This window comes from Vibrio diazotrophicus (assembly GCF_038452265.1).
GTDB lineage: Bacteria > Pseudomonadota > Gammaproteobacteria > Enterobacterales > Vibrionaceae > Vibrio > Vibrio diazotrophicus.
This window is the reverse complement of record NZ_CP151843.1, coordinates 576,149-806,834: the sequence shown is the minus strand read 5'-3', so window position 1 is coordinate 806,834 and position 230,686 is coordinate 576,149. Positions and strand designations below refer to the sequence as shown.

Genomic DNA, 230,686 nt, shown 5'->3' with positions numbered 1-230,686 from the left:
GTTCATGTTGCACCGACCGCAAACAGTAAGATCAGCAACATAGTCACTGTAGATGGCAAAGCGATAGCTGATAGGGGCTCGGTTCCTAAAGAGTTCTCGTTGGCAATGAACAAGTCAGTCAAAGTTGATGATGAATCTTCTTTTCACTCCCTTTACAGTTTTTACTCCAAGCAAAGCAATGTCGTTACTTATCAGATAGTTGTTGAAAATGATAACACCAACGGCTTTGCTACTGATGTGGAGATAAAAGACCCTATCAGTTCGATTGAAGCTGATATGTTGGAACCCGACAATACACCAATGCCAGTGTTCAGTTCCTGGACCATTAGCGCTGATAAGCAGGTTATGGATAATTCGGGGTTAACCTCTGATGACCAGCAGCAACTGTTGAATGCCACTGATGTCGGAACATTTTCTGACAATACCGACCTTGATACGACAGCACAAATCCCACCTAACGTTCGAGTTATATACACCATTGTGGGACAAATTGATCGCTCATCAAGTAACAAAATCGTATGGGGCGGTTTCACCAATACTGCCACGGTATATTCACCAGACAACGGACAAACGCTTAGTGGTGGTGCAACAGTTCAACCCGAAGCTCCTGATGTGCAAGTTCTGAAATTAACTCCCAACGATATTTTTCAACTGGGGAGTGAAGTTTCTTTCGACATTTTTGTATTTAACAAAGGTTCTGGCTATGCCAATGATGTAGATGTTTCGGATGATATTAATGGATTAGGTGTATTCGAACCTGGCTGGACTATAGAAGCAACTACGGATGGTCACATAAGTAGCGGGAGTTACGCTGACGAAAAGTCCACTTGGCCAGATGGTGGAAATATAGCCTCAAAAGTGGATATCGATCCTAAGTCCGATTCAGGTAAATGGAACGGTATGGGTTACGTTAAATACACGGTCAAAGGTATTGTGAGATCTGATTATGAGAAAGAAGAAATCTCCAATACAGCGAGCATTCACGACCCAGCAACAAACACTAATCATTCTTCAACCGCTGAAATTGGTAAGGATGGCAGTGTCGATCAACTTAATGTTTCTATTATAAAAACCTCGGACAAAATGCAGGTCGCTCCGGGCGGGTATATTACCTATACCATCACCTTGATTAACAACAGTACTAATACCATTGCGAACAATCTGACAGTTGTTGACCTGATGTCAGAGATAAAGTCTGTGCTTGCCAATGACAATAATGATGGTGGTATAAATGATGGCAAAATGGATAACGTTGAAGATTATCCGGATCAGTCCCCATTTGTACACTGGCAGTTCAAATTACCCGGTGACGCTAGCTTTGGTCCTGAAACTACAGAAGATTTTATTTATCCTGCAACTGACTCTACAGATGTCCTATCGTTAGCTCCTCAGTCAACAATAGAATTCCAGATTAAAGCGCTGGTGAAAGACAACTACGTCAGTCAAGTGCTTAAGAATGATGCGTATGTTTATCGCGACTTTGGTGAAGTATCGTCACTGAATCATGTTTCCCACCATGAAAACAGATTGGCATCTAATGGCGCAGGTACACAACGACAACTATTGGTAAACGGTGTACCTAGCAAATATTACTCCCCAGGCGATGAATTGACCTATACGGTGAAAATTCACTCTAATACTGGGTATTTGAATAACCGCCATGTTGCTGAAGATATTCTTGGAGTAGATGTTTTGCTGATGGATGGTACATCGGAAAATCCGTTTAAAAATGCTTTTTCCGTAGATGTTGTGAAAGATGATGGCAATGGTAGTAATGGTACGACTACTGGTGAGTCTGAAGGGGTTGTTGAGGACAACCAAAACATTGATACCTACATAGATGTTGCTGGTGGGGACTACGTTTTATATACCGTCAAAGGAACTGTGCGTGATGATGCTGTAGGCAGTATTACTATCGGTGGCATTACGGTTAAACCTAACGATTATCATCTGAACTTTTACAAAACCACTGATGAAGTGAACTATCACCCAGGAAAAACAGCGAGTTACCATTTACATATTACCAATAACGGGTTGGCTAACGCTTACAACATTCCTGTGGTAGATGAGTTATCAAAGGTACAAGTTAGCTTGGTTGATGGCTCAACTGGACCAGCTTATACCTCTTGGACTATTGCGCCGCAAGTGACACTTGATCCTTCTTTGCCAGACGGTAATGCTCAAGTTGGTGACTATGCAGATAATCAAGATATCAATACGTTAGCTTCAATACCAATGGGAGCGACGATTGACTATGTGGTTACTGCTACGATAAACCCTAATGCCATCGGCGAAATTACCAATGTTCTTTCTGTGAACGGCGATAGAGTCAGCTCTTCTCTTACGCCTGATGCCAATAAATTTAACTATAGCAAAGCGATTAAAGCCTATTACGACACAGATGGTACAACTTCACTAGGTTTAGACGGCTATAAGCCGGATGGCTATATCGAATATGAAATTGCTATTGGCAATGAAAACGAAGTCCATCTCAACGATATTGCCGTGTTTGATAATATCCAAGGGGTCATGACTTCTTGTTACAACATCACGACTGGAACAACTTATAGTTGCCCAGCTTTTGATAGCTGGACAGTTTCATCAGAAGTCGATTCTAGTGGTATCACTGATGCTGGAAGCATTTCAAATAACACCAACATCGATACCACCTTTGATTTAGCAGCTGCTAGCTATGGTTCTTATATTAAATACACGGTTAAAGCTCATATTGTCGAAAATGCAGTCGGTGAATTTAAGAACACCGTATTAGTCAATGGTCGTTATCAGGCTTCTTCTGATCGTTCAACAATGTTGCCGCCAAATTTAATAAAAGCGCACAGAGCTTTTACCGATACGTCTCTAGCTACCGTTAAGACAACTTACAATCATCAGACAGATGATCAACAAGTGGTTTATCACCTGCGAATCGATAATAACGGTAATGGACTTGAGTATGGTAAAGCTCTGATTGAAAAATTCTCAGAGTTGCAAGTTCGCTTAGCGCAAAAATCTGATAGTGCGGGAGACAGTGATAAGGCTCCGGCATACCTACCTAAAGGATGGGTGGTTACGGCAAACACTTCTGGTGAGCCTATGACCTCTATTGGCGGTTTTACCCGAGGAAACAATGTCGATATTGATATCCCTCATGTATCAATAGCTCCGGGTGGTTATATCGAATTTGTCATGGAATCAGAGATTCGCGAAGACGCTATAGGTGCCATAGATATAACGCCAACGTACGGTGGTAGTAATCTTCCACGGGCAAATATTACCCCAGACGCTGCATTATTGAATGTCACTAAAGAGATTGTTTCTCTTGGTGGAAACAACTACACCAGCGGTGATAAATATAAACCGGGCGACAGCATTGAATATCGGTTTGTGGTCGAAAATACAGAGCCTGTTTGGTACGACAACACAGTCATTCAAGACCTGATTTCTAATATTAAAGTTGAAGTGATCGGTGGAAAAATCGAAGCAGCGTTGATTGATACAAATATTAGTCATGTTGTATCAACGGGATTAAACAGTGCTGTTGATACCAAACCGTTAAGTTACGAAGCCAATGGTGATTTGAATATTGCGGCATCGGACGGTTTGGATATCGCACCCAATGAGACTATTACGTTTACCATCACAGGCAAAATTCGTGAAGATGCTGTAGGCGTTGTCGATGCAAACAGTGCGACAGGCGGGGATAACACAGTAACGACCGATGCTATTCCACCCCACGACGCAAGTTTAACGTATGAGAAATTGGTAACGAATACCACCGCAGACGGGAATGCGTGTTCGTTTCCTTCAAACTCTGGTTCTGGCTGTCTATATAACCCTGATGGTCAAGTTGTATACCAAATCCACATAACGAATGATGGTGAAGGTACTGCGAATGATGTCGTGATTCAGGATCTGGTTAATTCAATTACGACCTCAGATAGCGGTGTTGCATTTTCTTCCAGCAGCGTTCGTATCGTGGAACAGCCAGACAGCTCACGTTTCTCTATCTCGGGTCAATATTCGGGAGTCGGAGACTTGGACGCTAAGTTTGATTTGATGGCTGGGGATACAGTGGTATTTGAAATCACCGCTACTGTTTCTGATAGTGCCACCGGCACGATATCTAATGTCGCAACAATTAATGGTAACAATACCAATACTATTGTTCTTGACCCTGGTATTGCCCAAATATTGGCGAAAAAAGAAACGGACATTAACACATATGTTCCCGGTCAAACGATAAATTACACCATCCATGTGCTAAACAAAGGGCAGAAAAACAGTTTTGTGCATATTACGGATATTGTTTCTGATTTCCTTGTAGAAACTGCGGATGGTTCTTCCAAGCCAGCGTTAGAAAATTGGAGCATTAAATCTCAAGTGCTGGCCGACTCTTCTCCAACAGTGACAGATATCTCTGGTTTAACCGCCTTAGAGTCAGGCACTAACATTGATATTGATGATGTGGAAATTGAGTTAGCAGGAGAACACAGTGGTGTTGAAACACACGTAGCCATTACTATTACAGGGAATATTCGCAAGGATGCTGTAGGAGCTTTCCATAATATTGCTACTGTTGCGACGCTAACAGACTCTAACAGCTATCGTGTTGATATCTCGCCTGAAAACGGTGTCCTCGAACTGTCGAAAGTCGCTTCAAAAACGCCCGCTACTTATGTTCCTGGTGAGACTATTGGTTTTGATGTTGAAGTTCAAAACAGTGGTTTGGGCTATCTGACCAACGTCAATATTTCTGATTTGTCTGCGGACATCAAAACGGATTTTGCTGGTCAGGCTCGTGAAGGTCAAGTATTCGAACAGTGGACAATAACAAACGTCAGTGTCACGGGCGTGGAGCCTACCCTCAGCCAGCAAATCTCTGGGAGCGAAGTCACCGGTGCGAATGGTTATTCTGTTAACTACAATATTGCGCCTTCTCACTCGGTCGTGATGCATTTTGAAGGTGTCGTGAATGATAAGGCAATGGGAGATATTACGAATACCGTTGTTGTGTCAGATGAAGAGGGTAACAGCCGTACAGCACAAGCGACTTATACACCTGAAAAGGCGAATCTAACGGTAACGAAAACTGTCGATAAACCGCTATATGAAGCTGGTGATACCTTGACTTACACCATAGTCGTCGCCAACACCACAGGGGCTTGGGCTAAGGATGTCCATATCACGGATATGCTTTCTACCATCGAAACGACGACGATCGACGGCTATACGGTTTCTGCGTTTAACCCTGATTCTATTTCAATAAATGCAACGTCATCGACAGGTGCTACGACTATCCCTGTAGTAAATTCGGGCGATATTGATGGAAGCATAGAAATTGCGCCTAATGACACCTTGACCATCACTGTTCGCGGAACGCTGAATTCAACAATTCATGGTCAAGTGAAAAACACAGTCACAGTTGAATTGGACGGTGGTACTCAGACAGCTGAAGCGGTCAGCAAACCAGTCATTCCAGAAGTGAAACTGACGAAAGTTGCACCGGTGGAGCATTATGTTCCGGGCGAGGTTTCTGACTTTGTCATCACCGTTGTTAATGAAACAAATGGATTTGCAGACAACATTCAGATTGAAGACTTTATCTCTGGTTTAACCGTCGATACCATCGACGGAACAACAGAAGCGGCATTCAGTTACTGGGTACTGGATATTGAGAACAGTAACTCGAACACGGTCATAACCTCTCGAGCCTCATTGAACGAAGATATTAAGTACAACATTGATCTTGCCCCTTTAGACACGGTCACTTTTAAAGTGCATGGCACAGTGAATCAAAAGGCTGTTGGGGTGATCACTAACACGGCGACAATGATATTCGACGGTAAGACTCAAACCGCAACGGCACAGTTAAAACCGTTTGAGCAGGATATCAGCTTTATTAAAACGTTAGCGGATGGCTCTCAGGAAGGGGAGTACAAAACGGATGAAGAGACCGAATTTCATATTACGTTAGTCAATAACGCACAAAGTTTCGCTCAGAGCATCAAGATTACCGACATCATCAGTGACTTGACGGTCGTTAACTTGCTGGGCAATACAGTTCCAGCACTGACGTCGTGGGATATCAATTATGAAATCAAAAATGATAAATACAATACGACGACAGTCGATCCTTTACCGCTAGGGGATGACCTAGACGTCACAGTGAATCTAGCTCCAAGCGCGACAGTCGACTTTATTGTTAAGGGTATCGTCAACCCTATGGCATTAGGGGTAATCACCAATACCGCAACTATGGATGACGGTAGCTCAACGTCAGAGTCTACAGTTACTTTGAAACCGGGTGGCGTGGTTCTTATGGCGACAAAAGTTGCTGATAAAGCCGAATACACTAACGATGATGATCAGATTACCTACACTCTTGCAGTGACTAACCGAGGATCATCTGATGCACTGAATGTTCATCTGGTTGATGAAATATCAAAACTCCAAGGGGCGAACGGAAGTCCGCTGTTTACAGAATGGACAACCACAATTAGTGAATTCGATACAGCCACTTCTACTACCACTGTTCTGGATACTCAAAACTCGGTTGACCTTGATTATACTTACACTCTCAAGGCTTATGAGGGGAATATTATATGGGTGACTATTGTCGGCCAAATCGGTAAAGGGTTGGATGATGACATCACCAATACGTTTAGTGCTACAACGATTGGAGGCGACACCGAGCAAGCGAGTGTCACTGTGCATGTTAAAAAATATTCTGATAACGAAGGTGAGTTGGTTGTCACCAAGAAAGCGCTGCAACAGACCGCTCAGGTTGGGGATGTCGTTGAATACGAAGTCACTATTGTCAATAACAACGAGTCAGAATTCAAAAATGTTCATCTGACTGATCGATATCCTTCTGGTTTCCAATATGTAGAAGGTTCTGCTGAGATCACGAATAGTGGCCCTGACGGAGAATTTGATACTGCTGATGATGTATTCAACACCAATGAGCCAACGCTAGCCAATGTAATGTCGTTCAGTGTGGGTGACATGCTGGCGTATGGTTCGAGTGGTTCTACTGTTCAAGAGAAGATTCGTGTTCGTTACTTGATGCGGGTTACTGTCGGTGCAACCTTTGGTAACTATACCAATACGGCTTATGCGATGACGCCAGCGGAAGGAATGACGAGCGGTGCGCTAGAAATTAAGTCAAACATGAGTAGCGCCACCGTTGAAGTGACACCTGATAAGCTTTTTGATACTGCATCAATAATCGGAAAAGTATTTGAAGATAATAATGGTGATGGCTATCAAGCAAGTGCAACGGCTTATGGTATCGAGGTCTCGATTGATATTGATCCTTCTCTTATTGTTGCTGGCTCTGCGACGCTAAAAGTCGAAGGAGAGAAAAAGAAAGACGTTTCTATTAATGGCAATAACATTGTGATTAATAAGCTGATTGGACAATCTCGAAACCGAACCTTATCAGGTAGCCACAAGGCAACTCTACAGTTTGTTTCTAAGACTGCTGATTCCTTCGCGTTTAGCGTCACGACCAAAGACGGAACCCATATCACCGCGCATGAAGATGATTCATTTAGCGCTCAACATTCAGGCAATAAACTACAGGGTTTAACGGCTGAGAGTCTTCAAATAACTCGTAATGTCTACCAATACGGTAGTCAATATTTGCGGGAAATCGTCATCGAAAACATGGGGATTTATGAAGAAGGTATTCCGGGAGTTAAGCTGCTAACTGTTGAGGGTATTGTGATAGAGACAGACCAATATGGTCGTTATCACGTGCCGGATCAATGGGTACTGAATAAAAAGGGTCAGCAGTTTCTTGTCAAACTGGATACAGATTCACTGCCGACGGGTATGAAAGTTGTCAGTGAGAATCCTAAGGTCAGACGTATCACACCAAATGCTCTGAGTAAGTTTAACTTTAGCGTACAGAGTATCAGTGATGAGTAAGTATCGATCGAATCCTCTCAATAAAATCCGTATGAGTTTATTAAAAAAACACTATTTAACGGCTTGCATTATGACAAGCCTGCCGACAGTTTCTGTCGCTAAGGAAACAGACGAGTTAAAGCAGCTTCGCTCCACTAGAATGTCGGAAAAGGTCAAGGTTCATGAGCAAACGGATAGCTCGCGTATCTACCTAGAACAAGGCGCGATTTGGGCAAGCCGAGATATAACAAAATTTAACCCCGTTTTAGCCGTTAGCGTGACTGACGAGGTTGAAGTTGAAAACGGCAAGTTTGTCAGTCCTATGAGTTTTTCTGTCGACACTAACTATGGCTACTATATCAAGTCATGGCAGTTAGAAGTTTATCGTGGTGGAGACCGACATCTATCACAACCGTTAGCCGTTCAGAAAGGTCAACAGCTGGCAAATAGCACAAGTATAGAATGGGATGGGACTACGGACGTCGAGCATATGTTCAAGCTGGGTCAACAACTCATTTTCCGCCTGAAAGCTTGGGATGAACAGGGGAATATGGATACCACCACATTGGGTGTGGTTGACCTTGTTCGACCTGATAAAGAAGTATCGATAGATAAAAATACGGGTCAGTCAGATAAAGGGCGTCAATTTGGTCGGGCGAACCTGATGCGCCATAACATTCCGACTTCATCAGGGTTGGCTAAATTTATGGGTACGGGGCTCAATGGTGTTGACAAAGTTGTTATCGGTGAGGATGAATTTGACGTTGTCGAAGGCGAGCTTTATGCAGAAATATTCTTACCAACAGACGCTTATAATTTCCCGACAAGCGTAGTATTTGATGACGGAGAAGAGCGTCGTTTTTCCCTTTATGCTCGAATTCCTGACACATACTACGCACAAGCAGGCTTAGCGGATTTTTATATTGGTTCTAACCGTGTAAGTGGTAGCACGGGGGCATTAGATGTAAATGACCAGTATGAAAAAGACATCTACAGCCAGGGCCGATTAGCCTATTTTGGGCAGGGAAAATTTGGCGATAAGCTGAGAGTTACTGCTCATGTGGATACACAAGAGCATGCCATTAAAGACATGTTTAAGCATCCTTTCGCCTCGAATGATAACTCAACGGTATTTGATATCGTCGATGGTGATGACGAGATGATGTATGGTCACTACGGTGATGGTTCCAATATCCGTAAAGTGGTGAATACACAAGGGAAAGTGTATTTAGACGTCGAGTACGACAAATCACAGTATTTGTGGGGTAACTTCAACACTGGAATCACTGGGACGGATAATAGCGATTACAACCGCAGTTTATACGGTTTTAAAGGTGATTATCGTACCCGTTCAACGACCAAATATGGTGAAGACCGATTAAACATTGTTGGTTTTGCTTCTCAAAGTGAATCTTTGTTTGCTCATGACGAATTTCTCGGGACGGGAGGCTCCCTTTACTTTCTGCAACACGGAGAAGTGATCCCCGGTAGTGATAAGGTCATGGTCAAAGTCACCAACAAGGATAGCGGCATTGTTGAGAAAGAGATTGCACTGACAGAAGGCGTTGATTATGAGATTGATGACTACCAAGGTCGCATCATTCTAACCAAACCACTGTCTGACATTGTTTCGAGTCGCTTTGGTGATGTGATAAATGATTCCCCTCGCGGTGGCTATGAAAACTATTTAGCGGTGGACTATGAATACGTTCCTACCGGAAGCAGTGCTAAAGAAGCGATGGTTTTAGGTGGTCGAATAAAGGGGTGGGTTAATGACTATGTTGGGTTGGGCGCTACCTACGCAAGTGAAGAAAAAGATGCACAGGATTATGAGCTTTACTCTGCCGATTTAACCTTAAGAGCGACAGAAGGTACTTATTTGAAGACCGAGTTTGGTCAAACAAAAGGTACTCAGACCGATAGTAACTTTGTTTCGTTTGATGGTGGTTTGACTTTTACACCTATTACCTCGGCAACAGAAGGCGACAGACAAGGCAACAACCTTCAGGTGCTTGGTGTTGCAAGCTTATATGATTTAGCTCCGAGCATTTTCGGTGCTGTGGGAAATGACATCAAAGCTTGGTATAAATCGAAAGATGCTGATTATTCTTATGCCAGTCAAAATGACAATTTAGAACAAGAGTCATATGGAGCAGAAGTTCGATTCCAACTTAGCGACTCTATTCAATTTGCTACTCGCTTTACTTCGATGGAAGAAAAAGAAGTGGATGGCAGATTAGAAACTGACAGTGAACAACTAGAAGCCGAAACACAGTTCCTAATCACTGACAACTTCAAGCTATCTGTTGCTGGTAAACAAATTAAAGAGCTAAACCAAGAAAAGGAGTCTGGCACAGGCACGCTCTTGGGAGCGAAAGCGGAATATCTTTGGGATAGCGAGAACAGTGTTTATATCAAAGGTCAAACTACCGTAGATAATACCGATAACTACGATGAAAACGACAGCGTCACAGTGGGTGGCGAGACTCGTGTTTTTGACGATATTACCCTAGGAGCCTCTTATACTGCGGGTGATAGAGGCGAGGCGACAGAAGGGACAATCAACTATGATGTGAATCGAGACTATTCGACTTATGTCACTTACGTTGATGACAACTATGAAGACCAAAATAACGTTATTTTGGGACAAAGGGCTGCTTTGACTCAAACCGTCGATTTTTATCAGGAAAACCAGTTCGTTAAAGAGAACAATGGCAAAGGTCGTATCGATTCTTTTGGTTTTGATAACGAAGTGAACGATGACGTCGATGTGGGCGTTTCCTATCAACAGGGTGAAATAGACTACGGATATGACCCAGAAAACGCCATAGTGGGCGTTGTACAACGCAAAGCCGTAAGCTTCAATGTCGCTGCTGATTTGGATGATGTGATACTCAAACACAAACTAGAGTACCGAGTTGACGAAGCAGAACAAACGAATGAAAAAGTGATTCAGTGGGTGACGACAAATAGTTACACCCACCATCTGACGGAAGAATACACACTATATGGAAAGTTCAACTATTCACGTTCAGAAGACGATACAAATAACGAGCTACTGGCTCGCTTTATTGAGTCAACAATCAGTTTGGCATATCGCCCAGTATATAACGACAACCTTAACTTGTTGTCGCGCTACACCTACCTCGTTGACTTTGACAGTCTGAGCCGAGATGTTACTTATTCAGATGAAGTCAGTCATATCATAGAAACGGAAGCTCTCTATCAATGGGATGCGAACTGGGAGTTTGGAACCAAGCTTGCCTACAAAGACAAGAATCAGATATTTAGCCGAGCATCTGGCGCAGATGTCGATGTTGATACAGATATCTATCTGGCAGGGCTAAGTGCCTCATATTTAATTATGAAAGGTTGGGACATCACTGGTCAGTATCACTGGAAGATCGATACACAGTTCGATGAAGTAGAAGATGGCGCGCTCGTTTCGTTCAATAAATATGTTAGTGATAACTTTAAAATAGGTGTGGGATACAACTTCTCTCGCTTTGATGACAACTTAACTAATGATGATGACTATGATGCACAAGGTCTCTTCATTAACTTAATCGGCAAGATCTAGAGGAAGGCGTAATGAGTGGTTTGAGCCGTAAAGTTAAATTAACGATAGCTTCAGGTTTCAGTGTTTTGGCATTAGCTGCATGCAGCACCGACACATATGTTAGCCAAGAAAATGTCGATAAATACGATCATCGAGTCAGTAAGTTTCTTATTGCAGAATGTCTATCCCCTGAGAGAGAAATAAAAATTGCAGTTGCCGAACATTTTGATTTTGATAAGTATGAGTTAAAAGAAGAGGATAACGCTGCGTTGGATCAGTTTGTGCGCGATATCAGGAAACTGAAAGGTCGTATATCCATAGCGGCACATACAGATTACCAAGGTTCAGAGACCTACAATGAGCAGTTGTCGCTACGTCGTGCAAACTCGGTTAAAGAGTACCTACTAAAAAATCTGCCTAATAATGAATATCAATGGGAACTGAAACACTTCGGAGAGAAGGTACCGTTATTTAAGGAAAAAACATTAGAGGCTAATGCTGCCAACCGTCGCGCGTATGTGATGTTTGAGCAAATGTTGGAAACGGAAACTCATGCTTCGTGTTTACCACCTAAGCCAGAACGTAAAGTTTTTGTCGCGTTAACCTCTCACTTTGAGTTTGATGATGCAACCTTGAGAGAGGAAGATAAGCAAGAACTGGATACGATTGCGTTAAAGCTAGAAGAGTTGCAAGGGCATATATTGATCGCTGGACATACTGATTATCAAGGTTCTGTTAGCTATAACGAAAAGTTAGCGTTAAAAAGAGCCGAAGCGGTAAAGGCGTACTTGGAAACCAAGGTTGCGAACACGGATTCGTTTATATGGGAAGTGAAATCGTTTGGCGAAAGTGAGCCCCTTGTGCATGAGAAATCATTAGTGGCCAACAAAAAAAACCGCCGTGTTTTTGTTGTGTTTAGAGAAGAAACCGTTCAACAAAGTAAGAAATAAGTTAAAACATAATGCGAAGACTCTAGTTTTATTCATGGGTATTGAAACGCCCATTGACTAGAGAAAATATTAAAAATTGCGAACAATAATGACGTTGATTACAGAAAGTCAGACAACAAGGAAGCAGTATGAATTCACCAAAAGTCGCTATTATCACTGGTGGTGGGCGAGGTATTGGCGCTGAAACAGCAAAACTCTTTGCTCGCCAAGGCTATGCGGTATGTATCAATTACAAATCAAATGCGGATGCAACGGCAAGCGTTGTGGAAGAGATTGTGGCACTTGGTGGTCAATGCATTTCGGTACAGGCTGATGTCTCTCAAGAGGCAGATGTGATGCGATTGTTTGAAACCGTAGATAAGGAGCTGGGTACACTCACTGTTCTTGTTAACAATGCGGGGATTTTGAAAAAGCAGATGCGTTTGGATGAGATGACCGCTGAGAGAATCAACGCTATCCTCTGTAACAATGTCACCAGTTATTTTCTCTGTTGCCGAGAAGCAGTTCAGCGTATGTCTACACGCCATGGTGGGCAGGGTGGTGTGATTGTGAATGTTTCATCAACCGCTTCCCGTTCTGGCGCTCCAAACGAATACATTGATTATGCAGCGTCGAAAGGCGCGATAGATACTCTGACGAAAGGTCTATCACTGGAAGTGGCGGCTGAGGGAATTCGCGTTAATAGTGTACGCCCCGGATTAATCCATACAGATATGCACGCTGACGGCGGTGAACCAGAGCGTATTGAAAGATTGAAATCCAGAATTCCTCTTCAACGTGGTGGTTTACCCGAAGAAGTGGCAGAAGCTATCTACTGGCTAGCTTCAGAAAAGTCATCATTTTCTACTGGCAACTTTTTAGATCTCGCTGGTGGTTTGTAAGCGATAAGGTGAATCCATAGCATGAATAAAAGCTTCGCAAAGTGAACACTGGGCTATTGCCTTATGTATCAAATATCAGTGGCATCATAGAACCAGATAGGAAAACGTTATTTATTTAGCTAAGAGATACTCGTTTAACCATGACTAGTTTTTAAGTTTTATTGAGTTCTGTTTCATATCGGTTCTAGGGTTGTTTTAACTTTCGATCTTCTTTTGTATTTATTTGTTGCACATTATTTATGTATCTTCGAAATATGTATCTAAGTATTTCAATTTAGGCAGTGTCTTGTGCTTTTGGATGGCGGATTTAATAGAATCAAACGTTGAGAATGGGCTGAAATTATAATTTTTAGAAAGCCTTTGGAACCAACATCTTTGATTATGGAGTTACCATGAGTAACCAAGCATTAAATCAAGCGTCATCACCGAAGCCGAGTGGTATGGATCGCTTTCTTAATTTCATTGAACGGGCAGGTAACAAGATCCCTGATCCGGCAATTCTATTCTTCTGGGCACTCGTTATTACTTGGGTTGCATCCGCACTTTTATCCAACGTTTCATTTGACCTTCTAAACCCAAGAACCGGCGAAGCGCTGGTAATTAAAAACCTGCTCACTGGTGAGTCGCTAGCGAATTTCCTTGCGAGTATGGTAACAACGTTCACTGGCTTTGCACCGCTAGGCATCGTGTTGGTTGCGATGTTAGGTGTCGGTGTTGCCGACTCTTCTGGCTTTATCACCACTGGTCTGAAGAAAATGCTGAACTTCACGCCAGCGAAATTGTTAACGCCGATGCTGATTCTGGTAGCGATTGTGTCACACACCGCAGCAGACGCTGGTTACGTATTGGTTATTCCTCTGGGTGGGATCATCTTCCACGCAGCAGGCCGCCATCCTTTAGCCGGCATTGCTGCCGCTTTTGCTGGTGTTTCTGGTGGCTTCTCTGCGAACTTTATTCCTTCTGGTATCGACCCATTGCTAGCGGGTTTTACTCAGACGGCAGCGCAAGTTCTTGATCCAGAGTACGTAGTAAACCCTCTGGCAAACATCATCTTTACTGGCCTTTCTTCTGTTATCGTTATTGCTATTGGTTGGTATGTAACCGAGAAAATCATTGAACCACGTTTGGCAAACACGCCAATTGATGAAGATGCAGAAAAGGCACCGGATCTTGCGTCTTTCACTGAGCTAGAATCAAAAGCTTTCCGTTACGCAGGTTGGGCAATGGTTGCTGGTATCGCGCTTCTTGTTGCAGCGCTAATGCCTGAAGACTCAGCACTCCGCTCTCCAGATGGTCAGATTACAGCGTTCTCTGCGCCAATTATGAAGTCTATCGTTCCGTTGATCTTCATCCTGTTCATCATTCCAGGTTATGTTTACGGTCGCGTTTCTGGCACATTTAAAACCAGCAATGACATCATCAAAGCGATGGCAACGACTATGTCTACTATGGGTGCATACATCGTCATGTCGTTCTTCTGTGCTCAGTTCCTATCGGTTTTCGCACAATCAAACATCGGTACTATGCTAGCGCTATACGGTGCTGAAGGTTTGAAAGCAATGAACCTGCCGGGTGAAGCAACAATTGTGGGTATGATCCTACTGACTGCCTCAGTTAACCTGATCATCGGTTCTGCATCTGCGAAATGGGCACTGATTGGTCCAATCCTTGTTCCAATGCTAATGGCTGTGGGTATTTCACCTGAGCTTTCTCAAGCGGCTTACCGTGTGGGCGATTCAGTATCTAACATCATTTCGCCTCTGATGGTGTTCTTCCCATTGGTGGTGGTTTACTGCCAACGTTATGTGAAATCAACAGGTATCGGTACTCTGGCTTCTCTGATGATGCCTTTCTCAATCGCAATGATGATTGGTTGGACTATCTTCTTGCTTGCTTACTGGGCGGTGGGTATTCCACTAGGAATTCAGGCACCTTACGAATACGTAATGTAATTACGCTGTGTAACCAAAAGCCTGCCAATTATCGCGCAGGCTTTTTTGTATCCGCTTGAAATTATTTATGGCCTACAAACCAGTCAGTTATATTCAAATTATCTTCCATAGCTTTGTTTAACCATGCTCTGTCAAAGGTGAACAAAAGATGTGAACTACACTGTAGAAGGAATAAAACAGTGGTCGCATCGCTTCTCACCACGTGAGTCAATGTTAAGCAGAAGCGAAGTAGGAGATTAATGGTATGGCAAAGTACAAAGTTGGCTACTTCGTCGGTAGCTTGTCTTCCAGTTCTATCAACAGGCTGTTGGCGAAAGCACTGGTACGCTTGGCTCCTCCTGAGCTTGAGCTGATTGAAATTCCAATCAAGGATCTGCCGTTATATAGCGCGGACTATGATGCTGATTTCCCGCCAGTCGCTCGTGAGTTCAAGAAAGCCATATCCGCTATTGATGGTGTGTTGTTTGTCACTCCAGAATATAACCGTTCAATACCCGGCGGACTAAAGAACGCAATAGACTGGGCGAGCAGACCTTGGGGGCAAAACTCGTTCACAGGCATGCCATCTGCGGTAATAGGCACATCTCCAGGTTCAATTGGTACAGCTGTCGCCCAGCAAAGCTTACGTGGCGTACTCTGCTTCTGTAACTCACCACTGATGAATACTGTGGAAGCGTATATTCAATTTAAACCGGGTTTAATCACAGAGGATGGGAAAGTGACAGATGAGGACACGGAGAAGTTCCTAGCTAAGTACATGTCTGAATTGCACGCTTTCATTGTGCGAGTTCTCACTGTGCTACCACGCTCGAAGAGCTAGCTTCTTGATTAGAAGTCAGTTAGTGAAACCACTACAAATTTAATGGCAGCATTGTGTCTCGTTTGCTGCCATTCTCTTTAATATTTTAGGTAACGAATAGGAAAAAATATGGCGATGTGAAGCATGATTTTTTCCACCTTTATCCTCCTAAATTCTAAATAAATTATCAGCTTTTAAACTGCAAAAAATAAAAATATTCACAAATATTTATATCTATTTGAACTAATCGGTGTATAGTGCACGCAGCTCTTAAACGTGAGCTATTTATGAAATGTTTAGTTCAAGTCTCTTCTCAGTTTTCTTTCGATCGATTTCGTTATACTACTCCTGCGGCAACTTATTCTTCATCTTCCATCAAATAGCCTCGATTTTGGATTTTATGATGATTAACGAGGTATTTATTATGTCTAATAAAGCAACTGGTTCAGTAAAATGGTTTAACGAAACAAAAGGTTTTGGTTTCATTTCTCAAGACAATGGCGGTCCAGATCTATTTGTTCACTTTAACTCTATCGTTTCAGAAGGTTTTAAAACCTTAGCTGAAGGACAGAAAGTAACATTTAGCGTTGAGCAGGGTGCTAAAGGCGCTCAAGCTACTAACGTTCTAACAGCTTAAGTTAGCTTTCGAAAAAATAAGCACGATTTGCTTATTTAAATAGAAAAAGCACGAGTAGGATAAAAATATTCCGAGAAGTTTTTATCCTAAATTCACGCAAGTGAACACCTTATTTTTTTGATGCTCTGAATAGTCTGTTTAATCGATATTTTTAGATTTATTTTATTTAGATGTAACTATGAATATTATTTCGTTGTTACTGAAGTTTTTCTTATTTTCATAAAGTATAAATCTCAGAATGAATATCTTTTAAAAATGCTTTTCAGTATAGGAATAGTGAATGAGAAAAAGACGAGATAAAGTTGCAAAGAAAGCTTGGAAAAGTGGCTACGAAGCAAAATTTGAGCAAATGGTAGGTGAATACCATAGTGCAAAAGAAACTCTTGAAACGATGACGGCTGGTTCCGATGAATTCAAAGCGCAGGAAAAACTCTGCGAATCTCTTTTCTCTAGTGCCGAACGCTTCTTTAAGCAGCACCAATAACTCAAGATTGATTTGCCACAGTCTCACTTGATCTTGTGGCTTTCTATCCCTTAGTCCCCCCTTACTTTCCCTCATTTATTTGCACTTCTAGTTAATCCAACTAACGATTGGTCAGGTTTCCAACAGAATTAAGTGCAAAATCATGCGCCAAACCCAAATACTTTTAAATACGTAAATGCAGCCGCCAGTTCAGGACCTTAGCTCAATTCTCGCGCTATACCCTAAATCGAGCAGCTTTTCAGTTACGTGAAAATGGATGTCGGATGTGCCTATCCTACTTTCAGTGAAGGTAATTCGTAGTCATAGGTTATGGATTCGTGGCCCCTTAATGCTGTTTCTAACAGTTAGGAAACTTTTCCTGAATATTTATTGTTGGGATCCCGCTTTTTTACTTTTCTTAAAAAGTAATGTGAACGCTATCACTAGATACTTTTTCCTTGTGGTCAAACCCCGTTGTCTTTACCTCATACCAACCCTATTCTCAGTCTGCTACTTAAAACAAAGGACTGAAAGCCTATGAACAACAAGAACAAGGTATTCTCGCTGGCGGTAACTACTTTGCTTACTGCTGGAATTTCTGCCAAAAGCTTAGCTGCTGATGTGACTGTTTGGGCTTGGGACCCGAACTTCAATGTGGCTGCCATGAATGAAGCGGCCGCTCGCTATAAAAAGATCGACCCTAGTTTTAATCTCAAGGTTATTGATTCAGGTAAGGAAGACATTGAGCAAAAACTGCATACCATGCTGGCCTCAGGTATTACGAGTTCGTTGCCTGATATTGTCTTAATTGAAGACTACAATGCTCAGAAGTATTTGCAGGCTTACCCTGGCTCTTTCTTGCCACTGCAGGAGCACATCGACTACAGCCAGTTTGCACCATATAAAGTTAAAGTGATGACTATTGGTGACAAAGTGTTTGGCATTCCTTTTGATTCTGGTGTTGCTGGCATGTTTTATCGAAGTGACTATCTAGAGAAAGCTGGCTACACCAACAAGGATTTGCTTAATATTACGTGGGACAGGTTCATTGAAATTGGTAAAGACGTCAAAGCGAAAACAGGTATTAGTATGCTGACATACGATATCAATGACGTAGTGTTACCTCACATCATGATGCAGTCAGGTGGTGAATGGTTCTTTACTCCAGAAGGAGAGATGAACATCGCTAATAACCAAGCGCTTAAAGAGACATTAAAAACTATCAAAGCAATCAACGACGCCAAAATTACTCGCCCAACATCAGGTTGGTCTAGTTTTGTTGGCAGCTTTAACGCTGGTCAGGTGGCTACAGTAACGTCTGGCGTTTGGATCATGGGTTCTATTAAAAGCGTTGACGAGCAAAAAGGTAAATGGCGAGTTGCACCAATCCCAAGTCTTAAACTACCTAATGCAAAACATGCTTCCAACCAAGGTGGTTCGAGTTGGTATGTGCTAAGTACCAGCAAAGATAAAGAAGCGACTATCAACTTCCTCAAGAAAACATTCGCAGCTGATGACGACATGTACCAAACCTTACTGGTTGAACGTGGCGCTCTTGGCACATATTTGCCAGCAAGTGTGGGCTATGCCTATACAGTCGAAGATGAGTTCTTCTCTGGGCAACCTGTTTTTTCTGATTTTTCCAAATGGGTAGCTGAGATTCCGCAAGTTTCTTATGGCATGTACACACAAGAAGTAGACAACGCCATCTCTGCTGAAATTCCTGCTCTTCTATCGGGTGATTCAGTTGACGACGTGTTAAAGCGCGTCGAAACCGCACTTAAATACCAACTGATGTAAACCACTTCGGCTTGGGGCTCGCCCCCCAAGCCTCTTCAATCCAATTAAATGGTGTAACCATGCATAAATCCAAGATGCACAGGCTGTATGACATTAACGGCTGGGCTTTTGTCGCAACTGCCGTGGGTTTAATTGCCTTAATGACTCTTTACCCGATTGGAAAGTCGCTCTGGTTATCATTGCATTCCGGTCGTGGGGTAATACTAGAATTTGCTGGTGTCTCTAACGTGATCAGGCTGTTTTATGATCCGATGTTTAAAAAAGCCCTATGGAACACTCTGACATTTCTAGCCATTCAAGTACCGATCATGATCTTCCTTTCTCTGGCGGTCTCATCGTGTCTGAACTCATCCAAATTAAGATACAAACAGTGGTTCCGATTGGCTATTTTCTTGCCTTGTGTAACTTCTTTGGTGGCTTACTCAATACTGTTTAAGAGTATGTTTGAGCTCGATGGCGTTGTGAATTCTGTATTGATGGCGATTCACATCATTTCTGAACCGATTCCTTGGTTAGCCGATCCATTTTGGGCAAAAGTAACGGTTATCATCGCTATCACTTGGCGTTGGACTGGCTACAACATGATTTTCTTTCTATCGGCAATGCAGAATATTGATAAGTCTATATATGAAGCGGCTCGAATTGATGGCGTAAGCCCGATAAAGCAGTTCTTGTTCATCACTGTTCCATTACTGAAACCTGTGATCTTATTTACTACGGTGACATCCACTATAGGTACGCTTCAGTTATTTGATGAAGCAATGAACATCACTAATGGAGGGCCTGCGAATTCAACGATGACTTTGTCACTCTATATCTACAACTTATCATTTTCTTATGTGCCGAACTTCGGTTACGCGGCCACAGTTTCCTATGTGATTGTTGTGCTATCGGCGGTTTTAGCTGTTGTGCAATTTAAAGCTGCGAGGAACAAGTAATCATGAAACGTAGTCAACTTTATACCTTATTCATGCACTTGTTTTTAGGTATTGTCAGTCTCTTCTCGCTATTTCCGTTTTACTGGATGGTGGTATCAAGTACCAACCGTACTAGTGATATAAACATTGGAAAATATACATTTGGTGACCAGCTACTGGTTAATTTCAACAATCTGACTAGCCAAGTGGATTTGACTTTAATTTTCTGGAATACAGCCAAAATAGCCATTATCAGTACAGTAGCGACACTAGCGATATGTTCTATCGCTGGTTATGCGTTTGAAATTTATCAAAGCAAGAATCGTGAACGTGTTTATACCGCTTTATTAACGACAATGATGATCCCGTTCGCTGCCTTGATGATTCCGCTGTTCACAATGTTTGGTAAAGCGGGGTTACTCGATACTCACTTTGCTGTGATAATGCCGACCATTTCTGGCGCGTTCATCATTTTCTACTTTCGCCAATGTACCAAATCTTTCCCTCTGGAGCTTATTGATGCTGCTAGGGTAGAAGGCGTTGCGGAGTGGAAAATTTTTCTTTTTGTCTACGTACCAATAATGCGAGCCAGTTACTCTGCCGCCTTCATTATCGTATTCATGTCCTCTTGGAACTCATTCTTGTGGCCCTTGATAGTCCTGCAATCTAATGAGCTTAAAACAATAAACCTTATTCTCTCTAGCTTTGCTTCTGCATATTCACCCGATTTTGGGCTGATTATGGTTGGCACAGTACTTTCCACATTGCCAAGCCTTTTGATTTTCTTCGCGATGCAAAAGCAATTTATCGCCAGTATGACCGGAGCCGTTAAATAATGCGAAATACCCAATTATTGTCTCAAAACTGGGTGTTTTGCCCAGGCTTTCACATCAACGCTTCACTTGAACATGTGCAGGGTAGCCAGAAAATAGAGTTACCGCACAACGCGGTTGATGTCCCACTGAACTATTTTGACGAAACAAAACTTCATCAAGATTTTACTTATCAGTATTGCTTAAAAGCGACGCAAACCGATTTTAGCAAGCAACTGGTTATGCATTTTGAAGGTGTGATGTGTGATGCACACGTATACGTTAATGGTAAGTTGACCAAGCAGCATAGCGATGGCTATACACCATTTGATGTGCATCTGTCACCTTGGTTACAAGAAGGCGACAATCACATTACTGTCACGTTAAGTGGACGAGAAAACCCAGCGATTCCACCTTTTGGTGGCATGATTGATTTTCTTTGCTTTCCTGGCATTTATCGTGACGTGAACTTAACTCGCTTTGATGAGGTACGCGTGAAGAACGTTAAAGTCGATACCTTTAACGTTCTGTCAAAGCCAACAGTGGAAGCTACGGTTTATCTGGAAAAACTGGCTGATTACAACGCGCCATTGACGATGAAGCTAACACTAGTCTCTGCCGAAGGTAATACAGTCGCTAGTCAGCGGATCACGAATTGCCAGTCAGATGAACAAGCGATAAAAGTGTGTTTCGAGCCACTTACTGAGGCGCAATTGTGGCATCCAGACCACCCGAATTTATATACGCTACAAGTAGAGCTGCTTGGTGAAAATCTGAGTGATTATTATCAGTGCCGTTTTGGGCTTCGTGAAGCGGAGTTCAGGGTAGATGGATTCTATCTCAACAATGAAAGACTTCAGTTGGTCGGGGTAAACCGACATCAAAGTTATCCGTATGCGGGCTACGCGATGGGTAAACGTGCCCAACAACTGGATGCGGAACTGGCTAAGCAAAAACTAGGCTTCAACTTGATTCGCACTTCTCACTATCCTCAGTCTGTACATTTTCTGGATCGATGCGATGAACTGGGATTACTTGTTTTTGAGGAAATTGCAGGGTGGCAACATGTCGGAGACCAAGCTTGGCAGCAGAAATCAATTGATAATGTGCGAGCGATGATTGAACGCGATTGGAATCACCCTAGCATCATTTTGTGGGGTGTACGCATTAATGAATCTGTGGATAGCCACGACTTCTATACTCAGACAAACGCATTGGCTCGTAAACTCGATCCTAGCCGACAAACGGGTGGTGTACGCTGCATTCAGAACAGTGAATATCTTGAAGATGTTTATACCATGAACGACTTCATTTTGAGCGATAGCCATTTGAATCCTAATGGGGATATTGAACTGCGCAGTCCGCAAACTGTCACTGGTTTAGATAAACCCGTTCCGTATTTAGTTACTGAATATGCAGGGCATATGTTCCCAACCAAACGTACTGACTGCGAAGTTTGGCAAAATGAGCATGTGATGCGTCATCTACGAGTGCTGAATGCCAGTTTTTCGAACCCGAATATTAGCGGTGCCATCACTTGGTGTTTATTTGATTACAACACCCACAGGGACTTCGGAAGTGGTGACAAAATCTGCTACCACGGTGTTAATGATGCATTCAGGGTTCCAAAGTTTGCTGCATCTGTTTATGCCAGTCAGATGTCGTCGAAACATCAGGTCATTCTTAATCCCGTGACCTACTGGACTCGTGGTGAACGTCCGGAGGCAAAAGCTCTTCCATTAATTATTTTGACCAACTGTGATCGTGTTGATATTCAGATTGGTGATGGTGTATGTCGCAGCTTTTTCCCTGACAAAGGTCGCTTCCCGAATCTGCCACACCCGCCTGTTGTGGTTGATGTGACTAATCAGAGAGATCTGCCTGTGGGCGACTGGGGTAACTCTTGGCAAGATATTAAGTTCACTGGTTATGTGGATGGTACTGTTTGTATTGAAACCGAACTTGCCGCCTCTCCGGTGCCAACGCTATTAGATATCCGTTTGCAGACAGATAGCTTAAAAGCTCACTGTGGTGATACCTGTCACGTGGTCATTAAAGCTCTCGACCAAAAAGGTCAAATACTGCCTTATTTCAAAGATGTTATTCAGATTAGTAGCAGTGACAATCTCACTGTAATCGGCCCGACATCAATACCTCTAGAGGGCGGCGTTGCTAGCTTCTGGGTGCGAGCGTTTCAACAAGGAACTGGCGAAATCAAACTGAAGAGTTCGTGTTTTGGCGAATTCTCTCGCTCTATTTTGGTTCAACATCAACAGGTCATCAGCCAACAAACTCAAAATGAGGTTCAATATGGCTAATATCACTTTAGAAAACATCGTTAAGCGTTACGGCAGTGTCCAAACCATACACAATGTTAATCTGGATATTGAGTCTGGAGAGTTTGTGGTTTTTGTGGGACCGTCGGGATGCGGTAAATCAACCCTGCTTCGTATGGTTGCTGGATTAGAGCAGATTTCTGATGGTGCAATTGAAATAGACAACCAGAGAGTGAACGAACTTGACCCTGCGGCTCGTGGTATTGCAATGGTGTTTCAGTCTTATGCTTTATACCCACATATGTCGGTTGCTGAAAATATCGGTTTTGGTCTGAAAATGAATGGTCGCCCAAAGTTGGAAGTTGAGCAACTGGTGCAGAGAGCAGCTAAAACTTTGCAGCTAGAACACCTACTCGATCGTAAGCCTAAAGAGCTATCGGGTGGTCAACGTCAGCGAGTCGCAATAGGACGGGCAATCGTTCGGGACCCCAAGGTGTTTTTGTTTGACGAGCCTTTGTCAAATTTGGATGCTGAATTAAGAGTTGAAATGCGTTTGCAGATAGCAAAGCTGCATCAGGAAATGGGAAACACCATGATCTATGTTACCCATGATCAGGTTGAAGCGATGACATTAGCAGATAAAATTGTTGTGCTCAATCAGGGGCGAATCGAGCAGGTGGGTTCTCCAATCGAGCTTTATAATAGGCCACAAAATCTTTTTGTGGCGGGTTTCATTGGCTCTCCTAAGATGAATTTATTACCCGCAACGGTAGTGAGCTGTGAACAAGAACGAGTGAATATTAAACTGAAGGACGGCAATACGGTGAGCTTGTTACGCGGTGATTACACGGTCTCAGAAGGGCAACCAGTGACAATCGGTATTCGTCCAGAACATCTCAATTTGGAAAGAGAAGGGGATGTTCATCTGACGATGCGTAATGAAGTAACAGAGCGACTAGGTAACGCGACATATATGTTTGGCCACTGTGCTGGCGTTGATAGTTTCAAAGTACACTTAGTGGGAGACCAAGTATTAGAAAGCTACTGTGATGTTGGACTGAGCTGCTTCAGTGAACAATGCCATCTGTTTAATGAAGAAGGCCTGCGTATAAACTAACGAAATCGTTTGAAACTTGATAAAAAGAAAAGCGGTCGTTGAACGGCCGCTTTTTCTATCTATTTTGCCTCTAAACATATGTGAAGCTGAAGTTAGAGTGGCTTAGCAAAACTTTTGCGCCATATCATTTCATAGCCGAGCTGAACGGTTTTGTGATATTGGCGTCCAGCAACGAGTTCCATAAATAGATCTACAGCCGCTTCTCCCATCTCTGTCGCATAGAGTCTCATTGTCGTGAGACTTGGATTCATATGCTGTGCGGTAGGGATATCGTTCATACTGATCACTTGGATATCTTTAGGAATTTCGATATCCCTTTCTTGGATGGCACGATAGACACCTATGGCGATAATGTCTGTTGCAGCAAAGACCACATCAGGCCAAGGTTGAGTGGACAGCATTTCTGTCATAGCTAAATAGCCAGATTCAATGCAAAAGTTCGTGCTAACCTTGCAGCGTGCTGAATCGTAGATGCCGTGAGCTTGGGTCATTTCTCGAAAAACATGTAAACGGGTCTCATCATTACCAATAAATGCAGGTCGCTGAACATCGGCTGATATCATATTGCCAACAATTTCTCGTGAGGCAGCTTCTCTATCGAATTGCACCACATCGCATTGTTTATCTAGCGGGTTTGAATCAACAAATATCAGGTTAGGATTTAGTGATTGGATGAGGGTGACATCTTGATCTTTAAAATGACCAACACAAATAACGGCTTGAGCTTGTTGTAAGAAACTGCTGTTCGCAGCCAAGTTATTGGCAAATGTATTACGCAAAGCGATGTTGTGTTGATGGCAGCTATTCTCTATGCCAATTCGAATCGCTGTATAGTAAGGGTCGTTTAGTTCTTCATTGGGACTAAGGCAATGAACGACCACCAAGTTTAGCGCGTCTCCATTTGCCAGCTTGTAGTGGGTGCGAGCTGCGATGGCACTTTGTTGTTGGCGCTGCTTCTTACGCTGGATAGGAGAAAGATAACCCAGCTCAATTGCCACTTTATTGATTAACTGTCGCTTTTCAGCAGTGATGGAAAGTGTATCGTCCTGATTCAGGACTCTCGATACTGTTGATGATGCTACACCAACTTTGTCTGCGATGTCTTTTAATGTTGCCAAAGAAAATTCTCTAAAAATTTTCTTAAAATATTACTAAACTTTTCCTAACAAGAAAGCGATCTTGGTCAACGGTTGAACTAACCAAGTGCAAACATCTCAGGTGTTCCTTTTCTAAATCTAATTTGGAATCTCACAACCCTATGTTTTCTTCCTGATCTAGTTCCTTAATGTATAACAGCTCACTTGTTTGGGATTCTGATTGGCATTAGAAGTCTACGCCATTTCCCAGATTGCACAGATCTCTTGCATAACTGCTTTGGCAATCGGCGAATTCGCTTTGTTTTTAGGCACAATAAAATAGAGCTCAGCCTCGAAGTCTAAATCTGGAATGATGGTGATTTGATTGTTCTGCGCATGTTCCTTTGCGTCTTGAAATTCATAAAAGCTCAGCCCCAATCCATTTCTTACAAGCTCTAAGCGAGTTGCATCATCATCACTGCTGGTAATGGCATTGATATCATCACCCAACTTCAATTTTAGAAAATCATCAAACGGGCAGTAGTAACCCATGGTAATCCAGTGACTCTTTTCTAAGGGCGTATCGGAGTTAAAACCAAATGGGGCAATCGTTGTGATTTTTTGCGATTTAACTTTCACTGAGACAAAATCGCTTGGCACTTCCCCATACACAAAACCTCCGTCCATCTCTTCAGAGCGTATTGCTTCAATCGTTTTCCCTGTAGACATAGGGTGGATTTGCAATGTAATACCGGGTGTACTTTCCAGTAAGTTCTCTATCAGGCGAGGGATTTCAAGCTGAGCTGGTTTTTGATTCAATGCCAAACGAAACGTTCCGACGATTTCATCTTGACTGGATGCCGCAGCGTTAACTAAATCAAACGCGGAATCTAAGGTTTTCTGCGCTTTTTTAAGCAACAGTTCGCCTTTTTCGGTCAGTTTCATCCCTTTACTGGTACGTACAAAAAGTGGCACTTGCAGCTCTTCTTCCAGCGCTTTGATGTGTGCGCTGACGGCTGGTGGCGTTGTATAGAGTTGCTTAGCCGCTAGGGTTAAGTTTCCTGTTTGAGCGACAACAACAAATGAGCGTAGGTGATAAAATTCCATCTAATCCAGCACGTTCCATTCTCAGCAATTGATGCTCCATTATCGGCTATCAGAAGCAAAAGTATATTTGTTTTCTCTTAACGCTCCCTTCAGAAACTACGAATTCTCATCGCTATGCTTGGTCAATACACTGGCTAGGAAACAAACAACATGGCTTTGGTTATACAACGTTAAGGAGAGAAATCATTATGACTATGTCGAGTGTACTTGGCCACCCAGCGGCTGACAGCGAAACAGCGAATGCGTTTTTTAGCAACAAGCTGAGCTTTGAAACGGATTGCTCAGATGTTTACGCCGATATCAAAGAGAACAACAAACAGTTCATTTTGCTCGATGTTCGAAGTGTCGAGGCCTACAACAAAAGCCACGCCATTACTGCAGATAGCATGCCTCACGCCAACATCAATGCGGAGTCTTTTGCTCACTATCCGAAAGACACAACTTTTGTAGTCTACTGCTGGGGGCCAGGGTGTAACGGTGCGACTAAAGCGGCTAAGAAAATTTCAGCCTTGGGTTTTGTTGTTAAAGAGATGATTGGTGGTATTCAGTATTGGGAAGATTTCGAGCGTTACCCTGTGAATCGCCGATTAGGTGAAGCGCAAAGCTAAATGGTGGTTTAATGAGTAAAACTGAAGCTGAGAACAGGTTAACTTGGGGTGAAATAGTGAATCAACGAATCGATATCCGTATGAGTTGCTCAGAAGATGCTTACGATATTTGGCAACTAATGTGCGAGCACGCAGATTATGAAGGTCACACTCTGGTTGTATCTGGCCAGCTTCAGACTTTACAGAATCAAACATACCCCGCAGCAATTTGGGTTGTAGAAATCGATGGCAGTATTGTGGGGTATATGAGTCTGATAAAGCAGTTTTCAACGTGGGATATGAACCACTATCTCTACTTGGACTGCCTTTATCTTAGACCTGAAGTCAGAGGCAAAGGCTTAGGCAAAGCGATGCTGATGAAAGCTTCAGAGTTTGCGCAAGAACGTTCTTTATCAGAAATTCAGTGGCAAACACCCACATCAAATACCAACGCCATTGGCTTTTATCACAGGTTGGGAGCGATTGATAAAGAGAAGCAAAGGTTCTTCTGGAACCACAATGAATTTAATTAGTTATCCCTGATTGCGACTTTCATTTGAAGATGTCATTCTGAGAACCGTACACATAAACAAAGAAAACTCCGCCATCCATTTGAAGAGTCAGAATGTCAATAAAGCCAATTGATGATAATACGTGGGCAGGAATACTCTCGGTGCAATCTGAAGTCTATTTGCAAGTAGAGCCCGAAACGATAGAGGTGTTGCAAAGTAAATGGCGTCGCACACCGCAGTGCTGCTTCGTGTATCAAGATAAAGAGTCAGTGCTGGGTTACCTCTTGGCACACGCTTGGGATAAGCAAGCACCGCCGAAACTGTTTAAACCGCTACCGGAAGAATCTGGTGTTTTAAACTCATATCTGTTTCTGCACGATCTCGCAATATCAGATAAGGCCGCTGGGCAGGGTATAGGAAGCAAGTTGGTTAGCCACTTAATTTCAATAGCAAAAACAATGGGCTTTGATGAAATTCGCTTGGTGGCGGTACAAGATTCATCAACGTTTTGGATCAATATGGGCTTCAGCGTAGTAGACAAGCAGAGCATTTCATCAACCTATGGTGAAGGTGCCAAAATGATGAGATACGCTTTACAGGGGGAATAATGTTTAGCCTGAGAATAGAAAAGGATTTAAAGCTGGTTTTGGTTCAGCCCTCATTCGCAGCTCGCTATTTTGAGATTGTTCAAAGTGAACGTGAGTATTTAAGCCAGTGGTTAGCTTGGCCTCCTCATGCTGATAGTGAAGCGTTCTTTCTCAGTTTCATTCAACGTTCGCTGCACGATTATGCCGATGGAAAGTCACTGGTTTGTGCAATGTTCTATGAAGACGAGCTGGTGGGAAACATCAGTTTCAATACCATCAATTATGATCTTAAAAAGGTCGAAATCGGTTACTGGCTGAGGGAACAATTTAGGGGGAAGGGCATCGTCACCCGTTCAGTATCTAAGCTCATCGAAATGGCGTTTCGTGAACTGAATATGCAGAAGGTAGAGATTTCAGCCGCTGTTGATAACGCACCCAGTCGTAATGTTTGTAAACGTTTGGGGTTCAACTTGGAAGGCATTATTACTTGCGCGGAGATCCTCAATGGTCGCGTTGTTGATCATGCTGTTTATGGTTTGAGCCGCAGTCATTGGCTTGGCAGGTAAGCAGATTTGTATTTATCTAGTCGTCTGAAACAAAAGTCCCCACTGTAATCACTGTGGGGATTTTTCATTCATCTAACCGCTATTAGCTCATCGCGAAGTGCTGAATTGCGTACGCTACCGGTGAACTTAACAGCAGCGTTAATACGGTACGTTGGAACCAAACTACAACGATCTGTCTTACTGAGATTGGAATCTCGGTCGACAAAATACAAGGGATCGACGCTGAGAAGAACAAGATTGAAGAGATAGAAATCTGACCAATCACAAAGCGAGTAATGAAGTCACTTTTCGCTGCAATCAGTGCAGGTAAAAACATCTCTGCAAGGCCCGTCGCTGAAGCTTTTGCAACCAACATAGGATCTGGCATTTGCGCTATCCAAGCGAACGGATAGAACATGATGCCCAACCATTCGAAGACAGGTGTGTATTTAGCAAGTAGCAAGCCGATCAAACCCACAGACATGATTGATGGCAGAATACTCATTGCCATTAACAGACCTTCTTTCAGGTTCTTAAAGATGCTATTTAACACTGGCTCAGATTTGTCTGCGATTTGAAGACCTTCATTCACGGCTTGTTTGATGCGTGGCAGATCACTTGGAACCTCATCAGCAATCGGCTTTGAATCATCTAAACGAGCAAGTGGACGTAGACGTACCGTAATAGCGGTAACGACAAAAGTCAGAACCAATGTGCTCCAGAAGAACAGGTTCCAAATCTCCATCAAGCCTAATGTTTTAGCCACGATGACCATGAAGGTTGCTGAAACGGTTGAAAAGCCTGTAGCGATAATGGCTGCTTCTTTTGCTGAGTACTGACCGGATTTGTATACGCGGTTGGTAATAAGAAGACCAATTGAGTAGCTGCCTACAAAAGAAGCAACAGCATCAATGGCCGATTTACCCGGTGTTTTGAAAATAGGGCGCATCACAGGTTGAAGCAGCACGCCAACCATTTCAAGCAAACCAAAGCCAATTAAAAACGCTAAGAAAATTGCGCCAACAGGAACAATCAGACCTACTGGCACAACAAGCTTGCCAAATAGAAATGGCAGCATGTCTTTTTCAAATAGCAGTGCTGGACCGACTGAAAAAAACGCCATTAGCGCAGTAATTACGCCGACTACTTTAAGCACAGAAAGCACTTTCTGCGTTATGTTTGCGTTCCAACTGCCTGTAACAAAAGGGTAGACGCTACCAGCGATGATCATCAGCAGTGCATAAATCTCAACACCTTTAGGTGATGTTGCACGTAGCCAAGAAACCATGTGGTCGAGTGGAATAGTGGATTTTGCGTTGATTTCGATCGGTACAAAGAAAAAGATGATGCCGATAAGGCTAAACAGAACCAGTTTCAGTGCTGAAGACCAAACAGGTTTCGTGAGCATGGATCCAGTTGCTTCCATAGTTACCTTCCTTAGTGAGTGAAACTTTGCACGTAGGCAGTCGTTCTGCCCCGTGCTCCGTGTTTTTGACTGAACTTTTAATCTTGGCGTTCTATACGCTCTTCTCTTGCCGTTCATCCAAACGGCAAATAATTTTATTGCTTTGAACAGTTAAATCTGTGCTTTTAGAACAGCACTTAAAATCGCGTTGAGTTGCGATTTAATTTTGATGGCTTTCTCCGCATCTAACTCGTATCTCCCTTGAGCGAGTGCGTCATTGTTTAAGTAAGTGTCTTGTGACATTTCAAGCTGAATGGCGTGAATATTTTCGCTCGGTTTACCAAATCCGCGAGTAATGAAACCGCCTTTGAAACGACCGTTGAGCACTTGGCTATAGCGGTCAGATACCGCACCCATCACAGCATCGACAATTGCGTTGCTGCATGATTCGCCTTGGTTGGTTCCCCAGTTGAATTCAGGCAACGTCCCTTCGAACAACATAGGTACTTGCGCGGCGATACTGTGGGCATCAAATAAGATTGCGTAGCCGTGAATAGATTTAAGGCGCGCTAGTTCTTGTCCAATTGTGGAGTGGTATGGATGCCAAATCTGTTCTTTATAGCGTTCGTGGTCACTTTCGCTTGGTGCTTTACCATCAACGAAAACTGGAGTGGAGTCGAAGAGGATCTCTGGGAACAAGCCTGTAGTTTTTGTTGTGTAGAGTGGCTTGTCGTCACTTGGTCGATTTAGGTCAATCACGTAGCGAGAATAGTTGGCTGAAATGACACTCGCGCCCAGTTCTTTTACACACTCATAAAGCTCTGGAATAAACCAGTCAGTATCTGGAAGTTTCTTGGCGGCTTGCGTTAAACCTTGTTCAACTTCTGGAGTCAGACCTAGACCAGAGTGAGGCATACTCACTAATAGTGGGACGCTTCCTTGATGAAATTCGAATGGTGAACGCACACAATTTGGCTGACTCATTTGACAGATACTCCGTTATCTTTATTAAATGTATATACATTTGTTAATCTAGCTGTCATAAAACGTTGTTGCAAGTGAGAGGTTAATTATTTATTGCGTTTATCTCACTTTTTTCTGTATTAAATTCCCTTTTTTTTGTAGGTGAATTGAGTGGGGAAATATAACTTGTATATACATATAAAGCTAAATTACACTTATTTTAAACAGCGTAAGTGATTACTTTTTTGAATTAGGAATTCACCATGACAGGGACTCAAACACGTCATTATTTCTTTGCTGAGCGAGCTTGGCTTACTGATGGTTGGCATAACAATGTCTCTTTCGAAGTCACCGATGGAGTGTTTACTCATGTCGAATCGGATACTTCAGCGGTTGCGGGGGCAACAAAGCTTATTGGCCCAGTATTGCCAACCTTAGCAAACGTGCATTCACATGCTTTCCAACGTGTAATGGCGGGAATGGCAGAAGTGTGTTTGAACCCGAATGATAGCTTTTGGAGTTGGCGCGATCTGATGTACAAAATTGTACAAAAACTTTCGCCAGAACAAGCCAACGTTATCGCGACCCAGCTTTATATCGACATGCTTAAAGCGGGTTATACCCAAGTGGGTGAGTTCCACTACTTACATCATGATGTTGCGGGTAAACACTATGCCAACCGAGCTGAGATGTCTCACCAGTTGATCAATGCCGCGGATCGCTCTGGTATTGGTCTGACTCTGCTGCCTGTCTTGTATTCTCATTCTGGTTTTGGTGCGCAGGCTCCGAACGAAGGACAAGCTCGCTTTATCAATTCGTCACACTCCTATTTGGAGCTGCAAAGTCAATGTGAGCAAGCCTTAGCAGGTTCTAAGCTGCACAACCTTGGTATCTGTTTCCATTCATTACGTGCGGTAACAGAGCAGCAAATCAAAGAAGTATTGAGCTCATCAGACAGCAACAAAGTGGTACACATTCATATTTCTGAACAGCAGAAAGAAGTGAATGACTGTTTGGCATGGAGCGGTCAACGTCCTGTTGAGTGGTTGCATGAACATGTGGGTTTGAATGAGCGTTGGAACTTAATTCACGCAACGCATCTGAATGAATACGAACTCAATGCAATTGCCAGCAGCAAAGCGGTAGTGGGTTTGTGTCCGACGACAGAAGCAAACTTGGGGGATGGTATTTTCCCTGGAGTTGAATTTGAACGTTTGAATGGTCGTTGGGGCATCGGTTCAGATAGCCATGTGAGCCTGTCGATTGTTGAAGAATTACGTATTCTCGAATACGGTCAACGCCTTCGCGATCAACAACGAAATCGTCTATATCGAGGCGAACAAACCAGCATTGGTGATAACCTGTTTAAGCAAGCGTTATTGGGCGGCAATCAGTCATGTGGCGTAGAGTTAGGTTTATCGGTTGGTCAGCGCGCAGACTTTATGGTGCTTGATGATAGCCATCCGTTTATTGGAGCAAGCGAAACCAAAGATGTACTGAATCGTTGGTTGTTCGCATGCAACGAAAATGTGGTGAAAGATGTGTTTGTTGCAGGCAAGCAAGTGATTAGCGAAGGACGACATGAGCTAGATGTGATAAGCCGTCCAGAGTTCTCTAAAGTGATTAAGAAGGTTATTTACGATGTCTAATCACTCAAACTTGTTTAGCGTAGTTCCTCAATCTGACTATATGCGCATGCCTTGGAAAAATGGCTTGGGTGAAACGTTAGAAATAGCGGTGAGCCAAGAAAACGATGAGGTTCTGTATCGTGTAAGCCAAGCTGCTGTGGTTGAAGATGGTGCGTTCTCTGATTTTTCTGGTCTGCAACGTACGCTTGTTTTGCTAAAGGGCAATGGGATGTTTCTGTCCCATAAAAATGCACAAAAAGAGTATCAACATAACCTTGAACAAGTGTTATCTGTTGCGCATTTCGCTGGTGGTGATAGTACCTATGCGACCCTATCAAACGGAGCAATTGAAGATCTCAACATTATGGTGCGAGAAGGCAAAGCAGGTTCGGATGTGCAAGCCATTTTCTCTCCTGCTTCTTTTGATGTTAGCCGTGATTCGCACTCGCTATTCACGGGCTTCTACGCTAACAGTGATTGTGAGTTGTTGGTACAGTCGCAAACGATACAACAAAGTATCGCGATACCAAATCAAGCCACGGTTCTTCTGCATCAGAATAGTCAGATTACGCTGCAAAAAGGTTGTGGCGTTTTTATTGTTATTACTGCTAATACAATTAGCTGACCATAAGGTCAGCCAATTGTTACTTTTACGATTCGTTAGCTTTCAAATGAAAGCTTGTCGCCAAATGCATCCTTCCAGTCTTTATCGAACTGTGCAACTGCTGGTGCAACCGCTGGATGAGCAAACATCGCAGCAGCAACATCGACAGGAAGTGTGATAGCTTCGATACCAAGTTTCATCACTTCCATCGCCTGCTGAGTATTTTTGAAACTCGCAGCAAGTATCTTTGTTGGCAACTGGTTTTGGTCTAAAAGTAGTTGAAGATCGGCAACAACTTCCACGCCATTACCATTCATTGCATCAATACGGTTTACATACGGCGCTAAGTAATCAGCACCGCATAGCGCGGCCAAAAAGCCTTGCTGAGCCGAATAAATAGCAGTGGCAAGAACTTGAATTCCTTCTTTTTTCATTAACTTAATTGCCGTTAAGCCAACTTCCGTTGCTGGAACTTTTACCACCATATCGTAAGGCAGTTCGTTAATCTGGCGCGCTTCTTCCAACATCTCTTGGGCTGTAGAACTGACCACTTGAGCATGGAATCTTGGTGTACCACCTAAAGCTTGTTGCATGCCTTGTAGTGTCTCTTTTAGCCCTTGATTTGATTTGGCCAGAATACTTGGATTGGTGGTAATTCCTTTCAGTGGCAGGCACTGGTTAAAACGTTTTGTCTGTTCGACATCGGCTGTGTCTAGGTACAGTTCAATCATGATATTTCTCTCTTTGTTCGAGATCTCAGTTTCATCGTTGTCATAACTATAAAGAACACTACCTATCCAGCCTTTGATTTTGATCAATGTAACTTTCATTTGAAAGTTTGATTATTTCAAATATAGAAAATTTGAAAAGCTAGATTATCGAATTTAGCGCTATTAGGTGAAAGGCATGTATTTCAACATTCAACGATTTTCAACCCATGATGGTGATGGAATCCGTTCTATCCTTTTCTTGAAGGGATGTTCGCTTGCTTGCCCTTGGTGTCAGAATCCTGAAAGTCGTAGTGAAAAACGTTCGCTGTTGTTTGATCAGAGAATCTGCCTAGAGGATTGTGACATATGCAGTAAAGCGTGCTCGGCAATCAGCAAACAAGATGGTGTTATTTCGATCGATAGAGATTTGCTTACCAATGAAAATCTCGCGGAACTAGACAATATCTGCCCGACACAAGCGCTAACCGTCTGTGGGCAAGAAGCAGATGCTGAACAACTGTTCAAAGAATTGATGAAAGACAAACCCTTCTATGACCAAAGCTCTGGAGGGGTTACGTTTTCTGGTGGCGAACCCTTGATGCAAGCGGATCTGGTTGCCGATATCGCCAAAAAACTGAAGCAAAACAGTGTCTCTACTGCGATTGAATCGTGTATGCACGCACCTTGGAAAAACGTTGAAAAAGTCGCGCCTTTTATTGATTGCTGGCTGGCTGATTTGAAACACACCGAAGAGGTCAAATTCAATCAATGGGCTAAAGGTTCACTTAAGCGCATCAAGGAAAATTTCCGCAAGTTAGATTCTATCGCCAAGCGCATCGTTATCCGTGTACCTGTTGTGCCGGAGTTCAACGATACAGATCAAGAACTCAAACAAATTATCGACTTTGCTGCTTCTCTACAAAGCTGCAAAGAACTTCACTTGTTGTCCTACCACACACTAGGGATCAACAAATACCGTTTATTGGATATGCCGTACTTGTGCTCAGACAAACCGCTGAGCAACCCCCAACTTTTAGAGAGAGCTCAACAATACGCGCGTAAACATACTCAACTCAATGTCACTGTGAGAGGCTAATCATGGATTTAAATTACTTACCTGAGCGAATTAAAGCGCACAAATCGGAACTGATTAATATTGTTACACCGCCGGTTTGTACCGAGCGAGCCCAAGCATATACACGCGCATACGCCAAAAATGAAGATAAACCTGTGATTATTCAACGCGCTCTGGCACTTAAAGAGCACCTTGAAACTCGTACTATCTGGATTAAAAATGACGAGCTCATTGTTGGTAACCAAGCGAGCAAGTTAAGAGCTGCGCCTATATTCCCTGAGTACACCGTTCGTTGGATAGAAGCAGAGATTGACGACTTGGCCGATAGACCCGGAGCTGGTTTCGCGGTTACTGAACAAGATAAAGAAATCATTCATTCACTGACGCCATATTGGCGAGGTAAAACAGTGCAAGATCGCTGTTATGGACTGTTTACGGATGAGCAGCAAGATATCCTCGCAACAACCATCATCAAAGCTGAAGGTAACATGACTTCAGGTGATGCTCACCTTGCGGTGGATAACGAGAAAATTCTCAAAATAGGCATGAATGGACTAATTGCGGAAGTTCGCGAATTAAGATCTCACAATGACATATCGACATTCGAGGGGCTCAGAAAAGAGCAATTCTACAAAGCGACAGAAATCGTGCTTTTAGCAATACAAGAGCATCTGGCTAGCTATGCCACACTGGCGGCGGAAATGGCGCAAGCAGAATCGCGTCCAGAACGTAAAGCCGAGCTGGAAGCTATCGCTGAAAACTGTCGTCACGTGGCTTACTATGCCCCACAGAACTTCTGGCAAGCTTTGCAACTGTCTTATTTTGTTCAACTGATGCTACAAATCGAATCAAACGGACACTCGGTTTCGTTTGGCCGAATGGATCAGTTCCTTAATCGATTCTATGTTGCTGATTTGGAGAGCGGTAAGCTTGAGAAAGGCTTTGCGCTTGAATTGCTACAAAGTTGCTGGCTGAAATTGTTAGAAGTGAACAAGATACGTTCGGGCGCTCACTCTAAAGCGTCAGCGGGTTCACCTCTGTATCAAAACGTCTGCATTGGTGGGCAAAAACTCAATGCGAACGGCGAACCAGAAGATGCTGTTAATCCTCTGTCGTGGGCGATTCTGGAATCGTGTGGTCAGCTTCGTTCAACACAACCTAACTTGAGCGTTCGCTATCACGAGGGGCTAAATCAAGAATTCTTAATGGGCTGTATTGAAGTGATTAAATGCGGTTTTGGAATGCCAGCATTTAATAATGATGAAATTGTCATCCCTGAATTCATTAAGCTGGGGGTAGAGAAAGAAGATGCTTACAACTATGCCTCTATTGGTTGTATAGAGACTGCGGTACCGGGGAAGTGGGGCTACCGTTGTACGGGAATGAGCTTTATCAACTTCGCGCGAATTTTGCTTGCGACATTGAACAAGGGCGAAGATGCGACTTCAGGTAAAACCTTCTTAGCACACGAGAAATCGCTGGCGGAAGGCAGCTTTGCTAACTTCGATGAAGTGATGGCATCATGGGCAGAACAAATCCGCTACTACACTCGTAAATCTATCGAAATTGATACCGTTGTGGACACTGTGCTTGAGCAACAAGCTCACGATATTTTCTGTTCGTCGTTGGTCGATAGCTGTTTAGAGCGAGGCAAAACCGTCAAAGAGGGCGGAGCAAAATACGATTGGGTATCGGGGCTGCAAGTGGGTATTGCTAACCTAGGTAATAGCCTAGCTGCGATTAAGCACATGGTCTTTGATGACGCTCAGATTTCACAACCTGAGCTGGCTAAAGCTCTTGCTGATAATTTCGCAAGTTCTGAACAAGAACAGCTACGTCAGCGTCTTATCAACTTTGCACCTAAGTATGGTAATGACGATGATTCTGTCGACTCACTACTTGCGCAGGCTTATCAGGTCTACATTGATGAACTTGACAACTTTGTGAATACACGTCATGGACGTGGACCGATTGGTGGTGGTTACTACGCAGGTACTTCAAGTATTTCTGCCAATGTCCCGTTTGGTGCCTCTACCATGGCTACACCTGATGGTCGCAAAGCTAAAACACCACTGGCGGAAGGGGCTAGCCCTGCTTCTGGCTCAGATAGACTAGGGCCAACGGCGGTTTATAATTCTGTCGGTAAGATCCAAGCGAATAAGATTCTAGGCGGAGTACTGCTTAATCAGAAGTTAAGCCCTGCGGCTGTTGAATCTGAGAGTGACAAACTGAAGTTATCAATGCTAATTCGTACCTTCTTTAACCATCACAAAGGCTGGCATGTTCAATACAATATTGTTTCTCGTGAGACTTTATTAGCCGCGAAGAAGAACCCAGAACAATACCGCGATCTGGTTGTTCGAGTTGCAGGTTATTCGGCATTTTTTACGGCATTATCACCGGATGCGCAGGACGATATCATTGCTCGCACGGAACATGAGTTGTAATTAAACTTTCACTTTGGTTTCAAATGAAAAGGAGAGGCTCTATAATGGAGCCTCTTTTCATTTTAGAGCAGTGTTATGAACGCTAGACAAAATCAAATAGTACAGTTAGTTAATGAGCGTAAACGAATTCAAGTTACTGAACTTGTCGAGCTTATTGGTGTGTCTGGCGTTACCATCCGCCAAGATTTGAATCTTCTTGAGCAGGAAGGTTATCTCAAACGTGTTCATGGTGCGGCGACCACTCTGCAAAGTGATGATATTGATAACCGCTTGGAGGTTCATTTCAATATCAAACAATCTCTAGCCAACAAAGCCGCAGATTTGGTTGCGCGTAATGAAACTGTGCTGATCGAAGGTGGAAGCGCAAATGCTTTGTTAGCGAGAACCCTAGCAGAGCGTGGCGACGTTACTATCGTCACCCCGTCCGCCTATATCGCACACCTCATTCGTAATACCTCAGCCAATATCATATTGCTTGGTGGGGTATATCAGCATCAAGGTGAAAGTCTCGTTGGCCCGTTAACCAAGCTGTGTATTGAAAATATCCATTTTAGTACCGCATTTTTAGGCGTTGATGGTTTTCATCAAGATACAGGCTTCACCAGTCGGGATATGATGCGCGCAGATATCGCTTCGACAATATTGGCGAAACAGCGCCGAAATATCATACTGACCGACTCGAGCAAGTTCGGACAGATATACCCTTCGACCATTGGACGTTTTGACCAAATATCTATTCTTCTTACCGATGATAACGCTTCGCAAAGTGACCTTAGTTTTTTAAAACAACAAGGTATTGAGGTTATCCTCGGGTAAGTTCGATATGAAGTTTGCACAAAGTGTTGTGCGACATATAGACATGGTGCGTTGTTTTGGTTATACAGATTGAAAAGTTGAATAGTTAAGTCGAGGACAGGATGTTAGAAGCGTTTGGCGTTATCAATATTTGGACATATTTAGTTGGTCTGACAATGATCATTCTTGCTCCGGGTCCAAACTCTATTTATGTATTGAAATCAAGCTCGTCACTGGGTGTGAAAGCTGGCTATCAAGCCGCGTCTGGTGTGTTGATCGGCGATGCTGTTTTAATTCTGCTCTCTTATCTGGGGGTCGCTTCACTCATTCAAACTTCTCCAGTTTTGTTCACTATTATTCGCTATCTTGGTGCGGCTTACCTGCTGTATTTAGGTATTAAGATCATCCATCAACTGATGAGCAAAAAAGGTGAAGAGGGGGCAGAAATAGCGCGCCCTAAGAAGAAAGAAAACGTGTTCGCTAAGTCACTCACTTTGAGTTTGACCAACCCAAAAGCGATTCTTTTTTATGTGTCGTTCTTCATCCAGTTTATTGATTACACCTATGAGCACACTTGGGCGTCTTACCTGATTTTGGCAACCATTTTAGAAGTGTTCAGCATTGTGTATTTAAGTGCTCTGATCTTTTTGGGCACATCACTTACTCAACTGTTTAAGAACAACAAAGCCTTAGCGAACCTAGGTAATGGTCTGTTAGGTATGTTCTTTATGGGATTCGCAGCTCGTTTGGCGAGTTTGAGTTAAAAGCCTTTAATTACTTTTCGTTAAGCCGATAACGGTAACCAACGCCTCTCACTGACTGGATGATATCGGCCTTATCATCCAACTTTCTTCTCAAAGACCGTATGATGGTATCTACGACGTTACTAGAACCTTCATACTCTATTTTCCATACTTGTTTAAGCAACGTTTTACGAGTAATCACTGTGCCTTGTTGACTGAGTAGCAGTTCTAGAGTGCCGAATTCTAAGGGGGTTAAATCGATACGAGTGTGACTTAGAACTAATTGGCGGGCGTTTCTATCGAACCAGTCAGGGAACTCCAAATTCGTTTGCTCCTGATTGACCTCCTGTATTAATCGTTTCGAAACCCAATCGTCTACAGAGCCTTCTCCCATATCCAGCATTGCTGAATAATAGGATTTATCGTTAATCTGGTAGTCTAAATCCAATACTTGGAACCCAAGTTCTGTCGCGATGAGCGAATAGGGCTGTAGATCGTTCACGGTCAGATAAACTCTTCTCAATTCTGGCCTCATTTCCAAATAAGCTCGTTTTATATCAAGCCAGCATGCAGCCTGTGCACCACATAATGATTCTCCTTCGTTCAATGATAACCAGCGCCTGATAAATAAGCATTGGTTTAGGTTGCAGTTGTTTTTGTCATTAGAGAGATGTTGAGCCCAGAGAGAAGTGATTGGGTCTTGGTTGATTAATTCTAGAGATACATCGCCAGGTTTGATCAGGCAGTAAAATCCTACTGTTTGATTGCTACTGTTTTTAATACAGTGAAAGGTGTTTATTTGTTTCTCCCACCATTGCTGGTAGACCCTATACATCTCTGGAGCTTCGTGTTTTTCAATGATGGCAAATATCGCATCTCGGTTATGTTCATCTGCGGGCTCTACACTGTATTCTCTCTGATCAAATGGTGGGAAAAATGCTGAACGGATAACACTGTTTTCAACCAAGTAAATAATATCTGCGGTATAACGCCAGAGTTGGCTCGGCGACGAATGTCTCATTTCTTCATTTAACAACACACAGGCACGATGTCTATATTGGCAGTAGCGGATTGGGTATTGAGATTTCATATTCGCTGAAATGACGTTTTTTAGTATGTCATGTAAGCTCAGCCCATCTTCTCTATGCTCTACGAATTCTATTTCCGAAAGGGCGTTATAAAGACACGCACCTACATTCTCTTCAACGTTTAACATCGCAGTGAGTAATGGCTCGTATATCCTACGGACAATCGCTGTCGCCTCCAAAGCCTGTTTTAACTGATGGTCTTTTATATCCTCAACAAAATACTGTACCAATGTTTGAACCACATCATTAGGTGGGATTTCATTTAACTTACGCTGAGACTGTTCTAGAACCGCTGAACTTGCAAGTTGAAGGGCTAGTGGGTGTCCATGAGCGAATTGATTGATCCCCATAGCGACTATTTGTGTATGACCAAGAGTCTGTAAGTAGCTAACCGCAGCAGAAAAACTGAGACTGTTAAGTTTCATACAGCGGAATTCACTGTTATCTGGTGGATTAATGACCCATTGTCTATCGGGATGAATTCGACCAGAAAAAATGAGTCTTAGCTGCCCGTGCATATGTGGTACAAATTCTCGCCTGAGCCAAGTTTCAATTAAGTTTAATGATTCAAACTGATCGATAACCAAGATCGTTTTCGGAGCAATTGAGCAACAGATTGAAGAGAGATTATCTTCGCAATTGGTTAACTTACTTAACTTTTTGATGAAGGCTTTAGGCGTTGGTTCTAAATGTTGGCAGTTAATTGTCAGACATTGGTTGGAGTGACGTTTAATGAATTGATTTAATAGCGTAGTCTTGCCCACGCCAGGAATCCCGTATAAACCAATTACGTCAGGGCCATGCTCATCAAATACTTGTTCTAGAAAACTCAACTCGGAAGCACGTGTTGTTTCTACAATAGACCTCACCGTGTTCATCCATTTTGGTGACTTTTACTGTTATTGATAATAGTAGAAATAATTATTATCACACCGAATTCTCATGAAAATCTCATCATAAAGAATGATTCTAGAGGCTATGTTTGATGGGACAGATGAAAGAAACGGGAGGCTATATGAGATTCTTTCAATTATGTTTACTAGCTACGATGAGCGTTTTATTTGGTTGTTCGTCAGGGCAAATGGCTAATAATGAGCTGCTAAAAAGAGCTGAGAGTGCAGCCCCAACAGATATTAGTTCAACTGCAACAATATTGGCTGTAGATGGTACCGTATTAAGGGAGGGTACATCTGACTGGGTATGTTATCCGGGAATTCCACTTATGCCAGGCGATTTGCATCCTATGTGTGTAGATTCTGTATGGCAAGATTTCTTAAAGTCTGCGTCGGAAGGAAAGCCTTTTGTAACTAGTTCAATGGGAATTTCTTACATGTTGCAGGGGGATGCAAATGTGAGCAATGCAAACCCTATGGCAACAGATCCCAACAATGGGGATGTGTGGGTTAAAGAAGGACCACATCTTATGATCGCTGTACCCAAATACTTGCTCAAGGACTTGAGTGAAGACCCTTATAACGGAGGACCTTATGTAATGTGGAAAGATACACCTTACGCACACATTATGGTTCCAATTAAGAACAAGTAGAAAGAGGTATGAGTATGTCGTTATTTGAAAGATTAGGTGGCAGTGAGGCCATAACCAAAATATCTAGTGATATAGTGGACTTACATCTTAGTAACCGTTCTATCTCAAATCGTTTCGCTAAGTCAGATGTGAATAAACTCAAGAAAACTGTTTCGGATTTTTTTATTACTGGTAGTGGAGGGCCAAATGTCTATAAAGGTGCCGATATGCTAGCGGCTCATAAAGGGATGAACATTTCTGCCGTTGAATTCATGGCCGTTCTTGATGATGCTCTAGAAGCGCTACAGAAAAATGGTATAGGTCAGCGAGAGCAGGAAGAGGTTTTGTTTATTCTTTATAGTATGCGTTCAGATATTATCTTGGTTTGAGTCGTAAATGAGGGTTATAGATAGGTGGCCACTTTGACCCTCAACCTTCTTCAACCCAATCTATATTTACGGCCAAGCGCGCTTTTTACTGCCCGAGTTCGCTTTAATCAGTTCTATCGCTTTCTTCGATTTGTCTTCAATCGAATCCAAGCTTTTCGCAACGTTAGCCTGAAATTGTTTGGTTAGCGCTACCTGTTCGACATCGGTTTTTGGCGCCGCTGGCGTCTGAAGCTTGTTGATCATTTGTGCCAATTGTTTGTTTTGGCTTTCCAACGTTTTCACTTTCAGATTGAGCTCTCTTAAAGCACTGTTTTGTTGTTCAATTTTGGCTTCGATACTGTTGAAGGCTTTGAGAATCTGCCCAACATTTTGCTCAGTCATCAAGTTCTCCGCGTTTGGTTAATCTGGTTTTTTTTACCACTAGGCAAGTTCTGAAACTTGGCTACTGAGTGATAAACAGCCGCCAAGTATACAGATAAACCATGTCAGTATTAAGTAGGAATGCGCCGATATTTAGATTTCCCAATGCTGATACTCGGCTTCTCTTTGCTCGGATAGAGCACAGCAACAATACCCGCTAAAAATAACGTGCACGAAATCCACTGAACGGTGGAGAGCGTTTCACCAAAGAACAGATATCCGCTCATTAAGGCAAACACACTGGTTAACAGGGTTAGCGGTGCAAGCTTAGACATGGGATAGCTGAGTACCATTTTGTTCCAAACCCAGTATCCGAATAGGGTGGTCGGGTAGGCTTGAAACAGCACCGAGAACCATGCGCTGTCATTCCACTGCTCGTAAGTGGTGATAAGGCCTTCCACTCCATTATTAGCAATGCTCAGCAGAACAAGCGGAATAGGGGCAAACAACATTCCCCAGATGTTAAAGGCGAATGGCGCTTTAGTTCCTGAATGGCGGATAATCACTCCCATCATAGGCCAGCAAATGGCTGCAATAAGAATGAAGACAAAACCCAGCAAGGTGATGTTGCCATTGGTATAGATAATCGACAGAGTTAAACCAATCAGTGCCGCGAGAATCCCAAGCCACATTTGTTTAGTGATCACTTCTTTATAAAGCAAAGCGCCTACCGCGATACTTGTTAACACGTCCAGTTGCAGCAGAACCGAGGCCATTCCTGATGAAAGCCCAAAAGCAATGGAGCAATACGCCATACCCCAAATGCCTGTGCCGAAGACTAAACCGTAGGCCATTAAGTATTTAATTGGGACGTTCGGCTTTTTGACAAAAAAGATGATGGGAAAAGTCGCCAGTATGAATCGAGCAGCCGCAATCAAAAAAGGATCAAGTTGGTTTACACCGAGTTTGATGGCGGAAAAATTCACGCCCCAAATGACCATAACTCCAATAACGAGTAATAAATGTTTTCCCTGCACAATAAACTCCTAGTGTTCACAATATGATCAGAGTATTGCTTGAGTAACAAAACCAGTACAGATACAATTTTTGAAAATTTAATCAGTACAATTTATCGCTATGCAGAAATACAAACAGTTAGCAGAGAAGATCATTGAAGATATTCAGTCCACCAAACTTAAGCATGGTGACCGTATGCTTTCACTACGTTTGTTTGCCAAACAGCATGGTGTGAGTGTTTCGACGGCGGTAAGTTGCTATCAAGACCTAGAACAAAGAGGGTGGCTCGAAGCTCGTCCTCAGTCGGGTTTCTTTATCTGTTCACAAATGCCGGTTGTGGCTACGCCATCTTGGCAGCGATTTGCGACTCAGCTTGCGACTAATGTTAGGCCACGCATAAAACCTCAAGTTAAATCGGGGCCACTAGGCATCGCTTGCATTGCGTTGGATGTCACAGCGCAACGCGCGTTGGATAAGAGTTTTCGCCGCGTCATGACGCAATCGCCCTCCAGATTGACACAGTATCCAAATAAACAGGGTGAACCTGTTCTGCGGGAAGCTTTGTGCTCTCACTTCAGCCAGTTGGGATTTGCATTGCGTCCGGATGAACTGGTGATTACGCATGGATGTATGGATGCAGTAAAAACGGCATTGCAGATCTGCGTTAATGCTGGGGATACGGTTGCAGTCAGCTCTCCGTGCTTTAACGGGTTGCTGGAACTACTTGCCAACTTGGGTTTAAAAGTCATTGAGATTCCATCTGTAGAAGATGGCATCGATCTCGATGCTCTGGAGCGGCTGTTTCAAAACAAGCAAGCGCAAGCAGGGCTGTTTTGCACCACGCACATGAACCCTCAAGGCATTACCATGTCGGCTAAACAGAAAAAGCGCTTAAGTCTGCTCGCAAGCCAGTATCAAGTTCCTGTGATTGAAGATGACGTGTATTTCGAACTGAATCATTCGGATAAATTGCATTTGCCGACGGCTTATTACGATGAAAGTGGCTATGTGATTTGGTGTGGTTCTTTCTCTAAGACTCTTTCACCAAGCTACCGTTTGGGTTGGTGCCGACCTGGTAAGTTCGTTGCAAAATATACTCAACAGTACGAGGGCGTACCCACGCTTATTCAAACTGCGATAGCAGACTTCATTCAAACGGGCGCTTACAGCCGACATCTCAAGCGCACCAGACAGCAGTTGGCGATCAACAAGCAAGATTACACCCGCTTCTTAGCTCAGCATTTGCCGCAAAACAGCCGCATTACTCAGCCTGATGGTGGTCTGGTACTTTGGCTTCAGGTCGCTGGTTTAAGTTCAGATAAACTCAATGCCGAGGCGATTAAATCAAATATGGACATACGGGTTGGCAGCGTATTTACCGAATCGCAACGCTACGATGATTGTGTTCGAATTAATATTGGGTTTGCTCTAAACAACGAAATTGAGCGCTTACTGAGTGAGCTTATTGAGCTGATTAATAGCTGTCTGCCGCAGGATTCTTTGCAAGTCGCGATGTTGGAAGCGGAACAACTTGCAGCAACAAGCAAACAACAATAAACGCTAAGCCATACCAGCCAATAAGAGTGAACCTTTCGCCGACTAAACTGACGGCAAACAAAGTGGCAACTGCTGGTTCTAGCAGAGTGATCAATGTAGCTGTGCTGGCTTCCAATTGTTTTAGTGCATGCCCAAACAGCAGATAGCCTAAAAACATAGGTATGGTTGCCATATAGATCACCACAGCCGTGTGTGTTGCATCGGCAAAAAGGTTGTCACCAGTCACCCACAACGACGGCAGTAATAGTGTGGCAGCCAAACCAAACATACTCGCCATCGCTGACTGAGAACTCACTCCTCGTTCAATCATGCCGCGAGCCGCCCATGAATACGTAGCGTAAGTTAACGCGGCGATAAGTCCCATCGCTATACCGATTAAGTGCAGCAGAGTGGCTTCGGCAGAGTATGAGCTGTCTTGTTTTCCCAGCGTGAGTAACACGATTCCTATTGCACCCACAATAAAAGAAATTACCCAGTATAGTGATATTGATTTTTTGCTGATTAGACGCTCAAGAAGAACCGTAAAGAAAGGGGCGCTGGCAATAGAGATTAATGTCCCAATCGCCACGCCTGAAAAACGCATAGAGGAATAAAAAGCTAAAGGATAGATAGCCACGGCTGCGCCGCCACATAACGGAAGCTTGTAGTTTCTTACGAGTGTGGCGATATCTTTGGTCAGCTTCTTTCGGGCATTAATCAGCAGCAATAATCCACCGCCACCCATGGCTGACGCGCCGATGGCAAGAGGGCTAATATCTGGCGCGAAACTGGCGGCGGTTCCGGTTGTTCCCCAGAACACACTCGCTAATACAACGGCGAATATTCCGCTGATATTGGTATTACTCTTCAACATAGCCACTCCATTAACTGACTTAATACGAGTGAAATGGTATGCGTGTTTTCTTAGTTTGTTTGTGCAGATTGGACGCTTTTTTTGGCAGTAAAGACGGAGTTAACGGGTTAGCTTTGAGGGAGGAAGACCAAAATGTTGCGAAAAACGGCGGCTAAAAGCACTGTGGTCGACATAGCCCACTGATTCCGCGACGATTTGAATAGGGTAGTCAGTATGGATAAGCAAGGCTTGTGCTTTTTCCATTCGTTTGTGAGTAATGTATTGGGTCACCGTTAAAGCCGTTTGCTCTTTGAACAGTTTTTTTAACTGGGTTGGACTTAAAAAAGCAATAGTCGCCAATTGAGCAATCGAAAGCGGCTGGGCAAGATGGGCTTCGATATATTCTTGAACTTTCCTGATCCTATGGTCGAACTGCTTAAGTATTTGTTGTTCACTAAGCAAAAGCGAGAAAGTGGTTAACATCAGTTGTTCAATTTCTGTATTCACTTGATACTTGAGTTGCTCTTCTATGAAGTTCAAGTAGTGCATTAAAGGTGGGCTGATTGAAAAGACGATAGTGTCAGAATCTAAAATGTGCGGTGGCAGATGTTCGAGATCGGCCACAACAAAACGCGCTTCTGTTTCTGCCGCGAAATAATGCATTTCGTTTGCACGAACAACAACACACTCTCCGGGCCTTACTGCCCCTTTGAATGCTTCAACTTCAATGTTAATGACACCACGAACAGGCAAAACCAACTGATGAAAATCGTGGCTATGCCCGTTCTTTTGACGGCTGTATGAGCGAATTGAGAGAGAGTTGGAATTAAGCATTCATCAATTTTCGATATTAACGATCATCTGACCCTAGCAAAAACGTGAAGACACTATATCCCTAAAGCTGCCCCTGCAACAATGAAGAATGCGACACATACAACGATGGGTAACTTAAGCTGCTTAAGCAGATAGAAGCCAACCAATACCAAGGCAATGTCGGTTGCATTAAACACCGCGCTGGTAAATACAGGTTGGTATAATGCTGCGGCTAGTAGACCAACGACGGAAGCATTCACGCCGTTCAGTGCACCCGAAATGGTGGGGTTATCTGCCAGTGCATGCCAGTTCTTCAAAACTGCTAACAGCAGTAAGAAACCGGGTAGGAACACCGCTATAGTCGCTAACAATGCTCCCCAAACAGGAGTGTTTGGCATCAAAGCGTAACCTAAATACGTCGCGAAAGTGAACATCGGCCCCGGTACTGCCTGCGCTGCCGCGTAACCCGTTAGAAACGTATCTTGACTAAGCTGATCGCCTACAAGATTTTGCAGCAATGGCAGAACGACGTGCCCGCCACCAAATACTAAACTACCTGCTTGGAAGAAATCACCGAACAACTGGACGCTTGGATGACTCGACAGCACCGAAGTGCCAATCAAAATGGCAACAAACAACAGTAACGGCACATAGCTGGGTTTAAATGAACTTTGTGCTTTGGCTGTGTCACCTTTGATATAGATTGCGCCGATAACCGCCGCCAAAATTAATACCAATAGCTGCGTGGTAATACTTGGAACAACCAGCAGCATGCTTGCTGTGAGAAGGGCTAAACCTGCCGAGAGTTTGGTTGAGCAGAAGTTCTTGTACATTCCCCAAGTTGCATCGGCAACCACAACCACAGCAAGCAGTTTAAGCCCGTGTACGATGTTGTGGAACAGAGCAGTATCGGTGATCTGACTGCTCACTAAAGCAAGAATCAGCATCAGAATGATCGAAGGGGCAGTGAAGCCGATGAATGCTGCTGTAGCTCCGAGTAAACCACCGCGTTTATAGCCAATCGAAAAGCCGACTTGACTAGAACCTGGGCCGGGTAAAAACTGGCTGAGTGCCACTATCTGAGCATATTCGTTGTCGTCTAACCATTTGAGCTTTTCAACGAAGGTTTGGCGAAAATAACCAATGTGAGCCGCTGGGCCGCCGAAGCTAATCCAACCTAACCAGAAGAAGGTTTTGAAGATAGTGAACATGTAAATAAGCTTCCTTTATCGATGTTGCGCCATGAATATCTAAAGCAAGCTCCAATTTCAACCTATCTCGTTAATAATTCACAATTATTTAATGTAAAAAGCCATTACCGAATGTGTCAGAAATTCATCTTCTGCTTTGCCCGGTAATGGCTTGGAGTGGTTTATTTTAAGATTACTTGGTTAAAGTTTGAAATTACCAACCAGCTTGTCGAGCTCAGTGGAGAGTCTTTGCAAATGGGTGCTGGACTGATTGAGTTGTTCTGAAATATCTGTGGTTTCAGAAGTCAGTTGGTTAATCTCTTCCAGATTTCGATTGATATCGACAACAACGGTCGATTGTTCCTCAGTGGCTGTCGCAACTTGAATATTTTGCGCGTTGATATGCTCAATGTGGCTGCTGATCTGCCCCAGAGAAGTCGTAGCATTATCGGCAAAGCCGACAACTAAGTTACTTTGATTTCGTCCTTTATCCATAGCGTTAACTGCTCGGCGAGATTCAGTCTGCAATCGATCGATGATGTTTTGGATCTCTTCAGTTGATTGCGCTGAGCGACTGGCAAGTGTGCGAACTTCGTCGGCCACAACAGCGAAACCGCGCCCTTGTTCTCCGGCGCGCGCTGCTTCAATCGCCGCATTAAGTGCCAGTAAGTTTGTTTGATCAGAGATGTTGCGAATAGTGTCCAAAGTTAAGCTGATATCGTCGACTTGTTTCGCCAGTGACTGAACAATCTCTGTCGCTTCTTCGAGTTCTCTCGACAGTTCACCAATTTGCTCACGCGCCTGGCCGACCACATTACGCCCATCGCTGGATTGATGCGTTGCTTCGTTAGCGGCTTCGGCAGCCTGTGAGGCGTTGGCAGCAATTTCATCAACGGTCGCACCTAACTGATGAATCGCAGTAGATACTTGAACGGTGCGATCTCTTTGCGAGGTGCAGTTATGACGAGTATGGTCTGCACGTTCAGAGACGTTGCCAGCCATTTCGGCCAAATCACGTGAATTTCTTGCCACTTGAACCATTGAGGTATGTACCTTCTCAATAAATTGGTTGAAGCTGTTCGCGATATGGGTCAGCTCATCTCGGCCCTCGACTTCGATTCGGGTATTCAATGCCATATCCTGTGCCGCGTTATTCATGGTTTCACGCAGATAGGTCACTCGTCTGCGAAGATTCAGCACGATGGATGACGAGATAATGAATGAAATCAGCAGGCCAATAATACTGATAACAATCAGTGTATTGCGGTTCGAGGTATAGGTTTCGTGACTGAGTGAATTTTGTACCTCTGCCTGTTGTAACAAGGTATCCAATATGACATTGGCTTCTTTTCTCATTACACCGTAACTTTTAGCGTATTTGTCACGGTAGATTTGTTGTGCGCTAGACAGGTCACCTTTGTCCAAAGCATCGAGCATTGGGTTGAGTTCGTCTTTCACTACTACCTCAAATGCATCTGCGAGTTTTTGAACACGCTCTTTAAGCACTAAATCGGATTGGGCTTTAACCGCGTCATCCAAAGCTACTCTCATTTCAGGAATGTCTTCTGTTCTTGCTTCTTTAACGCGTGTCGCAATGCCTTTGGCATCACGAAGGGCGGTTTCCTGTAGCAGCATCATATCTATTCCGACACGCATTCTTGGAATTCTAGACGCCGTTTCTGCCATAGCACGCATTGGTGCTGCAGTGTTTAAGTACATCGCTTCGGTTTTCTTATCGATGGAATCCATTGAATTAAGGCTTTGTAAGCCAACAGTAATTAATGCTAGGCAGGGGATGGTTACAGTAATTAGCAAACGAGTTTTTAAGGTGAAATTATTGATGAGCATAACGTTAAATGTCCATGTCTGTTGCTGTTATGGATAAGGACTTTACCAAGTCGCCAATAATTAAAATGGTGGAATTTTAATCGGATGTGAATGTGGACACAGTTTTGCAAGACAACATGTCGAGATTGCGAGGAATTATAGAATTTTCATAAATTTAAATGGGTTTAATTGAAACAGGGTTGACCCCTATGAACTCAACAACTTGTTCATAGGGGGTGTACGAGGGGAAGGTTAGAGCTTGAAGTTACCGACCAGTTTGTCCAATTGAGAGGAGAGCTGTTGCAGGCTGTTGCTGGATTGATTTAGTTGCATAGCAATATCGGTTGTTTCAGTGGTCAGATGGTTAATTTCTTCAACATTGCGGTTAATGTCTTCGACCACGGTAGATTGCTCTTCCGTTGCCGTCGCCACCTGTATGTTCTGTCCGCTAATTTGGTCTATGTGGCTGTTGATTTGCTCTAAGGCGCTGGTGGCGTTGTCTGCATATTCAACCACTCGGTCACTTTGTTCACGACCTTGCTGCATCGCTTCAACCGCACGTTTGGACTCTGATTGAAGTTTATCGATCACCTGCTGAATTTCTTCTGTTGAATTGGCTGAGCGACTAGCCAAGGTTCTGACTTCGTCAGCAACCACAGCAAAGCCTCGACCTTGGTCGCCAGCTCGCGCGGCCTCAATGGCAGCGTTGAGCGCAAGTAGGTTGGTTTGATCGGAAATATTACGAATCGTATCCAAGGTTGAACTGATGTCGTTCACTTGTTTAGCCAGCGATTCAACGACGTTTGTTGCTTTTTGTAGCTCAAGGGACAAAGCACCAATTTGATCTCTTGCTTGCATAACGACTTTCTGACCATCACTCGACTGGTGAGTCGCTTCATTTGCTGCATCTGCTGCCTGAGCAGCATTGGCCGCGATTTCACTCACCGTTGCGCCAAGTTCATGAATCGCCGTTGCCACTTGCACTGTTCGGTCGCGTTGAGATGTGCAATTACTTTGAGTATGACGAGCTCGCTCTGATACATCTCGAGCCATTATTGCCAGTTGGCGGGAGTTTTCGGCTACCTGATTAATCGCACTGTGGACTTTTTCCATAAACAAGTTAAAGCTGTCGCCAATCTCTGTCAGCTCATCTTTGCCATCCAACTTGATTCGCGTGTTTAATGACATGTCTTGTGCGGCAGTCGTAATGGTATCTCTTAATGTTGATACTCTCTTGCGTAAGCTCATAACAATCGCAGAAGAGATGATAAAGGAGATAATAAGACCTGCGCTAATGATGATAATCTGCGTCGTTCTGCCGGAGATATAGCTATCGTGGCTGAGCTTATTTTGTGACTCCGCCTGTGCTAACAAGGTTTCCAATAAGGTGTTGGCATCTTTACGCATCGTGCCGTAGGTCACCGCGTATTTTTCTTTGTATATTTGCTGTGCGGTTGCAGTGTCATCTTTATCAAGAGCTTCAAGAAGTGGGTTTAGCTCAGTACTGACCATTTTTTCAAAATCATTAAGCAAGCGTTGCACTTGCGCTTTTAGCTCTGGGTTTACTTGAGTGCTCACTGCAAGATTAAGCGCATCGCGCATTTCTGGAATATCTTCTTCTCGAGTTTCTTTAACACGAGTTTTTACCCCTTTCGCATCGCGTAGGCTCGTTTCTTGAAGCAGCATCATATCTATACCGACACGCATCCTTGGTATACGGGAAGCGGCTTCGGCTACTGCTCGCATAGGTGCCGCAGTATTAAGGTACATTTCTTGGGTTTTACTGGCCATTACCGACATGGCGTTCAGGCTTGCCAAACCTACAAATATCAATGCCAAGCAGGGGATTGCCACTGTAATAATCAATCTGCTTTTTAGCGTGAGTTTATCAATTAACATTGAGTGAATACCTTCCGTATTTTGATGTTAGACAGCGTTTGAGGCTCATTAAATGCCAGCTAAAAGAATGACTGGCTAAGAGGTGTAACTAATAAAAAAGTTTATGTATTAATGAATAGCTTAGGCTAAAACGGAAGAACTGCTATGCACAGCAACGAAAATTGATTTGGTATTGTGACAGTCAGCCAGAAGGCAAGAAATTTAGCTTTCAAGTCTCGCTATGACGACTCCTGCCAGTTGTCAGCAAGTGAGGTGTTGGGACGCTAAGATGGTTCACTTAGGCGAGATGTTCAACCAATTGCTGCAGCGGCATGGGCCTACCTAAGTAATATCCTTGAGCTTGTTGACAGCCCATTTCTTGCAGGATTTTTAGTTGAGTTTCTGTTTCCACACCTTCAGCGACGAGATTAATACCAAAGCTGTTGGTCATGGCAATGATGGCACTGACAATGGTTTTGGAACGGTCATCGCTATCGACTTCGGAAATATAGCTGCGGTCGATTTTGATTTCATCGACCGTTAAATCTTTAAGCATGGCAAGAGACGTATAACCTGTACCAAAGTCATCGATAGAAATCGCAATACCACATTTCTGGAGTGATGAAATCAATTCAACACTGTTATTTAGGTTGTCCAATGTTGCGGTTTCAGTGATTTCTATGCTAACGAATGGGGCAATGGCTTTCTGAGCTTGGATGTATCGAACCAATTCGTGCATTTCGTCAGAGTCGTTGAACTCAGCAGCCGATACGTTAACGGCAATGGTTTTAATTTTGCTTCCCAACAAGTCTGTTGAACTCAACTCTTTGGCCACTTTGCTGATCACCAACTTTGAGATTTCGCCCGTTAAACCATGTTTTTCTGCGAGTGGGATAAACACATCCGGAGCGATAAACCCTTTAGACGGATGATTCCAACGTACTAATACTTCTACACCATTAACGTTCAACGTTTTCAAATCGTATTTGGGTTGATACACAACGCTGAGAACGTCATTGTCGATGGCATTGCGTAAATCCAACATCATCTGACGGCGTTGTAACGCCTTTTCGGTCAGGGTCTTATCGTGGTACTGGATCGCGTTCTTTTTCTCTTTTGCAACATTAAGCGCTTCTGTTGCAGAAACCATCAGCTCTTTGGCAGTGCTGCCATCTTGAGGATAAAGAGCAATGCTGATGCAGCATGTCGACTCAATTCCGTAATCTTTGGAAAGACGGTTATACAGACGTTGGATATCTTGCATGTGTTCGTCCATATCATATTCGCCTGTGATCTTGGCAAAGCTGGCAAACTGATCCGCATGCAAGCGAGAAGCAAATGATCCGGGTAATAAAGCTTGATTTAGTGCTCGGGCCAAATCTTGCAGAAAAGCATCGGCTTTATCAAAACCAATCGCATCATTAATTCTTTTGAAATCATCAATATCAAGGTAGCCAAGAATGAGCTGCTCATTGGGTTTGAGCTGTCTGATGGTCAGGTTCAACGTACGGACGAACATCGTCATACTGTGCAAGCCCGTCAGGCTATCCATATCGTTGGCTTTTTCTAAGGCATTGTTGCCCTTCAGTACCATAGCAAGCAGTAAACCTGCGGTGATAACAACAAAAGCTAAACCTTTGTATGTCTGAGCGACAGCACGCATTTGAGAATTGGGTAAAAGGGTTTCTACCGCAAGATCGGAGAAAAGGATCCATAAGGTAGCGAACAGAGCATACGTAGCGGCAACCTTTACCGCTGAGGTGACTGTACTGTTCATATTCCCTCTCTCCTGGGGTTGTTTATACTTGTAATAAAGTATGTCTAGCACACCATGGATGCTTACGGTTTGTCTAGTCAAATAGCTCAATAACTAGCTTATTATCTTTGATAACAAGATTTGGCTCAGCTGATTTCAATAATGCCTGCTCAACTTTACTGCTGTCCAGTTTGTATACCGGATACTGTGATAATGCTGTGCCGATCATTGAAACGGCTGGTTTCAGTAACTGCTTAATTTCAGGCGTCAACAGTTGGCCTTCTTCATCAAAACGGTCTAGACGCAGAGATTTCAAGAAAATTTCACCTGTCTCTTTGTCATATTCTGGGACTGCGCTGAACTCTAAATCCAATTCCAGTTTCTTCTCAGGTTGATTCCAGATTTGTACTTTGGCGGTGGTGTTTGCAAGCACAGACACGCGGTCTGCGTCGGCTCGGCCAATATTCACATCGAGATCGTGAATCGAAACAAAGGCATGCATAACATTTTGAACTCCAACAGATTGTTCAAAACTGACGTTATCATGCAGATACTTAGTCATATCCTGCTCTGTCACGCTATAACTTGCACAACCAGCAAATGTCAGAGCGGCTAAAGGTAAAAGAAGTGATTTTAATGCTTTTTTGATCATGGACTTGGGCTCTTTTTATGCACGATAAAGATAGCTATGGGACATCATAGCGAATCATTTTGTACAACAATATGGGCGTTTTCTGATTCTGCATCATACTGTTTTGGTCATCATAAGAGCAAAGTCTTGTTTGCCGATGGTGTCAAGCTGTTACCTTTAATAAATTCAACAGTTATGAATGAGTTGTACAAACTTGATGGTGACCTGAGCCACATCAAAGGAATTGTGATCAAGGTCGCTATAATTCTCTGCTTATATTGGCTGAGAGAGTAGTGTGGTTTGGATTTTATAAAAAAGCAGTTTGAACTACTCGCCCCCGGAGGCGATTTAGATTCGATCAAAGCAGCAATTGCAGCAGGTGCAGACGCAGTTTACTGCGGACTGGATAGATTTAATGCACGTAATCGAGCAACCAATATTACGCTTGATGTCCTTGAAGGTGTCATTGAACTTGCTCATCAACACAGCTGTAAGATCTTTCTCACCCTCAACATTGTTCTGCTTGAAAGTGAAATTCCATCCATTATTCGCTTGTTGACTCAGCTTAACGAGACTGAAGTCGATGGCGTTATCGTTCAGGACCTAGGTCTAGCATTTCTCATCAAACACTACTTCCCTCGCTTGGATATGCATGCCTCGACGCAGATGAACACTCACAATGAAGGGCAAATTAAGCTGCTGAGCAAACTCGGCTCTAGCCGTGTGAATTTATCCCGAGAGCTGAATATCGATGAAATCACCCATTTGGCGCAATATGGTCGAGAGCACAATGTATCTATGGAAGTGTTTGTGCATGGCTCTTATTGCATCGGTTTCTCTGGTCTGTGTTATTTCAGCTCGGCACTAAACGGTGCATCCGGTAACCGTGGGCGTTGCAGTCAGCCTTGCCGTGACCAGTATCAAACCACTCGCGCTGGCAACAACTATCCGCTCAACCTTAAAGACAACTCTGCATTTGAAAATATGGACGCACTGGCTCGTGCAGGCGTCTATTCGCTGAAAGTGGAAGGGCGAATTAAGAAGTCACATTATGTTTACACTGTGGTTGATAATTGGCGCAAACAAATTGACCATTACTGCCAAACGGGCGAGATGCTCAGTGATATGTCTGAGCTTTATACGGTTTTCAATCGTGACTTTACCAATGGCTATCTCAAAGGCGATATCCATCGCGATATGTACATTGATAATCCGAGAAATTTCGCGGCGGCGCATTTTGCTTCTAAAAATGTTACGTCTAAAGGTTTGGCATATAAAGAATTTGCCGTAGCGAACGTTACTTCCGTGACTTCACAGGTAAGTCAGACAGTTAAGCCGGATGTATCCTTACAAGATGCTAAGAATTTTATTTATGATCGCAACACCGATGTTATTCGTAAGGTCGACGCGATTACTCAAGCAATGCCAATTACTGCCAATGCTAAGCGGAGCTTGAAGGGAAGCGGCTTTATCGCGAATATTCCACTACCTAAGTTCGATGCTAACGCAAAGTTAAACAGTACTACGAAGCTTTCGGTACTGATCGACAAGGCCAGTGATTTAGATTTAATTGAACAAGCCAGCGAAACAGAGTTTTTCTATCAAATACCGGATGCGCTAGAACTTCAGTACCAAGAAGTCTTGGATGTGTTTACTCGTTATCCAACCCTTATCCCTTATTTCCCTGCGATATTAATTGGTGAGCATTACCAAGCTGCGTGTCGGCTGCTTGAACATATCAAACCGAAATGGTTAATCACCAATAATCTGGGTGTGGCTGAAATCGCGCAAAGCCTGGGTTTAGCTTGGGTAGCAGGGCCTCAACTTAATATCACTAACTCGCTGTCCTTGCAGTGTGTTAAGCAAGAACTTAAGGGCAGCGGTGCGTTTATTTCCAATGAGCTAAGCGCTAACCAGATGAAGCGATTAGTCAGACCTGAAGGCTTTAGATTGTTTTACAGCCTCTATCATCCGATTCATTTGATGACCAGCAGACAGTGTTTGCTCATTCAAAGCATCGGCTGTAAGAAGCAGAGTATGAATAAAGGCTGTATGAAACGCTGTGAGAAAACCGCATCGATCATCAGCTTAAAAGAACAGTCTCATATCATTCACAAACAGCGCGGCAATCACAATTGCCTATATGGTAACGAGAATTTCCTAAACTTGGATCTATTAGCTGAAGTGCCGAATCTGTTTACTGACATGATGATTGATCTGCGAGATATCCCAACCCATACCAAACTGGCGGTAGGTAAAGCAGAGTTGATTGAGCTGTTTAAGCAAGCACTAGATGGTGTTGAAGCAGCGCAGCAAACGTTGTCATCAAACATTATAGGCACAACAAACAAGCAGTATTTAAAAGGTTTGAACTAACGTCGGTTAGTCGGTTAAGAGAGAAGGGCAAACTTGTAGCGGTTTGCCCATTTCTTTTGGCACTACGATTTTTCCAACACCCGTATCGACATACTCACCGCTGACGTGCGGTTATCGACTTCCAGCTTCTTATAAATCTGCTCAAGATGTTTGTTTACCGTGCGAGGGCTCATATCGAGTATCTGCGCAATTTCCCAGTTTGTTTTACCGAAAGAGAGCCAATAGAGAACCTGAGATTCGCGCTTGGTGATGTTAAACACTTCGCGTAGGTCATCTTCGGTTCCTGCTTGTTTAGGAACGTTGACTCGAATCAGAACATGCGTATTGCTGTCATTTCCTGCAAAGGTTGCTTCGAGAAGCGAGTCAAACTGAGTAATGGACAATGGTGCAGAAGTATCACCACTGTTGAGCCATAGAGCGATGTCGGTTTGGATTTGTGACCAAGTGTGCGCAATGTCCTGCGTGCTGTCCGAGCGGCGGCTAATGTCGCATAACAGCTCCTGAGCATGGGGTGTTGCCCATTCCAAATCACCGTTTTTTGAGACACAGAATATAAATTGTCCCGCATAATCGAGTGCCGCTTGAGCCGATTTTGCCATGCGTGCGTTATGGCTGTGAACGCGAATACGAGCGAGCACTTCAGCCGGAACCACTGGTTTAGTGATGTAATCGACTCCGCCTGCTTCAAACCCTTTGATGACGTGTTTGGAGTCATTTAACCCTGTCATGAAAATGATAGGAATCGCTGGCAAGCGTTCCTTCAGTTTTAAACAGGTATCGAAGCCGTCCAATACGGGCATGACAGCATCAAGTAAGATGACGTCTGGCTGGATTTTTTCCACTATCGATAGCGCCTGATGACCGTCCAGTGCGACTAGTACGGTAAGGCCTGCTTCATTGAGTGTTGCATTTAACATTCCCAATGATTCAGGAGAGTCATCGACCACTAATACGATGATGTTTTTCGCTGAGAAACCGTTCATGAATCTATTAATCCATTAATATGTTCGACGATGCTTGCGAAGCGGCAATGGTGCGCCTCTTCTCGCATGGTGCTGATAAATTTTGTGCCTTGGTGACCGTTGCTTTCTAAATGATCGAGCAAGTCACTGAATGCGGACATAAACCCGATCTCGGCATAGCTTTTCAGTTTATAAAGCTCGGAATGATTCGGGTAGAAGTCAGCTATTTCTTGATGACTCTCTTTTTCATCGGCTTGATAGACCCAATCAATACCCAACAACTGGCTTAATTTTCCAAGCAGGAGCGACAGCGAAACCGGCTTGGTCAGGTAGCCATTGTGATAACTGTATAGCTGATTGTTAGTTTCTAACTCCTGAATATTGGCTGAGAGCATGAGTATAGGCTGATAGTAGTGCTTTTGACGCAATTTAATCGCCAGTTGCCAGCCGTTCACTTGCGGCATGAAGATATCCAGCATGAAAAGGTCGATTGCTTTGCTTTCCGCCAGTTCCAATGCCGCTTGCGCGGAGTTGGCTTGAAGGACGTTAAATCCAAGAGGACTCAGAATATTGCTGATAAGCGTACGCTGATCATCAATGTCATCTACCACCAGAATAGTTTTCTTCGGTCCTTTATAGCCAGTGACATCAAGGTTAGTTAACTCAGGCTCATTCAGATAGTCATTCACCTCGGAAAGCATCATTTTCAGAGTAAAGGTACTGCCTTTGCCTTTTTCACTGACACACTCAATCTCACCACCCATCAAGTCGGCTAACGCATTAGAGATGGTTAATCCCAACCCTGTGCCGCTGATGTGTTTGGTATGGTCAGATTGAATACGCTCAAAAGGGCGGAATATCAGCTGCTGCTCATCTTTTGAAATACCAATACCCGTGTCCTCAACACTGAAGCGTGCGACTTGGTTTCGATACGTCACCGAGAAATGTACATGCCCAGATTCCGTGTATTTCACCGCATTATTGAGCATATTGATAAGGATCTGCCTTAGTCTTTGCTTATCAGCACTGATAAACACAGGTAAATGTCCAGCACAACTGTAGTGGAAGGTAAGCTGCTTTTGCTCTGCCTGCATGCGGAACATTTCAACCAGTTGTTGCAATAAAGAATGCAGGTTAAATGAGTCCCGATGCAGCTCTAATCGCCCCGCTTCAATTTTTGAAATCTCTAACAGACTTTCCAGTAAATCACCCAGATGCTTGCCGTTTCGTTCCAGTGTTTCGGCATATTGGCGTTTTTTCGGGGTTAACTCTTTATCCTTGCTGAGCAGTTGGGCGTAACCGAGCAGCACGTTAAGCGGTGTTCTCAGTTCATGGCTTAGCCCCGCCAGATAACGACTTTTCGCGTCGTTGGCGTTTTCTGCTTTTTTCTTTGCCCGCTCAAGTTCTAGAGAGGTTTTTTCGTGCGCGGTAATTTCATCAGAAAGCAAATTGGTGTGTGCCTGAAGCTCTTTCATAGCGAGGCTGCTGCTGCTTCTAGCCAATACAAATAGCCAACTGATAATGCCGATTGGGATGAGCAACAGGGCAAACGCTTTAAACAGACTGATAGAGAGCGCATTCATCTTGGTCGGATCTAGGCTTGGTACCTGACTGTATGCCAGTGCCAGAATCGCGCCAATCGTAAGGCTCATTAATACCATCACCATAAAAAATTGGCTGATAGAAGAGGAGAGTTTGTTGATCCATGCGAGCGGTAAATAAGGCTTTAATGCGTGTTTAACCTGTGCGTGAAAGGTGGCTTGCGGGCGGCACTTATCATGACAACGAACATCGAGAGAGCAGCAAAGTGAGCAGATGTGACCTTGATAGGCAGGGCACATCGCCATATCTTCTTCCTCGAATGTGTGCTGGCAAACCACACACTCATGTTCTTGATGTCCATGGTGAACAATGATTTCATCGTGGACTAAGTAGTAGCGACTGCGCGTCGCGAGTGCAATTAATGGCGCAGTGACAAAAGGCAATATGAACGCAAGATATGAGGCGAACGCTTTGATCACATCATTAAACACGCCAAAGTGGGCCGCGAACCCAAACAGGGACGCAATGATCATTGAACCTAAGCCCACAGGGTTTATGTCGTAAAGCTTTGAGCGTTTAAATTCGATGTGTTTGGGGCTAAGACCGAGCGGTTTGTTGATGGCTAAGTCAGCCACTATGCTACCAATCCAAGAGAGCACCAGAACCGAGTAGATTTGCAAAGTTTGCTCAATGAGTTGATAGACGCCAAGTTCCATTAGCAGCAGTGCAATCAATACGTTGAAAATCATCCATACCACGCGACCGGGGTGGTGATGGGTTAAACGTGAAAAGAAGTTAGACCAAGCCAGAGAGCCTGCGTAAGCATTGGCAACGTTAATTTTCAGCTGGGAAATGATGACAAACAAACCGGCGCAAATAAGGGCAAGTTTGGTGTTATCCGTCATATAACCGAACACATTTACATACATATGAGCCGGGTCGCCCGCCAGATCTGGCGCAATACCGTGGCTGACAGCAAGCCACGCTAAGAAACTTCCCAGTGCGATTTTCAAGGCGCCAAACAGCATCCAACCGGGTCCACCGATGAGCATCGCTGCCCACCAACGCAATTTAGTTGATGGAGTTTGTGCGGGAAGAAAGCGCAGAAAATCGACCTGTTCACCAATTTGCGCCACAACCGAAAGCAGTACTGCCGAGGCTGCACCAAACAATATCCAGTCAAACTCTGGACTGTGTCCAACTAAGCCACCGTAAGAGAGCCATTGGTCAATTTGACTGTCTGGATGAGAGAAAACGAAGAACAGAGGTATGAGCTGCATCGCAAGCCAAAGCGGCTGCGACCACATCTGAAATCGTCCGATATTGGAAATACCCAAAGCAACCAGAGGAATCACAATCACGGCGCTGATGATGTATCCCCAAAACAGCGGAATACCAAACAGCAGTTCTATCGCCATCGACATAATGGCGGCTTCGAGGGCAAAAAAGATAAAGGTGAACGAAGCGTAGATGAGCGACACTATGGTCGAGCCAATATAGCCAAACCCAGCACCGCGACTAAGTAGGTCGGCATCAACACCATATTTGGCGGCGTAATAGCAGATAGGTATGCCACTTAAAATGACTACCAGAGAAACACCGACTATCGCCCAAAGCGAGTTGATAACGCCGTAGTTGAGAGTGATAGTGCCACCGATGGCTTCAAGAACCAGAAACGAAACGATGCCCAAAGCGGTATTGGCTATCCAGCCTGCGGACCACTTCCTTGCACGTTTGGCGGTAAAACGCAGCGCGAAATCTTCCAGTAATTCATTGCCAACCAGTGTGTTATAACGCCTGCGCGTTATCGGAACCTTCTGCATCTCATTGTCTCTTCATCCTTAAAGCGGTGACTTACACTCCTTGCAAGTCTGGAAATTTCAACCATTTCATTTTATAGGTCGCTCGCGCGAGTATAGCTCGATTTGTTCAAATCTAATATGCGTAGTTTGACGTAGACAAAGTGCGCAATACGCGCATACCGCTAACTCTCTATCTCACCGATACTTTTCCGGAGCTTGCTTCTGATGTCTGTAACTGATGTCTGTCATTGGGGGTGTAAGTTTGAACCATTTATTAATCAAGGGAAGATGAAAAATGAAACGGAAATTCCTCTCCACGGCAGTACTGGCGGCGTCACTACTCAGTGCACATGCACTAGCAGCAGACACGATTAAAGTCGGTGTGTTGCACTCATTGTCAGGCACTATGGCAATCAGTGAAACCACACTGAAAGATACAATGTTGATGCTGATTGAAGAGCAAAACAAAAAGGGTGGTTTGCTTGGTAAAAAGCTAGAGCCTGTGGTTGTTGACCCAGCGTCTAACTGGCCTCTATTTGCAGAAAAAGCGCGCGAATTGATTTCAAAAGACAAAGTATCAGCAGTATTCGGTTGCTGGACTTCAGTATCTCGCAAATCTGTATTGCCAGTATTTGAAGAGTTGAACAGCATTCTGTTCTACCCAGTTCAGTATGAAGGTGAAGAGTCTTCGAAAAACGTGTTCTACACAGGCGCAGCGCCAAACCAACAGGCAATTCCAGCGGTTGATTACCTGATGGATCAAGGTGTGAAACGTTGGGTTCTTGCAGGTACAGACTATGTTTACCCTCGTACTACCAACAAAATCCTTGAAGCCTATTTGAAAGATAAAGGCGTGGCGGAATCAGACATCATGATCAACTACACGCCTTTCGGCCACTCTGATTGGCAGTCTATTGTTTCTGATATTAAGAAATTCGGTTCAGCGGGCAAGAAAACAGCGGTTGTTTCTACCGTCAATGGCGATGCAAACGTACCTTTCTATAAGGAGTTGGGTAACCAAGGCGTAACGGCTGACCAAATTCCAGTGGTTGCATTCTCTGTGGGTGAAGAAGAACTATCCGGCATGGACACAGCTCCACTTGTCGGTCACTTAGCAGCGTGGAACTACTTCGAAAGCGTGGATTCGCAAGCGAACGAAGAGTTTATCGAAGCGTGGCACAAATTCACTAAAGACGACAAACGCACCACGAACGACCCAATGGAAGCGACTTACATCGGTTTCAACATGTGGGTGAAAGCGGTTGAAGCGGCAGGCACTACAGATCCAGCAGCCGTGCAAAACGCGCTCATTGGTACGTCTGTTCCTAACCTTTCTGGCGGGTACTCAACCATGATGCCTAACCACCACATCACTAAACCTGTTCTGATTGGTGAAATCCAAGATGACGGTCAGTTCCAAACAGTATGGGAAACGGCTGGTTTGGTTGCGGGTGATGCTTGGTCTGATTTCTTACCGGGTTCTAAAGACCTGATTTCAGATTGGCGCGCGCCACTTAGCTGCGGTAACTACAACGTTAAAACAGGTAAATGTTCTGGTCAGAACTTCTAATTCGTAACACAGACCTTCCTGCTGTTTTACGAAATTAGCCAGACGCAACGAAATAAGTGGGTGCGAAAGCCCCACTTATCCTCTGCTTGATAAAGCAAGAAATGGATTTTAGAGGCTGGGCGAATAGCCGAGTCAGAAAGGGTTACTCATGGTCTTAATTAAGCGAATGTATTCCATAGTAAGCGATACCAGACGAATAGCTCTGGTGTGGTTGCTTGGGGTGACAGCCTTATGTGTGACTTCTTTGGCGCAAGCCGAGACGAGCGCTTCATTCGATGAAGGCTTACAAGCGATTTCGACACTCAAATTCAATCAAATCGAATCGGGTGTGGATAGCATCTTACAAAGTGGTGACGAGCGAGCGGTTGACGTTCTGAGTCTGCTATTGAATGGCGATTTATATGTTGAGAAATCAAGCTCAACATTGGTGGTCATTAAAGCCAAAGAGGGCAGTGACGTCACTATTCAGCCACTTCTTTCGACCAATGATGGCGATACATCGACGGCAAATTCTCAATCGACAGTAAGTTCCCGAGCGATTAAAAAAATCGGTATCAACAACAGTTTGCGTGGCAAATTAAAATCGGCAATCGCCGCGTTAAGCATCTCTCATCCTAACTCGGACCAGCGTGTTGACGCGATTAACCAGTTGATGGGTTCGATGGATGAAGAGAGTTATCAATTCCTTAAAGATCACTTAGTGAAAGAGTCAGATGCCAAAGTGAAAGACTTAGGAACCACGGCGCTGGCTATCTATGATTTGAAAAACAGCAGTGATGACAATGTCCTTGCTCAAGCGATTGATACTCTCAAACCCAGCTACCAACCAACGGCTCGTAATGCGCTTAATCAGTTTATTAGTGAGAACCCTGAGAGTGCACTCATTGGTGTTGCGCGTATCGCGTTAAGCAATATTGAGCAGCGCGAGAAAGTGGCGGACATGACGCAAACCCTGTTTTTCGGCTTAAGTCTTGGTTCTGTATTGGTGTTGGCAGCGATTGGTCTTGCGATTACCTTTGGTGTTATGGGCGTCATCAACATGGCACACGGCGAACTCATCATGTTGGGCGCGTACACCACTTATGTGGTTCAAACCCTAATGCCAGAACACATCGGTTTATCTGTATTTATCTCCATCCCTTTAGCGTTTGTTGTGTCAGCAGTTGCTGGTGTACTGATTGAACGTTGCGTGATTCGCTTTTTGTATGGTCGACCATTAGAAACACTGTTAGCAACATTCGGTATCAGCCTGATTCTGCAACAAGCGGTTCGCACAGTGTTCTCTCCGCTAAACCGATCGGTTTCAACACCGGATTTTATGCAAGGTGTGATTGAGATAAACCCTCTGCTTAGCCTGACGTTAAACCGTTTATACATCATTGTTTTCTGTCTGATTGTGTTTGCACTTTTGTACTTGATTTTGAACTACACCCGCTTGGGTATTGAGGTTCGCGCTGTGTCGCAAAACCGCAGTATGGCACGTGCGATGGGAGTTCGCTCTGAATGGGTGGATGCTATGACTTTCGGTTTAGGCTCGGGCATTGCGGGTATTGCGGGCGTTGCGTTAAGTCAGCTAACCAACGTAGGACCGAACTTAGGTCAGGCTTACATTATCGACTCTTTCATGGTGGTGGTATTCGGCGGTGTGGGCAACTTGTGGGGAACGCTGGTCGCGGGTATGTCACTAGGCGTGGCAAATAAAGTTCTTGAACCTTGGGCTGGCGCCGTTCTGGCGAAAATCCTAGTGCTTGTGTTCATCATTCTATTTATTCAGAAAAAGCCCCGAGGATTATTCCCTCAGAAAGGGCGTTCTGCGGAGGGATAATCATGGTGTATCAACCGAAGTTATTTGATCGCTCTACCATGACATTTCTATTGGTTTTGGCAGTGGCTCTGTGTGTGATTCCAGTGTTGAACATGCTAGTGGGTTCAGGCAGTGCACTGCATATTTCAACCTATACCGTCACGCTAATGGGGAAGTACCTTACCTATGCATTACTCGCTGTTGCTGTGGATTTGGTGTGGGGTTATTTGGGAATTCTGAGCTTAGGTCATGCGGCATTCTTTGCTTTGGGTGGCTATGCAATGGGTATGTATCTGATGCGTCAGATCGGTGATCGTGGCATTTACGGCAACCCTGAACTGCCGGATTTCATGGTGTTTTTAAACTGGAAAGAGCTGCCTTGGTTCTGGCACGGTTTCGACCAGTTCTGGTTTGCAGCTTTAATGATCGTTCTCGCACCTGGTGTACTTGCGTTTGTTTTTGGTTGGTTGGCGTTTCGCTCTCGCGTAACAGGTGTGTATTTATCAATCATCACTCAAGCGCTGACTTATGCATTGATGTTGGCATTTTTCCGTAACGAAATGGGTTTTGGTGGCAACAACGGTCTAACCGATTTCAAAGATCTTCTGGGCTTTGATTTACAGGCTAACTCAACACGAATCGCGTTGTTCATTTTATCGGGTGTCGCACTTGGTCTTGGTTATCTGGCGTGTCGTTTTATTGTGGTGAGCCGTTTAGGGCGCGTAGCAATGGCGGTGCGCGATGCGGAATCTCGTACCCGATTCACGGGTTACAAAGTGGAATACATCAAGTTAGCGATTTTCTGTTTTTCGGCTGTGTTAGCTGGTATTGCCGGTGCTTTGTATGTACCGCAAGTAGGCATCATCAATCCTTCTGAATTTTCTCCTTTGAACTCGATTGAGCTGGTGGTTTGGGTTGCATTGGGTGGTCGCGCAACTTTGTACGGCGCGGTGGTGGGTGCATTAGCGGTGAACTATGCCAAAACCTATTTAACCGCTGCGCTACCAGAGGTATGGCTGTTTAGCCTCGGCGCTATGTTTGTGTTAGTGACGCTGTTCCTGCCAAAAGGTGTGGTTGGGCTTATCAAAACCAAGGAGGCAAACGCATGAGCTTGAGAGATTTTGCAAGGTCAATGACTGACCGTGAACATGTTTATGATTTCCTTGTGCCGAAAGTAAATCCAATGCTGACCGTTGGTCATGGCTGCTTGCTTTACCTTGAAGGATTGACAGTGAGTTTTGATGGCTTCAAAGCGATAAACGATCTCAATTTGTACATCAATCAAGGGGAGCTGCGCTGCATTATCGGTCCTAATGGCGCGGGCAAAACCACCATGATGGACATTATTACTGGCAAAACTCGCCCAGACAGTGGCAGTGCTTGGTTTGGGCAGAATATTGATCTGCTTGAACTGAGTGAACCGGAAATTGCTCAAGCGGGAATCGGTCGTAAATTCCAAAAACCAACGGTATTTGAAAACCAAAACGTGTTTAACAACCTTGAACTGGCAATGGCTGGAGCGAAAACCGTTCGTTCGACCTTGTTTGCCAAACTGAGTTCGTCAGACATTGATTACATCGATTATGTGCTGAAACAAATTGGTTTAGAGCCTCAACGCTTTCTACTCGCTGGCGCGCTATCTCACGGACAAAAACAGTGGCTAGAGATTGGTATGCTGCTGATGCAAAACCCGAAACTGTTGCTGGTGGATGAGCCTGTGGCGGGAATGACACATCAGGAAATGGACAGAACCGGCGAGCTGCTCACCAGCCTCGCTGGCGAACGCACCATTGTGTTGGTTGAACACGACATGGATTTTGTTCGCTCGATTGCCAAAAACGTTACGGTTCTTCATCAAGGCTCTGTACTTGCCGAAGGCACCATGGATCAGGTGCAAAGCAACCCCAAAGTGGTTGAAGTCTATTTGGGAGAAGAAGCATGTTAACGGTGAAAGGATTAAACCAGTTTTATGGACAAAGCCATACCCTGTGGGACTTAGACCTTAATGTTGAAGAGGGTAAATGCACCTGCCTGATGGGACGCAATGGCGTGGGTAAAACCACGTTACTGCAATGTGTGATGGGGTTGCTCGCGACACAAAGTGGTCAAATTGAATATTTTGGGCAAGACATTGCTGGATTATCAGCGGAAAAACGTGCGCCTTTGGGGATCGGTTATGTCCCTCAAGGTCGCCAAATATTCCCTCTGCTCACGGTGGAGGAAAACCTGCGTATAGGTTTACCCGTGCGCGGCGATAAGAGCAAAAATGTACCGGATTTTATCTATGAGCTTTTCCCTGTGCTCAAAGAGATGCTGCATCGTCGTGGCGGCGACCTTTCAGGTGGTCAGCAGCAGCAACTTGCGATCGGTCGCGCACTGGTCATTAACCCAAAACTACTGATTCTGGATGAGCCAACAGAAGGTATACAACCTAACGTAGTGACTGAGATTGGCGACATCATCCGCCGTCTAAATCAGGAAATTGGTCTGACGGTATTGCTGGTCGAACAGAAGTTACCATTTGCAAGAAAAGTGGCTGACCGATTCTGCATTCTTGATCGTGGACGCCAAGTGGCGGCAGGTGAGATGACAGAACTCAATGATGCTCTGGTCAAAGAATATCTAACGGTGTAGCGCTATGAATCTTATGTCTAAGTTCGATCTCATCAGTCAAACCGAGCGCCACTGGCCAGCGTTTCTCTCGCTGGGTTTTGATTTTGATGGCGAGAAAACTCGAATGCACCAAATGGCGTTTCAAGGCCCATTGCGTGTACAGCGTCCATTCTACCCAGAGCAGGAGGTTTGCCACGTTTATTTGCTGCATCCGCCGGGTGGGTTGGTTTCTGGCGATGACTTAAGCATTCAGGTGGAATGTGCACAAGGCAGCCACGCGCTGATCACCACACCTTCTGCGGGAAAAATCTATCGAGCTGACAGCCAAGGCGGCGCACAGCGTCAGCAGGTTCATATTGATGTGCATAGTGCCCGTTGTGAATGGATGCCTATGGAAACCATCGTGTTTGACGGTGCGCACGGCAAACTTTCTACACGAGTGAACTTGTATGGCGAGGCGAAATTCGTCGGCATTGACGTGTTCTGTTTAGGTCGACCGAAAAGTCATCTGCCATTTGTTAGCGGCAGCGTTGAACAGCGTTTGGCGGTCTATTTGGAAGATAAGCCGATTCTGCTTGAGCGCCAATTTCTGTCTGCGGACGATCCGCTTCTCACCGCCATGAGTGGTTTCAACCATCATCTGGTGTCTGGAACTTTGGTGGTGTTTGGTATTGAAGATGCAGATTCTGCGGTTAGTGCATTAAGACATTCCTTAGATTCAAAGCAAACGACACTGAGCGTTACCCATCGCCTAGGGGTAATAGTGGTTCGCTATTTGGGCGATTGCAGTGAACAGGCACAACAACAATTACGTGGATGTTGGCAACTTCTGCGACCGCTATTGATGGGCATAAAGCCTTGCCCACCAAGGATTTGGAACACCTGATTTAAACCATTTTTCAGAGGGACGATATGGAATTATCACCAAGAGACAAGGATAAACTGCTGCTGTTTACTGCGGCGTTATTGGCTGAGCGCCGATTGGCTAAAGGTATCAAGCTCAACTATCCAGAAGCCAGTGCTTATATCTCCGCAACCATTATGGAAGGTGCGCGAGAAGGTAAAACTGTGGCTCAGTTAATGAGTGAAGGACGCACTTTATTAAGCAAAAGCGAAGTTATGGACGGCATTGCAGAGCTTCTAGAAGAAGTGCAGGTTGAAGCCACCTTTCCTGACGGGACTAAACTGGTCACCGTTCATAACCCGATTCAGTAGGAGGCGTTATGAAGCCTGGAGAATACCAACTGCAATCTGCACCCATTGAACTGAATGCGGGGCGTAAAACCTTGAGTATTTCAGTGGTGAATCACGGTGACCGACCTGTGCAGGTAGGCAGCCATTATCATTTTTTTGAAACCAACCCAGCACTCGATTTTGAGCGTGAGAAAACCAAAGGAATGCGTTTGAACATTGCTGCGGGAACGGCTGTTCGTTTTGAACCGGGACAAACTCGCAACGTAGAACTGGTTGAGTTAGATGGCGCGAGAGAAGTGTATGGCTTCCGCGCAGAAGTGATGGGTAAGGTCTGATTTCAAGGAATAGGAAATAAAAATGGCAGAGATATCTAGGGCTGCGTATGCCGATATGTACGGGCCGACAACCGGCGACAAAGTTCGTTTAGCGGACACTGAGCTGTGGATTCAGGTTGAAAAGGATTTTACGACTTATGGCGACGAAGTGAAATTTGGTGGCGGTAAGGTGATTCGCGATGGCATGGGACAAGGTCAGAAATGCCGCGACGAAGTGGTGGACTGCGTGATCACTAATGCTCTGATCCTCGATCACTGGGGCATTGTTAAAGCCGATATCGGTATTAAAGATGGCAAGATCCACTCAATCGGCAAAGCGGGTAATTCAGATATTCAGCCGAACGTGACGATTCATATCGGTGCCAGCACAGAAGTGATTGCTGGCGAAGGTCATATTGTGACGGCAGGCGCGATTGACGCGCACATTCACTTTATCTGTCCGCAGCAAATCGAAGAAGCGCTGATGTCAGGCACAACGACTATGTTGGGCGGCGGCACAGGCCCAGCAACGGGGACTAACGCCACTACCTGTACACCGGGCGCTTGGAACCTCGCTCAGATGCTGCGCAGTACAGACTTAATGCCGATGAACTTTGGTTTCCTTGGTAAAGGAAACGCCAGTTTACCGCAAGCGTTAGAAGAACAACTTGAAGCGGGTGCGTGTGGCTTAAAACTGCATGAAGACTGGGGAACGACACCGGCTTCGATTGATAACTGCTTGGCAGTGGCTGAAAAGTACGATATTCAGGTCGCGATTCATACCGATACGTTAAATGAATCGGGCTTTGTTGAAGATACCCTTGCGGCATTCAAAGGTCGTACGATTCACACCTACCATACGGAAGGTGCGGGTGGTGGTCATGCTCCGGATATTATCGTCGCTTGTGGTCAGCCGAATGTGCTTCCTTCTTCCACTAACCCGACTCGTCCATACACAGTAAACACAGTGGATGAACACCTCGACATGTTGATGGTGTGCCATCACCTTGATCCCAACATTCCTGAAGATGTAGCGTTTGCTGATTCTCGTATCCGTAAAGAGACCATTGCAGCAGAAGACATTCTGCATGACTTAGGCGCTTTTTCGATGATTGCTTCTGACTCGCAGGCAATGGGTCGAGTGGGCGAAGTGATTTGTCGTACTTGGCAAACCGCTCACAAGATGAAAGTGCAGCGCGGCTTATTGCCAGAAGATGAAGAGCGTCAGGCGGATAACTTCCGCGCCAAGCGTTACATCGCCAAATACACCATTAACCCAGCTATTGCGCATGGCATCTCTCATGCTGTCGGTTCATTGGAAGTAGGTAAGTTGGCGGATATCGTACTTTGGAAACCGGCTTTCTTTGGCGTTAAGCCAGCGTTGATTATTAAAGGCGGTTTTATTGCTGCTGCACCAATGGGAGATGCGAACGCATCCATTCCAACACCTCAACCTGTGCATTATCGCTATATGTTCGGCGGATTTGGCACTGCGGGCGCTGCAACGTCAGTCACTTTCACCAGCAAAGCGGCAATCGAGAACGGCTTGCAGCAAACACTAGGACTGAAACGTGAGTTAGCTGCGTGTTTAAACAGTCGTAACGTAACCAAGAACGACATGATTCATAACGACTACATGCCGGTGATCAGTGTCGATCCGCAAACCTATGAAGTGAAAGCGGATGGACAGTTGTTAACTTGCGACCCAGCAACGGAACTGCCTCTGGCACAGCGTTATTCGTTGTTCTGAGAAACCGAACTAAGGAGAGTTGTATGTTGAAAGTTGTAGGACGTTCCGACCATTTCCATGGAGCAGTGTTGGATAAGGTGATTTTGCCATTTGCACTGCGTCAGAAAGGTCGATTCAGAACATTGAGTCAATCTGGTTTGGATGTAGGTGTGTTTTTACCTCGTGGAGATGTGCTTAAACATGGTGACTATCTGCACACCGAGTGCGGACAAGTATTGGTTGTGGTTGCGGAAAAAGAAGCCGTAGTGACAGCGAAAACCGATGATTGGGAAACCTTTGCTAAGGCGTGTTACCACATGGGTAACCGTCATGTGCCTATGGCGATAGGTCAGTGTTGGCTGCGATTCCAACCCGACCATGTACTGCAAGAAATGGTGGAAATGATGGGGCTGGTGTGTGAAGCCCAATTGGCAGAATTCACGCCAGAAAATGGCGCTTATCATGGCAGTGGTAAAAGTCATCATCACGGGCATGAGCATGACCATTCACATGATCATCAGTCGCACGATCACGACCACGGTCATTCTCATGGACATAGCGATTCACATGGGCACAGCCATTCTCATGGTCATTCCCATAATCATTTGCACACTGAATCGCACAACAAAAGCCATGGGGAGCACCATCACTAATGCAGATTTCAGCGTTGTTATCTCTGCTGCATTTAAGTAGCCCGAGTCTGCCAATAGGTGCTTTTGCCTATAGCCAAGGCTTGGAAGGTGCGGTGGAACTGCAATGGGTGAAGGATGAAGCGAGCTTAAAGGCATGGCTGTCTCCGCTGCTGAGAAGCGGGCAGGCAAATTTGGAACTACCGCTGTTAAAGCGCTTTTATCAGGCATGGCAACTCAACGATGTAAACCAAATCGAATATTGGCAGCAGGTGTTACTGGCTAACCGTGAAACCGCAGAGCTGGTGATGGAGGAGCAGAAACTAGGGCAAACTCTTCATCGCTTATTGGCCAGTTTAAACGTTGAGCTAGACAGTAAAGCGCGCAGCATGAGTTACCTACCACTATATGCCAAAGCTTGTGTGCACTTTAACGTGCCACTTGAAGTCGCGGCGACGGGTTGGCTCTGGTCTTGGCTAGAAAATCAGGTCACGGTGGCGTGCAAAACCGTTCCGCTAGGACAGACCTCTGCGCAGAAAGTATTAATCGAAATGATGCCTGTGATTGAACAGGCGATCGAAACAGGTTTATCCGTCAGTGACGACAACATCGGGCTGACATTACCCAATTTTGCCATGGTGAGTGCATGGCATGAGACTCAATATTCAAGATTATTTAGGAGTTAAATATGAGCACACAATGTTTACGAGTAGGCGTCGGTGGCCCGGTCGGCTCCGGTAAAACCGCGTTGTTACGTCAGTTATGTTCGGCAATGCGTGAACACTACAATCTTGCGGTGGTAACGAATGATATTTACACCAAGGAAGATGCTGAGTTTCTGATGCGTCATGAAGCGCTGGATATTGACCGCATTATGGGGGTTGAAACCGGCGGTTGTCCCCATACTGCAATTCGCGAAGATGCTTCTATGAATCTCGCAGCTATCGATGAGTTGCAACATCGTCATCCGGGTTTGGAATTGGTGCTGGTAGAAAGTGGCGGTGACAACTTGAGCGCGACCTTCAGTCCAGAACTCTCTGATTTGACGCTGTATGTGATTGACGTTTGTGCGGGAGACAAAATCCCACGTAAAGGTGGGCCGGGTATCACTAAGTCAGATCTTCTGATCATCAACAAAACTGATCTCGCGCCGATGGTTAACGCATCACTTGAAGTGATGGACAGAGATGCGAAGAAAATGCGCGGTGATAAACCGTTTGTGTTTACCAACTTAATTCGTGGTGACGGTTTGAAAACGGTCATCGATTTTATCGTTCAGCAAGGCATGTTGGCAGAGCGTGAAGTGAATGTCGTCGTCACTGAATAGTTCTAATACAGAGCAGATTTAACACCGAACAGATCTAATAGAGCCGCATTAACAGGCTGTTGTAAGAAAAGGAATTTTTAAATGAAACTATCTCTTAGCAAAATCATCTCTGCTGCCGCGTTATTAGCCGCAAGTTCACCAAGCTTTGCCCACACTGGGCACGCAATGCACGCGAGTTTCTCTGAAGGATTTTTGCACCCGTTAACGGGCATTGATCATCTTGCTGCACTGGTCTTGATTGGCTTTTTTGCGGCAAGTTATAGCTACAAAAAATCGGCGCAAATTATTGCTTGTTTTGCTGCCGCGTTAATGGCCGGATTCTTTGTTGGCGTTGAATGGTCGAATGCATCAATGGTGGAATCGCTGGTTGCTGGCTCTTTGATTGCGTTGCCTGTGGCTTTGTATGCATACCGCAAAACCGGGGCAATTAAGTGGCTTTCTATGATCAGTATTGCAGCGTTCAGTGCTTGTCATGGCTTAGTACAAGGCGCAGAAGCGATTGGCGCAGTGAGTGAGTTTGGCCTCGGTTCACTAGTCGCAAGCGTAATGGTGATGGTTGGCGTTAATGTAATGGTTAAAGCTATTCGCAATGCTGTTGCTCATTTCACTACTGTTAAACAATAACAACATCCGTTGGCTATAAATACGGGTCAGAAGTGAAAGCAAAGGGAGCGAAATGCTCCCTTTGTTTATGTTGAATGTTTATATCCAGTCATGTCATTGGTGAAATAATTTATTTAAATATGAAATAATTTTTCAAAAAGCATTGTAATGAGCTAGCTAAGCTGAGATAACTAAACGCGTCTGTGCATTAGATGTAAGGTCTATCTTTGTGAACCCATTCGTCTTTACTTTCGGCATTATTTTTAGCGGTTTTGTGCTGGGATTATTTCTCCAACGTTATCTCAAACAGCGTTCATCTTTTGTTAGTTTGGTTTTAACCAAAGTAGCGCTGATGGCATTGATTCCGTTTAGTGTCTTTGTCTCTTTATGGCAGCTAAGTGATATTCGCACTGAGTTATTGTATCTGCCTTTTATAGGCGCAGGTGTGATCGCCGCGGGTACCTTGGTCGGGATTGTTGTAGCAAAGAAGAACCGCTTAACGCCTGTGCAAACAGGGGCGCTTGTACCTGTGACGGCGCTCTACAACATTGGCGCGCTGGGTAACCTTGTTCTGTTCATCACATTTGGTGAAAACGGCGTGGCTATGATGGCTCTGTTTAAACTGTTTGAAGAATTGACCTATTTTGGTCTGGTTTTCCCATACGCAAAATCCAAATCTCAAGATGAAGCGCTCAAGTCCACACAAAACAAACAAGTGTGGAAAGACCCGATTTTCCTCATCGCTATTTGCGCGATCTCTGCTGGTTTACTGCTCAATGTAGCGGGGATTGAACGTCCTGAATTTCTGCTTTCAGTGAGTCACTGGACAATCCCTGTGGGTACTTTTTTGCTGATAGCTTCTGTGGGGCTAACCTTTAATCTGAAAGGTGGAAAGCGCTGGCAAAAAGTGGCATTGACGGCGACCATTGCCCGCTCTGTATGTGCGGTGCTGGTGGTTTTAGTCATGCTTTCACTGTTTAACCTTTGGCAGGTTGAAGGACAACTGGTCGCGAAGGTGTGTTTGGTGCTGGCAGTGATGCCCACAGCATTTATGGGCACGCTACCAGCAGTGCTTTATGGTTTGGACAAAGAGGTGGCGAATACCAGTTGGATTACCAGCTACTTCGTGTCCATGGTGCTCACGCCAATCATGCTCGTTTTCCTCAGCACGCTTTAGTTTTCAGCATTTCCCAAAGAATTTTAAAGTTTTCCAAAGTACATAAAGTTTTCCAGAGCACGCTATTACGCGTGCTCTGCGTTTTCTAATGTCAAATCACTGCCACAAAGTTTGGGGTTAATGTCATTTAAAATGAGCAGCACACAAGAGACCACTACGGCAGCAAGCAATGTGGCACTCACCAGACCAAAGGCAATGCTGGCAATTAGCGGTATTAAAAATTGCGCCTGAGTACTGGTTTCGGTCAGCAAAGGTAATAAGCCAGCAAAGGTAGTGAGTGAGGTGATCACTATGGCTCTGAATCGGTCATGAATGGCTAGCTTACATGCTTGGCGTAGCTCCTGACCTTCTGCCACTTTGTCTTTCACAAAAGTGACCAGCAGAATATTGTCGTTAACCACAATACCCGCAAGGGTGGCAAAGCCCACCAGACTCGGAATCGTCAAATCTATTCCCAATCCTAAGTGTCCCCAAACAACGCCAATCCAAGCCATTGGAATGGCAAGCAAAACCGCAAACGGTTGAACGAAGCTTTTGAACAAAAATACCAGTATCAGATACACGCCAATAATGCCAAGTGCAAAATAGGTGAGCAGTGACGAGCCAGTGTCTGCACTCTCTTTATCCTGCCCTTGAGAAGTGAAATGCACTTCGGGGTATTTCTGCGCCATTTTAGGCACAAACTCTTTGTAAAACTGCTGCATGATTTCACGAGCATTCGCCACTTGAGTATTGATGTTTCCCTGTACTGTTGCGGTTGGAGTACCGTTAACTAAGTTAAGCCGCGAAAAGGCTTTAGACTGGGTTAAATCAGCGACTGCCATTAATGGGATAAGTTTGCCGTTGTTGGCGGTGATAACAAGATCATTCAGGTCGTCAAGCGTTGCTTGATGCAGGAAGTTACTTTGGCGGATGCGAATATCGACGATCTCTCCGTCTTGGAACACTGTTAGTTCATTGTTGCCTTTCACCGCGTTGCGTAGTGTTTGTGCGACTTGAGATGCGGTAACGCCCAATACGCCAGCTTGGTCTTTGAGTGTGACTTGAATATCGTCACGTCCGTATCGCAAATCGGAAGAAAGATTGAATACACCGTCGAATTGTTTGAGCCATTTCATCAAAGCTAAGTTCACCGCATAGAGTTCTTGTGGGTCGTTTCCCTGAACTCGGATATCAATACCGATACCTGCAACGCCACGTTCCTTGTCTGTAAATTTCAGAGCAATAACATCAGCAGTAGGGCCAGCTTTGCTTTTCCAACTTTGGATGAGGTCTTTGATGCTTTCTTGACGAAATTGAGCGGGTAGCAAGTCTGCACTAACCGTTGCCATATGTGGACCAGAATCAAAGGCATCGATGTTGGTGTTATACATAACCGTAATACTGTTGATTAACGGCTCACCGAACTTCTCTTGATACTCCTTATCCATCTCTTTTAAGGCGTTTTCAACTTTGCTCACCACACTTTCTGTTTGTGATAACAAGCTGCCTTGATTAAGCAATATTCTTGCTTGAAGTGTGTCGCTCTCTAGGGTTGGCATAGCTTTGAATTTGAACAAACCCGCAGGGAAAGTGGCAGTGGTCGCGGCGACGACAAACAGCAAAATACCAATACTCAAATAGGGGGCACGCATTGCGATGACGGAAAGGGGAACAAAGCCTTTGTCGCGAACGAACTCAAACCCAGCGGTGATTCTTCTACGAATGCGGTTGCCATTGGCGACGTCAGGATGATGAGCTAAATGTGAAGGCAGAATGAACATGGCTTCGACTAAGCTCACGATCAGAGTCATCATTAGTACGATCGGGATATAGCGAAGAATGTCACCGAGCTTTCCGGTTAGGAACATCAACGGGCCAACGACCATGATGGTGGTTGCAAAAGAGGCGATTACACCCGGTAATACTTGCTTTGTTCCTTCTATTGCGGCTTGAACTGGAGCCATGCCAGCTTCACGTTTCGCTGCGATGTTCTCAGCAATAATCAATGAATCATCCATCAGAATACCGATGGCGACAATCAGCCCGACCATGGTCATCATGTTGATGGTGTAACCGAGTATCAGCATGATAAACAGTGTGCCGAGAAAAGAGACGGGAAGACCGACGGTTACCCAGAAACTAAAGCGGATATTGAAGAATGCCCATAACGCTAAGAACGCAAGGAGCAAACCTTGAACCCCGTTGCTGCCTAGAATACGCAAACGCTCTTTGATATTGACACTTACATCCTGAGTAATAGTGAGCTCAACCCCTTGAGGAGCCATTGCTTGTTCTTTGTCGATGAGGCGCTGAACAGCTTCGCGCACTTTGAGGGTGTCCTGATTCTGGTTCTTTGAGATTTGCAGTAACGCCGCTCTTTGTCCGTCAAACAGAATCTTATCTTCTTCAAGGGCAAACTTTTGCTCTATGGTTGCGATGTCTTTTAAACGCAGTTGAGTGGCGCTGTTGATCATCAAGTTCCCGATGTCATCCACCTGTTTAGCTAGTTGGTCAAAGCGAATACTGGATTCTGATAAGTCGTTTTTCATTGTTCCCGCAGGAATACTAATGTTCTCTTGCTGAATTCGATTTGAAAGATCAGAAATGCTCAGACCAAATTGCCTTAAGGTTTCGCTTGGTACGGAGACTTCTATCTCTTGCTCAGAGAAACCACTGATGGTGACTTGGGCGATCTCTGGGCTGGCTTTAAGACTTTGTTTTACTTTGTTTGCATACCAGTAGAGGTCTTGATCAGACATAGGGCCGGTAATTGCGATACTGACAACGGAAGCAATGCGGTCGAGTTTTGTCACTGTTGGTTGTTCGGAGCGTTCTGGGAAGTCGCTAATCGCATTCACTTTTTGCTGTACTTCACTGGTTAGAACATCGATATTTTCGCCGCGGTTGATTTCCACATTGCCAATTGCCACGTTTTCTCGTGCATCACAAGTGAACTCATGAACGCCATCTAGCTTATCCATCGCATCTTGAAGAGGAATGCAGATCTCATCCGCCACTTCTTTAGGCGAAGCACCCGGATAGCTGACTTTCACTTCAATATTAGTGGTCGGCGCTAAAGGAAAGGTGTCCTTTTGCATTTTAGGCAGGGCGTAAATCCCAAGCAGCAAGATAGCAATCATCAAAACGTTGGCCGCCGTTTTGTGCTGAGCAAAGTAGGCGATCATCATTCATCTCCTTTTGCTTGTTGGCTTAACCACTGCATCATGGCTTTATCGGGTTGCGGTTTAAGCTTCATACCCTCTACCGCTGGTTGTAATTGGCTGACGACCACCATGTCACCTTCGCTGACGCCTGATTTCAGAACTGCAATTTGACCCTGAGTAAAATCGATTTCAACAGGTTGAATGGCGAGCTGGTTGTCTTTAACTACATAGACATTACCGCTATGAATCGCATTAATAGGCACAATAAGCTGGTTTTCCAGTTGTTGCGCTTTTAGCGTGACTTTAACAAAGGTATCGCGAATCAAAGGTGGCCTTTTTCCCGGCTGCGCTTGGCGATAAGGCTCGGGAATGCGGACAATCAGGGTTTGGCTCTGTGTCTGAGCATCAATAAAGCCGCCACTTCGGTCTACAACACCTTGCCAGTGAATCAGCCTGTCTCCTGTGGTTAAAGTGACCGTGGCTTCTAAATCGCTGTGCAGAGAGTTATCGAAGCTTTGCAACTGACTCGTTCGGCGCAGTGGCCGCATTTTGCCAATCGAATACTGGGCAAGTACTTCTACCGAGCCCATGCTATCGGATTGGAGCAGCGCTTGTCCTTTATTGACGTACTCTTCGACATCAATATTGGTTTCGGTGATGCGAATGTCATAAGGTGCTTTGACTTCAGTATGGCTAAGGTCACGTCGAGCAATTTCCAGCTCAGCATTTAATACTTGTTGTTCCGCAACCGTAATCGCTTGTTCATTCTTCAGGTTTTGCAGCAACTGTTGTTTGTTAAGTAGATCTCGTTTGGCTTTGTCTTTTTCAGTCTGAGAAAGATGTCCAGTCTTGGCTAAGCGTTCGCTGCGTTCGTACTCTTCTTTTTGCAGTTTGTAGTCTTGCTCGGCAATCGAATAACTTACGCCTATGGTTTGATATTTGAGTTTGGAGACATCTAACTCTGCATTGAGCTTAGTGATGGCAAGTTGATAGGCGGAGTCGTCGAGTTTAAGAAGAGATTCACCTTTAGTCACAAATGCGCCGTTCTTAAAATGGTCAGAGACCCAAATAACTCTGCCTTCGACTTCAGCTTGAGCTTGCCACTCTTGTGCTGGGCGGGTATAGCCATAACCGATAACACTAGGTTGAATGGCGAGAGGTTTTATCTTTATGACTCGGACGACTTTTGTGCCTCCAGCTTGTTCTGTTTTCGGCGGTTCGGCTTTCATGCTGGGGGCGACAAAGAGAACAATACCGCCCAAGACGAGTGGGGGAACAATAAGTAATCGTTGAATCCAACTGTAGCTAGCCATAGTCACTATCCCTGATTTTGTTTTTATATAAGTAAAAGCTAATGCAAAAGTTACCTAATGAACGGGTACCAGATCTCAATTTATCGCATATTGTTAATTTAGCTTTAACTAAAATAAAAAATCCGGTGCTGGGCACCGGATTTGGGTAAAGTTAAGTAAAAAATCGTCAGAGATAACTTGCGTTTACGACTCTTTATCTTTCGTCAGGGACAGAATGCCAATGGAAACGGCCGCGACTCCGACAAATCCACCTAGGATAATGACTGGCATAGCACTGTAACCTAGAACATGCCAGATAATGGATTCAAGTGTACTCATTTCTGTGCTCCTTGTTATTGCCAGCCTTCTACGCCGTGCATATCTGGCAGGTTATGTGCGATACCTTTGTGGCAGTCTACACATGTTTTTTCACCAGACGCTAGGGCAGTAGAGTGTTGTTGAACACTACGTTCACTTTGCTCTGAGAAATCCATAAATTCAAATTGGTGACAGTTACGACATTCGAGAGAGTCGTTCTTCTTCATCCTTGCCCATTCACGCTCTGCTAAGTGCGCGCGGCGCTCTTTGAATTTTTCTGGAGTATCGATAGTTTTCGTTACGAAATGTGCAAACAGCTCTTTTGATGCTTGAACTTTACGAATGATTTTATCTGTCCATTCGTGTGGTACGTGACAGTCTGAACAGATTGCTCGAACCCCTGAACGGTTAGAGTAGTGAATTGTCTCTTGGATTTCGGCAACGATAGGAGCATGACAACCAGAACAAAACTCTTCCGTATTGGTCATTTCCATACCTGTGTTAAATGCGCCCCAAAATAGCAAGCCACCAGAAAAACCCAAGAATAAGATAACACCAGCAGCCGCTTTACTTGGCCTAGTTAACTTACTCCAAAACGCTTTAAGTAGTTTCATAAATCGCCTCTTATTGTTTGGTTTGCTTAGCGAAGTGATTCAACACGCTTAAAGTCATTTTCAACCAAAGGTTGAGCGTCCGCTTGAGGAACGTGACATTGCAAACAGAAATAACGACGAGGTGATACATCAGCAAGTACTGCATCTTCACGGTTTAGGAAGTGCGTTACACTAATTTTCGTTGCGCCCATATCTTTGGCGTTTTTCCAGCTGTGGCAAGATAAACACTTGTTCGCATCTTTATTGACTTCGTAGTTACGAATTGAGTGTGGAATTAGTGGCGGCTGATAAACGTAATCCGCTTCTAAAGATTGTTCACGAGGAATTTTCTTCATTTCATCAGCGTTTCGCGTTTCTTCAAGAAGGCTAGAACCTCGCAAAGATTCCAAACCACCTGTTCCACCTGGAAGATCCAACTCAGCTTGCGCAAAGGCTACGCCGGACAAAACAGCACCTACAGATAACAGTGCAACCAGTAATTTTTTCATATTACATTCTCCGCCTAATGGCTAAATTCTTTAATGTGGCTGCCCGAAGATTTTGCCGAAGGGCAGCCTTTATACGCTTGCTTTACTTAAGCCACTTTTGTGATTTTAACCGGACATTTCTTGAAGTCCGTTTGTTTTGAAAGTGGGTCGGTAGCATCTAGGATCAACTTGTTGATCAGAATGCGAGCATCAAAGAATGGTACGAATACCAAGCCTTTTGGCGGCTTGTTACGACCACGAGTCTCTACACGCGCTCTAACTTCGCCGCGTTTGTTAGCAATGACCACTTCATCACCACGGCGTAGACCTCGTGCGACAGCATCTTCGTGATGCATGAAACACACAGCATCCGGGAAGGCCTTGTAAAGTTCAGGTACACGGCGAGTCATAGTACCGGTGTGCCAGTGTTCAAGAACACGGCCTGTACATAGCCATAAATCGTATTCTGCATCTGGCATTTCAGGTGGCGCTTCGTATGGAGCAGAGATGATCCATGCTTTGCCGTCTGGTTTACCGTAGAAATCCCAGCCTGTGCCTTTCTTCGCATATGGATCTGAGCCTTCTTTGTAGCGCCATAGTGTTTCTTTGCCATCAACTACTGGCCAGCGTAGACCACGAGTTTGGTGGTACATATCGTAAGGTGCTAAATCGTGGCCGTGGCCGCGACCGAAAATTGCGTACTCTTCGAAAATGCCTTTTTGCACGTAGAAACCGAAGTGGTGCGCGTCATCGTTTAGTTCTCGAGCTTCGCTCACTGGGTACTTGTCGATCTGACCGTTTTTGTACAGCACATCAAACATGGTTTTGCCACGGTATTCAGGCATTTTTGCTAGTAATTCTTCTGGCCACACTTCTTCCATCTTGAAGCGTTTAGAGAATTCCATTAGCTGCCATAAGTCAGATTTTGATTCACCGATAGTACCGACTTGTTGGTACCAAGCTTGCGTACGACGCTCTGCGTTACCGTAAGCGCCTTCTTTTTCAACCCACATTGCCGTTGGCAGAATCAGGTCTGCTGCTTGTGCTGTTACTGTTGGGTATGGGTCTGAAACTACAATGAAGTTTTCTGGGTTACGGTAACCTGGCAGACGTTCTTCATTGATGTTAGGACCGGCTTGCATGTTGTTGTTACATTGAACCCAGTAACAGTTCAGTACGCCATCGTTCAGCATACGGTCTTGAAGAACCGCGTGGAAACCTGGTTTTGGTGGGATAGTACCTTCTGGTAGTTTCCACACTTTTTCTGCGATTTCACGGTGTTTAGGGTTTGCAACCACCATGTCTGCTGGCAGACGGTGAGCAAAGGTACCTACTTCACGAGCAGTACCACAAGCCGAAGGCTGGCCTGTTAGCGAGAATGGGCTGTTACCCGGAGTCGCAATTTTACCCGTCAGCAAGTGTAGGTTATACACAAGGCTTTGCATCCATACGCCACGTGTATGCTGGTTCATACCCATGGTCCAAAGTGACATTACTTTGGTATTTGGATCCGCATATTGTTTCGCTAGTGTAATCAGTTTCTCTTCGCTCACACCCGACATTTCAGCCGCTTTCTCTGCGGTGTAAGGTGCAACTGATTTTTTGTACTCTTCAAAAGAGATGTTGCTCATTGAGCCATTGTTAGCATTTTTTGCTTTTTTCTGTAGCGGGTGCTCATCACGCAGACCATAACCGATATCAGTCACAGCTTGTTTGAAGTGGGTGTGCTTGTTCACGAAGTCCCAGTTTACTGCATCATTCTGAATGATGTAGTTCGCGATGAAGTTGGCAATTGCTAGGTCAGATTGTGGATGGAAAATGTAACCGTGGTCAGCAAGCTCAAATGAACGGTGATAGTATGTAGACAGCACGTTTACTTTTACATGCTGTTCGCTCAAGCGACGGTCAGTTAGACGGCTCCAAAGAATAGGGTGCATTTCGGCCATGTTCGAACCCCAAAGTACAAAAGAGTCCGCATTTTCTAAGTCGTCATAACAACCCATAGGTTCATCAATACCGAAAGTACGCATGAAACCCACTACCGCAGATGCCATACAGTGACGAGCGTTCGGGTCGATGTTGTTTGAACGGAAACCAGCCTTCATTAATTTAGCTGCCGCATAACCTTCCATTACTGTCCATTGGCCAGAACCAAACATACCGATGCTTGTTGGGCCTTTCTTAGCAAGAGATGCTTTCCACTTCTCAGCCATAATGTCGAAGGCTTGGTCCCAAGAAATAGGTGTGAAATCGCCATCTTTAGCGTATTCACCATTGCGCATACGAAGCAGAGGTTGAGTAAGACGGTCTTTACCGTACATGATTTTAGATAGGAAGTAGCCTTTGATACAGTTTAGGCCTTTGTTTACTGGCGCTTCAGGGTCACCCTGAGTTGCCACAATACGACCATTTTGTGTACCCACTAAAACCGAGCAGCCAGTACCACAGAAACGACAAGGCGCTTTGTCCCAGGTAATTTTGGTTTGATCTGTGCTAGCAATCAGGTTCGCAGCAGAAGCTGGTAATGTTACTCCAGCGATAGCTGCAGCTGATGCTGCTGCGTTTGCTTTCACAAACGCTCGTCTTGTCATTTTCATACTTCATCCTCTGTTTGGGATTGTTGAATTCCAGTGTCTTCGTCCAACTGCTCTAAATCTGTTTCGATTTGGTGATAAACCAAAACAGTGCTTAGCACGTTAGGTAAATTGTTGATGGCATCAATTGTGTCGGTAATAAAACCTTGATTCTCGGTTTCGAGAACAACCACAATTTTACCTTCAGGGCTGTCACCGTAGACTTCTGCATTCTCGAATTCTTCGATTTGAGCCTTTATTGATTCAAGATGCTGTGGAAGCACATGAATCACCAAACTTGAAATGTGCACTTCATTCAGTGACATACATTACTCTCATTTTTATATTGTGTTGCTTACATGGATAGCTGCTGTTGGGCATACAGAAACACATGCTCCGCAACCACTGCAGTCATCAACATTGATAACTGGTTGTGCAACTTTGTTGAGTTGCAACTTAAACTGAATCGCCATGGTGTCACATGTTTCACCACAGCTACGACATTCAACGTTTTGATACGCCAAACAATTCTGTTTGATATCCGCTTTAATCTGCCAAGGTGAATTGGACTGTGGAAGGAAAATAGGCTCCGGGCAAACCTTGGCACATTGATAACAAAATGTGCATTCGCCTCGGCTGAAATCTACGGTTGGAAAACCACCGTCACCATTAATGATGATATTGGTTTCACAAGCAGAAACGCATTTGCCGCAACGTGTACAATCGTCGGTAAAAGAAGCCGCTGATTTAACCCAAGGCATTATTATTGCTGAGTCTTCAACAGTTTTACGCGAGAACAATCGACGTCTGGCTAAATCGACCACTACAATCACCTTATATTTTGTAAGCGATAGGTAAATTGTAGCTCAAAGTTGTTAAGCCACAATTTTCACTTATCCATATGAAAATTGTAGTTTTCAGGCTATTTTCTTAAATACCCATTAGGGGGTAATTGGGGGTAAGCGTTGTTTTAGATCAATTATTTCCAGCGAGAGTGATCACATATTGATAGTGTTTGACTGTGATTCAAAATTTAAGAAAGACGATAGACGTCAAAATGAAGGAAATGCACCAGTTTGGTTAGAAGAGTAGAAAGGTCGCTGATTGGCACAATTGCCAAGGCAATGTTTAGCATTGTGATGATGTCGTTTGCAACAATTAGCTTCGCGATTATAACACTAGCATCATCATTGAATGACGCAGAAGCGGTCAATGTTTCAGGTTCGATGCGTATGCAAAGCTATCGTTTAGCGCACGATATTCAGAGTTCCTCCATCGATTATGTCAGTCATATTGAAAGTTTCGAACAGTCACTGTTTTCTCCGTCTATGCAGGCGTTAAAACATTGGACAGTGCCTGAAGATATTCAGTCCGATTACAACGACATCATCATCCGCTGGCAAGAACTGAAAACAATCTTGAAAAGTGACCAACGTGCTGAATATTTGAACCTTGTGGCGGGGTTCGTCAGCCAAATTGATGTGTTTGTGTTTAAACTGCAGCAGTTTTCTGAAAGTAAATTAATCAAACTGGCATGGGTTGGGGGCTTAGGCCTTGGCGGTGTATTTTTGGTTTCTGCGTTGGTTGTTATTTATACTCGAAGAGAAGTTGTAGGCCCGCTGCGTAATTTAGTTGTGGCGAGTGAACAGGTACAGAACCGATCTTTTGATGTGCAGTTGAAAACAACCAGCCGTAATGAAATGGCGATATTGACCCGCACATTTAATGACATGGCGAATGAGTTAGGCAAGCTGTATCACGGGCTTGAAAATGCGGTGAATGAGAAGACCCATAAGCTCCAACATGCAAACCAGTCATTGCAGGTACTTTATGAGTCGTCTCAACAGTTAACGGCTTCTCGAATTAGCCAAGAGAATTTTCAGACGTTACTTAAACAAATCGTTAGTGTTGAAGGGATTGATGCTGTTCGCCTCGAAATAGATGAAGAGGCGGGCAAAGGCATTGTTTTAAATGAAGGTTATTGTGACAGCAATTGCAATAACAACTGCCACGAGCAACCATTGATGGTGGATGGACAGACGTTAGGAAGACTGTACTGGCGGGCGGGGTTACCATGCCCGGATAAAGCTCTGATTGATAGTTTTGTACAGATGCTTTCACGCGCTGTTTATTTTAACAAAGCTCAGAAACAGGCAGAGCAGTTGCTCCTGATGGAAGAGCGTGCGACCATCGCGCGTGAACTACATGACTCTCTTGCTCAGTCGCTTTCTTATTTAAAAATTCAGGTCTCGTTACTTAAGCGTGTCATGAACAAGCTAGACCAAACGCCGCAAAGTGAGAAGACAACAGACATTATTAAAGATATCGATGAGGGTTTATCCGGAGCCTATACTCAGTTGCGTGAGCTGCTGACCACATTCCGGTTAACCATTAAAGAAGGTAATTTCGGGCGAGCGTTATTGGAAATGATCAATCAGTTGAAAGAGCACACCAGTGCGTCAATTGAGTTAACCAATAATCTATCCTCGCTGGAGTTGAATGCGCATCAGCAGGTGCATTTAATGCAGTTGATCCGAGAAGCGGTGATTAACGCCATTAAGCACGCAGCCGCTACGAAAATAGTCGTGGAGTGTAACCAAGTTGACGGCGATGTTGTTGTCGTGGTCGAAGATAATGGTGTCGGGTTTGAAGAACACGATGCAAAACTTAACCACTATGGTTTAAGCATAATGCAAGAGCGAGCAGCCCGCCTGAACGGAGAGCTGACAGTGAATTCTTCTCTGAACTCCGGTTGCAGAATAACTTTGAAATTTAAACAGTCTAAGGACATTAACGTTGACGAAGATTAGAGTAATGTTGGTGGATGACCACCCGCTAATGCGTAGAGGCATTAATCAGTTATTGAGCTTAGAAGACGATTTTGATGTGATCGCTGAAGCAAGTAACGGTACTGAAGCCGTCGCGTTGGCTCATGAAGATGAACCGGACTTGATCCTGCTCGACCTGAACATGAAGGGCATGTCTGGGCTTGATACACTTCAGGCACTGCGCACCGACGGATGTAGCTCAACTATCGTTATACTGACCGTATCGGACAGTGCCGCAGACATTGAAGCACTAGTGAAAGCTGGAGCAGATGGTTATCTGCTAAAAGATACTGAGCCTGACGAACTGATTGAACTGCTAAGACAAGCTTCTTCTGGTGAGAAAGCTTACAGCAGCGTCGTCGCGAAATATCTTCGTGAGCGTGAGAGCCACTCTGACGTATTTGACTCTTTGACTGATCGTGAATCTCAAATTCTGGCGGAAGTGGCAAAAGGGTATCGTAATAAGCAAATAGCCGATCACCTGTTTATTTCTGAAGCGACAGTAAAAGTGCACATGAAGAGTTTGCTGAAGAAATTACGAGTGCCTTCGCGCACTGCAGCAACAGTGCTTTATCTGGAACGCTACGGCGATCTGAGATAAAAATCGAGGCTTATCAGATGCAAAAAAGAGGCTAATTGCCTCTTTTTTTCTCTTTTTTGTTTAGCAACAGATTGCAATTTTGGCAGTCGTTATTGTTTCGAATAGCGAGTTTTAAACTCAAATACCTTTTCAGAACACACATCGATGCAACGTCCGCAGCTAATACAATCCTGATCCATCACTCTGATGTCGCCATCTTTTAACGGCTCTCTAAGAACTTGCGGTTCTGGGCAGACGTTGAAACAATCCATACACTTAGTGCAGGCGTTTCTGTCAGTGGCGGTGACACGCATAATGCTCTGTTTGCCGATAATGCCATAGGTCGCTCCTAACGGGCATAAGTGACCACACCAGCCATGTTCGACCAGCAACAGATCGAGTAAGAAGACAAGTACAATCAGCATCCAGCCAGCTCCCATACCAAATATCAGGCCGCGGTGCAGGGCAGAAACAGGGTCAATCCACACCCATAACGCACTTCCGGAAATGGCGCTGCCAATCAGCAGTACCGGAATCAACCAATAGCGCAGACTCTTTGGCCATGAATAGCTCGCTTTTAGGTTCAGTTTTCTGCGTAGCCACGCGGCTAAGTCAGTCACGATATTCAGCGGGCAAACCCAAGCACAAAACGCTCTTGTTGCGATCACGGCGTACAGTGCGACAACAATCAGGGCACCTAAAATTGCCGTGAACTCAGGAAGATGCCCTGCGGTGATGGTTTGTAACAGCAAGAGTGGATCTGTAAAAGGAACAACATCAAACAGAGTGCTAGACGAAAGGTTTCCTCTAAACACTCCCCACGTTGGGCCTGCCATAAACAGCGCAATAATGGAAAACTGAGAAATTCGGCGAAGGATCAAAAAGCGATGCGCTTTCCACCAACCCAAGTTTTGTATTGCCGCTTTACCGGCGTCTTTAGCCAAATGTTTAGCCATTATCCACCTCCTAAAGCTGGTTGCCGTTAAATGGTTTAATTGGAACGCCACCGTGTTCTTCGGTGTCGATACGCACTTCAGAATGCTCTTCCCATCCTAGGCGATAGTGCTTACCGAGTTGGCCTTGAGCCAGTTCAGTTGGGACCACTTTTATTGCCGCCACATCTAACACACAGGCTTCTTCGCACTTACCGCAACCTGTGCAGTAGTCGGCATGAACGGTGGGAATAAATTTGGCGTGAAAACCTGTTCTTTCATTTCGGATGGTTTCAAGGGTGATGGCTTTATCGATAGCAGGGCAGATGCGGTAACAAACATCGCAACGTAGGCCTTGAAAATTAAGGCAGTTCTTTTGGTCGATCAGTACTGCAGTTCCCATCCTTGCATCATCTATATCGGTCAGTGCAGGATCAAGTGCACCGCTGGGGCAGGCTTTCACGCAAGGAATGTCTTCGCACATCTCGCAAGGTATTTGTCTGGCAGTAAAGTACGGCGTACCCGCAGCAACAGGTGAAAGAAGCGAAGCTAACTTCAACGTATCGTATGGGCATGCTTGAACGCATAAGCCGCAACGCACGCAGGCTTTCTCGAAATCGTTACCTGGTAATGCACCTGGTGGGCGAATCGGGACACCAGAAGTTTCTCTTGCCTGACTTTGCAAAGATTGCAATCCGAGGAGCGATGCGGCTGCACCGACACCGACTGCAGTTCTAGAAGCATCTCTTAAGAAGCGACGGCGGCTTTCGGAAATTTTTGGACGAGAAGTTTTCATACGCCAACCCTGTATAAAACGCACTACTAAAATTATAACCACATTATCTGTGTGCATAAGAATAGTCGCTACCTCCAAAGTAGTGTACGAACACTCCGTTGATTCAGGTCAAGTGAAAGCTAATATAAATGAAAAAATGTGCAGAGATTGAAAACAAAAAGACCAGCGAATCGCTGGTCTTTTCATGGTTAAGTTCGGCTGATGTTACGCCATCATAGGAACAAGAACCGTAGTACCAATAATTACGGTAATCAAACCTGTCATCACTGGTAGGAAGGTGCGTTTAACTACTTCAAACGGGCTTAAGTGCGCCATACCTGAAGTTGCAACGATAACACCTGATACAGGCGAAATAGTACGGCCTAGGTTTGATGCTTGTAGCATTGGAATAATTAGGAACGCTGGGTTTAGACCCAATTTTCCAGCCAATGACGGTGCAAGTTCCACGAATGCGTAGAAAGGTGCGTTACCTGAACCTGTTGCGATTGCTGCGGCAACCGTCAAGATGGTCAGAATAAGCATTAGTGCAACGCCACCTGCGCCCGCAGTTTCTGCAAGGTGAAGTAGGTTGTCGATAGCGCCGATAGACATCAAGCCTTGTGCAAATACGCCTGCTGCCACTAATAGCATTACCACGCCTTTAAACGCATCAGCCATACCGTCGTAGCAAACTTCTAGATCTTCTAAAGCTTCTCTGCCGTTGAACTTGCGAGATACGTAATGAACCAAAGCACCGACAAAAATAGAAGCGACAACGATGGTGTAGATATCCAGAGATAAACCTTCGATGGTTTTACCGTTAAACAGGAACACCCCAATGATTGGAAGGAATGGCAGAATTGAGTAATAACCTGGTGCATTAACTTCAATTTCAGACACATCAACTCGTTCCATTGGCGTGTTGTCTTTCTTATCCAGATATTTGTTCCAGAAGTAAGCGGTAATCGCCATAACGATAATCGCACAGATAGACACAGGAAGAACGGTTTGTACCGCGAACACATCTAGGCTCAAGCCTGACTTTTCTGCCGCAATAACAACGTCACCAGACGTTGGAGAAAGAATGATTGCCGCTGGTGAAGCACATACCGCTGCTGCTGCTGGGCGTGAGATACCCATCGCTGTCATCATAGGGAACAAGGTAGCCATCAATAGCACGCCTAGACCTGTTGCAGAGCTTACAGCCAGTGACATTAAACAAGCTACGATATATGCAGAAACAAGCAGAATGTAAGGTGATTTAATAAAAGAAAGTGGTTTAGAAAACTGTTTTACCACAACATTATTTGCACCGATATGAGTCATGTAAGAAGCAAAACCACACAACAGCATGATTTGCATACCCAAGCCACCGCCTCGGTTTTGCAGCATGAATTTCACGTATTCTAATGAGTCTGTAAGCAAGTTGCCCGTTGAAGCAACGTTTTTAGGTAATACAGTATGACCGATAATACCGGTGAGAATGAGTAGCACAAGACCACCAGTCAGTAGTACGCCAGCTGCTTTGTAGCCTTTTACGATCAGGTATCCAACAGCAATCGTAACAACTAACCCGATGAGAAGTTCAAGCATAGTAGTCTCCAATCTATGAGAATGATGCGAGTAAAGTTAAAAGTAAATGTTGCAAAGTGTTACGGCAATTTACTCGAAACTTCTCTGTGGCACGAGTTCAACTTGCACTTTGAATGATCTAAAGCAATAAAAATTAAACTATCATTTACAGGGTATTGTTCTTTTTGTGAATAATAACTCCGAATAATATTAAGAAATAAATTTATTAGATAATATTATCGTTTGTATGAGAATTTCTAATGTTAAGGAGTTAAAAAAGAAAAGTGGCACAAATGCGCCACTTTTTTAAAAGAGAGGGAGAATTAAGCGTATTGTGAAACTATTCGGTTCCAGCGGTTTCTTTTTTCAACAAAATCGAGTTTAACTTGCTCGTAGCGAACCTTGAGCATAGAACGCTCATACTTCTTAAATGCTAGGCTTTTCTTACTTTCAAGCAGTTGTCTTTTAATATCGTAGTAATTGTGCAGTTCGCTGATGAAAGCATCAAATTCATGTTGAAAGCTATTCATTAATACGACGTGGTTTGGCAGTGACAGGATTCTGCTTTGCACATAAACAAGCGCCATTTGTGCGCGTGCCTTCTCAATTTTCAGTGCTGGGGCTTTTCTTAGTTTCTTGGTCAAGCCTACCCATGAGCAAGCTTTGATGAGCCATTTGGTTGGATCGTACTGCCACCAATAAATACCGTTTCGGTAATCATTTTCAAAGATGTGGTGATAGTTATGATAGCCTTCACCAAAGGTGAAGAAAGCCAAAACGCCGTTGTCTCTTGCGGTGTTCTTATTGGTGTATGGCTGTGAACCCCAAATATGCGCCAGAGAATTAATAAAGAAAGTGGTGTGGTGGTTAAGTACCAGACGAACAGCGCCAACCATCAGCAGCATACCGATAATATCGTTATAGATAATGCCAAGTAGTAGAGGCACACCAAGGTTCATAAGCACAGCAAGAGGCACGTAATAACGATGTTGCCACATCACAATCTTATCTTTTTGTAGATCACGGCAGTTACTGTAGTCGTCATACACCGCTTGGTTGTAGTGACGCAGCATCCAACCGATGTGTGAATACCAAAAGCCTTTCTTTGCTGAGTAGGGATCTTTGTCATTCTGGTCGACAAACTTATGGTGTACTCGGTGATCGGAAGACCAATGCAGTGCGCTATTTTGCAACGCAAATGCACCTCCGAGAGCACACAACAAACGAACTAGCCAATGGGCTTCAAAAGTCTTGTGTGACCATAGGCGGTGATAGCCCATGGTAATTGACAGGTTGCAGAAAGCAAAACAGACGATCAGCCAAACCCAGTGCTCAGCACCGAAGCCAAAATGCCAACCAAACCACGGTGTAACAACCGCAGCTAAAATAAAACTGAGTGAGAATATTGCGACATTTAGCCATATAACTGGCGGCTTAGTTGTCATGATAAAGTCCTTTGGGCTTACAAGTGTGCGCTAGATTATCAGCGAACACGTGTAAGTCAAATAACTTTAGCAAAATTGTGACCAGTATGTTTTGCTTTTTCATCCTAAATGAATAGTATGAATGGGTACTAGAAATCCTTACAGGAAGTTATAAGGACTAATAAATGGAAATTAGGATAGCGGAATATAGTGATTATGAAAAAATCGCTGCTCTTCATGTTCGTAGTTGGAAAACACATTACCAAGGTTTATTGAAGCAAGATTATCTCGATAATGAAGCACTGCCGGACAGACTTGTGATTTGGCAAACTCGCCTTACCAACCCACCTTTTAATCAGCATATTTTGTTGTTGGAAGAAAAAGACCAGTTAGTTGGTTTTATTTGTGCGTTTGGAAATCACGATTTTGAACGTGGCAGTATTATTGAATCACTGCATATTGACCCTGAATATCAGGGACGTGGACTCGGCAAGAAGCTGATTCGCGAAATGGCAAAGTGGATTGATCACTACTTCCCAGATAATGGCGTTTATCTGGAAGTATTGGAACAAAACAGACAGGCTATCGACTTTTACGATCACATCGGTGGTGAACATCAATTACAAAAGTTATGGAAAGCACCTTGTGGAACTGAAGTACCAGAATTCGTTTACGCTTGGAAAACACCAAAACTGATGCTGGCGTCCATCGAATAAATAGAAGTATTTGGATAGTCTAGTTATAACAAAAAGCCCAGCACTTGCTGGGCTTTACTGTTCTTATAGCGAATTTTACGGATTATTAGCGTTTCGTGGTGAATTCAGATACGGCTTTATCCATCTCTTTGGCTTGTTGAGAGACCATATCCACTTCAGACATCACTTGCTGGGCTGAATGCATATTGTCTTCTGAGATAGAGTTAAGCTCAGTGATCGACTCACTGACTTGGTTCATCACAATGCCTTGTTCTTCTATCGCAGAAGCGATGCGTTCAGAGTTTGCTTGAATGTTACTCATATCTGAAATAATCAGGCTCAGGCTTTCATCAAGTTTATGGGAATCCATCAAGGTTTCTTGGCTCTGAGAATTACACTGTTCAATGTCCTTCACGACTAGACCCATTTGGGACTGAATGGCTGCAACGACCTTAGTGATTTCTTCGGTCGACTCGTGAGTTCTTGTTGCCAGAGAACGAACTTCGTCGGCTACCACTGCAAAACCTCGGCCTTGTTCGCCCGCCCGTGCTGCTTCAATGGCCGCGTTAAGTGCAAGAAGGTTCGTCTGTTCAGCGATTCCCTGAATGATGTTCACGGCGCCGCCAATTTTCTCAACATGATTGTTCAAAGACGTAATTGAGTGCTGGCTAGATTCCAACGTTTTAGAGAGTTGTTCAATATTGTTCACGGTCGAATCGACCACCAAGCGACCGTTCTCTGCGTTGTGTGAGGCTTGTTGAACCCCTTCAACTGCCACGCTGGTACTTTCTGAGATCTCGCCGATAGCGGAAACCATTTCCTGTACGGATGTTGCCATCATAGCGGTGTGTTCAGCTTGTGCATTAAAGTGTCGCAGTACTTCTTCCAACTCATTGTGCATGGCTGCAGTGCTGGTAGATAACTGGTTCGATTTCGCCTGAGAGCCTGAAATCAACGTCTCGAATTTATCGAGCAGTTTATTGAAGTAGTGGCTGACCGATGCAAGTTCGTCTTTGCCCGTGATGTCTGAGCGCAAACCGATATTGTTAGTATCAGAAATATTGTGAATAACAGTCAACATACGGTTAACGCGAATGTTGATTGTGCGGCTAATCTGGAAGATAAGTCCAAAGATAACGATAATCACGAATACAGTAATACTGTTTTCAATCATCGCGATTTCAGAACGGCGGTTATCCACTTCTTTACTCAATGTTTCAGAAAACGTTTTAAATTGCTCTTCAACATTGTGTGAAAGGTTGCGTGTATTGCCCAACAAACCTTCATTGTATTTCAGGCCGATTTTTTGCTCTTGTAGCGTAACTGTTTTTGCTGCCGCAATAAGCTCGGACATTGATGCGATTTCTCCCTGCGGATTAATCGTTCCTGAGCGAACATTGTTATCAAATAGAGTTAGCTCTAGTTGACCTTCTTTGTTAGCGTTACTAAAAGCTTGGTTGAAGAGTGCGTAGTACTTTTGAAGTAAACCAGATTCTTTGTCTAAACCTAGTTGAACATAAGCGGCGACTAGATCTTCAAATCCTTTTTTGTAAGAAAGAAGATCATTTCGCAGAGCAGTCGATGACTCTAGTTGATTGGAAGACAGAATGAGCGATAGTTCAGATTCTAAACTTAAAAAATGTTCACTGTTCTTTTTGAATGTATCTAGGTAATTTGTACTGCTGCGAAGTAAAAAATCTTTTTCGTTACGGCGCAAATTAAGTAATCGAATTTCAAGCTTGTCGACTAAAGTGATGGCGTGAGTTAATTCACGAGTCGTATTAGCGAAGTAATTAGAACTAATTAGAAGGGTAATGATGCCCAAGACAGCAATAACACCCAATGAATACAGCTTTTGTTTAATATTCATATGTTTACCTGGTTAATAAAGTTTATAGATATTTTTGTTATTATCGTCGTGAGTGCAGGGGAAAACGGACCCCTATAAGTTAGTGTCGGCTAATATATGCATGACAATTATTAAAGTTTTATGACAGGAGCCTTGGTCGGATGACTATAGACGTAGAAAAGTACAAAGGTTTGATTTTTGATATGGACGGAACCCTTATCGATACGATGCCTGCACACGTCGAAGCTTGGCGTGTTACCGCTGAGAAATTTGGCTTTCCATTTGATGCAAAATGGCTGCAAAGCATGGGCGGAATGCCGAGTATAAAAATTGCTGTTGAGGTGAGTAAAGCGTATGGCATTGAACTCGACCCAAAAGCTGTCTCTGATTACAAGATGGAGGCGTTTAGTCAAATTGATGAAAGCGGCGATTTGATTACAGACACTGCGAGCCTGCTTGAAGCGAACTTAGGTAAGAAGAAGTTGGCGGTCGGTACTGGGAGCCAACGAGTAAGTGCCATTAAACTACTGACCCGAGTAAATATGCTTGATAAGTTGGATGCGTTAGTCACGGCGACAGATGTTGAAAATCATAAGCCTCACCCACAAACGTTTTTAACGGCGTGTGAATTATTGGGATTAGAACCTCAAGAGTGCGTGGTGTTTGAAGATACCGATCTCGGCAAACAAGCTGCGCATGCAGGTGGTATGGATTGCATTATGGTGACAGAACACGGATTGCAGTTCTTTCCATATAAGGCATAACTTCATTTCCATAAAAAGAGCCGCCTTGAGGCGGCTCTTTTGTCACTGTCCGGTTTTTAAGCCGTTACAAAGCGCTGGCTTTTAACAAAGTGCCGGTGATCAGTTAATCGCAATTAATTCTACGTCAAAGATCAGGGTTGCTGACGGCGGAATAGGGCCAGTGCCACTTTTGCCATAACCAAGGTTTGCAGGAATGAAAAGACGCATTTTTTGCCCTTCAACCATCAACTGAACACCTTCTTGCCAGCCTTTAATCACTTGGTTTAAGCCAAATGTAATTGGTTCATTGCGTTGGTAAGAACTGTCGAAGACAGTGCCGTCTAGCAGTTTACCTTCGTAGTGAACCGTTACTTTGCTGTTTGCTTTTGGATGAACCGTACCTGTTCCTTCTTCAAGAACAAGATACTGCAAACCACTTTCAGTGGTGTGAACATCTGGCTTAGCGGCATTCTCGGTTAAGAATGCCTGACCAAGTGCAAGTTGCTCTTCACCGGCTTTATGGTTTGTCCAAGTGCGGTATACGAAAAATGCTGCAAGTACAAAAATAACAATAGGAAAAACGATTTTATACATGGTTATTGATCTTATGGTTGAGTGAGTAAGTAGCTGATAGTTTTTGCAATACCTTCCACATCTTTGTGGCCGCTGGTTAGGACTTGGTATTTTCCTTTCACCACAAAAGTTGGAACGGCATTGATTTGACCTTCACGTGACGCTTTGTCTGCGATTTTCATCATGCCCATCACTGACTGTTGCTGCTCTTGAGTTAAGTGATAAGGGGTCGTTAGGTTTCGGTCAGTAAACGCTTTTTCAATCGCAGCTTGGCGATCGGTCAGTGTTGCACCTTCACCCATCTGAACAGCAGCGAATAATTCATCCATCATTGCAGTATCTGGGATGCCATCTAACTGCATTACTGCTGTGTAGTAAATCATAGCGCCGATCTTTGCACCTTCATTGAAGGTTACGTGCAGCTTGCCAAAATGTTCGTTCGTCAACTGTTCAAGTTGAGGAATGATAGTTTCCATTTTTCGGCAATGACCGCAAGTGAGTGAGAACACTTCTGTCACAGGTGCTAAGCGATAGGTAGAAAGATTCGCTGGCAATAGTTGGTATTGTTCTCCTTCGATTGGTGTTGAATTGTCGCTACACCCAGAGAGTAAAAATACCAAGGAAAACAGACTTATAAAGCCAGTGAGCAATTTTTTCATATTAGATTCGCCTTTAAAAAACACTAGCTTAGATTCTAACGGCTTAATGATGTGACGCAAACCACGGATAAACAAATTGTTATCAATTTTCTATAAAGTTTTATAAATGGTGCCGATAAATGTATGTAGTTAGATTGAAGGGTGATGTATTCGATGAAATTTTTAGTTTTCCCACTGATGTTGATATTAGCTGGTTGTGGTTCTCTACAAACTGACCGTATGTTCAGCAACAATTTATTAGATGCGGCACCGAAAGGCGAAATGGATGTCCGTAATCCTGAGTGGGTAGCGCCATCACGCAGCGCAACTTCAGGTGTTCGTGGTCCATTGGGCCAAGTTCGCACCAGCAGTTACGAAGCTTTGCAACAATTTCTGCTACACAACGGCGTGGACTATGAAGTGCTGCCTGGCAACCATGTTATGGTTCGCCTAAAAGACTCTGTCCAATTTGAAACAGGTTCTTCTAAAGTTTCACAAGAGTCATACCATTGGTTATCAATGATGAGTGACTTTCTTTCCAGACAACAAGGTATCGATGTCGTGATCGATGGACACACGGATAGTACTGGTAAACCAACATTTAATGATTCGTTATCTGTGAAACGTGCAGACACAGTGAAAACAACGCTGATCAAGAACAGAGTAGCTAAAGATGCTATCTATACACGTGGCTATGGTGAATACATCCCTGCGTGTACAAACCGCACAACAGAAGGGCGAGCGTGTAACCGCAGAGTAGAACTGTTATTCATCGTTTCAAATAATTAATTGTTCAATTATTCATATAGTCAATAACTCCTTCATCTACTCTAAATCCCAGCTTCGGCTGGGATTTTTGTTTAATATCCTCATCGTTTTAAAGGAAATTGATTGCACTCTCAGTTATCGAATAAAATGCGATAATAATTTTGAAACATTATTAACGTTTGTGTACATTCCCTCACAAAATATAACGTATAAGATATCGAGAAGTATGTCAGTTCATCAAGTTGCCTCAGATCTGGAGGTTCCAGTCGGAAAGACAGATCAACTAGTTTCTACCACAGATCTTAAAGGCGTTATTACCTACTGTAACGAAACCTTCTGTCGCATAGCCGGATTTACTGAAAGTGAGTTGTTAGGGCAGAACCACAATATCGTTCGTCACCCTGACATGCCTAAAGCGGCATTCGCCGATATGTGGAGTCACTTAAAAAAAGGTCATCCATGGCGCGGAATCGTTAAGAACCGTACTAAAACCAACGGTCATTACTGGGTTGATGCCTACGTCACCCCTATCTACGAAAATGGGAAGCTAGCCGGTTATCAGTCAGTCCGTGTTCAACCAAAACGTGAACGCGTTGAAACCGCAAGTAAAGCCTATAAAGCGTTGTGTAAAGCAGAGAAAAGCGGTAAGAGTTTCTCATTAACTTTGCCTGGTTCTGTTCGTTATGCCATTTTAGCGGGCTCATTATCTGCACCATCATTAGCTTATTTGGCGTCTGCAAACAGCGCTGTTCAGTTAATTTCTGGTCTATTGCCTGTTGCTGCGTTAGCGTTGCTATTTAGAAATGAACTGATTGAAACACCTCGCCAGATTAACAAGCTGAAGAATAAATACGACAGTATCAGCCGTCTTATTTATTCAGGCAACAGTGAGTTTTCCTATGCGGATTATCATCTGCGTATGTATTCAGCACGTATTCGTACCGTGTTGGGGCGCATGGTGGATTCGGCGAAGCCGCTTTATGCGACTTCTGAACAACTTAACCAAACTTGTGTTGAAGTTAACCAAGCGTTGGAACAGCAAAACATTGATATTCAGAGCGTAATGAGTGCAACCGATTCGGTAGAATCCGCCGCTGATGCGGTTTCCAGCAGCACCAATGAGGCTTATGCTTTGTTAGATCAAGCGCAGAATCAATGTTTGAAAACGAAGCAAACCATTCAACAGACGCACTCTGATCTGATGGCTTTAGCAGAGCAAGCTGAACGAGCAACAGGCACAACACATCAATTGAATGAGCAAGCCAATGCGGTCAGTCAGTTGATGGAAGAAATCGATGGTATTGCAGCTCAAACGAACTTACTGGCACTTAACGCTGCTATTGAAGCTGCAAGAGCAGGGGAACAGGGCAGAGGTTTTTCGGTTGTTGCTGATGAAGTTCGTGCTTTGTCTGGAAGAACGCAAAAGGCGACTCACCAGATTCAAAACAGTTTATCTGCGATGCTAGACACCATTAAGTCTTGGCAGCATGAGATTCAAGAAAGCCAAATACAAACTCAGGCGTGTGGTTTAGTTGCTGAGGAAACGGGTAATCGACTCTATGAAGTTGAACGAATGCTTTCAGACATGCAAACGTTAGTGGGCGATATGGCGAAATCTGCTGAAGCGCAGCGCGGTTTGACTCAAGAGGTGAACCACCATATTCACTCTATCGCATCAGCTGCTACTCAAAACGTTGCTGCTACGAGTATTGTCAGTGAGCATAGCCGAGAGATGAAACAACAAGTGGATAATTTCATTACTCTCGCGGCACGTTTCGAAGAGAAGTAACAAACGTTCAGAAATAAAAACGGAGACTTAGAGTCTCCGTTTTTATTTCCGTTAATTATTTTTTATGTCCGTTAATTAAGAAGCTTAGAAGTTTACATCTAAACCAAGCCAATAACGGCGTCCATCTTCAACGTAGCCATATTCTTCATAACTAATATCAGCGTCTAACAAGTTGTAGATTGCACCTTTTAATCTTGTGTTGTCAGTGAGCTGATAGGTAATACCAGCATCAACAAAGGTGTAAGAAGGCGCTGTGTCTGTATCTCTGAAGCTTGAAGGATCAGACTCTTTGCCTCGGTAAGTCACTTTTGCCCAGCTGTTTAGCTGCTCGGTTGTTTGCCAGTCTAACTGAGTTGAGAATAAGTGCTTAGGTAGCTGAGTAAGAGGCGAACCTGCCATATCACCAGTAAGCTGTTTTGAGTAGGTATATGTATAGCTAGCTGCCCATATCCAGTTTTCACCGATTGGCGTATCTAACGAAGCTTCAACACCACGAGTTATGGCTTCATCAACGTTGGTATATAGACGAGGCGGACGGCCCAGTAAGCTTGTATCACCAGTACACACTGATGCTGAACATTCAATGCTGGTGATCTTATCTTTGAAATCATTGTTGAATAGACCAAGTGATGCCTGCAAACCAGAATCAGCATTGTAAATAAGGTTCAGTTCTTGGCTGACCATTGTTTCAGGACTTAGGTCAGAGTTACCGTATAAGTTGCCACTGCGGCTAACTTGAACCCAATTGTCACTTGCTTGACGTAACTGAGGCGCTTTAAAACCAGTTGAGACACCACCTTTTAATGTCCACTCAGAAGCAATGTTCCATACACCATACAAACGAGGGCTAAGGTGAGAGCCGTAGTTTTCGTTAACATCAACACGGGCGCCAGCTGTGATGGTAAAGTTGTCCAAAGCTCGCCATTCATCTTCAACAAATATTGCGCCTTGGCTGTTGCTTAGCTCGGTAATAGTGCCGCCAGTATTACTGGTTTCATCGTTAAGTTTTGAGTGTTCACCTTGGATACCGACACTGACAGTGTTGATCTCAAAAGGCATCACTAAGGTTGATTTTGCAACCGTATTTTCCAGCGACATTTGGCGAGATTTGTTGTTATTGCGCTCGTACTGAATGTAGCTGTCTGACTGACCCAGTGCATTCCAGCGTCCTAAATGGCTGAGTGCGAATGACGTGCGATCATATTGGTTCAGCTCATCGTCTTCGCCATCCGCAACCGTTAATCCTTCAGTTCCGCTGCGTTGTTGCTTGGTTGTTTCTACAGTGAATGACACTTCTTGTTGTTCACTGATCTGGTAATTGAGCTTGGAGCCTATCGAACGCAATGTTTTATTTTGATAGCCGTTTTCGATGTTGTCTTCGTCGCGTTGTATATTCTGACCATAAACTTGTAATGAGAGTGAGTCGGTCAGAGGTCCTGTAACGAAGAAATTGGTGTTTTGCTCATCACCTGAGTCTCGGTTCTCTTGCAGGAGCGTACTGAGTTGAACATTACCGCTCCACTCAAGATTGGACTTCTTCGTAATGATGTTGATGACACCACCCATTGCATCGGAGCCGTAAAGAGTAGACATAGGCCCGCGAATAATTTCGATACGTTCAATCGCTTCTAATGGTGGTAGCCAAGCCGCTTCAATACCTGGACCGTCACTGTTTGGACGAGTCTCACGAGAAGACAAGCGTCGTCCGTCAACCAGCATTAACGTGTATTGCGAGCCTAAGCCGCGAATGCTGATGTCCTTGCTGTCTCCTCCGCCTGTTACCACTACGCCTGGCACATTGGAAAGTGCATCAGTCACGTCTCGATAGTATTTCGACGACAACTCTTCCTGAGTGATGAGTGTGACACTGGCTGGGGCATCGGTTTGAACCTGTTCGTAGCCTGCGGCAGTCACGACCATGGTCTCTGTAGTATTGATACCAGCATCGGCTGCAAAGGCGAATGGGGCAGTAATAATGGCAGTTCCGCCAACAAAAAGCGCCTGACGTTTAAGTGTAGACATGTTCATCCTTATTTTGTGATAATAGTTATCATTAGTAAGTGGTAATTATTCACATTTGTATTGGTGGGGGATAGAGAGATTTATGGAACGCTTTGTCTCGAATATGGAACTTTTACGAGGTATATAAATGCATGATCTGACATCAATGAGAGCGTTTGAGGCCTTGCAAGAGCATAAAAGTTTAACGGCTGCCGCTAAGGCACTGAATCAGCCGAAATCAACAGTCAGCAGACGTCTGGCACAATTGGAGGCTGATATTGGGCAAGCACTCACGGTGCGTGAGGGAAATCGCTTAACGCTGACCAAGGCAGGGCAAGTCTTTGCTCGTTACAGTAAGCAGATGTTAGAGATAGCAGATGAAAGTTATGACGCCATCCAAGGTTTAAATAATAAGGTGTCAGGTGAGTTGACCATTGTTTGTCATCCCGCCCTGATGCGTGGTTGGCTTAACAACATATTGAATATGTTTCTTGGTGATAACCCCAAAGTACGTGTTCGACTAAAAAGCGAATTTGCTTCCAACAGTACTAAGCCAGACTTGGTCATTTGGCTGGGTGAGTATCCCGATCTGGAATGGCGTAAACAGACTCTAGGTCAATGGCGATATGGTGTTTATGCCTCTCCAGATTACTTAAGAAAAGTTGAAGAAATTCAACATCCTCAAGATCTTAATGGACACCCTTGGATCGATTTCGGTTCTGTGCGTAAAACGGGCGTAACGATATCCACATCTGATCAACGAACCTATTATTTGGAGCCGATGAAGAGTCGATTCGAAAGCGACAATTTGGTGCTGCAGATTGACTCTATTGCGAATGGCCATGGAATAGGGCTATTACCTGACCCTATCGCTGCTGGCTATTCAAAACATCACCCAAATCGGATTGTCGAATGCTTGTCTGAATGGAAAACGGGAACTACGGATATTCATTATTATGTTCAAAAAGGGTTGGTTCCAAGACGCTTACTGGCGCTATTGGATTTGATTGAAACTAATGTGCCATCGGAATGGATAGCTCAATAGCAGCATTGCTTTGAACATAAAATAATCCCCGCTACGTGGCGCATTGTAGCGGGGATTTGACTATCTTCTGAACCTGATTATGTTTGCTTTCTCAACCACGTTTGCCACAGTGAAACTGAATACCTTCAACTGTCGGTATTTTGCAGTCAAGTCATCAAGTTTGCCTTTAATAGAGTGAGCTAAACTCTTCAATTCTCGGCTTACCACGTAACAATAAGAAGTTAAGAAATCTCGATGTTGAGGTAGTAATTACCTTAGATTCATCAACGGAATACTTCTCAAGTAGTGCGGAGGCTAAATTCAAACGTGCTATTTCATGGCAAAAATGTGCGTCAGAGCCTGTTGTAAAATAAACACCAATTTCTGCACCTAATTTGACGATTTCACTACAACGCACATCACTTCCTTTACGGCTTTTTCCGGTTAAAGAAGTATTGTTTACTTCAATGGCTACGTTATGTTGTTTGGCGCATTCTAGTACAGGAACAAGTTCAAAAGGGTAGTTGGGGTTGCCAAGATGACCAAGGGCATCGACTTTACCACTCTTGATGACGTTGATCAGAGTTTGAGTATGTTGCTGAACTGAAGCGGGTTTATAGACAGGTTCGTGTAAGCTCGCGATAACCCAATCTAAATGTTGGTAAGAAGACGGTGGTAAATCGAGTTCACCATCGATATTCAGTGTATTAGCTTCAACACCACGTAAAATTCCGACTTGGTGAAGAAAGCGGGGTAAAATTCTTTGATTGTTAAAATGCCAGTAGTGGGGGGCTCCTGGCATTTCAGGAGCATGATCCGTGGTACAAAGAAGTTTTAACCCCTTGTTTTTTGACTCAAAGGCATTTTCGATAATCGTGCTGTAGGCATGGCCACTAGCGATAGTGTGTGTGTGGCTATCAACAACGATGTTCATAGAGCCTCCTCATGGAGTTATTTGATTTCAAACGAACCATCTTGGTTCATGTACAAAGTCAGGTCGGCAGGCACTGAACAAGAGAGCACTTTATTGACATTAATAGAGTCTGAGCTCTTATAGAAGGCTTGTGCGTCTGCTAATCGACTACCGCCACGAACTTTCCGGTCGACAAGTCTTTGCTGCAGAAATGCAGGATCGGTATCGACAAAAATTGTAAAATCGGCAAGCTCATGCAAACCGTTCCAAACAGGTTCATTTAGAAGCAGCCAGTTTCCTTCTACAATAACAACGTTGTTTTTGACGTGAATAGCTTCGTCAACGGGATCGTGTAGATTGCGGTCATAGTATGGCCAAAAAGGGTCCTTTATTTTGAGTTGCTTCAATTTGCCGATCAGTTCCGTTAAGTTGAAGGTTTCGTATGAGCCTTTGATTTCCCTTAGTGAGACTAACTCTCCGTTGCGTTCGATAGCGTTACTATCAAGAATATCATTTGGGTAGTGGAACCCATCAAATGGCAGGACTTGAATAGGTTCCAGTTGCGAGCTTTGATAAGATAGATACTCCCACAATGCAGCAAGTGTTGATTTACCACTACCGGGAGGAGCGCACAAGAACACTACGATACGTTCTTGTTTTTGTTGAAATAAGCGTGTGAATTTCTCTACTAATGGTCTGTGAACCAATGAGACATCACTGTCAGGAAATACAGCATGAGTGTCAAAACCACTCACATTCAATGTAACTTTCATGGCTAATGCCTTACTCTAAAATCTCTTTCTCAATTCGTTCAATCAGCATTTCACAAGACAATTTGAGTACGGTTTTAATCAAAGACTCATAGCGCATTTGTGAAAAAGACTCGAATGAAGAAAACTTAAGCTGATTGATAGAATCCAGATAGAAACTGTCTTCACCTTTCGATAAGGTCGACTGATTGGTAATAAAGTCGTATACCATATCGTCATCAAAACGCAGCTTGGTTGGTTGCTTGAGTACGTAGTCGAGCATCTGATCGTATAGATCAATGTCTGCATAAGTTTCGACAGAGAGCTTTCCCATCGCAAAAACGAGTTTAGACACAACATTGGTTGTTACCAGCGGACCATCCTTTTCGATGAGCGGTGCAACGGCATTTTGCATGACAAACTCGTCTTGAACGAAAACTTTAGGCAGTAACTCTTTCAGCTTTAAGTTGATAATTTCGTTTGATAGCCGAAGAAAGCAGGTGGCACTTTCACACTGCTCTATCGTATCAAGCAACTCTTCTTCTCGTGACAAATGTTGATTAACCTTTTTAGAATGTGGCAGCTCAAGGCTACCACACACTTGGTTGTGTCTAAACTGTAAGACTGACATCGTAATACTCAAGTAACTCTTTTTCCGCGTGTTCGTTCCAAACGTAGTTATTGGCAGCCAATATCGCGTCAAGATTAACGAAGAATGGGTCAACGTCAGAAAGTGAACAGAAGTCAGTAATCGCCGTTAGTGGCATATTAATGTGTGGATAAATCAACTTTTTGCCGCCCGGAATATCCAATTGGTTGAGAATGGTATGTGGTGCTGACTCCAACCCACCAACATGAGTAATCATGAATGAAGGGTTAATCTTATTCTGTTCAGAAAGCTCAATGGATTCGAGCATATCGCCTGTTGAACCACCTGAAGTTCCTACAATATGGGTTGACTCATAGTGGACGTTGTAAAAATTAAATGGCACTTTGAATTGTTTGTCTGTTGGACCAGCAAAAAAGTTTAAGCATCCGTCATTCCCAAGTAGTTCATCCGCTTGTTCTAGTACTTGTGGTACTGCAGCATAAACCATCACATCATCATAACCATTACCCTGATTAAGTTGTTTAAGGAACTCAACGGGTTTCTCTAGTTTGGCAGTGTTGATGTAATGAAGCTCTATCCCATTTTGTTTGGCCGCATCGATAGGAATCAGGCTTTTTGCTCTTGCTAATCGTTGTTCATCAATGTCTGTTACCACAATAAGACTAGGCTTTACTGGACCATTAATTGCGTAATCAATGGCTCCAATTCCCATTGGTCCCGCACAGGCAAGTAGCGCAAGCGAGCCACCGGGTTTGATACCCATCTGGTGCTTATAAACATAAGGTGTAGTGTGGTAGCTAGCGTGGAATGCACCAATGATACAGGACATCGGCTCTGCTAATGATGCATTCGCAAAGTAACTACCCTTATAGGGAAGCACACAGCCTAGGTCGATAGCAATCTTGGGGATGATAGAGTAGGTAGCATTACCCCCAAAGGTTTCGTAACTGTACCCAGCAGAGTAACCCGTTGGTAGCCCCATTGCTGGTTGCAATACGAATGGTTGTCCTGGTTGATACTTATCTCGTAGATTAGCGCCTACTCTGATAATCACTCCCGCATATTCATGGCCTGTCATAACAGGGGTTTCATTAATGTTCTCGGGAACTCGCTTGTGGTTGCTGCCAAGCAGTGCGGCTTTATATGTAGATAGACAGATGCTATTGGAAATATTTTTAACCAATAACTCATCGTCGGTTATTTCTGGAAGATCAAACGTTCTTAAGCGAACATTTTTCTCGCCACAAATAACAGCTGCAGTCGTTTGAACCATGATATTCTCCAGGATATAGGGGCCTTATCGGCCCCGATAATGATTTAAATTAAGCTTGCTGACTAATGGTGTCGATGAGTTCATCGAGTGCCGGGTCATGAAGGAAGTTTTTAATAGTGACAACAGGTAGTCCTGTGGCACTTACCGCTCTGTTTTCAAGGCTCTCATGCGTGACCACTACATCTGCGTGAGGTGGTACTTTCTCTATCGAGAAGTTTTTAACTTCCACGTTATATCCAGCATCACTGAGTTTCTTCCTAAAGGTCGAAGCACCCATCGCGCTAGATCCCATACCTGCATCACAGGCAAATGCGACGAACTTGATTTTTTTAGGTTCAGCAGTTGATTTGGTGATGACACCTTCTGCTTTCATTTCTTTCATATCAGTGACTGATTGCTCAAACTCTTTTTCGGATGCTTCCTTTTTACTCACTTTTAAGATGGCACTTGCGACAAAGAATGAGACGATTGTTGCTGTTGTAACCCCTGCAATCGTAGCGATAAAACTACCTTTCGGCGTTAAGGCTAAGTAAGAGAAGATAGAACCCGGACTCGGACCTGCGACTAAACCACCGCCTAAAAGGTTGAAGGTTGCTATACCTGTAGCCGCTCCTGCAATCATCGCCAAAATCATTATTGGTTTCATCAGTACGTACGGGAAGTACAGCTCGTGAATACCACCAAAGAAATGAATGATAATTGCACTAGGTGCCGAGCGCTTACTTAGACCTTGGCCGAATTTGGCATAAGCCAAAAGCATGCCTAAGCCTGGACCTGGGTTTGATGCAACCATAAAGAAGATTGACTTACCTGTTTCAGCCGCAGCTTGTAGACCTAGTGGGTAGTAAATACCTTGGTCAATAGCGTTGTTTAAAAACAGCACTTTCGCAGGTTCATTGATAATGGCTAAGAGAGGGAGAAAGCCTGTCGCGACAAGCGCTTCAATTCCAGACTTAACAAAAAGGTTTGCTGCCGTTACCGCTGGACCAACGATGGCGTAAGCGAACAAACACATGATCATGCCAAAGATACCAAGCGAGAAGTTATTGACCACCATCTCGAACCCTGAAGGGATCTTATGTTCAAGTTTTTTGTCGATTTGAACAATCACCCAGCCACTCAGAGGGCCCATGATCATCGCACCAACAAACATAGGTATTTCTGCACCTGCGATAACACCCATAGTACCAATCGCACCTGCTACAGCACCTCGTTTATCACCAACGATTTGGCCACCGGTGTAACCAATCAATAGTGGGAGTAGGTAGGTAATCATTGGGCCTACCAGTTCGCCAAAGTAGGCATTGGGTGTCCAGCCTGTTGGGATAAATAATGCAGTAATAAAGCCCCACGCAATAAAGGCGCCGATATTTGGCAAAACCATGGCGGTCAGATGCCCCCCGAAGGCTTGCACTTTAGCTCTCACATTTGTTGTCACGTTATGTTCCTTCTGTTTAATAAGTTTTTATAATATTTAGTACATCTTGTTTAGAAGATGCGGCTGAAAGTTTCACAATATTGGACTCGTCGACGAGCATTTCGCTAAGCGCTTGAATCACCGCAATATGTGTGTCTGAATCCTTGGCGGCGAGTGTTAATAGAACATTTGCCGGCCCCATTTCAGAGCCGAAATCAACGGGGTGAGTAAATACATGTATACCTAAACCAGTTTTCAGTACGCCGGCTTCTGGGCGAGCATGAGGCATCGCGATTCCTGGACAAAGCACATAATATGGACCATTATCCATAGTCGATTGAATGATCGCTTTTGAGTAATCAGCAGTTACATAACCTTTATTTTCAAGATATTGAGTGGTGACTTTTACGGCCTCCTCCCATTGACAATCTTGATGGTCGATAACGTCGATCAGGTCATGGTCAATTAGGTCATACAGCATGTTTGCTTCCCGTGTGATGCGTTGTTGATAGACTCATTATCAACAGGGAAGTACAGTTTGGAAATAGTAAGCGATTTGTGAACTATGTAGCATTAATATCAGTGTCAAATAGATTTTTACCACTTTCTGTCACAAGTATTTAACGAAATGTTTTTACAAAATTTGTTTTTATTACAAGTCAATAGCCTATTTGTGAGGTGTGTTTTGTTTTAATATTTTTAATTTATTTGCTTTGATGTGAAGTTTGGCCTGTTTTGGGTATTGACCGGCATGGAAGTGTGATTTTTGTTCGGTCTTATTTTTTTATTGTTAGGTGAACAGGTTAGGTTTAACTGTGATGTATATCATATTGTATCTTTGTTAAGATAAATTAGTAACTCAATTTCTTTGTGTATTACAGGCATAAAAAATCCCCGCATCGTAGCAGGGATTTTTACTATTTAGTGAACCTGATTAAGCCAATAATTCGTTAGCTTTCTCAAGTACGTTTTCAACCGTAAAGCCGAACATCTTAAATAGCTCACCCGCTGGTGCAGATTCACCGAATGTGGTCATACCGATGATTTTGCCGTTTAGGCCAACGTACTTGTACCAGTAATCCGCGATACCTGCTTCGATAGCGATACGTGCAGTTACGTCTGATGGAAGTACAGCTTCACGGTAAGCCGCGTCTTGCTTGTCGAATGCATCTGTTGATGGCATTGAAACTACGCGTACTTGTTTGCCTTCAGCGGTTAGTTGCTCAGCTGCTTTAACAGCCAATTCAACTTCAGAGCCTGTTGCAATCAGGATTAGCTCAGGTTTGCCTGCACAATCTTTCAGGATATAACCACCCTTAGCGATGTCAGCCACTTGCTCTGCTGAACGTGCTTGCTGTGCTAGGTTTTGACGAGAGAAGATAAGCGCAGTAGGCGCATCTTTACGCTCGATAGCCAGTTTCCAAGCGACTGCTGATTCGACTTGGTCACATGGACGCCATGTGCTCATGTTTGGCGTCAGACGCAGAGAAGCGGTTTGCTCAACAGGTTGGTGAGTTGGACCATCTTCGCCAAGACCGATAGAGTCGTGCGTGTACACTTGGATGTTTTGCACTTTCATCAGTGCCGCCATGCGCAGTGCGTTACGTGCGTATTCCATGAACATCAGGAAGGTTGCGCCGTAAGGAACGAAACCACCGTGTAGCGCGATACCGTTCATGATAGCCGTCATACCGAATTCACGAACACCGTAATGGATGTAGTTGCCTGAAGCATCTTCTGGTGTGATTGACTTAGAGCCAGACCACATGGTGAGGTTAGAAGGTGCAAGGTCAGCCGAGCCGCCCATGAATTCAGGTAGCATTTTACCAAACGCTTCTAGTGCGTTTTGCGATGCTTTACGTGATGCAATGTTGGCTGGGTTAGCTTGAAGCTCAGCAATCACAGCGTTTGCTTTCTCTTCCCACTCAGCTGGAAGTTCGCCGTTCACACGACGTTTGAATTCTGCTGCTAGCTCTGGGTACGCTGCTGCGTATGCTGAGAATTTTTGTTCCCATGCCGCTTCTTTTGCTGCGCCCGCTTCTTTTGCATCCCAGTTCGCGTAGATATCTGCTGGGATTTCAAATGGTGCGTATTCCCAACCTAGGAATTCACGTGCCGCTTGAATTTCATCAGCGCCTAGTGGAGCACCGTGACAGTCGTGAGAGCCGGCTTTGTTTGGCGAACCAAAACCGATGATGGTTTTAGTACAAATTAGAGTAGGACGACCTGTTTCTGCTTTCGCTGCTTCAATCGCGGCGTTGATTGCGTCAGCATCGTGACCATCAACCGCAGGGATAACGTGCCAGCCGTACGCTTCAAAACGTTTTGGCGTATCGTCAGCGAACCAACCTTCTACGTGGCCATCGATAGAAATACCGTTGTCATCCCAGAATGCAATCAGTTTGCCCAGACCTAAAGTACCTGCAAGAGAACATGCCTCGTGCGAGATACCTTCCATCATACAACCGTCGCCCATGAACGCGTACGTGTAGTGGTCAACAATCTCATGGCCTTCTTTGTTGAACTGAGCAGCAAGCGCTTTCTCAGCCAGCGCCATACCTACAGCGTTAGTGATACCTTGACCTAGAGGGCCTGTGGTCGTTTCAACACCTGGTGCATAGCCGTATTCAGGGTGACCCGGAGTTTTAGAGTGAAGCTGACGGAAGTTTTTAAGGTCGTCGATTGAAAGCTCGTAACCAGTCAGGTGAAGCAGTGAGTAAATCAGCATCGAGCCATGACCGTTAGAAAGGATGAAACGGTCGCGGTCAGCCCAGTTTGGGTTTTGTGGGTTGTGGTTTAGGTGCGAACGCCAAAGTACTTCAGCGATATCCGCCATACCCATTGGGGCACCTGGGTGGCCAGAGTTAGCTTTTTGAACACCGTCCATGCTTAGGGCACGGATTGCGTTAGCCAATTGTTTGCGATTCATAGTCGTCACTCAGTTAAGTTTGAATAATATTGAGAGCAGAATTTTAAACTCTGCTCAATTTGAAACAAGTATAAAAAGCGAAGCGAGTTTTCACTCGCTTCTTAAATTTGAATTAAAGCTTAGCTTCGATCATCGCTTCAAGTTTGCCTTGGTCGATAGCGAAGTTGCGGATACCTTCTGCAAGTTTCTCTACTGCCATTGGATCTTGGTTGTGGTCCCATAGGAATTCAGCGTGAGTCATCGCTGCTGGACGTGCTTTGTTGCCTTTAGAGTCAACAAGTTTCGCTACAACTTCACCTTCCGCTGCTTCTAGTTCAGCAAGAAGTGAAGGAGCAATTGTTAGACGGTCACAGCCAGCTAGCTCTAGGATCTCACCGATGTTACGGAAGCTTGCGCCCATAACAACAGTTTTGTAGCCGTGCTCTTTGTAGTAGTTGTAAATGGTAGAAACAGAAAGAACACCTGGATCTTCTTGAGCTGCGAAGTCGCGACCTTCTTTTGCTTTGTACCAGTCCATGATACGGCCAACGAATGGAGAAATTAGGTATACGCCAGCTTCCGCACACGCACGAGCTTGAGCAAATGAGAATAGAAGAGTCAGGTTACAGTTGATGCCTTCTTTCTCTAGAACTTCTGCAGCACGGATACCTTCCCAAGTAGAAGCCAGTTTAATAAGGATACGATCGTTAGAGATGCCAGCATCGTTGTACATTTTGATAAGTTGACGAGCTTTAGCAATGCTGCCTTCAGTGTCGTAAGAAAGACGAGCATCTACTTCTGTAGAGATACGACCTGGGATCGTTTTTAGGATTTCTTTACCGATGTTAACTGCAAGCATGTCACAAGTATCTTGAACTTGTTGAGCCTTGTCATTGCTTTGCGTTTTCGCGTATTCGATAGCTTGATCGATAAGTGGCGCGTACTCTGCAATTTGAGCAGCTTTAAGAATTAGAGAAGGGTTTGTTGTTGCGTCTTCTGGTTGGTATTTTTTGATTGCTTCAATTTCACCGGTGTCTGCTACAACGGTAGTCAGTTTACGAAGTTGCTCTAATTTATTGCTCATTTCGATCGTCCTATTTCTCGTTTCTCGTTGGGCTTTGCCTGCCGTTTAATATGCCAGTCACAGAGCAAGACAATGTCATGTAACAAGACAAAAGTGTCACTTAGTACGACAAAAATAGTGGCTTGGCATTGCAAACAGGTTAGAAAACATTGTAGCTACTTTAACGCTACATATAAGTTCAACAACACTGTTCAATTCACATAAACATAATGTTTTTCACAGCTCGAACATTTGCAATGAACATATGTTCAATCTGTGAGTAAATGATGTGTCCATATTTATCTGATCTGCGGTGAATGTCAATTGTGATTTCTCATTTCTAGTGACCTAAATCAACATTAATTTACTTGTGTTCAAAGGGTGAATAAGACGAAACGATTGCGTAGGCCTTGTTATACGTTCTTAGTATGCTCAATCTCTCAAAAAATGAGTGAGAATATGTAATCTTGCTGAGCAAATGTTGCACGCTTGCATGGGTGTAACATATGCTAGGTCAATGAGCGGATGCTCAGTTTTAAATATAATGAGCACAATTTCACAGATAAGAGTCGATGATGAACAATCCAACCCCAGAAATTTCTCTAGAAAATACAGACTTATTGACTGAAGTTTCAGTTGCTTACTACCAAGATGGAGCAACTCAGGAAGAGATTTCTAAGAAGTTCGCACTCTCTCGCGCCAAAGTCGGTCGTTTGCTCAAACAAGCACGAGATGAAGGTATTGTTGAAATCACGGTGAAATACCACCCAGTATTCAGTGCCAAGATAGAGCAACGTTTAATTGAACGCTTTGGCGTTAAGCGAGCGCTTATCGCCTTGGACCAACCTAACGAAGAACAGCAGCGTCAGCAGGTAGCTGGATTAGTCTCCCACTATCTAACCAATACGTTAAAAAACGGCATGGTGGTCAGTGTAGGGCAAGGTCGAAATGTTTCCGCGGTTGCTCATCATGTGGGCGTTATTACTCCTCGTGATTGTAAGTTTGTCTGTGGTATTGGCGGTATTCACCCTCGTGGCGGTATGTTTAATGCCGACCATATCTGTCGTCAGCTCGCAAAAAAATACGGTGGCTCATCGGAAACCTTGTACGCACCAGCATACGCAGAGAACCGAGATCAAAAACTAGCGTTTATGCAGAACGCGACCGTTAAGCAAACACTCGATTTGGCACGAAAAGCCGATATGGCTTTGATTGGTATTGGTGACATGAGTGAAAACAGTTACATGGTCGATCTTGGTTGGTTCACAGCAGAAGAAGTCGTTCAATCACGCCTGCAACAAGGCGTGGTAGGGGATTTTGCTGGTCACGACTTTTTCAATGTTCAGGGCGAAATTGCCAATACGGTAATGAATGACCGAGTGATTGGTTTGAGTATCGATGAATTCCGTTTGGTTTCAGAAGTCGTAGCCATTGCAGCGGAAAACAGTAAGCCACTTGCACTATTAGGGGCTTTGCGTACTGGCGCGATTGATGTAATAGCGACCAGTGTCAGTAATGCTCTGACCGTTTTGAACTTGGACGAGCAGATGAGCAGTATCTCTCGCTCACAGAGATAAAATGAGTTTTAGATCAGTTCGCAAGGAGGCTATGGCCTCCTTTTTTCATATCAGAACAAATCTTGTTGATTGAAATATAACCCTTCATCACTGCTTTTTGAGAGTGAGGTCAATATCACGACTGTTTTTTAAACAAGAGCATATTTGCATATCAAACTCTCATTTCGCCGTAAGCCGTATTGCTATTTCTCATTATCCATTTCATAACAATATGGAAACATTAAACATATACAACCCTAGAATCACATTTTGAAGGAGCATTTATGTATCAAAAACTAAGGACTGGTTTATTAGCTGTAGCAATGGCATTTTCTCTGCCTGCAATGGCAGAAAACTACACTATTGGTACGGGTAGTCAAAGTGGTACTTATTATCCATTGGGCGGTATGCTGGCTAAGATTTGGAGCGAAAACTTATCAGACTTTAATATGCGCGCAGAAGTAACCGCGGCATCGGTTGAAAACACCATTAAGGTATCGACAGACAAACAGTTAGTGGGTATTGCACAAGGTAACGTTGTACTTCAAGCCGCGAGCGGTGTTAAACCTTTCCCTAAAAAACTGGATGTATCTGTTCTCTTTGCTCTATATCCAAACGTGGTGCAGTTCATCGTTCCGGCTAAATCTGATATCAACTCGATTGCGGACTTAAAAGGCAAACGTATTTCACTGGGTGCGCCGGGTTCAGGTACTCGCGTGAGTGCGGTTAACATCTTAAATACTTTGGGTATCACTGAAGATGACATCAAAGCTCAATCACTGAACTACACCGCGACAACCAGTGCGCTGGCGAATAATCAAATTGATGCGGGTGTGGTTGTAGGCAGTGTGGGAGTGGGGGCGATTACCGAACTCGCTCTGACTCGTGATATCCGCATCTTAAGTTTTAGCGAAGAGGAACTGGCGAAAATCACTCAAGATTATCCTTCATACATTCAAATTGATGTCCCTGCGGATTCTTACAACAAAGTGCCTGCCTTTAAAGCGCCAGCGGTATGGAACGTATTGGTTGTTAACAAAAATATGAGTGAAGACATGGCGTACAACATGACAAAAGTGGCGTTTGAAAATATCAACAAAATTCGCCAAGTGATTGATGTAACTAAATTCACCACGATTGAGAATATGACTAAGCTGCAAGGTATCGCTCTTCACCCAGGTGCAGAGAAATATCGCAAAGAACAAATGAAATAAAACGTTGTAATGTTTGGTGGGAAGTCTTGACTGTGAACAGTTGGACTTCCTTCAAACCAAATGGACGATAAGTAATGTTACATGGAGTAAGTGATGAGTGAATTTCATCCTCGTAACCAAAAAATTACCAATGTCATTGTTACGATAGCCGCGATTGCGGCTATCGCTCTTTCTGTTTTTCAGATTTGGCAGGGCATTCTGGCCAATCTGTCAGCCCCTGTTTTTCGGCCGATACACGTCAGTTGGGTATTGGCACTTGTGTTCTTGGTTTACCCTCTGTTTAGTGACCGAAAGCCGTTTGCTATTTACTTGTTGGGACGAATTTTAGATTTATTGTGTGTGGCGCTCACGTGCTGGGCATCAACTCAGATTGCATTATTTGATTATGACGACATCAGCTTTTTGCTGGACGGTTTGCAGTCGCTTGATCAGGCTGCAGGAATTGTTCTCATTCTGCTGTTACTTGAAGCAACACGTAGAACAGTCGGTTTGGTGATGGTGTTCATCGCGGTGCTGTTTCTGGTGTATGCCATATTTGGTGATGTGCTTCCAGACAATATTGCGAGCAAAGGTTTTAGTGTTGAAGAGATCATCCGTTTCCACATTTATTCCACAAATGGTGTCTACGGTGCGCCGTTAGCGATTGCCGCTGGTGTGGTATTTATGTTTGTTCTGTTTGGGGCTTTTTTACAAGTAACGGGTGCGGGTCAGTTCTTTATCGATATGGCGTTTTCTGTTGCAGGTAAATATCGTGGTGGCCCGGCGAAGGCAAGTGTTATCGCATCAGCTGCCCTTGGCTCAATATCTGGGTCAGCGATTGCCAACACAGTAACAACGGGCGCTTTGACTATCCCTATGATGAAAAAACTGGGTTATAAGTCTGAACAAGCAGCGGGGATTGAAGCCGCCGCATCAACAGGCGGGCAGATTATGCCTCCAGTAATGGGTGCTGGTGCGTTCGTTATGGCGCAGTTTACTGGTATTCCTTACAGCGAGATCTTAATTGTTTCGATTGCCCCAGCCATTTTGTATTTCGCTTGTACGTTGCTTTATGTGCATCTGATGGCGTGTAAGTTAGATCTTCAGGGAATGACTCAAACCGAAAAAATTGCGACAGTGTTGCGCAGTGGTTGGCATTATCTGGTACCACTTATTCTTATCACCGTACTATTGATGATGAGCTATTCGCCAGTATTGGTGGGTGTGATTGGTTGTGCCTCAATTCTTTTAGCTGCGATGACGCGCAAACACAGTCGTATTACTGTGAAGCTTTTCTTGGAAGGATTAAAAGAAGGTGCGCTTCTGGCTCTGCCTATTTCGGTTGCATGTGCTACGGCTGGTATTGTAGTCGGTGTGGTTGGTCAAACGGGGATTGGTTTGCAATTTACCCAATTTCTGATCGCGATGTCTGGCGGCTATTTATGGTCTGCGTTAGCTCTTATCGCGCTTGCTGCCGTCATTTTGGGTATGGGGCTTCCAGTTACCGCCGCTTATATCGTGTTGTCGATCATGGCGGTTCCGGCATTAATGGACTTCGGTGTGACCCTTCTGGCTGCGCACATGATAGTGTTCTGGTTATCACAAACCTCTAACGTAACACCACCAATTGCACTTGCAGCATTTGCAGGCGCAGGGATAGCCAATGCATCACCGATGCGCTCAGCCGTTCAGGCATTTAAACTGGCACAGGGTTTCTTCCTAATTCCGGCAATGATGGCATTTTCAGGATTGATTTGGGTGGAAGGAGAGCATCTGCACTTCGCGATAGCTATCATCGCTACCATCAGTCTGTTTATCGCCTTCGCTGGCGGTATAGAAGGGCGTTTGTTTGTTCCTTTGCTGATGTGGCAACGTGCGGTCCTATTATGTATGGCGCTCGGAGTTTTGTTCTTATCTGATCTCAATCGTTTAATAGCTCTTGCCGTTATTGTCGTGATTTGTCTGATGAACTATCGACAACAGAGCAGAGCGCTTTCGCAAGCTTAGAGCACTTCTTTGTCAAATAATAAGGCCGTCAAATTGGCGGCCTTATATTCAGTTAATCGTACTTTTTGTTTCTGGCACTTTTCAAACCAAGCTTATTGTTGCAGCTTCGCTTTTGCTTCTTCTACTTTAGAAAAATCCAAACCTAGTTCTTCAACGGCTTCTTTGATTAGAGCTGGGTTTTGCATTACCTGACCCATCAGCAGTTGTAATTGCTCCTGAGGTAAACCGAGTTGGCCGACAATCGCCATTGCAGCAAGTGGATTCTGCGTTAACGCTTGGAATAGTTCTTGGATTTTGTCGTTGCTTACATTGTTCTCTTTCAACAGTGCAATAATTGGGTTCATTTTTTTACCTTTTAAAACTAACCTGAACAGGTTTCTAAAATTAAAATCGGGCGCAGTCTATAACAATTTCTGCGAATGTTTAATCTTTGCTTTAAACGTTATCAGTGTCGTTTGCTGTTTCTATTGGCAGGTCCGGAGAAGATCCCCATTCGGTCCACGAGCCATCATAAACAGAAAGGTTTTCGTAACCACACACCAGCGCGGCTAACAGAACGATACAAGCGGTAACGCCTGAACCACAACTGAACACGTATTCATCAGCATCTTTGGTGAGGGTTGATTTCAAAATCGCAGACAAATCGTTGGCTGTCTTGAGTTTATGCCCATCCATTAGTTCAGCAAAAGGTAGATTGCAGGAGTTGGGAATATGTCCACTGCGTAGACCAACTCTTGGTTCGGCTACTTGGGAAAGAAAGCGAGCACGAGAGCGAGCATCGACAGTTAAGCTTGCTTCGTCGTCAATTTTTGCTTTTACGTATTCAGCATCAACGAAATAATTTGATTGCAACGTGCCGTTAAAATCGCCTTTCGGAGTGTCCGTGAGATACTCCTGAGTGACATTGTAACCTTGTGCTTTCCATTCGGTTAAGCCGCCATTAAGGATGTAAACCTGCGAATGACCGAAGGCTTTGAACATCCACCACGCTCTAGGGGAGGCAAAAGTGCCACTGTTGTCATAAACAACGATGATGGAATCATTATTGATTCCTAGCTCTTGAGCAAGATGGTTGAAACGTTCTTCACTTGGCATCATATGCGGAAGTGATGATTCAATGTCGCAAAACTCTTTGTCGTAATCGAATCGACGGGCATTAGGGATTTTATTTACCCAGTCTTTCTCTGATTCAGAGGGGATCTGAAACTCTAGGCTACTGTCTAGGATAACTAGGCGAGGATCTTCCAAACGCTCGACAAGCCATTCGGGTGAAACAAGTGGTGACATTCAACAAATCCTTAGTTGGGTTCACGTAAAACTTAGTCCATTAAGGTACTCAATTAAGGGCAAGAAATAAAACGGTAATAGATATCTTGCTGCTCGGTTAATACTTTCCGCACAGTGATCACTTCACCAACTTGACAGTTCGTGGTGGGTGGCACGTTGATGAGCTGCTTTCCGGTATCTTTTGACTCAACGAGGAAATAGCGTCTCTGACCGTCCAGTGACTGTGTAAGTGTATTATCGATAAGATGAACTTGGAGTTCGATTTGAGTACGCTCTGGCCGCAATGCAAGCATGGCGACCAGTAATAAGGTGAGCAGCAACAGCAGCATGGTCAGTTTTTTAGCTGAAGACATACACAGTCGCTTTTAACTGCTACAAGTAGGGCAGTGAGGTTGCTTCATCAGTTTCATTTCGCGCCAAGACATGGTCATAGCATCAAGCATCAGAATTTTGCCTTGGATTGGCTTACCCAAACCTGCAATGACCTTAATCGCTTCCATTGCCTGAACCGCGCCGATAATGCCAACCACAGGCGCCATGACACCCGCTTCAACACAAGAAAGCGCATTACTTCCAAACAGAGCACTTAAGCATTGATAGCAAGGCTCTTGCTGATCTTGATAAGTAAACACGCTCACTTGGCCTTCCATGCGAATGGCAGCGCCGGAAACTAACGGTGTTTTGGTCTGGTAACAAAGGCGATTAAGCTGGTTACGCGTATCTACGTTGTCGCTGGCATCCAACACCAAATCATGGTCCTGAACTAGACTTAACAGGGCTTCATCAGTAAGTCTTTTCGCTACGGTAACAATTTCAAGCTCTGGGTTAAGTTCTTTTAACGCTTGCGCTGCGGATTCCACTTTGAGCTTTCCGATATCCGCATCATGGTGAAGAACCTGACGCTGCAAGTTCGACAACTCCACTTTATCGTCATCAATCAGCGTCAGTTTGCCTATACCAGCAGTTGCAAGATATTGGCTAGAGGCACATCCCAAGCCACCAGCACCGAGGATCAGAATCGAAGACTGCTTCAGCGCTTCCTGTCCTTCAAAATCAAATGCTTTAAGGATGATCTGGCGGTTGTAACGCAGCATTTCTGCGTCGCTTAGGATTTCCATACTCGAGCCTAATATAACGTTGAGTTAAACAGTTGAATGTTGACGGTTTCACCCACTTCAACGCTGCCACGTTCACGCTCAAGTACCACAAAACAGTTGGCTAAGCTCATAGAGCGGAAGGCACCTGAACTCTGATTCCCCGTCGTTTCTACAACAAACTGACCATTTTCGATGGTGTAAATGCCGCGTTGGAAATCCGTTCTGCCCGGTCCTTTTTTGAATGCAGTACGAGTAATCGCCGGAATCGATTCGGGTGCTTTCCATTGCGAATGACCACCTAGCTTAGCCAGCATAGGTTGAACTAGCACATACATCGTTAATACTGCAGAAACAGGGTTGCCTGGCAGACCACAGAACCAAGCATCACCTAGAGCGCCAAAAGCAAAGGGTTTACCTGGTTTGATCGCCAGTTTCCAAAAACCGATTTGCCCCACTTCATCAAGAATGTCTTTAGTGAAATCTGCTTCACCAACGCTGACGCCACCTGAAGTTACCACCACATCGGCAAGGCTTTGTGCTTTTTCAAATGTCTCTTTAAGCGTTTTAGGGCAGTCAGGAATAATGCCTAAATCAATGGCTTCACAACCGAAGTTAATGATCAGCGGTTTGATACCATAACGGTTGCTGTCATAGATTTCGCCAGCTTTAAGCTCAGTGCCTAATGGTTTTAGCTCGTCACCAGTAGAGAAAAAGGCGACTTTTGGTTTTCTGAAGACAGTGACGTGGCTAACACCTAAGGTCGCGATCATCGGAATATCGCGAGCGGTCAGACGAGCACCTTTGTTGAGAACGATGTCGCCTTGGCGAATGTCGTCGCCAACAGGGCGGATATTGTTGTTTGGTTTAACCTGAGTTTGGCAAAAAGTAACACCGTCTTCGGTGACCGTCGCTTGTTCTTGCATGATCACCGCATCACAACCTTGAGGAATTTGCGCGCCGGTCATGATACGTACACAGGTCATTGGCGGCCATTCGCTTTCAAAAGGCTGCCCAGCAAACGATTTACCCGCTACAGGCAGAGGTTGGTTGTGCGCTAATTCGCTGATTCTAACCGCGTACCCATCCATCGCAGAGTTATCGAATGGTGGTACGTTGATAGGTGAAAGAATGTCTTCTGCAAGTACATAGCCGATGGCGTCTGCGAGTGGAAGTTGAAGTGTCGATTGAATTGGTTTAATGCCAGCCAGCATTTTTTCTAAAGCTTCTTCAAGAGGCATTAAGCCCGGAGCGTCACAACAGCCCATTCGTTATTCCTGTAGTCTTTTTTGTTGGGAGATACTCTAACATAGTAGAGCTATTTGCATATGCCCTTTTTACTGACAGGGACATACCTTGCTTTCGCAGATAGGAGCAGTATTTCCACCTATAAAATAGGGGTGTAATTATGTAAGAATCCGAGTATCCTTGTCAGCCATCCGAAAGGGGTAAAGTAAGAGGAATGTGAATGTCATCAGGTCTTAGCGAATCAGCAAAGTTAGTAAAAGATGCGCTAGAGCGCCGTGGTTTGGAAACGCCAATGCAGCCAAATACGGTGAGTCGTGAAGAGAAGAAAGAAAAGATTGAGAGTCACATGCGTGAAATCCTCAATTTACTTGGTCTTGATCTGACCGATGATAGCCTAGAAGAAACGCCGCATCGTATTGCAAAAATGTATGTGGATGAGATTTTTTCAGGGCTTGACTATAGCAACTTCCCTAAAATCACTGTGATTGAAAACAAGATGAATGTGAGTGAAATGGTGAAGGTGAAAGACATCACAGTAACCAGCACTTGTGAACATCACTTAGTGACGATTGATGGTAAAGCGGCTGTCGCTTATATTCCTCGTGGCAAAATTATTGGTCTGTCTAAGATCAACCGCATTGTCCGCTTTTTTGCTCAGCGTCCTCAGGTTCAAGAGCGTATGACACAGCAAATTCTGGTTGCTCTGCAAGCTCTACTAGAGTCAGAGGATGTGGCAGTTACTATCGATGCTACGCATTACTGCGTGAAATCTCGTGGTGTGATGGACGCAACCAGCGTAACCACAACCACAGCGCTCGGCGGTATCTTCAAATCCAACCCTGCAACTCGCGCTGAATTTCTTCACGGTTTACGTTAACGCGAACAATAAAAAGCCCAGTCAGAGCTAGACTGGGCAAATTATATAGCCGGATGCTATCTAGTCAGACAAACTATTTCTCAAACAGAGAAAGCCATTCCGCATAACCTTCTTGTTGCATCTTTTCGACTGGTACAAAACGCATCGCGGCTGAGTTCATACAGTATCTTAAACCCGTCGGCGCTGGGCCATCATCAAACACATGGCCTAGATGAGAGTCTGCAAAGCGGCTGCGAACCTCGGTTCTGGTATAAAACAGTTTGTTGTCATCGTGAGTCACAATGTATGCCGAACTGATTGGCTTGGTGAAACTTGGCCAGCCTGTCCCTGATTTGTATTTATCGGTGGAAGAAAACAGAGGTTCTCCAGAAACGATATCCACATAGATACCTGCTTGCTTGTTATCCCAGTATTCATTTTGGAAAGCACGTTCGGTGCCTTCCTCTTGAGTAACGTAATACTGTAGATCGGTCAGTTTTGATTTGATCTCTTCATTAGACGGGCGAGTGTATGCTTTGACACTGTTGAGAGCTTTTGTTTTGTCGATAATTTCTCGTAACGTTACCGGCTTTTCTACTCTGTCCTTACCGAAAATCTCGTCTAGGTACTGGTCACGTCCCGAAGCGTAACGATAGTACTTATAACGTAGCGAGTTATTTTTGTAATAGTCTTGATGGTATTCTTCCGCACGCCAAAACTTGGTGTATTTAATCAGCTCAGTTTTTAATGGTTTTTTGAAAATGCCTGTTTGTTCGATTTCTTTCATGAAGTTCGCAGCAATCTGCTTTTGCTCATCATTGTGATAGAAAATCGCAGGGCGGTATTGGTTCCCTCGGTCGACAAAAGATCCTTGGTCATCGGTTGGATCGATATGTCGAAAAAACTGGTCCAGTACCTGTTCGTAAGTCACTTTTTTGGGATCGTAAGTCACCTTAACCACTTCAATGTGTCCGGTTTTACCTGAGGAAACTTGTTTGTAATTTGGGTTGTCAACATTTCCGCCAGCGTAACCAGAGACCACGTCAACGACTCCCGGAAGTTTTTCCAAATCCGATTCTGTACACCAGAAGCAACCACCCGCCAAGGTAGCAACTTCCGTTTGACCAGATTTCATTGGATCTGCGTGAGTCGATGTCATTTCGCTGGTGGCATGACTGAACGAAAAAATTGATAAAGGTATTGCTGCGAAGAGTAGTAATAGTGCTGTTGAGCGTTTCATGACTTTTCTTACCCATTTTTATTATCGATATAAGAAAAGAACGGCACACGAAGTGAAAAATTTCAAACTGTTTACGAAAGAAATAAATCTATCGATAAAGAAAAGGCAGCTTGGGTTGCAACGCCGCCTTGTCGAATTTGATTGGGTGGGTTAACTCAAACCAATAATATGCCCGTGTTCGTCGATGTCTAATGACATAAAGGCGGGCCTGTCTGGTAGGCCGGGCATGGTCATGACGTTGTCGCACAGCGCATAAACAAAGCCAGCGCCAGCGCAGAGTTTGAGCTCGCGAATCATCACTTCAAATCCACTTGGTGCACCTTTAATTGATGAATTTGTGGTAATAGAGAGCGGCGTCTTCGCGAAACAGACTGACAGGTTTTCGAAGCCTTGTTCGTTCAACTGCTTTAATTGCATTTGAGCTTTGTAACTCAGCATAAATGAACCTGCACCGTAGCCTTTGGTGACAACACTGGTGATCTTGGTCATCAGCGTATCTTCAGCTTGGTACAAAGGCTCAAACAAAGAGGTTTTCTCGCACTGTTTAATGACTTTTTCTGCAAGTTCTTTCGTGCCTTCACCACCTTTAACAAAACCCTCTGAAATCGACACTTCAACATCGTTTGGCAAAGCCTCGATAAGTTCAATAAGCTGCTGTAGTTCTTCGTTAGTATCTTGGGGGAAACGGTTAATCGCGACAACAGCAGGAATACCGTATTTATTAACGTTGTTGATGTGCCACTTTAAGTTCTCAAAGCCTGCGACTAAAGCAACTCGATCTGGTGCGAACAATGAGTCGGGGATAGCTTGACCCGGACGTAAATCGAATTGACCTGAGTTTGCTTTCAGACCGCGCAAGGTTGCCACAATAACAGCACAATCGGGTGTTTTACCCGATGCTTTTGCTTTGATGTTACAGGCTTTTTCAAAACCCATGTCAGAACCAAAACCGCCTTCTGTGACTGTGTATTCGGCTAAACGTGTCGCGATGTCATCGGCAATGATCGATGAATTGCCGTGTGCAATATTTGCGAAAGGTCCTGCATGGATAAGGGTAGGCACGCCTTCTAAAGTCTGCATTAACGTTGGTTTGATCGCTTCTTTCATGCTGACCGTCATCGCGCCAGCGACTTGCAAATCCTCTGTGGTCACTGGGTTACCATCAAAACTGTAGCCAATCACAATTTTGCCGATACGTTGACGCAGGTCTTTAAGGTCGGAAGCCAAGGCAAGAATTGCCATAAGTTCAGACGCTGCGGAAATATCGAAACCATCAGTACGTTCATAACCATTGATGGTTTTACCCATTTCGTTTTGGCCAACCGTTACCATGCGCAGCGCGCGATCGTTATGGTCAACAACACGTTTCCATACCACTTGGTGTGGATCGATTCGTAGCGCTTTAAGCTGTGTTCGACGTTCGAAATCTTCATAGCCGTTACGCTGCTCATGGTAGATACGAGCGTCGATAGCGGCAGAGGCTAGGTTATGGGCGGCGGTCACCGCATGAATATCACCAGTTAAGTGCAGGTTTAATTCTTCCATTGGAGCAACCTGCGAATAACCACCACCTGCAGCACCACCTTTAACGCCAAAGATAGGCCCCATAGAAGGTTGGCGTATACAAGCAAAAACCGACTGATTCAATTTTGCTAATCCCTGCGCTAAACCTATGGTTGTAACAGTTTTACCTTCACCGAGCGGTGTCGGTGTGATGGCCGTTACCAATACAAACTTGCCTACGGGTTTTTCATGCAATCGTTCTAAACATTTTAATGAGACTTTTGCTTTGTAATGGCCGTGACTTTCGTACTCTTCAGCACGTAATCCTGCTTTTTCAGCAACGGCATCAATGTGGCTCAATGGGGTGGAACGGCAAATGTCGATGTCTGATAGCATAAAATCCTCAGAATGTGTTTATGTTTAGTTGAGCAAACGTTTGCGTTGGCATGTTATCTAGAAATAAATCGATGTAAAGTGTTTTTGCGAGAGGATTGTTCGATTGCGGTGATTTTCAAAATTATGCTGATTTGTGTCAAGTCTCGGATAATATTTACTCACTGGAAATGATTAACAACCTTTATAAAGCAGCAAGGTGACCGAGATGATCACCTTGCTGTTGTCATTCTATAACGTCGAGCCATTTATGCCAGCGGTATTGACTATGCCAGCTCTATTAGCTTCTCAACCAGACGTTCGATACCTGATGCGGCTTCTGAAATACTGCCTGCCAACATATAAGCTGGCGTAGAAAGAACGTTGTGTTCATGGTCATAGACGAAGTCATCTACTGGGCAGTTGATGTGATCCCCCCCCATGTGATTGAAAGCGATGGCGGTATCTTTGTCATTCCCAATTGTGCCTTGCACGCCGTGCTCATAAATCATTGGAATAATGGTGGGGGCGATACACAGATACGCGGCTGGTTTACCAGATTGAGCGAATGCTCGACAAGCAGACGCAACATGAGCATTAATGGTGCACTCTGTGCCTTTAACTGCAAAATCAGTTAAGTTTTTTGCCGCGCCAAATCCACCGGGAAGGAGTAACGCATCGTAGTCGTCGGCTTTGAGTTTTTCTACATCGTCTATCTTGCCTCGAACAAGCCGAGCGGCCTCTACCAGAACATTGCGCTTTTCTGTCATCACTTCACCAGTCAGGTGATTGATAACATGCAGTTGTTCGATATTAGGCGCAAAGCAGTGCCAGCTTGCCCCTTGCTTCTCAATGGCATGGAGCGCTAAGACAGCTTCATGAATTTCTGAGCCATCGAAGACACCACAGCCACTTAAAATCACGGCTACTTTTTTCATCGACTTATTCCTTTTGTTAAGCAGGACTTTATTTAAGCTTACGACCTTTTTTCGCTTTGACTTGGTTTTCGGTAGATAATTTTAGCTGAGGATTGGTTGTTAGATCGTCGCACAGATCACAGCTCGAATTTTGCTCACTTTCACTTTGGGATTCTGTGTCACTATCTGGGTAATGTTTTACAACAAACGGAACAAGCATTACAGATGAAGGTAGGAAGTGTTTCATTGCTAATCCAATTGATCTCTAAACAGTGGTTAACAGGTTTTATATGTCGTTAATCGCTGATGTTTATTGTGCTAAATCAGTGAACAGGCCTTTTCTCGCGTTCACCTTTTATTGTTGTGACTCAGAATATACCTTCGTCCCAAACCGGTTTGTCTCTGCCCAATTTGTCCGCAACGAACTCCATAAATGCCCTTACTTTATGTGGAAGATGCTTACGTTCAGGAAACACGGCATAAATAGCGTGTTCGGGCAAAGAATAGGGCGTCATTATGGGCAGCAATTTTCCAGACAAGATGTCTTTGCTCACCAGAAAGGTAGGCAACTGACCCACACCTAAACCTTCGATGAGCGCGCGGCGGATCGCCTCACTGTTGTTCACAATAAAGTTCCCTTTGGGAATCACTTTAAACTCGTTGTGCGCTTGCTCGAATGTCCATTCACTGCCGCCTCTGAAATAGGAGTAAACAAGGCAGTTATGATCGATCAAATCAGAGGGCTTTTTCGGTGAGCCATTACGCTTTATGTATTCAGGTGATGCGCACAAGACGCTTTTGCAATTGACTAGACGCTTTGCCACCAGATTTGAGATAGGTAGGTTGCCAATACGAATGGCGAGGTCGAACTCTCCTTCGATTAAGTCGACCATTTGATCTTCTAGTTGTAGGTCGATAGTGACTTTTGGAAACTGCTCAAGAAATTCGGCAATGATAGGGGCGATGTAAAGCACGCCAAAAGACATTGGGGCGGTTATCTTAAGTTTACCTTTAGGCTCACCTTGCAGCTCGGTAACGGCGTCCATCCCTTGTTGTGCCAAAGCTAGTGCTTGAGAAACATGGTCATAGTAACGCTTGCCTGCTTCAGTCAGGCTCAGCTTTCTTGTTGTACGATTGAGCAGTCGTATACCAAGCTCATCTTCCAACTGGGTAACCCGTTTACTGACAGCCGATTTCGTTACGCCCAGCTTTTCGGCAGCAAGCGAAAAGCTCCCGCATTCGACGACAGCAACGAAAATAGGGATGGTAGAGAAAGTATTGTCCATGATTATTGTTGCCTCTAAATTAACAACAAGTTTCCGTTGATAGAGATTATCATTTTATGGAAAACAATCTACACTAGGCACACCGTTTTTGAGGAGACAGATATGAAGTACGACTGGATATTATTTGATGCTGACGAAACCTTGTTCCATTTCGATGCTTTAAAAGGCATGCAGTTAATGTTTGAACGCAAAGGCGTGAATTTTACACAACAAGATTTTCATCATTATCAGCAGGTTAATAAGCCACTTTGGGTCGATTATCAAAACGGAACCATTACCGCCGAAGAACTTAAGCATATCCGCTTTAAAGCTTGGGCAGAGAAACTCGAGACCACCACAGCGGAATTGAACAGCGCATTCTTAGAAGCGATGGCCGATATCTGCACTTTACTACCGGGTGCAAAAGAGCTGATGGATGCACTAAATGGCAAAGCGAAGCTTGGCATTATTACTAACGGTTTTACTGAACTTCAGGCTATTCGTTTGGAAAGAACTGGTATGACTCAATACTTTGATCATGTTGTGATATCAGAAGAAGTGGGCGTCGCTAAGCCTGATGCAGGTATTTTCCAGCATGCAATGGAGAAAATGGGTAACCCGAGCAAAGAGCGAGTACTGATGGTGGGGGATAATCCTCATTCAGATATCCTTGGTGGCTTAAACTTTGGTATCGAAACCTGTTGGTTGAACGTGCATCAACATGAAAGACCCGAAGGGATTAATGCGCATTATGAAGTGCAATCCTTGCATGAGTTGCGTAGTATTCTGTTAGCGTAATTCTCATCCACAAAAATGGGTGTGCTCACAAGATGTAGGTGAAAGGAATACTGTGCAATACGTGAAAATTAAAGATGCCATCGTTGAACAAATCGACGCTGGCATGTTATCTCCAAGACAGAAGCTACCTTCTGAGCGCAAATTGGCAGAGTCATTTGATACTACTCGCGTAACACTGCGTGAGGCGTTATCGCTACTTGAAGCTGAAGGGCGTGTATTCCGTGAAGACCGACGTGGCTGGTTTATCTCCCCAGATCCACTACGTTATGACCCTACACAAACGCTTAATTTCAATAAGATGGCTGAGGCGCAAAACCGTGTGCCTAAAACTGAGCTGATTGCAGCGAAAGCGATGATCGCCAACAAACAAGCATCAGCACTGCTTGGATTAAAACCCTTCTCGGATATCTATCGAGTGGACAGAGTGCGATACCTTGATGCTCGTCCTGTGGTATTTGTGACTCACTATATTCGCCCTGAGTTGTTCCCTGATCTTTTGTCTCACGACATGTCACAGTCATTAACCGAACTCTATAAAGAACACTACTCGACGCAATACCAGTCGGTACGTTACCGCATTTCGACAAGCTCACTGCTGGGAGAAACTGCACAAGCACTGCGAGCAACCGATGGTACACCAACCATGGTTGTTGAGAGGGTTAATTATGATGCCAATGGTGACGCAATATGTTGCGACATCGAGTATTGGCGTCATGACGCTATCAGTATCGAATCAGTCGCTCAACTCTCCAGATAAACAATCCTAAGAAAGAAAATAGCCTGCATTAGCAGGCTATTTTTATCTGTCTGTTCGCCGTTCGAAAACTAGTGTTGTTCTTCCGCGTCTTGTCGTTTAATCACTTTGTGACCATCTTCGCTCACGCCATTTTTCCAGTAACTGCTGATATAGATGAAATCTCTGTCTATCTCTTTGTCATTGCGGAAGTATTGGCGCAGGGCTTTCATCGAATCAAACTCACACGCGCACCAAACGGCACATTGTCCTTCTAGCCAAACCTGAGCTTTGACCAGATCAACCAATTTATCGCCGTACTCAGCAATGGCCCAAATTACTTTGACGCCTTGTGGTGCTTCAAGTGTTTGCACATCTTCATGTTCGTTAACCTCAATAACTGCATAACCGCACGCATTTTTATCTAGGTTTGCCAGTGTTACCGCCAGTGCTGGTAGTGAAGTCATGTCAGCAGCTAGAAATACCCAATCTGCATTTGGATTCGTGGATTGTCCTTGGCCCGGTCCTGCAATCGAAATGGTGTCGCCTATTTTTGCATTCATTGCCCAACGGGCGGCAAATCCAGACGATGGGTCATGAGTGATATGGCGGACAAAATCGACCACAATGCTGTTTTTCTGTTCATCAAACTCGCGGATTGTATAAGTGCGCATGATTGGTCTTGCGTCTTCATCTAAATCTGAGAGTTGAGTTGAACCTTCTGGTGAGAACAGAAGTTTGATGTAGTCGCCTTCGTTTTGTTTTCCAAAGTGAGCAATAGCATCACCTTGTAATGTAATTCTTTGAATGCTGGGTGAAATTTTTTCAGCGTCAATAACCGTTAACGGGTAAGCGCTTCTTTTATTTTGATTTTTCTGCATAGTAACTTCTTTCGTACTTATAAAAATATATTCGTTTTTTTATTGATTGCGACGCTACTTTAGCTATAAAAATACAGCTTATCAATGATAATAATTGTCATTTACGAAATTTTACATCCAGATATCGGGGGTGATTCTAGAAATAAAAAGCACACATTTTGTGCGTAATTTGAGCATTGTTGCCCCAAATAAGTTCAATAACACTGAATTCGATCGAGATAAGTCTTCTGCTTTACTCGGTTCTGATACTCAAGTGGAGTCGCGCTAACCAGCTTTTTAAATTCACGGAGAAAGTGGGATTGATCGCTAAAACCTAAGTTAAAAGCGAGGTCAGAAAAAGCGACTTTATCGAGATGGTTTATATCGTAAATGGCAGATTGGCAGCGAATTGCACGACAAAATGCTTTGGGTGTGAGCCCGAGATCTGCGCGAAACTGGCGTTGTAGAGTCCGGCTGCAATAACCCGTAAATGTTTCTAGATCCTGAACCTGAATATTTCCCTTCTCATGACAAATTTTGGCGGCGACTTGATGGGTTAAATTGGTGGGCTTTCTACCTTGTTTTCCACGCATAAATTGTTTGGCGATTTGTACCTGCTCTTGAAAAGAACTGGCACTAACAATTTGTTCAACCAGATCCTGAGAATTCAAGACTACATCGACAATATTGCACTGTTTGTTGGTCAATTCTGGAGCTGAAATTTCTATAAAGTCGGGGATAAAACCTGGTACAAAACGCATACCAAAATAGCGATGGTCTTGGTTAAAAGCGACTTCGGTCGCTTCCAAAGTTGTACCGCAAACCAAACCCATAGGGCTGTCGGAATCACAATCAAAAAGCAGGTCAACACAACCGTCTGGAATGGCTGTCGTTGGGGCTTGAGATTTACCCACTTCAAAGCTGTAGAAATGAGAAATAACGGGATTCTCCGTCGTTAAGTTCGTGGCATATTTTTCGGCGCTGAGAACAAACCAAGGTTGTTTGGAGTGTATGTTCGCCACCTGATAGGAGTGAGATGAACTTAACATGATTTCTTGCCTTTCCGTCTGCTTTAAATATTAAAAAATCGTAACGATTTTGTTTCCCTAGTGTTTTCGTGATTAGCAGCAAGTGTGCCAAAAATCAGAATTTAAAAATGGCGGAAAAGATTTTTATCTGTGTCGCAAAAATACAATACGCACAAAAAATCGCTCACTAGTATCGAGTTATCCACTCAAGGAAGAGTCACAAAAATCACGCTAAGGTTTGAACTTTTGTGTTGATGGGAAGGCTACGAGAGAGGACTAACAATTAACCCTATGGATACAGGTGAATGTATGTCAGCAAACACGAAAATTGATTTTATCTATCTCTCTGAAAAGGACATGATCGAAGCAGGCGTAACCAACATGCCTCAATGTGTGGACACGATGGAAGAGATGTTCGCACTGCTATATCGCGGAGATTACCGTATGGCGGGAGCAAACAACGACTCTCATGGTGCAATGATCACTTTCCCGGAAGAGCCTGAATTTGCAACCATGCCAAAACACTCTCCAGACCGCCGTTTGATGGCGATGCCAGCGTACTTAGGCGGTAGTTTCCAAACCTGTGGCGTGAAATGGTATGGCTCTAATATCGCCAACCGAGAAAAAGGTCTACCACGTTCGATTTTGATGTTCACGCTTAACGACGCTGACACCGGCGCTCCGTTGGCTCATATGTCCGCTAACCTGCTTTCCGCATACCGCACTGGCGCTGTTCCGGGGGTAGGTGCTCGTTACCTTGCACGTAAAGATTCAAAAGTGATTGGTTTATTAGGTCCGGGTGTAATGGGTAAGACATCGGTAGCGGCTTTCATGGCTGCATGCCCGCTAATCGATACGCTCAAAGTTAAAGGGCGCGGTAAGAAGAGTCTTGATGATTTTACTACCTGGGTTCACGTTAACTACCCACAAATTACCTCAGTAAAAGTTGTTGATACCATTGAAGATGTTGTCCGTGATGCTGACATCGTTACTTACTGCAACTCCGGTGAGACTGGTGATGTGTCTAGCTATCCAGAAGTAAAACGCAAGTGGGTAAAACCGGGAGCATTCCTCTCAATGCCTGCGTACTGCCGCTTAGATTCCGATCTTGAAAAAGAAGATGTTCGCAAAGTAGCGGATAACCCTGGCCTTTATGACGCATGGTTTGAAGAAGTGCCAAAACCGGCGCACCAATACATTCCAATCATTGGCGTTCGTTTTATGGACATGATTGAAGAAGGCTTAATGAAAAAAGAGCAGTTCGAAGATTTAGGCAAAATCGTCGCTGGGGATGCGGTTGGTCGTCAAAACGATGAGGAGATCATCATTTTGTCGGTAGGCGGTTTACCTGTTGAAGACGTAGCTTGGGGAACGGTTGTTTATCGCAACGCAATTGAACAAGGTATTGGCGTGAAACTGAATCTTTGGGACGAACCTGAGCTGCGTTAATTGAAACGTTTCGCTAGTTACAACCATCAACAAAAACCTATTAGTACTTCACTTTCATTTAGGAAATCAGCATGGCGCAGAACGTCAAAGTTAAAACCGGTTCAAAGTTCGAAGAAATGGGCAGTTATTCACGAGCCGTTGCCGTCGACAATTGGATTTATGTATCGAACACAGCAGGGCGTAATCCCGAAACACAATTGATTAGTGAAAGTGTGCTTGAGCAGACTGAGCAAGTATTTAGCAATATCGAAAGAGCTCTAAAAGCGCTAGATAGTTCGCTCAATGATGTTGTGATGTCACGTGTGTTTATTCAAAACCCAGAAGATGTATCGATTGTTATGGAACTGATTGGCACTAAATTCAGAGGAATAAACCCAGCGACGACAGTTACGTGTCCACCTTTGGGCTCAACCATTTACAAAGTTGAGTTAGAGATAACCGCGTACCGAGGTGCTTCAGGTTTGGAAACACAACAAATCGTCATAGCGTAATGGAGTGTGGATGGGGCGATGCCTCATCCTTTTTAGGATAAAGGATTATGACTAAAACCCTTGAACGAATTCAGACTACAGATGTGATTCCAGAGTCGACTAGTGTAGTGATCATTGGTGGTGGAATTGTTGGTGTTAGTGCAGCACTGACCTTGGCAGAAAGAAATATACCTGTAGTGTTGCTTGAAAAAGGACATATAGCCGGAGAGCAGTCGTCAAGAAACCTTGGTTGGATTCGCAAGACAAACCGACATTTTGATGATGTACCTTTGGCACAAGCGGCAGATAAACTTTGGGCTCAGATGTCACAACGAGTCGGACGTGATGTTGGTTATAAACAAGCAGGCATCATGTTCTTATCCGATTCAGAAGAACAATTGGTGATGCATGAAAGCTGGTTGGAGTCGGTTAAGTCTCTGGAACTGGATTCTCGTATGTTGACGCCTACTGATGTCGACAATATGGTGCAGGGCGGAAAAGGTAAATGGTTGGGGGGGATCTATACTCCTTCAGATGGTCGTGCTGAACCAGCGATTGCAACTAGTGCTATGGCTCAAGCAGCCGTTAACAAGGGCGCTCTTTTAGTTCAGAACTGTGCGGTACGAGGACTAACACGTTCTGCGGGGAAAGTGACAGGCGTTGTCACTGAACAAGGCGAGATTCGATGTCAACAAGTATTGTTAGCTGGTGGCGCATGGTCACGTCGCTTTTTGGACAACGAAGGCATTTCTCTTCCGACATTGCCGCTTATCTGCTCAGTGATGCGCACTAAGCCAATGGAAGGTCCAACTGAGATTGCTGTTGGTGCGTCAAACTTCTCTTTCCGCAAACATCAAGACGGCGGATTCATCATAACTCAACGTGGTGCTTTGGATGCTCCTTTATGTCTCGACCATCTATTAATAGGACACCGATACCTCAGCCAACTTAAGAACCAAAGAAGTTATTTGCGTGTTTCACTCGGCAATTATTTCTTAAAAGATTTAGTAATTTCAAGACGTTGGGACAGTGGTTCAAGCTCACCTTTTGAGAAAGTGAGAACTATTGACCCATTACATAATAGTGGATTAAATCAGGAGGCCTTAACCAATTTACGTAAAGCCTGGCCAGCGTTTGATAGCGCACAGATTGAAGAAGCTTGGGCTGGACAAATCGATGTAACACCAGATTCAAACCCTGTTATTGATCGGATAAAGGATATTCCGGGATTAACCATAGCGACGGGTTTTTCAGGGCATGGCTTTGGTACAGGACCTGCGGCAGGGCAGTTAGCTGCAGATTTAGTTAGCGGTATGAACCCAATCATAGATCCGTCACCTTATCGGTTTGACAGACTATAGATTGAACATTTGGTTTAGGTCATAAGACTCTATTTACAAAAGGAATTTGGATATGAGCGACACTATATACTCACGCAAAATTGCTACCGCTGGAGGATCAGCGGATAAAACAAAAATCAATAAAATGGGATTACCAACCATGATGGCGATCTGCATCGGCCTTGTCATTGTGCAAGGCGCGATGATCTCCGCAACGCAGGGTATCGGTATCGGTGGAATGGCGTTTGTTGCAGCGATGGTTTGTGCATACATATTGGCGCAATTTAACGCGATGAGTTTTGCGGAACTGTCTCTGATGTTTCCTCAAGAAGGCACGTTAGCCACATACACGCAGAAAGCGATAGGTCACTTTCCGGCAATAGTGTCTGTTTTTTCGGGTTATGTGGTGGTCGCGATTTTGGCATTACCTGTCGAAATGTTCTTGGTAGATGCAATGTTGTCAGAATTACTGCCGGGTTTATTCCCCGCAAAGTTAGTGCCGATTGCGATTTTGGTTATTTTAAGTGTCACCAACCTGATTGGTGCTGACGTGTTTGCGAAAGTTCAAAATATGTTAGCGTTTGTATTGGTCAGTGCACTTATTCTGATTGGAATCTTTGCTATTACTGGTGCTAGTGAACCACATCCAGTTCTAAATGGAGACAGTGTTGACTGGAGTTTCGGCGGTGTGCTGGATGGCAGTTTTGTCGGCTTAATCGCATTAGCGATGTGGCTGATGGTTGGTGTTGAGTTTATTTGTCCAATGATCAATGAAGTGCAGAATCCGACAAAGAATATACCGCGTGCCATGCACTGGTCATTGACGATGATATTTGCCATTTTTCTAGCATTTGCTTACGGTGCCACGCTGTATCTGGATACTGAAACATTGGTTACGTCACCGATTCCTTACCTGAATTATGCAAATGGTGTGTTTGGTCAAAGCGGTTTGTTAGTCGCTACTGTGATGGCACTGACGGCGACATGCAGTACGATTAATACGATTCTGGCTTCTATTCCTAGAATGTTGCACGGCATGGCGATGCAAGGACAAGCGTTCCCTCAGCTAAAAGCAAAGAACCGCTACGATGTTCCGTGGGCTGGTGTGGTTATGATTGCATCATGCACAGCGATAGCGTTCATGTTGGTTAATATTGATTCACTGATTGTGTTGGTTATTGCTGCAACCACAAGCTGGTTACTGGCTTACATGGTGGCACATATTGACGTGATTGTATTACGTAAGAAACTGCCTAATCAAAATCGTCCTTATAAATCGCCTTTCTTCCCCATTCCACAGATTCTCGGCATCGTTGCTATGGGGTATGTCGCGCTTCATAACTCACCATCTGAAGAGATGACACAAATGGTATACAGCGTTGCGGGCGGTATCTTGCTGCTTATCAGCTTCATTGGTGCGCTTTGGGTTAAATTCTATATGAAGCGTGGTCTGTTTACACCTGATATGAACTAACCAAGATATTCGTTCTTTTATATCTAAAGCCAACAGTGGCCAGCGCTGTTGGCTTTTGTCACTTCATCATAGGTATAAATTTATAAACGTATTGTTGATTATTTCTCATTGAATACGTCATTGCTCTAATTCGCGATGGTAATCATACTGAATCCAGTATTTAGAAGGTTAGATAAATTGATTCGATTCAGATAAGGGGTTGCCATGTTAGTTGACGGTAAATGGACAAAAGATTGGAAAGCAATGCAGAAAGCTGACGAGAAAGGACGTTTTGTTCGACAAGTCTCCAGTTTTCGTAACTGGATAACACCGGATGGCAGCGCTGGCCCAACTGGTACTAGTGGTTTCAAAGCTGAAGCGGGGCGTTATCGTCTATACGTTGCTTATATTTGTCCTTGGGCTTCACGGACATTGATGGCTCGTAAGCTTAAAGGTTTAGATGAGTACATCGAAGTTACAGTGGTGAACCCTGTGATGACTAACCAAGGCTGGAGCTTTTCGCAATACGCAGGTTCTGACACTGATCCACTGTTTAATTCGAACTACCTCCATGAAATATACACCCGAGCGGATTCACGTTTTACTGGTCGTGCGACCGTTCCTGTATTGTGGGACATGAAACAGAATGTGATGGTAAATAACGAGAGCGCAGATATATTGCGTATGTTAGATACCGCATTCGAACACTTAGTGCCGTCAGATGTTCGTTTGTACCCAGAGCAATACACAAGTGAAATTGATGAGCTGAATCTTCGTATCTATGACCTGCTAAACAATGGTGTTTATAAAGCGGGCTTTACGCAGTCTCAGGAGTCTTATCTAGAAGCGGTAACCGGCGTTTTCTCAATGCTCGACGAGCTTGAACAACGTCTGGAAGGTCAAGATTATCTGGTGGGCAATCAGTTAACAGAAACCGATGTTCGCACGTTTGTCACCCTGATTCGTTTTGATGCCGCTTATCATGGGTTGTTTAAGACTAACTTCAAACGTATTGCAGATTACAAAAATCTATCTGCTTATATGGAGCAAATCTTACGCTTGCCCGGTGTTATTGATACGGTAAATATGGACCATATCATCACTGGCTATTACTCAATCAAAGATCTTAATCCTTCCGGTGTGCGGCCAATCGGACCAAAACACATTGATGATTTGCTTCGCTCTTTAGGGCACTAAAACAAAAGGCAGCTTTAGCTGCCTTTGTTGTTTTCTACCCTAAACCACCTTCTATGAAGGTGGTGATTGTCCTTTTGGGCTTTGCCCGAAAGGCGTTAAGGTTAAGGGATAGAGTATACAAATAACGCTTAAAGGTTATGATTCGGCAAAAATACGGAGTGTAATGGATGCTCTTTGTCGTAGAAGTTGAATACTAAAGCGCACACTGACGCTAGTTTATAACTTGATGTGTTATAGCCCCCTTATAGGGGGCCATTCAAAGCCACCTGCTATGCAGGTGGATTTTTACTCACGACTGAGTGAATAGCTGCGTACTTATTGCTTATCTTTTTCTTGGCGGTTTTCGTAGTATTCCCACTGTTCGACCTTCTCATCATCTGAGAGCACACAATATGTTACACGTTTATCGTTCTCAGTTACCATTGCGAGTTTTCCGCCTTGCTGTACACAGTAGAGTGAGGCAGGGCTCGTGGTTGCTTCATACTCCTTCACAGCGTATTCATCTGGTTCGTTTGAGCAGCCAACAAGTAGTGCACTACCTATTAAAGCTGAAATCACAAAACTGTGTTTTTTCATCGGGTATCTCCATGGGCTTATTGAGTTTATTTTAAATTGGTTCTGCTTGGTGTTTCAGCGGTTTGGCCTTCCGTCATGTACTCTTCTTCACATTCACAAATGTGTACTTAACGCGACCATTTAGAAACGAGCTGTAACTTCAAGTGATTACGCCATATGGAAATTGTAGAATATTTTTTTAAAAACCATTGTCTTAAGTTTGTTAAAAAAAACATGCTGTCTAAAATTAAGGCATAGTGCTTTCTTGAGTTGAGCATCAATAGCGGTGAAAGCATGAGGGGAAGAATGACGAGTATAAAAAATTTAGGGGATTAACCAATGGCGGATAACAAATATCGGCTTGTCACCCGAAGTGACTTTGACGGATTGGTTTGCGCAGTGTTTCTCAAAAAACTTAACTTAATTAACGACATCAAGTTTGTGCATCCCAAAGATATGCAAGACGGCAAGATAGCGATAACAGAAAACGATATCACCACCAACTTACCTTATGTTGAAAACGCCTTTCTGATATTTGACCACCACCTTTCTGAAACCATTCGCAATACAGAACCCAGACTTAATCACATTATCGATCCAAATGCGCCTTCTGCGGCGCGAGTGGTATGGGACTACTACGGTGGGCTGGATGTCTTTCCTGAAGCATGGTTGGAAATGATGGAAGCGGTGGACAAAGGTGATTCCGCTCAGTTCACACGTGATGAAGTACTGGATTCTACGGGTTGGAACCTGCTTAACTTTTTGATGGATGCGAGAACTGGATTGGGGCGGTTTCGCGATTTCAGAATTTCAAACTATAACCTGATGATGGATCTGATTGATTACTGTGGTAACCACACCATTGAGCAAATTCTCGATCTGCCTGATGTGAGAGAACGGATCGAGTTGTATCGAGAGCACGAAAACAAGTTTAAAGAGCAAGTTATGAAGTGCGGCACCGTGTATAGAAATCTGGTGGTGTTAGATCTAACCGAAGAAGAAGTGATTTACGCTGGCAACCGTTTTATCATTTATGCCCTTTACCCGCAGTGTAATATTTCAATTCATAAAATGTGGGGTTTCCAAAAGCAAAACATCGTGTTTGCCACAGGTAAATCCATCTTTGATCGCAGCTCAAAAACCAACGTAGGCGAGCTAATGCTTGAATATGGAGGCGGTGGTCACCACGCAGCGGGGACTTGTCAGATCGATGTGGATCTCGCACCGAAAGTTGAGCAAGAGTTGATTAAGCGAATCACCGCAGATGGTTGAAATCAAGGCTTGTTCCAAGTGACTTATGCCCCGTTTAACGGGGCTTTTTTATGTTAGAATTCGCGCCGAGAAATTTAAGGGAACCACCATGAGACATTTACAAACTGCCGTTCATCCTGATGTCGAACGCTTAAGCCAGTACACAGTGCTACAACGCAAAGCAACAAGAGCGATTGTGATTGATGGCGAAGATATCTTAATGTTGTATACCGAGCGATATCATGACTACACACTTCCGGGTGGCGGGTTAGATGACGGTGAAGATGTGCTTGCGGGTTTGGTACGCGAGCTGGAAGAAGAAACCGGAGCAAAGAATATCCATTCCATCAAGCCTTATGGTATCTACGAGGAGTTTCGCCCTTGGTACAAAAATGATTTTGATGTGATGCATATGATCTCGTATTGCTACACCTGCAAGATTGATCGCGAACTGGGCAACACCAAATTTGAAGACTACGAAATACGCAATGGCATGGAACCTCGTTGGATTAATATTCACCAAGCGATAGCTCACAACGAAAAAACCATTCTAGAAAGCCCGAAAAAGGGGATGAGTATTGAGCGCGAAACCTATTTGCTGCGTTTGATTGCTCAAGAAATGCTCTGATATCTCTAAAGCGTGAGACATGAACATAAGAAACCGCTGAAATGTAGATTTGTTGCAACTTGCTAACGCTTTGGCGGTTTCGTTCTGTGGAAACTTCTCTATACTTATCCAAGTGACTGAATTATTAATAATATCCTGCATTATCCGGATATGAGCTATGTAATATGGCGTCGGGTAACTCAGTGTCATTTTGATAAATAGAAGGATTCGCGGAATGGGAAATGCCAAACCACTTGTTTTAGGGATTGTGCTTACTGCAATTAGCCACTTTGCTTTGGCGGACGTTATCGAAACCACTCGATTGGTTGGATTTGGTGAAGCAAAGTATCCGCAAGACTTTACTCATTTTGATTACGTCAATCCTGATGCTCCCAAGTACGGAAAAATCACTTACGGACAGGTCGGTACTTACGATAATTTTAACCGTTATGCTTCACGCGGTGTGCCTGCGATATACACAGGTGAACTTTATGACACCTTGATGTATTCACCAACCGATGAAATTGACTCTTATTACCCCCTTATCACTGAAAAAGTTCGCTATTCCGATGATTACACCTGGCTTGAGTTAGACATTAATCCTAAAGCTCGCTTTCAGGATGGAGAGCCCATTACCGCAGCCGATGTGGAATTCACCTTCAACAAGTTCATGACTGAAGGCGTACCTCAGTACCGCGTCTATTACAAAGAGATCAAATCCGTTAAGGCGATAGCACCACTGACCGTGCGTATTGAAATGTCGGAACCCAATAGAGAAAAGTTGTTTAGCTTTGCTCAAGGAACCCGAGTGTTACCCGAACATTTCTGGAAAGACAAAAACTTCGCAGAGCCTTTAAATGAGCCACCAGTAGGTAGCGGCCCATACAAAATCTCGGACTACAAAATGGGTCAGAGCGTGACGTATCAGTTGGATGACAACTACTGGGCCAAGGATCTCCCCGTCAATGTTGGGCGCAACAACTTCAAGCAAGTTCAATATGACTATTACCGAGATGATACGGTGATGCTTGAGGCCTTTAAGGCAGGTGAGTTTGATTTACGTCAGGAGAGCCAAGCTAAATTTTGGGCGACATCTTACACTGGCGTTAACTTCGACAATGGCTTTATCAAGAAAGAAGAAATTGAGCACAATGCGCCCGCCAGTACACAAGGTTTTGTGTTCAACACGCAAAGACCGGTATTCCAAGACGTGCGAGTTCGTGAAGCTCTGAACTATGCGATGGATTTTGAGTGGATGAACAAGAACATGTTCTATAGCCAATACTCTCGCACTCGCAGTTATTTCCAAAACACTGACTATGAAGCGAAAGGCTTACCCAGCGAAGAAGAGTTAGCTATTCTCAACCCAGTTAAACAAGCGATTCCACCCAGAGTATTTACTGAAGAGTATCAACCGCCAGTGACGGACGGCAGTGGACGTATCCGTACCCAAATGAGAACCGCTTTTGCGTTGTTAAAAAGCGCAGGTTGGGAGCTGAAAGATAAAGTGATGGTGAACGCTAAAACTGGCGAACCAATGACCTTTGAACTGCTTATCTACAACCCGACCACTGAGCGTATCGCGATACCGTTGCAAAAAAATCTCAAACTGATGGGGATTGAGATGAAAATTCGCACTGTTGATAACACGCAATATATTAAGCGACTACGTGACCGCGATTTCGATATGGTCTCCTCATCTTACTTTGCTAATCCATTCCCAAGTTCTAACCTGATGATTGTATGGAACTCAAACTACATAGATTCAACCTACAACACTGCTGGTGTAATGGATCCTGTCATTGATGATCTTACGTTTCAGATTTCCAAAAATCAGGAACAACCGAAAAAGCTGTTAAGTTTAGGCCGAGCGCTTGACCGAATTCTACAGTGGAACTTCTATATCATTCCTCAGTGGCATTCGAGTCTTTATCGTGTAGCGATGTGGGATAAGTTTGAGCGACCAAGTGTGATGCCGAAATACGATTTGGGCTTAGATACTTGGTGGATCTCGAAAGAGAAAGCCGAAAAACTGCCTGAAAAACGTCGATAAGAGGTTATATGGCTGCCTATATTTTTCGTCGTCTGTTGTTGGTTATTCCTACGTTGTGGGCAATCATCACTATCAACTTTTTTATCATCCAAATTGCACCGGGTGGTCCTGTAGAGCAAGCTATCGCTCAGTTAGAAGGACAAACATCCGGTGTCATGGAGCGCTTCTCTGGTGGCGGTCAGGAAGTCGATTTGTCGAGTGCAGACAACAGCAATGGCAGTGGATACAAAGGCTCTCGTGGTTTGGATCCAGAGGTGGTAGAAGCGATAAAGCGTCAGTTTGGGTTTGATAAGCCTTTACATGTGCGTTATTTCGATATGTTGAAAAACTACGTCACGTTTAACTTCGGTGAAAGTCTGTTCCGTGGCGGTAACGTGATTGATTTGATTGTCGACCGTCTGCCTGTCTCTATATCTCTGGGATTATGGAGCACCTTAATCATCTACCTAATTTCCATCCCGCTGGGAATAATGAAGGCGATACATCATGGGTCCCGCTTTGATATTTGGTCGAGCGCGCTAGTGATTGTCGGCTACGCCATTCCCGGATTTTTGTTCGCTATCATTCTGATCATCTTGTTCGCCAGTGGTAACTACTTTAGTTGGTTTCCTTTGCGCGGTTTGGTTTCGGATAACTTCGACAGCCTTACTTGGTACCAACAGGTTATCGACTATTTCTGGCATCTCGCGTTGCCAACGTGCGCTATGGTGATTGGTGGATTCGCAACATTGAGCATGTTGACCAAGAACTCGTTTCTGGATGAGATAAACAAACAGTATGTCGTAACCGCTCGTGCAAAAGGGCTGGATGAGGGCAGTATTCTGTATAAGCATGTGTTCCGTAACGCCATGCTGATCATCATTGCTGGTTTCCCAAGCGCTTTTATCAGTATTTTCTTTACGGGCTCTATGTTGATTGAAGTGATGTTTTCTCTGGAAGGAATTGGCTTATTGGGGTTTGAATCTACCATTCAAAGGGATTATCCGGTGGTATTTAGTTCACTGTATATCATGACTTTGCTTGGGCTAGTGCTCGGTATTATTTCGGATTTAACTTATACATGGGTTGATCCGCGCATTGATTTTGAGGCGCGCTGATTGTGATAGTAAAAAATGGGGCGCTACGAAAAAACGCAACAGCAAATCCGCTAACCATAGCGCGTTGGCAGAGATTTAAAGCCAATCGCCGTGGCTTCTGGTCACTGTGGCTGTTTTCACTTTTGTTTATTGTCAGCCTATTTGCGGAAGTGATTGCAAACGACAAGCCGCTGTTTATTTCTTACGATAATCAGTGGTTCTTCCCTGTGTCTAATGCTTATGCTGAGACACGTTTCGGCGGCGAGTTTGAAACTGAAGCGGACTATACCGACCCTTATGTTATCGAATTGATTGAAGAGAAAGGTTATATCATTTGGCCTGTCATCCGCTTTAGTTACGACACGATTAACTTCAATATTCAAGGTTCGGTGCCATCTGCTCCTGATGCTGTGAACTGGTTAGGCACGGATGACAAAGGACGAGACGTACTTGCTCGGATCATTTATGGCTTTCGCATTTCCGTTTTGTTTGGATTTGTATTAACAGTCGTGTCCTCGTTTGTTGGGGTGATTGTTGGTGCGACTCAAGGATATTACGGCGGCTGGCTAGATTTGCTAGGGCAGCGCTTTATTGAAGTGTGGTCTGGTTTGCCAACGCTGTTTTTACTCATCATTTTATCCAGCTTTGTGGAACCTAATTTTTGGTGGTTACTGGGGATCATGGTGCTGTTTAGCTGGATGAGTTTGGTTGGTGTTGTTCGTGCGGAGTTTTTGCGTTGCAGAAATTTTGATTATGTTCGCGCGGCGCAAGCGATGGGAGTGAGTGATTCGCGCATTATGCTGCGTCATATGTTGCCAAACGCTATGGTGGCTTCACTGACTATGATGCCGTTTATTCTTTCTGGCTCAGTAACGACATTAACTTCTTTAGATTTCTTAGGTTTTGGTCTTCCAGCGGGTTCGCCGTCATTGGGTGAATTGCTTGCGCAGGGCAAAGCGAACTTACAAGCTCCGTGGCTCGGAATTTCTGCGTTTGTCGTGCTTTCTATGATGCTAACTCTACTTGTTTTTATTGGCGAAGCTGTGCGTGACGCCTTTGATCCAAATATGCAAAGGAGAGGATAGATGAGCGAACATTCGTTAAAAATCGAAAGCCTGCTTAAAATCGAAAACCTCTCTGTGGGTTTTGGTCGTGGTGACGCTATTGAGAAAGTCACAGAGCAAGTTTCTTTCTCCATCAATAAAGGCGAAACACTGGCGCTGGTGGGAGAGAGTGGCTCTGGGAAATCGGTCACTGCCAATGCAATATTAAAGTTGTTACCGAAGGGGTCTGCTCACTATCTTGAGGGTAATATCCAGTTTTCAGGGTTAGATACGCTTAGCTGTTCTGAACGACAACTGAGAGGCATTCGTGGTGGGCGCATTGGTATGATATTCCAAGAGCCTATGGTCTCGTTGAATCCTCTGCATAAGATTGGCAAGCAGTTGGTGGAAACACTGGCCATTCATCGTGGCGTGAGGCAGAAAAAAGCCGAAGAGCAGGCAATTGGCTGGTTAGCGAAAGTCGGTATTCGTCATCCCGAACAAAAGATCAATGCTTATCCTCACGAACTTTCTGGTGGCGAGCGGCAAAGAGTAATGATAGCGATGGCGTTGATTAACGAACCCGAGTTATTAATTGCCGATGAGCCAACCACTGCACTTGATGTCTCTGTACAGGCGCAAATACTCGACTTGCTGAAAGAGTTACAACAAGAGCTAGGAATGGCAATGCTGTTCATTACTCATGACTTAAGTATTGTCAGACGGATTGCTGATCGTGTTGCGGTTATGCAGCACGGCAAGCTGGTGGAAATAGAAGCGTGTAAAACGCTTTTCTCCGCACCAAAACATCCATATACCAAGTTGCTAATCGAATCCGATCCGCGCGGTGTACCCGTTAACGTCGGCATAAACAGTCCAAGTTTGCTGACCACAGAGCAGTTAAAAGTATGGTTCCCGATAAGAGGGGGGCTACTAAGAAAAACCATTGCGCATATTAAAGCGGTCACTGATATGAAATTTGACCTGAAAAAAGGACATTCGATTGGTTTAGTGGGTGAAAGTGGCTCGGGGAAATCAACCACAGGGATGGCGATATTAAAACTGGTGGAATCCGAGGGTTCTATTCGCTACCAAGGAAACGAGCTGCAAGGGCTAGACAGAAAAAGCATGTTGCCTTACCGCAGTCGAATGCAGGTAGTTTTCCAAGATCCCTTTTCGGCGTTAAACCCTCGAATGTCTGTAGCTCAAGTGATTGGCGAAGGTTTGCGAGTGCATTTTGAACATGACGAGCAAACCATTGATCAGCTTATTTGTGAAGTAATGAAAGAGGTCGATCTCGACCCTGAAACTCGCTATCGCTATCCGAACGAGTTCTCTGGCGGGCAAAGGCAACGCATTGCTATCGCGAGGGCGCTAATATTAAAGCCGGAGTTTATATTGCTTGATGAGCCGACTTCTTCGCTTGATCGTACGGTTCAGGCGCAGGTGTTGGATTTGCTCAAATCTCTGCAAGAGAAGTATGGCTTAACTTATTTGTTTATCAGTCACGACCTCAACGTAGTGAAGTCTCTGTGCCATTACACAATTGTGATGAAGCAAGGAAAAATTGTTGAGCAAGGGGAAACACAAACTTTGTTTAACAAGCCCTCGCATCCCTATACTCAAGAGCTGGTGAACCTGTCTACGTTTTGATTCTTGGTCAGGCTTTGATCAACATAAGTAAAGTGGTCAAAGCCATTTCTAAATCTTCATTGCGCTTGGCTTTTCCGAGCACTCGCATGCCTTGCATCTGTGTTAGGACAAGCTGAGCCAAGCCTCGTGGATCATGAGATGCGCGCAGCTTACTCTGGCGTTGAGCGTTGCTAATCGCTCTCGAAATTATCTCTATCAAGTGGTCAAAAAGAAAATGGCCTTTCTGTAATACGGTGTCATCGGTTCCTGCATGTTCCACAAGGGCGTTTTGCATAAAACAGCCACGGTTGTTCAGCCTTTGTATTTCAGAAAATTGTTTAAGAAATTGTTCCAGTTCTTCGAGTGAAGCGTCCTGGTTTTCCAATGACGACAGCGTAGGAATAGAAACGCTTGATAGGTATTTCTCCAATGCTTCGTAATACAAATTTTGCTTATCACCGAAAGAGTTATAAAGGCTAAAACGGTTGATTTGTAATGAATCAATCAGGTCAGAGATCGCAGTATTGGCATAGCCTTTCTGCCAGAATAGCTCCATCGCTTGAACAAGCTTTTCGTCTCTATCAAAGTTACTTTTTCTCGCCATATCGCTGGTCTCATCTGCAATAATTAATTCTTGACTGATCGTTTAGAAAACGAATAAAGTCTAACCTAAACGATCGGTTAGTTAAAGCCAAAATACAAGGAACAACAATGAAACTATACGAATTTTCCCCAACTCCAAGTTGTCGCCGAGTTTCCATTTTCCTCAAAGAGCTAGGTGTTGATATTGAACGAGTTCAAGTCAATGTACGTGAAGGTGAGAACCTAGCGGATGATTTCAAGCAAAAAAGCGTAAACGGCAAAGTTCCAATGCTGGAGCTAGATTGCGGTGTCACTATTTGTGAGAGTGTTGCCATTTGCCGCTACTTCCATGAAGCGACTCCCAATAGGAAAAACCTTTTTGGTGAAACACACTTAGAAACCGCTCAAGTTGAAATGTGGAACCGTGTGGTGGAGTTCCAAGGTCTATATGCTGGTTTCCAAGCATTCCGAAATATCTCAGGTATTTATAAAGATCGCGAAACGTGTGTGGAAGAGTGGGGTATTGAAAGTAAACGTCGTGTTGAAAGCTTCCTTCCTCAATTTGAACAACAGCTAACAGATAAGCCATTTATTGTTACTGAAGCACTCACTATTGCAGATATTACCGGTTATATATTTGTAGGATTTGCGGAAAAAGCCCTACAAATTGACGTTTTAAATCAGTATCCAAATATTGCTCGTTGGTTTAATGAATTATCTCAACGTCCAGCTTTTCAATAAGTTTCATAAGTAATTAATATTAGCCTCCTAATTATTTTCTTTTAACCGAATGAAACTGAGTAATATGTGTTCGGAATAATGAAAGGGAGGCTAAGTCCTAGATAACGCTCTCTTTCGACCTTACTGTAATTATTCATAAGAATATTCATACCCCCTACCTATAAACCACATCCCAATCTGTTGGATTACATCTGATAATATTGTCGGATAGTGCTTACAAAAAACCAAAATATCTTTATTAAACATAAAGTTATAATATAACTGAATTTGTTTGCTATTTGACTTTCATCCCATTTTTCTTATTCTTACATCCTATTTTTGATGTGCATGAGTAAATTGTGAACCGTTTATTTCTATTATTTATTTCTGCTATGTGTGTGGTTTTTAGTACCTACACTTTGTCAGCGACAAGTGACAAATCGAATACAATGCCAAATAAAATTAAAGTGGCATTGCTTTCACGTACGCTTGATAATCTTGCATATCATGACCCTACTTATGATATTGAGACAGATTTTGTTGATAGCTTGGCTAAAAATCTTAATCTCGATATCGAATATATTGTCTATCCAACCGTTTCTTCATTGCATCAAGCTATTGATAAAAAAGAAGCAGACTTAGCGGTAGGACTTTCTGATACGAGTGATTCCAATTATATCTATAGTCAAACTTTATATCAGAGTTCGATTGCTATTTGGTACCGAAATAAAAGCCTAATGCATGTTTCTCCTAGTTCAATGAAATGGGTATGTGTTAAAGGTTCTATTTATTGCAAAAAGCTTGATTTACGCGGTCTACCAAATATTTATGAAGCTGAGAGTTTTGCTGATGCCATCAATCTGGTTAATTCTGGTCAGGCGGATGCGGTACTTGATAGCTATGTGTCGCTGTTAGCTTGTGTGAATTCGTCTACCCAAACCATTGGTCGTATAGAAATACCGGATTGGTTTGATACTGAGAATATCCGTATTGCGGCGCATAAGAACAGCCAGTTGTTGTTGCAAAATATCAACTTAGTGTTGAACCAAGAAGCAAAATTTTCGGGTATCCATTCGGACAATATCTACCATCAAATAGATGTTGCTCGCAATGCAGTATCGAATAAAGGGGCGTTGTTTCCTAAATCATTGAACTAATCATCCGAGCAGCGATCAGATCATCAGAGCCTGCAAACGAGTGACGATGATGAGCAAAGCCAAGTACAAAATCAGCAACTGGAAGCAATACAATCAAGCATTGATTAATAGAGGTTCAGTCACCTTTTGGGTTGATGAAGCCGCTATCCAGAGTTGGCACTGCAAAGAGCATCATGGGAAACGAGGAAGAGGCTTTACCTTTACCGATAGTGCCATTGAAACGGCGCTAATGATTAAAGGCATTTTCAAGCTCCCTTTGCGCGCCCTTCAAGGCTTTCTCGACTCGATATTTGTCCTGATGGACGTGCCGCTGAAATCGCCGTCATACAGCTGCATCAGCAAACGGGCAAAGACCGTTGAGGTTCAATATCGGTTACCCAGTCGTGGACCTATTGCGCATGTCGTTATTGATGCAACAGGCTTAAAGGTGTTCGGTGAGGGAGAGTGGAAAATGCACAAGCATGGCAAGGAAAAGCGCCGTAGTTGGCGAAAGCTACACCTTGCGATCGATGCCAGTACGCATGAGGCCATTTCAGCTGTCGTTAGCTTAGACTCTGTCGGTGACAATGAAGCATTGCCGACGTTGCTCAATCCATTACGCCGCAAAATCGCTCAGGTCAGTGCTGACGGCGCTTACGATACGAAAGCCTGTCATCAGGTGTTGAGGAGAAAAGGTATAAAACCGACCATTCCACCGCGCAGCAATGCTGGCTATTGGGAGGACGGCCATCCTCGAAATGAAGCCGTAAGCGCCTTGAAATCAGGTCAGTTGGAAGAGTGGAAACGAGAAACGGATTATCACCAACGTTCCTTGTCAGAAACTGGGATGTATCGGTATAAAAAGTTACTCAGTCCACAACTGGCCTTGCGTAATTACGATGCGCAAGTCGGCGAAGCACTGGCAAACGTGAAAGCGATGAACAAAGTCATAAGACTAGGTATGCCTGTCAGTTACCGAGTTGAGTAATACGGTTAATGCTCATTAGATCAGTGCGTTAGTTAACTGATTTGATCAACAAAGCCATCTGTGAACAACAAGAAATTGACCTTGTGTTCTGTGATTTGTCTATGCCCGGAGAAGATGGTTTAACGTTTTTAAATGCGCTTAAAAAGCAAAACTTCCAAGGTAAATTATGTTTACTGAGCGGCCATGACAAAAGCATCATCGCATTGGCTGAAATGATGTGTCGTCAACTTGGGTTTGGCATGGTTTCATCACAGATGAAACCAATATCGAATACAGATTTAGCCTCCGTACTTCATTCAGCCATTGAAGCGGTACCAAGCCCAAAGGTGAGTGACAAAGTCATTGAGTTCTTACGTTCAGATCTGGATTCAGCTTTTGACTCACATAGACTGGTTAATTTCTATCAACCACAGTGTCGTTTTGCTAATGACACTCAAAGCGGAAATGAAGTTCTGATTCGTTGGGACCATCCTCAGTATGGTTATATCAGTCCAATGGCTTTTTTGCCGATCATCGATAAAGAGCAATGGCATGTACGTTTGTTTTTCTACGTATTGGAACAAGCATTGGAAGACCACCGCAGTGAAAAGCTGTCAGGATCTATTTCAGTGAATGCGGCCTTGGCCAATTTCGGGGACTCAAACTTTGCTTTTCAGGTACTGGAGTGCTGTGAACGTTATGACTTTTCGCCTCAAAACCTGATTATCGAAATGACGGAAATGGAAGTGTACAAACACAATCCAACCATGTTTGAAAATTTTGCTCGCTTACGTCTTAACGATGTTGAGCTGGCTATTGACGATTTCGGTGCGGGATACTCTTCGCTAATAAAACTAGCGGATTTGCCTTTCACCGAAATGAAAATCGACAGGGCGCTTATTACGTCCTGCCATCGCGATAAAAGGAAAAACGCGATTCTTTCTCTGGTTGTTTCAATGGCGAAGCAGCTAGATATGCGTCTTGTCGCTGAGGGAGTCGAAGACAATGAAACTTGGGCGCATTTACAGAGTATGGGGATAGATCTCTGTCAAGGTTACTTCACTGGCAGACCCCAACCAATTGAATATAAATTAATGGCTTAACGAGGCTAACTGTAATGATTCAAACAAATACTTCTTTAACTTGTCTTGTTGTCGACGATCACCCACTAGTATGTGCTGCAATTAAACAACTTTTGGATAAAGGTGGACGATTCGAAACTATCATCGTTGAACAAGATCCAATTAAGGCACAAAAACTGATTCAAAAAGAGCATATTGACTTTCTTATCTTAGACGTCAACTTAGTGAAGTCGGACGGTTTTGAGTTGCTTCGCCGTATCAAATCTCATGGTTTTACAGGAAAATCTTTGTTTATATCAGCAAACGATAGCCGACTCTATTCAGAAACAGCGTACAAGCTGGGGGCAGATGGTTATGTATGTAAATCCGAAGATTTAAATATTCTTAACGATGCTGTGGAATGTATTCTAAACGGCTATAGTTTTTACAAACTGATGAAAGATAGTGGTTCGAATGACGTACAGTTGTCTAAACAAGAACTTGTGGTATTTACTTATCTTGTAGATGGCAAATGTAACAAAGAGATAGCGAGCATTCTTTCTCTTAGTCCTAAAACAATCAGTACGTATAAATCTCGTATACTGGAGAAGTACAACGTTAAATCGATTGTTGAGTTAATGAGCATTAACAAAAACATTATCTAAATTCACCTCACAGAATATGGCGATGAAAACAAACAAAAACATCAAAGAAATTGTGCTGACCAGTTTTATGCTCAGTTTGATCCTTTACGTGATCTCTATGGTTTTTTATGTGGATTCGCATATTAATGAACGTGAATTGGAATTTGAAAAATTTTCCAAAACAATGGCGCAGTACAACCAAGTACTCTTTTTCACCAGCAAAATTCTTGAAAGTGAAGTGAGTAAGTACGACGCCATTGAAAAGGAAAATCAAACGTTACTAGACAATCAAGATAGCCGTCTTCAGCACCTAAATGACAAAGATGAACTATCGAACATTGATATTGTGATTGAAAGTGAGTTTCATCAGTTGGTTGATGAAATGCCGACTATCCTACCTGAAGAGGATGTGATGTATTACCGTTCTTACATCAGTTCTCTAACGTCAGTTGATAAGAAGGATGCAGACATTGAAATTGAACAATGCTTAGCTCAACGTAATTGCGCGTTGGAAGCATCGGATAGACGATTGTTAGACCGGATACTAATATCAGACCCTTATCGCAATGAAGAGGGGAAAGTGTTTATCACCGTATCTAGCCCTATTTATATCATTGGTGATGTGAATATTGATATATACATGTCGCGTTTTGACGGTGCTTCGGATGTCCATGTCGATAAGAAAGTCATCAACGGTGTAACCTTCTATGAATTTATTTATGGAAACGATGCCACTGATGGAAAATTTGCCTACACCATCGATTTTGTAGCCGACAACTCAACGGTATATGTATACAAGGTTCCAGTGTTATCCATTGTCTATAGTACCTTTGTCTTTTTCTTCATTATTTGGTTAGTCAGTGGGTTTATTTTATTCCGTTTTAAAGAACTGCATCTAAACAAAATTGAACTCAGTGAGGCGCAGAGTAATATTGTGCAAGATCAGATGACGGGTCTCCTGAACCGAAATGTTCTTGAGAATGAAGACTTCAAAAATGCCATCAAGGAAAAGAGTGCTAGCATTCTTGCTATTGATGGTAATAAGCTCAAAGCAATTAATGATACCTACGGACACCATGTTGGCGATGAAGCGATCAAGCAAATTGCTAATGCGATGAAAGAAGTATTCCGCGATACGGACTACTTAATTCGTTCTGGTGGCGATGAGTTTCTTGCAGTACTCCCCGGTTGTAAACAAGACAATGCAACAAGACTGGCAGAGCGTCTAAAAGAGTGTGTAGGCGAAACGACCTTCTCTCCTTATGCACTAAGCGTTGGTGTCTCCGTAGGCGTTGTTGAAATGATGGAGAATGAACCTGTAGAGTCTGCTATTCGTCGTGCTGACGAAAATTTGTATAAAGATAAACAAGCGTAATCCTGTTCTTTGTTGGATTCGCTAATCCTCTTTAACAGTGATAGATTGGTGGCTAAAAGAAAATTGAATTAGCAAAACAAGCATTTAGTCGCTGTTTTGCAAATATGTGGTAGAGAATCGGATTCGTTATGCCAAATAATTTAGATTACAACTTACTGCAAACATTTGTTTTATTGTACAAACACAGAAACTTAAAGTTGGTTGGCCGCTCTCTTGGGGTAACGGAAAGTGCGGTGAGTAAGCATTTATCCAAACTGCGTGAGCAGCTCGACGATCCTCTCTTTGTTCGAGACAGTCAAGGTCTTGAACCTACTGCTTTTACTGAAGAAGTGGTTCCAAGTATCATCGACGGAATTAACACCATTCAGTCGGCACTTGCAAAAAACGCCATAGATTGTGCCAATTATGACGGTGAAATTACTATTGCTATCATTCCAGTGATGCACATCCAGTTTGGCGCACAGTTGTTGATGGAGTTGAAAGCAACATTCCCTTTAGCATCCATATCCTTACTGACTTATGACAACCATACCACTCAAGACATAGCCAATGGCAATGTTGATTTGGGTGTTAATTACTTTAACCCTACATTAAACAAATCGATGTATCAGGGACGCATAAAAACGTTAAGACATGGTGTTATTCTGCCTTCTCGAATGGTTGATTTGAGCGATGAAGAAGTATTAGACTTACCTTTTGTCGGAATGGCGGCGCGTGGTCGACATGACATCAAAATTCTTCTGCAAGAGATTACAGCATTGGCCGGGCATGACCTTAACGTGTATGCCTATGTTGATAACTTAATTTGTATGCTGGACGCAATTGATGAAATTGGCGGTTTTTCGATGAGTCAGTTGTTTGATGTAACGGATGATAGATTCTGTTTCCGTGTTCTTCCGGAGGTATACCAAAAGATAGATAATTATTCGCTGGTGGCTGTGATGAAGGCGAGTAACAGAAGCAATCCCTTGCACATGTTGCTTTCAGATATTGTTAAAAAGAAAATTGAACAATTTTCTGTCCCTTAAGCAGATTCTTTCAACTGTACGAGCTCTATGATTGAATCGACATTACATTTGTTCAAAATGCGGCTTTTGTAGGTACTTACCGTCTTTGTACTGATTGATAGCAATTCAGAAATACGTTTGTTGGTGAAACCTTTTACAAGGTAGTTATATACAATCGTTTCACGCTTTGATAACGCAGAAAACTCGTTGTCACTGTTGTGTTTGAAGACGTTGTAGCCACGTAGAACACTAGAAATAGCATCTTGGATAATCTCTGTACTTTCCGTTTTTAGAACGTAGCCGTTAGCACCCATTTTTTTAGCCGCATTGGAATACATGCTGTGTTCATTGCTTGAGGCAAACAATATTTTACCTGCAAATTGTTTTGCTCTCATGCGGCGTAGGAAATCTAGTCCATCAAACCCCACCAACTGAATATCCAGAATAATTAAGCTAATATCATGTTGTCTTAATGCTGACGCTGCAGTAAAAGCATCGCTGGCTAACAGTACTTTATCGAAGCCATTGTTTGTAAGAAGCATCTGTTGCATTGCTTGTTGTACCATTGGGAAACTGTCGATAATCAGTGCAGTTTTTGTATTCGTTGTCATGTTGTGTACCCTCGGTTAATTCGTTAAGTTCTAACTCTTGGAACTACTATAGGGTTTTTCTTACAGAAGGTGTGGAAAAGGGAAGTTTCCAAGTAGGAAAGTGAGAGTTTTGTAGGTGGAATTATTCTCCGGTGTAATATTGAACAATCTTCGCTATCTCTCCTGAGTTTTGAAGCTCAATAAGTGCAGCATCAAACTCTCTGACAAATTTCTCTTTATATGGATATCTCTCTTCATGGACATTGGTATAAGCCATATATCCCGATTCGGTATTAATATGCATGGCAAGGCTAAAGGTCAGAGGTTTTTCCAATACTTCTTCTTCAAGTAAGCGTTTTGTCTCCCAAAGAATAGAAATATAGTCATTTACATAGCAATCAATTCGGCGGCTTCTAAGTTTAATAATATTGAGCTGATTTCCTTTTGCTTCTGAGATAGAGAGTTTGCCATTGTCTGATGCTTGCCAGAATTCAGGACCACCAATATTGAATCCTGAGTTTATGCCAATCGTTAGACCATAAAAGTCTTCAGGCCAGATTTTTCGGCTGCTTTGCTTAATAACGTCATTGTTGCAAAAAATCACCACATCTTCATCGAGCATGGGGTGAGAATAGGGGGAAATGAAGCTACGACTTTCTGGGTGAAAATAAGGAGGCATTAAAGCGAAGCTACGCCCTGATTCAATAAGCTTCAGTCCTCGTTTCCAGGGCACAGGGCGAATAGAGATATCGAAATCTACCAGTTTCTCATCTATGGCGTGAACGATATCAGGGTAAATACCAACGGCTTCACCATCTTCAGCATAGGTATAAGGTGGATAGGACTCATCGGTCAGTATTTCAACAGAGATTGTTTCCCCATAACACCAAGGCATGTATGTCAATCCGCTTAACATGGCTACCCAAACTTTGCGCATCAATCTTCGTCCTTTTTTATACGCTTACTTTTAGTTTAGTTTTATAAATGAGTTTCGGTTTATAAACAAAGCGTAAAACGCTAAACTGCAGAAAAATTTTATGGGTATGTGAAATGAACGAATTTGAGTCCGATTTCCATGATGAAGAAGAAATCGAGATAGAGGCTATTGGCGTAGAAGTCGATAATCAACCCATTGAACTTTATAAGGTTCTAAAAATTGCTGACGTGGTCAGTGGCGGTGGTGAAGCAAAGTACGCGATTACGGAAGGTTATGTCGCTGTTAATGGTGAAGTTGAACTTCGCAAGCGCAGAAAATTGTACGATGGTGATCTAATCGAATTCAACCAAGAGTTTTACTTGGTGATTTGTGATGCCCCTGTAACAGAAGATGTGGTTGAAGAAGTAAAAGCAAAACCGACAAAGCCACAAGCTGATAAAGCAAAGAATAAGAAGCAGGAAAAGAAAAAAGCTGTACCAGCTAAGGCCAATAACAAGGCTGCCAGCAAGGCGAATAAGAAGTCTGATTCAAATGCGAAATCAAAGCCAAGGCCAGTAGAAGTTGAGCCTGAGAAAGAAGAAAAAATAGGCGGTAGGGGAGCTATCAAGTTTTTCTAAAGCTAAGTTTGACAATGGGGAGCATAGGCTCCCCATTTTTTAACTCCAGTCGTCATCATCGAGGAAAGCTCTGCCTTCCAAGGCGTAAGGGTCTTCATCGAAAGGATGTTCGGCTTTTCCTCGCAATTTTTCTAACTGCGCTTCAAGCATATTGACCGTTTCGTAGTCTCCTTCTGAGCAAGCGATATAAATTTGTTGCTCAAGTGCATCAATGCTTTCACGAATGTTCATTTAGCACCTCCTAATTGACGGTGAATGACACGAGATCGTTTCTCACCACAATTGTAGACCACATATGATTATTTCGTAGAGTGTTGGAGGTCTTCAAGTATTCAGGTTATGAATTCTTCATGCTGGACAGATAAAACGCGCAGTCTCAAAAATGAAAATATAAAATAAATTCATTGAGTTATGTAAGGTTTTTGTCAATATTCCCCTCGGACATTTCCTAATAAGCAATTGATTGATTACACTTAATTTTTATCCAACTCAGTGGTGATCTTGATGAAAAGTAAAGCAATTAAAATAGCAGTGGTAACAGCATTAGGCGTGAGTTCTTTAACTGGCTGTATGGGTCAAATGGCAACCACAGGTTTGGTTGGCAAATTCAACTTAGAAATCGTGGATAACCGTTACGGTCGTGAAGGTATGTTCTTACTACTTTCGCCTGTTTATGCTATCGCTTCTTTTGCTGATTTGTTTATTTTCAACGCAGTAGAATTCTGGACAGGTACTAACCCACTTTCTGGTAAGTCTCCAGCTGTTGTTGATACACCAGCAGATGCTATTTTGAAAGTGAATGACAAGCTAGATTCGTCAATGACAGAAGTTCCACTTTCATACAATGGCGACGTTAAGTCAGCAACAATGCAACAGATTGATGAAAACACCATGCAAATGGATATTTCTTATCTAGATGGTTCTCACAAACTTTTACGTGGTGAGAAAGGGGAAGACAGCGTAGCGTTTTACTTGAACGATGAATATATTACAACCGTTTCTAATGAAGAACTGGTTAACTATGTTCAGACTTCAAAAATCTAAACTTACAAGTATCTAATTTAAGCCTCCTAATGGGAGGCTTTTTTACGCTTAAAGCACTTTAAAAAAATGCATGTAGATGCAAATCTAACCGCTTTAACTTCAATTGCTTACTTAATATGCAAATGAACGAGTTTTTATAAAAAAACGGTTTCATTTTTTCTACTCTGTGGCATAGTAGCAGCGTCCTTTCGATGCGCGCGTATCGTATAATGGTAATACCTTAGCCTTCCAAGCTAAAGCTGCGAGTTCGATTCTCGCTACGCGCTCCAAATCTCTACTATCAGATTAACCATCCCAACAAATTCATAGAACTGCGCTTTATTGCGTGCTTTGCCGTTTTAATTTTCCCATCTCTCACATTCATTAAAACAGCCATTCTTTAAAACAAATTAGCTCTGTTCATTGATTGGCATTGACGACTGTTTTACGTCTTTTCGAGGTTTAACAAAACTGCCAATGACAAATGCACACAGTCCCGTGATCATCGTAGGGACTATGGGGTGAATGCCCGCTATATCAGGCTTGGCCAAAATTAAACTAATGTAAACCCCAAGCCCAATGACCATCGAAGATAACGCGCCGAATGCAGATGCTTTCGACCAATATAGTCCGAATACCAAAGGCCATAAGAAAACGGCTTGTAAACCACCAAGAGCAACCAGATTTAGCCAGATAATCATGTCAGGCGGATTCGTTGCTGCGACAAAGACTAAGCTGGCGAAGATGCCTGTAGTCCACAAGGAAATTCGACTTAGCTTGTGGTCAGCATTATTTTCTTTAACGATTTGAGGATTGATGTAGTTGATATAGAGATCCTTAAGCAGCGTTGAAGAAGCCTGTATCAACTGTGAATCAATGGTCGACATAATGGCTGCCATAGGACCAGCAAGGAAAACACCAGCAAGCATCGGTGGAAGAACGGTCATCATAAGCGTTGGCATAATTTGGTCAGGACTGGCGACCTCCGGCACTAATGCTCGTCCCAAAGCACCGGTCAGATGGGTTCCAAACATCAATAGTGCAATCATGATTGTGCTAATCACCATACCTTTGTGTAATGAAGCACTGTCTTTGTAAGACATGCATCGCACGGCGGCTTGAGGCAGCCCGATAACACCAAAACAGACGAGAATCCAAAAGCTCAAAATAAATGGTTGGCTAAGGAAATGATTTGGCCCATATGGAGAGACCAGTGCAGGATCGATAGTGTGAAGCTGTGTGATCAGACTTTCGAGACTTCCTCCGGCGTGAATGACGCCAGCCAGAAGAATGACAGTACCAATAACCATCATTACCCCTTGAATGGTGTCAGTCATAACCACGGCTCGGAAACCACCGATAGTGGTGTATATTCCGACTGTACATGCAAATATCAGCAGCCCATTCTGATAGCTAATCCCTAAAACGGTTTGTAGAAGTCTGGCACCGCCAACAAATTGCACCACCATAGTCCCGAAGAAGGCCAGAAGCAGTGCTAGTGAAGAGAAAATCACTACTTTTCGGCTCTTATATCGTGCATAAAGCATGTCATTTATTGTGAGTGCGTTGTGGCGTCTTGCTTCTATTGCGAATTTCTTTCCGAGTACGCCTAAAGTAAGCCAAGTGGCGGGCAATTGAATCATTGCCAGCAAAACCCAACCAAGCCCCATTTTATACGCAGCTCCAGGCCCCCCAATAAAGCTGCTAGCACTGGCATAGGTTGCAGCAAGGGTCATGGCGAGAACAAATCCTCCCATGCTTCGGCTGCCAACAAAGTATTCGGTAAGAAAATTTCCAGCCTTTTGATAGCGCTGAGTCAGAAATGCCAATGCAAAAACGGCGATCAGATAAATGAACAAAGGGATAATAAGCTGACTATTCATGTTGGTCATCGTCATAGCTATTGAGGTCAACATCCTTATAAAGGTATTTAACCATTAGTGCACAAAGCGCGGTGAAAATGAGCGGCCCCAAAACGCAGGACAACAGAAACCATAACGGCATGCCCCAGTAAAGTTGAGGCAGTTGTTGTTCACCTTGTGGAGCTGAAAAAAAGTAGGCGCTACAGTACCACCAGACGAAATAACCGAAAGCGAGAAGTATTGCCCATAAGGCTTCTCGTTTGGCTTGGCGATCTAAAGCTAGATGTCTTTGCTTATCTGATTTCATAACTCACAGTTTAGCCAATCTATTGTTGTAGGGTATCTACTCTAAAAACGATTCTGCAGAAGAGTATTGGCTAGGAAAGGCAATGTAAACTGATTTAACCTATTTAAGTGAGTCTATAGCTCTGTGGAGGAATGTTTGTACAAGACTGTCTCTTTTCACTTCACGAACAGCCTCAGCGAATGTAAACCATGCAGCATGATCAATTTCATGGTTAGTACCGGACAGATTTTCAGAATTGACTGTACAAAGGTAGTTACACATCAGTGTGTTTGAGCCTTTATGGTACTCACTACTCATGAAGCGGTAGCTTTGGACTGATAACCCCAATTCTTCTTGGATTTCTCTGATTAGGGTTGATTCAAGGTTGTCTCCCTGAGCGACATATCCGGCAACCAGAATATTGTCTTTACGGCCATACTGCTGTATCAGCACTATTTTAGTTTGATCCGGGTTCAAGATGATAGCGCTGATTGCAGTGCTAAATGCTGGGAAACGGTATTGATTACAGTGGTTACAAAAAGGAACGATTCCTTCATTGGTGTAGTCTTTCTCAGTAAGCAAATGGCCGCAGTCTTTGCAAAATTTCTCTTTCATAGTTTTGTGTCTTCTTTGACGACCGGATAAGCCTATTTTAATGAAGATGGTTAAAGAGGATAGATACAGACGTTAACGCTTAGGACATAACAGAAAAGGACTTGTACTGTTATAAAAATGGTATGTGACTACGCCTAAGGTGATAAGACAACTTAAAGTGCGCGTCTAAAATACTTATTCCCGAACTTTTATGATTTTTCCCCTTATAGCGTTAAGTGATGATTTTAAAAAATCCATTCTTTAGTTAGTAAAGTCGGTAGATGAAATGACTACATTTAATAGGGATATTATTATTTATTTAGGTTTAACCAGTTGTTTTTATATTTAAATAGCTTGGGATAACTGGGTGTTTTTGGGCATCTATCAAATCGATATATCAACGAGTTGTCTTTTTATGCGTGATCTAAGGCTCAATCGTGAAATATAAAAACTCGATTAAGAAAAAAGGTAATTGGCGAAAAAATTTAACATGGCAAGAATGATGGTTAATGTTAGAAATCATATTGGGATTAAGAATGTCTTCAGTAACCTTTAAGAATGTGAACAAGGTTTATTCTGGCGATACGCATATTGTTAAGGATATTAACTTGGAAATTGCGAGCGGTGAATTTGTTGTGTTTTTAGGCCCTTCGGGCTGCGGGAAATCGACCACTCTACGTATGCTATCTGGTCTGGAGGATATCAGCTCCGGCGAGATTCTCATTGATGGTGTCGTGGTCAATGACCTTAATCCAAAAGAACGCAATATTGCGATGGTATTCCAGAGCTACGCTCTTTACCCACATATGACCGTTGCTGAAAACATCGGCTTCTCATTAAAAATGGAAGGCAAAAAGAAGGCTGAGATTGAGAAAGAGGTCAATCGCGTTGCTGAAATGCTCCAGCTTACTCCGTTGCTAAAGCGTAAACCGAGAGCGCTTTCTGGTGGTCAGCGCCAGCGAGTAGCTATGGGGCGAGCTATGGTTCGTACACCTAATGTGTTCTTGTTTGATGAGCCGTTATCAAACTTAGACGCCAAATTACGAAATTCAATGCGTCGAGAAATCAAGAGCTTGCATAACAAGTATTCAAAAACAACAGTGTATGTTACCCATGATCAAGTTGAAGCAATGACACTTGCAGACCGAGTGGTTATTCTGCGCGATGGTGAAATTGAGCAGGTTGGCACACCTTACGAGGTTTACCACAAACCCGCGAGTCAATTCGTCGCGAGTTTTATTGGCACTCCTACGATGAATATGATGGAAGGTAAGTTACAACGAGATTCTGATAGCTGGAAAGTTGTATTGGGTGATCAAAAAGTCGATTTGGGTAAGTCTTTCGACGAGGCTATGGATGGAGAAAACGTAACGTTGGGTATTCGTCCAACGGATATTCATGCGAGCCAACGTGAAGGCAGTATTGCTCTGAATGTTTCTGTAATGAACAGCGAATTACTCGGTAGTACGCAACAAATTAATGCGGCAATGGCACAGCAGAAATTAATTGCAGAAGTTGAAGCGGATTTTGATTTGGATGGAAAGACGTCAATGAACTTATTTTTTGATCCAAACCGATGCCATGTCTTTAACCAATCAGGTCATATTATCTAAGTGAAAAAGTTGCCTAAGGTTTAAAATATTTGGCAACTTTACTTATATTCAAGAGGTACGTATGGAGTTATTACTGCTTATCGATACCATGATTCACTACGATCGAGAGCTATTGAAAGGAGTAAAGTCTAAGCTCGATGAATTAAATATGAATATCAATATTCATATAGATGCAATAGAAAATGCGACCTATTTGTTATCGAGAAAATGGCACTACGTGATTGCTGATTTTGATAAGCGTGGCTGTGAGGAGTTTATTTCTCAATTGTCAGGTAAAAAACTCATTTTTTCCAATGCGCAGGTGGCAAACCCTCCAGATGGAATACTCTGTATTTACAATGACAACCAGTATGTTGCTGATATTGCCTTAGGACACTTTATTAATGATGGTATTCGCAATGTTTCCGTCTATTCTGACTTAAGTGATTATTACCAACTTTGGGCTATGGAGAGAAAAAATAGCTTTTCATCACTCGCTTTAAAATTAGGGTGTTGTTATTACTCTAATGCCCTCGAAGCCATTACAACCTCGGAAAATAGAGTTGGCGTATTTTGCACCACAGACCGTTCCGCCAGAAAATTTATACGTTACTGTATAGAAAATAATATTCCAGTGCCGGATAAAGTATCGATAATTGGTACAGATTATGATGAGTTGGAGCGAGATATTTCACCAATACCAATCAGTTCTATTGACTTAAACCCTAAGCAACTAGGAAGAGAGTGTATAGAACTTCTGCTTAATCCTCGCCCTTCATGTAAGCAGTTAAGCTACAAAGCCAAACAGCTCTATGTTGATAGCTCAGCAAAATCAGCAATTGAGTCAGATAGCGTAGTAAATAGCGCTCTTCTCTATATCCATAAGCATTACAGTCGCAATATTCGGGTTATGCAAATATCTGATTATTGTAGGGTTTCTAGAAAAACGCTAGACAAAAAATTTCTAGAGTTGAAAGGGGAAACGGTTCATCAGTACCTTTCAAACTTACGCTTAGACAAGTCCAAGCAGCTACTCAGGGAAACGTCTCTATCGGTAGATAGCATTGCGAGGCAATGCGGTTACTTGGGGCAAAATTATCTTAATCAACTCTACCAAAAGAGCTTTGGTTATACACCACTTGAGTATCGGAAAAGATTAGTTGAGTAGTGGCAAATAAACTAAAAAAAACCAAGTATTATTACTTGGTTTTTTTATGTGATGCACACCATAAATAAATGATGATTTTTACTCAAAATCCATGAAACAGTTTCGTGAAATATCTTGCCTGAAGACTTCAATCACAAATAGAAAATATCGTAATTACAAACTCAAATATTGGTAATTGTGACTATTGGTGACCTGAATAATATGTTGTTAAGAAAGTTATTAATTACATATTTTTTGGTGGGAACATGGCATCAGTTCAATTTCGAAACTTGATTAAGAACTATGGAGATACAGAGGTTGTTAAAGGTATCAATCTCAATATTCAACATGGTGAATTTATTGTCCTATTGGGACCATCAGGCTGTGGTAAGTCAACAACACTTCGCATGTTGGCTGGCCTAGAAGATATAACAGACGGCGAAATTTGCATTGAAAATGAAGTCGTCAATGAACTTCACCCGATTGAGCGCAATATCGCAATGGTGTTCCAGAGCTATGCTCTTTACCCACATATGACCGTGGAAGAGAACATGGCTTTCGCGCTCGAAAACTTGGGTTTCGATAAAGTAAAACGTAAGCGCATGGTTGAAGAAATCGCTGAAGTTTTAGAGCTTACACCACTGTTGTCACGCAAACCTAAAGAACTTTCGGGCGGGCAACGCCAACGCGTTGCGATGGGGCGAGCAATGGTTCGCAGCCCAGACGTGTTCTTATTTGATGAGCCTCTGTCTAACCTAGATGCAAAGCTTCGTGGTCAGATGCGTTCAGAGATCAAACTCTTACACGCTCGTACAAAAACCACTGTGGTATACGTGACTCATGACCAAATCGAAGCCATGACTCTAGCGGACCGTATTGCGATTCTGAATAACGGTGTTATTGAACAGATCGGTTCGCCAAAAGAAATCTATAACCATCCAAATAGTAAATTTGTTGCCAAGTTCATCGGTACTCCTGAGATGAACATATTGGAAAACCTCGGAGACGCGGTTAAGCCATTTATTTTCCAATCAACGATCGATCGTGTAGGTGACGTTAAGCCGTTATCTGTCGGTATCCGTGCTCAAGATTTCCATCTGACTCCACTAAACATTGAGGCTGAAAACCTTGCTTCTATTAGCGTTCAACTGAGACAGGTTGAGTTAATGGGTGCGGTGAAGCATATCGAATGTTCATTTGGCAATAAGAGGATCATTGCGGAAGTCCCTTACACCGACGACAAGATTCACGACAAATTTGAACTCTATTTCGATAAAAACAAGGTTCATGTGTTTGATAAAAACGACAAGGTCATAATCCAATAAGGAAAAATCATGAAAAAGAACATCATTGCTTCTGCTATCGCAGCTTCCGTGTTTTCGGTGTCAGTGTTTGCTGCACCTACTGAGATTACGGTTGCTTCATTCCCCAATTTCAACCAAGTGGCAGAAATTGCGGTGCCAATGTTTGAGAAAAAATACCCTGATATCAAGGTCAAGGTTGTGACGCTTGCGTATGCCGACCATCACAATGCGATGACAACGGCACTTGCAACAGGAGCGAACCTTCCAGATGTTATGGGAATCGAATACAGCTATGTGGGTCAGTTTATTGAGAGCGGCGGTCTGGATGATATGTCGCCTTATGGTGCCGGTGCATTTACCGATAAATTGGTACCTTACTCTGTTGCGCAAGCAACCAATTCTGACGGTGTTCTTTCGGCAATTCCTGCAGACATCGGTCCGGGTGCAACCTTTTATCGTAAAGACATTTTAGACGCGGCTGGTGTTACAGAAGAAGAGCTATTAAAAGATTGGGACTCGTTTATCAAGGCGGGTATTAAGATCAAAGAGAAAACGGGTAACTACCTGATCGCTAATGCGGTAGATATTAAAGACATTGTTATTCGTTCAAACCTTAAAGAAGGCGAAGGCATCTACTTCGATAAAGACCAAAATATCCTTGTTAACTCTGAACGTTTTAAAGAAGCGTTTCGTTTAGCTAAGAAGGCGCGAGATGCGGGTATCGACGCGAAAGTGGCTGCTTGGTCAAACGAATGGACGGAAAGCCTACGTCGCGGAACGGTATCTGTTCAAATGATGGGGGCTTGGTTAGGTGGTCACCTACAAGGTTGGATTGCTCCAGATGCGACAGGATTATGGCGTACTTCTCAACTTCCAGACGGTGCTATGGCGAGCTGGGGTGGTTCATTCTACGCCATTCCTAAAAAAGCAGAGCACAAAGCAGAAGCTTGGAAGTTCATTGAATTTATGGCAACGGACAAAGAAATTCAGCTAGCGGGCTTTAAAGAAATCAATGCGTTCCCAGTGCTTATTTCGACTCATAACGACGACTTCTTCAATCAAGAAATCGCTTACTTGGGTGGACAAAAAGCTCGTCTGAACTGGCGTGAAACAACCAAACACATCCCAGCATTGACCGTTGACCGTTACGACGAAGTTGCTCGTCAGGTGGTTAATGATGCTCTAGAAAAAGTGCTAGAGAAAGATGCAAACATTGACCAAGTGCTGGCCGATGCAGAGAAACAAATTAAACGTCGTGCTCGTCGTCGTTAATTAATCGTTAGTACCGGGGTCACATCGGTGGCCCCTTGTCATGTAGCAATTTTGGAAATAGTCCTATGACAACAATGACACGTCCCCTTAATGCCGCCAGACGCAAAAACTTCTGGCTAAGAAAAGGAAATAAGATCGCTCCTTATCTTTATGTCAGCCCTTTCTTTATCATTTTCGGAGCATTCGGTTTATTCCCACTTCTGTTCTCTTTATACCTGTCCTTCCATTATTGGGAGCCTGCTGCAGGATTGGCATCAATGGAATGGGTCGGAGTAGAGAACTATGTTTTCGCACTTGAAGATGAATGGTTCCAATCGTCCATTTACAACACCTTTATTATTGCGCTGAAATCCGGTATTCCTCAGCATGCAGTAGCACTGCCGCTCGCATACTTTATTCATACTAGCTTTACGCGTATGAGAAATACGGTGATTGGTATCTACTTCGTTCCGTACATTACTTCAACTGTTGCGATCTCACTTGTGTTCACTACGCTGTTCTCTCGTGACTACGGCATGATTAACCAAATTCTTACGTCTTTGGGGAACTTTACCATTGCGGATATCAAAGTTCTGGCATGGCTATTCCCGACTGAGAATGTTGATTGGTCTCGTCCAGCGTATACCAAAGACATGATCTCGTTTGTGGTTTTCTGGCGCTTTGTTGGCTGGAACACGGTGCTTTACCTTTCTGCGTTACAAACGATCCCGAAAGATCTTTATGAAGCGGCAACTATCGATGGTGCAAACCGTTACCAGCAGTTCTGGCACATCACACTTCCGATGCTGAAACCAATGGCATTCTTCGCAGTCACGCTAACCATCATTGGTAACCTTCAACTGTTTGAAGAACCGTTCATTATTACAGGCGGTACTGGTGGTATAGAGCAAGCGGGTAAAACTGCGGCAATGCACATGTATATAACGGCATTCGTTGAAAGTGACTTTGGTACTGCGTCCGCTATCTCTTGGATTCTATTTATGATCATCGCGTGTTTAACATGGCTGAATAGCAAACTATTAGGTGGGAGAAACGACTAATGAAATCAATGGGAAAGGATAAGCTGATCGCTTATATCACCGTGTTTATCGGTGCGATTATCATGCTAGCACCGTTTTACTTTATGTTTATTTTCTCGTCGCATTCCAACACCGGCATTCTATCTGTGCCGCCACCGATTACCTTTGGTGATTACTTGGTGACGAACTTCAACACGCTGTTAGATTTTCTGCCTTACTTTTGGCACAACCTGGCGCTAAGCTTGTTCATTGCCATCGTGGTTACGGCGCTGAACTTGCTGTTTTGTTCTCTTGCTGGCTACGCGTTCTCAATGTTTGAGTTTCGTTTTAAGAATGCGTTGTTTGTAATGATCATGGGTACCATGCTTATTCCACCGTTTCTGGGCATGATTCCGACAGCAATGGTTATGTCGCAACTAGGCTGGATGAACGATCCTAAAGCGCTAATTGTTCCTGCGGCTTGTGGAGCGATGGGTATCTTTATGATGCGTCAGTTTATTTCGAGTTCAATTCCGAAAGAGCTTGTTGAAGCAGCGCGTATGGACGGATGCCGTGAGTTCAAAATCTACTACCGCATTATCGTGCCTTTGATTCTGCCAGCATTCGGTACCTTAGGTCTGATTACCTTCATCGGTACTTGGAACAACTTTATGGGACCACTGGTTGTTATGAACGATATGAAAATGTTCACTGTTCCTTTAGCACTTCGTGCGTTACAAGGAACCGGTCAGGTGCCATGGGGTGCGGTGTCAATTGGCGCAAGTATCGCTGTTCTGCCATTGCTGTTCCTATTTGTTATTGCCTCGCGTCGTTTAATCGACGGATTAACTTCTGGGGCAGTTAAGGGCTAATTTCCAAGAGCTGCTTGTATCACGATCGACCCCCGATTTAAGCAGCTCTCTTTTTATTCCACTTGATACTTCTCAAGGAAAATAGAATGAAAAAAACTATTACCACCTTGCTTGTTGCCACTTGCTCGTTCATTTCACCAATCGCTGTTCAAGCCTCTGAACGCCCAGCTATTAGCCTTAAATCACTAGCAAAACAGTCGAACATTTATGTTGGTGCAGCATTAGAAACGCGTCACCTTAAAGAGCCTGAATTTGCAAAAACATTCTCCAGTCAGTTTAACCAGCTCACTCCAGAAAATGAGATGAAATGGGTGAACATTCATCCCCAGCGAGATCTCTTTGATTTTAGTAAAGGCGATGAATTGGTGGCATTTGCTCAACAGCACAACATGCAGGTGAAAGGTCATACGCTGGTTTGGCACATTCAAAATCCTGACTGGCTAACGCAAAAAGAATGGACCGCTCCAGAGCTGGAAAAAGTACTTGAGGAACACATCAAAACAGTGGTTGGTCACTATAAGGGAAAAGTGAAGTACTGGGATGTAGTGAACGAAAGCTTTAATGAAAATGGGTCATATCGCGAAACCCTTTGGTACAAGCTGCTTGGTGAGCGTTATCTGGGACTTGCATTCAAGTTTGCCCATGAAGCGGACCCAGAGGCGATTCTGTTTTATAACGACTACAACAACGAAGGGATGGGAGCCAAGTCGAATGCCATCTACGGTAAAGTCAAAAGCATGGTGGAAGAGGGCGTGCCTATTCACGGTGTTGGTTTCCAACTGCATTTGATGGGCGAACATGCGCTTAGTGAGCAAGATCTTGCGCGCAACATTAATCGTCTAAAACATCTCGGTCTTAAGATTCACTTCACTGAAATCGATGTTCGTATCCGTGACAATGCTAGTCATTTCGCCCTTGATGCACAGGCGCGTATATTCGGTCGTTTGATGGATTTTGCTATTTATTATCCGGAGATTGATATGTACACCACTTGGGGTGTAACCGATAAGTACAGCTGGGTGCCAGGTTGGTTTACTGGTTATGGTCGTGCATTGATGTTTGATGAGAACTATCAAGCGAAAAATGCGTTTAAGGCCGTTTATAGCTCGTTACTTTCTGCCTCCAAAGGTGAATTTTCTTATCAACCACCAATCAGTCAGTAAGCGGATTAAACCAGCTAGATGCTTTGTTGCTGAAGCCAAAGAGCCACTGCGTAAGGAGCGGCTCTTTCAAAACAGAGAAAATAATAATGACAGAAACCTACATGAACATAAACGCGACGGTTGCCGAACGCGTATCTGACCTCTTGAGCCGTATGACCATTGAAGAGAAAGTTGGTCAGTTGACTCAACTTCCAGCGAATGTGGAAGGCAACACCGACAAACTGGAAGAGTGGCATATAGGCAGTTACCTTCATTGTACTGGTGATGCTGCAATGCGTTTGCAAGAGCGAGCAGCGAAAACCCGCCTTGGCATCCCACTTATTTTTGGTATCGATGCTATTCACGGTCACTGTTTCGATAACGATGCGACCGTGTTCCCCACTCAGCTTTCCGCTTCCTCAAGCTGGGATCGTGAACTGATGAGAGAAATGGCAAAAGTGGCCGCTAAAGAGGTTCGCGCTACGGGTATTCACTGGACGTTTTCACCTGTGCTTTGTATTGGACGAGATGCGCGCTGGGGTCGTGTTAATGAAACCTATGGTGAAGATGCATGGTTGATCGGCGAGATGGCAGCAGAGACGGTTAAAGGGTACCAAGGTGAGAATTTCGCCAGCCCAGATTCTATTCTCGCGTGTGCCAAACACTATGTCGCTTATGGTGAAACAACGGGTGGCCGAGACTCTTATGAAGCTGATGTGTCTCGTCGCAAGCTTAAATCGATTTTCCTTCCTCCATTTCGCAAAGCGGTTCAAAAATCAAAAGTCGCTTCTCTTATGACGGGTTATCACTCCAACGACGGTTTGCCGTGCACCGCTGACAAATGGTTGCTGACGGATGTAGCGAAAACGGATTGGGGATTAGACGGCTTTATTGTTACTGACTGGGATAACGTCAAATCGCTGCACACTAAGCAGAAAGTGAGCCCGACAATTGAGGATGCGTGTTATCGCGCTTTGGTCGCGGGTAACGATATGATGATGTCGACAGCAGAGTTCTATGAAGCGGCGGTTAAGCTGGTTAAAGACGGGCAAGTGGACATTGAAATTGTTAACAACGCCGTTGCTCGTATTCTGACGAAAAAGTTTGAGTTAGGCCTGTTCGATGAGATGCGATTCTATTCGCCAGATCGCCAAGAAATATTCGGCAATCCGCAGAACTTAGAACTGGCTATGGAAGCAAGCCTCAAGAGCATTGTGATGCTCAAAAATGATGGCATTTTGCCGTTGAAACCAACCAAAGATTTGACCGTGCTGGTAACCGGACCCAATGCCGATGATGTTATTGCGCAGCTAGGTGACTGGTCATTTGGTTCAATGCAGGCCGGTGCTACAAATGATAGTTTTCACCGTGAGCAGGCTGTGACGACGTTACAGGCGTTCCAAGCGGCGTCAAAGCAATATGGTTTCAAGGTTGAATACGTGAAAGGGGCGGACTGTATTGACAGTGAATTTGAGCAGGTCGAAGAGTTAGCCCGCGCGTTGACTCAAGCCGATGTGGTCATTGCTTGTGTAGGGGATACGTTAGCGCAAAATGGTGAGTTCCATGACAGAGCGAATCTGGACTTAACTGGTAAACAGCAAGCCATGTTGGAGCAGATCAAAGCTTCGGGCGTACCATTGATAGTTAACTTAGTTGCCTCTAAACCGATGACAATCCCTTGGGTTGCAGAGAATGCGAATGCCCTGTTGTGTGGATTTAACTCAGGCACTAAGGGTGGAGAGGCGGTAAAACGAGTCATACTCGGTGAGCATAATCCATCGGGCAAACTGACCATCTCCTTCCCGTATCATGTGGGGCAGTTACCTGTTTTCTACAACAAGTATGAGGGTTGGCATGCACAGAACTCACATACTACCGGTCATAAAGAGCGCTATATCGATATGCCGGAACATCCGTTGTTTAGTTTTGGTGAAGGTAAGTCATACAGCCAGTTTGAATACAGTAATGTTTATTTAAAACAGGTAGTAATAGAACCGAATACCGATATTGAAGTGTCTCTTACCGTAACAAATAAGTCGGTTATTGATGGTACTGAAATTGTGCAAGTTTACTTTAATGATCATTTCTCTTCTGTCACCACGCCAATTAAACAGCTGTGTGGTTTTGAACGCGTTGATATTCCGGCAGGGCAAAGTGTTGATGTGACTATTAAGGTTAATTTCTCTGATTTAGCACTGGTGAATTCAGACCTTGAAGAAGTCGTTGAAGCGGGCACGTTTAGTTTAATGGTCGGTGCTTCGTCAAAAGATGAAGATCTGATTACTTTAGAATTTGAAGTCACAGAAACAACTAAGGTTCACTGAGCGAGCAAGGTTCACAGAGCTTTCGTTGCTTAAGCAAAAGCGGTTGAGTGTTCAGCCGCTTTTTTCTATTTTTTAATTCCTTCCTTTAGTTTCTTAGCTTTCCATATCACGTTATTTCGTTTAATCACTATTACGAATATTGATATTGTATTTATTAAAAATGGTTAATTTGACCATATTCAAAAAACAGAAAAGCTTTATTTAACTATTACTCTGATAAAAATAAAGGCACGACAATATATTTGGTAATCGGTCTCCATTATTTGGTAATTGAGTTCCTCATGGAAGAAATAGGCAATATTTTGGTAGATATTAATCCTATCAAAGTCATCAGCATCGGTTAGGAAAATATATGAACTACAAGAATCCATCACTTTCGATAGCAGAACGTGTGAGCGACCTGCTTTCACATATGACGGTTGAAGAAAAACTGGCTCAAATGGGTGCGCAATGGTTGATACTTGATCCGACTGGCGAGCATAAAGAGCGTGAGCTTGAAATGACAAGTGAAAACGTTGAGCGCACCGTCAAAGAAAAGCTCAAATATGGCCTCGGTCAGATTTCTCGTCCACTTGGAACGCATACAGTTGACGCGGTCAATGGCGTAAAAGCACTAAACCAGCTGCAAAAATATTTAGTTGAAGAGACGCGACTTGGCATTCCTGCAATGGCACATGAGGAGTGTCTGGTCGGTCTGATGGCGAAAGGCGGAACGCTTTATCCTTCGTCGTTAAACTATGGTCATACTTGGAACCCTGAGCTGATTGAAGAAGCGGCTATGGACATTGGCAGACAAGCACGAATGATTGGTACCAAACAAGGTCTTGCGCCAGTATTGGATGTTTCTCGTGATGTCCGTTGGGGACGTACAGAGGAAACATTGGGTGAAGATCCTTATCTTGTTGGCATCATGGCAACTCATTATGTGAAAGGATTACAAGGTGAAAAACGTGATTTGCTGGCGACGCTTAAACACTTTGTTGGGCATTCAGCAAGTGAAGGTGCGCGTAACCATGCGCCGGTAAATCTGGGTTTTAAAGAGCTCAATGATACATTCTTACTGCCGTTTGAAATGGCTGTAAAACTGGCGAATGCTGGCTCTATCATGCCTGCTTACCATGACATTGACGGCGAACCTTGCCACGCTTCGCATTTTTTACTTACTGAGATTTTGCGTGAGAAATGGGGTTTTGATGGGTTGATTGTCGCGGATTACGGCGGCATTGATTTGTTAAGCTCGCACCATTCGATTGCCGAAGACCGCGCGGGAGCAGCAGCGCTTTCCTTTAATGCAGGATTAGATGTTGAGCTACCCGATGACGCATGCTCAACGAAACTGACAGAAGCACTGCAACGCGGTCTTATCTCAATAGAAAAAATTGATGAAATTGTTGCTCGTATCTTAAGTAAAAAGTTTGAAATGGAGTTATTTGAGAACCCTTATACTGACGTTCCTCAAGCTCCTCTGCACAATGAAAAGAGTCAGGAGATTGCTTACAAAGTCGCGAGTGAATCGATTGTTCTGCTTAAGAATCAAGATCAAACCCTACCACTGAAAACGGATAAAAAAGTGGCGTTGATTGGCGCTACCGCAGACGACCAGCTTGCACTACTCGGTGGTTATAGTTTCCCTGTGCACCTGATTCTGAGTCAGGAAGACAGCACGGACAAAGTGTCGAAGACCCTTTTGGAAGCCTTTAAAGAACGCTTTGATTCGGTTATGTACGCCAAAGGGTGTGACATTCTAACTGAGCGTCACGCCAATGCTCCGGTTTTCCCTGGGGACGTTGATATGGCAATCGGTCAGGCCGCAGAGTCACCTATCAGCAAAGATCTTAGTCAGATTGAAGCGGCGGTTGCAACTGCAGCTGAGAGTGATGTCGCTGTAGTTTGTGTTGGTGACTTGGCCGGTTTGTTCCAGACAGGCACAGTGGGTGAAGGTTCAGATTGCGACAGCTTAGCGCTGCCGGGTGTACAGCAGCAAATGCTTGATGCAGTATTAGATACAGGCAAACCCGTAGTGGTATTGGTAACCGGCGGGCGACCATACAATCTAGGTCGCGCTGAAGATGAAGCGGCGGCAATTGTGTTGGGTTGGGCTCCGGGTCAAGCGGGTGCTGATGCTATTGCTGATACCTTCACCGGCAAAAACAACCCAAGCGGAAAACTGACGATTTCGATTCCTAAAAACGTGGGTGCGGTACCGTATTTCTACAATCACAAACTTAAGAGTGCAGGTACGCCAATTGCCTATCACTTTGGTTCGAGCTTCAATTTCGGTCACGGCTTGAGCTATAGCGAATTTGCATACACAGGTTTTAATGTGGTTTCAGATAAGCTCGGTTTCGAAAACACCGTTGAGCTATCGCTTACATTAACCAATACAGGTCGTGTTGATGGGGCTGAAGTCGTACAGCTTTATGTTCGTGATGTGGTATCGAGTGTTGTTCGTCCGGTTAAGGAGTTAAAAGGCTTTAAGAAAGTATTTCTTAAAGCTAGAGAGAGTAAAACCGTCACGTTCCAGCTGCCCGTTGATATGCTCAACCTTACTGACAAACATCATCAACGTGTTGTTGAAGGCGGTGAGTTTGATCTGATGATCGGCTCTTCATCGTCTCAGATACATTTCCGTCAGAGAGTTAACGTTGTCGGCGATGTTAAGGTTCTGCCTGAAGCATGGCGTATGGTATGTGACGTCACGGCTGAATAATCACATTAGCAATGCAAAGCCGGCCAGAGGTCGGCTCTATTCTCCTAGAGTTGTATGTTGGGGTAGTCATGACTTAACCAATCTGCGTAAGCCAGCTCGGTTAGCGGTTTTATTCTGACTGCTTCATTTTACCTCTCAAAAACAAGTTCAAACGCATTGCTAAATGGATATCAGTAGTCTGTGTTTTTACGCAGCACATGTAATCAAAGACTTATATGGATATATGAACTATGGACATGATAACGAGTAAAAAGCCTGCCTCCATCTATGACGTTGCAAAGTTGGCGGGGGTTTCTCCAAGCACAGTTTCAAGATACTTGAATCGTTCAACTTATGTATCAGATGAGAAAAGTTACAGTATCGAGAAAGCGATACAGAAGAGTGATTACAAGGTCACATATAAAACCAAAGGCCCAATCAAAGGGCGTTCGATGACCATTGGTGTTTTGCTACAAAATGCAGACAGCCCTTTTATGATCGGCATTCTGAAGGATTTAGAAGCCTGTCTGAGCAGTAGAGGTTACTCATTGGTGATTGCAACAGGCCATTGGAAGCGTCGACTAGAAAAACACGCGCTTGACTACTTTTTCAAAAGTCATGTCGATGGAGTGATTATTGTTTCAGGTGATCTCTCTGATGAAGAGCTTATCGAGTATTCGTTACACACTCCGATAGTCGCGGTTGGATACAATAAGATTAAAGCCAACAACATACTGACTATTGAGTTTGACAATGTGCTTGGCGGATATTTAGCAACTCTGCACCTGTTACAGCAGGGGCATGTCAATATTGCGCATATTAAAGGGTTGTGCACTCAACCAGACGGGCAAAGACGTTATGAAGGCTATCGAAGAGCATTGAAAGATAGGGGAATACCCGTCAACTCTCGCTTGATAAAACAAGGTGATTTTAGTTCAGAGCAAGGCTATCAAAAAACCATTGAGCTGCTCGATTCTAAAGTCTACTTTTCAGCCATTTTTGCTGCTAACGATCAAACTGCTTATGGAGCCATTAAAGCGCTGCACGACAGGGGGTTAAAGGTTCCTGAAGATGTTTCTGTTATCGGTTTTGACGACCTTCAAACATCCAGTTACTTTACGCCAGCACTCACAACACTGCGTCAGCCTATTGAAGAGTTGGGTAGTGTTTGTGCTGAAGCCATATTTAAGATGCTTAGTGGTGAAGAACACCAAGTGCGAGTACCACCAATCGATCTGATTGTGCGCGAATCGACATCATCTATTTTTGATGTTTACAAAAATATAAATCACAATCGCTGATGCAGTTCAAACCAATACTTTTGTAAGTGCAGTCAATAAGGCGAATAAATGAAGATCGTATGTGAAACAGCTAGGCTGGTGATTAGACATTTTGAACTAAGAGATGCGGAATTCATTGTTCGCCTGCTTAATGAGGAAGCATTTATTCGCTGTATTGGCGACAAAAAAGTCAGAACGAAAAAAGATGCAATCCACTACTTATCCAATGGTCCGATGCTGAGCTACAAGGTCAATGGTTTTGGCTTGAATATGGTTGAGTTGAAAGAAACGCATACCCCGATTGGTATGTGTGGCATCTTGAAAAGGCCAGAGCTCGATTCTCCAGATCTCGGCTACGCGTTTTTGTCACAATATCACTCAAATGGTTACGCCAGAGAGGCAGCGAGTGCAGTGATGGAAAAAGAGTTGCCAGCAAATAAGATCGAAAAGGTCTATGCAGTGACCTTCCCAGATAACGATAGTTCAAACCGATTGCTAAAAGACGTTGGGTTTCAACTCACAGGAACCATGATGCTCTACGGTTCAGAAAACAATTTGTATGAACATCGCTAACGGTATGCTTGTTATCAATTGCTAACTTGTCGATAAACGCTCAGGTAGCCGTTGTTTTACGTACTCTAAAAACGCGGTTACCTTTTGTGAACGATGAAACTGTTCGGAAGAAAGAAGAGCTACAATGTTTGCTTCTTGCAGTTGATAGTCAGGAAGTACGCGAACCAATTTCCCGCTTTTAAGTTCTTCTTGTACATCCCACTCAGAACGTTGAATGATACCCTGACCATCAATACACCAATCTTTGGTCACACGGCTGACATTGCTTGAAAGAACAGGAACCACTCTTACGCTGGTTTCACTCTTGGTTGTGGTATGGGTAAGTCGCCACATGGTCGCATCTTCATCATTTTCTCGTAACGCGATGCAGCGATGTTGTTCTAAGTCTTTTGGTTGCTCAAGTGCTGGCGCTGATTCTAGATAGGCCGGTGAGGCTAACAGTAATCGACGGTTTTTAGACAACACAATTCTTTTTAACGCAGAGTCCTGAAGGTGTCCTATGTAGAACATGATGTCTGGGCTGTTGTGTGCAGACCACTTTGGAATATCCGACAGATTCAGTTCAATACGAAGAGAAGGGTATAGCTGTTGAAATTCTGCTGCTAAAGGGCCGATGTGCTTTTCACCAAACCCAAGCGATGACACGAGTTTTAAATCACCTGAAATGGAGAGTTTCTTCTCTGATAGATCTTGCGTTAAGTGTTCAAGATCTTGTAACAGCGCTTGTCCTTTACTGGCAAGCACTTCGCCTTCAGTCGTCAATGAGGTGATTCGAGCATTCCTGTCTATCAACTTAACGCCAAGCTTTCGTTCAATATTTTGCAACCGCTGTGAAACGCTGGGAGGAGTCACATTCAGTTTTCGCGCGGCGGCAGCTAATGAACGACTGCCTGCTACAGTGATAAAAAATTCAATATCTTGTGACGATAGCATTAAGTTCAACCTTAATGATTAAGTAAGTTGTCGTTAATTTAACTACATATAGCCGAGTGGTACAAATAGTCACGCATACAAATTTATGACTAGGTGATGGAGATATGGACAACGTGTTTCAATTCAGTACGGCGGACTGGGTTTATGTATTTTTATTTTTAATCTCGATTATTGCGGGTGTTGTTGATGCTATTGCTGGTGGTGGAGGGCTGATTACTGTGCCAAGTCTGCTGCTGGTTGGATTACCACCGATGACGGTATTGGGCACAAATCGACTGCAAGCGGTAATCGGCGAACTGATTACCTCTGTGATGTTTATGAGAAACAAACAGTTTCCAGTTCAAGGTATTGTTTTAGGTTTGATTTTTACGTCGATTGGCGCAGTGATTGGAACCATTGCTGTTGGAGTCATCGACAAACAAGTGTTGGAAAAACTACTGCCTATCCTGATGGTTGCGATCACCTTGTATTCGATCTTTGCCAAAAAACTCAAAGCAACGGAAGCAACAGAACCTGTGCTATCAAATACGCATTTTATGGTGGTATGTGGTTTGCTGATTGGTTTTTATAACGGCTTCTTTGGTCCGGGCACGGGCTCGTTCTGGATGTTGGCGTTCATCAGTTTACTTGGGTACACCATTAAGCAAGCAACGATGGCGACAAAGCCTTTGAACCTAATTGGCAACGTTATTTCTTTGATTCTGTTTATCTGGTTAGGCAGTGTTGATTATCAACTTGGCTTAATTATGGCTGGCGGGCAAATCATAGGGTCGGTTATCGGCAGCAAATGCGTCATTTCATATGGTAATCGTCTCGTGAGACCTGTGTTTATCTCGGTTACCCTTATCATGACCAGTAAGCTGCTCTATGAAAACTTCTCTTCAGCGTGGTTTGTTTAAGCGTCGAAAAGGCAAGGCGAAGACGGTATACACCCTCTTCGCCGTTTAACCGTTAATCTTCATTCGAAGCGTTGTTGCGGTAGTCTTTTGGTGTTTGGTCGAGGTTTTTCTTAAACACGGTATACATGTACTGCAACGATGGGTAGCCACATAACTCCGCGATTTCACTAATCGGTAAAGATGTTGTTTTGAGCAAATTACAGGCGCGTTTTAACTTGGAATTGTGTATCTCTTCATGGATAGAGTGCCCACACTCTTCCTTAAATCTCGATTCCAAGTTGGATCTGGATATGCCTACAGCTGCTAGTACCTGATCGACTTTAATGCCTTTACAAGCGTTATGCCTGATGTAGTGCATAGCTTGAATGACATAAGAATCTTTCAATGCGTGGAAATCGGTACTTTGCCTCTCAAATACTTTGGTTGGTGGAACAAGTATGCGAGGGATTTTAGCTGGCGAAGAAGTCGCTTCACCGGAATGTTCGGTGAGTTGTTTGTGAAGGATTTTAGCTGCGCGGAAACCCATTTCCTTGCATCCTTGTCCGACTGAGCTCAGTGAAACCCGAGTCAGGTAACTTGCCAGTTCCTCGTTATCGATGCCAATAACGGAGATCTTGTCCGGCACCATAATATTGAGATGTTCACATACCTGAAGGATATGGCGCGCTCGTGAGTCTGTCACCGCAATAATGCCAGTTGGCGTTGGCAGCATTTGAATCCAGTCGGCAAGACGGTTCATGTCGTATTGCCACGTGTCAGAAGAAGTCTGATTACCTCTGAATATGGAGCCTTTGTAGCCTTCCTTTGCAAGAATGTCTTTAAACGCGGTTTCTCTTTCGTGTCCCCATCTTTTCCAAGAATGGGAAGGAATACCGTAGAAGGCGAAATTCTCTAAACCTTTTTGTTTGAGATGTTGAAAGGCAAGCTCAACCAGAGCGTAGTTGTCAGTCGCCACATAAGGGACGTTGGGGTAGTCTTCTTCTTTGGTATACGAGCCGCCAACAGCGACTATCGGCACGTTGATATCTTTCAGGCTTTCAACCACTTTAGGGTTGTCAAAATCAGCAATAATGCCGTCACCTTTCCAATATTTTAAATTGTCCAGATGAGTGGTGAAATCTTCTTCTAAAAATATATCCCAAGCACACTGAGATGCTTGTAAATATTCGCCAATACCTTCTATAACTTGGCGATCATATACTTTATTGGCATTAAATAGCAGGGTGATTCGAAAATGTTTGTTCATATTATATTTATTTAGTTTTTACCCAGAATACTAACACTTGAAATCACTTAGCTCACGTGATCTATAACACAATAAGCAAATTGAGGAATGGAGGTACAAAAAAACATAATTGTTCGCTCTAGTAATCCGGATGAATATTTAAAATGGGTCAAATTATTTATTAAATCCAATTTTTGGAAGGAGTTTAACCATGTATATGGGGATCGATTTAGGTACGTCCGGAGTAAAAATAATACTGCTGGACGAAAATGACAAAATCGTTGCATCAAAAACAAAGTCCCTAACGGTCTCGAGGCCGCATGAACTCTGGTCGGAGCAAAATCCAGAAGACTGGTGGACGGCAACAGAAAGCATTATTGGCGAGTTAAAAGATGAGTTTGCACTTTCTCAGGTTCGCGCCATCGGGTTATCTGGACAGATGCATGGTGCGACACTGCTTGACCAGAATGGCAAGGTGTTAAGACCCGCGATATTGTGGAATGACGGCCGATGTTTTGAGGAGTGTATTGAGCTAGAACAGCTTGTACCAAACAGTCGTGAAATTACCGGCAACCTGATGATGCCTGGATTTACGGCACCTAAACTGAAATGGGTACAGAAACATGAACCAGACGTTTTCAGCAAGGTTGAGAAAGTTCTACTGCCTAAAGATTATCTAAGATTCAAACTGTCCGGCGATTACGCTTCTGATATGTCTGATTCCGCTGGAACCATGTGGTTGGATGTTGATAAGCGTGACTGGAGTGACGCGCTGCTCAAAGCGACAGGCTTAGGCAGAGAGCAGATGCCTAAACTCTTTGAGGGCACAGAGGTTACCGGACAACTGAAGAAAGAACTGGCTGAGTTATGGGGAATGTCGTGTGTACCTATTGTTGCTGGTGCTGGAGACAACGCTGCAGGAGCAGTAGGTGTTGGCATCACAGAACCGGGGCAGGCAATGTTATCTCTTGGTACTTCGGGTGTTTATTTTGCGGTGAGTGACGGTTTCATCGCGAACCCAGAATCTGCATTGCATAGCTTCTGTCATGCGTTACCAAAAACTTGGCATACCATGTCTGTGATCCTTAGTGCGGCTTCTTGTCTGGATTGGGTTGCCAATCTTACAGGGCAAGCAGACGTAGGCTCCATGTTGAAAGACGTTGAACAGCACGCTGATCCAAAATCAAAAGTGATTTTCTTACCTTACCTTTCCGGTGAGAGAACGCCTCTTAACGATCCTAACGCCAAAGGCGTATTTTTTGGTATGACCCATTCAACAACAAAAGCCGATTTAGCGTTAGCGGTATTAGAAGGCGTGAGTTTCGCTTTGGCTGATGGTCTAGATGCACAGCATTCAGTGAGTTCTGAGCCAAATGAAATTTCCCTGATTGGTGGCGGAGCAAAAAGCGGCTACTGGCGACAAATGCTTGCTGATATCTCTGGTATGAAGCTGGTTTATCGCTCAGGTGGTGAGGTTGGCCCAGCATTAGGAGCAGCAAGGTTGGCAAGGTTGGGCACTGAAGTCGGCGTAACGGTACAAGATGTTTGCCCTGTGCCTGAATTAGTACAAACTCACTTGCCTGATGAAAGCAAAAAAGAATTGTATCAGGCTAAGAGAAAGGTATTCCAAGCGCTTTATACACAAGTGAAAGATTTATTTTAGTTGTTAACTAAACAAGTTAAATAATCAAGTGTTGCTTATTTATAAGCAACACTTTTTATATATAAGCAACTAAGTTTATAAAAACAAAAATTGTAAAAATCCAAAATGATAAGCATTGATTGACATATGCTAAAGGCAAAATAAAAAAGCCAACCTCAGATTATAAGGTTGGCTTTTGCAGAACTCAGAAATAATTATTTGTAAATAAAACCATTCACAATATTTTCTAGTAATTCTTGTTTACCAGATTCTTTAACTGGGGAAATGTTATTTTCCACAGCGTATTTAGCCACTGCTTCTAAAGACATATCGCCTGCAAGGATCTTCTTACCTAACTCTTCGTTCCAGCCTGCGTAACGTTGAGAAATAGATTTAGACAGTACGTCGTTCTCAATCATGTCTGCAGCGCGTTTTAGTGAAAGTGCCATGGTATCCATACCACCAATATGGCCGTGGAAAAGATCTTCAGCGTCGATAGATGGGCGGCGTAGACGAGCATCAAAGTTAAAGCCACCTGTAGTGAAACCGCCAGCTTTCAAGATTTCGTACATGATAAGCGTGTTTTCTTCAACGCTGTTAGGGAACTGGTCTGTATCCCAACCTAGTTGCGCGTCGCCGCGGTTAGCATCGATAGAGCCGAATAGACCTAATGAAGTTGCTGTTGCCACTTCGTGGTGGAAGCTATGCCCTGCAAGAGTGGCGTGGTTTGCTTCAATGTTCACTTTGATTTCGTTTTCAAGACCGAATTGTTTTAGGAAACCGTAAACGGTCGCAGTGTCATAGTCATATTGATGCTTGGTTGGTTCTTGAGGTTTTGGTTCAATCAAAATTGCGCCTTTGAAACCAATTTTATGTTTGTGTTCAACAACCATCTGCATTAGACGGCCAAGTTGCTTGCGCTCTTGACGTAAATCCGTATTCAGTAGTGTTTCATAACCTTCACGACCGCCCCACAATACGTAGTTTTGACCACCCAAGCGTTGTGTAGCGTTCATTGCGTTGAAAATTTGTGTTGCAGCATAAGCAAACACCTTTGGATCTGGGTTGCTGCCTGCACCTGCCATGTAGCGAGGGTGAGAGAAAGCGTTCGCAGTACCCCAAAGTAGCTGCATTCCGGTTTCATTTTGTTTTTGCTCTAATACATCAACCATTTGTGCGAAGTTATTGATGTACTCTTTCAGGTTGTTACCTTCTGGCGAAACGTCAACATCGTGGAAACAGTAGTAAGGAACGCCTAATTTTGTGAAGAAATCGAAAGCATGGTCAGCTTTAACCTTCGCCATCTCCATGTCATTTGCGCCGTTTGCCCAAGGACGGTCAAAAGTACCTGCGCCAAATACGTCACTGCCTGGCCAGCAGAAGTTGTGCCAGTAACATGCTGCGAAACGCAAATGATCTTTCATGCTTTTACCTAAGATCATTTTATCTGCATCATAGTGTTTAAATGCTAAAGGGGTTGTTGATTCGGTCCCTTCATATTTAATTTTGTTTATATTCTTAAAAAATTCAGTCATCGTCGAGGCTCCGTTAATCATTTGACTTAAATGCAGATTCAATATTTTATGAATTAAAGTTATTCGGCAATTATGTTTTTTTGTTTTCAATATTACCTATTTTATTAATGAGACTTCGGTCAAAAATAACCAGAATATTTTTGGCCTTGCTAATTTGTAGTACTTTTAACTTGTTGTTTTTAAAGGGTTGCACAAATATTCATGGCTCGGAGTTATGTGGTGACTTAAATCATATATTTCTATGATGATCACATTTGAAATAAAAAACAAAAAAACATAAGACGCAAATAAGATGAGAGAAAAGACATTTCAATCTTATTCTACATAGAATTCTGTTGTTCACTTTTAATCGTGAATAAACCCTACAAATAAATAGTGCAATACAAAGGAAAGTATAATGAAAAAGCTATTAATTCTTGTATGCTCCGCTCTTGTTTGTCTAAGTTCCCCTGTTTTTGCTAAGTCATTAAAAATAGGCATGGTCATTGATGATTTACGACTAGAACGCTGGCAAAAAGACCGAGATATTTTCGTAGATAAGGCTGAAGAACTGGGCGCCAAAGTCTATGTCCAGTCAGCAAACGGGAATGAGCAAACTCAGATTTCTCAAATCGAAAATATGATCTCGCGTGGTGTGGATGTTCTGGTCATTATTCCAACCAATGGCGGAGTGTTATCGAACGTAATTAGTGATGCAAAACGCGATGGTATTAAAGTTTTAGCGTATGACCGCCTAATTAGCGATGCAGATATTGATTTCTACTTGTCATTTGACAATGAAAGAGTAGGCGAAATGCAAGCGCAAGCGATGTTAGATGCGAAACCTAAAGGTAATTATTTCCTAATGGGTGGTGCTCCTACAGACAACAACGCGAAACTATTCCGTAAAGGTCAAATGAATATTCTTCAGCCTAAAATTGATTCAGGTGATATTAAAGTTGTCGGTGATCAATGGGTTAACTATTGGCTAGCAGAAAACGCTTTGAAAATTATGGAAAATGCTTTAACTGCAAATAACAACAAGATTGATGTTGTTGTTGCTTCAAATGATGCAACAGCCGGTGGCGCTATCCAAGCTCTAGAAGCGCAAGGTTTAGCTGGTAAAGTTTCTATTTCAGGTCAAGATGCTGACCTAGCTGCTTTACGTCGAATCGTTGATGGCACTCAAACTATGACGATTTACAAACCGATTAATACACTTGCTAGCCGTGCTGCTGAGATCGCAGTAGAACTTGCGGATGGCAAGACTCCAGCACAAAACTCTTCTCTCAACAACGGTATGAAAGATGTACCGGCTTGGTTGTTAGATCCTGTAGCTGTTACTTCGAAAAACATTAAAACAACTGTTGTTCGAGATGGATTCCACGCTGAAAGTGAAATTTATCAATAATAGTAATAAAAGCGTTAAGAGATTCTCTTAACGCTATTTTTATTGGGAGTGACAACTATGTCTTCTTTATTAGAAATGCGAAATATCGTTAAGTGCTTTGGCCCAGTAAGAGCGCTTGACGGTATTAGTATTAGTCTTAATAAAGGTGAAGTTTTATCCTTGTGCGGTGAGAATGGTTCAGGTAAATCGACCTTAATGAAAGTCTTATGCGGTATCTATCCTCATGGCGATTATGAAGGCGAAATTATATATAACGGAAAAGTGATTGAACCAAAAAACATATCTGATACGGAAAGTATTGGTATCGCAATTATTCACCAAGAACTCACCTTAGTTAAAGAACTGAGTATTTTAGAAAATTTATTTCTTGGCTCAGAAATTTGCACGCGCGGAATATTAAATCACGAGTTAATGCATTACGAGGCAAAACTATTATTAGAAAAGGTTAATTTGCCTGTATCACCGGAAACAAAAGTTGGGGATTTGGGGGTAGGTCAACAGCAGTTGGTAGAAATTGCCAAGGCGATGTCCAAGAATGCCAAGTTATTAGTGCTTGATGAGCCAACAGCGCCTTTAACCGAATCGGAAACAGAAATTTTACTTAATCTGGTAAAAGAACTCAGAGAGTCTGGGGTGAGTTGTATCTATATCTCTCACAAGCTTGGTGAAGTAAAAGAGATCTCTGACCATATCTGTATCATCCGCGATGGGGTACATATCGGTACTAAACAAGCAAGCGATATGACAACTGACGACATCATTACCATGATGGTTGGCAGGGAGATGAAGCAACTGTTTCCAAGAGAAGAGCACGACATTGGTGACGTTGTACTTGAAGTCAAAAATGTGAACGCTTGGGACAAATCAAATTCCGCTATTCCAAAAGTAAAAAATGCGAGTTTCCAATTACGTAAAGGTGAAATCCTCGGCATTTCAGGGCTGGTGGGTGCCGGCCGCACTGAGTTAATGGAGTGCTTGTACGGCAGTTATCTTGGCAGAAACGAAGGCCAATATTTCCTGCATGGAAAGAAAATAGAGATCAACAACAGTAAGGATGCCTTGGATTTTGGTATCGCGATGGTGCCTGAAGATCGCAAGAGAAATGGCATAGTGCCGATTATGTCTGTTGGGCAAAATATGTCGCTGTCTGCCCTCGATTCATTATCAAAATACGGTGTGTTAAATGACACACTCGAATCAAACATTATCAAAGAAAACATCAAACAGCTTACCGTCAAAACGCCTAATGCTGAGCTAGCAATTAAGAATCTCTCGGGTGGTAACCAGCAGAAAGCCATACTGGCAAGATTTCTAATGGTTAATCCAAGCATCTTAATTTTGGATGAGCCAACACGGGGTATTGATGTTGGAGCGAAATACGAAATTTATAAGCTGATGTTTAAATTAGTTAAACAGGGCATAAGCATCATCATGGTTTCCTCCGAATTACCTGAAGTGCTGGGCATTAGTGACCGTGTGCTGGTAATGCACGAGGGTGTCATTAAAGGTGATTTGATTAACCAAGATCTGACTCAAGAAATCATTATGGATTGTGCATTATCAGAAGGAGTAACCGCGTGATGGAACAATCAACAGAATTAACTAAAGACTCCAACGCTAGCCTGCTAAGTCGATTAAAAGGTGGCAACTTTCAGATGCTGGTGATGGCATTAGCGATTGTATTTATCATGATCTTTTTCAGCATCATGACTGATTGGAGCTACTTAACGCCGCGAAACATTTCCAACCTGTTCAGACAAACTGCGATCACCGGAATACTGGCGATAGGCATGGTCTTTGTCATTATCAGTGGCGAAATTGACCTGTCGGTCGGTTCAATGATGGGCTTACTTGGTGGATTGGCTGCGATTCTCGATGTCTGGTTTGGTTTACCGCTACCTGTGACCATTCTTATTACACTTTGCTCAGGTTTAATTTTGGGCGCTTGGAATGGCTGGTGGGTGGCATACCGCAAAGTACCTTCTTTTATCGTAACCTTAGCCGGATATCTTGCTTTTAGGGGCATCTTAATCGGTATTACAAACGGTACGACAGTGGCACCGATTTCTGAAGTGATGGGCGTGATCGGTCAAAGCTATTTGCCAAACATGTTGAGTATTATTGCCGGCGTTTGCTGCTTATCGGTTTACTTTGGGTGGCAGAAAAAACGCAATGTTATGCGTAAGAAGTACGAATTGTCTGTGCCTTCAATGCAAGTATCTCTGGTCAAAAATACATTAATTGGTCTTGGTGTGCTTTCCGTTATTTTTATTCTTAATGAATACCGCGGCGTACCTACACCAGTGTTATTGCTGACTTTCTTTGTTCTTGTCGGTTCTTTCATTGCAACGAAATCGAGATTCGGTCGTCGCATTTACGCCATTGGCGGTAACATTGAAGCGAGCCGTTTATCCGGCATTAATGTTGAACGTACCAAGCTGCTGGTTTACGCGATGAACGGTTTCTTAGTCGCAGTTGCTGGGTTGGTTTTGAGTTCTCGTTTAGGCGCAGGTTCACCTTCAGCAGGGAACATCGCTGAGTTAGATGCTATCGCAGCTTGTGTTATCGGCGGCACTAGTATGGCTGGTGGTGTGGGCACTGTGTTTGGTGCGGTTATCGGTGCGTTTATCATGGCGTCACTCGATAACGGTATGAGCATGATGGATGTTCCGACATTCTGGCAATACATTGTTAAAGGTGGTGTGTTGCTGCTCGCGGTCTGGATGGACAGCGCAATGAAGAAACAACGTTAAGATATTTTAATAATAAAAGCAGTCTCACACCCCCAATGAGGGACTGCTGCTCCTGACATGATTAACTTTTCCTAAGATATGGATCACCACTGTGTAACGCAGTGGTGTTTTTTATTATCAGCTCAACAGTGAACTCACGTTCAACATTCTTCTTACATGTTTCCCGCTGCTGGCTGATTTAGCTTTCTGCCAGTTTTGCGTCATAGTTCTCTTGAGCGGTGATCACGGCATCCATGTTTTTCTCTGCCCAGTGGGCAAGTGCCGCGACAGCTTCGGTGAGTGTGCCTCCCAATGGGGTCAACGCATATTCAACCGTAACTGGAACCGTTGGGAAGACAGTTCTTGTGACTAATCCATCCCGCTCTAATTTCTTCAACGTTTGCGATAGCACCTTTTGAGATATGCCTTTGATATCTCGCTTTAAGTGATTAAACCGAACCGGTTCATGGCTCAGTTTATCTAAGATGAGCATTGCCCATTTGTCCGCAATGCGATCCAAAACTGCTCGCGTCGGGCAGCGGTTTTCATAAACGTCATACGCTAAATCCACGATTTATCCTCTATGCTCATACTACAGGATGGTTACTTCAAAGTTACCTTGTTACCAAAAAGTGCCTTCTTCACAACTCGGTTTGAAGAGTATAGATTAATCAGCAAGTATCCTTCAACCACATAGTATCTTAAATATACTTAGGAGATTAGAAATGAGTAAAGTATTGGTCTTAGGCGCATCCGGTAATGTTGGTCGCCCTTTAGTAGAAGCATTATTGGCAAAGGGTGAGCAAGTGAAAGCTGCGTCACGCAGTGGAAAATCGTTCGGAGCAGCAGAAGGTGTGGTGTTTGATTACACTGATCCTTCAACATTTGAGTCAGCCTTTGACGGTGTTGACCGAGCATACGTCATGCTTGCGGGCGGTTATGTGGAATCTAAAGCACTGTTAATTCCAGTCATCGAAGCTGCGGCAGCGCGCAATGTTAAAGTGGTTTTCCAAAGTGTGTTAGGCGTGGATGCTGATGATTCTATTCCATATCGTCAGGTTGAAATTGCACTGGAAAACTCAGGTGTTCCTTACGTTATTCTTCGTCCGAACTGGTTTTCAGATAACTTCCATACGTACTGGAAAGCAGGTATTGACCAAGGTGTGATTGCCGTTCCAGCAGCAGAGGGTAAGTCGAGCTTTATTGATGTGCGCGATATCGCTGAAAGTGCGGCGGCAGTTTTGACCACAGATAAATTCGACAATCAAGCGTTCAATCTAACTGGTCCGGAAGCTTTCAGCTATGCAGAAGCAGCAGCAAAAATCAGTGCCGCGTTAGGTAAGCCTGTGCAGTATCAAGCTATGGAAGATGGCGCGTTTTGCGACATGCTGAAAGGGGTTGGTGTACCAGCGGATTACGCAGAATTTTTGACTTCAATATTCTATCCGGTTCGCGAAGGTTGGACTGCGGGTGTAAGCGACGCGGTACAAGTGTTAACTGGTAAGCCAGCGCGTAGTTTAGACACCTATATCAAAGATCATTTAGCGGATCTTGCATAATTAAAGGTGATAAAAAAACGCCAGCAATGCTGGCGTTTTTGTCTATCAACAATGAACAAAAGGAGAGTTAGTAACACTCTTCCAGAATGTTCAGTACTTCTTCTGTTGTCAGCTTTTTGTAGCCATTACCTAGAATAACGGTAGATTCTGCGATCTTTGGCAGCATCTCTTTGGTTGCACCGAGTTCTTCAAGTGACGTTACGATGCCACACTCTTTTGTGAATGCTTCTAATGCATCAATACCTTCAAGTGCGATTTGCTCTTTGGTTTTGCCTTCTGCTGAAACACCCCAAACCTGAGTTGCGTAACGTACAAACTTATCCAGACCAAATTTGTAGATTAGGCGATAGTAAGGAAGAGAAACCGCCGCCAGCCCCATACCGTGAGCACAGTCAGTGTAAGCACCTAACTGGTGTTCAATCATATGAACTTGCCAGTCTTGAGTCTTAGAAAGACCTGTTACTGTATTGAGTGCCAAGGTTGCGTTCCACATGATGTTACTGCGAGCTTCGTAATCCTGAGGATTTTTAAGCGCAACACGTAGGTTATCGATAGAAGACTTCAGCAAGCTTTCGATGACGTAGTCGGTGGTGTTTGCACCTTGGTCAGAGAAGTACTGCTCCATTAGGTGCGACATGGTATCGAATACGCCACTCACCATTTGGTATTCTGAAACCGTGAAGGTGTACTCTGGGTTCAAAATAGAAAACTTAGGATATGCGATAGGTGGGAACACACGACCCGCTTTGGTTTTGCTCTCTTCGTGAGTAATAACCGAACCACCATTCATTTCTGAACCAGTACCGACCATAGTCAGAATTGAAGCAACAGGTACCACTTCGTTAGAAACGTCTTGCCACTCAATCCAGTATTTTTGGAACGGGTCTTGGTCAGTGCAGCATGCCGCGACTGAAATACCTTTTGCACAGTCAACTACTGAGCCACCACCTACTGCCAGAATCAGGTCAACCTTGTGTTCACGCACAAGCTCAACACCTTCCATCATTTTGCTGTAAGTTGGGTTTGGCATTACACCAGAAAGCTCAACAACTTTCTTACCGGCAGCATTCAGGCTAGCGATAACTTTGTCGTACAAACCGTTTGATTTGATCGCATTGCGACCATAAACCAGCATAACAGTGTCGCCGAACTTCGGCAGTTCACTGTCTAATTTCGCCAGTGAGTCTTTACCAAAATGAATGGTTGTTGGGTTGTAGTAAGAGAAATCTAATTGCATTGTCACACCCTTCTTGAGAGTTACAGTTCGCGTGTCGGCAAAGCCTGACGCTAACCGAGTTATACATCCACATTTCAAAAGCAGATGACGTTTAGTATAAGAGATATTTTATATACAGAACGGTTACCTATGAATGTCAGATCCTCTCTTTGTTTTGCCTATTCTTCCAAAAATTCGCTCCACAGAAGAAAATATTGTCGTTAAACCATGTTGGCTTCGCGTAATGCTTTGATGTCTTTTGACGGTGGAGATCCAAATAAACGGCTGTATTCGCGACTGAATTGAGAAGGGCTCTCATAACCCACTTTAAAGGTCGTCTCCATTGCATCAAGATTCTCTGTTAGCATCAAACGCCTTGCTTCACCTAAACGCAGTTTCTTCTGAAACTGAAGTGGGGTCATAGACGTCATAGAGCGGAAGTGTGTATAAAAAGCCGATTTGCTCATGCCACTGTAAGCGGCAAGTTCTCCCACGCTAAGCGGTTTCACAAAGTTGTTTTTCAGCCATTCGATGGCTTTTGAAATTTGATGGCTGTGACTGCCGTCGGTAACGATTTGGTTAAGCCTCGAACCTTGCTCACTCATCAGAAGTCGATAAAAAATCTCACGTTTAATCACTGGAGCGAGAACTTTGATCGACTCAGGCTCATCCATTAAAGACAGCAAACGGACAAAAGCATCAAGCAGTGGCTGCGACAGTGTACCGACAGCAATGCCCTTTTGTGCTTCTTTGTTTTGGGTACCAGAATAGTCACTGTCGACAATCAGTTGGGAAATTTCCTGTAAATCCAATTCTAAGATTAGCCCTAGATACGGCTTCTCTTTGCTCGCTTCCATAATGTTGGCGGTGATAGGAAGATTTACTGACGAAATCAAAAAATGGTTGGCGTCGTAGATGAAGCTGTCTCCACCTAATAGAACCTGTTTTTTCCCCTGAGCAATCAGACAGATACTCGCATTATGAGTGTAACTGGTGGGCGGGGTTGGGGCTTCCCAGCGGCTTAACCTCAGCCCCGGAATGCCTGTGTCATTGCCAAACTGGTTACTCGTTCTCGTCCATTTTTCGATCAAGCTACCTAATTTTGAGTGAGTGTCGGAGACAGGTGTTGTACGACTCATGGTGTTTCCTTTTAGCCATTTGCGAACTGCTGTTGCTAGATTTGTGAACAAGCAAATAGTGTAAGAATATTAGGCAATTCTATTTAATCAAGCTGCAATTAACATCGGTGACTTGTGCTCAATAACCTACATTGTTAATTCATTGATATTTATGTATTAAAGCTAATCAGCGAAGAGCTATCTGTATTTTGCAATGCCAGTTGTTTACACAGTACTGTGACTATTTGTGGATGATTAGGCAATTTTTCAAGTGGGGCAGGCGAATGAGTGTTAAGAAATCGGTGCAAATTTTCTTTCAGCTTGAACTGAAACGGGTATTTTAAGCGATAGCACTAGAGTATTTAGTTACAATGTCACATATGTGGTCGCATTATCTATTTCGAAAAAACAAGAGTGGCTAATTAGCCACTCTTTTCTCTTATCGTTCCGCTTCGGCAATCATTCGTTCTTGCTGCTGAAGTTGGTACATGGCTTTGTAGCGCCCGTGATCGACTTGCATCAACTGATGATGATTACCTTGTTCGATAAGATGCCCTTTATCCAGCACCAAAATACGGTCAGCGTGATGGATGGTAGACAGACGGTGCGCAACAACGATCAACGTGACTTTACCTCTTAACTCGTTTAACGCTCGCTGTACGATTTGTTCTGTTTCGCTGTCGATGTTGGCTGTTGCTTCATCGAGCAGCAAAATCTTTGGTGAACCGGCTAACGCACGAGCAATGATCAGCTGCTGTCTTTGTCCGGTAGATAGTCTTAATCCGCCTTCACCTAACTGAGTTTGATAGCCGTCAGTCATTTGCATGATGACATCGTGCAAATGTGCCTGTTTGGCGGCCAGTTCCACAGCTTCTTGGCTCAAATTTCTACCCATATCGATGTTATCAAACACTGTTGTTGCCTGAACAAAAGGCTCTTGTGGGATAAAGCCAATCAACTGGCGCAGTGTTTTGGGGGCATATTGGTTTAGTTCATGCCCGTCAATCTTGATTGAACCTGACTGCGACTGATAGAAGTTAAGCAGCAGGCTGAGTAACGTTGATTTACCACTGCCCGTATGGCCGACAATAGCGAAGAACTTTCCTGACTCAACGGTGGCATTGATATTGTGCAGCACCGGCTTGTCTGCTTGGTAACTGAACGTCAGGTTTTCAATACTTAAATCACCTTGTTCAATGTGATTCCAGCGTACTTCTTTTTGTTCTGAAGAAGGCTCTTGCAGCAACTCGTACACACGATCACCAGCGACGACTGCCTGCTGATAAAGGCTGAAGCGCTGAGTAATCTCGACCAGAGGTTCAGTAAAGCGCCCTAAGTAACTTAAGTAAGCGTATAGAACACCGACTTCGGCCACGCCTTCTACTACTTGCAAGCCAAAGAACCACACCACGCCAGCTAAGATCAGGATGCTTAACAAGTTAATCGCAGGGCGAAGCAACATTGAGCCGACAATTACCGCTTTTAAACGTGTATCGTAATACTGGCTGTTAATCTGTTCGAACTGCTGCTGTTTATTTTGCTGTTGGTTGGTGGCTTGAATCACCGTCATACCGCTGATCGACTCGTTCATGGTCGAGTTAATATCAGAGCGTAGCTGACGGCTTTGCGTCACCGCTTTAACACTGAATTTCTGATAGAGGTAAATTAAGCTCACAACCGCAGGTATCAACGCCAGAGCCACCAGCATCAATTGCAAATCCAGTATTGCCATAGCGGTCAAGATACCAATCAGCAAAACCAAGTTGGCTAAGATATTCGATAAGAACTGCACATAGATATCTTTGATTGATTCGGTGTCGTTGGTAAGTCGGCTCACCAGCTGACCTGTACGTGAGTAGTCGAAAAACGCCACAGGCAAGGTCAACACGTGTTTAAACAATCGCTTACGTATGTCTAACACCGCATTAAGCGCAATATCTAAAAAACGCAGGGTCTGTTGATATTTTAAGTAGGTGCCCAATAACACAGAAATGATGAACAGAGCGATAACGCCAACCACTGGCCAAACAGGGTAGTGATTCTGCATCACGAATTCATCGATGAACACTTTGCTCAGCATAGGGCCAAGCACGTCAAAACCGGTCGCGAGCACCACCAGTAACAAGGTTTTTATAAACAGTGCTTTTTCAGCGAATACATAGCTCATCAGGAGCTTTATTGAGCCTGAGCTGTTTTTGTCTTTCATTGTGTTTGCCTTGCTCATATCAGCTCTTCCTCCAAAGCCTGCTCCATCTGTTGATAAGCCGCCATGCGTGAATACCAACCATCAAGGCTAATAAGCTGATGATGTTTACCGCGTTCAATGATTTCGCCATGAGAAAGTACAATAATCTCATCTGCGTGTTCAATGGCAGACAGGCGATGACTGACCACAACAACGGTTTGTTCTCTGCGTTGTTGAAGGTGCTTAATGATGAGTTTTTCAGTTTTAATATCAACGGCGGACAGGGCATCATCCAACACCAAAATCGGCGCTTGGCTAATTAAAGCTCGGGCAATCGAAATACGTTGTCGTTGGCCTCCGGAGAGTGTGACGCCTCGTTCTCCCACAAGGGTCTGATAACTGTCACGGAACTGAAGTATGTCATCGTGAATCGCAGCCAGTTTCGCCGCGTGATAGACGTCTTCATCGGTCGCGTTTGGCATCCCAATACGGATGTTCTCCATGATGGTCATACTGAACAGGAAAGCATCCTGTGGGACGTAGGCATACAGACCGCGTAACTTCGCCAAAGGAATATCAGCTATCGAAACACCAGAAACTGAAATATCCCCTTGGGTAGATTCCCAATAACGCATTAACAGATGAAGCAGAGTCGATTTCCCTGAACCGGTTGCTCCCGTAACACCAAGCACTCGATTTTGCTCGACATTGAGTGATAGGTTTTTCAGTGTGCTTTGATTGGTGTCTGGGTAATCAAATGTCAGATCTTTTACTGCAAGCGCATAGCCTTCAGGCATTTGTGTGCCTTTATCTACAACGGAATCTGGCAATTTCAATAATGATTCCAAGCGACCAATAGCCGCGTTACCTCGTTGCAAAATGTTCATTAGCCAACCGAATGCGTACATTGGCCAAATCAGTTCAGACAAATACAGGGTGAAACTGGTGAGCTGACCGACGGTCAATCTTTCTTGGCTGATCTGCCAACCACCCACGATCAAAGCAATCAGAAGTGCAGATCCAAGGCTGAGCTGAATAATGGGGTCGAATAAGGCTTCTGAACGCTGCACATTGTATGTAGTGCGAGCGGATTGCTGGGCAATTTGTGCAAACTTATCCGATTCAATTTCTTCACGCCCCATCGATTTGATCAAACGAATACCGGACACCGATTGTTGAGTCTGTTCGTTGAGTGTGGAGAAAGAATCCAGCGTTTCCTTAAACTGGTGATGAATACGATTCGACAGTTTGTAGAAACCATATCCCATAAACGGAAACGGAATAATTGCTAAGATCGCCAGTTGCCAGTCAATGAAAATGAACATCATGATCAGCACCAGAATAAAGGTCAGTAATCCGTCGAAACCAGACAAGATACCCTCGCCAGCCGCGACTTCGACGGCGTCAATATCATTGGTTGCTCTCGCCATTAAATCGCCAGTCGAGTGGATGTTATAAAACGCCTGACCTTGGCGAAGAAGGCGGTGATAGAACTGTTCGCGAAGTATGTTTCCCAATTTATAGGAGGTGCCAAACAGCATTCTTCGCCATCCGTATCTCAGCAAGTAAACAAGAATACTCACGCCTAACAACGCAAATAAATAGAATTCAGCCTGCGAAAAATCTTTGGTCTGTAAAAGTTTGTCTATGGCGTTACCAATAAGCCACGGCACCGCCATGTTGAGCATAGCGACGGCAAAAAGCATCGATAACGCGATGGCGTAAGTTAAACGATGCTGGCGGAAAAACCACTTTAGATGTTGATATAACTGCATTGCTGACGTTTCTTATATTTGTTGTGTTGTTTCATTGTTAGAAAGGAGAAATGAACACTTATCACTTTTGTTTGCAAAAGTTTAAAGGTGATCACGAAGTAGACTCTACCAATCAGAGGTAAGTTTTGAAATCGAAATTTGGTTGAGTTTACGTCGATGAAGAGAGAATTAAGAAAAAGGCTGGGTAAAAAACATACCCAGCCAGCAGAGTTAAGCAATTTGTGCTGTCGAACGATCAGTACTTCTTATACAGAGAAAGTTTGCCGTTTTTATCAAACGCAATCACATTAAAATCTTTATAAGGCTGATTAGGCGCAGCCATACCCGGTGAATGTTGTGGCATTCCCGGAGCAGCTAAGCCTGAAATGTTCGCTGGACGCTCAGTAAGCAAACGTGCGATATCTGATTCTGGTACGTGGCCTTCAACCATGTAGCCGTCAATCACAGCCGTGTGGCAAGACATCAACTGATTCGGCATACCAAATTGCTTTTTCACTGAACTCCAATCGTTTTGATGGTGTACGTTCACTTCGTAGCCTTTCTCTTCCATGATTGCTGCCCACTCTTTACAGCAGCCACAAGTAGGGGATTTGTAGAGCTCAATCGTCGGTTTTGCAAACACCGAAAAGCTGAATGTGAGTGCAGACAGAGTCATTGCTTTCAATAGGGTCTTCATAATTCTTTCCTCTTGCGTGAAAGTTTCACTTCACATCAATGGTCAAGTGACTTTGATTGTAGTTTAGCGTGATAACCCCTTTACTTGGAGTCCAATCAATCGCTTTAGTCTCATAAGGGTTAAGTTGAACGGTTTTCTCTGAAGTTAACTGAGGCAGGGAAAGTTCAACAGGTTCAAATAGCTTATTAAAAACAACCAATTGAGCAGGGCTGTCGGCTTCAATAGTGACGGTTGAATTGGTCGATGCTTCTTCAATCGTCCATTCAACCAGAGTGATTTGCCCTAATGCTTCTAAGTATGCGGCCAGATTTTCTCTGTCATTGTTTGACAGTGTGCTGGCGAGAAGCTGCATGGTTGGTTCGTTAGCCAAGCTGTCGTTGATGTCATTCAGCGCTTTGCCACGAATGTTTCCACCAACATTGCCTGCGCCGTTGGCAAACTGACCGTGACAAGCAACGCAGCCGTAACCGCCAGCGGTTCTGAAAAGCTGCATACCCGTTTCCACATTAGGCGATGTTTCTGCTTGAGTCGTTAAGCTGACCAAAGAAAACAAGGCGCCGACTATCAGGTTTTTTACACTGTTCATGGAATCGTTCATTTCTCCAACAGAGCCCCAACAGCTTACTGTCGAGGCTTCTTGCTATTACAGGCTGATACTCTTCATCATGCCAGCTTCAGCATGACCCGGAATGTTACAGGCAAACTCAACATTTTTGTCGCCGTGGAAGTGCCATGTGATTTGCTTTGCTTTGCCCGGTTCTACCGTTACTGCGTTGCCCATATCATGCATGTGTTGACCGTTCATGTTTTTCATCATTTCACGGTGTTCAATTTGCTCTGTCACTGAGCCGATAGTGAACTCATGATTGATTTTGCCTGTATTCATCACAACAAACTGCACGACATCATTCGGTTCAATTTTTACTTCTTTTTTGAAGGTGATTTTCATGTCGTCAGACAGCATTACGTGAACCACTTTGTCCGGCTTTGACCCCATGGCTGGCATACCCACATCAGACATCCCATCCATGCTCATCATATTGCCATGATCCATTTTCATGTCTTTCATCATAGTGTTTGATGACATCTGACTGTGATCCATTTTGCTGTGGTCCATCGAACTATTCATAGAACCATGGTCATTTGAGTTTGAGTGGCTCATATTGGCAAAAGCGACAGAAGAGCTGATAGTTAATGCGATAGCTAGAGTAAGTTTTTTCATCTTGAGTTCCTTATTCATCAATTCGGTATTTATTTAGTTTCACGCTGTTTCCACAGCTTAAAGATTGCAGGTATTACCAGCAGGGTAAGTAGTAGGGCTGAAGCCATTCCGCCAATCATAGGGGCCGCGATGCGTTGCATAATTTGCGAACCCGTACCATGGCCATACATGATGGGTATTAAGCCAATGATTACGGTAATAACGGTCATCATTACTGGGCGAACACGCAGCCCAGCACCTTCGCGAATCGCGTTATTCAGGTCATCTTTGCTGAGCGGAATGTTCCGCTCTTCGGCTTTGAGCTTGGTGTAGTGCCATGCTTGGTTCAGGTAAACCAGCATGATGACGCCTATTTCAACCGCCACGCCGGAAAGGGCGATAAAGCCGACTCCCACAGCAATAGACATGTTGTAATTGAGTGAGTACATCAACCATAAGCCGCCAACCATAGCCAATGGCAAGGTCGCCATGATGATCAGCACTTCACCGACACGTCGGAAGCTGAAATAGAGCAGCAGGGTGATGATGGTCAATGTAATTGGAACGACGACACTTAAACGCTCTTTCGCACGCTCCATATACTCGTACTGACCAGACCATGCGAGTGAGTAACCTGCTGGCAGTTTCAGTTCCTCTGCTACGCGTTTTTGTGCTTCAGATACATAAGAACCGAGATCTCGACCTTCGATATCAACAAACACCCAGCCGTTAGGACGCGCATTTTCTGTTTTGATCATCGGTGGACCATCTTCGTAGCGAATATCCGCCACATCCGCCAAGGCTATGCGAGCACCGTTTGGTGTCACCAATGGCAGATTTTGCAGTTTCACTACCGAATCTCGGTAGTCTTGCGGATAACGAACGTTGATAGGGTAACGCTCCAATCCTTCAATGGTTTCGCCCACATTCATGCCGCCAACGGCGGTGGAAACCACTTGTTGTACGTCTTTAATATTCAGCCCGTAACGTGCCGCTGCCTTACGCTTGATATCAACAGTCACGTATCGGCCACCCGCAACTCGTTCAGCATAAACCGATGCAGTACCTTCGACTTGGTTAAGAATTGGCTCCAACTGTGAACCGATACGTTCAATGGTGCTCAGTTCAGGACCAACGATTTTGATACCAATTGGCGTCTTAATACCAGTGGCTAACATATCGATTCGGGTTTTGATTGGCATTACCCAAGCGTTAGTTAAACCGGGGAATTGAATCAGGTTATCAAACTCTTTACGCAGTGATTCTGTGGTTACACCTTCACGCCATTCTTCACGAGGTTTGAGCTGAATGACGGTTTCGATCATGGTGAGCGGAGCCGGGTCAGTTGCCGTATCTGCACGGCCAACTTTACCCCATACCGTTTTTACCTCAGGTACGGTTTTGATCAGTTTGTTGGTTTGTTGCAGTAACTCACGTGCTTTACCAATCGAAATACCCGGATAGGTGGTCGGCATGTACATCAAGTCGCCTTCATCCAATGGTGGGATGAATTCGCTGCCCAGTTTACTGGTTGGGTAATAGGCAGACGCCATTAGCGCAACGGCCAATACCAATACCGATTTCGGGAATTTTAAGCTTAGGTTAAGCAGCGGGCGGTAAAGACCTACCAGCGCTCGGTTAACTGGGTTTTTATGCTCAGGAAGGATCTTTCCGCGAATAAAATAACCCATTAATACAGGAACCAAGGTAATCGCTAAACCTGCTGAAGCCGCCATCGCGTATGTTTTAGTAAAGGCGAGAGGAGAGAACATTTTCCCTTCTTGGCCTTCAAGAGCGAACACAGGCACAAAGCTTAACGTAATGATAAGCAGCGAGAAGAACAGCGGTGGACCGACTTCCTGCGCGGCATCACCAATGACTTGCCAGCGGTTTTTATCCGTCAGTGGGGTGCGTTCTATATGCTTGTGTACGTTTTCAATCATGACGATTGCGCCATCCACCATGGCACCGATGGCGATGGCTATTCCGCCCAGAGACATGATGTTGGCGTTAATACCTTGCCAGTGCATGACAATGAAAGCAGACAAGATGCCGACAGGCAGGCTCAGAGCAATGACTAAAGACGAACGAATGTGGAACAGGAATAGTGCACACACTATCGCTACCACGATGAACTCTTCCGCTAACTTCTTCCAAAGGTTCTCAACGGCTGCATTGATAAGCGTAGAGCGGTCATAAGTAGGTACGATTTCCACACCATCAGGCAGGCCGCGCTGAAGCTCTTCAAGCTTGGTTTTTACGTTGTCGATCACTTGGCTCGCATTTTCGCCAAAGCGCATCACAATCACGCCGCCAACCGCTTCACCTTCGCCATTGAGTTCAGAGATGCCACGACGCATTTGTGGACCTAATGAAATGTCCGCAATATCGCCAAGCAGTAACGGTGTACCTTTATTGGTCACTTTAAGCGGCAGAGACTGAATATCTTCAATATTGGTCAGATAGCCGGTGGTACGAACCATATGTTCGGCTTCTGCCACCTCTATAACCGAAGCGCCAGTCTCTTGGTTGCCGTTTTGAATCGCCATGTTGACTTGTTGAAGCGTCAAGTTGTAAGCGCGCAATTTAGCCGGATCAATCTGGATCTGATACTGCTTAACCATGCCGCCTACGGTGGCCACTTCAGAGACGCCATCAACAGTTTGCAATTCGTATTTTAAGAACCAGTCTTGCAGGCTGCGTAACTGCGCCAAGTCATGTTGACCGGTTTTGTCTTGCAATACATAGCTGAATACCCAACCCACACCTGTCGCATCAGGTCCTAGTGTTGGTTTGGCATTGGCTGGTAGCTTAGGCGCAACTTGGCTCAAATACTCCAGCACTCGCGAACGAGCCCAGTACATGTCGGTTTTATCATTGAAAATGATATACACGTAAGAGTCACCAAAGAACGAGTAACCACGTACGGTTTCAGCCCCAGGTACCGCCAGCATTGCGGTTGTGAGCGGGTAAGTCACCTGATCTTCAACCACTTGCGGTGCTTGTCCAGGAAAGCTGGTTTTGATGATCACCTGTACATCAGAGAGATCGGGAATCGCATCGACAGGTGTATTTTTCACACTAAATAAGCCGCCAGCCATAAGTGCAACGGTTGCCAGTAGGACAATAAAGCGGTTTTTCAGAGACCAGCGAATAATGGCATTGATCATTGTTTGCCTCCGATTCGCTCAATACTCTTCAGGGTGAAGTCGTTGTTCTGCTTCTGTACTAGAAATCGAACACGGTCACCTTCCTCAAGACCGGAAAGCTTAATATCAGGATCGACAGTGAAGTTCATTTCGCCCGCTTCCCAGTTCCATTCTGAAACCGGTAAGTGTTGAAGCGTGATCATACCGAAGTCTTGCATCAGCATTGTGATGTCGCCTTCCAGCCACACTTCACCTGCTACGACGCTGCCGTCTGATTTAATATCGATGACCTGGTACTGGCCATCCGGTGTTTTTTGCAGTTCAAACTCGACCATTTGTCCGGACTTCAGCGCATCAATATCAACATTGTCGCCAGCGGTGAAGTTCATGGTCATGCCCGGCCAATTCCATTCAGGCACTGGCTGGTGGTTAATCGTGAGAGTGCGAGAAGAGGGTAAAATATCGCTGATTTCGCCCTTTGCCCAAACACTTTCCATATCTACTGCAATACCATCGATACGAGCCAGATCTGCCGTTTGGCTCGATTCAGAATCAAGTAAGAAGTGCGCTGATGTTACGACTTTGCTTTGCTCAGTAAGACCTTGCAATACTTCCACTTTGTCACCAGCCTCACGTCCGATTTGAACGCGTGCCGAGCGATACTTGCCATCACCTTCAGACAATACCACTCGAGTCATTCCGCCAGAGCGGATCACTGATGATTTAGGAATTGTCAGTACTGATTCTTCCGTTACTGGCTGCAGCGAAATATTGGCGAACATATTTGGCTTTAGCTCGCCTTGTGGGTTAGGGAATTTTAGACGCAGACGTAAAGTACGGGTTTGCGGATCTAAGATAGGGTAGACGTAGTCAATTTCACCTTGCCATTCTTTGCCCGGTAAAGCATCTAGCGTCATCTTGGCAGTGCTGCCAGCTTTAACCCAGTGTGACTGGCGCTCGAAGACTTCCGCATCAACCCACACATTCTCAAGTGGGCCAGCACTGATCACAGCCTGAGCGGGTGACAAATAACCGCCTTCACGAACATTGAGATTAGCGATGATACCGTCAGCCTTTGCTTTGATATCAATCGACTGAGACGCTTTGCCACGTTTGACGATAGATTGAATTTGTTGACGATCTACGCCCAGCGTAACCAGTCTTTCGGTCGCGCCTTTGACCAATCCTTCTCTGCCTGTGCGATAGGCATTAATCAGTTCTTCTTGAGCTTTGACCAACTCAGGCGAGTAAAGAGTAAACAACACATCGCCTTTGTTTACTTTATCGCCGATTGCGTTAACGTTCAGCTTTTCAACCCAGCCTGCTACGCGCACGTTGGTTTGCCATAACTGGCTTTCATCGAAAGCCACATAACCCACGGTTTCAATACTTGGAGTAAGAGGTGTCATCTGCGCAGAAGCCACTTTTACCCCTAAATTATTTTCAACGGCTGGGTCGATCTTAACGGTTCCCGGCGCTTGGTCTTGCGCCGCATCTTCTGCATAAACGGGGATCAAATCCATACCCATCGGTGATTTGCCCGGTTTGTCGCGTTTATAGTTCGGGTCCATAGGGGCAACCCAATACAGCGGCTCGTCATTGGATTTAGCTTGGCTTGCTTGTTGTTCGTGCCCAGTACCATCTGTTTGAGAAGTATGTGTTTGAGACAACAGTGTTTGTGCACCAAAGCCCAAAGTTGCGCCGATAACAAGCGCGAGTGTTGTTACTTGAATTGTTTTCATTGTTGTTCTGCCTTGTTATTGCTGCTCTGACGTTGTAGTAATTTCTGGTTTATCAACTTGATAGCTGTAGCTATTGAGTAATGCGGATAAGTTGTTATTAACCAGATTCAGGTCGGTGATGAGGCGCTGAAATTCCAGCTTTAATGCAAGTTCATCACGAGTCGCTAATATCACATCGTTAAATTGAGCAGTGTTATTTTGGTAACCTCTCTCTGTTGCTTTCACACGTGAATCCGCTTGCGGAAGCAGAGTCGATTCGAAGCGTTCGAGACGTTGAGTCAGGTTATTTTTGTCAACAAGCAGAGCGTTGACTTTGGCGTTCATCTGTTTCAGCAAAGTATCTTTTTGTGACTGAGCTGCACCCACTTGGTATTGTGCTGCGGCTAAGTTTTTATCTTGCTTATTACCCGTGAAGAGAGGGATATCCATAGTGATATAGGCGCTGATCAGATCCGATGCTGGCTGACCACGCATGTCGTTTGACTGACGATAGGCATACATCACTTCTACGCCGAACTGCGGAGCATAAGATTCGCGAGCAATATCGACTTGAGTACGACGTGCATCAATTGAAGAGTCCACCATTCGCACGGCGGGGTTTTGATTCAGTTGTGAATAGAAATTGCTGTTGCTCGCGGTATTTTCAATATTTTGCAGTGCACGCCAGTCCAACTGATTGGAAGCTTCAAGTTGATCTGTATTGATAAGCCAGTCTGAGCCTAACCACTCAGATAACTGAGCCTTCAAGCGTTGTTGCATCTGCTCATTCGCTTGGATTTTTTCGTCCAGTTTAGCGACTTGCAGTTGTGCATTGATTAGGTCTTGAGCTTCACTTTTACCAATTGAATAATTGGTTTGAATGAATCTTTCCATCTCGCTTAATAGCGATCGGTTTTCAAGCAGAACTTTGTTTGCCACTTGCTGATAGCCGAGTTCAAGCCATATCTGAGTAATGGCATTCGCGACTTCAAGCTCTCTTGCTGAGACTTTAACTTCCAGCCCGCCAGCTTGCTGACTAGCTTTTCTATCGTTGAGATCGGAGGTGTCGCCACGGTTGAATTGTTGCATAAGACCAACGGAAATATTGGTCATAGGGTCTTCATCAAACGCGAAGCTGTCCGTTGGTAATCCAGTGACGCCAAATTTAAGTTTTGGGTCCATAAGGGTTGCACTAGCTTTACCAGTTTCTCGCATTGCCTGAGCTTCTGCGTAGTACTGACGGCGTGTTCCGTCATTAGAAAGTGCAGCTTCAATTAACTGCGATAGCGTTTTTTCGGATGTTGACGATACACTGCCCGCGGTTTGCTCATTTACGAGCGGTTCACCAGCGTATAGAGGTGTAGTCGTCAATACCGCTGCGCTGATAGACAGCGCCAAAAGGCATTGTTGAATTTTCACGATTTATAAATCCATCACTGAGCGCATGACGCGCACGATAATTCTTCCGCATGAATCTACGGAACCTAAATATGATTGATGGATTTAAGCGCTGGGTGGCCGTTCTAGGCTTTTTGGGGTATGGACAACATCACCGGATTTTGGCGATGTGAATAAAGCTAGCGAAGTTTCTGCTGTTAACAAAACATCTGGAACAAGCAAAATAGCCGCGGCTGTAGTGCAAGTGGTGTCACAACAGTTATGAACGATGTCTTTCGACATTTCACATTGGCTGCCTATGGAGTCTTGCTCCATTTGCATTGTGTGATGCGCAGACATTTGCTGTGTTTGGCAAGCAGCAGAATAGGTTTTCATATCATGCGACATCGGGCTGGTCATCATTCCTGCACTTGAAGCAAAGCCGGACATAAGCAAGGCTGCTAATGTCAGGATTGTAACCCAAGTTGTTGAAATAATGTTTAAGCGCATGACAAACCGAATCTGGAAATTTGGCTAGAATATAAAGCTTTACCCTAGGGTAATGTCAACAACTTACATAGAATTAAATGTTTAAAGAGATGTCCGAATGGTAAAAAGTGCCTGTTTTACCGTACTATCTTCAAATCAAGTTGTCAGGCAGAAGCTTTTCAACAGTTCGAGAAACTAAAGAACAAGTAGACTGAAAATGAATGTAGAGCACTTAAAGCTGTTTGTGCGTTTGGCTTCCAGCCAAAGTATCAGTATGGCCGGGCAAGAGCTAGGTTTGTCTCCGGCGGTGGCAAGTTCGCATATCAATAAACTTGAGGAAAGCCTTGGAGTTCGCCTTGTGCATAGAACCACGCGCAAAGTCTCTATCACTGCCGAAGGGCGAGCTTTTCTGCCTTACGCAGAAGAAGTACTGGCTTCCGTGGAAGCCGCAAAAGGCGCAGTTGGTGTTGGTCACAGTAACCCAACCGGAACACTGAGGGTTACTGCGCCAGCATCGTTTGGTCGTATGCATCTGATACCGGCAATGAACGGATTTATGCAACGCTACCCTGAACTTAATATTGAATTTCGATTTTCAGATTCGATCATCGACATGGTGGAAGGTGGCTTTGACGTGGCAATTCGAGCCGCAGAGCTAAAAGATTCATCATTGGTGGCTCGAAAACTAGCTCCGGACCGCCGCATTGTCGTTGCTTCTCCAGCGTACCTGAATCAATTTGGCGCTCCAGAAAAACCGCAAGATCTGGTCAATCATCAATGTATTAATTTGATCGGCTTAGATAACTGGACGTTTAAAACCGACGAGGGGGTTATAAGTGTTAAAACTTCAGGCCGACTTCGATGCGATAACGGCGATGCGATGCGAGATGCGACAACGGGTGGTTTGGGCATTTCCATTAACTCCATTTGGAGTGTCTATAAGCAACTAAAAAGCGGCGAGCTGGTGGAAATACTGCAAGATTACCCACTGGCGATGGAAGCGAGTATCTGGGCGGTTTATCCAAGTTCTCGTTTGATCGCGTTAAAGGTCAGAGCCTTTATCGATTACTTTTCGGAGTATTACGGTCAGCCTGCTTATTGGGAGAACGAACTTAACGAGGTGAATCCTTCTTAACTCTACAAGTATTCACTTTATTTGCCTTCAGGAAAGTGTGTTAATCGCAATGACAGAAGTTGTCGTATGAGCTTCAGGTATATTAAGGACTTAGCGAAAAATTACTGATTTTTATTTTCAACGAAATGAATAAAGTGATTATAGAAAACAAAGTATTCTCAATTTTTGACGAGCCTATATCATAGGGCAAACTCTGAGGTCCGTGACGGTTTTGATACCCAAGGTACCTTTAATAATTGATGTTAAGGAGAGCAGTAATGTCTCATCAAATTATCAAAGATTTAAGCAAGCGCTATACAACTAAAAAATACGATGAAGAGAAACGCATTTCTCAAGAAGATATGGCTGTGATCAAAGAAGCAATTCGTTTGTCAGCATCATCAATTAACTCTCAGCCATGGAAGTTTATTGTTCTTGAAAGTGATGAAGCGAAGCAGCGCTTCTACAACACCTTTGCCAATAAACACCAGTTCAACCAACCACATGCAAAAACAGCATCACACACGATTCTGCTTGCGCATGATCCAAAGTTCACCAAAGAAAAATACGCTAAACGTCTGGATGCAGAAGTTGCCGCAGGCCGTTTATCTCCAGAAAAATTTGATGCACGTATGGGCGCTTATGCGTTTGCCGAGCTAAATACTGATGAAACGGGTAGCAACGGCAACTGGACTAAAGCTCAGGTTTACATTGCGTTGGGTAACTTGCTGCACACATTGGCTCGTCTAGGCATTGACTCTACGCCGATGGAAGGTGTTGATGCGGATCTTATTGGTGAAGAGTTCAAACAAGAACTTGAAGGCCATGTGTGTGAAGTTGCGTTGGCGATCGGTTATCACAAAGAAGATGAAGATTATAACCACGCTCTGCCAAAATCGCGCCTAGCGCTAGAAGAAGTCGTCACTACTTTGTAATTTCGACCTCTATATTTTCCTGTCAGTGGCGAAACTTTAAATGGCTCACCACTGACAGATTACGTTCTTCCCTCTATTGATCGTTCAACTTCTTGTTTTACTCGCCAATTCTTTATTCAGCCACGCTTTAAACGCACCGATCCTTAATGCTCTCGAAGAGGATGGATCGCTAATCAACGAGTAACGAATTCCCGGTTTTAAGCCAATATCAAACGGTTTTACTAACAGTCCGCGTTCTACGAAATCTGCTGAAATACTTTCAGTTGCCAGGCAAGCGCCGTGACCTGCGACAACCGCGTTGATGGCCATATCAAAAGTACTTACTTCCATCCACTGGAGACTTTCTCTTTTGGCCTTAACTTGCGCTGTGGCAAACCAGTGATCCCAACTGAATGATGCTGAGTGGAAATCTATTAACCAGCATTTTAGCAGTTGTTCGGGACTTTCAAATTTCATTGATTGCGCGAGTTCGGGTGAGCAGTAAGGGTAAATAGCTTCTTCAAACAGCGGCTCTTGTTCCAATCCCAGATGCTGAACACTCTCTTCGCCTTGCCAGATAAGTACATCTGTTTCGGTATGGCGAATATCAATATCTTTCATGTTTTGCACACGAATGGGAATGTGCGGATATTCCATTGTGAACTTCCATAACCTGGGCATCAGCCAACGCGTAGAAAAGGAGCGAGGAGCACTGACATTGAGCAGCCCTTCGAGTGGTTCATTCTGAATCCGATTCAATCCGGTAATGATCTGTTTAAACCCGTCATCAATATGTTTATGCAGTATTTGTCCTTTGTCTGTGAGGTGCATTTCTCGACCACGTCGAATAAACAATTTGCACTTTAGTTGCTCTTCCAGTTGACGCAGTTTCTGGCTAATTGCAGCTTGCGAAACGAACTGTTCTTCAGCCGCTTTACTGTAACTTTTCAGTCTTGCCGCTGATTCGAAATAACGAAGCGAAGAGAGATGACGTAGTCGTTTGTCCATAACCTGTACTTATAGTTCATGTAAAAAAGCGTTGTTCGTAACGAGACTCTATTGCTCAGATAATATTCCTATCTCGAATGGACGCAAGGTCAAATTATGCAACTGTTAGCGAAACTAAAAAGGGAAATAATCGATACAACCTATATATTTAGGTGGATTACAAAGAAAGAAGCAAAACGGAACAATGATGCGAGCGCATTAAGCGAACATCTCAAAAAGGACATTGGTCTGTCGAATGAGGTGAAAGAGACGGAGCACTACTCGAAGTTTTTATAAGGTGAGCTAATGTCGTTTTTACTGCTCAGTGCTCGTTTGGCGTTTCGGTAAACTCTTTCTGCAACCAAGATTTTAGGGTGACGACATTTTCGTTGCGGAGTTTTTCTGGTCTACATACGAAGAAAAATTCCTGATGCGGGTTATTCACTGGTGTGCCGATTTCGACCAACATTCCGTGTTTAATATCATCACGAACAAACAAGCGATGAGTGACCAAAACACCCAGCTTACGAATCGCGGCTTGCACCGCATGAATGGAGGCGATGAAGTTAAGGTTCTTGTTTTGCTTAGGCACGGGAAGTGAATTTCCTTCGCACCAAACACTCCAGTCATGCTTCCTACGCAGGTTCTCTGCATAAATGGCTGGATATCGTGCTAGGAGATCAGCAGCAGACGGACACGCATCGAATGACTCCAGTAATTCAGGGCTGCATACCAATAGGAGTTCATCGTCACCGAGCTTTTCACAATAATAATCTTGCCACTCGTCAGTTTTGCCATGAAGGATCGCGACATCTACACCTTCTTGGTTTAAGTCAAATGAACCAATTAAGTTGGAAAGCCGAATATCGACGTTGGGTGCATATTGTTGGAAGTTATCGACTCGTGGAACCCACCAGTGCATAGCCAGTGAGTTGACCATATTCACCGTAATTCGGTTTGACTGAGGTTGTTGAGTGACCGATTCCGTCGCAGTAATAATTGCTCTTAACGCTGGAGCTATGTCGTTGTAGTACCTCTGACCTATGGCATTAAGCTGAACCTGCCTGCCAACTCTCTGAAACAGTGGTTGGCCAATTAATGATTCAAGACTTTTAACAGCTTGGCTGATTGCAGAATGACTTACGCTAAGTAAGTCAGCAGCTTCAGTCATACTGCCTGTCTCTGATACAGCGACAAATGCGTAAAGAGATTTGAGTGGTGGTCGTCTATTCATGTGTAAGTTTTTCTAACAGGTTTGTTTAAATATATTCGTTTTTTTCTCTGTTGTCATTGCTCTACTATGAGCGCGTCAATAGGGGGAGATTATGTTGTTAAAAAATCGTGCTGTTCCTTATATGCTCATTTCCACATTCAGTATGTCGTTAACTGGGCTTGTATTAAAAAAACTTACCGAAACGATGGGCATCGAGCTCCTGACATTTCTACGATTCTTTATGCCTGCATTACTGCTTTTTGCCATAGTGGGGGTGTCCAAACTACCTTTGCCTCCTCGATCAGTTATAAAAGCGTTGATCATTCGTGGGTTGTGTATTGCGGCATGTCAGCTTTGTTTTATCGCTTCACTGAACACCTTGTCTCTTGTAGAAACAACCGTACTGTTTGCAACCGGCCCTATATTTATTGCCGTTTTGGAAAAGCTGATTTTTAAAGTAAAAATTAAGACTGAAACGAAGTTTGGCCTAGTTGCCACTTTCGCTGGTGTTTTAATGTTGGCAGGGGATGCGTCTGGAATTCAGTTCCGACCAGAATTGCTCATTGGTTTGGGTGCTGGCTTGTTCAATGCAGGATCGCAAGTAAGTTTATTTCGCGCCAGCAAAGGTGAGGTTAAAGCGTCAGTGCTCAATAGCTGGACATTTCTTATCGCAGCGGTAAGCGTGCTTCCTTTGGCGTTTATCTTTGGGTTATCTGATCTTGATACTCAGATACTGCTGGAGCCTCAAAATAATGCATTTGTATGGGTATGTTTATTGGGTCTTTCAGTAACCGTCGTGGGTAATCAAATCTTACGTTCGAAAGCTTACAAGCTGGTGGAGAGTAGCTCTCAACTAGCGCCGCTTATTTTCACTAATTTATTGTTTACGCTGATGTGGCAGGTTCTGTTTTTTGATGAAAGCTTTTCTAAACATCAGATAGTCGGAATTACGCTCATAATATTCGCGGCATTGATGAATACCTTTGCAGCCAAACTGTTTAAGTACTTCTCTCATATCAAAGCATCTCATATATAGAGATGTTTAGTGGGAGGTTAAGCTGCCTATGTTTTTCTTAGGAGGCATTATCAATGGCGTTAAATTTCATTGAGTTAACACTATAGGAATTGAGTATTTGCTCATTATGTATGGTGTTACTATGCTAGCTTATCCGGTGTCACTAATAGGGTGCATTTATGATTAGCTGTGGTAACTACGACTACATAGAGATAGTCTGTTTGTTCAAGTATCCGATTGAAATTACTTTAAAATCAAGAGAAGTTGTTTCTGGCAAAGCGCTGGATACAGCAAAAAACAGTCTCGGTGAAGAATGTATAAAATTGCTCACTCAAGACAGTGATGTATTGGTGGTATTAGATTCAATCGCTAAGATGAAAGTCACAATGGAGAATCCTCATTTCCAAGAAGTGGCATTTGATTGACCAGCATTTCTAATAGGTAATTCCAACAGGGAATAGTTGCCATTTCGATGAAGGAGATACCGTGCAAGACGCGCAAGAACTGACAGGCGGAAGAGAGTCAATATATCGAGTGGGTGATAGTGTTTATCGCCCACTTCAGCCTTGGAGTTCAACAATTCATAATCTACTGAATCATTTACAAGCAGCAGGTTTAAGTGAGTCGCCTAAGTTCATTGGTATTGATGGTGACCAAGAGATGTTGAGCTTTGTAGCCGGTGACACTTACAACTATCCGTTAACCAATGCTATTGCGAGTAAGGAAGCTCTGATATCAGCCGCTAAGCTCCTGCGAAAAATCCACGATGCTTCAGTCGTATTTGCGCAGCAGGATAATATATCGAGTTTTACTTGGATGTTGCCCCCTCAGGAACCCTACGAGGTCATATGTCATGGTGACTTCGCACCCTATAATGTCGCGCTAACGGGCAATTTAGTAACAGGTGTTTTTGATTTCGACACCGCACACCCTGCGCCCAGAGTCTGGGATCTCGCCTATTCGCTCTATTGCTGGGCGCCTTTTAAGACCAACAGTGACGACAAGCTCGGCACGCTAGACGAGCAAATATCAAGGGCAAAGCTGTTTTGCGACAGCTATGGAACGTCCGAAGAGCAGAAAAAACAAATTCCCGATTTCATGATTAAACGGCTAAACGCCCTTGTTAACTTTATGCGTCAGGAAGCAAACAAAGGTAATCAACAGTTTTGTGAGAATATTGATCAAGGCCACCTTAAATCCTATCTACGAGACATAGAATACATTGAATCCAATAAACCTAAGATTCTTTCAGGGCTGTGTAACTAGTAGGTTACCTCAGTAGATGGCTAACATATGGCAAGAGCAAAAACAAAAGAAGAACTGATCTCTCAAGCAGAACAAAACTTTTCTAAGCTTTGGAACTACATCGACTCGATGACTGAGCTGGCGCTGAATACTGAATTTAATTTTTCCGGTGACCCGAACAAGAAAGAGCAGCACTGGGAGCGCGATCGTAACCTGAGAGACGTTTTGATCCATCTTTATGAGTGGCATCAGCTATTAATAAAGTGGATTGATTCTAACAAGCTTGGCCAAAAGGCAGATTTTCTACCTGAACCCTATAACTGGAAAACGTACGGCGAAATGAATGTAGAGTTTTGGAAGAAACACCAAACCACTGAGCTATCTGATGCAAGAAAGCTGGTTACCACAAGCCATCAAGCGGCACTTGAACGAGTATTGAGTTTTTCTGATCAGGCGTTATTTACTAAGCAGTTTTTTAATTGGACTGGATCTACAACCCTTGGAAGTTACTGTGTTTCAGCAATGCCAAGTCATTACGATTGGGCTTTGAAAAAACTACGGGCTCATGTTAAGAAACTTTCTCAGCAATAATCAATTTTGTTAGCAAATTAATAGAGTTTTGTTTGCTGCTGTTAGTGTTTCCTGTAGGGAGCACGATGCATTTGAAACATCAGATAACACAGTTTCTGGACAATAAAAAACCAGCGTTTCGGCTGGCTTGATAATTCGTTCTATTGAGCCGTTTTGACTCGAATCTTACTTTTAGCAACACTGGTTTGGTTCAGCGCAGCAATAGCAGCTTTAGCTTCTGAAACGTCTGGCATTTCGACGAAAGCAAAGCCTTTAGAGATCCCCGTTTCTTGATCTAAAACGAGAGTGCATTCAGTGACTGTTCCATGTTCTGAGAATAGTTTACGAATGTCTTGTTCTGTCGTTGTACGAGCAAGGTTGCGTACTAATAGTTTCATAGTTGTCCGTTAATATGGAAGTGACAGCAAGGATTGTCTCAATAAAGACTGTTGTCACCAAGCGATAGTTTAGCTTTATCTTAAAATAGTTTAAGGTAAAGCAACTAAATGCATAATATTCTGCTCTTTTGGAGCTTCCGACACCAATGTTGATGTCTGGTGTTATTGATAAAAACACAACCACCGTGTTTAGCTATCTAGCTTGATCCTCATTTGCGGTGACTTTGTGTTATTGGAGGAATATGGAAAAGTTAGCTAATGAAATTTGGATATTTAACGGTGAACCTGTTCAATTCTTCGGTCTGCCTTATTCCACTCGTATGACAGTGGTTCGTTTGTCCAACGGTGATCTCTGGGTGCATAGCCCGATCAAACTGTCTGAAACAATCCAAGTTCAGATAGAAGCACTAGGATGCGTGAAATACTTAATAGCGCCTAATCATTTACACCATTTGTTCTTGCCTGAGTGGATTTCGACTTATCCAGAGGTTGAAGTGTTTGGAACTGATGAAGTGATTAAAAAGCGCAGTGATATTACTTTTGATGGTTCTTTGAATAGCCAGCAAAGCTGGGCTTGGGAAGATGATATAGAGCAAGAGTTGTTTTCGGGTTCTCCATTGATGGAAGAGTGCGTGTTTTACCACAAAGTCTCTGGGACTCTAATCGTGACTGATTTGGTAGAAAATTTTTCAGGACATAGCTTTAACTATTGGCAAAGATTGGCAGCTAAGGGCGCTGGAATCCTTGCTCCTAACGGCAAAACACCGCTGGATTGGCGTTTAAGTTTTATGTTCGGCAAACGAGATGCACGTACACATCTTGATAGGTTATTGAGTTGGGACACCAAGGCTTTAGTTATGGCACATGGTGAAATTGTCACAGAAAATACCGATGAGTTTTTAGCTAGGTCTTTTAAGTGGCTGATATAGAACGAGTGAAGCTACCTGCGAACACCTGTTGTAAAGGTATAGTCTCGCATTTTGTTACGCTATTTTAGTTCAATGGCTTTTTAGCTTGGTTTAGTATCGAAGCGTCAATTATTCCTCAGAGGCTAAAAATGAAAAAATCGGTAATGACATTGACTTTAACTCTTGCTCTGGTTGGTTGTGATGACGCGAGTAAGGTTATCGACCAAGCTCAAGAGGTCGCAAATAAAGCCGTGGATACTTTGCAACTGCAAGCTCAGTCAATCGATCTTAATAGTCTGAACCTTGAGGTTTTCGGAGATGCTGCCCAAAGAGCTAAAGAGTTTACTCAATCAATCGATACGCTTATGAATACTGAGTTGGGCGATCAAGAGGCAATCCGCAACGTGACCGAGCAGATTTCCAACTCATATTATTGCTTGGTTGAAGTTTCCTCGCAGGAGACGGCGGAGAATCTACTGGATAAGATTGTGTCTTCAGTAAAGAACGACCAAATGCTAGCCATCATCGAAAAAGGTGTTGGTAAAGCCAATTCAGTTAAAGAGTGCGTGATTTAACCACTTACCGTTTGCGTACAAATATCAACGAAACCCAATATATTGCTCTTTGTTGAGTGAGGTGTTGGGTTTCGTTTTCATTTCAAAATGACTATCATCAGTTTAATTTTGTCAAATTTGCAATAAACGGATATTCGATGCGCACTCGTTCAGATGATTTAGAGATCTTAGTTAATGTGGTCGACAGTGGCAGTTTTTCACTTGCCGCCGAAACCATGGGGGTACAGGTGGCTAAAGTCTCGCGAGCAGTGAGCCGTGTTGAGAAGCAACTCGGAATCACAATCCTTAATCGAACGACAAGACGGTTAGAGTTGACGGAAGAAGGCAGACGCTTTGTTGATTCGGTGCGTTCTGGTCTGCAATATCTTCAGCAAGCGGAAGAAGATCTTTCCAGTGGTGGAGAGCTGCCAAAAGGCAAGCTTCGTGTAGATGCTGCCAGCCCGTTTATGCTCAATCAATTAGTGCCACTGATACGGGAATTCAAACAAGCTTACCCTGACATTGAACTGGAACTTACCTCAAACGAAGGCTATGTCGATCTTCTTGAAAAGCGCACAGATGTGGCAATTCGCATTGGCAAGTTGGCTGATTCAACCTTGCATTCCAGCTTTCTTGGTAAGAGCCGTTTATTCGTTGTTGCTTCTCCAGAGTACGTATCGAGAAAAGGCTTTCCGAATACGCCTGATGATCTTTCCCAACATGAGATTATCGGTTTTACCAGACCAAAAAGTTTGAATGTCTGGCCTGTAGAAGGTGTTGATCATATTGAACCAACCATTGCCTGCAGCAGTGGTGAAACGGTACGCCAGTTGGTTCTTGCCGGTAATGGTATCAGTTGTTTGTCAGGATATATGGTTAGACAAGACATTGCTGAAGACCGATTAATTGTACTGTTAGATGAATACAGTAAAGAGTCTTCAGATCGTGAGTTGATCAATGCGGTGTACTATAAATCATCCCAAGTGGCTCGCCGAATATCGGCATTTATCGACTTTATCAAACCTCGATTCACTCTTTAAAACCAGCTAAATCTGTTCGTACGGATAAGTATTTTTGTGATTTTTGCAAAAATGTTTTGTCCGTTCGTTGATTAATCAGCTCCTAGTTCACTGTTAGAATCTTCCCCATACAAGTATTCACTTATCCAACCGAGGAACTTATGACTGACGCATTGTTTCAACCGATTCAAGTAGGTCGTTTTCAACTTGCAAACCGCATCGTTATGCCTCCGATGACTCGTTCAAGAGCAAGTCAGCCAAACGATGTGGCCAACGACTTAATGGCAAAGTACTACGCACAACGCGCTAGCGCTGGGTTGATTGTGAGTGAAGGTACCCAAATCGCACCAAACGCAAAAGGGTACGCATGGACTCCGGGTATCTACAGTAATGAACAAGTGGCAGGTTGGAAGAAGGTAACGGATGCAGTGCATGCGAAAGGCGGTATTATTTTCGCTCAGCTTTGGCATGTGGGGCGTGTCACTCACCCAGACAACATTAACGGTGAGCAACCTATTTCTTCTTCTGCTATTAAAGCTGAAGGTGTGAAAGTGTTTGTTGATAACGGCACTGATGAGCCAGGGTTCGTTGACACGGCAATGCCACGTGAAATGACTCAAGATGATATTGATCTTGTGATTAAGCAGTTCCACCAAGCTGCAAAGAATGCGCTGTTGGCAGGCTTTGACGGTATCGAACTTCACGCGGCTAATGGCTATTTGGTCAATCAATTTATTGACTCTGAATCAAACAATCGTACCGATATGTACGGTGGTAGCCTTGAAAATCGCCTGCGTTTCCTTGATGAAGTGGTAGCGACATTATGTGATGCCATTGGTTCTGACCGAGTCGGTGTTCGTCTTGCGCCATTAACAACTCTAAATGGTACGGTTGACGCGAACCCTGAAGAAACCTATGTGGCAGCAGCGAAAGTTCTCAATAAACACGGCATCGCATACTTACATATTGCAGAAGCTGACTGGGACGACGCACCGTTAATGCCAGTAGCGTTTAAACAGGCGTTACGCGAAACCTTTACTGGCACTTTGATCTACGCTGGTAAATACAATGTTGAGAAAGCGCTTTTGGCTTTAGATTCTGGTTTAGCGGATATGGTTGCGTTCGGTCGCCCTTATGTATCAAATCCAGATCTGCCTGAGCGTATTAAAAATGGTCAGCCTTGGGCCGCTCACGATCCCAATACTCTGTTTGGCGGTGCAGAAAAAGGATTAACGGATTATCCAAATTTTGCCGAACAAAGATAAGTTGAAACGAAAATAAAGCCTCTTGATAGAGGTTTTATTTTGTCTGAGACTTGTTGCCAAGATGCTCGAATACTGCCATGTTGATGTTTATTTCGACCATAACGAGGGACGTTAATGAAATTTGAAATCACGACTGCACGTTCTGAGCATGCCAACCAGATAGCAAAGTTAACGCAAGAACTTGGTTATACAGCAAATACGAAAGACACAGAAACTTGGTTAACGCAATTGAGTCGTTCACCTATGCATTGTGTTTATATCGCAGTAGTCGATAACCAAGTATACGGTTGGCTGGTGATTGAGAAACGAATGTTTCTAGAGTCTGGCACAAAAGCTGAAATCACAGGTTTGGTCGTAGGTAAACAATATCGATGCCTTGGTATTGCGCAAGCGTTGGTGCGAGCTGCACAAGAGTGGGCTATTGAGCAGGGTTTAGAGACAATGGTGGTGAGATCCAATGTTGAAAGAGAAGAATCGCATCTGTTCTATCCCAAAGTGGGATTTGAAAGAAGTAAGACAACCCATGTCTACACTAAGTCTTTGAAAGAAAATGAATAACAAAAAGCACCGACTGTAAAAGCTGGTGCTTTACAAGTGAATCATGTTGTTAGCTTACTGACCTATTGATCACTCAACTGAGCAATTGCACCCGGCTTTATGTAACGTGCTTTGATACCTTGCGCTTTTGCAGCCGCAATAAGTACTTGCTCAATCCAGCCAGCATCCATGATGTTCATGAAGTTGCCTTCTTGGTCGAAGTTGATGTTCGCACCAGAGATCACCATAAATCCGTCAGCACCACCTGAGTCTTTAGGACAGTGGAAAGTATGGATAGAACCGCCTGGTTCGTACAGGTAGCTACCTGCGGTTTGAACTTGATCTGGATATTCCATGTAGTGCCAAGCACCACTTAACGTATAGAAATGCACGACGCCAGTGTGGAAGTGTTTTGGTAGCGTGATGCCCGGTGCAAACTTCGCACGAATAACCCAAGTACCGTTTTCAGGATCTAGAAACAGTGGGTATACGTCTACGCCCGGTAATGCATCTTTGACTATAGATTCTTCGTTGGTATTAAGTGTTAGCAGAAAATCTTGATGTTGAATCACTTCTGGTAATGACATTGTTCTCTTCCTTGTTGTTGTTATTTCTTAACCCAAAAGAGGGTATTTGAAGTTTTCGAAGCCATCGGAAGCACTAACAGTGCAACCATTAATGCAGTTGGCTTGGTCGCTGACTAAGAATGAAACTACGTTGGCGATTTCTTCAGGCTGAGTGAATGTTTGACGCATCTGTTCTTTGCTAATGTGTTCCCAAAGACCAAATGCTTCATATTGACGGAGCATCGGTGTATCAACACGTCCGGGTGCAATGGCAACCACACGGATACCAAGAGGTGCAAGTTCAAGTGCCGCGCATTTGGTCATCATATCAACGGCCGCTTTACTGACGTTATAAGTGAACGTCATCTCCGAAGCCATCTGTGCGTAGACTGAGGAAGTGTTAAGAATGACACCTCTCGTACCCTGCGACTTAAACTGATGTGCTGCCGCCAAAATTCCGTAATACACGCCATTTTGGTTAACTTTTGTAACGGGATCGAAATCATGGATAGGGTCGTGCTCTAGGAGTGGTTTCGCCATGCCAATACCAGCATTGTTAATCATGATATCCAAGCTACCGAAATGTGTTGCAGCAGCTTTAACTGCGGCTTCGACTTGTCCGTAATCAGAAACATCAGCCGCGAAAGTGTGCAGTTGTTCTTCATCAAAACCTTGATAGATTTCCAGAGATTTTTCCGATAGATCCACAGCGAGGACTTTAACACCTTGCTCAAGTAACTGATTAATAATCGCTTTACCAATACCACCGGCAGCACCTGTAACGACAGCAACTTTATTGAAAAGCTCCACGATACATCTCCTTGTTAATAAAATGTTAACTTGAGCGTAATCTACATCATGAAATTGTCGTTAACTTGATTTTTTGCGAAGGTTTTTTGATATATTGCATTCACAAATGATTAACATTGCTGGATTGGAATATGTATATCGTTAGAAGCGGAGCAGCAGACAAGTTTGACAGCTTGGTCCATGAGTTAAGCCAAAACCCAATAGATATATTGAAAGATGTAGGTTTGTCGGCGACTCAGTTCCGTGATCCCGATACATATATTGCTTACTCGCGGTTAGCCGATCTCATGGAAACGGCTGCGTTACAATGTAACCAGCCTCTGTTTGGCGTGATGTTGGGGCAAAGACAAAGCTTACAGAGTCTAGGCGACCTACCGATGTTGCTGTCTAGGGCTAAAACCGTCGGCGATGTATTTTCACAGGTTAACGACTACCTCTATTTGCACTCCGTGTCTTTAGATTTAAAAGAAAGAAATGGTTGGGTACAGGTATCACTGAATATTGATGTCGATAATGAAATAGGCAAAGAACAGCTCATACAACTGAGTGTGGCCCAGCTTGCCAAATTTGTTGCAAGCATTCTCAATACAGATGTTGAACGCATTACGCTTCACTTAACCCAATCGGAAGTAACGGATTACTCGCTACGAGCGAACTCAGGACTACCGCATATTCTCTTTGATGAGTCATTTAATGGGATACTGCTACGACCAAGCCAGTTGAGTTCGAAGGTTTACCAAGATCCTGAACTGCTTGAGCGACATTTTGAAAAACATCTGCAGTACTTAAACAAGCGTTATCCCAACAATTTGTATGACCAAGCGTCTGATCTTATTTCTCGCTTGCTAGCCACAGGTGAGTGCAGCGTAGAAAGGGTCGTCGCCAAAGCGTTGGATTTACACCCTAGAGTTTTGCAGTCTCGTTTGAAAAGTTATGGCTCAAGCTATCGCGAAATATTGCAAAAAGTAAGGCAACGACTGGCGGAAAAATCGCTGGCTGATCACGCACAAAGCATTACCGACATTGCTCTTCAGCTAGGATATGCCGAGGCTTCTGTGTTCAGTCGTCATTTTCGAGATTGGACAGGGTTGTCGCCGACTCAATGGCGCAATCAATGTGATAAACAAAGCTAACGCATAACCTCTATGGTTAGCTTTGTTGATTTCTAGAGGCGTTTAAGCAGTAGTTGCCAAAGCCGGCTGTTCAGATTCTTCGACCTCTTCTTTTATTGAGCGCACTTCAACAAGATCTTGAGTCAGCTTGAGAACTTTACTGGTGTTCAGCAGGATCTCTTGATTGAGTTCAGGGTGCTCATTCAAAGTAACGCCATATGAAGGGAGCATCTGCTTGATCTTTTGTTGCCACTCTTCAGTTGCCATGTGCTCTGCAAAGCAACGTTGCAGTAACTCAAGCATCACCGCCGCAGACACGGATGCACCAGGAGAGGCACCTAGCAGTGCGGTTAAGCTTCCGTCTGCTGCGTGAACGAGTTCAGAACCAAGATGCAATTCGCCGTTTTTCCCCGCCACTTTTTTGATGATTTGTACGCGTTGCCCAGCTTGCCACAACGACCAATCTTCAGATTTAGCGGTAGGGAAGAACTCTCTCAGAGCTTTCATTCGATCTTCGTTACTTTGCAGCAGTTCACCAACAAGGTATTTGATCAAATCAAAGCTCTTTAAACCGACTTGAGTCATTGGAATCAAGTTTGATGGTGTTACCGAACCAAATAAATCAAGCAGCGAGCCTTGTTTTAAAAACTTACTAGAGAAGCTAGCGAAAGGCCCGAAAAGTACCACTTCTTTACCATCGATGAAACGAGTGTCCATGTGTGGAACAGACATAGGTGGCGCACCTACAGCTGCTTTTCCGTAAACTTTTGCACGGTGCAGTTTTACGATTTCAGGGTTTTCAGTTACGAGGAACTGACCGCCCACAGGGAAACCACCATACTGGCGGGATTCAGGGATACCAGATTTTTGCAGTAGAGTCAGTGATGCACCACCAGCGCCAATAAAAACATACTTAGTGTGTACGGTACGAACACTGTTGTTGTCTAAATTCTTGACGGTGATTTTCCAAGTACCGTCAGACTGACGGTGCAACGTTTTTACTTCATGTCTTGTGTTCAACGTGAAGTTTTCATTCTGGTTTAAGATGTCGACCATGTGGTGAGTAAGCGCACCAAAATTCACATCGGTACCAAATCGAGAACGCGTTGCTGCAATAGGCTGGGTTTCGTCACGGTCTTGAATGAGCAAGGGCGCCCATGACTTAATTTGTTCTCTGTCTTCTGAGTAAACCATGCCATCGAACAGAGGTGAGCTGCGCAGTGTTTGATAACGCTTGCGAAGGAAATCAACGTTGTTCTCACCAGTAACAAAACTCATATGGGGAACGCTGTTAATAAAGGTACTTGGATCGCGGATTAAACCTTGTTCAACCAAATAGGCCCAGAATTGACGGGATAGTTGAAATTGTTCGTAGATTTCTAACGCTTTACCCATAGTCACTTCGCCATCGGAAGTCTGTGGGGTGTAGTTTGATTCAGCTAAAGAGGAATGACCGGTTCCGGCATTGTTCCATCCGTTGGAGCTTTCTTCTGCGACCTTATCAAGTCGCTCAAACATATTGATAGTCCAATTAGGTTCTAATTGTTGGATGAAAGTACCGAGCGTTGCGCTCATAATACCACCACCGATTAAAACCACATCGACCAGTTTCTCTGCAGCATTAGAACTAAGCTGGCTGAATCCATTTTGACCAGTTACGTTACTCATTTTGGGGCTAAATCTCTCTAAATCGCAAACATTACAAGTGTTTAACTATCATTAGTTTTCTACAGCCACCGACACTTTATGCTCGATATTTTAGTTGTATTTTATCTTTGAGCATTGTCTGTAGAAAAACTCCCGTTTTTGGTTGTTTTCGTAGTAAGTAAACAACCAAAACAGGGTTGAATGTTACACAATTTTAAAATTATTTTTAACAACAATTTAATCTAAGCTAGAAATATTTACTGAGAAACTAAGTAATACACAGGTAATCTTAAGGGTTAATATAATCAAAAGGTGTTCTGTTCGGTTTGTTTGCATACAGTTTGTGTAACAAAAACAACCTAACAATGATGTAATAATCCAACAAAATGAAAAGTTGTAATTGTGATGAAGTTTGAACTCTTGAGAATACGGCGAATCTTGCCAGCTATTAATAGTTAAAGCGTACTTGAGTCGTTCAATTAATATGATTTTGGGCTTCTTTACGCAAAATAAGATGGCTCTCCTTTTTCCTACAAACCTCTAAGCTCTATCCTGATACGGCAGTATTGAGTGAATTGTTAACATGCTCATTAACTCAATGAATATGTTCTTGGTAACCATGGTTTTTAGCACTTACTTTCATTCCAATATGAAGCGATGTCCGCATTGTAAGAGCGATGCATTGCGCGTGAAAAAATACGCCAGTGACAAACATGCGTTAGAGTGCAGTCACTGTGGGGCTAGAGGCCCTATGTCTAAAATCGATGAACTACCAGCATTGGTGGCCTCGGTGTCGGGATTTAACTTACTTAGAACTGTGATCGATGAATCTCCGGATGTTATCTTTATAAAAAACTGGCAAGGGGATTTTTTGCTCTGCAATCAAGCCTTAGCAAGTTTGTATGGCACAACACCTGAGCGAATGGTGGGTAAAACGGATGCTGACTTTAACGACAACGCAGAGCAAGTTGCTTCCTATGAGCAAAGCGCTCGTGAAGTTTTAGAGTCAGGAAAAACAACAACGACCATAGAAATGTCTACTCATGCTGAAACTGGCGAGATTCGTTACTTCCAATCTGTTAAAAAACCAATACTCGATCCGGAAGGAAGCAACAAGCTACTATTGGTTATCGCACATGACATCACTGAACTAAAAAATGCCTATCAAGCGGTTGAAGAAAGTGAAAAGCGTTATAACTTTGCAATGGAAGCTTCGAACGTCGGTATTTGGGATTGGAATATTACCGATAACAAGGTTCATCACAATAGCAAGTGGTGTGACATATTAGGCTTACAAAGTAATATGCGTGTTCATGACATGTCAGTACTAGAAAAGTTTATTCACCCTAATGATGTAGAAAAAATGATGATGGCGGTTGAAAAGGCTTTGGAAGTTGATGGTCTTTACGATAGTGAACATCGAATGGTACGTACCAATGGTGAAGTCTTATGGGTTCATGATCGTGGCCGTGTGGTGGAATACGATAGGAATGGCAAGCCTATTCGTATGGTGGGAAGCTTTAGTGACATTACACTTAACAAACGCTTTGAACGTCAATTAGAAAGGACATCAAAAGAGTTAGAACGAAATAATGAGACCTTGGAACAGATTGTTCAGGAGCGTACGGAAGCGCTTGAACTGGCAGTAAAAGAGTTAGAAAGCATAGCAACAAAAGATCAGTTAACAGGTTTAGGTAATCGATTAATGCTTGAACAGTGGTTGGCGATGCAAACAAGAAATCAAGAACTTGTCTCTATTCTGATCGATCTTGATCGGTTTAAATCGATTAACGATAGATTTGGTCATCAGGTCGGTGATGAAGTCTTGGCAGCGGCTAGTAAATGTTTGTCTGATATTCGTGAAAGTGACTTACTTATTCGATGGGGTGGTGAGGAGTTTCTTATCTTGTTAACCAACGTTACCATCGAACAAGCTTGCATGATTGCCGAAAATTTGAGAGCTAATTTGCAGAATGCGAATATATTGCCAGTGAATGAACAAGTGACTGCAAGCTTTGGTGTCTGCGCTAAACCATTCAATAAAACTGAGTTTGAAAACGCTGTCCAACAGTCAGATGAAGCTTTGTATCAAGCTAAGAAGGCTGGTAGAAATCAAGTTAAAGTTTTCGGTCATCTTACTGGAACTAAAGATTAAACAATTGGAAAAATGCTTATAACGTTAATTTTGATAGGTCTGAGCTAAGCTGAATCACTAATATCGATTGAACAATAGCGAGATCAAATTAGTGTTGTGTCAGATTTTACGGATTATTGCGTATTCCGGTGATTCCGGACACCGGCTCCGGTTTAACCGGACGCCTCATATCCCTAACTTTTCTCTAACCCTATTTTTACTCTACCTGTCCGGATTGCGCCAGTTTTCTCATTGATTCTCCTCCGAGTTCTATTCGGTGACTGTTGTGGATTAACCTATCCAATAAGGCGTCAGCAACCGTGGCATTGCCTATCATGTTGTACCATTCTTTAACCGGAAGCTGGCTTATCATAATGGTGCTGCTGGTTTGATAACGATCCTCCAGAAGCTCCAGCAAGTGACCCGCATGATCCGGACTCAACTTTTCCATTCCCCAGTCATCCAAGATCAGAAGTTGTTTTCTCGACAGAGCCAGAAGTTGCTTTTGGTAAGTCCCGTCAAGGCGACCTGAACTCAGGTCATCAAGTAAACGGCTGAGCCTGTGATAACGGACACTGTAGAGCTGGTCGCAAGCTTGAGCTGCAAGCGCACAGGCAACGTAGGTTTTTCCTGCTCCCGTCGGTCCGGTGATCAGAACGTTTTGTTTTTTGTGCAAGTAGCTCCCGGTTAATAGCTCACTCATTTGAGTACGCTTAAGTCCTCGTCCTTCTTTGTAGATAATCTGACTTGGCAGAGCATCGACCCGGAGTTTAGCTTGCCACTTCAGGCGTTGGATTTTGGCCTGATTTCGTCCCAACACTTCGCTTTCAAGCAGCAGGCTTAACCGCTCTTCGAAGCTCAGCTCTGCATAGGTCGATAACTGCTCTTGTTGTTGCTCCAGAGCCGAGGCGGCATGGCTCAGACGCAGTGATTTGAGTTGTTCGCTTATTGTGTTCATCATTCTCTCCTAGTGATAACTGTTGGGTCCGCGCACATTGCTGTGTTGGATGTCAGGGGTGGATTCCGGAGTCGAAGACAACAGGCCTTCCCGGTGATTTTCAAGCAAGTTTCTGATGAACCTGAGATAGGGTTTGTTCACCATCAGAGCATCTTTACATGCCTGCTCTAAGCGAGCGTCACCGTATTTTTTCGTCAGGTTGAGAAGCCCAAGGCAACTGCGATTGGCTTGCGCAGGATGCGCTTTCGACATGAGTAATCGGTTGACCACTTCTTGTGTCGCTGCGCCGATCCGGCCTCCCCAGTTAAGTAACCGCTCTGGTGACCATTTTTGATATTGATGATTGCTGGGCATATGCTCCGGATAAGTACTGATCCCATGCTCTTTTTTACTGGCTGGGTGCTGAGAGATCAGATTACCCTGATGGTATATCTGTATCAGCCTGGAAGTGGCTTCAAGCTCAACGTATTGGCCCACTAACTGATGGGGAACAGAGTAATAATGCCTTTTGTATTCGATGTGATAATCCGGCCCCACTTTGGCGCGTTTGATTTCTGTGTAGAGATAACGTTGTACGGGGAGAGGTTTTAGTGCCGGCTTATCCAGAGTATCGAACAGCTCCTTTCGGCTGGCTCCCAGTTGTTTCATCTGTCTTTGGTTCAGTGAGTCCATTAACTCCCGGATAGAGAGGTTTAGCTCTTTGAAGGTATGGAAGGTTCGGTGACGAAGCCGCATCATGATCCAACGCTCAACGATAAGGACGGCATTCTCAGCCTTGGCTTTATCTTTGGGTTTATAAGGGCGTGCTGGCATAACGGCCGTGCGGTAATGGTACGCCAACTTGCGGTAACTATCGTTGAGCTTGGGTTCGTAGCGGTCCGTTTTGGTCACCGCGGATTTTAGGTTATCAGGTACAAGCAACGCCGGAACGCCGCCGAAGTGTTCAAAGGCATTGGCATGAGCTTCCAGCCAGTGCTCAAGTCGCTGGCTTTCACAGGCTTCAACATAGGTGTAGTTGGACGCACCTAACGTCGCCACGAAGATCTGAGCGTTGCGGATTTCTCCGGTTTCAGGGTTTACCACCGGGATGGTTGGTCCACAGTAGTCGATGAACAGTTTGTCACCGGCCAGGTGGCTCTGACGCATACTGCGTTTCTGCTTCTTTAACCAACGAGTGTAATGCTCGCAGAACTGGCTGTAACGATAAGCTCTCTCCTGATATTCAGCCAGATACTCTTCCCACAGCAGATGTTTGCTCATGCCCTTACGTTTCAGTTCGACAAAGCACTGGGCGAAGTCCGGCATCACCTTTGTGTCGCTGATTGTTTTGTCACGATAGAGAGTCTGAGCCAGTTCAGTATCAGAGCAGCTTTCAGGGAGAGGCCAACTCATTGCGCTTTGCTCAAAACGGGTCAGTATTTCTGAGATGGTTGAACGACTTACTTTCGTGCAGGAAGCGATCTTTCTGGTCGACAGATGGCACTCATATTTAAGGCGTAATACCTCTTTGATGTTTGTCATAGATGTTCTCTTTTTCGGCATTATCACTTCCTTGCTACGTTAATATGCATAACAAGAATAGTGAGTGATTGATTTAAAAGAGAAAAGAGGGATATTCCGGAGTAACCGGACAGGGTTTCCGCTTAACCGGACAGTGATTCCGGAGTTAGTGGAAAAATGGCTGGTTTATGCCGGAAATAGTGTCCGGATTAAAACGGAATGGGTGTCCGGGGAATCCCGGAAACGGTGGCTGGATTGCTCCGGAATACGCAATTATCTCAATTAGGCATTGCTGGTAGTTAAAATATACGGTAACTATATATGCAACAAGTCTATTGTTGATGGATCACTAAGGAAGGAAAATGTTTAGTCATATTATGGTCGGCTCCGACGATATTGAAAAATCAAAAGCGTTTTATGACGCTATTCTAGGTGTTTTGAGTTATCCGCAAGGTGTCATTGATGCGAAAGGACGCTGTTGGTACTTCAATTCTAATGGTGTGCTCGGTTTGACTAAGCCTATTAACGGCGAAGCGACTACACACGGCAACGGTATGACTATCGGCTATAAAGTTGATAGCCCTGAGTTGGTAGACGCATGGCACGCGGCTGGGGTTGAAAATGGTGGTGTTACGTGTGAAGAGCCACCAGGCGTGCGTGTTATCGATGAGAAAAAGCTTTACTTAGCTTATCTTCGTGACCCATTCGGCAATAAACTTTGTGCCGCGCACTATTTATAACGTATCAATAAAAAATATTGATCAAAAAATGGCTTGTGCAGTTTAACTCACGAGCCATTTTTTATTGGCTTTTTGCATTACGGTATTTATGCAGAAGATCCCAAGGTATATGACATAAGTAGTGATCTTCTTGGACGCGGGTCAGGCGATGTTGATGTTCTTCATCACTAGGGACAAAGTTGGTCAAAGGTAACACTTCAACCACAATTTTTGCTGCGTCAGATCGTGAGGCAATATAGCGTTTCGCGGCTTCAAGATGTGTCTGGTTATCGCTGTATACACCTGTACGGTACTTCAAACCTACATCGTGGCCTTGTTGATTAACACTGTAAGGGTCGATGATCTCGAAAAGGTGTTCAACCAACTGCTCAACTGAGACGCTCTCTTCATCAAATTGGACTCGAACGCATTCTGCGTAGCCATCATATTCAGTTTGGGTTGAATGGGTGGTGCCGTTGGCGCGACCAGCTAAGGTATCAATCACGCCAGGAACATACTTAATGAACTCCTGAACACCCCAAAGGCAGCCGCCTGCTAAATAGATTTGTTGCATAGTAAATTTAACTAAGCCCTAACTGGATGAAAGTAGTTATTCTTAATTTGTACTTGAGCGGAGTAGCTTGTACAAAGCAGTTCCAACAGTCGCTTTACTTGATCTGCTAACTCACAATAAACACTGCCAGCTGCACATTTTTTCAGGTTGGAAAAGTAGTAGCCAGACCATGTAACAAGGTAGTCACCCAGCATCTCTTTTACATGTTGCTCTTGCTCATCTTCAATCAACATACCCAGTATGATCAGCATCAGACCGATATGGTCTTCTGGATCGGTTACATCTTCACGAAGACCCAAACCGCAGTGCTCAATGAACTCACAATATTTCTTATGTGAATGACCAAATAAGATCGACTCTCTATCAAGATACATCGATGACCAAGGTGGGGCTGGCATATCATCTTGGATGGTAAACAATCGATCGTGTTCATCTTGAAGCGTATCTTGATTGGTAAACTTGAAGCTGTTCAAAACCTGATTCACTTCTTTGATTGGCGTTTCTACTTCATCTTCCTCAAAGTAGGTTCCAAAAGGGAATTGGTTAAAATCTCTGGGAGGGTAATAAAAAAGCGCACCAAAAAGCTTACAAACAATAGCTAATTCAGGTCGAGAGAGATTTTGTAGTTCCACGGCATTACCTTTATAAATTCCTTTTACTGCTAAATAGGCTAGTGCTTGTTTAACAGCGGTTAACTTCGCCGAATATATCACTATATGGTGTTTTATTGCGACACGTTTCATTTTGATGTGACATTAATTGGTACTAAGGTTTATTTTTTAATCAGTCGTTTGAGTTGAAAAATGAGAGTAATTTAAAGGAGATGACGGTAAGGAAGGGATTTTAGATTAGCGTGTAAAGCAAAGACTAAATTATGGAGAAGAAAGTAAGCCGTGGGATATCCATATCCTCGAGGCTTAGTGACACTTAGTTTGATTCTTTTGCGTTGAATTGATAATCCACATCAACGATAGCGCGGTATTGAATGTCGCCGTTGCTGTTTGCGAACTCTTCTACAGTGACTTCAGATTGACCAACATTGATGTTCTTAACCAATGTGTATGATTGCACTGGAAGATTAAAACGAAGTTGAGATTGGTCCATCGCTTTAACTGAATCTGAAAGATCGAAACCTGCATTGTACGCTTCAGCTTTAGAGCTGTACGTGTCAGTTTTAAACGTTGCGTTGTCACTAACTGTTGTAGTTGAAGCAAACGCTGATGAAGCAAGTAGTAGACCTGATGCAAGGATAATTGTGTTTTTCATGATAAATACCTTTTGAATTCTGGGTGTTATAAGTTGTTTAAATGTGTTGATTAACGTGATTCTTTCGCGTCGAAGTGGTAATCCACATCTACGATAGCGCGGTACTGAACTTCACCACGTACTTGAGCGAACTCTTCAACTTTTACTTTTGTGTTATCGATACTGATGTTGTTTACATTTTGGTAAGCGTTAACTGGTAGTTGGATGCGCAGTTCAGTTTGGCTCATGTTTGATAAGTTTTGAGCAACACTTAAACCTGCATCTAAAGCTTCTGCTTTAGTAGCAAAACTTGAAGTAGTTACAGTTGTATCGTTGTGAAGCGTTACGTTAGAAGCAAAAGCTGATGTTGATAAAAGTAGGCCTGCTGCTACGGTCATTAGTTTGTTCATAATATTCACCTTTGAAGAATAGACTTTATTGTTTCTTACGGAATGTCAGACTTATCTGTCATTCGATGGGTGCATTATGAGTAAATTTTTAAGTGTGATGAAGATCACTTTTGGCATTTTACTATGGACAAAACGGCACCAATGAAGGGGTTGAAATTTCGAACGATGATCTACTCGTCAATATAATTTTTTCTGAAGTCGAGAGTAAAAAATTGCCTAATGGTGTGAGATAAATAGTTGTGGTGAAAAAAGGGCGCAGATAACCCCTTACTTATTGATTTTTAGTAAGTATTATTTGAAAAATGAAGAGGCAAGAGGTTAATCGTTGAGGTAGGATTCCCAAACTGGTGGGGTTCCTATGGTGTCTTGAACGGTTTCGATGAAAAGTTTTACTAGTGGCGGTGGATTTCGATGTGAGTAGAGAGCGTAAAGACCACCGGTGAATGAGACTTGAAAATCAGGTAACAGCTTGATTAACCCTAAATCATCAATATTTTTGGTTAACATCATCTGTCCAACAATGACGTAGCCTAATCCTTCTTGAGCGGCATCCATTAACAGCTCAACTTCATTCACGCGGTAACGCCCTTGGGCATTAAGAGTGAACGATTCATCTTCAGTTTCAGAGAAAAGTTTTACCTTGTCTAACGTAAAAGAACGGTTTGAATAGATAACCGAAGGCAGTGCTGCTAGTTGTTCAGGGTTCTCTGGATATCCATGTTCTTCGATGAAGTCTTTCGATGCTAAGATTGCCATTTTATGGTCGGCAAGTTTCTTCGCTACAAGGTTGGAATCATCAGGAATACCAATGCGAAATGCGATATCGAATCGGTCGCTAATAAGGTCAACTTTTCTATCATCCAGAATGACTTCGATACTGACCTGCGAGTACTTTTTCAGGAATTTTATAACCGCTTTTTTAAGATAAGTTCGGCCAAATAGTTGAGTGCTGGAGAGTCTTAAAACGCCTCTTGGCTCCTCGTTAAAAGTATTCGCAAGATGATGAGTTTCATCGAGGGTATCTCGGATTTTTTGCGCTTGTTTAACGATTTCTAGTCCAGCGGTGGTAAAGGATAATGAGCGAGTGGAGCGGTTCAAAAGGCGTAAACCTAATGAATCTTCTAGCTTTTTGATTTGTTTAGAGAGAACTGAACGATCAATCCCTCGGAGTTCTGCGGCTTTAGCAAATGAACCTTGTTGATGCACTTCCAAAAGCATGACGAGTCGGGTAGCTAGATCCATTGCACAAAATTCCTGATAGTGGGTTCAGAGTTCTCAATTTCTTTGTATCTTAAAGATAGATTAACGGCCCTTATCGGGCCGTTAAATATTCAAAGTATTAGAACCTTACACTAAGGTTTCTAACATTGCAGCATCGTATTCAACAAGTTCTTTATTTTGTTGTACACGGCTTACGTAGTCGGGGTTTGCGATGAAAGGACGACCAATAGCCAGCAGGTCAAATTTGTTCGCTTTAATTGCTTCAGCACCTGTTTCTGCATTGTATCCACCAACCGCCATTAGGGTCTTAGAGTACGCTTTGCGCATGTATTCAGATACTTTTCCGCCTAGGAAATCAAATTCCATGCTGTCGTCAAACATGCCTTCGTGAAGGTAAGCTAAATCGCGTTTTTCAACTTCTTTAAGGAAGTAGTCGAACACCTGACGATCGCGTGCATCTGTAGTCATATGAGCATAACCGGCAGGTGACACACGTAGACCGGTCAGTTCTGCGCCGATACGTGCAATTACAGCATCAATAACGGCAAGCGGGAAGCGAGACATGTTTTCCGCAGTCTGACCAAATTCGTCAGATCTATGGTTTGTATCGTAGTGTAGGAATTGGTCAATTAAGTAACCGTTAGCACCGTGAATTTCAACACCATCAAAACCTGCTTCAATCGCGTTTTGAGCCGCTTGTGCATAGTCTTCAACAAGTTGTGCGATTTCTTCGCTCGTTGCTTCTTTAGGAACGGTATAAACCAATTCACGCATACGAGGAACGGTTCCGTCGAACGCTACTGCAGAAGGTGCTAACACATATTCACCACCCCAAAAGTGAGGGTGAGCCACTCGGCCGGTATGCCATAGCTGAGCGAAGATCTTTCCGCCATTTACGTGTACTGCGTCTGTTACTTTTTTCCAACCAGCAATTTGTGCTTCGGTGTAGAGTCCCGGAGTGTTTGGATAGCCTTGGCCGTCAGGACGAATAATTGTCGCTTCTGAAATGATCAAACCAGCATCAGCACGTTTTGCGTAGTACTCGACCATTGCGTCTGTCGGAACTAAGTTTGCGTCTGCCATACAACGAGTCAGTGGAGCCATTGCAATGCGGTTTTTAAGTGTAATTTTGTCGTTGAGCTTATAGCTTTCAAATAATGTTGCTGTCATTTTGATGTTCCTTTTATGTCCTACATGGACTTTATGTGCACATGCTAACCTTTTCTTGAATGAACATTCAAGTTATTTTTTGAATGATCGTTCAAGTATCTTGTGAAAGGGTATTCAAACCAGTACACTTAGTGGGTCTTAAAGCTGAAGAGCAAAGTGTAATGAGAAGTGCAGAATTTGACCGTGAGTATGTTTTACGCTCAGCGATGAATGAGTTCATCGCCAAAGGTTATAACAAAACCAGTATGCAGGATTTGAAACGAGCAACGGGCTTACATCCGGGGTCAATCTACTGTGCTTTCGAAAACAAACGCGGTTTGTTGCTTGCGTCTCTTAATCATTATGCTGAAACCAAATCCGAGTCGTTTGAAGAGTTCTTCGTTGAAAATGATTCCATCTTGAACGGCTTTGAAAAATATCTGAATGACATAATTGAATTTAAAGATTGCCATGAAAATAAAGGCTGCTTACTTCAGAAATCGCTGAGTGAACTTGAGCAGCAAGATGAGGAAGTTGAAGCGATCATCTGCGGCATGCTGAATCAGTGGAAAGTTAATATCAGAAAAAAAATTGAGATAGCTAAGACTCACGGTGAACTGCCATCGGATACAGATTGCGAGTTGCTTGGTGATTTTCTGGTTATGAATATCTATGGTTTAAGATCTTTCGCTACCACTAAGCCGTCAAAAGAATGTTTAGAGAAGTTGGTGAAAAAAATAGTACAGAGCTTAAAAAACAGCTAAGCGTTTGTAATACAATTTTTGCACAAAACAATGAACAGCTATCACTTTGAATAAAGGCGATAGCTGTTTTTGTTTTATCTTCAGTCACTTGTTGTTGAGTTCTCTCAATAACCAAAATCCTCAATAAAATTATGGCTTTATACTTAATGCTAAAACCGTCACGTAGTACTTAACTTTATGCGTAATCAATAGTAACGTGCATGCTCTGGAGGTGATCTTGCCTCAAGCCAGTGCTTGTTATGTTGAGTTATTGATTATGTTTGACCACTTTTTTGTCGTAGATGTTAGCCCAGATAAACTTGTTGCTGGTACGTACAACGTTTGGCTTGTGGCGGTATCGATTTTTCTTGCATCCATGGCATCATTTTTCGCTTTGCGTTTAGCATCTACAGCAAGACACATACAGCTTGTAAGCCACAGACAGATAGCTTTACTCTCGGGATCGTTTGTTATGGCTGGTGGCATTTGGAGTATGCATTTCGTAGGAATGCTTGCTTTTGCCATGCCTCATCAAATGGAATATGACCACCATATCACTGCGTTATCTTTCGTTCCTGCCGTATTAGCGAGTTACTTCGTCCTCAAGTCGTTAATCAATGAAACGTATTCATTGAAAGTCACATTAAGAAACGGGTTTATTGTCGGTGCGGGAATCGGCGCGATGCACTATATCGGTATGGAAGCAATGAATATGGATCTCGATCTTCGCTACGATCCATATTGGTTTGCACTGTCTATTGTTGTATCGGTTGGATTGGCAACCATTGCTTTGACGGCGCGATCTAGATTGCGACACGCATTTCCATCCTTACGTTCTATACACGTTAATTTGATTAGTGCAGCTATTATGGGCAGTGCAATTTCTGGTATGCACTATACCGGAATGGAAGCCGCTCGCTTCATTGAAGAGATGGAGTGTGTTACCCCACCATTTACCGAACAAGACAACACACAATTGGCCATCATTGTTTCAATCTTTACGCTGCTTCTTTCTACTTTAGCGGTCAACGTCAGCTCTCAGCTTCGCTACCGTCAGTTATTAAGAGAGAAAACAGCGGGAGAAGCGAGGCTTCAGGCTATTCTCGATACTGCTGCTGATGGTGTTATTACAATAGATGCGAAAGGTATCGTTCGCGGTATTAATGGCGCAGCGTGTAAAATATTTGGCTGGTTAGAGCATGAAGTCATTGGGCGCAATGTTTCTATGCTAATGCCGTCCAACCATCAATATCAGCATGATTCCTACTTAGAAAACTACTTCAGTACCGGCAAGGCACAAATAATAGGCTCTCCAAGAGAGCTATACGCTCGTCATCGATTTGGTGAGTTAATACCTGTCAGATTAGCTGTCGGTCGAGTAAGTTTGGAAAGTGGAGAAACACTGTTTGTTGGATTTGTTTCTGATATTTCTGAACGCAAAGCGATGGAAGAGAAGCTAAGAGAGAGCGAACAACGTTTAAGCTCTCTTATGCAAAATATTCCTGGATCCTCGTTCAGACGTTTGCTCGATCATAAGTGGACACCTGTGTTCCTGAGTGAAGGCATCGTCGAACTTACGGGTTACAACGCGGATGAATTTTTGTCAGGTAGAGTTGCTTTTGCTGACTGCGTTTATGAAGGAAAAGATCGCGACTTATGCTCGAACATGCGTGCAAACATCGATGAACGTGACACATATGAAATTGAATACCGCATCCACCATAAAAACGGCAATACCGTTTGGGTGTTAGAAAATGGCATGGTTGTTCGCGATGAAAATAATAATGTGGTTTGGGCTGACGGGGTCATGGTGGATATCTCAAGTCGCAAACAGATGGAACAAGAGTTGGTTGAGGCGAAACAACGCGCCGAGCATGCAGCGGAGAGTAAAGCGGCGTTTTTGGCCAATATGAGCCATGAAATCCGAACGCCGATGAACGCCATCATAGGCTTTACTGACATTCTTCTGGATTCCGATATCAGAGGCGAGGATCGCAAACATCTTCAAACCATTTCGCATTCTTCTCGCTCATTACTGCATCTTCTTAACGATATTCTCGACAGCGCGAAACTTGAGAAGAATAAGATGGAAATTGAGCAGGTACCGTTCAAACTAGCGGCCTGTGTTGATACCGTTATTTCAACTTTATGGCTTTCAGCCAAAAACAAAGGCATAGAACTCAATCTGGCAATGGCTGATGACTTGCCCCAAGTCGTGTTAGGCGCTGAGGATCGTATACGCCAAGTTTTGATGAACCTTGTTGGTAACGGCATAAAATTTACCGAGAGTGGCGGTGTATCGCTGACGGTTTCCGCCGTTGAACAAAAGCCCGATTGGATTCGATTCAGTGTGATTGATTCGGGGATCGGCATTGATCCTTCTCGTCTTAAATCCATCTTTGAACCTTTCACGCAGGCCGATGCATCAATGAGTCGCCGCTTTGGCGGTACTGGTTTAGGAACCACTATTTCTCAGCAGTTGGTTGAGTTAATGGGCGGAACGATTCAAGCAACGAGCGAACTGGGTAAAGGGAGTTGTTTTACCATCGAGCTGCCACTACCAAAAAGTGAAGCTGCGACGGTTTCTCGCACATCTCACATCTTCGATCTGCCAAGTTTACGAGTGTTAGTGTGTGATGATATCGAGCAAAACATTAACTTATTGCGAATCCTTCTTGAGCGTCAAAATCATAAAGTATTTACCGCTCAAGATGGTCATGAAGCTGTTGCTCAGTTTAAATCGGTGCAACCGGATATCATCTTGATGGATATCCAGATGCCGAATTTAGATGGGTTGGGAGCGAGCAAACAAATTCGTCAATGGGAAAAACAGTACAAACTAGCGAGTACGCCAATCATTGCTTTAACCGCAAGTGTCTTGGCTGAAGATCGAGTGGAAGCAAGAGAATCCGGCATGGACGGTTTTGCAAATAAACCCGTAGATTTTGCTCTTCTAACTCAAGAGATGGCGAGAGTGCTGCATCTTGAACCTGGCTCTCAGGATGAGCAGAACTCAGGTTCAGCTACTGACAGCACTGTTGGAAAATTCAACGTAGTGAACCTGAATAAAGCGCTAAAACTTTGGGGTGATGAGCGCTTATATCTGGGAGAACTCATTCGTTTGAGCAGTAAGCAAGCCGCACTAAGTGAGAGCTTGATGGAGCTAATTGATACGCAAAATTGGTCAGAACTGGGTCAACAAGCCCATAAGTTGAAAGGTTTAACCGGAAATCTGGCCTTGATACCTCTCTTGCATGCCTTTTCTGATCTAGAGAGAGCCGTTAATGCTCATATGCCAACACAAGCTCGATCTGCTGTGACAAACATTGAAAAGCTCTGGAATACGTTGATGAGTGATATTGAACAACTTCAAGTTCTCTATGCTTTGGATGAAACGGTTGAACCAGAGTCATCATTAAGAAACACCGAATTGCAGGAGCTGCTTGAAGATTGGTTAATCGCAACCAGAGCTGGCGAACTGCGTGATGAGACCGTCGCTAAACTTAAGCAAGGCTCACCAGAAATAATCAAGAAACACATTAATGATGCGGTTAATGCTATTGAAGAATTTGAGTTTGAAGCTGCAGAACGAGCCATTCTCAACGCTATTGAAACGCTACAACAAGAAGGATAAGACATGACTTTGTTCACCAAACAATTACCACGAATCCTTGTTGTTGATGACGAACCGGCAAACCTCAAAGTGATGCGACAAGTTTTGCAGGAAGGTTACCGTCTGACTTTCGCTCGATCTGGTCAGGAAGCGTTGACGCGTTTGGAGCAGGAGAGCGTCGACCTAATCCTGTTGGATGTCATGATGCCAGACATGACGGGATTCGAGTTATGTAAGTTGCTTAAAGATAACCCAAGCACTGTCTGCATACCTGTAATATTCGTGACCGCACTTCGAGATTCCATTGATGAAGAGAAAGGCTTCGCTCTTGGAGGCGTTGACTATATTGTTAAACCGATTATCCCTGCAATTGTAAGAGCTCGGGTAAAAACGCATTTGTCTTTGGTAAAAGTTGAAGCGCTACGTGAAACTCAAATTGACTTAATTCAAAGGCTAGGGCGAGCTGCTGAATATAAGGACAACGAAACAGGTATGCATGTCCAACGTATGAGCCATTACACCAAAATTCTAGCGATGGCTTTAGGTATGGAAGAAGATCATGCCGAAGAGCTGCGAATGGCGACCACTATGCATGACATCGGAAAGATAGGTATACCCGATAATATCCTGCTCAAACCGGGCAAGCTTGATGAACAAGAGTTTGCTGAAATGAAAAAGCATGTGGTCATTGGCGGGAATATTCTCTCTAATCCACGTTCGACGCTGATCTCGTTGGCCTACAAAGTTGCCACAGCTCATCATGAAAAATGGGATGGTTCAGGATATCCTAACGGTTTAGTTGGGGATGCAATCCCTATCGAAGGGCGTATCGCAGCGATTGCTGATGTATTTGATGCGCTGACCAGTGAACGCCCGTATAAAAAGGCGTGGTCAATAGAAGAGGCCGTTGAGTTCCTGAAAAGCCAGTCAGGAAAGCACTTTGACCCACAATTGGTGCAAATATTCATTGAACAACTTCCAGCTATTTTAGAAGTGAAAGAGACGTTTAATGAGGATCAACATTACGAACCAACTACGAATTAGTTTCTGAAGCTGAGTAGGGGAGCACCGAACAATTTGTGCATATTTGTCACCTAGGTGAGAGATAGTTCTGATTAATCATCTAATCAATTTAGTAACTTACGTGCTTTGATTTCTTTTTTGAAGTAAAGGTCTCTTATGGACAATTCCCACATAATGCATAGCCAGAAGGTTTACTTCTGTGATGACGAAGAGCTGGCTAAGGCTCAAATGCAATGCCTTGAAGTACTTTACGATTACAATCAGACTCGACCAAGTGAAGTTGAAAAGCGCAAAGCAATCATGGAGAAGTTGTTTGCCGAAGTGGGTGAAGGCTGCTACATAGAACCTCCTTTGCGTACGAACTGGGGTATTCATACTCATTTGGGTAAAAATGTATATGCCAACTTCAATCTAACGCTGGTGGACGATACCCATATCTATATTGGTGACTATGTGATGATTGGTCCAAACGTCACTATTGCGACGGCTGGTCATCCAGTTGATCCAGAAATGCGCAGAAAAGTTGCGCAGTTTAATATTCCAGTGACGATTGGAGACAATGTCTGGATTGGTGCGAACTCTGTTGTATTACCGGGTATTACCATTGGTGAAAACAGTGTTATTGGTGCTGGCAGTGTCGTCACAAAAGATATTCCTGCCAACGTTGTCGCGGTGGGTAATCCATGTAAAGTGCTACGTGAGATAGGCGAACGCGATAAAGAATTCTATTTCAAAGACAAAAAATTCGAATAGTCGATTTTTGAGTGTGAAAGCTATTGTAAAAGCTGTACTAATTCAGACCTGATCTGACAGTTACCCACTTTTCGACTTGGTGCCTGTCAGATTATATCTGGGCTAGATTCTTTTCAGCCCAGATTGATTTCCCATCCTCTAATGTTTCTATCGGCGTTCTGCCACAGCACATTTTTCCTTGATGAGTACGGTGATTGTTGTAGTAGTCCATCCATTCGTCCAGATCTTTCTGCAACTCTTCGATAGAACCATACAGTTTCTTTCTGAATGTCACTTGGTAGAACTCATTCAATATGGTCTTGTGGAAGCGCTCGCAGATACCATTTGTTTGTGGTGACATCGCTTTAGTTTTCGTGTGGTCGATATCATTAATGGCTAGGTAGAGCTGGTAATCGTGCTGCTCAACACGACCACAGTATTCAGTGCCTCGGTCAGTCAAGATTCGCAGCATTGGCAGTTCATGCGCCTCAAAGAACGGTAGAACCTTATCATTCAATATATCCGCTGCGGTGATTGGTGTTTTCGTTGTGTAGAGCTTGGCAAAGGCGACTTTACTGTAGGTATCAACGAAGGTTTGTTGATAGATGCGACCAACACCTTTCAAGTTGCCAACATAGAATGTGTCTTGAGAGCCGAGATAACCTGGATGCGCTGTTTCTATCTCACCACAAGCCTCATCATCGTGCTTCTTACGCTCAAGAGCCGCAACTTGCTCGTCTGTTAGGATAATACCGTTCTCTGCGACCTGTTTCTCCAGTGCGATAAGACGTTTCTTGAAGTTCTCTAGGTCATTGCGAAGCCAGATTGAGCGTACGCCACTTGGAGAGATAAACACTCCCAATTTACGTAATTCATTACTCGTTCTAACTTGTCCATGAGCTGGGAAGTCGATGGCGTATTTGATAACGGCTTGCTCAGTTTCACTATCAACACGGTTCTTCAAATTCGGTGCTCTTCGGCTACGGTTAATCAGAGCATCAATACCCCCCGTCTCAACCAACTCTTGATAACGGTAGAAAGTATCTCTTGATACCCCCATAACCTTACAGGCTCTAGATACATTACCGAGTTCTTCTGCAAGATTGAGAAGGCCCGCTTTGTGTTTGATAATTGGATTGCTAGTATGAAGCATGAGAGTTACCTCTTTTTGTCTTTGATTAGTGATTAAGCACCTTTAATCAAAGTGGGTAACTCTCTTCTTTTCAAATTGAAGTGTCAGATCTAGTCGGAACTAATACATAAAAGCCGCTGTTGGTCAGCGGCTTTTTCTTTGATGTGTTGTTTTGTAAACGCATTTACTCACTGAACTCATTTGATCCGCGACATTTTAAAGCCACGATAATTGAATTCCTCAAACTGAAGTTTTTGGCCGTTGTTTACAAATAAGAACTCCATCTCACGGTTTTTGTTTTTTACTGTGATGCGATGGAGCATTCCTTTGTCCGTTTGAGTGGTGGAATAGGAATCGACTTCAACATCTTTAACCTTCTCTTTCAGCACATATTGATATGATTTCTTCAGCGCTCCGTGAGCTAAATCAAGCGTTACTTGGTTTAGCAATGGAATAAATGGATAAGCATTTTTATCCAACTCAGATACTTTGGCTTTGCTGTCTTGATCGGTTATTTCAAGGGAGCTGAAATTGTAGGTATATGCCTCCCTGTCAGAACCTATTCGCTCAGAGTAATTGGACGAAAGAGGAACAATTTGACCATCAAGCTCTTGATATGAACCCAGTTCAATCACATTCGCTTTGATAAATAAAAAAGCGCCATAAGCACGCGACTTATAAAAACAAGTGCTATCTTTACAAGTAGATGACATAACTACCTGACCTAAGTTAACAGGGCCAATATCAACAGAAAATTCGCCATTTACACCCTCAGTAGCTTGCGCGCGGCTAGTGAGAGTAACAAGGGAAAGCAGTAATAAAATAGATAAATGTTTAGTTATCATAAGACCCACATTTAAAGGCTGGCTAAGCTACAACCATATTTATAAATCTATACGAATTAATGAAATTGTCCTAACTGATACAAAAAAATAATAAGGACTTATGTTGCATATAAATATTTGTAAACGTACAGGTATTAGGCATCAAAATTCAGAGATTGTTCAGGTTTTTTGGGGAAGAAAAATTTGTAAAGCAATAGCTCAACACGCTTATATTGCAATACTTACAGCTCTGCCATTTTGTGCGCTAGCAATACCAACTGGAGCCGTTCCAGATACCACTGATTTCGAGCGATCGAACTCAGACTTGCGTTATTCAGTACCGCTTACTGAAGAAGAGTTCTCGTGGGTTGATGAAACTAACGAGTTCCTGTCTGATTTGGTACTGGACTTTAGTGAGTTTATCGATCATGGCCTAGCT

General features: G+C 43.7%; 202 protein-coding genes and 1 tRNA gene (2 of these 203 cut by a window edge). 111 read left to right on the top strand and 92 right to left on the bottom strand.

Features of this window, described 5'->3' with window-relative positions; translation table 11 throughout:
• The 13 genes from AAGA51_RS18980 to AAGA51_RS18920 form a co-directional block, all read left to right on the top strand.
• A protein-coding gene (locus AAGA51_RS18980; RefSeq protein ID WP_255209372.1) for a DUF11 domain-containing protein crosses the window boundary here: on the top strand, positions 1-7,932 show its 3' portion. It extends 1,995 nt beyond the left edge of the window; the window shows 7,932 of its 9,927 coding nt (coding positions 1,996-9,927); the start codon falls outside the window, past its left edge; it ends in the stop codon at positions 7,930-7,932.
• A gap of 31 nt (positions 7,933-7,963) precedes the next feature.
• Positions 7,964-11,491, top strand: coding sequence for a hypothetical protein (locus AAGA51_RS18975; RefSeq protein ID WP_042483409.1), 3,528 nt, complete (start codon positions 7,964-7,966; stop codon positions 11,489-11,491).
• An 11-nt stretch (positions 11,492-11,502) separates the two neighbouring features.
• Positions 11,503-12,420, top strand: a complete 918-nt coding sequence (locus AAGA51_RS18970) for an OmpA family protein (RefSeq protein WP_042482917.1) — start codon at positions 11,503-11,505, stop codon at positions 12,418-12,420.
• Positions 12,421-12,548: 128 nt separating this feature from the next.
• The gene (locus AAGA51_RS18965; protein WP_042482919.1) at positions 12,549-13,301 is read left to right on the top strand and encodes an SDR family oxidoreductase; all 753 of its coding nucleotides are present in this window, start codon (positions 12,549-12,551) and stop codon (positions 13,299-13,301) included.
• A 392-nt stretch (positions 13,302-13,693) separates the two neighbouring features.
• Positions 13,694-15,253, top strand: coding sequence for an AbgT family transporter (locus AAGA51_RS18960; protein WP_042482922.1), 1,560 nt, complete (start codon positions 13,694-13,696; stop codon positions 15,251-15,253).
• Between the two features lie 244 nt (positions 15,254-15,497).
• Entirely contained in the window at positions 15,498-16,073 is a 576-nt protein-coding gene (locus AAGA51_RS18955; RefSeq protein WP_042482924.1) for an NADPH-dependent FMN reductase, read from the top strand.
• Positions 16,074-16,476: 403 nt separating this feature from the next.
• Positions 16,477-16,689 (top strand): cold-shock protein, encoded by a 213-nt coding sequence (locus AAGA51_RS18950; RefSeq protein ID WP_042483411.1) that lies wholly within the window; start codon positions 16,477-16,479, stop codon positions 16,687-16,689.
• Between the two features lie 280 nt (positions 16,690-16,969).
• Complete coding sequence (locus tag AAGA51_RS18945) at positions 16,970-17,173, top strand: hypothetical protein (protein WP_042482927.1); 204 nt, start codon at positions 16,970-16,972, stop codon at positions 17,171-17,173.
• Between the two features lie 516 nt (positions 17,174-17,689).
• Positions 17,690-18,952, top strand: coding sequence for an extracellular solute-binding protein (locus tag AAGA51_RS18940; protein WP_042482930.1), 1,263 nt, complete (start codon positions 17,690-17,692; stop codon positions 18,950-18,952).
• 59 nt (positions 18,953-19,011) lie between these two features.
• Entirely contained in the window at positions 19,012-19,890 is an 879-nt protein-coding gene (locus tag AAGA51_RS18935) for a carbohydrate ABC transporter permease (RefSeq protein WP_042482934.1), read from the top strand.
• Positions 19,891-19,892: 2 nt separating this feature from the next.
• Complete coding sequence (locus AAGA51_RS18930; protein ID WP_042482936.1) at positions 19,893-20,705, top strand: carbohydrate ABC transporter permease; 813 nt, start codon at positions 19,893-19,895, stop codon at positions 20,703-20,705.
• Complete coding sequence (locus AAGA51_RS18925) at positions 20,705-22,999, top strand: glycoside hydrolase family 2 protein (RefSeq protein WP_042482939.1); 2,295 nt, start codon at positions 20,705-20,707, stop codon at positions 22,997-22,999. The genes AAGA51_RS18930 and AAGA51_RS18925 overlap by 1 nt, the downstream gene beginning before the upstream one ends.
• Positions 22,992-24,074 carry an ABC transporter ATP-binding protein gene (locus tag AAGA51_RS18920; RefSeq protein WP_042482943.1) on the top strand — a complete coding sequence of 361 codons (1,083 nt, stop codon included), beginning with the start codon at positions 22,992-22,994 and terminating at the stop codon, positions 24,072-24,074. The genes AAGA51_RS18925 and AAGA51_RS18920 overlap by 8 nt, the downstream gene beginning before the upstream one ends.
• 92 nt (positions 24,075-24,166) lie before the next feature.
• Here the strand turns inward: AAGA51_RS18920 and AAGA51_RS18915 are convergent, their stop codons facing one another.
• Positions 24,167-25,192 (bottom strand): LacI family DNA-binding transcriptional regulator, encoded by a 1,026-nt coding sequence (locus AAGA51_RS18915; RefSeq protein ID WP_042482947.1) that lies wholly within the window; start codon positions 25,190-25,192, stop codon positions 24,167-24,169.
• Positions 25,193-25,405: 213 nt separating this feature from the next.
• Positions 25,406-26,257, bottom strand: coding sequence for a LysR family transcriptional regulator (locus tag AAGA51_RS18910; RefSeq protein ID WP_042482950.1), 852 nt, complete (start codon positions 26,255-26,257; stop codon positions 25,406-25,408).
• A gap of 188 nt (positions 26,258-26,445) precedes the next feature.
• Between AAGA51_RS18910 and AAGA51_RS18905 the strand changes: the two genes are divergently transcribed.
• The 4 genes from AAGA51_RS18905 to AAGA51_RS18890 all read left to right on the top strand — a co-directional run bounded on the left by AAGA51_RS18905 (position 26,446) and on the right by AAGA51_RS18890 (position 28,509).
• The gene (locus AAGA51_RS18905; protein ID WP_217995504.1) at positions 26,446-26,865 is read left to right on the top strand and encodes a rhodanese-like domain-containing protein; all 420 of its coding nucleotides are present in this window, start codon (positions 26,446-26,448) and stop codon (positions 26,863-26,865) included.
• Between the two features lie 11 nt (positions 26,866-26,876).
• The gene (locus AAGA51_RS18900; RefSeq protein WP_052404573.1) at positions 26,877-27,377 is read left to right on the top strand and encodes a GNAT family N-acetyltransferase; all 501 of its coding nucleotides are present in this window, start codon (positions 26,877-26,879) and stop codon (positions 27,375-27,377) included.
• Between the two features lie 92 nt (positions 27,378-27,469).
• Positions 27,470-27,964: a GNAT family N-acetyltransferase gene (locus AAGA51_RS18895; RefSeq protein ID WP_042482954.1), complete on the top strand. Its 495-nt coding sequence runs from the start codon at positions 27,470-27,472 to the stop codon at positions 27,962-27,964.
• Positions 27,964-28,509: a GNAT family N-acetyltransferase gene (locus AAGA51_RS18890; protein ID WP_042482957.1), complete on the top strand. Its 546-nt coding sequence runs from the start codon at positions 27,964-27,966 to the stop codon at positions 28,507-28,509. Before AAGA51_RS18895 ends, AAGA51_RS18890 begins: the two co-directional genes overlap by 1 nt.
• Positions 28,510-28,591: 82 nt before the next feature.
• On the opposite strand, the gene AAGA51_RS18885 is transcribed toward AAGA51_RS18890, so the two are convergent.
• Complete coding sequence (locus tag AAGA51_RS18885; RefSeq protein WP_042482960.1) at positions 28,592-29,914, bottom strand: YjiH family protein; 1,323 nt, start codon at positions 29,912-29,914, stop codon at positions 28,592-28,594.
• Between the two features lie 150 nt (positions 29,915-30,064).
• Positions 30,065-30,877 carry an N-formylglutamate deformylase gene (gene hutG / locus AAGA51_RS18880; protein WP_042482962.1) on the bottom strand — a complete coding sequence of 271 codons (813 nt, stop codon included), beginning with the start codon at positions 30,875-30,877 and terminating at the stop codon, positions 30,065-30,067.
• A 242-nt stretch (positions 30,878-31,119) separates the two neighbouring features.
• Here hutG and AAGA51_RS18875 point away from each other — a divergent pair, with 242 nt between their 5' ends.
• Both AAGA51_RS18875 and AAGA51_RS18870 read left to right on the top strand, forming a co-directional pair.
• The gene (locus tag AAGA51_RS18875) at positions 31,120-32,505 is read left to right on the top strand and encodes a formimidoylglutamate deiminase (protein ID WP_042482966.1); all 1,386 of its coding nucleotides are present in this window, start codon (positions 31,120-31,122) and stop codon (positions 32,503-32,505) included.
• Positions 32,498-33,109 (top strand): HutD/Ves family protein, encoded by a 612-nt coding sequence (locus AAGA51_RS18870; protein WP_052404574.1) that lies wholly within the window; start codon positions 32,498-32,500, stop codon positions 33,107-33,109. The genes AAGA51_RS18875 and AAGA51_RS18870 overlap by 8 nt, the downstream gene beginning before the upstream one ends.
• 35 nt (positions 33,110-33,144) lie before the next feature.
• Here AAGA51_RS18870 and AAGA51_RS18865 read toward each other — a convergent pair whose 3' ends face one another.
• On the bottom strand, positions 33,145-33,819 hold the full coding sequence (locus AAGA51_RS18865; RefSeq protein WP_042483422.1) for a fructose-6-phosphate aldolase: 675 nt from the start codon (positions 33,817-33,819) through the stop codon (positions 33,145-33,147).
• A 175-nt stretch (positions 33,820-33,994) separates the two neighbouring features.
• On the opposite strand from AAGA51_RS18865, the gene AAGA51_RS18860 reads away from it, so the two are divergent.
• The 4 genes from AAGA51_RS18860 to leuE all read left to right on the top strand — a co-directional run bounded on the left by AAGA51_RS18860 (position 33,995) and on the right by leuE (position 38,879).
• Positions 33,995-34,894 carry a glycyl-radical enzyme activating protein gene (locus AAGA51_RS18860; RefSeq protein WP_042482969.1) on the top strand — a complete coding sequence of 300 codons (900 nt, stop codon included), beginning with the start codon at positions 33,995-33,997 and terminating at the stop codon, positions 34,892-34,894.
• 2 nt (positions 34,895-34,896) lie between these two features.
• Positions 34,897-37,320, top strand: coding sequence for a formate C-acetyltransferase/glycerol dehydratase family glycyl radical enzyme (locus AAGA51_RS18855; RefSeq protein WP_042482972.1), 2,424 nt, complete (start codon positions 34,897-34,899; stop codon positions 37,318-37,320).
• Positions 37,321-37,395: 75 nt separating this feature from the next.
• Positions 37,396-38,136, top strand: coding sequence for a DNA-binding transcriptional regulator YciT (locus AAGA51_RS18850; RefSeq protein ID WP_042482975.1), 741 nt, complete (start codon positions 37,396-37,398; stop codon positions 38,134-38,136).
• 101 nt (positions 38,137-38,237) lie between these two features.
• Complete coding sequence (gene leuE, locus AAGA51_RS18845) at positions 38,238-38,879, top strand: leucine efflux protein LeuE (protein WP_042482978.1); 642 nt, start codon at positions 38,238-38,240, stop codon at positions 38,877-38,879.
• 10 nt (positions 38,880-38,889) lie between these two features.
• Here leuE and AAGA51_RS18840 read toward each other — a convergent pair whose 3' ends face one another.
• On the bottom strand, positions 38,890-40,824 hold the full coding sequence (locus AAGA51_RS18840; protein WP_042482981.1) for a winged helix-turn-helix domain-containing protein: 1,935 nt from the start codon (positions 40,822-40,824) through the stop codon (positions 38,890-38,892).
• A 107-nt stretch (positions 40,825-40,931) separates the two neighbouring features.
• Here AAGA51_RS18840 and AAGA51_RS18835 point away from each other — a divergent pair, with 107 nt between their 5' ends.
• Complete coding sequence (locus tag AAGA51_RS18835) at positions 40,932-41,492, top strand: hypothetical protein (protein ID WP_255209373.1); 561 nt, start codon at positions 40,932-40,934, stop codon at positions 41,490-41,492.
• Positions 41,493-41,506: 14 nt separating this feature from the next.
• Positions 41,507-41,860 carry a group I truncated hemoglobin gene (locus AAGA51_RS18830; protein ID WP_217995505.1) on the top strand — a complete coding sequence of 118 codons (354 nt, stop codon included), beginning with the start codon at positions 41,507-41,509 and terminating at the stop codon, positions 41,858-41,860.
• A gap of 66 nt (positions 41,861-41,926) precedes the next feature.
• Here AAGA51_RS18830 and AAGA51_RS18825 read toward each other — a convergent pair whose 3' ends face one another.
• Both AAGA51_RS18825 and AAGA51_RS18820 read right to left on the bottom strand, forming a co-directional pair.
• Positions 41,927-42,241: a hypothetical protein gene (locus tag AAGA51_RS18825; RefSeq protein WP_042482990.1), complete on the bottom strand. Its 315-nt coding sequence runs from the start codon at positions 42,239-42,241 to the stop codon at positions 41,927-41,929.
• Between the two features lie 110 nt (positions 42,242-42,351).
• Positions 42,352-43,257, bottom strand: coding sequence for an EamA family transporter (locus AAGA51_RS18820; RefSeq protein ID WP_042482993.1), 906 nt, complete (start codon positions 43,255-43,257; stop codon positions 42,352-42,354).
• A gap of 100 nt (positions 43,258-43,357) precedes the next feature.
• Here AAGA51_RS18820 and AAGA51_RS18815 point away from each other — a divergent pair, with 100 nt between their 5' ends.
• Positions 43,358-44,794 (top strand): PLP-dependent aminotransferase family protein, encoded by a 1,437-nt coding sequence (locus AAGA51_RS18815; RefSeq protein WP_081878681.1) that lies wholly within the window; start codon positions 43,358-43,360, stop codon positions 44,792-44,794.
• On the opposite strand, the gene AAGA51_RS18810 is transcribed toward AAGA51_RS18815, so the two are convergent.
• From AAGA51_RS18810 to AAGA51_RS18780, 7 genes are all read right to left on the bottom strand, one after another.
• Positions 44,712-45,647 carry a DMT family transporter gene (locus tag AAGA51_RS18810; protein ID WP_042482996.1) on the bottom strand — a complete coding sequence of 312 codons (936 nt, stop codon included), beginning with the start codon at positions 45,645-45,647 and terminating at the stop codon, positions 44,712-44,714. The two genes, AAGA51_RS18815 and AAGA51_RS18810, sit on opposite strands and share 83 nt — an antisense overlap.
• A 99-nt stretch (positions 45,648-45,746) precedes the next feature.
• Positions 45,747-46,460 (bottom strand): AraC family transcriptional regulator, encoded by a 714-nt coding sequence (locus AAGA51_RS18805; protein WP_042482999.1) that lies wholly within the window; start codon positions 46,458-46,460, stop codon positions 45,747-45,749.
• 53 nt (positions 46,461-46,513) lie between these two features.
• Positions 46,514-47,650, bottom strand: coding sequence for a chromate efflux transporter (gene chrA / locus AAGA51_RS18800; protein WP_042483001.1), 1,137 nt, complete (start codon positions 47,648-47,650; stop codon positions 46,514-46,516).
• A gap of 180 nt (positions 47,651-47,830) precedes the next feature.
• Positions 47,831-49,477: a methyl-accepting chemotaxis protein gene (locus AAGA51_RS18795; RefSeq protein ID WP_042483004.1), complete on the bottom strand. Its 1,647-nt coding sequence runs from the start codon at positions 49,475-49,477 to the stop codon at positions 47,831-47,833.
• Between the two features lie 231 nt (positions 49,478-49,708).
• Positions 49,709-51,355 carry a methyl-accepting chemotaxis protein gene (locus AAGA51_RS18790; protein WP_042483006.1) on the bottom strand — a complete coding sequence of 549 codons (1,647 nt, stop codon included), beginning with the start codon at positions 51,353-51,355 and terminating at the stop codon, positions 49,709-49,711.
• A gap of 277 nt (positions 51,356-51,632) precedes the next feature.
• A complete protein-coding gene (locus tag AAGA51_RS18785) occupies positions 51,633-53,111 on the bottom strand; it encodes a putative bifunctional diguanylate cyclase/phosphodiesterase (RefSeq protein ID WP_042483009.1) in 1,479 nt (492 codons plus the stop codon).
• Positions 53,112-53,184: 73 nt separating this feature from the next.
• Entirely contained in the window at positions 53,185-53,742 is a 558-nt protein-coding gene (locus AAGA51_RS18780) for a DUF1439 domain-containing protein (RefSeq protein WP_042483011.1), read from the bottom strand.
• A gap of 288 nt (positions 53,743-54,030) precedes the next feature.
• On the opposite strand from AAGA51_RS18780, the gene AAGA51_RS18775 reads away from it, so the two are divergent.
• A complete protein-coding gene (locus AAGA51_RS18775; protein WP_042483430.1) occupies positions 54,031-56,097 on the top strand; it encodes a peptidase U32 family protein in 2,067 nt (688 codons plus the stop codon).
• Between the two features lie 62 nt (positions 56,098-56,159).
• Here AAGA51_RS18775 and AAGA51_RS18770 read toward each other — a convergent pair whose 3' ends face one another.
• The gene (locus AAGA51_RS18770) at positions 56,160-57,080 is read right to left on the bottom strand and encodes a response regulator (protein ID WP_042483014.1); all 921 of its coding nucleotides are present in this window, start codon (positions 57,078-57,080) and stop codon (positions 56,160-56,162) included.
• Positions 57,077-60,424: a hybrid sensor histidine kinase/response regulator gene (locus tag AAGA51_RS18765; RefSeq protein WP_042483018.1), complete on the bottom strand. Its 3,348-nt coding sequence runs from the start codon at positions 60,422-60,424 to the stop codon at positions 57,077-57,079. The genes AAGA51_RS18770 and AAGA51_RS18765 overlap by 4 nt, the downstream gene beginning before the upstream one ends.
• A gap of 274 nt (positions 60,425-60,698) precedes the next feature.
• Here AAGA51_RS18765 and urtA point away from each other — a divergent pair, with 274 nt between their 5' ends.
• The 14 genes from urtA to AAGA51_RS18695 all read left to right on the top strand — a co-directional run bounded on the left by urtA (position 60,699) and on the right by AAGA51_RS18695 (position 73,363).
• Positions 60,699-61,973: an urea ABC transporter substrate-binding protein gene (gene urtA / locus AAGA51_RS18760; protein WP_042483021.1), complete on the top strand. Its 1,275-nt coding sequence runs from the start codon at positions 60,699-60,701 to the stop codon at positions 61,971-61,973.
• 148 nt (positions 61,974-62,121) lie between these two features.
• A complete protein-coding gene (gene urtB, locus AAGA51_RS18755) occupies positions 62,122-63,798 on the top strand; it encodes an urea ABC transporter permease subunit UrtB (protein WP_255209374.1) in 1,677 nt (558 codons plus the stop codon).
• A gap of 2 nt (positions 63,799-63,800) precedes the next feature.
• Positions 63,801-64,886: an urea ABC transporter permease subunit UrtC gene (gene urtC, locus AAGA51_RS18750; protein WP_042483024.1), complete on the top strand. Its 1,086-nt coding sequence runs from the start codon at positions 63,801-63,803 to the stop codon at positions 64,884-64,886.
• Positions 64,883-65,722, top strand: a complete 840-nt coding sequence (gene urtD, locus AAGA51_RS18745) for an urea ABC transporter ATP-binding protein UrtD (RefSeq protein WP_042483027.1) — start codon at positions 64,883-64,885, stop codon at positions 65,720-65,722. Before urtC ends, urtD begins: the two co-directional genes overlap by 4 nt.
• Entirely contained in the window at positions 65,716-66,411 is a 696-nt protein-coding gene (gene urtE, locus AAGA51_RS18740; RefSeq protein WP_042483030.1) for an urea ABC transporter ATP-binding subunit UrtE, read from the top strand. The genes urtD and urtE overlap by 7 nt, the downstream gene beginning before the upstream one ends.
• A gap of 4 nt (positions 66,412-66,415) precedes the next feature.
• On the top strand, positions 66,416-67,276 hold the full coding sequence (locus tag AAGA51_RS18735) for an urease accessory protein UreD (RefSeq protein WP_042483034.1): 861 nt from the start codon (positions 66,416-66,418) through the stop codon (positions 67,274-67,276).
• A gap of 26 nt (positions 67,277-67,302) precedes the next feature.
• On the top strand, positions 67,303-67,605 hold the full coding sequence (gene ureA, locus AAGA51_RS18730; RefSeq protein WP_042483037.1) for an urease subunit gamma: 303 nt from the start codon (positions 67,303-67,305) through the stop codon (positions 67,603-67,605).
• An 8-nt stretch (positions 67,606-67,613) separates the two neighbouring features.
• Complete coding sequence (locus tag AAGA51_RS18725) at positions 67,614-67,919, top strand: urease subunit beta (protein ID WP_042483041.1); 306 nt, start codon at positions 67,614-67,616, stop codon at positions 67,917-67,919.
• Positions 67,920-67,941: 22 nt separating this feature from the next.
• On the top strand, positions 67,942-69,648 hold the full coding sequence (gene ureC / locus AAGA51_RS18720; RefSeq protein WP_042483044.1) for an urease subunit alpha: 1,707 nt from the start codon (positions 67,942-67,944) through the stop codon (positions 69,646-69,648).
• Between the two features lie 23 nt (positions 69,649-69,671).
• Positions 69,672-70,280 carry an urease accessory protein UreE gene (ureE, locus tag AAGA51_RS18715; RefSeq protein ID WP_042483046.1) on the top strand — a complete coding sequence of 203 codons (609 nt, stop codon included), beginning with the start codon at positions 69,672-69,674 and terminating at the stop codon, positions 70,278-70,280.
• Complete coding sequence (locus AAGA51_RS18710; protein ID WP_042483048.1) at positions 70,280-70,942, top strand: urease accessory protein UreF; 663 nt, start codon at positions 70,280-70,282, stop codon at positions 70,940-70,942. The genes ureE and AAGA51_RS18710 overlap by 1 nt, the downstream gene beginning before the upstream one ends.
• A gap of 2 nt (positions 70,943-70,944) precedes the next feature.
• Positions 70,945-71,583, top strand: a complete 639-nt coding sequence (ureG, locus tag AAGA51_RS18705) for an urease accessory protein UreG (RefSeq protein WP_042483051.1) — start codon at positions 70,945-70,947, stop codon at positions 71,581-71,583.
• Positions 71,584-71,664: 81 nt separating this feature from the next.
• Entirely contained in the window at positions 71,665-72,207 is a 543-nt protein-coding gene (locus AAGA51_RS18700) for a HupE/UreJ family protein (RefSeq protein ID WP_052404575.1), read from the top strand.
• Between the two features lie 208 nt (positions 72,208-72,415).
• Complete coding sequence (locus AAGA51_RS18695) at positions 72,416-73,363, top strand: AEC family transporter (protein ID WP_042483055.1); 948 nt, start codon at positions 72,416-72,418, stop codon at positions 73,361-73,363.
• Between the two features lie 65 nt (positions 73,364-73,428).
• On the opposite strand, the gene AAGA51_RS18690 is transcribed toward AAGA51_RS18695, so the two are convergent.
• From AAGA51_RS18690 to napF, 8 genes are all read right to left on the bottom strand, one after another.
• Positions 73,429-76,533: an efflux RND transporter permease subunit gene (locus tag AAGA51_RS18690; protein WP_255209375.1), complete on the bottom strand. Its 3,105-nt coding sequence runs from the start codon at positions 76,531-76,533 to the stop codon at positions 73,429-73,431.
• Positions 76,530-77,822 carry an efflux RND transporter periplasmic adaptor subunit gene (locus AAGA51_RS18685; protein ID WP_042483059.1) on the bottom strand — a complete coding sequence of 431 codons (1,293 nt, stop codon included), beginning with the start codon at positions 77,820-77,822 and terminating at the stop codon, positions 76,530-76,532. Before AAGA51_RS18685 ends, AAGA51_RS18690 begins: the two co-directional genes overlap by 4 nt.
• Positions 77,823-78,005: 183 nt before the next feature.
• Positions 78,006-78,140: a TIGR02808 family protein gene (locus AAGA51_RS18680; RefSeq protein ID WP_081878682.1), complete on the bottom strand. Its 135-nt coding sequence runs from the start codon at positions 78,138-78,140 to the stop codon at positions 78,006-78,008.
• Positions 78,141-78,154: 14 nt separating this feature from the next.
• A complete protein-coding gene (locus tag AAGA51_RS18675) occupies positions 78,155-78,733 on the bottom strand; it encodes a NapC/NirT family cytochrome c (RefSeq protein ID WP_042483062.1) in 579 nt (192 codons plus the stop codon).
• 26 nt (positions 78,734-78,759) lie between these two features.
• Positions 78,760-79,221, bottom strand: coding sequence for a nitrate reductase cytochrome c-type subunit (locus tag AAGA51_RS18670; RefSeq protein WP_042483065.1), 462 nt, complete (start codon positions 79,219-79,221; stop codon positions 78,760-78,762).
• An 86-nt stretch (positions 79,222-79,307) separates the two neighbouring features.
• A complete protein-coding gene (gene napA, locus AAGA51_RS18665; RefSeq protein ID WP_042483067.1) occupies positions 79,308-81,797 on the bottom strand; it encodes a periplasmic nitrate reductase subunit alpha in 2,490 nt (829 codons plus the stop codon).
• Positions 81,794-82,099: a chaperone NapD gene (locus AAGA51_RS18660; protein WP_042483070.1), complete on the bottom strand. Its 306-nt coding sequence runs from the start codon at positions 82,097-82,099 to the stop codon at positions 81,794-81,796. The genes napA and AAGA51_RS18660 overlap by 4 nt, the downstream gene beginning before the upstream one ends.
• Before the next feature lie 15 nt (positions 82,100-82,114).
• Positions 82,115-82,597 carry a ferredoxin-type protein NapF gene (gene napF / locus AAGA51_RS18655; RefSeq protein WP_042483071.1) on the bottom strand — a complete coding sequence of 161 codons (483 nt, stop codon included), beginning with the start codon at positions 82,595-82,597 and terminating at the stop codon, positions 82,115-82,117.
• A 252-nt stretch (positions 82,598-82,849) separates the two neighbouring features.
• On the opposite strand from napF, the gene narQ reads away from it, so the two are divergent.
• Positions 82,850-84,583, top strand: coding sequence for a nitrate/nitrite two-component system sensor histidine kinase NarQ (gene narQ / locus AAGA51_RS18650; RefSeq protein ID WP_042483073.1), 1,734 nt, complete (start codon positions 82,850-82,852; stop codon positions 84,581-84,583).
• The gene (locus AAGA51_RS18645; protein ID WP_042483076.1) at positions 84,570-85,202 is read left to right on the top strand and encodes a response regulator; all 633 of its coding nucleotides are present in this window, start codon (positions 84,570-84,572) and stop codon (positions 85,200-85,202) included. The genes narQ and AAGA51_RS18645 overlap by 14 nt, the downstream gene beginning before the upstream one ends.
• Before the next feature lie 89 nt (positions 85,203-85,291).
• Here the strand turns inward: AAGA51_RS18645 and napH are convergent, their stop codons facing one another.
• The 4 genes from napH to AAGA51_RS18625 all read right to left on the bottom strand — a co-directional run bounded on the left by napH (position 85,292) and on the right by AAGA51_RS18625 (position 89,905).
• Positions 85,292-86,137 (bottom strand): quinol dehydrogenase ferredoxin subunit NapH, encoded by an 846-nt coding sequence (napH, locus tag AAGA51_RS18640; RefSeq protein WP_042483079.1) that lies wholly within the window; start codon positions 86,135-86,137, stop codon positions 85,292-85,294.
• Between the two features lie 10 nt (positions 86,138-86,147).
• Positions 86,148-86,909: a ferredoxin-type protein NapG gene (gene napG / locus AAGA51_RS18635; protein ID WP_042483438.1), complete on the bottom strand. Its 762-nt coding sequence runs from the start codon at positions 86,907-86,909 to the stop codon at positions 86,148-86,150.
• A 204-nt stretch (positions 86,910-87,113) separates the two neighbouring features.
• On the bottom strand, positions 87,114-88,481 hold the full coding sequence (gene dcuC / locus AAGA51_RS18630) for an anaerobic C4-dicarboxylate transporter DcuC (RefSeq protein ID WP_042483081.1): 1,368 nt from the start codon (positions 88,479-88,481) through the stop codon (positions 87,114-87,116).
• A gap of 302 nt (positions 88,482-88,783) precedes the next feature.
• The gene (locus AAGA51_RS18625; protein WP_042483084.1) at positions 88,784-89,905 is read right to left on the bottom strand and encodes an acyl-CoA desaturase; all 1,122 of its coding nucleotides are present in this window, start codon (positions 89,903-89,905) and stop codon (positions 88,784-88,786) included.
• Positions 89,906-90,069: 164 nt separating this feature from the next.
• On the opposite strand from AAGA51_RS18625, the gene AAGA51_RS18620 reads away from it, so the two are divergent.
• Positions 90,070-90,600, top strand: coding sequence for a GNAT family N-acetyltransferase (locus tag AAGA51_RS18620; RefSeq protein WP_042483088.1), 531 nt, complete (start codon positions 90,070-90,072; stop codon positions 90,598-90,600).
• A gap of 85 nt (positions 90,601-90,685) precedes the next feature.
• Here the strand turns inward: AAGA51_RS18620 and AAGA51_RS18615 are convergent, their stop codons facing one another.
• The gene (locus AAGA51_RS18615; protein WP_042483092.1) at positions 90,686-92,449 is read right to left on the bottom strand and encodes a methyl-accepting chemotaxis protein; all 1,764 of its coding nucleotides are present in this window, start codon (positions 92,447-92,449) and stop codon (positions 90,686-90,688) included.
• A 140-nt stretch (positions 92,450-92,589) separates the two neighbouring features.
• Here AAGA51_RS18615 and AAGA51_RS18610 point away from each other — a divergent pair, with 140 nt between their 5' ends.
• Positions 92,590-93,192, top strand: a complete 603-nt coding sequence (locus AAGA51_RS18610) for a beta-phosphoglucomutase family hydrolase (RefSeq protein WP_042483095.1) — start codon at positions 92,590-92,592, stop codon at positions 93,190-93,192.
• Between the two features lie 99 nt (positions 93,193-93,291).
• Here AAGA51_RS18610 and AAGA51_RS18605 read toward each other — a convergent pair whose 3' ends face one another.
• Entirely contained in the window at positions 93,292-93,765 is a 474-nt protein-coding gene (locus AAGA51_RS18605) for an FKBP-type peptidyl-prolyl cis-trans isomerase (protein WP_042483099.1), read from the bottom strand.
• An 11-nt stretch (positions 93,766-93,776) separates the two neighbouring features.
• A complete protein-coding gene (locus AAGA51_RS18600) occupies positions 93,777-94,403 on the bottom strand; it encodes a thiol:disulfide interchange protein DsbA/DsbL (protein WP_042483102.1) in 627 nt (208 codons plus the stop codon).
• Positions 94,404-94,556: 153 nt separating this feature from the next.
• On the opposite strand from AAGA51_RS18600, the gene AAGA51_RS18595 reads away from it, so the two are divergent.
• Both AAGA51_RS18595 and AAGA51_RS18590 read left to right on the top strand, forming a co-directional pair.
• A complete protein-coding gene (locus AAGA51_RS18595) occupies positions 94,557-95,171 on the top strand; it encodes an OmpA family protein (protein WP_042483106.1) in 615 nt (204 codons plus the stop codon).
• Between the two features lie 205 nt (positions 95,172-95,376).
• Positions 95,377-96,939, top strand: a complete 1,563-nt coding sequence (locus AAGA51_RS18590) for a methyl-accepting chemotaxis protein (protein ID WP_042483110.1) — start codon at positions 95,377-95,379, stop codon at positions 96,937-96,939.
• An 84-nt stretch (positions 96,940-97,023) separates the two neighbouring features.
• Here AAGA51_RS18590 and AAGA51_RS18585 read toward each other — a convergent pair whose 3' ends face one another.
• Positions 97,024-98,961, bottom strand: coding sequence for a TonB-dependent receptor domain-containing protein (locus tag AAGA51_RS18585; protein WP_042483111.1), 1,938 nt, complete (start codon positions 98,959-98,961; stop codon positions 97,024-97,026).
• Between the two features lie 127 nt (positions 98,962-99,088).
• Between AAGA51_RS18585 and AAGA51_RS18580 the strand changes: the two genes are divergently transcribed.
• Positions 99,089-99,985, top strand: a complete 897-nt coding sequence (locus tag AAGA51_RS18580) for a LysR family transcriptional regulator (protein ID WP_042483114.1) — start codon at positions 99,089-99,091, stop codon at positions 99,983-99,985.
• Positions 99,986-100,151: 166 nt separating this feature from the next.
• On the opposite strand, the gene AAGA51_RS18575 is transcribed toward AAGA51_RS18580, so the two are convergent.
• From AAGA51_RS18575 to tal, 8 genes are all read right to left on the bottom strand, one after another.
• Entirely contained in the window at positions 100,152-100,898 is a 747-nt protein-coding gene (locus AAGA51_RS18575) for a phosphatase (protein ID WP_042483116.1), read from the bottom strand.
• Positions 100,899-100,915: 17 nt separating this feature from the next.
• On the bottom strand, positions 100,916-101,650 hold the full coding sequence (locus tag AAGA51_RS18570) for a nucleoside/nucleotide kinase family protein (protein WP_042483117.1): 735 nt from the start codon (positions 101,648-101,650) through the stop codon (positions 100,916-100,918).
• A 10-nt stretch (positions 101,651-101,660) separates the two neighbouring features.
• A complete protein-coding gene (locus tag AAGA51_RS18565) occupies positions 101,661-102,179 on the bottom strand; it encodes an MltR family transcriptional regulator (RefSeq protein ID WP_042483442.1) in 519 nt (172 codons plus the stop codon).
• 58 nt (positions 102,180-102,237) lie between these two features.
• Positions 102,238-103,509: a zinc-binding dehydrogenase gene (locus tag AAGA51_RS18560; RefSeq protein ID WP_042483120.1), complete on the bottom strand. Its 1,272-nt coding sequence runs from the start codon at positions 103,507-103,509 to the stop codon at positions 102,238-102,240.
• A 49-nt stretch (positions 103,510-103,558) separates the two neighbouring features.
• Positions 103,559-104,947, bottom strand: coding sequence for a PTS mannitol transporter subunit IICB (locus tag AAGA51_RS18555; RefSeq protein ID WP_042483122.1), 1,389 nt, complete (start codon positions 104,945-104,947; stop codon positions 103,559-103,561).
• Between the two features lie 16 nt (positions 104,948-104,963).
• Positions 104,964-105,407: a PTS sugar transporter subunit IIA gene (locus AAGA51_RS18550; RefSeq protein WP_042483125.1), complete on the bottom strand. Its 444-nt coding sequence runs from the start codon at positions 105,405-105,407 to the stop codon at positions 104,964-104,966.
• A 453-nt stretch (positions 105,408-105,860) separates the two neighbouring features.
• Positions 105,861-107,855, bottom strand: a complete 1,995-nt coding sequence (tkt, locus tag AAGA51_RS18545; protein WP_042483128.1) for a transketolase — start codon at positions 107,853-107,855, stop codon at positions 105,861-105,863.
• Between the two features lie 112 nt (positions 107,856-107,967).
• Positions 107,968-108,918, bottom strand: coding sequence for a transaldolase (gene tal / locus AAGA51_RS18540; protein ID WP_042483130.1), 951 nt, complete (start codon positions 108,916-108,918; stop codon positions 107,968-107,970).
• Positions 108,919-109,472: 554 nt separating this feature from the next.
• Here tal and AAGA51_RS18535 point away from each other — a divergent pair.
• The 3 genes from AAGA51_RS18535 (at position 109,473) to AAGA51_RS18525 (ending at position 113,653) form a co-directional block, all read left to right on the top strand.
• A complete protein-coding gene (locus tag AAGA51_RS18535) occupies positions 109,473-110,474 on the top strand; it encodes a sugar-binding transcriptional regulator (RefSeq protein WP_042483134.1) in 1,002 nt (333 codons plus the stop codon).
• Positions 110,475-110,737: 263 nt separating this feature from the next.
• Positions 110,738-111,667 carry a TAXI family TRAP transporter solute-binding subunit gene (locus AAGA51_RS18530; protein WP_042483137.1) on the top strand — a complete coding sequence of 310 codons (930 nt, stop codon included), beginning with the start codon at positions 110,738-110,740 and terminating at the stop codon, positions 111,665-111,667.
• Positions 111,668-111,760: 93 nt separating this feature from the next.
• On the top strand, positions 111,761-113,653 hold the full coding sequence (locus AAGA51_RS18525) for a TRAP transporter permease (RefSeq protein WP_042483140.1): 1,893 nt from the start codon (positions 111,761-111,763) through the stop codon (positions 113,651-113,653).
• 92 nt (positions 113,654-113,745) lie between these two features.
• Here AAGA51_RS18525 and AAGA51_RS18520 read toward each other — a convergent pair whose 3' ends face one another.
• From AAGA51_RS18520 to moeA, 5 genes are all read right to left on the bottom strand, one after another.
• Positions 113,746-113,997, bottom strand: coding sequence for a DUF2999 family protein (locus AAGA51_RS18520; RefSeq protein ID WP_042483144.1), 252 nt, complete (start codon positions 113,995-113,997; stop codon positions 113,746-113,748).
• Between the two features lie 91 nt (positions 113,998-114,088).
• Positions 114,089-114,940 carry a sulfurtransferase gene (locus tag AAGA51_RS18515; RefSeq protein WP_042483148.1) on the bottom strand — a complete coding sequence of 284 codons (852 nt, stop codon included), beginning with the start codon at positions 114,938-114,940 and terminating at the stop codon, positions 114,089-114,091.
• A 53-nt stretch (positions 114,941-114,993) separates the two neighbouring features.
• Positions 114,994-115,293 carry a hypothetical protein gene (locus tag AAGA51_RS18510; protein WP_052404576.1) on the bottom strand — a complete coding sequence of 100 codons (300 nt, stop codon included), beginning with the start codon at positions 115,291-115,293 and terminating at the stop codon, positions 114,994-114,996.
• 12 nt (positions 115,294-115,305) lie between these two features.
• A complete protein-coding gene (moeB, locus tag AAGA51_RS18505; protein WP_042483153.1) occupies positions 115,306-116,058 on the bottom strand; it encodes a molybdopterin-synthase adenylyltransferase MoeB in 753 nt (250 codons plus the stop codon).
• A gap of 8 nt (positions 116,059-116,066) precedes the next feature.
• On the bottom strand, positions 116,067-117,302 hold the full coding sequence (gene moeA / locus AAGA51_RS18500; protein WP_042483155.1) for a molybdopterin molybdotransferase MoeA: 1,236 nt from the start codon (positions 117,300-117,302) through the stop codon (positions 116,067-116,069).
• Between the two features lie 200 nt (positions 117,303-117,502).
• On the opposite strand from moeA, the gene folE reads away from it, so the two are divergent.
• Positions 117,503-118,159 carry a GTP cyclohydrolase I FolE gene (gene folE, locus AAGA51_RS18495; protein ID WP_042483158.1) on the top strand — a complete coding sequence of 219 codons (657 nt, stop codon included), beginning with the start codon at positions 117,503-117,505 and terminating at the stop codon, positions 118,157-118,159.
• A 73-nt stretch (positions 118,160-118,232) separates the two neighbouring features.
• Here the strand turns inward: folE and msrB are convergent, their stop codons facing one another.
• The 5 genes from msrB to AAGA51_RS18470 all read right to left on the bottom strand — a co-directional run bounded on the left by msrB (position 118,233) and on the right by AAGA51_RS18470 (position 123,456).
• Entirely contained in the window at positions 118,233-119,378 is a 1,146-nt protein-coding gene (msrB, locus tag AAGA51_RS18490) for a peptide-methionine (R)-S-oxide reductase MsrB (RefSeq protein WP_042483161.1), read from the bottom strand.
• Positions 119,379-119,528: 150 nt separating this feature from the next.
• Complete coding sequence (locus AAGA51_RS18485) at positions 119,529-121,277, bottom strand: formate--tetrahydrofolate ligase (RefSeq protein WP_042483163.1); 1,749 nt, start codon at positions 121,275-121,277, stop codon at positions 119,529-119,531.
• 263 nt (positions 121,278-121,540) lie between these two features.
• Complete coding sequence (elbB, locus tag AAGA51_RS18480) at positions 121,541-122,191, bottom strand: isoprenoid biosynthesis glyoxalase ElbB (RefSeq protein ID WP_042483166.1); 651 nt, start codon at positions 122,189-122,191, stop codon at positions 121,541-121,543.
• Between the two features lie 28 nt (positions 122,192-122,219).
• Positions 122,220-122,417 (bottom strand): hypothetical protein, encoded by a 198-nt coding sequence (locus AAGA51_RS18475; protein WP_042483170.1) that lies wholly within the window; start codon positions 122,415-122,417, stop codon positions 122,220-122,222.
• 121 nt (positions 122,418-122,538) lie between these two features.
• Positions 122,539-123,456, bottom strand: a complete 918-nt coding sequence (locus AAGA51_RS18470) for a LysR family transcriptional regulator (protein ID WP_042483171.1) — start codon at positions 123,454-123,456, stop codon at positions 122,539-122,541.
• Between the two features lie 102 nt (positions 123,457-123,558).
• On the opposite strand from AAGA51_RS18470, the gene yjjG reads away from it, so the two are divergent.
• On the top strand, positions 123,559-124,233 hold the full coding sequence (gene yjjG, locus AAGA51_RS18465) for a pyrimidine 5'-nucleotidase (protein WP_042483174.1): 675 nt from the start codon (positions 123,559-123,561) through the stop codon (positions 124,231-124,233).
• 52 nt (positions 124,234-124,285) lie between these two features.
• Positions 124,286-124,990 (top strand): phosphonate utilization transcriptional regulator PhnR, encoded by a 705-nt coding sequence (gene phnR / locus AAGA51_RS18460; protein WP_042483177.1) that lies wholly within the window; start codon positions 124,286-124,288, stop codon positions 124,988-124,990.
• Between the two features lie 68 nt (positions 124,991-125,058).
• On the opposite strand, the gene AAGA51_RS18455 is transcribed toward phnR, so the two are convergent.
• Together AAGA51_RS18455 and AAGA51_RS18450 are read right to left on the bottom strand one after the other, a co-directional pair.
• Positions 125,059-125,847 carry a siderophore-interacting protein gene (locus AAGA51_RS18455; protein ID WP_042483180.1) on the bottom strand — a complete coding sequence of 263 codons (789 nt, stop codon included), beginning with the start codon at positions 125,845-125,847 and terminating at the stop codon, positions 125,059-125,061.
• Positions 125,848-126,041: 194 nt separating this feature from the next.
• A complete protein-coding gene (locus AAGA51_RS18450) occupies positions 126,042-126,875 on the bottom strand; it encodes a helix-turn-helix domain-containing protein (protein WP_042483182.1) in 834 nt (277 codons plus the stop codon).
• A 288-nt stretch (positions 126,876-127,163) separates the two neighbouring features.
• On the opposite strand from AAGA51_RS18450, the gene AAGA51_RS18445 reads away from it, so the two are divergent.
• From AAGA51_RS18445 to AAGA51_RS18425, 5 genes are all read left to right on the top strand, one after another.
• Positions 127,164-128,303 carry a tyramine oxidase subunit B gene (locus AAGA51_RS18445; RefSeq protein ID WP_042483184.1) on the top strand — a complete coding sequence of 380 codons (1,140 nt, stop codon included), beginning with the start codon at positions 127,164-127,166 and terminating at the stop codon, positions 128,301-128,303.
• Between the two features lie 71 nt (positions 128,304-128,374).
• Positions 128,375-128,794, top strand: coding sequence for a RidA family protein (locus tag AAGA51_RS18440; protein ID WP_042483188.1), 420 nt, complete (start codon positions 128,375-128,377; stop codon positions 128,792-128,794).
• Positions 128,795-128,841: 47 nt separating this feature from the next.
• The gene (locus tag AAGA51_RS18435; protein WP_042483191.1) at positions 128,842-130,134 is read left to right on the top strand and encodes an NAD(P)/FAD-dependent oxidoreductase; all 1,293 of its coding nucleotides are present in this window, start codon (positions 128,842-128,844) and stop codon (positions 130,132-130,134) included.
• 52 nt (positions 130,135-130,186) lie between these two features.
• On the top strand, positions 130,187-131,587 hold the full coding sequence (locus AAGA51_RS18430) for an APC family permease (RefSeq protein WP_042483194.1): 1,401 nt from the start codon (positions 130,187-130,189) through the stop codon (positions 131,585-131,587).
• A 204-nt stretch (positions 131,588-131,791) separates the two neighbouring features.
• Positions 131,792-132,763, top strand: a complete 972-nt coding sequence (locus AAGA51_RS18425) for a glutathione S-transferase family protein (protein ID WP_042483197.1) — start codon at positions 131,792-131,794, stop codon at positions 132,761-132,763.
• 315 nt (positions 132,764-133,078) lie between these two features.
• Here the strand turns inward: AAGA51_RS18425 and AAGA51_RS18420 are convergent, their stop codons facing one another.
• On the bottom strand, positions 133,079-133,339 hold the full coding sequence (locus AAGA51_RS18420) for a putative hemolysin (RefSeq protein ID WP_042483200.1): 261 nt from the start codon (positions 133,337-133,339) through the stop codon (positions 133,079-133,081).
• Positions 133,340-133,657: 318 nt separating this feature from the next.
• Here AAGA51_RS18420 and AAGA51_RS18415 point away from each other — a divergent pair, with 318 nt between their 5' ends.
• The 6 genes from AAGA51_RS18415 to AAGA51_RS18390 all read left to right on the top strand — a co-directional run bounded on the left by AAGA51_RS18415 (position 133,658) and on the right by AAGA51_RS18390 (position 141,001).
• On the top strand, positions 133,658-134,590 hold the full coding sequence (locus tag AAGA51_RS18415) for an exopolyphosphatase (RefSeq protein WP_042483204.1): 933 nt from the start codon (positions 133,658-133,660) through the stop codon (positions 134,588-134,590).
• An 88-nt stretch (positions 134,591-134,678) separates the two neighbouring features.
• Positions 134,679-135,197: an NUDIX hydrolase gene (locus AAGA51_RS18410; protein WP_042483205.1), complete on the top strand. Its 519-nt coding sequence runs from the start codon at positions 134,679-134,681 to the stop codon at positions 135,195-135,197.
• 214 nt (positions 135,198-135,411) lie between these two features.
• A complete protein-coding gene (locus AAGA51_RS18405; RefSeq protein WP_042483208.1) occupies positions 135,412-137,229 on the top strand; it encodes an extracellular solute-binding protein in 1,818 nt (605 codons plus the stop codon).
• Positions 137,230-137,237: 8 nt separating this feature from the next.
• The gene (locus AAGA51_RS18400) at positions 137,238-138,326 is read left to right on the top strand and encodes a microcin C ABC transporter permease YejB (RefSeq protein WP_042483211.1); all 1,089 of its coding nucleotides are present in this window, start codon (positions 137,238-137,240) and stop codon (positions 138,324-138,326) included.
• Positions 138,327-138,331: 5 nt separating this feature from the next.
• Positions 138,332-139,390: an ABC transporter permease gene (locus AAGA51_RS18395; RefSeq protein WP_042483448.1), complete on the top strand. Its 1,059-nt coding sequence runs from the start codon at positions 138,332-138,334 to the stop codon at positions 139,388-139,390.
• A complete protein-coding gene (locus tag AAGA51_RS18390) occupies positions 139,391-141,001 on the top strand; it encodes an ABC transporter ATP-binding protein (RefSeq protein ID WP_042483215.1) in 1,611 nt (536 codons plus the stop codon).
• 7 nt (positions 141,002-141,008) lie between these two features.
• Here AAGA51_RS18390 and AAGA51_RS18385 read toward each other — a convergent pair whose 3' ends face one another.
• Positions 141,009-141,584, bottom strand: coding sequence for a TetR/AcrR family transcriptional regulator (locus tag AAGA51_RS18385; protein ID WP_042483218.1), 576 nt, complete (start codon positions 141,582-141,584; stop codon positions 141,009-141,011).
• Between the two features lie 107 nt (positions 141,585-141,691).
• Here AAGA51_RS18385 and AAGA51_RS18380 point away from each other — a divergent pair, with 107 nt between their 5' ends.
• The 7 genes from AAGA51_RS18380 (at position 141,692) to AAGA51_RS18350 (ending at position 148,493) form a co-directional block, all read left to right on the top strand.
• Entirely contained in the window at positions 141,692-142,303 is a 612-nt protein-coding gene (locus tag AAGA51_RS18380) for a glutathione S-transferase family protein (protein WP_042483221.1), read from the top strand.
• Between the two features lie 338 nt (positions 142,304-142,641).
• Positions 142,642-143,439 (top strand): transporter substrate-binding domain-containing protein, encoded by a 798-nt coding sequence (locus AAGA51_RS18375; protein ID WP_081878683.1) that lies wholly within the window; start codon positions 142,642-142,644, stop codon positions 143,437-143,439.
• A 49-nt stretch (positions 143,440-143,488) separates the two neighbouring features.
• Complete coding sequence (locus tag AAGA51_RS18370; RefSeq protein ID WP_042483451.1) at positions 143,489-144,406, top strand: IS5 family transposase; 918 nt, start codon at positions 143,489-143,491, stop codon at positions 144,404-144,406.
• A 41-nt stretch (positions 144,407-144,447) separates the two neighbouring features.
• Positions 144,448-145,488: an EAL domain-containing protein gene (locus AAGA51_RS18365; RefSeq protein WP_052404577.1), complete on the top strand. Its 1,041-nt coding sequence runs from the start codon at positions 144,448-144,450 to the stop codon at positions 145,486-145,488.
• 14 nt (positions 145,489-145,502) lie between these two features.
• Entirely contained in the window at positions 145,503-146,111 is a 609-nt protein-coding gene (locus AAGA51_RS18360) for a response regulator transcription factor (protein WP_042483226.1), read from the top strand.
• Between the two features lie 22 nt (positions 146,112-146,133).
• The gene (locus AAGA51_RS18355; RefSeq protein ID WP_052404578.1) at positions 146,134-147,465 is read left to right on the top strand and encodes a GGDEF domain-containing protein; all 1,332 of its coding nucleotides are present in this window, start codon (positions 146,134-146,136) and stop codon (positions 147,463-147,465) included.
• Positions 147,466-147,593: 128 nt separating this feature from the next.
• Complete coding sequence (locus AAGA51_RS18350; RefSeq protein WP_042483231.1) at positions 147,594-148,493, top strand: LysR family transcriptional regulator; 900 nt, start codon at positions 147,594-147,596, stop codon at positions 148,491-148,493.
• On the opposite strand, the gene AAGA51_RS18345 is transcribed toward AAGA51_RS18350, so the two are convergent.
• Positions 148,490-149,083, bottom strand: a complete 594-nt coding sequence (locus tag AAGA51_RS18345) for a response regulator transcription factor (RefSeq protein WP_042483235.1) — start codon at positions 149,081-149,083, stop codon at positions 148,490-148,492. The genes AAGA51_RS18350 and AAGA51_RS18345 overlap by 4 nt on opposite strands.
• Before the next feature lie 121 nt (positions 149,084-149,204).
• Positions 149,205-149,999 carry a substrate-binding periplasmic protein gene (locus AAGA51_RS18340; protein WP_102963683.1) on the bottom strand — a complete coding sequence of 265 codons (795 nt, stop codon included), beginning with the start codon at positions 149,997-149,999 and terminating at the stop codon, positions 149,205-149,207.
• A 113-nt stretch (positions 150,000-150,112) separates the two neighbouring features.
• Between AAGA51_RS18340 and AAGA51_RS18335 the strand changes: the two genes are divergently transcribed.
• Positions 150,113-150,616, top strand: a complete 504-nt coding sequence (locus AAGA51_RS18335) for an RNA-binding S4 domain-containing protein (RefSeq protein WP_042483238.1) — start codon at positions 150,113-150,115, stop codon at positions 150,614-150,616.
• A gap of 39 nt (positions 150,617-150,655) precedes the next feature.
• On the opposite strand, the gene AAGA51_RS18330 is transcribed toward AAGA51_RS18335, so the two are convergent.
• A complete protein-coding gene (locus tag AAGA51_RS18330; protein ID WP_042483241.1) occupies positions 150,656-150,847 on the bottom strand; it encodes a hypothetical protein in 192 nt (63 codons plus the stop codon).
• Positions 150,848-151,120: 273 nt separating this feature from the next.
• Between AAGA51_RS18330 and AAGA51_RS18325 the strand changes: the two genes are divergently transcribed.
• Complete coding sequence (locus tag AAGA51_RS18325) at positions 151,121-151,660, top strand: DUF3332 domain-containing protein (RefSeq protein ID WP_042483243.1); 540 nt, start codon at positions 151,121-151,123, stop codon at positions 151,658-151,660.
• A 195-nt stretch (positions 151,661-151,855) separates the two neighbouring features.
• A tRNA-Gly gene (locus tag AAGA51_RS18320) sits at positions 151,856-151,929 on the top strand.
• Positions 151,930-152,049: 120 nt separating this feature from the next.
• On the opposite strand, the gene panF is transcribed toward AAGA51_RS18320, so the two are convergent.
• The 3 genes from panF to AAGA51_RS18305 form a co-directional block, all read right to left on the bottom strand.
• Entirely contained in the window at positions 152,050-153,522 is a 1,473-nt protein-coding gene (gene panF / locus AAGA51_RS18315) for a sodium/pantothenate symporter (RefSeq protein ID WP_042483246.1), read from the bottom strand.
• Positions 153,515-153,808 (bottom strand): YhdT family protein, encoded by a 294-nt coding sequence (locus AAGA51_RS18310; protein ID WP_042483250.1) that lies wholly within the window; start codon positions 153,806-153,808, stop codon positions 153,515-153,517. Before AAGA51_RS18310 ends, panF begins: the two co-directional genes overlap by 8 nt.
• 99 nt (positions 153,809-153,907) lie before the next feature.
• Positions 153,908-154,402, bottom strand: coding sequence for an NUDIX domain-containing protein (locus tag AAGA51_RS18305; RefSeq protein WP_042483252.1), 495 nt, complete (start codon positions 154,400-154,402; stop codon positions 153,908-153,910).
• 515 nt (positions 154,403-154,917) lie between these two features.
• On the opposite strand from AAGA51_RS18305, the gene AAGA51_RS18300 reads away from it, so the two are divergent.
• The 11 genes from AAGA51_RS18300 (at position 154,918) to AAGA51_RS18250 (ending at position 169,574) form a co-directional block, all read left to right on the top strand.
• On the top strand, positions 154,918-155,994 hold the full coding sequence (locus AAGA51_RS18300) for an ABC transporter ATP-binding protein (protein ID WP_042483254.1): 1,077 nt from the start codon (positions 154,918-154,920) through the stop codon (positions 155,992-155,994).
• 61 nt (positions 155,995-156,055) lie between these two features.
• Positions 156,056-157,141, top strand: a complete 1,086-nt coding sequence (locus tag AAGA51_RS18295) for a helix-turn-helix domain-containing protein (RefSeq protein WP_042483257.1) — start codon at positions 156,056-156,058, stop codon at positions 157,139-157,141.
• A gap of 245 nt (positions 157,142-157,386) precedes the next feature.
• On the top strand, positions 157,387-158,445 hold the full coding sequence (locus AAGA51_RS18290; RefSeq protein ID WP_042483260.1) for an ABC transporter ATP-binding protein: 1,059 nt from the start codon (positions 157,387-157,389) through the stop codon (positions 158,443-158,445).
• A 9-nt stretch (positions 158,446-158,454) separates the two neighbouring features.
• On the top strand, positions 158,455-159,696 hold the full coding sequence (locus AAGA51_RS18285) for an ABC transporter substrate-binding protein (RefSeq protein WP_042483261.1): 1,242 nt from the start codon (positions 158,455-158,457) through the stop codon (positions 159,694-159,696).
• Between the two features lie 65 nt (positions 159,697-159,761).
• Positions 159,762-160,736, top strand: coding sequence for a carbohydrate ABC transporter permease (locus tag AAGA51_RS18280; RefSeq protein WP_052404579.1), 975 nt, complete (start codon positions 159,762-159,764; stop codon positions 160,734-160,736).
• On the top strand, positions 160,736-161,566 hold the full coding sequence (locus AAGA51_RS18275) for a carbohydrate ABC transporter permease (RefSeq protein WP_042483264.1): 831 nt from the start codon (positions 160,736-160,738) through the stop codon (positions 161,564-161,566). The genes AAGA51_RS18280 and AAGA51_RS18275 overlap by 1 nt, the downstream gene beginning before the upstream one ends.
• 86 nt (positions 161,567-161,652) lie before the next feature.
• Positions 161,653-162,729, top strand: a complete 1,077-nt coding sequence (locus AAGA51_RS18270; protein WP_042483267.1) for an endo-1,4-beta-xylanase — start codon at positions 161,653-161,655, stop codon at positions 162,727-162,729.
• Positions 162,730-162,815: 86 nt separating this feature from the next.
• Positions 162,816-165,032 carry a glycoside hydrolase family 3 N-terminal domain-containing protein gene (locus AAGA51_RS18265; protein WP_042483270.1) on the top strand — a complete coding sequence of 739 codons (2,217 nt, stop codon included), beginning with the start codon at positions 162,816-162,818 and terminating at the stop codon, positions 165,030-165,032.
• Positions 165,033-165,384: 352 nt separating this feature from the next.
• On the top strand, positions 165,385-167,742 hold the full coding sequence (locus AAGA51_RS18260) for a glycoside hydrolase family 3 N-terminal domain-containing protein (RefSeq protein WP_042483271.1): 2,358 nt from the start codon (positions 165,385-165,387) through the stop codon (positions 167,740-167,742).
• A gap of 236 nt (positions 167,743-167,978) precedes the next feature.
• Positions 167,979-169,022, top strand: a complete 1,044-nt coding sequence (locus AAGA51_RS18255) for a LacI family DNA-binding transcriptional regulator (protein ID WP_042483461.1) — start codon at positions 167,979-167,981, stop codon at positions 169,020-169,022.
• Between the two features lie 48 nt (positions 169,023-169,070).
• Positions 169,071-169,574 carry a GNAT family N-acetyltransferase gene (locus tag AAGA51_RS18250; protein ID WP_042483273.1) on the top strand — a complete coding sequence of 168 codons (504 nt, stop codon included), beginning with the start codon at positions 169,071-169,073 and terminating at the stop codon, positions 169,572-169,574.
• Between the two features lie 21 nt (positions 169,575-169,595).
• Here the strand turns inward: AAGA51_RS18250 and AAGA51_RS18245 are convergent, their stop codons facing one another.
• A complete protein-coding gene (locus AAGA51_RS18245; RefSeq protein ID WP_042483276.1) occupies positions 169,596-170,507 on the bottom strand; it encodes a LysR family transcriptional regulator in 912 nt (303 codons plus the stop codon).
• A gap of 104 nt (positions 170,508-170,611) precedes the next feature.
• On the opposite strand from AAGA51_RS18245, the gene AAGA51_RS18240 reads away from it, so the two are divergent.
• Positions 170,612-171,406 (top strand): TSUP family transporter, encoded by a 795-nt coding sequence (locus tag AAGA51_RS18240; RefSeq protein ID WP_042483279.1) that lies wholly within the window; start codon positions 170,612-170,614, stop codon positions 171,404-171,406.
• A 52-nt stretch (positions 171,407-171,458) separates the two neighbouring features.
• Here the strand turns inward: AAGA51_RS18240 and AAGA51_RS18235 are convergent, their stop codons facing one another.
• Complete coding sequence (locus AAGA51_RS18235) at positions 171,459-172,652, bottom strand: XylR family transcriptional regulator (protein ID WP_042483281.1); 1,194 nt, start codon at positions 172,650-172,652, stop codon at positions 171,459-171,461.
• Positions 172,653-172,842: 190 nt separating this feature from the next.
• Between AAGA51_RS18235 and xylB the strand changes: the two genes are divergently transcribed.
• Positions 172,843-174,294, top strand: a complete 1,452-nt coding sequence (gene xylB, locus AAGA51_RS18230) for a xylulokinase (RefSeq protein ID WP_042483284.1) — start codon at positions 172,843-172,845, stop codon at positions 174,292-174,294.
• Positions 174,295-174,488: 194 nt separating this feature from the next.
• Here the strand turns inward: xylB and xylA are convergent, their stop codons facing one another.
• A complete protein-coding gene (xylA, locus tag AAGA51_RS18225; protein WP_042483287.1) occupies positions 174,489-175,808 on the bottom strand; it encodes a xylose isomerase in 1,320 nt (439 codons plus the stop codon).
• A 397-nt stretch (positions 175,809-176,205) separates the two neighbouring features.
• Between xylA and xylF the strand changes: the two genes are divergently transcribed.
• The 3 genes from xylF to AAGA51_RS18210 are packed head-to-tail and all read left to right on the top strand — an operon-like array spanning position 176,206 to position 179,951.
• Positions 176,206-177,198, top strand: a complete 993-nt coding sequence (gene xylF, locus AAGA51_RS18220) for a D-xylose ABC transporter substrate-binding protein (RefSeq protein ID WP_042483291.1) — start codon at positions 176,206-176,208, stop codon at positions 177,196-177,198.
• 57 nt (positions 177,199-177,255) lie between these two features.
• Positions 177,256-178,779 (top strand): xylose ABC transporter ATP-binding protein, encoded by a 1,524-nt coding sequence (locus tag AAGA51_RS18215; RefSeq protein WP_042483294.1) that lies wholly within the window; start codon positions 177,256-177,258, stop codon positions 178,777-178,779.
• Positions 178,779-179,951: a sugar ABC transporter permease gene (locus tag AAGA51_RS18210; RefSeq protein ID WP_042483297.1), complete on the top strand. Its 1,173-nt coding sequence runs from the start codon at positions 178,779-178,781 to the stop codon at positions 179,949-179,951. Before AAGA51_RS18215 ends, AAGA51_RS18210 begins: the two co-directional genes overlap by 1 nt.
• A gap of 178 nt (positions 179,952-180,129) precedes the next feature.
• On the opposite strand, the gene AAGA51_RS18205 is transcribed toward AAGA51_RS18210, so the two are convergent.
• Positions 180,130-180,501: a winged helix-turn-helix transcriptional regulator gene (locus AAGA51_RS18205; protein ID WP_042483298.1), complete on the bottom strand. Its 372-nt coding sequence runs from the start codon at positions 180,499-180,501 to the stop codon at positions 180,130-180,132.
• Between the two features lie 154 nt (positions 180,502-180,655).
• Here AAGA51_RS18205 and AAGA51_RS18200 point away from each other — a divergent pair, with 154 nt between their 5' ends.
• Entirely contained in the window at positions 180,656-181,489 is an 834-nt protein-coding gene (locus AAGA51_RS18200) for an SDR family oxidoreductase (protein WP_042483302.1), read from the top strand.
• Positions 181,490-181,556: 67 nt separating this feature from the next.
• On the opposite strand, the gene AAGA51_RS18195 is transcribed toward AAGA51_RS18200, so the two are convergent.
• The 11 genes from AAGA51_RS18195 to AAGA51_RS18145 form a co-directional block, all read right to left on the bottom strand.
• Positions 181,557-182,726 (bottom strand): iron-containing alcohol dehydrogenase, encoded by a 1,170-nt coding sequence (locus AAGA51_RS18195; RefSeq protein WP_042483306.1) that lies wholly within the window; start codon positions 182,724-182,726, stop codon positions 181,557-181,559.
• A gap of 200 nt (positions 182,727-182,926) precedes the next feature.
• Positions 182,927-183,844 (bottom strand): AraC family transcriptional regulator, encoded by a 918-nt coding sequence (locus AAGA51_RS18190; protein ID WP_042483309.1) that lies wholly within the window; start codon positions 183,842-183,844, stop codon positions 182,927-182,929.
• 418 nt (positions 183,845-184,262) lie between these two features.
• On the bottom strand, positions 184,263-186,047 hold the full coding sequence (locus AAGA51_RS18185; RefSeq protein WP_042483311.1) for an ABC transporter ATP-binding protein: 1,785 nt from the start codon (positions 186,045-186,047) through the stop codon (positions 184,263-184,265).
• Entirely contained in the window at positions 186,044-187,783 is a 1,740-nt protein-coding gene (locus AAGA51_RS18180) for an ABC transporter ATP-binding protein (RefSeq protein ID WP_042483314.1), read from the bottom strand. The genes AAGA51_RS18185 and AAGA51_RS18180 overlap by 4 nt, the downstream gene beginning before the upstream one ends.
• Positions 187,784-188,018: 235 nt before the next feature.
• A complete protein-coding gene (locus tag AAGA51_RS18175; protein WP_042483316.1) occupies positions 188,019-188,459 on the bottom strand; it encodes a DUF411 domain-containing protein in 441 nt (146 codons plus the stop codon).
• Positions 188,460-188,484: 25 nt separating this feature from the next.
• Positions 188,485-189,045, bottom strand: a complete 561-nt coding sequence (locus AAGA51_RS18170; RefSeq protein ID WP_156102018.1) for a c-type cytochrome — start codon at positions 189,043-189,045, stop codon at positions 188,485-188,487.
• A 57-nt stretch (positions 189,046-189,102) separates the two neighbouring features.
• Positions 189,103-189,681 carry a copper-resistant cuproprotein CopI gene (gene copI, locus AAGA51_RS18165; protein WP_042483321.1) on the bottom strand — a complete coding sequence of 193 codons (579 nt, stop codon included), beginning with the start codon at positions 189,679-189,681 and terminating at the stop codon, positions 189,103-189,105.
• 29 nt (positions 189,682-189,710) lie between these two features.
• Positions 189,711-192,830 (bottom strand): efflux RND transporter permease subunit, encoded by a 3,120-nt coding sequence (locus AAGA51_RS18160; protein WP_042483325.1) that lies wholly within the window; start codon positions 192,828-192,830, stop codon positions 189,711-189,713.
• A complete protein-coding gene (locus AAGA51_RS18155) occupies positions 192,827-194,551 on the bottom strand; it encodes an efflux RND transporter periplasmic adaptor subunit (RefSeq protein ID WP_042483328.1) in 1,725 nt (574 codons plus the stop codon). The genes AAGA51_RS18160 and AAGA51_RS18155 overlap by 4 nt, the downstream gene beginning before the upstream one ends.
• A 15-nt stretch (positions 194,552-194,566) precedes the next feature.
• Positions 194,567-195,949 (bottom strand): TolC family protein, encoded by a 1,383-nt coding sequence (locus AAGA51_RS18150; protein WP_156102019.1) that lies wholly within the window; start codon positions 195,947-195,949, stop codon positions 194,567-194,569.
• Between the two features lie 84 nt (positions 195,950-196,033).
• On the bottom strand, positions 196,034-196,417 hold the full coding sequence (locus AAGA51_RS18145) for a hypothetical protein (protein WP_042483330.1): 384 nt from the start codon (positions 196,415-196,417) through the stop codon (positions 196,034-196,036).
• Between the two features lie 196 nt (positions 196,418-196,613).
• On the opposite strand from AAGA51_RS18145, the gene AAGA51_RS18140 reads away from it, so the two are divergent.
• Both AAGA51_RS18140 and AAGA51_RS18135 read left to right on the top strand, forming a co-directional pair.
• The gene (locus AAGA51_RS18140) at positions 196,614-197,531 is read left to right on the top strand and encodes a LysR family transcriptional regulator (protein ID WP_042483332.1); all 918 of its coding nucleotides are present in this window, start codon (positions 196,614-196,616) and stop codon (positions 197,529-197,531) included.
• A 257-nt stretch (positions 197,532-197,788) separates the two neighbouring features.
• Complete coding sequence (locus tag AAGA51_RS18135) at positions 197,789-198,445, top strand: nitroreductase family protein (RefSeq protein WP_042483335.1); 657 nt, start codon at positions 197,789-197,791, stop codon at positions 198,443-198,445.
• A gap of 84 nt (positions 198,446-198,529) precedes the next feature.
• Here AAGA51_RS18135 and AAGA51_RS18130 read toward each other — a convergent pair whose 3' ends face one another.
• Together AAGA51_RS18130 and AAGA51_RS18125 are read right to left on the bottom strand one after the other, a co-directional pair.
• Complete coding sequence (locus AAGA51_RS18130; protein ID WP_042483338.1) at positions 198,530-199,432, bottom strand: LysR substrate-binding domain-containing protein; 903 nt, start codon at positions 199,430-199,432, stop codon at positions 198,530-198,532.
• 301 nt (positions 199,433-199,733) lie between these two features.
• A complete protein-coding gene (locus AAGA51_RS18125) occupies positions 199,734-200,645 on the bottom strand; it encodes a LysR substrate-binding domain-containing protein (RefSeq protein WP_042483345.1) in 912 nt (303 codons plus the stop codon).
• Positions 200,646-200,736: 91 nt separating this feature from the next.
• Here AAGA51_RS18125 and AAGA51_RS18120 point away from each other — a divergent pair, with 91 nt between their 5' ends.
• The 4 genes from AAGA51_RS18120 (at position 200,737) to AAGA51_RS18105 (ending at position 203,475) form a co-directional block, all read left to right on the top strand.
• Positions 200,737-201,660, top strand: coding sequence for a DMT family transporter (locus AAGA51_RS18120; RefSeq protein WP_042483347.1), 924 nt, complete (start codon positions 200,737-200,739; stop codon positions 201,658-201,660).
• Between the two features lie 158 nt (positions 201,661-201,818).
• On the top strand, positions 201,819-202,064 hold the full coding sequence (locus AAGA51_RS18115; protein ID WP_042483351.1) for a Rho-binding antiterminator: 246 nt from the start codon (positions 201,819-201,821) through the stop codon (positions 202,062-202,064).
• Between the two features lie 61 nt (positions 202,065-202,125).
• Positions 202,126-202,905, top strand: coding sequence for a phosphotransferase enzyme family protein (locus AAGA51_RS18110; protein WP_042483354.1), 780 nt, complete (start codon positions 202,126-202,128; stop codon positions 202,903-202,905).
• A gap of 27 nt (positions 202,906-202,932) precedes the next feature.
• Complete coding sequence (locus AAGA51_RS18105) at positions 202,933-203,475, top strand: ClbS/DfsB family four-helix bundle protein (protein ID WP_042483356.1); 543 nt, start codon at positions 202,933-202,935, stop codon at positions 203,473-203,475.
• Positions 203,476-203,615: 140 nt separating this feature from the next.
• On the opposite strand, the gene AAGA51_RS18100 is transcribed toward AAGA51_RS18105, so the two are convergent.
• Complete coding sequence (locus tag AAGA51_RS18100) at positions 203,616-203,852, bottom strand: RNA recognition motif domain-containing protein (protein WP_042483361.1); 237 nt, start codon at positions 203,850-203,852, stop codon at positions 203,616-203,618.
• Positions 203,853-204,094: 242 nt separating this feature from the next.
• Between AAGA51_RS18100 and AAGA51_RS18095 the strand changes: the two genes are divergently transcribed.
• The 5 genes from AAGA51_RS18095 (at position 204,095) to AAGA51_RS18075 (ending at position 208,156) form a co-directional block, all read left to right on the top strand.
• Positions 204,095-204,781, top strand: a complete 687-nt coding sequence (locus AAGA51_RS18095) for a DUF4336 domain-containing protein (RefSeq protein WP_042483364.1) — start codon at positions 204,095-204,097, stop codon at positions 204,779-204,781.
• Positions 204,782-204,909: 128 nt separating this feature from the next.
• A complete protein-coding gene (locus AAGA51_RS18090; RefSeq protein ID WP_042483367.1) occupies positions 204,910-205,335 on the top strand; it encodes a hypothetical protein in 426 nt (141 codons plus the stop codon).
• Positions 205,336-205,472: 137 nt separating this feature from the next.
• A complete protein-coding gene (locus AAGA51_RS18085; protein WP_042483370.1) occupies positions 205,473-206,354 on the top strand; it encodes a LysR family transcriptional regulator in 882 nt (293 codons plus the stop codon).
• Positions 206,355-206,494: 140 nt separating this feature from the next.
• Positions 206,495-207,598, top strand: a complete 1,104-nt coding sequence (locus AAGA51_RS18080) for an alkene reductase (protein WP_042483374.1) — start codon at positions 206,495-206,497, stop codon at positions 207,596-207,598.
• 114 nt (positions 207,599-207,712) lie between these two features.
• Entirely contained in the window at positions 207,713-208,156 is a 444-nt protein-coding gene (locus AAGA51_RS18075) for a GNAT family N-acetyltransferase (protein WP_042483376.1), read from the top strand.
• A 62-nt stretch (positions 208,157-208,218) separates the two neighbouring features.
• On the opposite strand, the gene AAGA51_RS18070 is transcribed toward AAGA51_RS18075, so the two are convergent.
• The gene (locus AAGA51_RS18070; protein WP_042483381.1) at positions 208,219-208,722 is read right to left on the bottom strand and encodes a 2,4'-dihydroxyacetophenone dioxygenase family protein; all 504 of its coding nucleotides are present in this window, start codon (positions 208,720-208,722) and stop codon (positions 208,219-208,221) included.
• Between the two features lie 27 nt (positions 208,723-208,749).
• On the bottom strand, positions 208,750-209,511 hold the full coding sequence (locus AAGA51_RS18065; RefSeq protein WP_042483383.1) for an SDR family NAD(P)-dependent oxidoreductase: 762 nt from the start codon (positions 209,509-209,511) through the stop codon (positions 208,750-208,752).
• A gap of 131 nt (positions 209,512-209,642) precedes the next feature.
• Between AAGA51_RS18065 and AAGA51_RS18060 the strand changes: the two genes are divergently transcribed.
• Positions 209,643-210,644: an AraC family transcriptional regulator gene (locus AAGA51_RS18060; protein WP_042483386.1), complete on the top strand. Its 1,002-nt coding sequence runs from the start codon at positions 209,643-209,645 to the stop codon at positions 210,642-210,644.
• A gap of 42 nt (positions 210,645-210,686) precedes the next feature.
• On the opposite strand, the gene mqo is transcribed toward AAGA51_RS18060, so the two are convergent.
• The gene (gene mqo, locus AAGA51_RS18055; RefSeq protein ID WP_042483389.1) at positions 210,687-212,291 is read right to left on the bottom strand and encodes a malate dehydrogenase (quinone); all 1,605 of its coding nucleotides are present in this window, start codon (positions 212,289-212,291) and stop codon (positions 210,687-210,689) included.
• A 730-nt stretch (positions 212,292-213,021) separates the two neighbouring features.
• On the opposite strand from mqo, the gene AAGA51_RS18050 reads away from it, so the two are divergent.
• The gene (locus AAGA51_RS18050; RefSeq protein ID WP_052404580.1) at positions 213,022-214,425 is read left to right on the top strand and encodes a sensor domain-containing diguanylate cyclase; all 1,404 of its coding nucleotides are present in this window, start codon (positions 213,022-213,024) and stop codon (positions 214,423-214,425) included.
• 196 nt (positions 214,426-214,621) lie between these two features.
• Here AAGA51_RS18050 and istB read toward each other — a convergent pair whose 3' ends face one another.
• Positions 214,622-215,362, bottom strand: coding sequence for an IS21-like element helper ATPase IstB (gene istB, locus AAGA51_RS18045; RefSeq protein ID WP_337165987.1), 741 nt, complete (start codon positions 215,360-215,362; stop codon positions 214,622-214,624).
• A gap of 9 nt (positions 215,363-215,371) precedes the next feature.
• The gene (gene istA / locus AAGA51_RS18040; RefSeq protein WP_337165989.1) at positions 215,372-216,904 is read right to left on the bottom strand and encodes an IS21 family transposase; all 1,533 of its coding nucleotides are present in this window, start codon (positions 216,902-216,904) and stop codon (positions 215,372-215,374) included.
• A 320-nt stretch (positions 216,905-217,224) separates the two neighbouring features.
• On the opposite strand from istA, the gene AAGA51_RS18035 reads away from it, so the two are divergent.
• The gene (locus tag AAGA51_RS18035; RefSeq protein ID WP_042490357.1) at positions 217,225-217,602 is read left to right on the top strand and encodes a VOC family protein; all 378 of its coding nucleotides are present in this window, start codon (positions 217,225-217,227) and stop codon (positions 217,600-217,602) included.
• Between the two features lie 61 nt (positions 217,603-217,663).
• Here AAGA51_RS18035 and AAGA51_RS18030 read toward each other — a convergent pair whose 3' ends face one another.
• The 6 genes from AAGA51_RS18030 to AAGA51_RS18005 all read right to left on the bottom strand — a co-directional run bounded on the left by AAGA51_RS18030 (position 217,664) and on the right by AAGA51_RS18005 (position 222,201).
• Positions 217,664-218,155, bottom strand: a complete 492-nt coding sequence (locus tag AAGA51_RS18030) for a peptide-methionine (S)-S-oxide reductase (protein WP_042490355.1) — start codon at positions 218,153-218,155, stop codon at positions 217,664-217,666.
• Between the two features lie 11 nt (positions 218,156-218,166).
• On the bottom strand, positions 218,167-218,787 hold the full coding sequence (locus tag AAGA51_RS18025) for a TorD/DmsD family molecular chaperone (protein WP_042490365.1): 621 nt from the start codon (positions 218,785-218,787) through the stop codon (positions 218,167-218,169).
• Between the two features lie 295 nt (positions 218,788-219,082).
• Positions 219,083-219,421, bottom strand: coding sequence for a DUF3316 domain-containing protein (locus AAGA51_RS18020; protein WP_042490354.1), 339 nt, complete (start codon positions 219,419-219,421; stop codon positions 219,083-219,085).
• Positions 219,422-219,471: 50 nt separating this feature from the next.
• Complete coding sequence (locus AAGA51_RS18015) at positions 219,472-219,810, bottom strand: DUF3316 domain-containing protein (protein WP_042490352.1); 339 nt, start codon at positions 219,808-219,810, stop codon at positions 219,472-219,474.
• Positions 219,811-220,128: 318 nt separating this feature from the next.
• Positions 220,129-221,052 (bottom strand): LysR family transcriptional regulator, encoded by a 924-nt coding sequence (locus AAGA51_RS18010; RefSeq protein WP_042490351.1) that lies wholly within the window; start codon positions 221,050-221,052, stop codon positions 220,129-220,131.
• Between the two features lie 105 nt (positions 221,053-221,157).
• Complete coding sequence (locus tag AAGA51_RS18005; protein ID WP_042490350.1) at positions 221,158-222,201, bottom strand: alkene reductase; 1,044 nt, start codon at positions 222,199-222,201, stop codon at positions 221,158-221,160.
• A 161-nt stretch (positions 222,202-222,362) separates the two neighbouring features.
• Between AAGA51_RS18005 and AAGA51_RS18000 the strand changes: the two genes are divergently transcribed.
• From AAGA51_RS18000 to AAGA51_RS17985, 4 genes are all read left to right on the top strand, one after another.
• Positions 222,363-222,944 (top strand): TetR/AcrR family transcriptional regulator, encoded by a 582-nt coding sequence (locus AAGA51_RS18000; protein ID WP_042490363.1) that lies wholly within the window; start codon positions 222,363-222,365, stop codon positions 222,942-222,944.
• Positions 222,945-223,161: 217 nt separating this feature from the next.
• Positions 223,162-226,557 (top strand): MHYT domain-containing protein, encoded by a 3,396-nt coding sequence (locus tag AAGA51_RS17995; protein ID WP_217995521.1) that lies wholly within the window; start codon positions 223,162-223,164, stop codon positions 226,555-226,557.
• 3 nt (positions 226,558-226,560) lie between these two features.
• Positions 226,561-227,580, top strand: a complete 1,020-nt coding sequence (locus AAGA51_RS17990) for an HD domain-containing phosphohydrolase (RefSeq protein ID WP_042490349.1) — start codon at positions 226,561-226,563, stop codon at positions 227,578-227,580.
• A 135-nt stretch (positions 227,581-227,715) separates the two neighbouring features.
• Positions 227,716-228,312: a sugar O-acetyltransferase gene (locus AAGA51_RS17985; protein WP_042490348.1), complete on the top strand. Its 597-nt coding sequence runs from the start codon at positions 227,716-227,718 to the stop codon at positions 228,310-228,312.
• 91 nt (positions 228,313-228,403) lie between these two features.
• Here AAGA51_RS17985 and AAGA51_RS17980 read toward each other — a convergent pair whose 3' ends face one another.
• A complete protein-coding gene (locus AAGA51_RS17980) occupies positions 228,404-229,444 on the bottom strand; it encodes an IS481-like element ISVvu4 family transposase (RefSeq protein WP_000903432.1) in 1,041 nt (346 codons plus the stop codon).
• A 176-nt stretch (positions 229,445-229,620) separates the two neighbouring features.
• On the bottom strand, positions 229,621-230,268 hold the full coding sequence (locus AAGA51_RS17975; RefSeq protein WP_042486961.1) for a hypothetical protein: 648 nt from the start codon (positions 230,266-230,268) through the stop codon (positions 229,621-229,623).
• A gap of 100 nt (positions 230,269-230,368) precedes the next feature.
• Between AAGA51_RS17975 and AAGA51_RS17970 the strand changes: the two genes are divergently transcribed.
• Positions 230,369-230,686: the 5' end (the start) of a hypothetical protein gene (locus AAGA51_RS17970; RefSeq protein WP_052404612.1), read on the top strand. 837 nt of this gene lie beyond the right edge of the window; 318 of the gene's 1,155 nt are visible here — the first part of the coding sequence; the start codon lies at positions 230,369-230,371; the stop codon falls past the right edge of the window.

Coding starts and splice junctions, on each gene's coding strand:
- urtD (WP_042483027.1), top strand. CDS start 64,883: ATGAGCTTGAGAGATTTTGCAAGGTCAATGACTGACCGTGAACATGTT.
- copI (WP_042483321.1), bottom strand. CDS start 189,681: ATGAAAAAACTTACTCTAGCTATCGCATTAACTATCAGCTCTTCTGTC.
- dcuC (WP_042483081.1), bottom strand. CDS start 88,481: ATGCTTGAACTTCTCATCGGGTTAGTTGTTACGATTGCTGTTGGATAC.
- AAGA51_RS18210 (WP_042483297.1), top strand. CDS start 178,779: ATGGAACAATCAACAGAATTAACTAAAGACTCCAACGCTAGCCTGCTA.
- panF (WP_042483246.1), bottom strand. CDS start 153,522: ATGAATAGTCAGCTTATTATCCCTTTGTTCATTTATCTGATCGCCGTT.
- AAGA51_RS18475 (WP_042483170.1), bottom strand. CDS start 122,417: ATGAAACACTTCCTACCTTCATCTGTAATGCTTGTTCCGTTTGTTGTA.
- tkt (WP_042483128.1), bottom strand. CDS start 107,855: ATGAATCGCAAACAATTGGCTAACGCAATCCGTGCCCTAAGCATGGAC.
- AAGA51_RS18805 (WP_042482999.1), bottom strand. CDS start 46,460: ATGCTTAATTCCAACTCTCTCTCAATTCGCTCATACAGCCGTCAAAAG.
- AAGA51_RS18335 (WP_042483238.1), top strand. CDS start 150,113: ATGAACGAATTTGAGTCCGATTTCCATGATGAAGAAGAAATCGAGATA.
- AAGA51_RS18435 (WP_042483191.1), top strand. CDS start 128,842: ATGACTAAAACCCTTGAACGAATTCAGACTACAGATGTGATTCCAGAG.
- AAGA51_RS17975 (WP_042486961.1), bottom strand. CDS start 230,268: ATGATAACTAAACATTTATCTATTTTATTACTGCTTTCCCTTGTTACT.
- moeB (WP_042483153.1), bottom strand. CDS start 116,058: ATGGAAATCCTAAGCGACGCAGAAATGCTGCGTTACAACCGCCAGATC.
- AAGA51_RS18130 (WP_042483338.1), bottom strand. CDS start 199,432: ATGGACAAACGACTACGTCATCTCTCTTCGCTTCGTTATTTCGAATCA.
- AAGA51_RS18255 (WP_042483461.1), top strand. CDS start 167,979: ATGATAACGAGTAAAAAGCCTGCCTCCATCTATGACGTTGCAAAGTTG.
- AAGA51_RS18840 (WP_042482981.1), bottom strand. CDS start 40,824: ATGAACACGGTGAGGTCTATTGTAGAAACAACACGTGCTTCCGAGTTG.
- AAGA51_RS18000 (WP_042490363.1), top strand. CDS start 222,363: ATGAGAAGTGCAGAATTTGACCGTGAGTATGTTTTACGCTCAGCGATG.
- AAGA51_RS18260 (WP_042483271.1), top strand. CDS start 165,385: ATGAACTACAAGAATCCATCACTTTCGATAGCAGAACGTGTGAGCGAC.
- AAGA51_RS18430 (WP_042483194.1), top strand. CDS start 130,187: ATGAGCGACACTATATACTCACGCAAAATTGCTACCGCTGGAGGATCA.
- AAGA51_RS18265 (WP_042483270.1), top strand. CDS start 162,816: ATGACAGAAACCTACATGAACATAAACGCGACGGTTGCCGAACGCGTA.
- urtE (WP_042483030.1), top strand. CDS start 65,716: ATGTTAACGGTGAAAGGATTAAACCAGTTTTATGGACAAAGCCATACC.
- AAGA51_RS18090 (WP_042483367.1), top strand. CDS start 204,910: ATGAAAAAATCGGTAATGACATTGACTTTAACTCTTGCTCTGGTTGGT.
- AAGA51_RS18795 (WP_042483004.1), bottom strand. CDS start 49,477: ATGCTCATCAATAATTTCACCTTAAAAACTCGTTTGCTAATTACTGTA.
- AAGA51_RS18190 (WP_042483309.1), bottom strand. CDS start 183,844: ATGAGTCGTACAACACCTGTCTCCGACACTCACTCAAAATTAGGTAGC.
- AAGA51_RS17985 (WP_042490348.1), top strand. CDS start 227,716: ATGGACAATTCCCACATAATGCATAGCCAGAAGGTTTACTTCTGTGAT.
- AAGA51_RS18340 (WP_102963683.1), bottom strand. CDS start 149,999: ATGCGCAAAGTTTGGGTAGCCATGTTAAGCGGATTGACATACATGCCT.
- AAGA51_RS18850 (WP_042482975.1), top strand. CDS start 37,396: ATGAACGCTAGACAAAATCAAATAGTACAGTTAGTTAATGAGCGTAAA.
- AAGA51_RS18355 (WP_052404578.1), top strand. CDS start 146,134: ATGAAAACAAACAAAAACATCAAAGAAATTGTGCTGACCAGTTTTATG.
- AAGA51_RS18570 (WP_042483117.1), bottom strand. CDS start 101,650: ATGAAAGTTACATTGAATGTGAGTGGTTTTGACACTCATGCTGTATTT.
- AAGA51_RS18275 (WP_042483264.1), top strand. CDS start 160,736: ATGAAATCAATGGGAAAGGATAAGCTGATCGCTTATATCACCGTGTTT.
- urtC (WP_042483024.1), top strand. CDS start 63,801: ATGGTGTATCAACCGAAGTTATTTGATCGCTCTACCATGACATTTCTA.
- AAGA51_RS18385 (WP_042483218.1), bottom strand. CDS start 141,584: ATGGCGAGAAAAAGTAACTTTGATAGAGACGAAAAGCTTGTTCAAGCG.
- AAGA51_RS18175 (WP_042483316.1), bottom strand. CDS start 188,459: ATGAAGACCCTATTGAAAGCAATGACTCTGTCTGCACTCACATTCAGC.
- AAGA51_RS18700 (WP_052404575.1), top strand. CDS start 71,665: ATGAAACTATCTCTTAGCAAAATCATCTCTGCTGCCGCGTTATTAGCC.
- AAGA51_RS18620 (WP_042483088.1), top strand. CDS start 90,070: ATGGAAATTAGGATAGCGGAATATAGTGATTATGAAAAAATCGCTGCT.
- AAGA51_RS18050 (WP_052404580.1), top strand. CDS start 213,022: ATGTCTAAAATCGATGAACTACCAGCATTGGTGGCCTCGGTGTCGGGA.
- AAGA51_RS18950 (WP_042483411.1), top strand. CDS start 16,477: ATGTCTAATAAAGCAACTGGTTCAGTAAAATGGTTTAACGAAACAAAA.
- leuE (WP_042482978.1), top strand. CDS start 38,238: ATGTTAGAAGCGTTTGGCGTTATCAATATTTGGACATATTTAGTTGGT.
- AAGA51_RS18095 (WP_042483364.1), top strand. CDS start 204,095: ATGGAAAAGTTAGCTAATGAAATTTGGATATTTAACGGTGAACCTGTT.
- napA (WP_042483067.1), bottom strand. CDS start 81,797: ATGAAAATGACAAGACGAGCGTTTGTGAAAGCAAACGCAGCAGCATCA.
- AAGA51_RS18785 (WP_042483009.1), bottom strand. CDS start 53,111: ATGAACAGTACAGTCACCTCAGCGGTAAAGGTTGCCGCTACGTATGCT.
- xylF (WP_042483291.1), top strand. CDS start 176,206: ATGAAAAAGCTATTAATTCTTGTATGCTCCGCTCTTGTTTGTCTAAGT.
- AAGA51_RS18250 (WP_042483273.1), top strand. CDS start 169,071: ATGAAGATCGTATGTGAAACAGCTAGGCTGGTGATTAGACATTTTGAA.
- AAGA51_RS18370 (WP_042483451.1), top strand. CDS start 143,489: ATGAGCAAAGCCAAGTACAAAATCAGCAACTGGAAGCAATACAATCAA.
- AAGA51_RS18625 (WP_042483084.1), bottom strand. CDS start 89,905: ATGACAACTAAGCCGCCAGTTATATGGCTAAATGTCGCAATATTCTCA.
- AAGA51_RS18925 (WP_042482939.1), top strand. CDS start 20,705: ATGCGAAATACCCAATTATTGTCTCAAAACTGGGTGTTTTGCCCAGGC.
- AAGA51_RS18180 (WP_042483314.1), bottom strand. CDS start 187,783: ATGCAGTTATATCAACATCTAAAGTGGTTTTTCCGCCAGCATCGTTTA.
- ureC (WP_042483044.1), top strand. CDS start 67,942: ATGGCAGAGATATCTAGGGCTGCGTATGCCGATATGTACGGGCCGACA.
- AAGA51_RS18350 (WP_042483231.1), top strand. CDS start 147,594: ATGCCAAATAATTTAGATTACAACTTACTGCAAACATTTGTTTTATTG.
- AAGA51_RS18280 (WP_052404579.1), top strand. CDS start 159,762: ATGACAACAATGACACGTCCCCTTAATGCCGCCAGACGCAAAAACTTC.
- AAGA51_RS18085 (WP_042483370.1), top strand. CDS start 205,473: ATGCGCACTCGTTCAGATGATTTAGAGATCTTAGTTAATGTGGTCGAC.
- AAGA51_RS18935 (WP_042482934.1), top strand. CDS start 19,012: ATGCATAAATCCAAGATGCACAGGCTGTATGACATTAACGGCTGGGCT.
- ureG (WP_042483051.1), top strand. CDS start 70,945: ATGAGCACACAATGTTTACGAGTAGGCGTCGGTGGCCCGGTCGGCTCC.
- AAGA51_RS18400 (WP_042483211.1), top strand. CDS start 137,238: ATGGCTGCCTATATTTTTCGTCGTCTGTTGTTGGTTATTCCTACGTTG.
- AAGA51_RS18245 (WP_042483276.1), bottom strand. CDS start 170,507: ATGCTATCGTCACAAGATATTGAATTTTTTATCACTGTAGCAGGCAGT.
- AAGA51_RS18770 (WP_042483014.1), bottom strand. CDS start 57,080: ATGAACGGTTTCTCAGCGAAAAACATCATCGTATTAGTGGTCGATGAC.
- AAGA51_RS18680 (WP_081878682.1), bottom strand. CDS start 78,140: ATGAGTACACTTGAATCCATTATCTGGCATGTTCTAGGTTACAGTGCT.
- AAGA51_RS18905 (WP_217995504.1), top strand. CDS start 26,446: ATGACTATGTCGAGTGTACTTGGCCACCCAGCGGCTGACAGCGAAACA.
- AAGA51_RS18815 (WP_081878681.1), top strand. CDS start 43,358: ATGCAGAAATACAAACAGTTAGCAGAGAAGATCATTGAAGATATTCAG.
- AAGA51_RS18010 (WP_042490351.1), bottom strand. CDS start 221,052: ATGGATCTAGCTACCCGACTCGTCATGCTTTTGGAAGTGCATCAACAA.
- tal (WP_042483130.1), bottom strand. CDS start 108,918: ATGAGCAATAAATTAGAGCAACTTCGTAAACTGACTACCGTTGTAGCA.
- AAGA51_RS18420 (WP_042483200.1), bottom strand. CDS start 133,339: ATGAAAAAACACAGTTTTGTGATTTCAGCTTTAATAGGTAGTGCACTA.
- AAGA51_RS18325 (WP_042483243.1), top strand. CDS start 151,121: ATGAAAAGTAAAGCAATTAAAATAGCAGTGGTAACAGCATTAGGCGTG.
- AAGA51_RS18485 (WP_042483163.1), bottom strand. CDS start 121,277: ATGCTATCAGACATCGACATTTGCCGTTCCACCCCATTGAGCCACATT.
- AAGA51_RS18510 (WP_052404576.1), bottom strand. CDS start 115,293: ATGTCTTCAGCTAAAAAACTGACCATGCTGCTGTTGCTGCTCACCTTA.
- AAGA51_RS18100 (WP_042483361.1), bottom strand. CDS start 203,852: ATGAAACTATTAGTACGCAACCTTGCTCGTACAACGACAGAACAAGAC.
- AAGA51_RS18030 (WP_042490355.1), bottom strand. CDS start 218,155: ATGCAACAAATCTATTTAGCAGGCGGCTGCCTTTGGGGTGTTCAGGAG.
- AAGA51_RS17990 (WP_042490349.1), top strand. CDS start 226,561: ATGACTTTGTTCACCAAACAATTACCACGAATCCTTGTTGTTGATGAC.
- msrB (WP_042483161.1), bottom strand. CDS start 119,378: ATGAAACGCTCAACAGCACTATTACTACTCTTCGCAGCAATACCTTTA.
- AAGA51_RS18300 (WP_042483254.1), top strand. CDS start 154,918: ATGTCTTCAGTAACCTTTAAGAATGTGAACAAGGTTTATTCTGGCGAT.
- AAGA51_RS18125 (WP_042483345.1), bottom strand. CDS start 200,645: ATGAATAGACGACCACCACTCAAATCTCTTTACGCATTTGTCGCTGTA.
- AAGA51_RS18330 (WP_042483241.1), bottom strand. CDS start 150,847: ATGAACATTCGTGAAAGCATTGATGCACTTGAGCAACAAATTTATATC.
- AAGA51_RS18975 (WP_042483409.1), top strand. CDS start 7,964: ATGAGTTTATTAAAAAAACACTATTTAACGGCTTGCATTATGACAAGC.
- istA (WP_337165989.1), bottom strand. CDS start 216,904: ATGCCGAAAAAGAGAACATCTATGACAAACATCAAAGAGGTATTACGC.
- AAGA51_RS18070 (WP_042483381.1), bottom strand. CDS start 208,722: ATGTCATTACCAGAAGTGATTCAACATCAAGATTTTCTGCTAACACTT.
- AAGA51_RS18790 (WP_042483006.1), bottom strand. CDS start 51,355: ATGTTAATTGATAAACTCACGCTAAAAAGCAGATTGATTATTACAGTG.
- AAGA51_RS18445 (WP_042483184.1), top strand. CDS start 127,164: ATGTCAGCAAACACGAAAATTGATTTTATCTATCTCTCTGAAAAGGAC.
- AAGA51_RS18285 (WP_042483261.1), top strand. CDS start 158,455: ATGAAAAAGAACATCATTGCTTCTGCTATCGCAGCTTCCGTGTTTTCG.
- AAGA51_RS18595 (WP_042483106.1), top strand. CDS start 94,557: ATGAAATTTTTAGTTTTCCCACTGATGTTGATATTAGCTGGTTGTGGT.
- AAGA51_RS18035 (WP_042490357.1), top strand. CDS start 217,225: ATGTTTAGTCATATTATGGTCGGCTCCGACGATATTGAAAAATCAAAA.
- AAGA51_RS18520 (WP_042483144.1), bottom strand. CDS start 113,997: ATGAACCCAATTATTGCACTGTTGAAAGAGAACAATGTAAGCAACGAC.
- AAGA51_RS18945 (WP_042482927.1), top strand. CDS start 16,970: ATGAGAAAAAGACGAGATAAAGTTGCAAAGAAAGCTTGGAAAAGTGGC.
- AAGA51_RS18525 (WP_042483140.1), top strand. CDS start 111,761: ATGAGTGAATTTCATCCTCGTAACCAAAAAATTACCAATGTCATTGTT.
- AAGA51_RS18835 (WP_255209373.1), top strand. CDS start 40,932: ATGGGACAGATGAAAGAAACGGGAGGCTATATGAGATTCTTTCAATTA.
- istB (WP_337165987.1), bottom strand. CDS start 215,362: ATGAACACAATAAGCGAACAACTCAAATCACTGCGTCTGAGCCATGCC.
- AAGA51_RS18160 (WP_042483325.1), bottom strand. CDS start 192,830: ATGATCAATGCCATTATTCGCTGGTCTCTGAAAAACCGCTTTATTGTC.
- AAGA51_RS18425 (WP_042483197.1), top strand. CDS start 131,792: ATGTTAGTTGACGGTAAATGGACAAAAGATTGGAAAGCAATGCAGAAA.
- AAGA51_RS18295 (WP_042483257.1), top strand. CDS start 156,056: ATGGAGTTATTACTGCTTATCGATACCATGATTCACTACGATCGAGAG.
- AAGA51_RS18605 (WP_042483099.1), bottom strand. CDS start 93,765: ATGTATAAAATCGTTTTTCCTATTGTTATTTTTGTACTTGCAGCATTT.
- AAGA51_RS18930 (WP_042482936.1), top strand. CDS start 19,893: ATGAAACGTAGTCAACTTTATACCTTATTCATGCACTTGTTTTTAGGT.
- ureE (WP_042483046.1), top strand. CDS start 69,672: ATGTTGAAAGTTGTAGGACGTTCCGACCATTTCCATGGAGCAGTGTTG.
- AAGA51_RS18580 (WP_042483114.1), top strand. CDS start 99,089: ATGCATGATCTGACATCAATGAGAGCGTTTGAGGCCTTGCAAGAGCAT.
- AAGA51_RS18895 (WP_042482954.1), top strand. CDS start 27,470: ATGTCAATAAAGCCAATTGATGATAATACGTGGGCAGGAATACTCTCG.
- AAGA51_RS18305 (WP_042483252.1), bottom strand. CDS start 154,402: ATGAAAGAGAAATTTTGCAAAGACTGCGGCCATTTGCTTACTGAGAAA.
- AAGA51_RS18290 (WP_042483260.1), top strand. CDS start 157,387: ATGGCATCAGTTCAATTTCGAAACTTGATTAAGAACTATGGAGATACA.
- AAGA51_RS18240 (WP_042483279.1), top strand. CDS start 170,612: ATGGACAACGTGTTTCAATTCAGTACGGCGGACTGGGTTTATGTATTT.
- AAGA51_RS18380 (WP_042483221.1), top strand. CDS start 141,692: ATGAAACTATACGAATTTTCCCCAACTCCAAGTTGTCGCCGAGTTTCC.
- AAGA51_RS18005 (WP_042490350.1), bottom strand. CDS start 222,201: ATGACAGCAACATTATTTGAAAGCTATAAGCTCAACGACAAAATTACA.
- AAGA51_RS18900 (WP_052404573.1), top strand. CDS start 26,877: ATGAGTAAAACTGAAGCTGAGAACAGGTTAACTTGGGGTGAAATAGTG.
- AAGA51_RS18765 (WP_042483018.1), bottom strand. CDS start 60,424: ATGCAGAAGGTTCCGATAACGCGCAGGCGTTATAACACACTGGTTGGC.
- AAGA51_RS18860 (WP_042482969.1), top strand. CDS start 33,995: ATGTATTTCAACATTCAACGATTTTCAACCCATGATGGTGATGGAATC.
- AAGA51_RS18185 (WP_042483311.1), bottom strand. CDS start 186,047: ATGAGCAAGGCAAACACAATGAAAGACAAAAACAGCTCAGGCTCAATA.
- AAGA51_RS18470 (WP_042483171.1), bottom strand. CDS start 123,456: ATGGACAATACTTTCTCTACCATCCCTATTTTCGTTGCTGTCGTCGAA.
- AAGA51_RS18810 (WP_042482996.1), bottom strand. CDS start 45,647: ATGTTGAAGAGTAATACCAATATCAGCGGAATATTCGCCGTTGTATTA.
- AAGA51_RS18825 (WP_042482990.1), bottom strand. CDS start 42,241: ATGACTGAGCAAAATGTTGGGCAGATTCTCAAAGCCTTCAACAGTATC.
- AAGA51_RS18590 (WP_042483110.1), top strand. CDS start 95,377: ATGTCAGTTCATCAAGTTGCCTCAGATCTGGAGGTTCCAGTCGGAAAG.
- AAGA51_RS18390 (WP_042483215.1), top strand. CDS start 139,391: ATGAGCGAACATTCGTTAAAAATCGAAAGCCTGCTTAAAATCGAAAAC.
- AAGA51_RS18575 (WP_042483116.1), bottom strand. CDS start 100,898: ATGAACATCGTTGTTGATAGCCACACACACACTATCGCTAGTGGCCAT.
- yjjG (WP_042483174.1), top strand. CDS start 123,559: ATGAAGTACGACTGGATATTATTTGATGCTGACGAAACCTTGTTCCAT.
- AAGA51_RS18670 (WP_042483065.1), bottom strand. CDS start 79,221: ATGAAAAAATTACTGGTTGCACTGTTATCTGTAGGTGCTGTTTTGTCC.
- AAGA51_RS18865 (WP_042483422.1), bottom strand. CDS start 33,819: ATGATTGAACTGTACCTAGACACAGCCGATGTCGAACAGACAAAACGT.
- AAGA51_RS18215 (WP_042483294.1), top strand. CDS start 177,256: ATGTCTTCTTTATTAGAAATGCGAAATATCGTTAAGTGCTTTGGCCCA.
- AAGA51_RS18270 (WP_042483267.1), top strand. CDS start 161,653: ATGAAAAAAACTATTACCACCTTGCTTGTTGCCACTTGCTCGTTCATT.
- urtA (WP_042483021.1), top strand. CDS start 60,699: ATGAAACGGAAATTCCTCTCCACGGCAGTACTGGCGGCGTCACTACTC.
- AAGA51_RS18415 (WP_042483204.1), top strand. CDS start 133,658: ATGGCGGATAACAAATATCGGCTTGTCACCCGAAGTGACTTTGACGGA.
- AAGA51_RS18440 (WP_042483188.1), top strand. CDS start 128,375: ATGGCGCAGAACGTCAAAGTTAAAACCGGTTCAAAGTTCGAAGAAATG.
- AAGA51_RS18890 (WP_042482957.1), top strand. CDS start 27,964: ATGTTTAGCCTGAGAATAGAAAAGGATTTAAAGCTGGTTTTGGTTCAG.
- AAGA51_RS18535 (WP_042483134.1), top strand. CDS start 109,473: ATGAACAATCCAACCCCAGAAATTTCTCTAGAAAATACAGACTTATTG.
- AAGA51_RS18020 (WP_042490354.1), bottom strand. CDS start 219,421: ATGAAAAACACAATTATCCTTGCATCAGGTCTACTACTTGCTTCATCA.
- AAGA51_RS18410 (WP_042483205.1), top strand. CDS start 134,679: ATGAGACATTTACAAACTGCCGTTCATCCTGATGTCGAACGCTTAAGC.
- AAGA51_RS18970 (WP_042482917.1), top strand. CDS start 11,503: ATGAGTGGTTTGAGCCGTAAAGTTAAATTAACGATAGCTTCAGGTTTC.
- AAGA51_RS18735 (WP_042483034.1), top strand. CDS start 66,416: ATGAATCTTATGTCTAAGTTCGATCTCATCAGTCAAACCGAGCGCCAC.
- AAGA51_RS17980 (WP_000903432.1), bottom strand. CDS start 229,444: ATGCTTCATACTAGCAATCCAATTATCAAACACAAAGCGGGCCTTCTC.
- napG (WP_042483438.1), bottom strand. CDS start 86,909: ATGAAAACTTCTCGTCCAAAAATTTCCGAAAGCCGCCGTCGCTTCTTA.
- AAGA51_RS18690 (WP_255209375.1), bottom strand. CDS start 76,533: ATGATGATCGCCTACTTTGCTCAGCACAAAACGGCGGCCAACGTTTTG.
- AAGA51_RS18855 (WP_042482972.1), top strand. CDS start 34,897: ATGGATTTAAATTACTTACCTGAGCGAATTAAAGCGCACAAATCGGAA.
- AAGA51_RS18345 (WP_042483235.1), bottom strand. CDS start 149,083: ATGACAACGAATACAAAAACTGCACTGATTATCGACAGTTTCCCAATG.
- AAGA51_RS18685 (WP_042483059.1), bottom strand. CDS start 77,822: ATGGCTAGCTACAGTTGGATTCAACGATTACTTATTGTTCCCCCACTC.
- AAGA51_RS18585 (WP_042483111.1), bottom strand. CDS start 98,961: ATGTCTACACTTAAACGTCAGGCGCTTTTTGTTGGCGGAACTGCCATT.
- AAGA51_RS18725 (WP_042483041.1), top strand. CDS start 67,614: ATGAAGCCTGGAGAATACCAACTGCAATCTGCACCCATTGAACTGAAT.
- AAGA51_RS18920 (WP_042482943.1), top strand. CDS start 22,992: ATGGCTAATATCACTTTAGAAAACATCGTTAAGCGTTACGGCAGTGTC.
- AAGA51_RS18530 (WP_042483137.1), top strand. CDS start 110,738: ATGTATCAAAAACTAAGGACTGGTTTATTAGCTGTAGCAATGGCATTT.
- AAGA51_RS18060 (WP_042483386.1), top strand. CDS start 209,643: ATGTATATCGTTAGAAGCGGAGCAGCAGACAAGTTTGACAGCTTGGTC.
- AAGA51_RS18105 (WP_042483356.1), top strand. CDS start 202,933: ATGGCAAGAGCAAAAACAAAAGAAGAACTGATCTCTCAAGCAGAACAA.
- AAGA51_RS18135 (WP_042483335.1), top strand. CDS start 197,789: ATGTCTCATCAAATTATCAAAGATTTAAGCAAGCGCTATACAACTAAA.
- AAGA51_RS18560 (WP_042483120.1), bottom strand. CDS start 103,509: ATGGTTCAAACGACTGCAGCTGTTATTTGTGGCGAGAAAAATGTTCGC.
- AAGA51_RS18885 (WP_042482960.1), bottom strand. CDS start 29,914: ATGGAAGCAACTGGATCCATGCTCACGAAACCTGTTTGGTCTTCAGCA.
- AAGA51_RS18960 (WP_042482922.1), top strand. CDS start 13,694: ATGAGTAACCAAGCATTAAATCAAGCGTCATCACCGAAGCCGAGTGGT.
- AAGA51_RS18600 (WP_042483102.1), bottom strand. CDS start 94,403: ATGAAAAAATTGCTCACTGGCTTTATAAGTCTGTTTTCCTTGGTATTT.
- AAGA51_RS18455 (WP_042483180.1), bottom strand. CDS start 125,847: ATGCAGAAAAATCAAAATAAAAGAAGCGCTTACCCGTTAACGGTTATT.
- AAGA51_RS18450 (WP_042483182.1), bottom strand. CDS start 126,875: ATGTTAAGTTCATCTCACTCCTATCAGGTGGCGAACATACACTCCAAA.
- folE (WP_042483158.1), top strand. CDS start 117,503: ATGTCATCAGGTCTTAGCGAATCAGCAAAGTTAGTAAAAGATGCGCTA.
- AAGA51_RS18615 (WP_042483092.1), bottom strand. CDS start 92,449: ATGAATATTAAACAAAAGCTGTATTCATTGGGTGTTATTGCTGTCTTG.
- AAGA51_RS18830 (WP_217995505.1), top strand. CDS start 41,507: ATGTCGTTATTTGAAAGATTAGGTGGCAGTGAGGCCATAACCAAAATA.
- AAGA51_RS18170 (WP_156102018.1), bottom strand. CDS start 189,045: ATGAACAGTGTAAAAAACCTGATAGTCGGCGCCTTGTTTTCTTTGGTC.
- chrA (WP_042483001.1), bottom strand. CDS start 47,650: ATGTTCACTATCTTCAAAACCTTCTTCTGGTTAGGTTGGATTAGCTTC.
- mqo (WP_042483389.1), bottom strand. CDS start 212,291: ATGAGTAACGTAACTGGTCAAAATGGATTCAGCCAGCTTAGTTCTAAT.
- AAGA51_RS18610 (WP_042483095.1), top strand. CDS start 92,590: ATGACTATAGACGTAGAAAAGTACAAAGGTTTGATTTTTGATATGGAC.
- AAGA51_RS18940 (WP_042482930.1), top strand. CDS start 17,690: ATGAACAACAAGAACAAGGTATTCTCGCTGGCGGTAACTACTTTGCTT.
- AAGA51_RS18660 (WP_042483070.1), bottom strand. CDS start 82,099: ATGTCACTGAATGAAGTGCACATTTCAAGTTTGGTGATTCATGTGCTT.
- AAGA51_RS18965 (WP_042482919.1), top strand. CDS start 12,549: ATGAATTCACCAAAAGTCGCTATTATCACTGGTGGTGGGCGAGGTATT.
- AAGA51_RS18875 (WP_042482966.1), top strand. CDS start 31,120: ATGACAGGGACTCAAACACGTCATTATTTCTTTGCTGAGCGAGCTTGG.
- AAGA51_RS18870 (WP_052404574.1), top strand. CDS start 32,498: ATGTCTAATCACTCAAACTTGTTTAGCGTAGTTCCTCAATCTGACTAT.
- AAGA51_RS18195 (WP_042483306.1), bottom strand. CDS start 182,726: ATGCAATTAGATTTCTCTTACTACAACCCAACAACCATTCATTTTGGT.
- AAGA51_RS18405 (WP_042483208.1), top strand. CDS start 135,412: ATGGGAAATGCCAAACCACTTGTTTTAGGGATTGTGCTTACTGCAATT.
- AAGA51_RS18360 (WP_042483226.1), top strand. CDS start 145,503: ATGATTCAAACAAATACTTCTTTAACTTGTCTTGTTGTCGACGATCAC.
- AAGA51_RS18310 (WP_042483250.1), bottom strand. CDS start 153,808: ATGAAATCAGATAAGCAAAGACATCTAGCTTTAGATCGCCAAGCCAAA.
- AAGA51_RS18075 (WP_042483376.1), top strand. CDS start 207,713: ATGAAATTTGAAATCACGACTGCACGTTCTGAGCATGCCAACCAGATA.
- moeA (WP_042483155.1), bottom strand. CDS start 117,302: ATGGGCTGTTGTGACGCTCCGGGCTTAATGCCTCTTGAAGAAGCTTTA.
- AAGA51_RS18710 (WP_042483048.1), top strand. CDS start 70,280: ATGCAGATTTCAGCGTTGTTATCTCTGCTGCATTTAAGTAGCCCGAGT.
- AAGA51_RS18235 (WP_042483281.1), bottom strand. CDS start 172,652: ATGAACAAACATTTTCGAATCACCCTGCTATTTAATGCCAATAAAGTA.
- AAGA51_RS18550 (WP_042483125.1), bottom strand. CDS start 105,407: ATGCTGTATGACCTAATTGACCATGACCTGATCGACGTTATCGACCAT.
- xylB (WP_042483284.1), top strand. CDS start 172,843: ATGTATATGGGGATCGATTTAGGTACGTCCGGAGTAAAAATAATACTG.
- urtB (WP_255209374.1), top strand. CDS start 62,122: ATGGTCTTAATTAAGCGAATGTATTCCATAGTAAGCGATACCAGACGA.
- AAGA51_RS18120 (WP_042483347.1), top strand. CDS start 200,737: ATGTTGTTAAAAAATCGTGCTGTTCCTTATATGCTCATTTCCACATTC.
- AAGA51_RS18140 (WP_042483332.1), top strand. CDS start 196,614: ATGAATGTAGAGCACTTAAAGCTGTTTGTGCGTTTGGCTTCCAGCCAA.
- AAGA51_RS18910 (WP_042482950.1), bottom strand. CDS start 26,257: ATGGAATTTTATCACCTACGCTCATTTGTTGTTGTCGCTCAAACAGGA.
- hutG (WP_042482962.1), bottom strand. CDS start 30,877: ATGAGTCAGCCAAATTGTGTGCGTTCACCATTCGAATTTCATCAAGGA.
- elbB (WP_042483166.1), bottom strand. CDS start 122,191: ATGAAAAAAGTAGCCGTGATTTTAAGTGGCTGTGGTGTCTTCGATGGC.
- AAGA51_RS18155 (WP_042483328.1), bottom strand. CDS start 194,551: ATGAAAACAATTCAAGTAACAACACTCGCGCTTGTTATCGGCGCAACT.
- AAGA51_RS18115 (WP_042483351.1), top strand. CDS start 201,819: ATGATTAGCTGTGGTAACTACGACTACATAGAGATAGTCTGTTTGTTC.
- napH (WP_042483079.1), bottom strand. CDS start 86,137: ATGGCTAAACATTTGGCTAAAGACGCCGGTAAAGCGGCAATACAAAAC.
- AAGA51_RS18955 (WP_042482924.1), top strand. CDS start 15,498: ATGGCAAAGTACAAAGTTGGCTACTTCGTCGGTAGCTTGTCTTCCAGT.
- AAGA51_RS18015 (WP_042490352.1), bottom strand. CDS start 219,810: ATGAACAAACTAATGACCGTAGCAGCAGGCCTACTTTTATCAACATCA.
- xylA (WP_042483287.1), bottom strand. CDS start 175,808: ATGACTGAATTTTTTAAGAATATAAACAAAATTAAATATGAAGGGACC.
- ureA (WP_042483037.1), top strand. CDS start 67,303: ATGGAATTATCACCAAGAGACAAGGATAAACTGCTGCTGTTTACTGCG.
- AAGA51_RS18515 (WP_042483148.1), bottom strand. CDS start 114,940: ATGTCACCACTTGTTTCACCCGAATGGCTTGTCGAGCGTTTGGAAGAT.
- AAGA51_RS18780 (WP_042483011.1), bottom strand. CDS start 53,742: ATGATCAAAAAAGCATTAAAATCACTTCTTTTACCTTTAGCCGCTCTG.
- AAGA51_RS18675 (WP_042483062.1), bottom strand. CDS start 78,733: ATGAAACTACTTAAAGCGTTTTGGAGTAAGTTAACTAGGCCAAGTAAA.
- AAGA51_RS18200 (WP_042483302.1), top strand. CDS start 180,656: ATGAGTAAAGTATTGGTCTTAGGCGCATCCGGTAATGTTGGTCGCCCT.
- AAGA51_RS18145 (WP_042483330.1), bottom strand. CDS start 196,417: ATGCGCTTAAACATTATTTCAACAACTTGGGTTACAATCCTGACATTA.
- AAGA51_RS18080 (WP_042483374.1), top strand. CDS start 206,495: ATGACTGACGCATTGTTTCAACCGATTCAAGTAGGTCGTTTTCAACTT.